This window comes from Leucobacter sp. MMO-125 (genome assembly GCF_037148395.1).
Classification (GTDB): domain Bacteria; phylum Actinomycetota; class Actinomycetes; order Actinomycetales; family Microbacteriaceae; genus Leucobacter.
Window position 1 is genome coordinate 114,208 of the sequence record NZ_JBBCTL010000001.1, and the last position, 230,686, is coordinate 344,893.

Here is a 230,686-nt window from a genome sequence, read left to right on the forward strand (position 1 = left end):
ATCGTGGTCGCGGTCGGCATTGCGTGTTCGCGGCTCGGGCGGATCCGCCTCGGCCGCGATGATGACACCCCCGAGTTCGGGGCGCTCTCCTGGTTCGCGATGCTCTTCGCAGCGGGCATGGGCATCGGTCTCGTGTTCTACGGGGTCGGCGAACCCCTCACCTATGCGACGGTGCAGCCGAAGCCCGGCTGGGAAGGCGACCAGGCCGAACTCGCCGGCCTTGCCATGGCGCAGACCTTCGTGCACTGGGGGCTGCACCCGTGGGCGATCTACGCGATCATCGGCCTCTCGATCGCCTACGCCATTCACCGCCGCGGCCGGCCCGTGTCCATTCGCTGGGCGCTTGAACCCCTCTTCGGTGAGCGCGTCAAAGGTTGGGTGGGCGATCTGATCGATGTGCTCGCGATCTTCGGCACCGTCTTCGGCGTGGCGACCTCACTGGGACTCGGCGTGCAGCAGATCTCCGCGGGCATGGCCGAGATCGGAGTGGTCGACAGGGTGGATAACACCCTGCTCGTGGTGCTGATCCTCGTGATCACGCTCATCGCCATGTTCTCGGTGATCAGCGGTATCGGTGCGGGGATGAAGTGGCTTTCGAACATCAACCTGTCGGTTGCGGGATTGCTGCTCATCAGTGTGCTGCTGCTCGGGCCGACCCTGTTCCTGTTGCAGAACCTCACCGAGTCGATTGGCTTCTACCTCGCGAACGCGCTGCAGATGACCTTCGACATCGGCGCCTATCAGCGCTCTCCCGAAGCCACGAGCTGGTTCTCGGGCTGGACCATCTTCTACTGGGGGTGGTGGATCTCCTGGTCGCCGTTCGTAGGCATCTTCATCGCCCGAATTTCGCGCGGCCGCACCGTGCGCGAGTTCATCGCGGGGGTGCTGCTCGTGCCCACGCTCGTCGGTATCGTGTGGTTCTCGGTGATGGGTGGGGCCGGTCTCTACAGGCAGATCTTCGGTGCGGGCGACCTCGTCGTGAACGACGAGGTGCACGTCGAGAGCGCCCTGTTCAAGGTGCTCGGGGATCTGCCCTTCGGCACGGTGTTCTCGGTGCTCGGAATCCTGCTCGTGGCGATCTTCTTCATCACCTCATCGGATTCGGGATCACTGGTGGTCGACATGCTCGCCTCTGGCGGCCACCCCAACCCTCCCACCTGGTCGCGAGTGCTGTGGGCGGTGCTCGAAGGCCTGGTGGCGATCGCACTGCTGCTCGCGGGTGGATTGCAGTCGTTGCAGGCGGCCGCGCTCGCCACAGCGCTGCCGTTCAGCGTGGTGCTGCTGCTGATGAGCTGGTCGACGCTGCGTGCGCTGCGTATCGACGACCGCGTGCTCGAACGCGCCGAACGCATCGCGCGCCTCGACCGGGTGACCGAGCACATCTCGAACGAGCTGGCCGGCACCATCACGGATATCCCAGAGCTCGAGTCGTGGGTGGACGACCGGATCGACTACCGCATCTCGCGCACCAGGGGAGCCTTCGGGCGCCGCCCCGGCGAGAAACGCTAGACAGGTCGGCGCCGGTGCATAGGTTGCCGGCGCACAAGGCGCTCGGTGCTGAGCCGGAAGCCGAGCGCGACGAGCGCCGAACGCAGGGCCTCGTGCGCCGGGGCGGCCTGGATCTCGACGCGCGCGGTCCAGGCACCGGCGTCGGCGAGTCCGTCGAACAGCGCGCCGATGCGGAGGGGATCCGTGACGGTGCCCGCAGCGGCGGGGACGAGCTCCGCGATGCGGTCGGAGGAGACCCAGGTGTCGTCCGGGCCGGGCGAGAACTCCAGGGCGAAGCCAAGCTCTGCGGCGAGCGCGCGAAGCTCGGCGTCGGCTCCTGCCGACGTGCCGGCGGTGCCGACTGATGCGCTGACGACGGCGCGCGATCCTGCCGCGCCTCCAGCGGTCTCCCCACCGCCGGGGCGTCGCGACCGCAGCCAGCTCTTGGAGTGCGGGCGGTAGCCCTCGGCGAGGTACAGCTTGCGGGGGCGCGGGTTGCCGCCCATCACGTCGACCCCGGCGGTCCCGATCCCGGCCGCATCGGCCTCCGCATCGACCGCGCGCATGAGCCGGGTGCCGACGCCAGCACCGCGCGCCTCGGGCAGCACGCTGAGCGTCTCGAGCACCATCGCCGGCCGGCCGTCGATCTCGTCGGCGTAGCTGAGTGCGTAGCCTACGGGGCACCCCTCCTGCACGCCGAGGTGGATCGAGACCCACGGGTGCTCCGCGCTGAGCCGCCGATAGTGACGCTCGCGCAGCGCCCAGCTCTCCTCGCGGTCGATGACCGCCAGCCCGGCGGCCCCGATCGCGACGTGATGGTCGAAGAGCGCCTCCCAGAGCGGCGCGAGGCGCGGCAGCGCTGCGACGCCGACGCGTTCGATCCTGATCGATCCGGGCATGAGCACCTCCGCGGGATAGGTTCCTGCCCGCAGTCTACGGGGCGCAAACGCGGCAACTGCTCGTTCTCCAGTAGCCCGTCACCGTCGCGCGGCGGACGTGCCGCGGTGCCGGAGGCGATTTCCGTGCAGTCGGCGAGCCCCCTGCCTGGGTAGAGTCATCGTCAGATTTACAACCAGCAAACCGTCTTCCTCCGCCTTGCTTGGCACCCCGCCCTGGCGCTGCTCGCAACGGCAACGATGTACGAGATGCACCCTAGCCCGCGAGCGCCGCCGAAACCGCCAGTTCCACTGTGGGGTGATCGAAAGCGAAGCCCGACCGTTCCAGCACCGCAGGCACCACCCTCGCATCCGCGAGCAGCAGGGAGTCTGCCGCATCGCGCCCGATCCCCAACCGCAACGCCCACGCCGGCGCCGGTACCAGGAATGGGCGGTGCAGCTGCCGGGCCAGCTCCCCCCCGATATCGTTCGCGGTGGCGGGCTGCGGCCCGCACAAATTCACAGGCCCTTCGACGTCTGCGGTGATGAGGTGGCGGATCGCCCGCACCTCGTCGTCGATCGAGATCCACGGCCACAGCTGCGTGCCGGCACCGAGCGGCCCACTCACCCCCAGCTTCGTGAGTGCGAGCAGCGGCTTCAGCACCCCCTCGGTGTGCAGCAGCGGAGCCGTGCGCAGCAGCACCACCCGCGTCTCACGCCCAGCAGCACGGGCCTCCCGCTCCCACGCCCCGCTCAAATCTGCAAGAAAGGTACTGCCCTGCGGGCTCGACTCGTCAAGCGTCTCACCAGGGCGATCACCGTAGTAGCCCACCGCCGACGCGCTCAGGAACGCCGGAGCCCGCCCACCGAGCTCGCGCAGTGCGGTCGCGATCGTGCGAGTGGGGAGCAGCCGTGACTCTCGCAACGTGCGGCGATACCCCGCCGTCCACGGCAGCTTGCCAATACTCGCGCCATTGAGGCACACCACAGCGTCAGCACCGTCGAGCACCGCCGGATCGAGCGGACGCCCATCCCTGAGCCACTCGACCTCATGCGGCCCCCGAGCCTGCCGCCGCACCAGGTGCGTGATCCGCCACCCCTCAGCCTGCAGCAGCCAGCTCAGCGCCCCACCAATCAACCCGGATCCGCCCGAGATCACCACATGTCCACCCATGCTGCGCCCCCTTCGCCTGACCCGATCCTAGCCCCGTGCCCTGCACGCTCGCAGCCCTGCGCAGCCCCTCACTGAGCGCGAGGAGAGGAAGCAGGCGTACCCTCGGGGCATGCGCACGCCACATCAGACCGCGGCGGCCCCCGCCGACCCCCGCACAAGGAACGCGCGCAACACCCCTGCCCTCGGCTCAGCATTCGCCGCGCAGCTCCCCGAACTCGCGCTGCCCTGGCAGGCGATGCGCCCAGAACACCCCGCGATCCGCACCCTCAACGAGCCACTCGCGCGAGAACTCGACCTCGACCCCCAATGGTTGCGCAGCGAACAGGGCACGCGCTGGCTCATCGGCGTCGACCACCCCGAAGGCAGCCGCCACACCGCCCAGGCGTACGCCGGGCACCAGTTCGGCGCCTATACCCCACGTCTCGGTGACGGCCGCGCCCTCCTCCTCGGCGACCTCACCGACACCCACGGCAGGCCACGCGAAGTGCACCTCAAAGGGTCGGGCCGCACCCCCTTCGCCAGAAGCGGCGACGGCCTCGCCGCCCTCGGCCCCATGCTGCGCGAACACCTCATGGGGGAGGCGATGCACGCACTCGGCATCCCCACCACCCGCGCGCTCGCCGTCGTCGCCACCGGCCAGCGCGTCATACGCGACCTCGACGCCCTGCCCGGCGCCGTGCTCACCAGGGTGGCTGCCAGCCACCTGCGCGTCGGCACCTTCCAGTACGCGCGCGCCCTCGGCGACACCGCAGTGCTGCGCCGCCTCGCCGACCTCGCAATCGACCGACACTACCCCGCACTCACGGAAGGCGACAGCCCATACCTGGGGTTGCTCACCGCCGTAATCGAAGCGCAGGCGCGCCTCGTCGCCTCATGGATGCTCGTCGGCTTCGTGCACGGCGTCATGAACACCGACAACACCGCAATCTCGGGAGAGACCATCGACTACGGGCCCTGCGCCTTTCTCGACGCCTACGACCCCGCAGCGGTGTTCAGCTCGATCGACACCCACGGCCGCTACGCCTACGGAGCCCAAGTCGCCATCGCCGGCTGGAACCTCACCCGCTTCGCAGAAACCCTGCTGCCACTCATCGCCGAAGAAACAGATGGAGACCCCGAAACCGCGGAGGGCCTGGCCGTCGCCGCACTCCACAACTTCGGTCCCGCATACGACACAGCCTGGACCGCCGGCATACGAGCCAAGCTCGGCCTCGCCGCACACCCCGTCGAAGACCACACCGTGATCGCACTCGCCGCAGAACTGCTGCGAGAACTCGCAGAGGGGCGGATCGACTACACACGCGCATTCCGTGCGCTTGCCGAGACCGCACGTGCGGTGGCCGGGGGCTCTGGAGATGCCGGTGGTGCTGGCGATCGGGGTGCTGGGGCCGCGATTCGTTACAAAGAACTGCTCGGTGGGGCCGGCGGTGCCGGGGCATGGCTGGAAGCCTGGCTTGCGCTCAGCCCCGATCCCGACGCTATGGACGCCGTGAACCCCCTGTACATTGCCCGCAACCACCTCGTCGATGAGGCGCTCGCTGCCGCATCCGACGGCGACCTCGCCCCCTTCGAAGCCGCGCTCGCCGCCGTGACGCGGCCCTTCGCCCCGCGACCTGGCCTCGAAGCCTACGCGCTCCCCGGCCCGCCCGGCCGCCCCCACATCACCTACTGCGGCACCTAAGGCGGAGCCTGCCCTCCCGGCTGCCCCCGCGTCGCCCGGGGGTGAAAGGAGTAGGGGCTGGTAGGAGCAGTCGGGGCGAGAACGGTGGGGCGACGAGTCGCGGCGGTGCAGCGAGCCGGGTGGAGCACTACGTGGGCGGGCGGCACCATTGGGGCCGGAGGGGTAGCCTGGGCGGGAGGAAACAGGCGCGCAAGGGAGCGGATCATGGACACACCTCGGCCTCGGACGGCGATCGTCACCGGAGCGGCCCGCGGGCTCGGGCGCGCGATCGCCCTCGAACTCGCGCGGCGCGGCGCGCGGCTCGCGCTCTTCGACCTCGATCTCGACGGTGCGACGGAGACCGCGCAGCTCATCCGCGCATCGGGTGGCGAAGCCGCAGCGTTCGCCGTTGATGTGAGCGATGAGCAGAGCGTGCGGGACGGGGTGGCCCAGGTCGCGGAGCGCCTCGGGCCGCCGCTGATCCTCGTCAACAACGCGGGCGTGCTGCGCGACGATCTGCTATTCAAGATGCCCGTCGAGAACTGGGACACGATCATGAGCGTGCACCTGCGCGGCGCGTTCCTGATGAGCCGCGAAGCGCAGCAACACATGGTGGATCACGGTTGGGGGCGGATCGTGAACATCTCCAGCACCTCGGCGCTCGGCAACTCGGGGCAAGCGAACTACTCAGCGGCCAAAGCCGGCATCCAGGGCTTCACGAAGACGCTCGCGCTCGAACTCGGCCGCTTCGGGATCACCGCCAACGCGGTCGCGCCGGGGTTCACGGTCACCGACATGACCCGCTCTGTCGCCGAGCGGCTTGGCATTGGCTTCGACGAGCTCGTCGCGCGCGAGACCGCGGCGGTGCCGGTGCGGCGCGTGGGCACTCCCGAGGACATCGCGCACGCGGTCGCCTTTTTCGCTGACGAGGCGAGCGGCTTCGTGTCGGGTCAGGTGCTCTATGTGGCGGGCGGTCCGCGCGGCTGAAGTGGTGACGGGGACGCAGCAGGGCGTCCGGCCCGCCCCGAGGGGAAGGCTGGACGTCCTGCAGGGCAGGCCCGCTAGGCAGTTTGCCCGCGGTGCTTGCCCTCGGCGATCTCCTCCACGAGTTTCGCGTTGAATGCTGGCAGGTCGTCAGGGGTGCGGCTCGTGACGAGGCCCTGATCGACCACCACCTCTTCATCCACCCAGGTTGCGCCGGCGTTGCGCAGATCGGTTCGCAGGCTCGGGTACGAGGTGACGGTGCGACCATGCAGCACGTCTGCGTCGGCGAGGATCCAGCCGCCGTGGCAGATTGCGGCGACCGGCTTGTGCTGCTCGAAGAAGTCGCGGGTGAAAGCCACGGCGTGCTCGTCGAGCCGGATGCGGTCGCCGTTCACCACTCCGCCCGGCAGCACGAGTGCGTCGTAGTCGGCGGCGCTGGCCTCGGCGGAGGAACGACTCACCGGGGCCTCATGCCCATTCTTGCCGCGGATCGTGCCGGTGTTCGTCGAAACGATGTCAACCTCGGCACCGTGCTCTCGCACAGCGGACAGTGGCTCGGTCAGCTCTGAATCTTCGAAGCCGTTCGTGGCGAGGATCGCTACGCGCTTTCCGGTCAGGTGCGTCATGGAGTTCTCCTAATCTCGTTGCGTGCATCGGATCAGTTCCAGTCAACCGTCTCGGCGCCTGGGCGGACACCCCGTTGCGCTGGCTCGCGCAAATCGCTATCTTGCGCGCGGTGCTCTCGCCGGGGGCGGATCGCCGGGCCGTTGGGGCGCATTTCGCCCGACGCGCCGATCACTCGCTAGTGGTGGTGGCGCGTTCCAAAAGACGGTCGGGGATCACGGAGATGAGGGGCTTGGTGAGTCGGTAGCGCCAGTCCGAGACGACCACGGCACGGCCCCGATACAGCCCGCGAAGTCCCTCGCGGGCGACTCGGCAGGTCTCGGCCCAGGCGATGCGGGGGAGCCGGGGGAGATGATCCGCCCCCATGCGCTCGTGGAACTCTGTGTCGAGCAGGCCGGGGCAGAGGGCCGTGATCCGCACCCCGCTGCGCCGGTACCGGGCGTTCAGCGACCGCGAAAGTGAGACGACCGCGGCCTTCGCCGCGCCGTAGCTGCCGCTCGGGGTGAATGCGGCGACGCTCGCGACGTTCATGATCCAGCCGCGGCGGCGCGCGAGCATGCCCGGGATCGCGGCGTGCGCGAGCCGCAGCGGCACCCACGACAGCAGCTCGTGCAGTTGCCGTTCGTCGGCGATACGGCTCGACTCGAAGCCCTCATATACGCCGAAACCGGCGTTGTTGATGAGAATGTCGACGGGCGAGCTGGGGTCGGCGACGCGCTGCGCCGCGCGTTCGAGGCCGTCAGGCTCGGTGAGGTCGGCAGCGAGCACTTCGACGGTGACGCCGTGCTCGCTGCGCAACTGGCGGGCGAGGGTTTCGAGTCGTGCCTCGTCGCGGGCGACGAGCACCAGGTTCACGTGGCGCTGCGCGAGCTGCCGAGCGAGTTCAGCGCCGAGCCCGGCGGAGGCTCCGGTGACGAGCGCGAGATATGCCATGTCGCCCAGTCTCTCATCCGGCACCTAGGCTGATGATGTGCCAGCGCCTCAGATCATCGCAGTTGTCGGATTCGTGCTGCTCGGCGCGCTGGCGCTCGGATCGCTGCTGCTGGCGCGCAGGCTTGTGTCGCGTCGTGCGAGGATCGCGGCGCTGTCGACTGGGATCGTGCTGCTGCTCGGTGCTGCGGCCGGTGCCATAGGGGCGGTTGCGGTCGGTTCGGCGCAGCGTGTGCCTCCGGCCCCGGCCGAGGAGCGGATCGACGGGCGCGCGGACGCCGCGGAACCGCGCACCATGCCCGACGACTTTGTCGACGCCCGTGAGCTCGAACCCGGCATCGAGGTCGAGCTGCGCTACGCGGGCACCCGCAACTTCACCGGGCATGTAGTCGACGGCTACGAGGCCGACGACCGGGTGATCCTGCAGCGCGATGCGGCGGCCGCGCTTGCCGGAGTGCAGCGGGAGCTCGAGGCGGAGGGCCTCGGCCTCCGCGTCTACGATGCCTACCGGCCCACGCGGGCGGTGCGCTTCTTCATGGACTGGGCCCGCACCGACGATGATTCGACCCGCGCGGAGTACTACCCCGACTTCGAGAAGCCGCAGCTCTTCGAACTCGGCTACATCGCCGAGCGCTCCAAGCACTCGCTCGGAGGCACCGTCGACCTCACACTCGTCGACTTGGCCGGCGGCGAGCCGCTCGACATGGGTGGCCCGTTCGATTTCTTCGGCGAGCGGTCGCACTACGATGCCGAGGGTCTCGCGCCCGAGCATGCCGCCAACCGGGCGCGGCTGCGCGAGGCGATGATCGCCGGCGGTTTCGAGCCCTACGAACTGGAGTGGTGGCACTTCTCATACCCGCTCGGCGACGACGCCCGAGCTGTTGACGCGCCGGTGCGCTAGGAGGCGGTCGGCGTCTCGGCGGGCGGTGCCGCGTCTGCGGCACCGACCGAGGGAGCGGGTGCAAAGCAGACCGCCGCCCAGGTGGTGATGGGTACGGCGAGCACAAGGCCGATGCTGCCGCACAGGGTGCGCACCACCTCGATCGCGATGTCCTCGTGCGTGAGGAGCGAGAGCAGCGGCCGGTCGGTGAGGTGCAGCAGGATCAGCACGCCGAGTGCCGCCCCGACGTACGCGAAAAACACCGTGTACACGGTCGAAGCGATGTGGTCGCGGCCGATCCGCATCGCGCTCGCGTACAGCTCGCGCCGCGGCATCGCGGGGGGCGGCCGCGCGCAGCTCCCACACCGACGAGGCCTGGGTGATGGTGACGTCGTTGAGGATCCCGAGTCCGGCAATGATGACGGAGCAGCTGAGCAGCCCGCGGAAGTCGATGTGCTCGGCCACGCCTGCAAGGGTGCCCGAGGCCTCATCGCCGATGCCACTGAGGCGCGTCGCCTGCGTGGCGATCAGCGAGATGCCGGCCATGATCGCGATGCCGCACAGTGTGCCGACGAGCGCCGAGGTGGTGCGCATGTTGAAGCCGTGCACCAGGTACAGGATCACGAACATGATCGCGCTCGACGCGACGACCCCGACGGGCAGGCCGGGGGAGCCGGCCACGAGCGCGGGCAGCAGGAAGGCGAGGATCACGGAAGCGCTGATCCCGAGTGCGACGATGGCGAGCAGGCCCCTGATCCTGCCCACCGCGATCACAACCGCGATGCAGACGAGCGCGAGGATCGCGAGCGGCAGGCCGCGGAAGACTCCTGAGACGCTGTACTGATTCGCGAGCCGGTAGTGGGTCTCGGCGGCGGGCACGTGCGGGGAGGCCATGAGCTCGATACGGTCGCCGACTTGCAGGCCGGCCCGGGCGACGGCGCCCCGGGCGGTGATGTCGACGAGCTGGCCGGCGTCGTCGCCGCTGCGAATGCCGATGGAGAAGGTCAGGCAATCGTCGGCCGTGCTGCCGGGGGCTTCGGCGCAGCCTTCGGTCACCGCGAGCAGTTCGCCGGTTTCGAACGTGGTGCCTTCCGCCACGAGGGGCGCGCGGTCTGCTGCCCGAGTGACGCGTTCGGCGTCGGGCCAGAGAGCGATGATGCCCCAGACGGTCGCGGCCGCTACGAGGGTGAGCATCACGACAGCAACGAGCTTGAATGGATTAATGATTCTCATTACCAATTATCGTAGTGCCGCGGGCGCTCTCCGGCGTCATGCTTCGACGCCGTGTCAGAGGCTGCGGCTACGCTGGAGCCATGAGCAGCGAGATCACCGACCCCCAGCTCTCCGAGACCGCGCGCGTGGCGCGCGATCTCATCCGCATCGATACCACCAATCGCGGTGGCGGCGACGCCGAACCCGAGCTGCCAGCAGCAGAGTACGTGGCGGCATACCTGCGAGATCTGGGCCTCGAGCCGCAAATCTTCGAGTCGCTGCCGGGCCGCGCCAGCGTGGTGGCGCGCGTGCCTGGAGACGAGCCCGGCCTGCCGGCTCTGGTGCTGCACGGTCATCTCGACGTGGTGCCTGCTGATCCTGCCGGTTGGAGTGTCGACCCCTTCGCCGGGGTGATCGCCGACGGCATGCTGTGGGGGCGGGGCGCTGTCGACATGAAAGACATGGACGCCATGATTCTCACGGCGATCGCCGAGCTGCTGCGGGCGGGGGAGCGGCCCCGCCGCGAGATCATCCTGGCTTTCTTCGCTGACGAGGAGAACGGCGGTGTCTATGGCTCGCACCACCTCGTCGAGCACCACCCCGAGCTCTTCGCCGGCGCTACTGCGGCGATCAGCGAGGTTGGTGGCTACTCCATTGATGTGGCGGGCACGCGCGCCTATCTGGTGCAGACGGGCGAGAAGGCCCTCGACTGGATTCGCCTGCGCGCCCGTGGCACCGCCGCCCACGGTTCCCGGGTGTGGCACGACAACGCCGTGACGCGGCTCGCCGAGGCCATCGCGGCGCTCGGGCGGCACGAGTGGCCAGTCACCCTCTGCGACACCACACGCGAGCTCATCGACGAGCTTGCCGCGATCCTCGGCGAAGACCCCCGCGAGGTGGCGCCCGATGAGCTCGTGCTGCGCCTCGGTAAGAGTGGCGGCTTCATCCAGGCGAGCCTGCGCAACACGAGCAACCCGACGGTGCTCTCCGCGGGCTACAAGCACAATGTCATCCCCGACACCGCCGAAGCGCTCGTCGACGTGCGCTCGCTGCCCTCCGAGCAGGGTGAGGTGCTGGCCCTGGTACAAGAGATTGTCGGCCCCGACATCGAGATCGAGACCGTGCACTCCGATATCGGCCTCGAGGTGCCGTTCGCCGGTGAACTCGTCGACGCGATGACGGCGTGCTTGCGCCGCGCCGATCCCGAAGCGCGCGTGCTGCCCTATCTGCTCTCAGGCGGCACCGACAACAAGGCCCTGTCACGCCTCGGCATCGCGGGCTACGGCTTCGCCCCGCTGCGATTGCCGGCCGACCTCGACTTCCCGGGCATGTTCCACGGCGTCGATGAGCGGGTGCCGCTCGACGCCCTCGATTTCGGGCACCGAGTGCTTGTAGACCTGCTGCGCAGTTACTGAGCAATGCGGCAGATCGGTGCTTGCGCGGTGCCGAGGCGGCGGATCAGGCCGGTGCGACGCCGATCCGCCCCGATCCTCCTGGTCCGCGCCGCACCCGATCCGCCGCTCCGAGAGTTCGCGGCGGCCCTGAGCTATTCTTGACCGCGGCCCGCAACGGCCGCACGCCGCCATCCGCCACCGAAAGGACATGATGGGCTTCTTCGACGCGATTCTGCTGGGTATCCTGCAGGGTCTCACCGAGTTCCTTCCGATCTCCTCCAGTGCGCATCTGCGTATCGCGAGCGAGCTGCTTGGCATCGGCGACGCCGGTGCCGCGTTCACCGCGATCACGCAGATCGGGACCGAGGCGGCGGTCATCGTCTTCTTCTGGCGTGACATCGTGCGCATTCTCGGCCAGTGGTTCCGTTCGCTCGTCGGCAAGGCACCGCGTCGCGATCCCGACGCCCTGATGGGGTGGTGGATCATTCTCGGCTCGATTCCCATCGTGGTGCTGGGTCTGCTCTTCGAGAACGCGATCGACACCACGCTGCGATCGCTGTGGTTCACGGCGACAATGCTGATCGTGTTCGGTGTGCTGCTGGGTGTTGCCGACAGGGTGGGGCGCAAGGAACGCCCTCTGAAGGAGCTCACTTGGAAGCACGGCCTGCTCTACGGCGGTGCGCAGGCGCTTGCGCTGATCCCCGGCGTGTCTCGCTCGGGCGGCACGATCACCGCTGGCCTGTTCATGGGATACACCCGTGAGGCTGCGGCCCGGTACTCGTTCCTGCTCGCGATTCCCGCGGTGCTCGGATCGGGCTTCTACAAGCTGTTCAAGGAGGTGCGCGAGCCGAGCGGCGGCGCCCCCATGTCGCTGACGCTGCTCGCCACCGTTATTGCGTTCGTCGTTGCCATCTTCGTGATCAAGTTCTTCATGGGCTACATTTCGAAGCGCAGCTTCATGCCGTTTGTGATCTACCGTGTGGCGCTCGGCGTGGTGATCTTCGTGCTGCTCGGCACCGGTCTGCTCGATGCCGAGGGCGGCGCGGCGGTTGCGCAGCACGCTGGCGCGGCGACGGCCGGGGTGATCCGATGAGAACCTGGACTCCCCCCGAGCTGCCCGCGCTGCCGGGAACCGGCGTCGCTCCAAAGCTGTTCAACACTGCGACCGGACGCTTCGAACATCCCGCGATCTCCGACGACAAGGCGCTGCTCTACGTGTGCGGCATCACGCCCTACGACGCCACCCATCTCGGGCACGCGTTCACCTACCTCGCCTTCGACATCATGCAGCGGGCTTGGCGCGATGCCGGGCTTGAAACGGTGTATGCGCAGAACATCACCGATGTCGACGATCCGCTGTTGGAGCGTGCCGAAGCGACCGGCGTTGACTGGCGTGCCCTTGCAGATGAGCAGATCGGGCTGTTCCGATCTGACATGCACCGCATGGGCATGATTCCGCCGGAGCACTATGTGGCGGTGACTGAGCAGATCGATGAGATCGCTGCTGGGGTTCGCGAGCTGGTGGAGCGGGGGCTCGCTTACGCCGTGCCCACCGATGATGCCGTCGGCGATGATCTCTACTTCGACACCGATGCCGCCGAGCGCGAATCACAATGGCGGCTTGGTGATGTGGCACCCTACGATCGCGGCACGATGCTGCAGTTGAGTGCCGAGCGCGGCGGCGATCCGCAGCGGCCGGGCAAGCGCAACCCGCTCGATCCGCTGCTGTGGCGCGCGGCGCGCGCGGGAGAGCCGAGCTGGCCGAGCCCGGTGGGTGAGGGGCGGCCGGGCTGGCACATCGAGTGTTCGGTGATCGCGACGCGCGCGCTCGGTGGTGCGTTCACAGTGCAGGGAGGCGGATCCGATCTCGTGTTCCCGCACCACGAGTTCACCGCGGCGCACGCGACCGCCAGCTCGGGAACGCCGCTTGCGCACGCCTACTGCCACGCTGGCCTGGTGGGCTACCAGGGGCACAAGATGTCGAAGTCGCGCGGCAACCTCGTCTTCGTGTCGAAGCTGCTTGATGGCACGCACGGCGCCTGTGCGGGAGTACCGGCTGACCCGTCGGCCATTCGTCTGGGTTTGCTGGTGCATCACTACCGTTCCGAGTGGGAGTGGCACGACGCCGACCTGGAGACAGCGAACCGTCGGCTCGAGGCGTGGCGGGAAGGGCTTGCGCGGCGCGGCGACGATCCGGCCTCTGCGGTCGCGGTGCTGCAGCAGTTGCGGGCTGCGCTCGCGAACGATCTCGACACCCCGGTGATGCTGGCGACGCTCGATGCGGCGCTGGATCGCGGCGTTGACGACCCGGCGCTCATCGCTGACGCGGTTGACGCGCTGCTGGGCGTGAAGCTGTAGCGCAGGCTGCTTCGGCGGGGTCGTCTGCGGCTGCCCGTGTTGACCCGGCCCCTTGGTGTCGAGTCGGCCTACGATTCACGCAAATCGTAGGCCGAGTCGATACGAACAGGCCGACTCAGTCGCAGGTTGCAGGTCGCAGGTCGCAGCTCGCAGATTGCGGGTCGCTGATCGCGGTGCGGGTCAGCGCGGCTCGGGGCCGGGTTCGGCGTCGTCGTCACTCGGGTCGGTCGGGCCGGGTTCTTCGGTCTGCTCGACGCCGCGCGATCCGCCTTCGAGAAATTTCTCGAATTCAAGCGCGAGCGCGTCACCGGTGGCTTCGGCCGCCATCGCTTCGTCACGCGACTCTTCCAGGCCGCGAATGTAGCGCGACATGTCTTCGTCTGCCGCCGCAATCCGGTTGATGTTGGCCTCCCACTCGTTGGCCTGCACCAGGAGTTCGCCGCGCGGAATGACCACGTCGAGCAGCTCTTCGAGCTTGTCGAGCAGAGCGAGCGTGGCCTTCGGCGAGGGTGCGCTGTGCACGTAGTGGGGCACCTGTGCCCAGAGCGAGATCGCCGAAATGCCCGCCTGCGCGAGCGCGAGATCGACCACCGTGGCAATGCCGATGGGGCCTTCGTAGCTGCTGCGCACGGCCCCGGTTTCGGCGCGCAGCTCGGGGCTTTCGGTGGAGACCGAGACCGCGATGGGGCGCGAGTGCGGGGCGTCGGAGAACATCGCACCGAGGATCACGACAGTGTCGACACTCCACACATCGACAAGTTCGACGATCTCGTCGGCGAAGTTCTGCCAGTCGCGGGCTGGCTCCACTCCGGCAAGCAGCAGCAGTTCGGTGACGGGGCTGCCGTCGATACGCCGCAGCGTCTCCTCGTCGGGCCGAGGGGTGGCTACCGCTTCACCGGGCCGCTGCACGGTGCCGTAGAGGCGCGTGTCCGGCCACTCGAGCACCCTGTTGCCGTCGGCGTCGAACACGAGCTTGGGGCGGTGCACCTGGAAATCGACGTAGCCCTCGGAGCCGATGACGTGCAGCACTTCCGCGTCGATCAGCCCGCCCAGGTGCTGCAGCACCTCGGTGGTGGCGTCGCCGGCGTCGCTCCAACCTTGGAAAGCGACGATGAGCACGCGGGGCTGGGAGGAAGCGGTCTCGGACATACCTTCCAGGATATCGATACCGCTCCCTGTCTCAGACGCGGGAGCTGCCGTTGCTATGGGATCTGCCGACGCTATGCCGATTCGGGGCGGATCAGGCATAGCGACGGCAGATCCCATATCTTGGGCGCCGGCTCCAGCCGCGCCGCTACACTGAGGCGGATGAGCGTTCTTTCTCTGCACGAAGCGCCCGCGGCCGTCCTATGGGACATGGACGGCACTGTGATCGACTCTGAACCGCTGTGGCTCAACGCCGAGCTGTCGATGCTCGCCAGGTACGGCATCGAGTTGAGTGACGAGACCCGCGACCGTCTGATTGGGTCGGGTCTGCGCCGCGCGGCGCGTATCTTCCAGGAGTTGGGCGTGCCGCTCGGCATTGACGAGATCATTGCAGAGTGGGAGGCCAGCGTGATCGCGGGCCTGCGTGAGGCAGGCCCGCAGTGGCGGCCTGGTGCCGTGGAACTGCTGGAGTCTTTGGCGGGGGCGGGAATTCCGAGCGCTCTGGTGACGATGGCGGTGCGTTCGATCGCCGATGCGGTGGTGGAGTTGCTGCCCGAGGGGGTGTTTCGGGGGATCGTCGCGGGTGACGAGGTGGCCCATGAGAAGCCGCACCCCGACCCCTATCTGCGCGGCGCGGCGCTCCTCGGGGTGCCGATTGGTCGCTGCCTTGCGATCGAGGATTCGCCCACGGGTCTCGCCTCGGCGCAGGCGTCGGGTGCGATTGCTATCGGCGTGCCGAATCTGCTTGAACTTGATGAGGCCTCGGCGCATGAGCTGTGGCCGACACTTGTCGGCGTCGACGCGGATAGACTTTCGGAGCGTTTCCGCGGTCTGCGGAACGCCGATCAGACGACGGGAGCGCAGCGGTGAGCGAGCAGCAGATCATGGACGACCAGGCCTCGGAGGCGGGTATCGCCGGGCACGAGCCGGCCGGCCAGGCCTCGGAGGAGCATGCGCCCGCCACGCGCGGCCCGCTGGGATACGGCGACAGGGTGCAGCTGACGGGCCCGAAGGGGCGCCTCAATACGATCACGCTGGTGCCCGGCGGTGAGTTCCACAGTCACCGCGGCATGATCCGCCACGAAGAGATCGTGGGCCTGCCCGACGCCTCGGTGTTGACCAACAGCAACGGCGAAGAGTACCTCGCACTGCGCCCGCTGCTGTCGGATTTCGTGATGTCGATGCCGCGTGGCGCGGCGATCGTCTACCCGAAGGATGCCGCGCAGATTTTGTCGCTCGCCGATATCTTCCCCGGCGCTCGGGTGGTTGAGGCCGGTGTCGGATCGGGTGCGCTGTCGTTGCACCTGTTGCGCGGGATCGGCACCGAGGGGCGGTTGTTCTCGTTCGAGCGTCGTGAGGAGTTCGCGGATATCGCCCGCGGCAATGTGGCGGCGTTCGCGGGGCGTGCTCCCGAGAACTGGACGGTGACCGTCGGTGATCTGCAAGAGACGTTGCCCTCGACATGCGAGGCCGGGTCGGTTGACCGCGTGGTGCTCGACATGCTTGCGCCATGGGAGTGCGTGGATGTTGCGGCGCAGGCGCTGGCCCCTGGTGGGGTGCTGATCTGCTATGTCGCGACGGTGACGCAGCTTTCGCGCACGGCTGAGGAGATTCGCCGCAGCGGCTTGTTCACGCACCCGCAGTCGTCGGAGACGATGGTGCGCGGTTGGCATGTTGAGGGTCTCGCGGTGCGCCCGGATCATCGCATGGTGGCGCATACCGGCTTCTTGATCACTGCGCGCAGGCTGGCGCCTGGCACGCAGTTGCCTGAGCTGAAGCGTCGTGCTTCGAAGAGTGAGTTCACCGAGGAAGATCTCGCGAGCTGGCTGCCCGATATGGGGGAGCAGGGCGATGCTGGTGCGTGGACGCCGCAGGCTGTGGGTGAGCGAGGCAAGAGCGACAAGGTGCTGCGCAAGAAGGTGCGGGAGACGCAGCGTTTCGCGCGCGAGCGCGGGGCTGACTCCGGGGCCGTGTCTGGTGCCGAGGCTGACGCGGATGCCAGCGACGCGCATTCCGCCAGCTGAGGTTCGATAGGATAGCCGGGTTCAGTTCGGCCGGCCAGCTTCGGCGGTCGAATCGGCTTCTCCGAGAGGTGCTCATGCTTCGTCGACTCGTTCCCGCTACTGCAGCCGCCGCGCTGCTCCTCGCCGGTGCCACAGGCTGCAGCGCGCAGCAGGCTTCGGCGGCAGATTGCGAGCCGACGCTCCACCCCGGTGCGCTGAGCGACAGCGTCACGGTGACGGGCAGCTTCGGTGAGGCCCCTGAGGTGTCGATTCCTGATGATCTGCGGGTGCTCACCACGCAGCGCACGGTGGTTGAGCAGGCGGCGGATCGCAGCAACCTTGTCGAGGATCAGTCGCTCGTGGGTGTCAACATGGCGTTCTTCGATCAGGCGAGCGGTGAGCGCATGTACGAGAGCCCCGGTTTTGCTGCCGCAGATCAGTCGGCGGAGTTCCTGCTGGTGTCTGATGATGCCTCGAACCCGTTGAGCGAGTCGCTGCGTTGCGCGGCTCCCGGTGACCGTGTGGTGGTTGCGATGGCGCCTGATGAGGGCGGCCAGCTGGCGATGCAGCTCGGGGGCGATCCTGAATCTCCGCTGGTTGCGGTGATCGATGTGGTGTCGGCGGGTCCGCTTGCGGCCGAGGGCCCGGTGCGTGGTCTTCCGAATGGCTTCCCGGCTGTGGTGACCAATGATGAGGGTCGCCCCGGCATCGTGTTGCCTCCGCGGTCGGCCCCTGAGGGCACCACTGCGGCGGTGCGCGTGGAGGGCGATGGTGCTGAGGTCGGTGCCGACGACAATGTCATCGCGCAGGTGCTCAGTGTCGGCTGGGATGGCACGGTGCAGACCAACAGCTGGGAGTCCGGCCTGACGGGCTTGGGCAATGAGCAGCAGGTTTCGCAGTCGGGCAATACCTTCCGCAATCAGCTGACCGGGGCGAAGGTGGGTTCGCAGCTGGTGATCATCGAGAACGAGGCTGACGCCGAGCCGCGCGTGGTGGTCGTCGATATCATCGGGGTCGGCTGAGGTTCGGGTGACCGGTCGCGTTCCTGGCGAGCAGCGCGTCTTCAGCCTGGTTCTCGCACTCGTCGTGAGCCCGCAGGGGCTCACGAAGCAGGAGCTGCTGTCGACGGTGCACGGCTACGCCGAGCGATCGGGGTCGTTGTCGGCGTCTGAGCGTGCGGCTCGTGACAGGCTGTTCGAGCGCGATAAGGAGCAGCTGCGCGAGCTCGGCATTCAGATCGAGACGCTCGATTCGCCGATGCAGCCTGGCAATAATCAGCTCACCAGGTATCGCATTTCGAAGGAGCAGCTCGAGTTTCCGAGCGAGTTGCGTTTCGATGAGCAGGAGTTGATGCTGCTTCGTCTTGCCGCGTTGGCGTGGAGCGAGGGCAGTTTGAGTGCGGCGTCGCGTCGTGCGGCGATGAAGCTTGAGGCTTTGGGTGCTGGACTCGATGTGCAGCATTTGGGGGTTGCTCCAAGTTTGGGCACGGCTGAGCCTGCGGCGGTGCCGTTGCAGCGCGCGATCGATGAGGTTCGTGTGGTGCGTTTCGATTACGCGCTTCCTGGCCGGGATGCTCCGCTTGAGCGTCGGGTGGCTCCGCTGCGGTTGCACCGGGTGGATGGGCGCTGGCATCTGATTTCTTGGGATCTTGATCGCGAGGCGGATCGGGTGTTTTTGCTGTCTCGCATCGTGGGTGGTGTGCGCTTGGGGGCTGAACGTTTCGATGCGGCGCTGCTGGATCGTGGGGAGTTGGCGGTTGCTGATCTGCTGGCGCTGCGTGAGCGGCAGCAGACGGTGGTGTTGGTGCGACGCGGCAGTGTCGCTGAGGCGCGGCTGTCGCCGAGGGCCGTTGGCGCCGAGCGGGATGTGCGCCGCGAGTGGGTGCGGCTGACGGTCGGGGTGCTAGACCTCCACCTGTTCGCCGAGGAGCTGATCGGCTATGGTGCTGATGCTGCGGTGGTGTCGCCGGATTCGGTGCGGGGGCTGGTGCATGATGGTTTGCGGCGGATCGCGGCGGTTCACGGGGCTGGCCTTTCTGGGCCTGTTTCTGCCCAGGGGCCAGAACCGAGTGGGGTGACCGAAGCGGCGGCGCCGGCGGGCTCTGCTGAGCCGAAGGGAGTCGACGATGCGTAAGCGTGTGCTCGCCCCGGATCGTGTGATGCTGCTATTGGCGCTGGTGCCGTATTTGCGCGAGCACGGCCCGACGCCCGTGCCGCAGCTCGCTGCGGCGTTCAATGTCGCCCCTGATCTGCTGCGGGAGCTGGTGCGCTTTTTGGGTACGGCGGGAGTGCCAGGGGAGACGCTGAGCTACCAGGATGAGGATCTTTTCGATATTGATTGGGATGCGCTCGAACGCGACGATGTCGTGAGCGTGACCCGCACGGTCGCCGTCGATGACGCACCGCGCTTCGCGCCTGCCGAGACTGCGGCGCTGATTGCTGGGCTGCAGGCGCTCACACCGATGCTGCCCGATGAGTACGCGCGTGGCGCGCAGCAGGCTGCGGCGAAGCTGGGCACGGCTTTGGGGGCTGCGGCGCCGATGTTATCGGTGACGGCGGATCCGCAGGACCCGCGGATCCCTCTGGTGGTGTCGGCGATCGATGCCGGCCGGGTGCTGGCCTTTGAGTATCGCGATGCCGAGGGGCGTTCGAGCCGACGCACGGCCGACCCGATCGCGCTCACGCAGCATGCCGGATCCTGGTACTTGCGGGCGCACTGCCGCGATCGCGACGCGGAGCGCAGGTTCCGTGTGGAGCAGATGAGCGGGGTGCGGGTGCTTGACCTTGCGGCTGAACCGCATGCGCCGGCGGGTGAGGAGACGCGGCCTGCGTTCGATCTGGTGGTGTCGCTTCCCGCGCACATGGTGCCGAAGATTCGCGGCTTCGATCCGGAGGTGATCGGCGAGGATGCGGCCGGTCGGGTGCGCGTGCGCGTTGAGGCTTGGCATGAGGGGGCTGCGATCAGGCTCGTGCAGGCTGCTCCTTGCGAAATTGTGGTGGAAGCGCCTGAGCGTGCCCGTGAGGCTGTGCGGGCGTGGGCTGTGCGTGCGCTCGACGCCGCTGAGCGGGTGCCCGGTTCTGCAGGGTCGCTGGGATAAACTGAGCGAATGGCAGAACAGGCGCGGAAGAAGCGCAATCCTGAGGCGAGGATGAGCCTCGGGGACCACCTCGTCGAACTGCGCAAGCGTCTCATGATTTCCGCTCTCGCGATCGTCGTGGGCCTTGTGGTCGGCTTCATCCTCTCGCCGTACGTGTGGGATGTGCTGCGCCAGCCCATTTACGACATCGCTCGGGAGCAGGGGCGCACGGCGCAGATCAACTACGACGACATCACCGGCGCCTTCGACACGCGGGTGCAGATCGCACTGTTCATCGCGGTGATTATCTCGTGCCCGGTGTGGCTCTACCAGATCTGGGCGTTCCTCGCCCCCGGTCTCACCAAGCGCGAAAAGCTCTACGGGGTGGGGTTCCTGTGCACGGCCATCCCGCTGTTTTTGCTGGGTGCTTACGCCGGCTGGCTGGTCATCCCCAATATTGTGCGCCTGCTCACGAGCTTCGCCCCGCCCGAAGACGCGGCGTTCATGAGCGCCCGCAAGTACCTCGATTTCTCGACGAAGCTGTTGCTGGCCATCGGTGTCGGTTTTGTGATGCCGGCGCTGCTGGTCATGCTCAACTTCCTCGGTGTGCTCCGCGGCAAGTCGATTCTGAAGAGCTGGCGAGTCGCGATCCTCGTCATCATCTTGTTCGCCGGGATCGCGACGCCGGCTGTCGACCTCATGAGCATGTTCCTGTTGGCGGCACCGCTGATCGTGCTCTACTTCGGCGCTGCGGGGATCGCGATTCTGCACGATCGGCGCGTCGATAAACGCCGTGCTGCCGATCTGGCCGAGTACGGCCTCGACGACTCCGATCCAGACGAGAATGCCGATGGCGGCGGTCGCACGCGGGGGCGCCTGGGGAAGCAGTCGTGACGCAGCCGACCGGGGCAGAGGCCGGGCCGAGCGGGCCCGTGACCGGGCCAGACACGACCGGCCCGCAGACGGCGCTCGATGCGTTCGCGGCACGCGTCGGCTATCCGCTCGACGCCTTCCAGCGCACCGCCTGCGAACGGCTCGAAGAGGGGCGCAGCGTGCTCGTGGCGGCACCTACGGGCTCAGGCAAAACCACCGTCGCGGAGTTCGCGGTCTATCTCGCGCGCCGCGAACGCGATGCCCGCATCTTCTACACCGCACCCATTAAGGCGCTCTCGAATCAGAAGTTCCACGAGCTCTGCGAGGAGTACGGCGAAGATGAGGTGGGCCTGCTCACGGGTGACGTGAACCTGCGCGGGGACGCCCCGATCGTGGTGATGACCACCGAAGTGCTGCGCAACATGATCTACGCCGAGGGCGATGCAGGCCGCGCGGGCAGCCCGCGTGATGCGCTTGACGGTCTCGCTTTCGTGGTGCTCGACGAGGTGCACTATCTGGGCGACCGCTGGCGCGGTGCTGTGTGGGAGGAGATCATCCTGCACCTGCCGCCTGAGGTGCGGCTGGTGTCGCTGTCGGCCACGGTGTCGAACGCCGAGGAATTCGGCGACTGGATGCACGCGGTGCGCGGCGACACCGATGTGATCCTCTCGGAGCACCGTCCCGTGCCGCTCTACCAGCATGTGCTCACCTCGAAGGCGCTGCTGCCGCTCTTCGTGGGCCGCGACGGCGAGACCGCCGCGACGGGCGGAGGCGGTCGCATCAACCCCGAGCTGCGCCAGCTCGACGGTGGGCGACGCGGCGACGATCGTGGCCGCGGGGGTCGCTCCGATCGCGGCGCGAGTGAGCGCGGGCGCGACCGCGGTCACGGCTACGCTGATCGTGGCCGCACCCGGGGCCGTCCGCCGGTGCGGCGCACGCGCCGCGTATCCCGCGCCGATATCGCGCGCGCCCTCGACGAGACGCGGCTGCTGCCCGCGATCGTGTTCGTGTTCAGCCGCAACGGTTGCGACCAGGCGGTGCGACAGTGCCTCTTCGAAGGCATCGCACTGACCACGCGCGAAGAGCGCGAGGAGATCAGGCGTGTGGCGCGATCCGCCACCATCGACATGAGCGATGAGGAGCGCCGCGTGCTCGGCGTGCGCGAGTGGATCGCGGGCCTCGAGCGGGGCATCGCTGCCCACCACGCGGGGCTGTTGCCCACGTTCAAGAGCGTTGTTGAGCAGCTCTTCCAGCGGCGCCTCGTGAAGCTCGTCTTCGCCACCGAGACCCTGGCCCTCGGCATCAACATGCCGGCGCGCGCCGTGGTGATCGAACGGCTCGACAAGTTCAACGGCGAGCAGCGCGTGCCGCTGACCTCGGGGGAGTACACGCAGCTGACGGGCCGTGCTGGGCGACGCGGCATCGACACCGAGGGCCACGCGGTCGTAGTGTGGAGCGACGGGGTCGACCTCGAAGCGCTCGCCCACCTCGCCGGTGCGCGGTCGTTCCCGGTGCGGTCGAGTTTCAGGCCAACGCCCAACATGGCCGTGAACCTGCTGCAGCGCATGGACATGGAGCACGTGCGCGAAACCCTCGAACTCTCCTTCGCGCAGTTCCAGGCCGACCGCGCCGTGGTTGATCAGGCCCGCGAGCTGCGCGCCGAGCAGGAATCCCTCGCCGGCTATGACGCCGCGGCGGCGCGGTCGCAGGGGGCGGATCGCCGGCGCTGGGAAGACCGCGCGCGCAAACTGCGGCGACGCATCGAGCGCGGCCGCCGCCAGATCGCCTCGCGCACAGGCACCATTGCGCGCACCTTCGACCGAGTGGTCGAATTGCTGTTCGTCCTCGACTATCTGCGGGGCCCGTCGTCGGAGCCTGAGGTGGCGCCGTGGGGTGAGTTGCTGCGCCGCATCTACGGCGAACGCGACCTGCTCGTGGCAGAGTGCCTGCGCCATGACGCACTGCGCGGTCTCGATGCCGCCGGTCTCGCCGCGATGTGCTGCGTGCTCAGCTATGAGCCGCGACGCGACGACGAGGGCGAGCCGCGCCTGCCGGGAGGGCGCCTCTTCTCAGCCGCGCTCGACAGGGTGCTCGACCTGTGGGTCGAACTCGACGACCTCGCCGAACGGTATCGGCTGCCGCGCAGCGAGATGCCGCACGCGGGACTTGCCGCTGCGATGCATGCCTGGGCGGCGGGCACCCCGATCGAGCAGGTGCTCGAACGTTCGGGTATTGGCGCGGGCGACTTTGTGCGATGGAGCAAACAGACCATCGATATGCTCGACCAGATCGCGCAGGCGTGCGAAACCGCCGTGCGCGGCGGCCTCGACGAAGACCGCCTGGGGGAGCTCGCGAAACTCGCCCGCGAAGCGAAGCGCGGCGTGCGACGCGGCATCGTCGAGGCGTCGAGTGCTTCGTGAGCGGCGTCGTGTGATGGGTGCTGTGCAGCGTTTGCCGTGGTGGGCGTCGCTGATCGCGGCCGCCGCCGGCGGTGCGCTGCTCGACGTGGCTAGCCCGGGTGTCGCCTGGTGGCCGGCGGCGTTCGCCGGAGTCGCGCTCGTGCTCGCGGCGGTGTGGCAGCAGCGCTGGCCGATCGGGTTGCTTGCCGGTATCGCTGCCGGTGCCGCGTTTTGGATGCCGCACATCTCCTGGCTCACCCTCTATCTGGGGCCGGTGCCGTGGTTAGGGCTCAGTGCGGTGATGATCTTCTGGTTCGCGCTGTTCGGGATCGCGGCTGCTGGTACTACTTCCGCGTTGGGTTCCCGCGCGCTTGGAGAGATCGCTGAATGGGGGCGTTCCATCCGACTCGCTTCGCTCGCTGCCAGACCCAGCCAGTCACGCCCCCATTCGGCGATCTCCCCAAGCACTGACCGGTTCGCCGATGTCTCCGAGACTGCGCGAACTCGCCGGTGGCGAGGGTGGAAGGTTGCGGTGGCGCAGGCGCTTGCGGTGGCGGGGCTGTGGGTGCTCCGCGAGCAGGTGCAGGGATCGTGGCCCTACGGCGGTTTCGCGTGGGGTCGTCTTGCGCACACGCAGGCCGACGGGCCGCTCGCGCAGGCGGTGTCGTGGACCGGCTTTGCCGGCCTCTCTGGGCTGATCGTGTTCGCCTGCGCGCTGCCGGTCGCCGCAGCGTTTGCGGGGCTTTCGGCGCGCGGTGTGCAGGCGGGGGCGGATCCGGCGGCGCGAGGGACGCTGAGTGCTCGCCCCAGGCGCATCATTTTGGCGGGGGGTGCCGCAGGGGTGGTGATCCTGCTGGTGCTCGCGCTGCTTCCTGCTGCATCGCTGCAGCAGACCGGATCGCTGCGGGTTGCCGCCGTGCAGGGCAACTCGAAGTCTGGAATTTTCGATGATCGCGAATCGGGTGATGTGCTGCGCGACCACATCGCGGCAACCGAAGATCTGCTCGATCGTCTCGAAGCCGATGACGAGACCGTCGACGTGATCGTGTGGCCTGAGAACAGTGCGGAGTTCGGTCTGCCGGCCAGCCCGCTGGCGTCGCAGCGGGTTGCGAAGCTTGCGAAGCGGGCCGGGGCACCGATCGTGGTCGGCACGATCCTCGAGAATCCCGACGGCAGCTACACGAACAGCTCGCTCGTGTGGGGCTCGTCGGGCTCCGAGCCCGCACGGTATGACAAGCGCTACCCGGTGCCCTTCGCCGAATACATGCCGAACCGCGAGTTCTTCCACATGCTCGCCCCCGACCTCGTCGACCTCGTGCAGTTGGAGTACACGGCGGGAACGCTTCCGGCTGCGTTCGAGGTGCCGACAGCGGTGGACCCGGTCAAGGCCGGAATTGCGATCTGCTTCGACATCATTTTCGATGCGCAGGCTGTCGCGATGGTCGATGCCGGCGCTGAGGTGATCTTCGCGCAGACCAACAACGCCGACTTCGGCCGCACTGATGAGAGCGCGCAGCAGCTCGCCATCGCCCGGCTGCGTGCGATCGAAACGGGGCGCGCCCTCGTCAACATCTCCACGGTCGGCACGAGCGCCGTGGTCGCGCCTGACGGCCGCGATCTCGCCGCACTCGAACCGTTCACCTCCGGCGCGATGGTGGCCGAGGTGCCGCTCGTCACTGGGCGCACCCCCGCACTTCTTGCCGGATCCGCCATCTCCACAATTTGGATGGTGCTGGGCGGCCTGGGGATCGCCGCGGGCGTCGCCTCAGCGGTGAGGTCGCGGGTTCAGCGCGGGGCTGTTGAGGCCGATGGAGATCACGGCGGCGAGGCTCAGAGGCATGCGTAGCGGATCGACGCGTTGAGTGGCGGGCAGCAGCAACCCGGTGGGGGAGCGATCGAAGCTCCCGCACCGGGTTGCTGCTGCGCCTGCGGTGGGTGAACGGCTCGGCTACTTCGCGCCGCGGCGGGCGCGAAGCAACTGCAGTCGCTCTTCGAGCAGCTCCTCGAGCTCTTCTCGCGTGCGACGTTCGATGAGCATGTCCCAGGGCGTGCGCTGAGAAGATTCCTTCTCCTCGAACTCGGCCCGCGCCGCGCGACCGGCCTCGTCATCGAGGAAGCCGATCTCTCCACTCTTCTGGTCAACCCATTCGGCCGGCGGTTCGGCGTCAGCGTCGAAGAGCACCCTGAATCGCACCCCCCGGTCGGTCAGATACTCGACGGCGCGTCTGGGCGAGAGCTCAACGCCCTCCTCGCCTTGCAGACTCGTCGCGCCGATGCGCGTTCCTCGTAGAGTTCGATCAGCCATGCTGGACCTCCTCGCCGGTGGTGAGCGGGCCGGAACGCTCGCAGACTCTGCGGGTGCCCCTGCCGTTCATTGCAGCGTACTCGCTCGCGTCGGGTTCGCGATACCCCTGTGCATGGGGTGCTCGGGATGCTGGGTCCACTACTCTGGGAAGCACGTAATTCGAAACGACGAGGAGCACTTGTGACTCAGATTCTTGAACCGGGCAGCCTCGCCGGCCGCCTCGCGCTCGTGACGGGCTCGTCGCGGGGCATCGGCGCCGACACCGTCCGGTACTTCGCCGAGGCGGGAGCCGACGTGGTCGTGAACTTCCGCAACAAGGCTCCGCGCGCCGAAAAGCTAGCGGCGCAACTGCGGGAGCTGGGCGTGCGCGCCCTCGTGCAGGGCGCAGACCTCACCGATCCCCAGTCGGTTGCGGCGATGATGGACGCCGTGCGCGAGGAGTTCGGCGGCCTTGACGTGCTCGTGCTCAATGCCTCGGGCGGCATGGAGGGCGGCATGGAGGAAGACTACGCGCTGAAGCTCAACCGTGACGCGCAGCTTGCGGTGCTCGACGCCGCGCTGCCGCTGATGGGTGAGGGATCGCGTGTGGTGTTCGTGACCAGCCACCAGGCGCACTTCATTCGCACCACGCCCACGATGCCGGAGTATGAGGGCGTGGCGCTGTCGAAGCGCGCCGGTGAGGATGCGCTGCGTGAGCGCATTCCCGCTCTCGAAGAGCGCGGCATCGGTTTCACCGTGGTCTCGGGTGACATGATCGAGGGCACCGTTACCGCGACCCTGCTCAACCGTCTCAGCCCCGGTGCCATCGAGGAGCGCCGTGAGCAGGCAGGCAAGCTCTACAACGTCTCTGAGTTCGCGGCAGAGGTGGCGCGTGCAGCGGTCGATCCCGTTCCTGCCGATCACACCCGCCTGGTGGGTGATACCCGGAGCTTCAACGGCGAGGGCTGAGGCTCCGCGACATCGACCAGCCGGTGTCCGATAGTCGAACGCGCTGCGGCGCGTCATGGTGACTATCGGACACCGGTTTTTCTACGCCTGTTTCATCGGGGCGACAGCAGTGTTTCGGTTGTGTTTCGTGAAATGCCCTCGTTCGGAAGTCGCCAAGATCGTCCGAAGATAATTCTGAAAGTGTGGGTCCGTCGGCGAATCATGTGCATAAAGTGCGTTGCTCAATTCGTTTCACCGAAGAAGCTGCTGGTAACCTGAACTCTCCGCAGTCACTGCGGGCCTCCGCGACGGCGCTGTTGCGGGTGCGGCTCGTGAGTGGCTCCGCCCGGGCCGCCGACGTCCCGCTGAGAGAGAGGACGTCGATGAGCCACACCGCCGCGACCCCCACCGCACGCCCAGCAGGCTTCCCGGAGCGCACCGGGCTGTACGATCCCGCTGATGAGCGCGACGCCTGCGGCCTCGCCTCGGTCGTATCGCTCACCGGAGAGCCCAGCCACGAAATCGTGTCGCTCGCACTCGCCGCGCTCGAACACCTCGAACACCGCGGCGCAGTCGGTTCCGACGCCGGCACCGGTGACGGTGCAGGCATCCTCACCGACCTGCCAGACCACCTCATCCGCGAATCGTTGCACGAGAGAGATCCCGCCCTCCGACTGCCGGCTCCAGGCGGTTACGCCGCGGGCCTCGCCTTCCTGCCGCAGGCCTCCACCGAACGGCAAGCCGTGCGCTACCGCATCGGCGCGATCGCCGCAGAAGAAGGTCTCGCCGTGCTCGCCTGGCGCCCCGTCACAGTGCGGCCCGAGGTGCTAGGGGAGAGTGCTCGCGCGGTGAGCCCGGTGATCGAGCAGCTGATCCTCGTGCCGCAACCGCGTGCTGGCGACAGCGGCGGGCGCAGCGGATCACCGGCGCTCGACGGGGCCGCACTCAGCAGCGCCGCACTCGATACCGACGCCCTCGAACGCCGCGCATTCCGCGCCCGCAAGCGCATCCAGCACGAAACCGGCTGCTACTTGCCCTCGCTCAGCGCCCGCACCATCGTCTACAAGGGCATGGTCACCACGCTGCAGCTGCCCGGCTACTACCCGGAGCTCTCCGACGAGCGCTTCGAGAGCCGTTTCGCCATCGTGCACTCGCGCTACTCCACCAATACCTTCCCTTCGTGGCACCTCGCACAGCCGCTCCGGCTCGTTGCACACAACGGCGAGATCAACACCGTGCGCGGCAACCGCAACTGGATGCGCGCCCGCGAAGCCAGGCTCGAAAGCCCGCTGCTCGGCGATCTGCGACAGCTCTCGCCGATCTGCTCCGAAGGTGGCAGCGACTCCGCCAGCTTCGACGAAGTGCTTGAACTGCTGGTGCGCGCCGGCCGCTCGCTGCCGCACGCGCTCGCCATGATGGTGCCCGAGGCCTGGGAATCCGAGACCGGGCTGCACCCAGACCTCGTGAACTTCCTCGAGTATCACTCGCTCGTCATGGAACCGTGGGACGGGCCGGCCGCGATGATCGCTACCGACGGCGTCGAACTCGTCGCCACCCTCGACCGCAACGGCCTCCGGCCCGGCCGGTTCCTCATCACCGACGACGGCATTCTCGTGATCGCCAGCGAAACCGGCGTGCTCGACATCGCGCCCGAACGAGTGATCCGCCGCGGCCGCCTGCAACCCGGCCGCATGCTCGCCGTCAACCTCGCAAGCGGCACCATCCGCGACGACGACGCAGTCAAGCGCGAACTCGCGCAGCTCGCGCCCTGGGGCGAGTGGCTTGAGGAAGGGCGGATCCGCCTCTCCGAGCAACCCGAGCGCGAGCACCTTGTGCACCCGCCTGCCTCGATCAGCCGACGCCAGCGCACCTTCGGATACACCGAGGAAGAGCTGCGGTTGCTGCTCACTCCGATGGCCCGCGACGGCGTCGAACCCATCGCGGCAATGGGCACCGACACTCCCATCGCCGTGCTGTCAGATCGCCCCCGCCACCTCTATGACTACTTCGTGCAGCAGTTCGCGCAGGTCACCAACCCGCCACTCGACGCACTGCGCGAAGAGCTCGTCACGAGCCTCGTCACCAGCATCGGGCCCCAGCAGAACCTGCTCAACCAGTCGGCCGAGCACGCGCGCCAGGTGATCCTCGACTTCCCCGTCATCGACAATGACGCGCTCGCTCGCATCCAGCACTTCGGCGACGACCCCGAACGGGAGCGCGCCGTCACCATCCGCGGCCTGTACCCGGTCGACTTCGCGGCGAGAGGCCTCGCCGACAGGCTCGAAGCGATGTGCTGGGAGGCGAGCGCCGCAATCGACGCCGGTGCCGAGTTCATCATCCTGTCCGATCGCGACTCCAACAAAGACCTGGCGCCAGTGCCGTCGCTGCTCGCGATCTCTGCCGTGCACCACCACCTCATCCGCGAGGGGCAGCGCATGAGCGTCGCGCTCATCGCCGAGGCGGGCGACGTGCGCGAGGTACATCACGTCGCCGCACTCATCGGCTACGGTGCCGCAGCCGTCAACCCCTACCTGGCGATGGAGACGGTCGGCCTGCTCGTGCGCGACGGCTCGATCACGGGCGTCACTGAGCAGGAAGCGATCGCCGGCCTCATCAAGGCACTCGGCAAGGGCTTGCTCAAAGTGATGAGCAAGATGGGCATCTCGACAGTCGCCTCCTACTGCGGCGCGCAAACCTTCGAAGCGATCGGCCTGTCACAGCAGCTCGTCGACCGCTACTTCACCGGCACCGCCTCCCGGCTCGGCGGTGTCGGCCTCGACGTGATCGCCGCAGAGGTTGCCGCCCGCCACCGGGCAGCATACCCAGACGACCCCGCACCGCTCGCGCACAAAAAGCTCGAAACCGGCGGCGAATACCGATGGCGGCGAGGCGAAGAGCCCCACCTCTTCGACCCCGAAACCATCTACAAGCTGCAGCACGCCACCCGCACCGGGCGCCGCGAGATCTTCGCCGAGTACACCCGCCGCGTGAACGAGCAGGAGCAGCGCCTCATGACGCTGCGGGGGCTCTTCGACTTCGCACCGCAGCGGCCGCCCGTGCCGCTCGGAGAGGTAGAGCCGGTGAGTGAGATCGTGAAGCGCTTCGCCACCGGTGCCATGAGCTACGGCTCAATCTCTCCTGAAGCGCACCAGACGCTCGCCATCGCCATGAACCGGCTCGGCGGTAAATCGAACACCGGTGAGGGCGGCGAAGCCGAAGAACGGCTGCTCGACCCAGAACGGCGCAGCGCCATCAAACAGGTTGCATCGGGCCGCTTCGGCGTCACCTCGATGTACCTCTCCCACGCAGACGAAATCCAGATCAAACTCGCCCAGGGTGCGAAGCCGGGCGAGGGAGGCCAGCTGCCACCGCAGAAGATGTACCCGTGGATTGCCCGCACCAGGCATGCCACCCCGGGCGTGGGCCTCATCTCGCCGCCGCCGCACCACGACATCTACTCCATCGAGGATCTCAAACAGCTCATCTTCGACCTCAAACGCGCCAACCCCGCCGCGCGCATCTCGACGAAGCTTGTGGCGCAGAGCGGCATCGGCCCCGTCGCCGCGGGTGTCGCGAAGGCGCTCTCCGACGTGATCCTCGTGTCCGGCCACGATGGCGGCACCGGCGCGAGCCCCATGAATTCACTCAAGCATGCCGGATCGCCGTGGGAACTCGGTCTCGCCGAAGCCCAGCAAACGCTCATGCTTAATGGTCTGCGCGAGCGCGTCGTGCTGCAGGCCGACGGACAGCTGAAGACCGGCCGCGACGTGGTGATCGCCGCGCTGCTGGGCGCCGAAGAGTTCGGTTTCGCGACGGCCCCGCTCGTCGTCTCGGGCTGCGTCATGATGCGCGTCTGCCACCTCGACACCTGCCCCGTGGGCGTCGCGACGCAGAACCCCGAACTGCGCGAGCGCTTCACCGGGCAGGCTGAGCATGTGGTGAACTTCTTTCGATTCATCGCAGAAGAGGTGCGCGAACTGCTCGCGCAGCTCGGCTACCGCACCCTCGCCGAAGCCGTCGGAGACACCGCCGCCCTCGATGTTGACGCTGCGATCCGTCACTGGAAGGCTGAGGGGCTCGACCTCACACCGATCCTGCGCGGGCCTCAGTTTCCCGAGCACGCGCCGCGCCGCAGCGGCCGCCAGCAGGATCACGAGCTCGACGCGCACTTCGACCGCCGCCTCATTGAGATCGCAGCCGACGCCCTCGAGCGCCGCGAGCCCGTGGTCGTCGAACTGCCGATCCGCAACATCGACCGCGCCGTGGGAACCATGCTCGGTCATGAGGTCACGAAACGTCATGGCGCCGCCGGTCTCGCACCCGAAACGATCGACGTCACCCTGACGGGCTCGGCCGGGCAATCGCTCGGCGCATTCCTGCCCGGCGGCATCACGCTGCGGCTCGTGGGCGACGCCAACGACTACGTCGGCAAAGGTCTTTCCGGCGGTGAGATCGTAATCCGCCCCCACCCCGATGCCGGGCATCCCGCCGCGGGCAACGTGATCGCGGGCAACACCATCGGGTACGGTGCCACGAGCGGCAGCCTGTGGATCGCGGGGGCCGTTGGCGAACGCTTCCTCGTGCGCGGATCAGGGGCGACCGCCGTGGTCGAGGGCACAGGCGACCACGCCCTCGAATACTTCACGGGCGGCTTCGCCCTCATTCTCGGCCCCACAGGCCGCAATATCGGCGCCGGCATGTCGGGCGGCGAAGCCGCGATCCTCGACCTCGATCCCGCAAATGTAAATTCTGCAGAACTCGGCTCGGGTGCGCTCGCGCTCACCCCGCTCGATGATGTGTTGCGGGTGCGGATCGCGGCTCTGCTGAAGCGGCACGCCGAGCAGACGGGTTCTGAGCTGGCAGCTGAGCTGCTCGACGAGATCGACCGTGACCCCGAGCAGGTCTTTGCACGCTTCACCAGGCTGATTCCGCGCGGCTACTCGCGCGTACTCGAGATCCGCGAGCGTGCAAACGAGCAGGGCCTGGACCCCGATGGCGAACGGGTCTGGTCTGAGATTCTGGAGGCGACCCATGTCTGATCCCCGAGGCTTTCTGAAGGTGCGCGAGCGCGAGCTCGCCTCGAAGCGTCCTGTCGCGTTGCGGCTGCAGGATTGGCGCGAGGTCGTCGACCCGGCCGACCCCAAGCTCGTCGCCAGGCAGGCCGCACGCTGCATGGATTGCGGTGTGGCGTTCTGCCATCAGGGGTGCCCGCTCGGCAACCTCATCCCCGAGTGGAACGACCTCGTCACCCGCGACCGCTGGCAAGACGCGATCGAGCGGCTGCACGAGACGAACAACTTCCCGGAGTTCACCGGGCGAGCGTGCCCGGCGCCCTGCGAATCAGCGTGCGTGCTCGGTATCAACCAGCCCGCCGTCACCATCAAACAGACCGAGAACGGCATTATCGACCGCGCCTTCGAAAACGGCTGGGTGCAGCCGCAGCCGCCGGCCAGGCTCACCGGCAAGACCGTCGCCGTCGTCGGGTCGGGGCCAGCCGGCCTCGCCGCAGCGCAGCAGCTCACCCGGGCCGGCCACACCGTCGCCGTCTACGAGCGCGACGAGCAGCCCGGTGGCCTGCTGCGCTTCGGCATCCCCGATTTCAAGCTCGAGAAGCATCTTGTGGCGCGTCGCATCGACCAGCTCAAGGCAGAGGGCACGCGCTTCCGCTGCGGCATCGAGATCGGCACGGACATGTCGTGGGGCGAGCTGCGTCGCCGCTTCGATGCCGTGGTGGTGGCGACCGGGGCGACAGTGCCGCGGGAGTTGCCGCTGCCGGGTCGCGATTTCGCGGGCGTGCACTACGCGATGGACTACCTCACCGCCCAGAATCGTGCGCTTGCGAGCGACGGCGCACCCCTTGAGGCGACCGTGCCGGCCGAGTTCGATGCGGCAGGCAAGCACGTTGTGGTGATTGGTGGTGGCGACACCGGGGCCGACTGTGTGGGCACTGCCCACCGCCAGGGCGCAAAGTCGGTGACGAACCTCGCAATCGGGCGCCGTCCATCGCCCACCCGCACCGACACCCAGCCCTGGCCCGTGCACCCGACTCTGTTCGAGGTGACGAGTTCGCACGAGGAGGGAGGCGAGCGCCGCTACCTGGCGTCGACCGTCGAGTTCGTGGGAGACGCCGAAGGGCGGGTGCGAGCGCTGCGGGTCGCCGAGACCGGGTTCACCGAGCGCGGGCGCGAACCGATCGCGGGCACCGAGCATCTCATCGACGCCGACCTTGTGCTGATCGCGATGGGCTTCACCGGCCCTGAAGCGGTCGATGATCCCGGCCTGGTGCTGCCTCGCGGATCGCGCGGTGCCTTCGAACGCGCAGCCGACTACGCGACCGAGGTACCGGGGGTGTTCGTTGCCGGCGACGCCGGCCGCGGGCAGTCGCTCATCGTGTGGGCGATCGCCGAGGGGCGGGCCGTCGCGGCGGCTGTTGATGCCCACCTCACCGGGCAGAGCGTGCTGCCGAGCCCCGTCACCGCTCACGACCGAGCCTTCACCTGACGGCGGGCAGGCGGAATAGCCGCGAGCGGATCGCGGTTGTAGCAGACGGCCCGCCGCAGCGGCGGTCCGCGACTTCGAGGAGGCAGACATGACCCAGGTGACGGTAATCGGCGGCAGCGGCTACGCTGGATCGCACATCGTTGAGGCGGCGGCGGTGCAAGGGCTCGACGTAACGAGCATGAGCCGCGGTGAGAGCGCGCAGCAGGTGCCGGGCGTCAACTACGTGCAGGGCTCCATCACTGAGGCCGCGGATCGTGCCCGGGCCCTTGCCGGCGCAGACGTTGTGGTTATCGCCGTCTCACCCCGCGGCGATATGGTCGGCCGGGTGCGCCCCGCGATCGCCGAGCTGGCCACCGAGGCTGCTGCCGCCGGTGTGCGTCTCGGTGTGGTTGGCGGGGCCGGATCGCTGCTGCAGAGCGAGGGCGGCGACCTCGTGATGAACGGCCCCGACTTCGCAGACGCAGTGAAGCCTGAGGCCTCCGAGATGGGCGGCGTGCTCGACGATCTGCGTGCCACGCCTGAGACGCTCGACTGGTTCCTCATCAGCCCGGCTGCCACCTTCGGGGCCTGGGCTGCGGGGGAGCACCGGGGCGAGTACCGGGTGGGCGGCGACGTGCTGCTCACCAATGCCGAAGGCAAGTCTGAGATTTCGGGCGCCGATTTCGGTGTCGCCGTGGCCGACGAGATCGCGAAGCCGCAGCACCGCCGCGCACGCTTCACCGTCGCGTACTGACCGCGGCTGCCTGAGGCGTATCCGATCCTCATGTGAGAGATGGTGCCCGGTGAGTTCTGGTGCTCGCCGGGCACCGCCGCAACACGGCCCGGGAGCACATACCCTGGTGGGGTGGATCCTGAACTCATCGACAGCCTGCACGCCGACCTCAACGCAGCCGACTACCGTGCCGACTCGATCACGGCTCTGCTCGGTGCCGGAGCAGACGCTGCCCGTCAGCGCGGGGTGTTCGCGCCGGCGCTGCGGGCGCTTGCCGAGCGCGGTGCCAGTCCGTTGGCGACACTGGTGAGACTGTTTCTGCTCGCGGGCCGCGTTGAACGCGCCGAACTCGACGCGGCAGTGCCGGCGCTCGGTACTGTCGGTGCGCTCGCGCTCGGCCTGGTGCGGCCCGATGACGCTGACGGTCTTCGCGCGGCTCTCTCGCTGAATCCGGTGCTCGTCGCCGATGCGTGCCGCGAGCAACCGCTGCACTGGTGGATCATTTCTGACCTCGACGATCAGCTGCGACGCGGTCCTGCCCGCCCCGATCACGTCATGGGTGTCGGAGGTGCCACGCGCTCTCTGATCTCCCAGGCCCCGCCCGCTGAGGCAGCTCGCTGTCTCGACCTGGGCACCGGTTGTGGAATCGTCGCCATGCATCTGGCGCTGCGCGGCGACGTAGTTGCGACAGACATCTCCGAGCGTGCGCTCATGCTGGCCAGGGCGAACGCCAGACTGGCCGGTCTGGAGCAACGGATCGAGTTTCGTCTCGGCGACCTGTTCGAGCCGGTCTCGGGCGAGCAGTTCGATCTCGTGCTTTCAAATCCGCCGTTCGTGATCACGCCCAGGGGTGACAGCGACGCGCCCGTCTACGAGTACCGCGACGGCGGAATGGCCGGTGACGGCCTCGCGGAGCGTGTGGTGAGCGAAGGGCCCGCGTATCTCGCGCCCGGCGGCACGCTGCTCTGTCTCGCCAACTGGGAGTCGCCGTGGGGATCCAACGGTCTTGAGCGCGTGCGCGGCTGGATCGCCGCGGCGGCAGGCGCCGCCGGCCCACTTGATGCCTGGGTGATCGAACGCGACAGAGTCGACCCCGCGCAGTACGCCGAGACCTGGGCGCGGGACGGCGGCGCCCGACCGGGCACCGCCGAGTTCGAGGGGCTCATGGGTGCATGGCTTGACGACTTCACCACCCGTCGCATCACCGCAATCGGCCTCGGTGCGATCCGCGTTCGCATACCGGCTCAGGCTGCGGCCGCGCCGATGTTCGCCGCGGCCGAGGAGAGCCACGGCGCAGCGGGCACCGTTGTTGAGGGCACCGTCGTTGAGATCGATCAGGCCGCCGGCGCCTACGCCGGCGATGGTCTCGGCGCGGGGCTCGCCGCAGCCTTCGACGCCGGCGTGCGCGCCGCCCGCATGAGCGATGCGGAGGTGCTTGACACGCACTGGCTGCGCTCCGAGTCTGTGGTCGAAGAGCGCGAACACACGCCGGGGGAGGAAGCGCCCCGCGCGATCCGCCTCACCACCGATCGACCGATTGCGCGTCGTGTGGCAGCGGATCCGCTCATCGCAGCTGCGGTGGGAGTGTGCGACGGCGAGCTGTCACTCGGCCGCATCGCAGACGCGCTCGCAACCCTGCTCGAAGTCGATGCGGACGCGGCGGCCGAGGTACTGACCGCGGGATTCCGCGAGCTGGCCTGGCTCGGCATGCTCGCGCCGGCCGAGCGACCGCTCTGACCGGGCTGCCGGCTCAGCCGAACAGTTCCCAGAGACCCCGCACCAGCGTTGCAGCAGCCCCCACAAACGCGAGCACGATGACGAAGCGTCGCACTTGACGTGAACTCACCACCGTGAGCAGCCGCTCACCGAGCGCGATCCCGCCGACAAGCACGGCCAGCACAATCACCCAAAACCACCAGGGCGTCGCGGGCAGCGCCGCCGGGTCGAGCACCAGCTTCGCAGCGGTCGCCGTGGCGCTGATAAGTAGAAAATAGGGTTGCAGCGTTGCAGCGAAGGAAGCCTGCGGCCAGCGCGTCAGCACCGCGTACGCACTGACAGCCGGGCCACCCACACCCGCGAGCGCGCTGGTCACCCCGGAAAGCAGCCCCGCGAGCGCGCGCGGCGTGCGCTGCTCAGTCGAGAAACGGCCGCCCCGCACCGCGAGCGAACCGCCGAGCGCAACGATCACGATCCCGCCCACGGCGACCGCCAGCACCGCAGCTGAGAAGAGCTGCGACAGCCACGCGCCAACGAGCGAACCGACAACGGCGAAGCCGCCGAGCCAGCGAAACAGCGACCAGTCGATCGAGCGCCACACCCGCGGCAGAATCAGCGCGCTCGACATGATCGACAGCGCGTTTACGAGCACCACACCAGAGTGCGCACCCAGCACCAGCACCATGAACGGTGAGACGAGCATCGCGAAACCGAGCCCCGCCATCCGCTGCGCCACCGACCCCAGCAGGATGAGCCCGATGATCAGCACCCCCGTCAGAAGCGTCACGAGGCTGCTCCCGTGCGTGGCGCGCCGTGCGGCCCGCGTCGCGTGTCGGCGTGCTGCATGCGTCCCCCGCTTCGTCGCCTCCATCCTGCCAGATGCCGCGCGCCGCCCTCACCGGAACGCGGGTGCCGCGCTGCCGGTAAACTAGGCGGGTGATGCGAACGATTGATCTGCGGGGGCAGCACCTCTCGCGCGCCGACCTGCTGCGGCTCGTACCGCGCGCCGCACTCGATATGGGCACCGCGGTGGACCGCGTGCGCCCCCTCGTGGACGCTGTGCGAGACCGAGGCGAGGAGGCGCTGCGCGAACAGGCGCGCGATTTCGACGGCGTTGAAGGGCATGCCCTGCGCGTGCCAGCAGAACGCATCGCGGCGTCGCTCGAAACCTGCCCGCCCGAGATTCGTGCCGCACTCGAACTGCTCATCGAGAAGCTGCGCCTCGCCTCAGCCGCGCAGGTGCCCGCCGAGCAGCTGACCCGCTTCGGAGACGGCGCCGTCATCAGGCAGCGCTGGCAACCGATGGGCCGAGTGGGGCTTTACGCCCCCGGCGGCAAGGCCGCATACCCGTCATCGGTGATCATGAACGCCGTCGCCGCGCAGGCCGCCGGAGTGCCTGAGCTCGCACTCGCCTCACCAGCGCAGTCCGACAACAATGGCCTGCCGCACGAGGTCGTGCTGTGGGCCGCCGCCCTCGCCGGTGTCGAAGAGGTCTACGCGATCGGAGGCGCGGGCGCCATCGCCGCCTTCGCGCACGGCGTTGAGAGCATCGGCCTCGCGCCCGTCGACAAGATCTCGGGGCCAGGCAACGTGTTCGTCGCCGCTGCGAAGCGCGTGGTCAACGGAATCGTCGGTATCGACTCCGAGGCGGGCACCACCGAGATCCTCGTGATCGCAGATCACACCGCCGACCCCCGGTTCGTTGCCGCTGACCTCATCAGTCAAGCCGAGCACGACGAAGCCGCCGCCTCGGTGCTCGTCACCGACTCATCCGAGTTCGCCGAGCGTGTGATCGCCGAGATCGCGACACGCTCGGCAGGCACGCAGCACGCCGAGCGTGTCGCCACGGCGCTCGGTGGCCCGCAGTCTGCCGTGATCCTCGTCGATGATCTCGCAACGGCCGCCCGAGTCAGCGACGCCTACGGCCCTGAGCACCTCGAAATCCAAACACGCGATGACGACGCCGTGCTCGCCAACATTAGCGACGCCGGCGCGATCTTCGTGGGGGCCTACACGCCTGTGAGCCTCGGAGACTACCTCGCCGGCTCCAACCACGTGCTGCCCACAGGCGGCACCGCCCGCTTCGCCTCCGGCCTCGGTGCCCACACCTTCCTGCGCCCCCAGCAGGTCATCTCCTACGATGGCGCCGCACTGGCCCAGGTCGAACAGCCCCTACTCGCCCTCGCAGCGGCGGAGGGCCTGCCCGCCCACGGCGAAGCAGTCAGCGCCCGCTTCGAATCGACGGGCGAGGGGGATCAGGCCTGATGCACTGCCCCTTCTGCCGCCACCCAGACAGCCGGGTTATCGATTCCCGCACCGCTGACGACGGCCTCTCGATCCGCCGCCGCAGGCAGTGCCCCGAGTGCGGCCGCCGCTTCACCACAACCGAGACCGCAAGCCTCACCGTCATCAAACGATCAGGCGTGGTCGAGCCGTTCAGCCGCGAAAAGGTGATGAGCGGCGTGCGAAAGGCCTGCCAGGGTCGCCCCGTCACCGAGGCAGACCTCGCCGTGCTCGCCCAGCGTGTCGAAGAGTCGGTGCGATCCAGTGGGGTTGCGCAGTTCGACGCCAACGAGATCGGTCTCGCGATCCTGCCGTACCTGCGCGAGCTCGACGAAGTGGCCTACCTGCGTTTCGCCAGCGTCTATCAAGCCTTCGAATCGCTCTCCGACTTTGATGACGCGATTGCCGAGCTTCGCGCCCACCCCGCGGGCGAAGCCCCCGCACCGACCCTCACGGAGGATTGACATGCGTCTCTACCCGCTGCTCTTCAGCACCGTCCTGCGACGTATGAACCCCGAGCCCGCGCACCACCTGGCCTTCAAGGTGATCCAGGCGGCACCCTTCACCGCAGGCATTGTGCGCCGCGCCTGCGCGCCGCACTCCTCGCTGCGCACCCGCGCGCTCGGCATCGACTTCCCGAGTCCCTTCGGCCTCGCCGCCGGCTTCGACAAGAACGCCGAAGGCATCCTCGGCCTCGGTGCCTTCGGCTTCGGTCACGTCGAGGTGGGCACACTCACCAAACATGCGCAGCCGGGCAACCCGAAGCCGCGCATGTTCCGCCTGGTGGGAGATCGCGGGCTCATCAACCGTATGGGATTCAATAACGGCGGATCGGCCGCAGCGGTGCCGCGCATCGAGCGCGCCCGCCTGTCGAGGCGACGCCCGGTGATCGGTGTGAACATCGGCAAGAGCCGCGTCACAGAGGTCGAAGACGCCGTGCAGGACTACGTCTGGAGCGCGCAGCGGCTCGCCCCGATCGCCGACTACCTCGCGGTGAACGTCAGCTCTCCCAACACGCCCGGACTGCGCGGCCTGCAAGAACTCGAGATGCTCGAGCCGCTGCTTGCCGCCGTGCGTGATGCCGCCGGCGGCACCCCGCTGCTCGTCAAGATCGCGCCGGATATGAGCGACGACCAGATCGACGGCATCGTGGCACTTGCCAAGCGTCTCGGCCTGGACGGCATCATCGCCACCAACACCACGATCTCGCGCGAGGGGCTGAGCGTCTCAGAAACAGAAATCGAGCGTATGGGTGCCGGTGGTCTCTCCGGTGAACCGCTACGCGAGCGCTCGTTGCAGGTGTTGCGCCGCATCCGGGCTGCTGAGCCCGACCCAGACTTCTGCGTGATCTCCGTCGGTGGCGTCGCCACGGCGGAGGACGTGCTCGAGAGGCTTCGTGCCGGCGCCACGCTCGTGCAGGGCTACACCGCCTACATCTACGAGGGACCGCTCTGGGCCCGTGCCATCAACCGCGGCCTGCTGCGCGCAGGCTGGCGCCAGCCGGGGGAGTAGACCGCAGCTGCGCACAACGAAGAACCCCCTGTCGATGCTCTCGCAACGACAGGGGGTTCTTATGCACCAGGCCGGTGCCGAATCAGCTCGGGAAGTTGCCGCGCTTGACCTGCGGCTTCGGCACGCGCAGCGGGCGGAACTGGAACGCGCGCATCGCGGCGTACCAGCGGAAGCCGGGCTGCACGCGATCCTCACCAAACTTCTCAGCCAAGCGCTTCTTCAGACGCATGCCGAGGAACACCGCATCGAGGATCGCAAGACCCACGAACGCCCAGATCACCACCAGGCTGATGATCTGCATGATGCCCGGGATGAACGTCATCACCAGCACTACCAGCATCATCGGAATGAGCAGCTCGCCGACACTCCAGCGGGCATCGACGTAGTCGCGCACGTAGCGGCGCTGCGGGCCCTTGTCTCGCGGGGTGAGAAAGCGCTCATCGCCCTGCATCATGCCGAGGCGAGCGCGCTCGCGGGCCTCGGCCTGCTGGCGTCGCTGCTCCTTCATCATGGCCTTGTCGCGGGAGCCCACGATCGGCCGCGCATTCGCGGCCTCCGCCTGCTTGCGCGAGGGAGTGGGGCGACCTTTGCCCGTGCTCGCCCCATTCCGAGCGTCATTCTCGCCCGCGGCGGTCGCGTTGTCAGCGCCCTTCTTTGCCACGCCTGTCCTCTCGATCGATGCGCACTGCGCGCGTATGCATATGAGACGTCCGTCGATACGGTCGACTGCTCCAATAAGACTACCGTGCGCGGCTGACGCGATCCCCTGCGAGCGGCGTAGAATCGATGCGCAAGGGTTCAACACGCGAGCGAGGAGTTACCCGCATGAGCACTGACACGATCGCAGCGGAGACCGCGGCAGAGGAGCGCGCGCACGGTGTCGCGCTGAGCGAGACCGCGCAGGAGAAAGTGCGTAGCCTGCTGGCGCAGGAGGGGCGCGACGATCTGCGCCTGCGTATCGCCGTGCAGCCCGGCGGATGCTCCGGCCTGATTTACCAGCTGTTCTTCGACGAACGCCAGCTTGAAAACGACGCCGTCGTTGACTTCGACGGGGTCGAGGTCGTGGTCGATGCGATGAGCATCCCGTACCTGAGCGGTGCCACGATCGACTTCGAAGACACCATCCAAAAGCAGGGTTTCACCATTGACAATCCCAATGCTCAGGGCAGTTGCGCCTGCGGCGACAGCTTCAGCTGAGCAGAGTCGAGCATTCGGAGTTCGCGACACCCGGTGTCGGTTCGGGGAATGCTCAGCTTCGCGCTAAGCTGTCAGGGAGTCATCAGCTTCGCCTGCCATCCGAGCCGGCGAGAAAACAGTTCGAAAGGTATGCGGTGCGTTCCAATCGTCGAATGAAGTGGGTCGCGGCCCCGGTGGTGCTCTCGGCAGCACTGCTGCTTGCCGGCTGCACCCCCGAGCAGCAGCGGGGCTTCTTGCCCGAGGGTTCCGAGGGAGCCACCAACCACACGGACGGTGTCACCGGCTTGTGGGTCACCTCCTGGATCGTGCTGCTCGCCGTCGGCGTCATCACGTGGGGCCTCATCATCTGGGCCACCATTGCGTACCGCCGTCGCAAGGGGCAGACGGGCCTGCCTGTGCAGCTCCGATACAACATGCCGATCGAGACCTTCTTCACCGTCGTGCCGGTGATCTTGGTGCTCGGCTTCTTCGCGTTCACCGCGCAGGAGCAGAATAAGATCGAAGCCCGCATCGACAACCCTGACAACACCGTCGAGGTCATCGGCAAGCGCTGGGCCTGGGACTTCAACTACGTTGATGACGACGTCTACTTCCAGGGCGTCCAGGTGCAGACCGACGCAGAAGGCAACGCCAAGGAAGACACCATGCCGGTGCTCTACCTTCCGGTTGACAAGACCACCGAGATCCGTCTCGAGACCCGCGATGTCATCCACTCTTTCTGGGTGGTCGAGTTCCTCTACAAGAAGGACATGATCCCGGGTCAGACCAACTACATGAGCTTCACGCCGACTAAGACCGGCACCTTCATGGGCAAGTGCGCCGAGCTTTGCGGCGAATACCACTCCATGATGCTCTTCGAAGTGCGCGTCGTCGAGCAAGACGAGTACGACGCGTACATCGAGTCGCTGCGCGATGCGGGCAACACCGGCCAGGTGACCGCCGAGTTCAACCCGAACCAGGAGCGCCTCGCGATCGACAACGACAACGCGAAGTCGCAGAACGACTAACGAGGGAAACAGAAACATGAAGAAGGGCAACGTCATTGTCTCGTGGCTGACGTCCACGGACCACAAGGTGATCGGGTACATGTACCTGATCAGCTCCTTCGTGTGGTTCCTGATCGGCGGCCTCATGGCTCTCCTGATCCGTGCGCAGCTGTTCGCGCCGGGTCTTGAGATCATCGCTACCAAGGAGCAGTACAACCAGCTGTTCACCATGCACGGCACGATCATGCTGCTGATGTTCGCCACCCCGCTCTTCGCGGGCTTCGCGAACGTCATGATGCCGCTGCAGATCGGTGCTCCCGATGTCGCGTTCCCGCGACTCAACGCCTTCGCGTTCTGGCTCTACACCTTCGGCTCCCTGATCGCCGTCGGCGGCTTCCTCACCCCGCAGGGTGCAGCCTCCTTCGGCTGGTTCGCCTACGCACCACTTTCGGATATGACCTACTCCCCGGGAGTTGGTGGCAACCTCTGGGTGCTCGGTCTCGGTGTCAGCGGCTTCGGCACGATCATGGGCGGTGTGAACTTCATCACCACCATCATCACGATGCGCGCCCCCGGTATGACCATGTGGCGTATGTCCGTGTTCACCTGGAACACGCTCATCACCTCGATCCTCGTGCTGCTCGTCTTCCCCGTGCTCGCCGCGGCGATGTTCGGCCTGGCAGCAGACCGCATCTTCGGTGCCCACATCTACACGGGTGAGGGAGGGGCAATCCTCTGGCAGCACCTCTTCTGGTTCTTCGGCCACCCCGAGGTGTACGTCATCGCACTGCCGTTCTTCGGTATCGTCTCCGAGATCTTCCCCGTGTTCAGCCGTAAGCCGCTCTTCGGCTACAAGACGCTGATCTACGCAACCATCGCGATTGCCGCGCTGTCGATGACTGTGTGGGCGCACCACATGTACGTCACCGGTTCGGTGCTGCTGCCTTTCTTCGCGCTCATGACCATGATGATCGCTGTGCCCACGGGTGTGAAGATCTTCAACTGGCTTGGCACTCTGTGGCGTGGATCGATCACCTTCGAGACGCCCATGCTGTGGTCGCTCGGCTTCCTGGTGACCTTCGTCTTCGGTGGCCTGACCGGCGTCATCCTCGCCTCGCCTGCACTCGACTTCCACCTCTCGGACACCTACTTCGTGGTTGCTCACTTCCACTACGTGGTCTTCGGCACCGTGGTGTTCGCGATGTTCGCCGGATTCTACTTCTGGTGGCCCAAGTGGACCGGTCGCATGCTCGACGAGCGTCTTGGCAAGATTCACTTCTGGGTGCTGTTCATCGGCTTCCACATGACCTTCCTCGTGCAGCACTGGCTGGGTGTCATGGCCATGCCCCGCCGCTACGCGACCTACCTCCCCTCCGACGGCGTCACCTGGGGCAACCAGCTGTCGACCGTGGGTGCGATGATCCTCGGCGCTTCGATGATCCCCTTCCTGCTCAACGTGTACATCACCGCACGTCGTGCTCCGAAGGTCACCGTCAATGATCCGTGGGGATACGGCCGCTCGCTCGAGTGGGCCACCTCCTGCCCGCCGCCCCGTCACAACTTCACCTCGATCCCGCGCATCCGCACGGAGTCGCCGGCGTTCGATCTCAACCACCCCGAGATCAGCGGCGTCGAGCAGCCGGTTCGCGAGCCCGCGCTCGCCGAGAAGAAGTGATCTCGAGGAGAGACTGACTCATGAAATCCAATATCGTCATCTTCTGGATCCTCACCGCGTACTTCGTGCTTCTCGCTGCGATCTACACGGTCTGGAATCTGCTCGAGCACGGCTACCCCGAGTGGGCAGGCTCCGTTGCGATCCTCCTCTCGGGCGGTCTGACAGGCTTCATCGCCTCCTATCTCGGCCTCGTCAAGAAGAAGCAGGGCGGGGTGCTTCAGGAGGACCGTCCCGATGCTGACATCGATGACGGCGATCCTGAGCTCGGTGAGTTCAGCCCGTGGAGCTGGTGGCCGATCTTCCTCGCATTCGGTGCTTCGATGGTGGTCCTCGGCCTCTGCGTCGGTTTCCATTTCTGGCTCTCCTTCCTCACCCTGCCGCTCGTAGTCGTCGGCATCGTGGGTTGGGTGTACGAGTACTACCGCGGCCACTTCGCTCGATAGAGGCAAACGCGTGAGCATTATCATCCGTCGCGGCCAGAGCGAAGACGTCAACGCCGTCTTCGCTCTGGCCCGCCAGTTCACTACCGGTCGCGAGCCGATCGGGCGTGACGAGTTTCTGATCGCCTTCGATAACGTGCTGCGGCACCGTGACCAAGAGACGAACGTGCTCTTCGTTGCCGAGCTTGAGCATCGCGTGGTCGGCTACTCGCTGATGACTGTCTCGCGCCTGCTGCATGCTCCCGGTCTCACGGCACACCTGCAGGAGATCGTGGTCGACGAGGGTTCACGTCGCCATGGAGTCGGCGATCGTCTCATGCAGGCTTGTGAGAAGTACTGCATGGGACGCGGGGTGCGCCAGCTCTCCGCATCGACGGCGCGCATCGGCTCGTTCTACAATCACCGCGGCTTCGAACCCGTGGGTGAGCATTACCGCAAGGTTCTCGACCTGGGGTGAGCGACTCACAGCGTCGCGCTCGACGACGGCCCGGCGAGAACCGGGAACGCCTGATAGAGGCCGGACTCACGGAGTTCGGCCTCTTCGGCTACCACGGCGCCTCCACAAGCTCGATAGCCGCCAGAGCCCAGGTGCCGCAGCCGCACGTTTACGCCAACTTTGAGACGAAGCAGCAGCTCTTTCTGGCCTGCTTCGACAGGGTCTGCGATGCTCTGCTCGCCGAACACCGAGAACCGGATTCTGAGGGCATCCAGCGCTTCCTCTTCCAAGCGGTGAGCGCAGCGGCAGACCCGGTGCTGCGGTTTGCGTTGTTGGGCAGCCTCCTCGAGCTGCGCGACGCACTTGGAGACTCCGAATTTGATGCGCTGCTCGCTGCCGGCGCGCACTCGATGCTGCGCACCGATGCGGATGCTGGTGCTGACGCCAAGGTGGGAGCCGATCCGCGCAGCTAGGTTCCTCGCATGGAGGCCGTAGCGCAGTATCGTAGACTTTGCGGCGCCCAAGCCTGCGGCGATGCCGCTGACGGCTGTTCTTCGACGCCCACGGCGCACACGCGCGCCTATCGCCGGGGGAGAGACCGCACTCAGCGGTCCGGACGTGAATAGTGACCGCTCACGCGATGCCGCCAACATACCACGGCGGATGGGCGCCCGGGGCGCTCGTGTTGGCCGCAGAGAGCTGCAGAGAGCCACAGAAGCCGCAGAACGTCGCAGAGCGCCGCGGAGCGCCGCGGAGCGCCGCAGAGCGTCGACGCGCCGGCGGCATGTCGTAGCGGCTCGGCTGCCGAAGCCGGAGTGCCCCCAGGCACGGATGCTGATCACCGCGATACATGCGCGAATGGGCGAGCTGACCGTGTTCGACAAGCTGAGCGGCGTAGCGCTCGTGGACGCGGTGGCGGCAAGTTGCTTGAGCTGTGACGCGTGCCACATCGGAGCGAAGACCGACATCGATAGTGGGTACCGCTCCAACGCCGACAACGCCGGCCCGCAGCCGGGAGTGCGCGGGTGCTCCTGACCTCGCCCTTCGGCGGAAGATCGCGCACGCCACAGGGGTGGGGCTGCACCTCGCCGAGCAGATCGACGAGCTGCGGCGCGGTGGAAGTCGCATCGAGACGGTGCTTCCGCTGCCGGATGCCGAGCAGATGGTCGAGGAAACGCTATGAATCTCGCCCTGCGGCCCGCCGAGGTGAGATCCGGGTATGCACAGTGGAGAGCGTTCGCAGCCACTTGGGCAGGCTTCTGGAACTGAACCTCCGGTGGAGTAGCGAAAACGCGTGAGGCCCCGCAGGAATGAACCTGCGGGGCCTCACGCGTTCGCGGTGGATCAGTGGCCGTCGTGGTGGCCCTGTTCCAGCTCGCCCTGGGTGGGCGGCACGATGCGATCTTCGAAGAACCAGCGGCTGAAGCCTGCGCGCAGGCGCTTCGAGAACGGAATGCGGCCGTCGTCGTTGGGACGGAGCATGAGCGGTGCGTAGTCGTGGTAGCTGACCAGCTCCCAGCGCTCGTAATCCGTGACGGGCTTGTGCACCTCGATGTACTCGCCACCGGGCAGGCGCACGATGCGTCCCGACTCGTAGCCGTGCAGAGCGATCGCACGATCCTTCTTCTGCAGGCCGAGGCAGATGCGCTTCGTGACCACGTAGGCGAAGATCGGGCCAAGGATCAGCAGTGCCTGGAGTGCATGGATCACGCCTTCCATCGACAGCTGGAAGTGGGTTGCCATGAGGTCCGAGCTCGCGCCGGCCCACATCACCGCGTAGAAGACCACACCGGCTGCACCGATGGCGGTGCGGGTGGGGGCATTACGCGGACGATCGAGGATGTGGTGCTCGCGCTTGTCACCGGTCACCCAGGCTTCGATGAAGGGGTAGGCGGCAACGATGACCAGGAAGATCGCGATGACGATCAGCGGAATCAGCATGTTCCACGACCAGGTGTAGCCGAACCACTCGGTTTCCAGCCCCGGCGGCACGAGACGGAGCATACCGTCGGCGAAGCCGATGTACCAGTCAGGCTGGGTACCAGCCGAAACGGGGGAGGGATCGTAGGGGCCGTAGTTCCAGATCGGGTTGATGCTCACGAAGGAGGCAATCAGGGCGATGACGCCGAACACGATGAAGAAGAAGCCGCCAGCCTTCGCCGCGTACACGGGGAGGACCGGGAAGCCGACCACGTTCTGCTGAGTCTTGCCCGGGCCGGGGTACTGCGTGTGCTTGTGGATGACCACGAAGGCCAGGTGCAGTGCCACGAAGAGGATGACCATCGCCGGCAGCACCATGATGTGCAGCATGTAAAGACGGCCGACAATATCGGTGCCGGGGAACTCTCCGCCGAAGAAGAAGTACGACAGGTAGGTGCCGATCACCGGAATGGCCTTGATGATGCCGTCGATGATGCGGAGACCGTTGCCCGAAAGCACGTCATCCGGGAGGGAGTAGCCGGTGAAGCCCTCGGCCATTGCGAGCACGAAGAGCACGAAGCCGATCACCCAGTTGAGCTCACGCGGCTTGCGGAACGCACCCGTGAAGAAGATGCGGAGCATGTGCAGGCCGATGGACGCAACGAACAGCAGTGCGGCCCAGTGGTGCACGTGGCGCATGAGCAGGCCGCCGCGCACTGAGAAGGAGATATCGAGGGTCGACGCCATTGCTGCCGACATCTCGACGCCCTTCATCGGCACGTAGGGGCCGGTGTAGTGCGTCTCGACCATTGAGGCCTGGAAGAACAACGTGAGGAAGGTGCCCGACAGCAGGATGACGACGAAGCTGTACAGGGCGACTTCGCCGAGCAGGAACGACCAGTGATCGGGGAAGACCTTGCGGCCGAACTCCTTGACGGCGACGCCGATCTTGGTGCGCTCGTCGATGTAGTTCGCTGCGGCGGCGGTGAAGCGGCTCGAACCGCTCTGCGCGGGGGATTCAGTTACGGTGCTGCTCACTTGAGGCGCTCCCAGAAGCTCGGGCCGACAGGTTCATGGAAATCGCTCTGCGCGACAAGGTAGCCCTCGTCGTCGACGGTGATCGGAAGCTGGGGCAGCGGGCGCTTCGCGGGGCCGAAGACGACCTTCGCGTGCTCCGAGACGTCGAACTGCGACTGGTGGCACGGGCAGAGCAGGTGGTGGGTGTGCTGCTCGTAAAGTGCCACAGGGCAACCAACGTGCGTGCAGACCTTGGAGTACGCGATGATGCCGTCGTACGACCAGTTCTTACGCTCAGGGAGCTCCTTGAGCTCGGACTGATCAAGACGCATCAGCAGCACGATGGCCTTGGCCTTCGCGTCGAGCAGCGTTTCGCTGCCGCCGCGCTCGTCGAGGCTGAGGTTATGGAAGTCTTCGTGGTTGAGCGTCTCGGGGATGACGTGGAACGCGGAGCCGATGGTGACCTCGCTGGCCTTGATCGGCACACCGGAGGGGTCGCGAGCGAGACGGACGCCCTTGTCCCACATGGTGTGCTTCAGCAGCTGCACCGGATCGCGATCCTGCGGTGCGAGACCGCGGAGGAGAGTGATGCCGGGAAGCGGGAAGGCGATGAGCGCACCGATCAGGCTGTTGCGCACGAGCGAGCGGCGGGAGAAGCCCGACTCTTCATCAGCGAGTCGGAAGACCTCGGCCGCAGCCTCGCGGGTGGGCTCGTCGCTCGGAACCGGGTGACGTACGTCGATCGACTCGTGATCGGCCATGATGGCCTTGCCCCAGTGAACCGCGCCAACACCGACGGCGAGCAGTGCGAGGGCCATGCCGAGGCCGACGAACATGGTGTGCAGTCGGATCGCCAGCATCTCGCCCGTTTCAATCGGGAAGAACATGTAGGCGAGGACGGCGCCGAGGCTGCCTGCGATCGAGATGTAGAAGAGCGTGTAGACGGTGCGCTCGGCGCGCTTCTCTTTCTTGGGATCGAGATCCGTGACGCGCTTCCGGTGCGGGGGAAGGCCCGGATTCTGCACAGCATCGGACGCGATGACTGCAGTTCCTGCCGCAGCTTCGACCGAGCTGTGGCCCTGGGCGGCGACAACGGCGTCAGTGCCGCCGTTGTTCTTCGCTTCCTCTGCCATGTTGCTCCTTGACTCCTGACTCATGAACTCTATGTGCGCCGTCGAACTAGTTCGACTTCGCGGTGACCCAGACGGTGAGGCCGACGATTGCGCCCAGACCGATCACCCAGATGAAGAGGCCCTCGGCCACGGGGCCGATCGACCCGAGGGTCAGGCCGCCGACGGCGGGCTGGTTCTCGATGTACTTCAGGTACGAGATGATGTCGGCCTTCTCCTGCGGCGAGATGTTCGCATCGCTGAAGACGGGCATGTTCTGCGGGCCGGTGACCATGGCCTCGTAGATGTGCGTCGCGGGCACGCCGGTGAGCTTGGGGGCGAACTTGCCCTGCGTGAGCGCACCGCCGGCCGCTGCAACGTTGTGGCACATTGCGCAGTTGATGCGGAAGAGCTGACCGCCGCGGGCGATGCCCTCGTCGTCGCTATCTGCCTGGATGTACCGGCTGTCCGGGAGTGCCGGGCCGGGAGCGAGGGAGGCCACGTAGGCCGCCATCTGAAGGGTCTGCTCCTCGGTGAACTGCTGCGGCTTAACCATGCCCTGGGGGCCCTGGAAGGCGAGCGGCATACGGCCGGTGCCGACCTGGAAGTTGACCGAAGCGGCACCTGCGCCGATGAGTGAGGGTCCGTCCTCAGTGCCCTGGGCATTGGCCCCGTGACAGGTGGCGCAGTTAGCACCGAACAGCTTCTCGCCCGCCTCGATGGTGGCGGGGGACTCAAGGTCGATCTCGGCGGTCGCAGAGGTCTGGCTGAAGCCGGTGTAAGCGGCGCCGGTCACGAGCAGGCCGACCGCAACGAGAGCAGCGGTGGCAAGCGGATGCCGACGGCCGGACTTGCGAACGTTTTTCTTGGCGCGAGCCATGATCTCGATTACTCCTGACCCCTACTTGAGGACGTAGATGACGATGAAGAGGATGATCCACACGATGTCGACGAAGTGCCAGTAGTAGGACACGACGACCGCGGTGGTCTCCTCCTTGTGCGTGAAGTTCTTGACGGCGTAGATACGGCCGATAACCAGCAGGAAGGCGACGAGGCCGAGCGCGACGTGGATGCCGTGGAAGCCCGTGGTCATGTAGAAGGCTGCGCCGTAGGGATCCGAGCTCAGCGTGATGCCTTCGGAGACGAAGGTGGCGTACTCCCACACCTGGCCCGACACGAAGATCGCGCCCATGAAGAAGGTGAGGAAGAACCACTCGACGGTGCCCCACTTCTTGGGGCTCGCGCCCGTTGCGCGGGGCTGCATGCGCTCCGCCGCGAACACGCCTGCCTGTGCGGTGAAGGATGAGGCCACCAGGATCAGGGTGTTGACCAGCGCGAAGGGGAAGTTGTGCAGCTCGGTCTTCTCGGCCCACAGCTCAGGATTCATCGCGCGGAGCGTGAAGTAGATGGCGAAGAGGCCCGCGAAGAACATGACCTCGCTGCCGAGCCACACGATCGTGCCCACGGCGACGATATTCGGTCGCTTCACCGAGGGCACGGCTGACTTGGTATTCATAGTGGTCGTTGTCACCCCTCCATTATGGCTGAAAGTTTGGTGTGCGTTTTCACTCGGTCCCGGCGCGCCGAACTTTCTGCGAGTTTCCTGATCAGCCTACCGTGCCGGAGGGGCTGCGGCGTCCACTCTGGCACGGTTCTTCATCTGATGATTGTGGCCTCTCGGTCGCGATTCTGGCGCGGCCTGGGGGAAGGGTTCCTGCGAACTCTTCTGGCAGCACTTTCAGTGCTGAAGAATCGACACCCGCACCGCCGATAAGATGTCTGCATGATCGACGAACGCACCTGGCCGACCGTGCTCACAATGCTCCTCGAGGGCGACGATCTCAGTGTCTCTCAGGCCGAGTGGGCTATGTCCGGTTTCATGACAGGCGAGGCCTCCGGTGCTCAGATGGGTGCGTTTCTCGTGGGTCTACGCGCGAAGGGCGTCACCGTCGACGAGATTGTCGGGTTCCGTGACGCGATTCTCGCCGAAGCCGCTCCGATCTCGTTGCCGACCATGTCGCTCGACATTGTCGGTACCGGCGGTGATCGCTTCGGCACGGTCAACGTGTCGACGATGGCGTCCATCACGGCCGCCGCAGCCGGTGCGCCCGTGGTCAAGCACGGGAACAAGGCAGCCAGCAGCAAATCGGGCTCTTCTGATGTGCTCACCGCGCTCGGAATCGGTCTTTCCCTCGACGCTGCGCAGCTCGCAGAGGTGTTCGAGCAAGCGGGGATCGCATTCGTGCACGCCGCACGATTCCTGCCAGGGTTTAGGCACGTCGCGCCGGTGCGCTCCCAGCTCGGCATCCCCACCGTTTTCAACTTCCTCGGGCCGCTCTGCAACCCGGTACGCCCCGAAGCTTCCGCAGTCGGTGTCGCAGATCCTGCGGCCGCGCCGCTCATCGCGGGAGTCTTCCGCATTCGCGGAGCCTCCGCCCTCGTCTTCCGAGGTGACGATGGCCTCGACGAATTGACCACCACCGGTCACTCCCGTCTTTGGGAAGTCACCCGCGGCGGGCTCACCGAGCATGACATCGACCCACGTGACCTCGGGATCGCGCGCGCTTCTATCGAAGATCTGCTCGGCGGCACCCCCGACGAGAACGCGAAGATCGTGCACCGCGTGCTTGCGGGGGAGCAGGGCCCCGTGCGCGACATCGTGCTCCTCAACGCCGCAGCCGGTCTCGTGGCCTACGAGCTGGCGAAGGTGCCTGAGTCTGCCGAGCGTCCCCTGCTCGAACGGCTCGACGAGAAGCTGCGCGTAGCGGCGGAGACGATCGATTCCGGCAAGGCTGCGGAGAAGCTCGCCGCCTGGGTGCGCGCAACCGGAGAAGCCGGCGCAGCGGCCTGAATCGGCATGCCCTGCAGGGTTGAATGCTGCCGGCCCGTTACACCGGGTCGGCAGCCGGGCCAGACGAGATCAAGACCCGGCGGCCGCGTCCTGCTGGCGGTCCATGCGCGTGTACTTCGCAAAGAACGGCATCGGGTCGGCGGGCTGATCGTCGACCCTGATAGCGAGGTGCAGGTGCGGGCCGAACGACATGCCCGTGTTGCCCACTGATCCTGCGCGGTCGCCCATCGAGACGGTGTCGCCGACACGGTATGAGTGCGAAGCCATTTCCATGTGGCAGTAGCGACTCGTGGCTTTCGTGCCGGCGAGATCATGTTCGACCTTCAGGCCGAAACCGCAACCGTCACTCGCGAAGCCCGCTTCGACAACCTTACCGTCGGCGATCACCTGAATAGGGGTGCCAGCGGGGGCTGCGAAATCCTGCGCGTCGTGGAACTGTTCGACGGGGGCGGTGCGGTAACCGAAACCGTCGGTGAGGGTCACCGTCGACGCGAAGGGGTAGTTGACGAGAGCCTGCGGCCGGAACGTGAAGTTGGTGGGTGAGCCGTCGTCTGAGACGGCGGCGCTGATTTCGCTGAACGAGGTTGGCAGCTCTTCGAGTGACACCTCGGAGAACAGCTCCTGGCCGGGCACGATCCCGCCGGCTGGCGACGCCGCATCAGTGGGGGAGACCATGGGGAGTGAGATGGTCAGCACCAAGCCGCAGACGCTCGCCGCGGCAGCGGCCGCTGCAATGCGGCGGCGCAACGGCATGCGGGCCGGGGGAGCTGCGACAATCGGAGCCTGGGCGGCAGGCACATGCTCGACCAGGGGAACGCGAATCGACCCGGTTGCGGTCACCACGGGGACTTGAGGCGGGTCCGTCCGCTGAGCTCTCAACGATCTGCGTGACGGGTAGCTGGAACCGACGGAGCTGCGGGGCTCGTTGCGGTCGGAGGCGTCTGTCATTCGGGCTTTCAGGAGTGTCGTGCAGGGCGGCGTCGGCCGCGGTAAAAGATAACGCTTAGGTTACAAGGTCTGCGTGGGAAACACCAGATCGCTCGGATTCGAGGGGCGCAAGGGGGTGCCCCCGGCACCGATCCAGTCAAGCACAAGCTGCGCTACAGGCTGCCCAGAACTGATCAGCGCCTCGTGGCCGCGATCCGCAATCTGCCGCATCTCACCGCGGGGGAGCAGGCCTGTGATCCGCACCGCCCAGCCACGAGGGCAGACGCGATCCAGCGTGCCGCGCAGCACCAGCGTCGGCTGCGAGATGTGAGGCAGACACCGTTCAAGACGGTGCGCAAGCATCTGACGGAGCTTCCGCATAAACCAGACGGGGCCCGCCTGGAAATAGGTCTTCGTCGCGCGGGTGACGACCGAGAACGGTTCGCCCTCCGCGAGATCCTGCACCATGCGAAACGCCTGTTGCGGTAGCGATCGCTCATCCGGGTTCACCGAGGCCGCGATGAGCACGAGGCGCTGCACCAGCCCAGGATGCCTGGCCGCGAGCTCAGCCACCACCTGCGCACCCATTGAGTGTCCTACGGCGACAAGCGGCGCAGCATCCTGGTCGCGCAAGGCGTCTGCGACAAGATCGGCGGTCGCCGGTATTGAGAGCGGATCGGCGGGCTCGGGGCAATCGGCAAACCCGGGAAGGTCAACCGCGATCGCCTCGCAGGAGGAGCGGATCTCGGCGAGAAAACGGTCGTACACGCTGTGCCCCATGCCGATGCCGTGCACCAGCAGCACGCGCGGCGCACCTGGCCGAGGCCAGCGAAAGACATGGAGTTCGTGCGAGCCTGCGCGAAAGCGAGTGCGCTCAGGCCGGGGGAGCGGAGGGGCCTCGTCGTCAGTGCCTCGCGCGCGAAACGCGCTCATGCGCGCGCAGCCCTGATGAAGCGCGTGATCAGCTCTGGATCCTTCTCGCCAGGCGCTCGCTCGACGCCGCTCGAAACATCGACCCCGCCCGGATGTACCGAGGCGATGGCCTGGGCGACATTGGCGGGGTGCAGCCCGCCCGCCAGCAGCCACTGATCGCCCAACTGGGCGCCGGCGATGAGCGACAGATCCCAGGCCTCGCCAGAACCGGGGGAGGCGCCATCGACGAGGAGACGTTCTTCGCCGAAGTCGCCGGCCCGCAACGCTGGAGACTGTGCCAGCGAAGTTGCACGCCACACTCGGGGCAGGATCTCGCGGGCGGCGGCGAAATCGTCGGCACCATAGGCACCGTGCAGCTGCAGCACATCGAAGCCGAGCTCTTTCGCAGTCTCAGCGGCGGCAACAGCATCCATGCGGTTCACCACGAGCGCCACATCGACCCCGCGATCCGCTGCCCGCGCCGCCGCAACCACCTCGGCCGCCTGAGCCGGCGTCGCATGCCGTGGGCTGCGCGGGCTCATCACGACACCCAAGGCATCGGCCCCGGCCACGATCGCATACTCGGCCATTCGGGCATCGCGGAGGCCGCAAATCTTCACGTACATCGCTGCATCCTTTTCGAGAGGTCTTACCGCCGTCAGCGTAGCGGCTTCACGAGGGAAGGCGCAGTTTCTGCGTCGCAGCCGGAGCGCCCGGAACGGCCGGGGGAGCCGCGGGAGTGGGCGCGGTGTCGAGCCGCGCATAGGTGAGCCGTCGCAGCAGCACCTCAGCGGGCCCGCGAGCATCCCGGCGCTCCAACAGCACGGCCAGCAGCAGCGAGATCAGCCATGCCGCCAAGGCGATACCGAACGCCGCAGCCGTGCCGATCTGCGCACCCAGACCGAAACCCCACGCCGCGAGCAGGGGAGCGAACACCACCGACTGCAGCAGATAGCTGCTCAAGGAGCGCTTGCCCACCGCCGCCACCGACCGCGACACCGGCCCAGCCCGGCCCTGCAGTCGCATGCCGAGCATCCCGAACAGCGCCGCATACGCGACACCGCCCGCAGCGCCCGCGATCTGACCGAGCAGTGCCACCGCCCACGCGATCGACTCCAGCCCGGGCAGGAGGTCGAGATACACCAGTGCGATCGGAGCCGCACCGAGCAGGCTCACCACGATGCCCCAGAACGCCACCGTGCCCAGGCCGATGCGCGATCCCGAAACCTCGAGCCAGCGGTGCCGGCCAGCCAGCCAGCCGAGCAGCACGCACAACGGCACCACGAGCGACAGCACCGTCGCCGGCGTCGACACCAGCCACATGCCGACCCGCGCGAGCATCGCCCAGCCGTAGTTCTCAACACCGTTCAGCAGATCAGCGGTGCTGCCGAAGCCCGTGCCCAGCATCAGCGCCTGCGACTCCGGCGGCAGCAGCGCGCTTATGAGTAGGGCCAGCCCGAGCATCGAAAGCGCCCCGAATACGATCAGCCCAAACATCGACCACACCGTGAACTTCAGCACGCGATCGGAGCGCCAGAACAACGCGGCCGTGAGCGCGAGACCTGTCAACCCGTACGCGCCGAGAATGTCGCCCGCGAACAGCAGCGCCGCGTGCACGAACCCGAACGCCAGCAGCCACCAGTGCCGACGCCAAAACATGCGGCGCACCGCAAGCGGCGGCACACCCCGAGCCTCACGGGCCCGAGCGAACTGCACCATGCCGTATCCGAAGAGGAACGCGAACATCGGGTACACGCGCGCATCGACGAACAGAATCGTCAGCGCACCCAAGGCCCGATCCAGCACAGAACCATCAACTGGGTGCACCGTGTACGACGGCACTTCGTGGCCCCACAGAAACGCCGACACATTCGCCACAGCGATGAGCAACAGCATCCAGCCGCGCGCCAGATCAGGCGCCAGTGCGCGCGAGCTTGGCGCCGCAGCGGGTGATGAAACGGAAACGGCCTGCGGCACGCGAAACCTCCAGAGTGAGAATGGTGCCGAGTCGTCGGCTGTTCCGATACCCATGGTATGGGTGAGAGCGTTCGGCCGGGGCGGCGCCCGCTTCTTCAAGCTGACATAATATTGATTATCATGCACTGGGCGCGGGCGCCCTCGTGCATGATAATCAAGCTGGAAATTTGGGGGTTGAGGGTGGGGCTTGGGGTGCGGGGTTTTGGGGTGCGCGGTTGGGGATGCTCGGGTGATTTGTACTTCGGGATTTGGGGTGTGGATCGCGGAGTGTTGTGCACCTGGCATTTGGGGGCCGCTTCGGGTGAGCACACCATGGCGGATTGTGGTGTGTGGACTCGCTCGAGCTTGGTGCGCGGTGGCTCGGTGAACGGCGGCTCGGTGAACGGCGGCTCGGTGAACGGTGGGCGGTCAACGCCTGGCGATCCGCATGAAGCGCGGCGGAACACCATAGCCGTGGGTGTTATGTCAGCTGCGTGGGGTGCTGAGCAGCAGCAGAGCGCGCGACGCGAGCGTTGCGGCGCCGATGCAACCGAACTGACCGGCGCTCAACAGCGTTGCGGCATTGCCGTTCCAGGCGGCGATAGCCCCGAGCACGAGTGCCGCGGCGACGACAATCCACCCCACCAGCACCAGACCGACAGCGAAGGTGCGGCCCAGAACAACGCTCCCCCGTGATGTCACCGGGCGAATCAGGCACGCCAGTGCGAACGCCGCGGTGCCCAGCGCGATGCCGCCCAGCACATCGCTCGGACGATGCCAACCGTACGCCAACAGTTGCCAGCCGACCGCTGAGAGCAGCACCGCTCCCGCGACGGTCACGAAACCGCGAATCGCAGACGGCACCGCCCAAATCAGCGCAGCGGTCACCACGGTGAACACTGTCATATGCCCGCTCGGAAACGTGTTCGGCACATCGAGCTCGAACAACTGCGGCCGCGTCAACCACACCTGCTTCAACAACTGCGATGCAATAATCGCAAGCACCGGCACCACGGTGACCACAAGCGCCCGTCTGATCCCGTGCGCGACCAGCGCAATCAGCGCCACCACGCCAAGTGCGATCGCCACCGACGGGATCGAGACCAGATTCAGCGGAGGTGGCGGGCTCGTAGTGAACTCTGCAGCATCAAGCACCGTGTCTTCAGCGCGCTGCCCCATCTCCAGCTGTACGCCGAGCACATACGAGCCGACGCCCACCGCGATCCAAAAGCATGCAAACCACAGCGCCCGCCTACGATCCGCAATCACGCGCGACTCCCCCGGCCGGCCCCATGGAAAACGAGATCGCCCGGCACCGGGCGCGACACTTCGGCCACGGTGAAACATGGTGCATGAAAGCTCCGGAGCAACACGACCTCCAGATCAGGGAATGCTGTACAGATTCGATTCAAAGCGGCTGTTCGATTCAACGCCTATGCGATGACCAACCCCAGCCTATCCGCGCTCCCAGTGGCGCACCTGGGAGCGCGGAGCTCGGCGCGTCAAGACTGGGCCGGCGCAGCTTCTGTGACCTCGGCGAGCAGCTGCAGATCGGCGCGGCGCTCGCGCAGCGCAAACGACAAACCGAAACCGACGACGAGCAGCGCCGCCATGATCACGAAGACGATCCGCACATCCGAGGCGTCGGCGACCTTGCCGAGCAGTGGGCTGACCACGCCCCCGAACGACAGTGTGAGGCCGAGCGTCACCCCGCTCGCAATGCCGATGCGGTTCGGTAAATAGGAGTGCGAGAGCGTGATCTGCGCCGCGAACGGCAAGAACAGGGCCACCCCTAGCGCGCCGGTGGCGACGATCACCACCGCCGGGTTCGGGGCGAGCACGATCGCCCCGACCGAGAGCGCAGCGAGTAGATAGCCTGCCCGCACTACGCGCAGGCGGCCGAAGCGGTCAGCCAGCCAGCCGCCGATGAGCGTGCCTGCGGCACCAGCCGCGGGAAACACCGAGAGCGCGATCGAGGCGAAGGCAGTGCTGACCGCGAAGTGTTCGATGGAATACAGGGAGACGAAGGTGGAGGTGCCCACATACGCGACCGACCACATGGCGAGCACCACCGTCAAACGGCCGAAGGCGCGCCAATCGTCGGGCTGTCGCGGCGTCGCCTGAGCTGTGCGAGAGGCCGCGAGCGTCACCGCGGGGCGGCCGAACAGGCGACGCCACGAGACTGCGGCGTAGACGAGGCCCAGCACGAGAGCCGGCACGATGAGCAATGCGGTGCCCGGCAGGCCGAACCACCCCACCACCAGAATCACCCCGGCAGGCGCCAGCGCTACGCCCACATTGCCGCCGACCGAGAACAGGCTCATCGCGCGGCTCGTGCCGCGCCCGGCCTCCCGGGCTTCGACCGTGGCAGCGGGGTGATAGGCGGCGACGCCGATGCCCGAGATCGCCACGACGATCCAGACCAGCGGGTAGGAGTCTGCGACGAGGCCGCTGGCTGCGATGCCGGCGCCCGCGGCGAGCAGGCCCGCGAGGGTCATCCAGCGCAGTTGGAAGCGGTCGCTCAGGTAGCCGAAGACAGGCTGCGCAACGCTCGACAGCGCGGTCGCCGCGAGGGTGATCCCCGCGACGGCGGCGTAGCTGTACTGGGCGTGCAGCACGAAGAACGGCAGCAGGGCGGCGACGGCCCCGGTGTAGAAGTCATTCGCGACGTGGGTGGCGGTGAGTGTCCAGAGCTGCAGGCGATGCTGGGTGGGCGGGGTTGTTGCGACGTCCATAGGGGTCCCTTCGGATTCGCGGCACGGCGGATTGGCGCCCGCTCCTCCCCCAGAGGAGCCAGGCGCGGCCGGGAGTGCGGCGGCGTGGTGACCGCAGGCGGTGGTGCGCCGCAGCAGGGGTGCCGGTCGGGCTAGATCCTGCTGCGGCGGCGAAGGAGGAGCCGTGCGGTCATGGGATAGACTGTACACGACTTCTCAGACAAGTAGACAGGTGGGGATTCATGGCCCAGATCACGCGCACCTCCCTGGCCGAGCAAGCCGCGGACATGATCCTGGAGCGCGTGCGCGCCGGCGAGTGGCCACTCGGTTCGAAACTGCCTGGCGAGAACACCCTCGGCCCACAGCTGGGTGTGGGGCGATCCACGGTGCGAGAAGCGATCCGCCGCCTCGCAGGTCAGGGCGTGCTCACTACCCGCCAAGGGGCCGGTGTGTTCGTCGCCGCGCTCGATGTCGTCGAAGACTGGGAGGGGCTGCTGCGTCGCGCCGACATCGTGGAGGTGATCGAGGCCCGCACCGCTATTGAGGCGGAGGCTGCGTTTCTCGCGGCGGAACGTCGCACCGCCGCGGATCTGCGTGCGATGCGACGCACCCTGTCCGAGCGCGATATCGCTGTGGGCATCGAGGCCCACGTCGATGCCGACGCCGGGTTCCACCGCGCGGTCATCGTGGCCGCCCACAACGCGGTGCTGCTCGAGATGTTTGACCGTTTCGTGCCCAGGATCCGCGAGGCCATGATCGCGATGCTGCGCATCCGCGGCGACTACGGCGACCCGCACGACCAGAACGCGCACGCCGTGATCGTCACCGCCATCGAAGCGCAGGACGCGTCCGCAGCAGCATCCCTCGCGCGCGACCACCTGCGCTCACTCCGCGCAGCGGTCAGCTGAGCGGTTGCGTGGCGCGCCTCTCCCCTGCCCCGCTCAGTTCGCGGTGCCCGCTCACCGCGTGGCGTAAAAGGTGACGGCGGAAGCGGCGGCTACGTTCAGCGAGTCGACGCCGCCCATCATCGGAATCGTGACGCGCCGATCGAGGCGGCGGTCGACTCGGGGCGTGATGCCGTGCCCTTCGGTGCCGAACACGAGGCCGAGCTTCGGGTGATCTTCGGCGACGAGCTCGTCGAGGGTGATCGCGCCCTCCCCGAGCGTCATCCCCGCGACGATGTAGCCCGCGTCGGTGAGGGCGTCGAGGCCTGCGGGCCAGCGCTCGAAGCGCGTCCACGGCACTTGGAATACCGTTCCCATTGACACCCGCACGGAACGCCGGTAGAGCGGGTCGGCGCAGTCGGGTGAGGCGAGCACCGCGTCGACGCCCAGCGCGGCGGCCGAACGGAACACGGCCCCCACGTTCGTGTGGTCGGTGAGGCCCTCCAGCACCGCGACACGGGACCGCGGCTGCGCCGACGTTGCGGGTGCGCGCAGCAGCTCGGCTGGGTCGAGCAGCGTCGGCCGGTGCATCGAGGCGAGCGCGCCGCGGTGCATGTGGAAGCCGGTGAGCGCTTCGAGCTGATGCGACTCCCCCACGAAAACGGGCACCTCGGGGTGCTCGGTGAGCAGTGGTTCCACCCGCGGCAGCCACTCTTCGAGCAGCAACACCGAACGAGGGCGGTGCCCGGCGCGCAGCGCCCGCTCGATCACCTTTGGGGATTCGGCGAGGTACAGGCCCTCCTCAGGCTCGAGCACCCGTCTCAGCGCGACATCGGTGAGCTTGGTGTAGTCGGCGAGCTCGGGTGCGCCGAGGTCGTCGATGCGGATGATCCTCATGCCGCAGCCTCCTGGGCCTAGGCTTGGGCCTCGGTGAGGAATCCCGCGATGAACGCGACAGCGTCTTCGACGGCCTCGTAATGCACGAGATGGCCGATGCCGGGAATGATCCGCAGGCGCGAGCCGGGAATGCGGTGGCGAAGCTCAAGCTGCTTTACGAGCGGCGTGATGTCGTCGCGCTCCCCCGCGATGAGCAGGGTCGGCATGGTGAAGGCGCGCGCGAATTCGGGCACCGTGTGGGAAACGGATGCGCGGAACGCTTGCAGCAGAGTTGTCGGATCCGAGAAGGTGCTGAAGTAGGCGCCGTGTTGGCCGTGGATCCAGCTTCGCAGCTCGGGGTCGCCCGTCTTTGCCATCACCTCGCTCATCACGCGCACGATCACCGGGTTGCCGAGCAGGCGGCGTGCGGCTCGCGGTGGCAGCAGATCGGCGGCACGGTAGTAGCCAATGGCGAGTTGTGTGAGCGCTGCCTGCGGCCCTTCCAGCGCGGGGGCCGAGATCGGGTTGATGAGGATCAGCCGGCTCGGCTGCAGCCCACCAGCGATCGCTGCTGACACCACGAGCGATCCGAAGGAGTGGCCAAGTACGGCGAAGCCGTCGGGGGCAACTGCAGCGGCGAAAGCTCGTAACCACTCGCCGTACAGTTCGATGGTGTGTTCACGCCCCGGAACAGCGGGAGTCTGACCGAAGCCGGGCAGGTCTGGCACGATGGCCCGCACCCCTGGCAGCGTTTCTGCGAGCCCCTGAGCGATGCCCTGGAGGCCGTGGTGGTCGCCTCGGAAACCGTGCACGAGCAGCAGCGGGGCTCCGTCGGGGTCGCCGTACTGCCAAGCGCGGGTGTCCATACCGAGCGTGGGCACACGCAGAAGAGTGGGAGAAGCGGTCACGCTTCGATGCTACCGGCGTGCTGCTGGCAGCGCGCTGCGGGCGTGGTCGATGCGGGTCGGCGGTGCTCGATAGCATCGTGGAGAACGAAAGGATCCCCTGTGACCCAAGAACTCCCCCTCTGGGCGGCGAATCTCGCGGTGTTCGACACCGAGACCACAGGCATCGATACTGCCCACGCCCGCATCGTGAGTGCCACGATCGCGCTGCTCGGCCCGTCGGGTGAGGTGCAAGAGCGCTATGACTGGCTGCTCGACCCCGGTGTCGAGATTCCTGAGCCCGCGGTTCGTGTGCACGGGATCACCACCGAAATCGCCCGCGCAAGCGGCATTGCCGCGGCCGTCGGCGTGCAGCAGATCGTGACGCGGCTGCTCGAAATGTTCGAGCGCGGTTTCCCTGTCGTCGCCTACAACGCACCCTTCGATCTCAGCCTGCTCGCCTCCGAGGCCGTACGTCACGGGGTGGCGTGGCCGAATGACCTCTCCCCCGTCATCGATCCACTGATCCTTGACAAGCAATTCGATCGTTACCGCAAGGGCAAGCGCACGCTGGAAGCTGTCGCCGCGCACCACGGCGTCGAGATCGGCAACGCGCACGATGCCGGTGACGATGCGATCGCCGCGGGGCGGGTGCTGCAGCGCATCGCCCGCAAGTACGCCGATGTTATCCCCGGAGAGCTCGATGAGTTGCATCGAGCTCAGATCGGGTGGGCTGCGGCGCAGGCCGAAAGCTTCCAGGAGTACATGCGTCGCGTGCGCGACCCCTCGTTCGTCGCCGATGGGCGTTGGCCGGTGCGGTAACCCGCGGGCACAAAAAATGGCGGAGGCAATGCCTCCGCCATTTTTGTGGGATCGTGCCTTAGGCGCCGAAGCCCTTGAAGCGCTGGTTGAACTTCTCGACGCGACCGGCCGAGTCCATGATGCGCTGCTTGCCCGTGTAGAAGGGGTGCGAGGCGCTGGAGATTTCGACGTCGATGACGGGGTAGGTGGCGCCGTCAAGCTCGATGGTCTTTTCGCTGGTGAGCGTCGAGCGCGTGAGGAACGTCTCTCCCGAGGCGAGGTCGCGGAAGACGATTGCGTTGTACTCGGGGTGGATTTCGGTCTTCATGAGTGTTCCTTATATTGCCTTGGAGTGGGCGTGTAACAGCACGCCCTGAGGTCTTGGGATTGGCGGATCGATCCGCACCAAAGAACCACTTTACCAGAACACCCCAAATTCGGGTGTGACGGGCTTCGGGCGTGGCGCTTACGGCTTGGCGGTGGCGGCGTAGCGGCCGTTCGAGACGCTGAGGTCAAAGGGCATGCCGAAGGTGGCTTCGAGGTTTGCCGCGGTGAGGGTTTCGGCGATGGGGCCGGCGGCCTGCACGTGACCGTCGCGCAGCAGCAGAGCGTGGGTGAACCCCGGGGGCACTTCTTCGACGTGGTGAGTGACCATGATCATGGCAGGCGAGTGGGGTGACTGGGCGAAGCCGGAGAGCATCTGCAGCAGCCGCTCGCGCGCGCCGAGGTCGAGGCTCGCGCTCGGCTCGTCGAGCAGCAGCATCTCAGGGTCGGTCATCACAGCGCGGGCGATCAGTGCGCGCTTACGCTCCCCGTCGCTCAGCGTGCCGAAGGCCCGGTCGACGTAGTCGGCAAGATCCCACTCGCTCAGAATGCGTTCGGCTTGGCGCACGTCGACGTCGTCGTACTGCTCGTTCCAGCGCCCCTCGACGCCGTAGGCGGCGGTGAGTACGATATCACGCACGGTCTCAGAGGCGGGCAGGCGGTTTCCGGTCGCCGAGGAGACGAAGCCGATGCGGTTGCGCAGCTCGAAGATGTCGACGCGCCCGAGGCGCTGATCGAGCACCTCGACCGAGCCCGTGGTGGGATAGTCGTTCGCAGTGGCGAGCTTCATGAGCGTGGTCTTGCCGGCGCCGTTCGGGCCGAGGATGACCCATCGTTCCGAGTCCTCGACTGCCCAGTCGATCCCGGAGAGGATCGGGCGGCGGTCGCGCACGTAGGTGACATCGCTGAATCGGAGCACGTTGACCATAGGCACAAGCCTAGACTGGATCGCATGACCCTTTCACCGCTTGTTGTGCTCGATTGCGACTCCACCACCATTCAGGATGAGGTGATCGAGTTGCTCGCCGAGGCTGCGGGCAGCCGAGATCAGGTGGCAGAGGTGACGGAGCGCGCGATGCGCGGCGAGCTTGACTTCGCCGAAAGTCTCGCCGAGCGGGTTTCGACCCTGCAGGGCACCGCTGAGACGGTGTTCGCACAGGCCTACGGTCGGGTGCGCCTCTCCCCCGGTATTCGTGAGCTTATTGCGGCGGTGCACGAGCGCGGCGGCAAAGTGGGTGTGGTCTCCGGCGGCTTCCACGAGGTGCTTGATCCGCTCGCCGAAGATCTGGGGCTCGACTTCTGGCGCGCGAACAGGCTTGAGGTGATTGATGGTCACCTGACCGGGCGCACGGTGGGGCCGGTGATCGATGCGGCTGCGAAGGCGGCGGCGCTGCGCGAGTGGGCTGAGGCAAGCGGGATCCCGCTCACGGCGACCGTCGCGATCGGCGATGGTGCGAACGACCTCGAGATGATGGGCGTTGCGGCGATCGGCGTCGGTTACAACGCCAAGCCGGTGGTGCAGGATCGCGCCGATGTTTCCATCACCGATGATCTGGCGCTCGCGATCCCGCTGCTCGACCGCCTGGCCTGATCCGCCATCTCATACATATGTGAGGGCCTGCCGATTCAGCATGAATCAGCAGGCCCTCACATATGCGGTGAGCTGCGAGCTCAGTGCCCCATGCCGAGGCCGCCGTCGACGGGAATGACGGCGCCCGAGATGTAGGCTGCGTCGTCGCCCGCGAGGAATGAGGCGGCGCCTGCGATCTCGGCGACCTGGCCGAAACGGTTCGCGGGGATGTTCGCGAGGTACTGCTGCTGCTGCTCTTCGGGCAGCGAAGCCGTCATGTCGGTTTCGATGAAGCCCGGGGCGATGACGTTGGCGGTGATGTTGCGGGCGCCGAGCTCGCGAGTGAGCGAGCGGGCGAAGCCGACGAGGGCCGCCTTCGACGAGGAGTAGTTGATCTGCCCAGGCGATCCGTACAGTCCAACGACGGAGGAGATGAGGATCACGCGGCCGAAGCGGCCCTTGAGCAGGCCCTTCGCAGCGCGCTTCACGACGCGGAAGGTGCCGGTGAGGTTCGTGTCGATGACGGAGGTGAAGTCTTCCTCTGACATGCGCAGCAGCAGGGTGTCGCGCGTGATGCCCGCGTTCGCGACGACCACCTCGACGGGGCCGAGCTGCGCTTCGATCTCGGTGAAGGCGGCGTCGATCGATGCTGCGTCGGTCATTTCGGCGCGCACCGTGAGGGAGCCTTCGGGCCCCTCGCCCGAGCGGGCGGTGACGGCGACGCGGTGGCCATCGGCGATCATGCGTTCGGCGATTGCGTAGCCGATGCCGCGGTTGCCGCCCGTGACGAGTACGGTGCGCGAGGTGCTCATAGGGGTCCTTCCGTCAAAACTGGACCCCAGCCTATTGCATGTGAGCGCGGTCACAGCGGGACGGCGTAGGCTGGTGCGGTACTGAGGAAAGGGCGCATGGCGAAGAGCTACAGTGTGACATCGGCTGGGGTGAATCCGGCTGAGGATCGCGCGCACCGCATGCGCATGTATTTCATTGCGATGAGTTTGCGCGTGGCGTGCGTGACCTCGTTGATCTGGGTGCGCGGCTGGTGGGTGCTGCTCGCGGCAGCTGGGGCCGTGTTCTTGCCGTGGTTCGCGGTGATGGTGGGTAACGCTGTCGCGCACGATGGCGGGCAGGCTCCCGACGCTCCCGAGCCGTTGATGCTTGAGGGTGCAAGCGCTGACACGCCGGCAGAGGCACCGTCTGAGACGCTGCTCGTCATCGATGTAGAACCTGAGCGCCGCGCCTCGACTCCTGCTGATGGGAATGCGGATCCCGTCCGTCGAGACGCAGACGACTCCTCCGGCGGCATCGCGTGACCGCCGCGACGCCGTCGGGCCTGACGCTGGGCGGTGCCCCGCAGCACCGCTTCGAGTGCTCCCGGGCTGCGTGTCGAGACGAGGCGGTGTGGGCGATTCTGTGGCGCAATCCGAAGATCCATACCGCTGACCGTCGAAAGACGTGGCTCGCCTGCGAGGCGCACCTTGATACTCTGCGCGACTTCCTTGCGGCGCGCGATTTTCCTCTTGAGACTCGGGCGATTGGTGAGCTTGATGAGTGACAGCACTCCTGTGGGGTGGAGCTTTTTGCGGTCGAGCCGGTGGATCGGCTATTTCGCGATGCTCGTGATTTTTTCGATTGCGTGCGTGTTCCTGGGTAATTGGCAGTTCGAGCGCCGGGCCGAGGCTCGCGCCGAGATCGACCGAATCGACGCGAACTACGATGCCCCTGCGGTGCCGCTCTCCGATGAGCTGCCCGACCCGGCAGCGTTCGATGAGAACGCGCAGAAGTGGCGCACTGTCGAGGCCGTGGGTGAGTATGTGGGCGACCCCTATCTTGCGCGCAACCGGCCGGGGCGCGAGGGTGTTGGGTCGAATGTGATCCAGGCGCTGCGCACTGACGATGGTCGGGTGTTCTTCGTGGATCGCGGCTGGGTGCCGATCGACGGCCACGAAGCCGAGACCGGAGGCATTGCGCCGGAGGAGCTGCCTGAGCCGCCGAGCGGCGAGGTGCGGGTGGAGGCCCGCCTGCGTGCCTCAGAGCCGGCCATTCCTGGCCGCACCTCGGCGGGTCGCACCGTCGCGAGTATCGAGCTGCCCGAGCTGGCGCGCTTGACGGGCACCGAGGGCGAGGCCTACACGGGCGCGTACGGGATGCTCGTCACGGAGACGCCTGCGGGTGAACACGGCGTGCTGCCGGCGAAGCCGGAACGCGATGAGGGGCCGCACCTCTCCTACGCTCTGCAGTGGTATGTCTTCATTGTGATTGCTTGCATCGGCGTCGCTTACGCCGCGCGCCGCGAGTACCGCGGGCTCAACCCCGACAGCAGCGCGGTGCGGGAGCAGGATCGCCGCAGTGCCGAGCGCCGCCGCCGCCGCGGGCCGAGCGACGCCGAGGAGGAAGACGCCCTGATCGGCGGCTGACGCTCCGCAAGTCGGGCTATTCTGGAGTGTGGTTTCAGTGAGTTCTTCCCAACGCTTTGCGGCCCTCGGCGCGATGGGCGCCATCGCCCTGGGCGCGGTTGCGCTGCTGGCGGGCTGCGCCGCCCCCATCGATCCGAGTGCGGCACGCGAATCCCTCACCGAGGTGACCGAGAATCCGACGCCTCCGGTGGCGGCCGAACTGTACGATGCCGCACTGCACCCCGACCCGATCGTCGATCCGCGCGACTGCACCGCAGTGCTCGTGGTCACCGTGCGCGGCACCGGGGAGCCTTCCAAAGGGCAGTTGCTTTCACCAGTGGCTCGGGCGATTGCGAAGGCGAAGCCCAAAGATGTTGATGTGCTCGACCTCGACTACCCCGCCGACGGCGACGTGAACGAGGGCGGCACGCTGGGAGCGCGAACGCTCATCGACACCCTCAATGTGCAGGCCGAGGCCTGCCCCGAGCAGCGTTTTGTGCTGCTCGGCTACTCGCAGGGCGCTTTCGTGATCGGTGATGCGCTGTCGGTGCCGGAGGCGCGGCTCGTCGGCGGCACCGTCGGTTCTGTGTCGGAGGCGGCGGCGGAGCGGGTGCTCGCAATCGTCTTCTACGGGGATCCGAGATTCGTCGGCAGCGAGCCCTTCAACGTCGGCAGCTTCGATCCGACAACGAACGGGCTGCTCCCCCGAGCCCCCGGCAGCCTTGACGCCTTCGCCGATCGTCTGCGCGACTACTGCGTTGCCCGAGACTTCATCTGCCAGAGCGGCAGCCTCGACCTCGACGAGTCGGGCCACGTCGAGTATTTCAGCAACGGGATGCAGCAGGATGGCGCTGCCTTCGTGCTTGCACAGCTCGATACGCTCGCCGAGCGCGATCGTTCAGCCGGTGTGGGTGGCGACGTTGTGGAGCCCCCGCAGGCGAATCCCACGCCGTGATGCGCGGATCCGGTTGCCAGCGGGCGCAGAGGCGTTGACCTCGGGCGCTCCGTTGCGCGCCGGGCATTTCGGCCGCAGAGGCGGTAGCCCTACTCTCGAAGCGTGCGCCCGCACCGTGGCGGGTGCCGTGAGGAGGCGACCGTGTCGAGCACCGGCAATCAGTACGACCACCTGTTCGTGAAGCACATGCCCGTCTGCGGGCCCGACGACTTCAACAATGAGGGCGAGGCCGCCGAACTCGAGCCGCCGAAGAACCTCGGCGAGCCGAACTGGCTCGTGCACGCGGGCCTCGTGCCGGATGCCAAGATCAACATGACCCACATCTGGATCCACGAGACCGAGGTGCCAGAACTGTGGGTGGTGCCGCATGTGCACGACTACGACGAGATCCTCATCTGGACGGGCGGCGATCCCGACAACCCGCACGACCTCGGGGCCGAGATCTACATGGATATCGCTGGCGAGCGCCACACGATCACCACCTCGGGCTGCGTGTACATCCCCGCGGGCGTCGAGCACTGCCCGCTCGGTTTCACCCGGGTGGATCGCCCCTTCCGCTTCAGCGCGCTCTCGCTGGCCCCGCACTACGTGTCAGACCGCGAGGAGCGGGCGGCGGAGCGGGCCGGCGAAGCCGGCTGATCCGCCACCCGAGCTGAGAACCGCGAGACCCGAAGCTCAAGCGAGCTCGATGAGCTCCAGGTACTCCTTCGACCAGTGATCCTCGGTGGCCTCAGGCATGATGAGCACCCGCTCAGGGTTGAGCGCCTCGACGGCCCCAGGATCGTGTGAAACCAGAATCACCGCACCCGTGAAGTGCGCGAGCGCATCAAGGATCTCAGCACGGCTAGCGGGATCGAGGTTGTTCGTGGGCTCATCGAGCAGCAGCACATTGGCGCTCGACACCACCAGCATGGCGAGCGCCAGTCGCGTCTTCTCGCCGCCTGACAGCACCCCGGCGGGCTTGAGCACATCATCACCGGTGAAGAGGAACGAACCCAGCACCCGTCGCGCCTCAGTCTCGGTGAGATGCTGCGACACCGAAACCATGTTCTGCAGCACGCTCGCGCGCACATCGAGCGTTTCGTGCTCCTGCGCGTAATAGCCCACCTTGAGGCCGTGGCCGGCGATGATCTCACCGGTGTCGGGCTCATCGACCTGCGCGAGCAGGCGCAGCAACGTGGTCTTGCCGGCGCCGTTGAGGCCCAGCACCACCACCTTCGAACCGCGGTCGACCGCGAGATCGACACCCGCGAAAATCTCGAGCGAGCCGAAGGACTTCGAGAGCCCCTGCGCCATAATCGGAGTCTTGCCACACGGCGCCGGATCGGGGAAGCGCAGCTTGGCCACGCGATCCACCTGACGCTCATCTTCAAGACTCGAGAGCATTTTCTCGGCGCGCGCCACCATCTGGTGCGCGGCAGCCGCCTTCGACGCCTTCGCACCGAACTTCGCTGCCTGCTCCTTCAGCGCCGACGCCTTCTTCTCGACGTTCGTGCGCTCCTTGCGGCGACGCTCCTCATCGGCGGCGCGCTGCCGCAGGTACAGCTTCCAGTTCATGTTGTAGACATCGATGACCTGGCGGTTCGCATCGAGGTAGAACACCCTGTTGACGGTCTCCCCCACGAGGTCGATGTCGTGGGAGATGATGATGCAGCCGCCCTTGTAGTTCTTGAGGAACTCGCGCAGCCACACGATCGAATCGGCGTCGAGGTGGTTGGTCGGCTCATCGAGGATCATCGTGTCGGCATCGCTGAACAGGATGCGGGCGAGCTCGATACGGCGGCGCTGGCCACCGGAGAGCGTCTTCAATGGCTGGTCGAGCACCCGATCGGGTAGGCCGAGGTTGTTGGAGATCGAGGCAGCCTCCGACTCGGCCGCGTAGCCTCCGAGCGCGTGAAAACGGTCGGTGAGGTTACCGAAGCGCTTCATGGCTTTCTCCGCCACCGCTGGGTCTTCGGAGGCCATGTCTTCGGTGGCCTGTGCGATGTTCTTCGTGAGCGTGCCGAGACCGCGGGCGTCGAGGATGCGGTGCCTGGCGATCTGCTCAGGATCACCGGTGCGGGGATCCTGCGGCAAGAAGCCCAACTCGCCTGACACGGTGACCTTGCCTTCCGCGGCCTGCAGCTCACCCGAGAGGGTGCGGGTAAGTGTGGTCTTACCAGCACCGTTACGGCCCACGAGCCCGATCTTGTCGCCCGGATTCACGCGGAACGTGACGCCCTCCATGAGGCGTCGCGCGCCGACGTCGATCGCGAGGTCTTCGACGGTGATCATGCTGGGCGGCTCCTAGGACTGGCCGGCGGGGCCGGCTGGCTGGTGGACAACCTCACTAGTCTACTCGGCAGCAGCCGCAGAAGGCTCAGCGTGTGTCGAGTGGGGCGTTGGCATAGGTGTTGCGCAGCGGCGCGCTCAGTGAGATCCGTCTGATCCGGTCGTGAGGCCCAGTGCTGCGGTGTCGGCCCAGAGCACGGTCTCGCTCCGGCCAGTGAGACGCGCGGCGGGCGGCAGCGGCTCTGATCCGCCAAGCACAGCCAGCACCGCCTCGGCCTTGCCCTCCCCCGCTGCGAGCAACCACGAGCGTTCGGCCCGGTTCAACGCCGACAGCGAAAGGGTGACCCGCTCAGGCGGAGCTTTCGGCGAATCGCGTACCGGCAGCGCCTCCGCCTCTTCGTCGCCGAGCAGCAGCTCAGAACTGCCCGGAAACAGCGAGGCGACGTGGCCGTCCTCTCCCACGCCGCTGAGCAGCACATCGATGCGCGGCACCCGCGCCACCGTTTCGGCGTAGGCCGCGGCCGCCGCATCGAGACTCATCCCCGAATCGGATGCGGCGACACGGTGCACGAGCGTCGGGTCAGTCTCGACAGTAGCGAACAATGACTCATCGGCAAGCCGATCGTTGCGGTCGGCGTGCCCGGCCGGCACCCAGCGCTCATCGCCCCAGAGAAAGCGCACCCGACTCCAGTCGACGGTATCGCGGTCGCGATGGTCACGCACGGCGAGCAACACCTGCGCGCCTGCGCGTCCTCCGGTGAGCACGATGCAGGGCACCGCACCAGCGCGCTGCCGCTCGCGGCACACCGCGATGAGCCCGCTCGCGACAACCTCGCCGAGCGCGGGCAGGTCAGTGACCCGCTCGACGCGCACTACCGCTGCACCTCGATGCGATCCCCCGACCACAGCGTGTGAAAGCTACCCGGCCTGTCGACGCGGCGATACGTGTGGGCGCCGAAGAAGTCGCGCTGCCCCTGAATGAGAGCGGCGGGCAGCCGTTCGGCGCGCAGCCCGTCGTAGTATGCCAGCGACGATGAGAACGCGGGTGCCGGAATACCGGCCGCGGTCGCAGCGATCACCACCCGCCGCCAGGCCGCCTGGCCCCGGCTCAACGCCTCGGCGAAGTAGGGCGCCGACATCAGCAGCGGCAGCTCAGGCTGCTCGCCGTAGGCCTCGGCGATGCGACCGAGAAACTGCGCGCGGATGATGCAGCCCGCCCGCCAGATGCGCGACACCGCGCCGAGGTCGATGCTCCAACCGTACTCAGCGGCGCCGGCACGGATCTCGTCAAACCCCTGCGAGTAGGCCACGATCTTCGAAGCGTAGAGCGCTTGGCGCACGTCTTCGATGAAGGCCGCTTCGTCGTCTGGTGCAACAGCCTCGTCTGGGCCAGGAAGCTGCGCCGCCGCGGCACGCTGCTCGGGGTGCGAAGAGAGTGAGCGCGCGAACGTAGCCTCAGCGATCCCGGAGACAGGCACGCCGAGCGACAGGGCCGTCTGCACGGTCCAGGCGCCGGTGCCTTTCGCCCCGGCCTGGTCGAGGATCACGTCGACGAGCGGCCGGCCAGTGTCAGCATCGATCTGCCGCAGCACCTCGGCGGTGATCTCGATGAGGTACGACTCGAGCTCGCCGCGGTTCCACTCGGCGAAGACGTCTGCAATGTCGGCCGGGCTCTTCCCGGTGCCGCGGCGGATCAGATCGTAGGCCTCGGCGATCAGCTGCATATCGGCGTACTCGATGCCGTTGTGCACCATCTTCACAAAGTGGCCGGCGCCGTCGTGGCCGATGTGGGTGACGCAGGGCTCGCCATCGGCGACGGCGGCGATGGAGGTGAGGATCGGGCCGAGCGTCGTCCAGGCCTCATCGGATCCGCCCGGCATGATGCTGGGACCCAGCAGGGCACCCTCCTCGCCGCCCGAGATGCCGGCACCCACGAAGTTGATGCCGGTGTCGCGCACGGCGCGCTCGCGGCGGATCGTATCGGGGAAAAACGCGTTGCCTCCGTCGACGATGATGTCGCCTGGCTCGAACACCTCGACCAGCGCGTCGATCACGGCATCGGTTGCCGCCCCCGCCTGCACCATGATGATGGCAGTGCGCGGCCTCGTGAGGCTCGCTGCGAACTGCTCGTAGCTGTGCGCAGGCACGAAGCCCGCCTCGGGGTGCTCCGAAACGAGGGCGTCGGTGCGCTCGCGGCTGCGGTTGAGCACCGCCACAGTGTTGCCCTCTCGGCTCGCCAAGTTGCGGGCGAGGTTCGCCCCCATCACGGCGAGGCCGACGACCCCGATGTTCGCCGTGGCTTCGGTCGCTGCTGCTGTGGTCACCGCTGGGGCTCCGTTCGATCGTTGGCGTCAAGCTGTCGCATCACGCGGCCGTATATCTCGTCTTCATCGAGGATTCTGAGTTCTTCGGCCAGGCACTCACGCAGGGTGCGGCGCGGCAGCGAGATCTCATGTTGGGGCTGGCCCGGCTGTCGCAGCACTGCCTGTGCTGGAGCGACACGCTCCAGCACGGCGTCGCCCGAGGCGCGGCGCAGCGTGACCGAGCGCACGCCCTCGATCGAGGGGCCTTCGTGGTGCAGGCGGCACTCCGTGGGCACCTGCAACATGAGTCCGAGCCACGTGGCGAGCAGACGAGTTGAAGGAGAGTCGGCGCCGCCGACCACTTCCACCGAGGTGACCGGGTCGAACGGCGGCTGGTCGAGGATCGCGGCCAGGTACTCGCGCCACCGGGTGAGACGGGTCCAGGCGAGGTCGGTGTCGCCAGCCGCGTACCCGGAGGTGCGGGCGGAGAAGATGTCGGCGGAGGAAGCGGCGCTGTCGGTGATGCGGCGCTGCGCGATGCGGCCGAGCGGATGTGCGCCGGGTTCGTGCGGAGCCTCACGCGGCCACCAGACGACCACGGGCGCGTCGGGCAGCAGCAGCCCGGTGACGAGGCTTTCGATACCGCTGCACACCTCGCCGTAGGCGCGCAGCACCACGACATCGCTGGCGCCGGCATCTGCCCCCACACGAATCTCGGCGTCGAGACGGGGCGCGGCTGCGTCGGGGTTCGCGACGAGCACGATGACACGCATTGGGTGCTCGCTCGACGCATGATTCGCGGCCTCGACCACAGTTTCGTCGATGGGGTCTGAGGTGGCGATGATGAGGGTCAGCACCCGACCGAGCGCAGACACGCCGCCCTCGAGACGCATCGCGACCAGACGCCTAGCAACGGCGCTCACCGTGGTGTTGGGGAGCTGTTCGATCACGGACGCCTCCAGCTTCGGCCGTCGCGGGCCAGCAGCTCGTTCGCGGAATCGGGGCCCCACGAACCGGGGGTGTACTGCTCGGGGGCGCGGCTCTCCCCTGACCAGAAGTCCTCAATGGGATCGAGGATCCGCCACGACAGCTCCACCTCGGCCTGGCGCGGAAAGAGCGGAGCATCACCGAGCAGCACGTCGAGAATGAGCCGCTCGTAGGCTTCCGGGCTTGCCTCGGTGAAGGCGTGGCCGTAGCCGAAGTCCATAGTCACGTCGCGCACGCGCGTGCCTGTGCCCGGAACCTTCGCGTCGAAGCGCATCGTGATGCCCTCGTCTGGCTGCACCCTGATCACGAGCGCGTTCGATCCCTGGTCGCTGCCGTGCGCCTTTGCGAACAGCTCCCCCGCTTCACGGCGGAACACCACGGCGATCTCGGTGACGCGGCGGCCGAGTCGCTTGCCGGTGCGCAGGTAGAACGGCACATCAGACCAGCGGCGGGTGTTGACGAACAGTTTCATCGCGGCGTACGTCTCGGTGCGGGAAGCGGGATCCATGCCTTCCTCTTCGAGGAAGCCGCGCACTAGTTCGCCGCCCTGCCAGCCGCCGGCGTACTGGCCGCGCGCGGTCGCCGTGGCGAGATCGTCGGGCAGTCGCACCGCTTCAAGCACCTTCTCCTTCTCAGCGCGCAGGTGGTCGGCGCTGAGCGAGATCGGCTCCTCCATCGCGGTGAGCGCAAGCAACTGCAAGAGGTGGTTCTGGATCACGTCGCGGGCGGCACCCACGCCGTCGTAGTAGCCGGCGCGGCCGCCCACGCCGATGTCTTCGGCCATGGTGATCTGCACGTGGTCGACGTAATTACGGTTCCAGATCGGCTCGTACATCGAGTTCGCGAACCGCAGCGAGAGAATGTTCTGCACCGTCTCTTTGCCGAGGTAGTGGTCGATGCGGAAGATCGAGTCGGCGGGAAAGGCTGACTCCAAGGTCTCGTTGAGTTTGCGCGCCGACTGCAGGTCTTGCCCGAAGGGCTTCTCGATAATGACGCGGCGCCAGCGCTGGTCGTCGACGGTGCGGTCGACGAGGCCGGAGCTGCTGAGGTGGTGAGCCACCTCGGGGAAGGACTTCGGCGGGATCGACAGGTAGAAAGCGTGGTTGCCCATCGTGCCGCGTTCGCTGTCGAGCGCGTCGACGGTCTCGCGTAGGCGAACGTAGGCATCAGGGTCATCGAAGCGCCCTTGCACGAAGCGGATCCCCTCGGCAAGCTGCCGCCAGGTGGCCTCGCGGAAGGGGGTGCGCGCGTACTTGCGCACGGCGTCGTGCACGATCTCCGCGAAGTCGCGGTCGGCCCAGTCACGTCGGCTGAAGCCCACGAGCGCGAAGCCCGGCGGCAGAAGGCCGCGGTTGGCAAGGTCGTACACCGCGGGCATGAGCTTCTTGCGCGATAGGTCACCGGTGACCCCGAAAATGACGAGCGCGCTCGGCCCGGCGATCCGACTGAGGCGGGGATCGCCGGGCGAGCGCAGCGGGTTGTGGGGCACGATGGTGGGGCCTCAGATAGCGAACCCCAGAGCTCTCATCATGTCGCGGCCGTCATCGGTGATGCGCTCGGGAGTCCACGGCGGCATCCACACCCAGTTGATGCGGAAGGCGGCCACGAGCCCGTCAAGCGCCTCGGCAATGTCGTTCTCGATCACGTCGGTGAGCGGGCAGCCGGCGCTCGTGAGCGTCATGCTGATGACGAGCGCGTCGTGCTCCTCGTCGTAGGCGAGATCGTAGATCAGGCCGAGATCGACGATGTTGACGCCGAGCTCGGGATCTGACACGTTCTTGAGCGCCTCGGTGGCCTGCTCGCGGAACTCCGGGTCGATCGACTTCGGGGCCGTCGTGGTGTCCGTGGTTTCGTCGCTCATACGACCAGCCTACGCGCCTAGGCCGACGCGAGGAAGCGGTCGTAGCCCTCTTCCTCGAGACGCTCAGCAAGCTCCGGGCCGCCCTCTTCAGCGACGCGACCGTTCACGAAGACGTGCACGAAGTCGGGCTTGATGTAGCGCAGGATGCGGGTGTAGTGGGTGATGAGCAGCACGCCGAGGCCGGTGTTCTCCTTGGCGCGGTTGACGCCCTCGGAGACGATCTTCAGGGCGTCGACGTCGAGGCCGGAGTCGGTCTCGTCGAGCACCGCGAACTTCGGCTTCAGCAGTTCGAGCTGCAGAATCTCGTTGCGCTTCTTCTCGCCGCCCGAGAAGCCCTCGTTGACATTGCGCGCTGCGAAGGACTCGTCCATGCGGAGGTTGCCCATCGCCTCCTTGACGTCCTTCATCCAGGTGCGGATCGCGGGTGCTTCGCCGTCGATCGCGGTCTTGGCGGTGCGCAGGAAGTTCGCGTTGGTCACGCCGGGGATCTCGACGGGGTACTGCATGGCGAGGAAGAGGCCTGCCTGTGCACGCTCGTCGGGCTCGAACTCGGTGATGTCTTCGCCGTCGAGCAGCAGCTGGCCGCTGGTGATCTCGTAGCGCGGGTGACCGGCCACAGCGTAGGCGAGGGTCGACTTGCCGGAGCCGTTGGGGCCCATGATGGCGTGGGTCTCACCCTGCTTGATGGTGAGGTTGACGCCCTTCAGGATCTCCTTGGGGCCCTGCTCGGTTTCGACGCTGACGTGCAGGTCCTTGATTTCAAGAACTGAGCTCATTGTTCAATCTCTTTCGTAACGTTGGTGTCGATGTACACGTCGCCGTCTTCGATCTCGACAACGTAGACGGGGACCGGCTCGTAGGCCGGAAGGTTCTGCGGGTAGCCGGTGCGCAGCGAGAACGCTGAACCGTGCGCCCAGCACTCGAGGGTGTCGTCTTCGACGAAACCCTCGGCGAGGCTGATCTGGCCGTGCGTGCAGGTGTCGCCGATGGCGTGCACCTCACCCTGGCCGTCGAGCACGAGCGCGATCGGCACGTCGTCGACGACGACGCGGATCGCCTGATCCTGTACCAGCTCGCCCAGCGCGGCTACTTTCTGGCGCGCCATTATGCGAGCACGCTCTGCTGCAGCTCGGCCTCGATCGCCTCCTGTAGCCGAGACTCGACCTGCTCGTTGCCGATGCGCTGGATGACCTCGAAGAGGAAGCCGCGCACCACGAGCTTGCGGGCATCGTCCTCGGAGATGCCGCGGCTCTGCAGGTAGAAAATGTGCTCCTCGTCGAAGCGGCCGGTGGTGGAGGCGTGACCCGCACCCTCGATGTCGCCGGTTTCGATCTCGAGGTTCGGGATCGAGTCGGCGCGGGTGCCCTCGGTGAGGGTGAGGTTGCGGTTCTCCTCGTAGCTGTCCGTGCCTTCGGCGACGCGGCGGATCAGGACATCGCCGATCCACACCGCGTGCGCGCCCTCGCCCTGCAGTGCGCCCTTGTAGGCGACGCGGCTGCGGGTGCGGGGAGCATTGTGGTCGATGTAGACCTGGTGCTCGAGGTGCTGGCCGGCATCGGCGAAGTAGGCGCCGTAGCTTTCGCCATTGGCTCCCTGCCCGTCGAGGTGGATCGAGGGGTTGACGCGCACCACGCCGCCGCCGAGCGAGACGACGATGTGCTGCAGGTTGCCGTCGCGGCCCACGGTCGCGTTGTGGCTGGCGAGGTGGATCGCGTCGTCGGCCCACTCCTGGATGGAGACGACGGTGAGGTTCGCCCCGTCACCGACAACGATCTCGACGTTCTCGGTGAGGTTCGCATCACCCGAGTTCTCGAGGATCACGAGCGCGTTCGCGTTCGGGGCCGCCTCGATAATGGTGTGCGCCGCTGTGGGGTTCTGGCTGAGCCCGGTGCGGTCCACGATGACGGTCTGGCGCTCCTCGCTGGTGAGCAGGATGCGCATAGCGGTGCCGGCCTGGCCCCAAGCGTTTGCAGCGGCCTGATCTTCGGGGATGCCTGCGCGCCCCACGAGTTCGGAGTCCATGGGAACGCTCGTGACCTCGACGCCGGGGGCGTCGGAGACGACCGGCGCGTGAGAGCCTGCCTCGAGCGGGCCGCCGATGAGCGCCTTGATCGAGGCGATCGGGGTGAACTTCCAGTTCACCTCACGCCCGGTGACCTCGGGAAAATCTGCGAGATTCGTCGACTTGAAGCGTTCGGAGCGGGTCTGCACCGGCGCGCGGTTCTCCCAGTCGCCGTCGCTGTGAGCCTTGAATCCGTGCTGTTCTGTCTGCAGGGTTGACATCTTTAACCGACGGATCCTTCCATGCTCATCTCGATGAGCTTATTCAGTTCGAGCGCGTACTCCATGGGCAGCTCACGTGCGATGGGCTCGATGAAGCCGCGCACGATCATGGCCATCGCCTCCTCCTCGGAGAGCCCGCGGCTCATGAGGTAGAAGAGCTGGTCTTCGCTGACGCGGGTGACCGTCGCCTCGTGCGCGAGCGTGGCATCGTCGGTGCGGATGTCGATCGCGGGGTAGGTGTCGCTGCGCGAGATCGTGTCGACGAGCAGGGCGTCGCAGACCACCGAGTTGGCGGCGTGGTGGGCGTTCGCCTCCACGCGCACTTCACCGCGGTAGCCGGTGCGGCCGCCGCCGCGCGCGATCGACTTCGAGAGGATCGACGACTTGGTGTGCGGGGCGAGGTGGATCATCTTCGCGCCGGCGTCCTGGTGCTGGCCGGGGCCCGCGAACGCGACCGAGAGGGTTTCGCCCTTGGCGTGCTCGCCGGTCAGGTAAATCGACGGGTACTTCATGGTCACCTTGGAACCGATGTTGCCATCGACCCACTCCATGGTGGCACCCTCTTCTGCGATGGCGCGCTTGGTCACGAGGTTGTAGACGTTCGTGGACCAATTCTGGATCGTGGTGTAGCGCACGCGGGCGTTCTTCTTCACGATGATCTCGACGACCGCGGAGTGCAGCGAGTCGCTCTGATAGATCGGGGCGGTGCAGCCCTCGATGTAGTGGACGTAGCTGTCCTCGTCGGCGATGATGAGCGTGCGCTCGAACTGGCCCATGTTCTCCGTGTTGATGCGGAAGTAGGCCTGCAGCGGGATCTCGACGTGCACGCCCTTCGGTACGTACACGAAGGAACCGCCCGACCACACGGCAGTATTGAGCGCGGCGAACTTGTTGTCGCCCGAAGGGATGACGGTGCCGAAGTACTGCTCGAAGATCTCCGGGTGCTCGCGCAGCGCGGTGTCGGTGTCGAGGAAGAGCACACCCTGAGCCTCGAGATCTTCGCGGATCTGGTGGTAGACGACCTCGGATTCGTACTGCGCAGCAACACCGGCGACGAGACGCTGACGCTCAGCCTCGGGGATGCCGAGCTTCTCGTAGGTCTCCTTGATCTCCTCCGGCAGCTCCTCCCAGGTGGTGGCCTGCTTCTCGGTGGAGCGCACGAAGTACTTGATGTTGTCGAAGTCGATCTCAGAGAGGTCGGCACCCCAAGCGGGCATCGGCTTCCTGTCGAAGATCTGCAGCGCCTTGAGGCGGCGCTGCAGCATCCACTCAGGCTCGTTCTTCAGCGCCGAGATCTCGCGCACGACCTGCTCGCTGAGGCCGCGCTTTGCTGCCGCGCCCGCCTCATCGCTGTCGTGCCAGCCAAACTCGTACTGGCCCAAGCCTTCGAGCTCGGGTCGGTCGATCAATACCTCTGGCATGATCACTCCCTCAATTCTTCGTCTCGCCGAGCGCAGACCGCGTGAGCGTGCGAAACGAATCGAGCGCACAGGTCTGGCTCTGCAGCGGTGCAGTAGTCTGGGCTTCGGACGGAGCCGATCCGGTGCAGAGCACCTGACCACGGCTCGCCGTACGCAACCACAGCTTCCCATTCTACAGGTTTCGGCCTGAAATGGGCGGGGACTCGCCCACGGCGAACCCGCGCGCGGGAAGCACCCGAGAGGAGCTTCGTTGTCCACCCCGAGCAGTTCGATCGCCAATTCCGCATCCGGGTCACGCGGGAAGGAGTTCGGCGTTGTCGGAGGCACCGCCCGACCGTCGTTGCTGCTGCGCTTTTCAGCCTGGGCCTCGTTCGTGCTCAACGTGTTGATCATCGGCACAGGAGGCGCGGTGCGCCTGACGGGATCGGGCCTCGGCTGTAGCGAGTGGCCGCTCTGCACTCCGGAGTCGCTCACCCCTACCCCTGAAATGGGCATCCACGGCCTGATCGAGTTCGGCAACCGCACGATCAGCGGCCCGATCCTCCTCTTCTCCGTGCTCGTGGTGGTGCTGAGCTGGCGGATGTACCGCAAGTTGCGTTTGCGCCGCGATCTTGCCGTGCTGTCGACGCTGGTGCTCGGCCTCGTGCTGCTGCAGGCTGTGGTGGGCGGCGTTATCGTGTGGCTGCACTTGAACGCCAACCTCGTAGGCTTCCACTACGTTGTGTCGCTGTTGCTCGTGTGCCTTACCGCGGCCTACCTCGTGCGCATGTACGAGTCGCCGCTGCCCCGCGAGCTGGCAGTGCCAAGGCCGTTCGCGATCCTCACCCACATCACCACCTTCGTCATGGCGATCAGCATCTTTGTGGGCGTGCTCACCACGGGAGCAGGCCCGCACTCGGGCGATGAACGGGTCGTGCGCGACGGCTTCGACGCCTCGGTGCTTGCGCATGTGCATGCCTGGCCGGGCTATGCGGCTCTGGCTCTCACCGTGGCGCTGGTGATCTGGTCAACGGTGCAGCGGTTGCGGCCCCGGGCGTGGACCCTTGCGCTGCTGGGGGTGCTGCTGGTGCAGATCCTGGTGGGTGTGTATCAGGCGCGCAACGGTTTGCCGCCTCTCGCGGTGGGTGTGCACATGGTGCTCGCCTCGCTCACGGCCGCCTCGATGACCGTTGTGGTGCTGCGGCTCAAGCGGCCCGTGTCGGCGTAGCGCTCCCCGCGGGGTGCTCAGAGCTCGAGCGACGATTCAAGGTCGATGCGCTCGGTGAAGAGGGTCTTCCACAGCTCGGCGAGCCGGTCCACCTGCTCGTCCGACTCGATCCGCTTCATGCAGAAGTCGTTGACGCCGTTGGCGTCGCGCACCTCCTCCGTCAGCCACTCCATCCAGGGGCGCGGACCGAAGTAGACGTGGAAGAACTTCTGGTGCACGTGCATGACGCCCACCCGCTTGCCGGAGCACTCGATCGTCCAGTTGCGGGTGTTGCCGACCTGCATGCCGACGCGCAGCGAGACCTCCGAGGGAAGCGGCACCTCCGACAGTGCGCTGACGAAGCGCTCCGCGAGCCGGTAGGTGTCGGCCAGTTTCGGCTCCTGGCCGAAGCGGTCGCGCCACTCGGTCCGTCGCTCCTCGGCACGGTAGAACTTGTGCCCCCAGACATAGTCGTCTGTCCCGGCCTCGGAGGCCTGCTTGCCGACGCCGGTGATCGCCGAGAGGCTGACGGTGCGGTCGAAAGCGGTACGGTCGAAGCGGCCGTCCTGGTTCAGGAAGACCGTGCGGAAGCAGGTCGCGAAGTGCTGCATCGCGCGGCGTTCGGCGATCGACCAGAGGCCCCAGAGCCGCAGGGTGGCCTCCACCGATCCGGCGTCCATCTCGAGCTCGTCTTCGAGAGCGCCGGTGAGAGCTGTGGTGCCCTTCTCCTGCTCGAAGACGCGTGAGAGGGCGTCCGAGAAGGCGTCGGAGTGCAGGTCGTTGTAGAGGTTGGGGTAGGCGATCTGCAGGCAGAGCACCGCGAAGAGTCGCTCGTGGTTCTCATCGGTGCCGAGGATGCCGCGCAGCAGCATGAAGGTGTTCATGAGGCGCTTGATGGAACGCGGGTTGTTGCTCACCGACGACTGCACGAGGGCTTTGAAGTGACGCTTCTGCTCGGGGCTGAGCTCGATGCCGGCGCTGGCGTAGGTGTCGTCGAGGAGTTCGTCGGTGCGGTAGTTCTCGATCGGCATGTGGAAGGGCACCTGGATGATCTTGTCGAAGAACGATCGCGCTTTCTTCGCCCCGAGCTTGTCCGCCCCGTACTTGTCGCTCACGCCCTGGGCTACCACGTCGAAGTCGATCGCCAGCACGAAGACGCAGTGCTCCAGGTCGAGGAAGAGCTTCAGGGTCTCCATGAGTTCGACGGCCCGCAGCGGGTTGAGTCTGTCGAGATCGTCGATGAAGATCACCACGCGGCCGGGCCCGTCGCGGTGCGCGACGGCGCTGCGCACGAGCTCTGCGAGGTTCTCGCGCAGCTCGCCGAGCATTTCGAGTGCGAGCAGCGGGTCGCCCGCGTGCTGGGGGTCTTGCCTGGTCGGCAGGATCTCGCCGACGCCGCTGCCGAAGGTCAGGTTGGAGACGACGTTCGCCGCGGTGTTGACGCTGAACCGAGCGAGCTGCACGAGCTTCGCCTTGGTCTTCGTCATCGCGTCGCTCGGAGGTGAGGTCTTCTCGAGTTCGGTCACGAGTGCCCGCGGCATGGCGACGGCGAGCATGCTGTCGAGGTTGAATTGCGCGTACTGCCAGGTGTTGAAGCTGACGGTGTAGAGCGGAGGTCGGTCGATCTCAGGCGGCTTCTGCAGAGCCTCGCGGGCTTCATTGCTGCGCACCTCGGAGAGGCGGGCGGTCGGTTCGAGGGCCTGCTCGATGAGCAGCATCGTGTTGGTCTTGCCGGATCCCCAGTCGCCTTGGATCGCGAGGGTCAGCGGTGTACTGCAGCCGCGGATGAAGTCGGCGATGCCATCGATGTAGGGGGTGAGTCCGAGCTGGTCGCGTGCTCGCGGCTGGTCGGACAGTCCTCGACTCGGGTTACGGGTGTTGCTCACATTGGGTAAGCATAGCGCTTTGTATGTCCCGGCAATCAGAAGGGCAGCAGCGGATCGAGTGCAATCGCGAGTGAGAGCACCGAGAGGTAGGTGATCGAGCCGTGGAAGACCTGCATCGGCTTGCCCTCCTGGCCTCGGATCGCGCTGCCGTAGAGTCTGTGCGCCTGCAAGATGAAGTAGCCGCCTGAGACCAGCGCCACAATCGTGTACAGCCAGCCGATGCCAGGTGCCGGGATGAGCAGCAGGCTCGAAGCGACCGTGGCCCAGGTGTAGAGAATCACCTGCAAGCCGACGGTGACGCGGCCGCGCACCACGCCGAGCATGGGAACGCCGGCCGCAGCATAGTCGTCGCGGTAGCGCATCGACAGCGGCCAGTAGTGCGCCGGGGTCCAGAGGAAGATGATGGCAAAGAACACCCAGGCCGGCCAGTCGAGCGACCCTGTCACCGCAGCCCAGCCGATCAGCACCGGGAAGCAGCCGGCGATGCCGCCCCAGATGATGTTCTGCTCGCTGCGACCCTTGAGCCACATCGTGTAGACGACCACATAGGTGAAGATCGCGGCAGCACCCAGCACGGCAGCCAGCCAGTTGGTGGTCGCCCACAGCCAAGCGATCGACACCACGCCGAGCACCCAGGCAAACACGAGCGCGTTGCGGTCGGAGATCTCGCCGGTGACGAGCGGGCGGTTCTTGGTGCGCTGCATGAGGCGGTCGGCCTCACGGTCGATGTAGCAGTTGAAGGCACCAGCCGATCCGGCGCTCATCGCGCCGCCGATCAGGGTCGCGAGTACCAGCCAGAGATTGGGCAGCCCCTGCTCGGCCAGAATCATGGCGGGCACCGTCACCACCAGCAGCAGTTCCATGACGCGCGGCTTCGTGAGTGCGACGTAGTTCTTGACGACGCGACCGAAGGAGCGGCGGGGCTGCTCGGTTCGCGCGGCGGTCTGCGACTGGGCTGAGATCTCGGTGGACATCACCCCCTATGGTACCCCGCCTGCCGTAGGATTGCTGAGGTATGCGCGAACGCGCTCGGATTCTTCCCGTCGAAAGGTGACTCTTGGGAAACGAACTGCAGTGGGACGAGCTCGACGATCTCGCGGTGAACACCGCGCGAGTGCTGGCGGCTGACGCTGTCGAGAAGGTGGGCAACGGCCACCCCGGCACCGCTATCAGCCTGGCGCCTCTCGCCTATCTGCTGCACCAGCGGGTGATGCGCCACGATCCGAGCGACGCCGACTGGCTCGGTCGCGACCGCTTCATCCTCTCGGTGGGGCACTCCTCGCTCACCCAGTACGTGCAGCTCTACATGGGCGGCTACGGGCTTGAACTCGAAGATCTCGAGGCACTGCGCACCTGGGGTTCGAAGACCCCCGGCCATCCTGAGTACGGCCACACGGCTGGTGTCGAGATCACCACGGGCCCGCTCGGCCAGGGCCTTGCCTCGGCCGTGGGCTTCGCCTATGCGGCCCGCTACGAGCGCGGTCTCTTCGACCCTGAGGCTGCTCCCGGCACGAGCCCCTTCGACCACTTCGTCTACGTCGTCGCCGGTGACGGCGATCTGCAGGAGGGCGTGACCGCCGAGGCTTCGAGCCTCGCCGGCCACCAGGAGCTCGGCAACCTGATTGCCATCTACGACTCCAACCAGATCTCGATCGAAGACGACACCGACATTTCGTTCTCGGAAGACGTAGCCCAGCGCTACGAGTCCTACGGTTGGCAGGTCATCGAGGTCGACTGGAAGAAGACGGGCGAATACGTCGAAGATCTCGCCGAACTGCACGCCGCAATCGACGCCGCGAAGGCCGAGACTGGCAAGCCGAGCCTCATTATCCTGAAGACCATCATCGGCTGGCCCTCCCCCGGCAAGCAGAACACGGGCGGCATCCACGGTTCGAAGCTCGGGGGTGAAGAGCTTGCGGGCCTGAAGCGGGCGCTCGGCTTCGATCCCGAGCAGCACTTCGCGGTCGCCCCCGAGGTGATTGCGCACACGCGCAAGGCAGTGGATCGCGGTGCCGAGAAGCGCGCCGAGTGGCAGCGCTCCTTCGACGCGTGGGCGGCGGCCAACCCCGAGCGCAAGGCACTGCTGGACAGGCTCGAAGCCGCTGAACTGCCCGAGGGTGCCCTCGAAGCGCTGCCGGTCTTCGAGCCCGGTGAGAGCATCGCAACGCGTTCCGCGAGCGGCAAGGTGCTCGCCGCGCTCGGACCGATCATGCCCGAGCTGTGGGGCGGATCCGCCGATCTTGCCGGTTCCAACAACACCACGATCCCCGGTGCGCCCTCATTCGTGCCGAGCCGCCGTTCCACCTCGTCATGGCAGGGCAACCCCTACGGCCGCGTGCTGCACTTCGGCATCCGCGAGCACGCGATGGCGGCGATCCTCAACGGCATCCAACTGCACGGCAAGACCCGCAGCTACGGCGGCACCTTCCTGCAGTTCGCCGACTACATGCGCCCCGCAGTGCGGCTCGCGGCGCTCATGAACGTGCCGAGCATCTTCGTGTGGACCCACGACTCCATCGCTCTCGGCGAGGATGGCCCCACCCACCAGCCCATCGAGCACCTCGCATCGCTGCGTGCGATCCCGAACCTTGCGATGGTGCGCCCGGCCGACGCGAACGAGACCGCGATCGCCTGGCACGAGGTGCTGAGCCGCCACGCCGGCCCGACCGGCCTCGCACTCACCCGCCAGAACGTGCCCGTGCTGCCCCGTGGCGGCGAGTTCGCAACGCCCGAGGCAGCCGCCGAGGGTGTGCGTCGCGGTGCCTACGTGCTTGCCGACTCCCCTACTGGGTCGGTGGACGTGCTGCTCATCGCTACGGGCTCCGAGGTGCAGCTGGCCGTTGAGGCCCGGCAGCGGCTTGCCGCCGAGGGCATCGGCGCGCGAGTGGTCAGCGCACCTTGCCTGGAGTGGTTCGCCGAGCAGAGCGCCGAGTACCGCGAGAGCGTGCTGCCGGCGTCGGTGCCCGCGCGCGTCAGTGTCGAAGCAGGCCTCGCGCTCGGCTGGGAGCGCTACGTGGGCGATCGCGGCCGTTCGGTGTCGATCGAGCAGTTCGGCGCATCCGCCGATTACGAGACCCTGTTCCGCGAGTTCGGCATCACCACCGAGGCCGTCGTTGAAGCGGCGAAGGAGAGCCTCGCCGAGGTGGCGCGATGAGCGAGTCGACCCGCGCCCTCAGCCGAGCCGGTGTTAGCATCTGGCTCGACGATCTCTCGCGTTCGCGTCTTGAGAGCGGTGAGCTGCGGGCGTTGATCGCGAGCCACGACGTCGTCGGGGTGACCACCAACCCTACGATCTTCGCGGGCGCGATCGGTGGCGGCATCGGCTACCGTGAGCGGATCGCGGCGTGCGCCGCACGCGGCCTCGACGTCGCGGCCACCATTGTCGAACTCACCACAGCCGATGTGGCCGACGCCTGCGACGTGTTCGCCGAGGTATACGCCGAGTCGAATGGTCGCGACGGCAGGGTGTCGATCGAGGTCGAGCCTGGCCTCGCTTGCGATACCGCGGGCACCGTAGCGCAGGCGCGCGAGCTGTGGGCGAAGGTTGACCGCCCCAACGCGATGATCAAGATTCCGGCGACTGTCGAGGGCCTCGAAGCCATCACCGAGACCGTCGCCGCCGGGATCAGCGTGAACGTGACCCTCATTTTCAGTCTGCAGCGTTACCGTCAGGTCATCAACGCCTACCTCACCGGGCTTGAGCAGGCGCGTGCTGCGGGCCATGATCTGTCAGCCATCCACTCGGTGGCGTCGTTCTTCGTGTCGCGGGTCGACACCGAGATCGATGCCCGGCTGCACGCTGTGGGCACGGCAGAGGCACGGGCCCTCACCGGCCAGGCGGGTGTCGCGAACGCGCGCCTCGCCTACGAGGTGTTCGAGCAGACCTTCACCACGGAGCGGGCGCGTCTGCTGCTCGATCTCGGGGCGAATGTGCAGCGGCCGTTGTGGGCGTCGACCGGGGTGAAGGATCCGTCGCTGCGCGACACCCTCTACGTCGAAGAACTCACTGCCCCGCAGACTGTCAACACAATGCCGGAGGCGACGCTGCGGGCGTTCGCCGACCACGGTGAGGTGCGCGGCGAGACCATCACCTCTGAATACCTGGAATCGAATCAGCTGCTCAACGCGATCGACGCGCTGGGCATCGACTACGCCGAAGTGACCGAGAAGCTCGAACTGGAGGGGCTGCAGAAGTTCGAAGCCTCCTGGGATGACCTCTGCGGCACTGTGGCGCAGGCGTTGCAGGCGTAGGAATCGCGCGGCTTTGAAAGAGGTGCACAGCATGGGTGAGATCGAGATTGCGTTCGGAGCCGACGTCGCACACGCGAATGGTAGCCGAGCAGGCGAGCTCGTCGATGCGCTGGTGCGGGATCGCGCGGCGAGCCGGCTGTTTGCGCATGATGCTGGCCTGTGGGGCGGCGAGGCCGAGGCTGAGGCTGCGATTAGGTTGGGGTGGACGGATTTCGCGCCGGATGCGGAGCTGTTGATCCCTCGGATCGAGGCGTTGCGCGATGAGTTCGCGGGTGACGGCGTTGACCGCTTTGTGCTGTGCGGTATGGGCGGATCCAGCCTCGCACCTGCCGTGCTTGCCCGTTGGGCTGGTGTCGAGCTCACCATGATTGACTCCACCCACCCGGCGGTGGTTTCGCGTGCGCTCGGCGGTGACCTTGTCCGCACGGCTGTCATCGTGAGTTCCAAGTCGGGCAGCACGATTGAAACCCGCAGTCATCTTGCGACGTTCGAGCAGGCCTTCCGTGAGGCGGGAATCGACCCGGCTTCGCGGGTGGTGATCGTCACCGACCCCGGTTCACCTCTTGATGAGGAGTCCCGCGCTGCTGGGCGCCGGGTCTTTACCGCCGACCCTGAGGTCGGTGGACGCTTTTCGGCGCTAACGGCTTTCGGCCTGGTGCCCTCTGGGCTCGCCGGTGTCGACGTGCGGCGTCTCGTTGATGAGGCGCAGGCGGTGCGCTCCACGCTGGCTCGCGACGACGTTTCGAATCCTGCGCTGCAGCTTGCCTCGGCGATCGCGGCGGGTTTGCCCCAGCGTTTTGTATTGCTGGTGGGCGAGGCCGCGAACGCGCGGTGGGGGCTCGGCAGCTGGATCGAGCAGCTCGTCGCCGAGTCGACGGGCAAGGAGGGGCACGGGGTGCTGCCGATTGCGCTGCGCCTCGACGCACCCGAGTTCAGTGAGGTGCCTCAGCAAGCCGTGGTTGTGCAGGTGTCTGACGGCGCAGAGCACCCCGGCTCCCCCGATGCCGCCCCCGCCGTCGACAGGGGGGTCGTGGTTTCCGCGCCGCTCGGTGCTCAGCTGCTCTTGTGGGAGACGGCCACCGCGCTGCTTGGCAGGCTGATGGGCATCGACCCCTTCGACCAGCCCGACGTCGAGGCTGCGAAGGTGGCGGCTCGGGCAGCGCTCGCTGAGGCTGGCAGCTCGACGTCGCCGGCACCGGCTGCGCCGCCGACCGCGGAGATCCTGAACCGACTGCGTGAGTCGGTGCCGCCCGGTGGCTACCTTGCGATCCAAGCCTACGTTGACCCGCAAGGCGTGATCGCGGCGGCGCTCGCCGAGCTGCGAGACCGCCTCGCCTCGCATCTCCGTGTGCCTGTCGCTCTGGGCTTCGGCCCGAGCTACCTGCACTCCGTGGGCCAGCTCCACAAGGGCGGGCCTGCGCTCGGTGCATTTCTGCAGATCGGCGACACTGGGACCCCCGAGGTGCCGATCCCCGGTTCTAAAGGCTTTGGGGTGCTCATCGCGGCTCAGGCGCGCGGCGACAGAGAGGTGCTTGCAGAGCGGGGGCGGCCGGTCATCGCGATGACGCTCGCCGCGGGCGATCGATCAGTGATCGACGCGCTGCTCGCCGCGCTCTGAGTGTGCAGCTCACGGCTCCTTACAGCTACGAGAAAAGCCCCGATCCGTGTGGATCGGGGCTTTTTCGGTGAACAGGGTTTGAACCGCTACACCTACTTGGCGGTGCCGCGACGCGCGCGCAGCTTCTGCAGCGCAGCCTCGAGCAGTTCGTCGGCCTCCTCGGGGGTGCGACGCTCCTTCACATATGCGAGGTGCGTCTTGTACGGCTCGTTCTTGAGGAGCTGCGGCGGGTTCTCGCGGTCACGGCCGGCCGGAAGGCCTGTCGTGGGCGAATCGATCTGCTCGGGGATTTCGTCGAGGGAGACGTCGGCCGCGAAATAGCGGATCGTCTCGTTTCCGAGCGCATCCCAGTAGGAGATCTGAACACGTTCGGCGCGTGCTCCGTGGTCCTTCTCCCCCATGGGGCCGGATCCGACACGGGCGCCGCGAATGGCGTTACTGCCTGGCAATGGATACCTTTCTGCTACTGAACTGCGAAGATCGTGGCGCGACGGTCTCGCAGTGAGACGCCGGCACTGGCTGGAATCGGAGGATCAGACCACCGAGAAACGGGCAAGCAGCCCAAGACCAACGATCGACGCGACCCACACCAGCGATACGACGATGGTGATGCGGTTGAGGTTGCGCTCAGCGACGCCCGAGGAGCCGAGGCTCGAGGTGACGCCGCCGCCGAACATGTCGGAAAGACCTCCGCCGCGGCCCTTGTGCAGCAGGATGAACAGGGTGAGCAGCAGGCTCGTGATCACCAGGATGACGATCAGAGCGATCTTGAGGATGAGCACGCAGGTCACCTTTCAATGGTTGAGGGCGCGGGAGGCCAACGTCTAGTATACCGATCGTGAGCTGGGGCCGGGCGCGTCGCACCCGGCCCCAGGCTCAGGAACCGGTGACGTGCTTCTTGAACTGGATGATGCGGGTGAACTCGTCTGACTTCAGGCTGGCCCCGCCGACGAGCGCGCCGTCGACGTCGGGCTGGCGCAGGAAGCTTGCAACGTTCTGGCTCGACACCGAGCCGCCGTAGAGCACGCGAGTGGTGTCGGCGATCTCCTCGCCCCGCAGTTCGCGAAGTGAATCGCGAATGGCCTTCGCCACCTCCTGAGCCTGCTCCGGCGTGGCGGCCTGACCGCTGCCGATCGCCCACACAGGCTCATAGGCGATCACGAACTCGGCGTCACGAGGAAGCGGAGCGAGTGCTGCTGCAAGCTGCGCCAGCGGGATCGCCGCCGCGCCGTGCTGGTCGAGATCTTCGGCGGTTTCGCCGACGCAGATCATCGGCACCATGCCGGCGCGGTGGGCGGCAAGAGCCTTCTGCCCGACGAGCTGGTCACCTTCGCCGTGGCCGTGGCGGCGCTCCGAATGGCCCACGAGCACGTACTGCACCTCAAGCTTGCGGAGCATCTGGGCCGAGACGTCGCCGGTGTAGGCGCCGGCCTCGTGAGGTGACACATCCTGAGCCCCGAGCACGAGCGATAGCTTATCGGCCGCGACAAGGGTCTGCACCGAACGAAGATCGGTGAAGGGCGGGAAGACAGCCACTTCGGTGCTGGCGTAGTCGTGCTTGACGTCTTTGAGCGCCCACGACACCTTCTGCACGAGAGCGATGGCCTGGAGATGATCGAGGTTCATCTTCCAGTTCCCTGCAATGAGCGGGGTGCGCTGAGCGTTCGCGGTCACGCGAGCACCTCCAATCCGGGAAGGGGCTTGCCCTCGAGGAACTCGAGGCTTGCGCCGCCGCCCGTCGAGATGTGGCCGAACTGATCGTCGGAGAATCCGAGAGCACGCACCGCGGCCGCCGAGTCGCCGCCTCCAACAACGGTGAAGCCGTCGGTTTCGGTGAGCGCCTTCGCCACGGCACGGGTGCCCGCAGCGAATGCCTCCATCTCGAACACGCCCATCGGACCGTTCCAGAAGACCGTCGCGGATTCTGCAATGACCTTCGCGAATGCCGCGGCAGAATCGGGACCGATGTCGAGGCCGATTCCGGCCTCGCCGAAGCTCGACGACTCGATGGCGTCGGCGGGCACAACCTCGTGAGCGGCGTCGGCCGCGAAGGCCTCGGCCACGACGACGTCGCTCGGCAGCACGATGCGCACACCGCGCTTCTCAGCCTCGGCAAGATAGCCGCGCACGGTGTCGAGCTGATCCTGCTCGAGCAGGCTCGCCGCGACGGCGTGGCCCTGGGCTGCGAGGAAGGTGAACAGCATGCCGCCGCCGATGAGCAGGGTGTCGACGCGCTCGAGGAGGTGTGCGATGACGCCGAGCTTGTCGGAGACCTTCGATCCGCCGAGTACCACCGTGTAGGGGCGCGCAGGGTCGACGGTGAGGCGCTGCAGCACCTCAAGCTCGGCCGCGACGAGGCGGCCGGCCGCGCTGGGCAGCAGTTCGGCGAGGTCGGTCACGCTCGCCTGGCGGCGGTGCACAACGCCGAAGCCGTCGGAGATGAAGGCGTCGCCGAACTCGGCGATCTGCTCGGCAAAGGCGCGCCGTTCGGCATCGTCCTTGCTGGTCTCCCCCGCGTTGAAGCGCAGGTTTTCGAGCAGTACGACGTCACCGTCGGTGAGCGCTGCAACCGCCGCCGATGCCTCGGCACCGACGGTCTCGTTGACGAACTCGACGGGGGCGCCGAGCAGCTCCGACATGCGCACCGCCACGGGCTTCAGCGAGTAGCGGGCTTCTGGTTCGCCCTTCGGTCGGCCCAGGTGGCTGATGAGGACGACCTTCGCGCCCGCATCGCGGAGTTCGCGGATCGTGGTGAGCGAGGCGCGAATCCGGCCGTCATCGGTGATGACGCCGTCGGACAGCGGAACGTTCAGATCGCAGCGGACAATGACGGTGCGGGAACGCAGGTCTCCCAGTGATTCAATGGTGCGCATGTCGGGCGGAGCTCAGATCAGGCCGGGGGTCTGCGAGCGGGCGGTTTCGAAGCGGCGAGCCACATCCTGCCAGTTGGCGATGTTCCAGAACGCCTTCACGTAGTCAGCGCGCACGTTGAGGTAGTCGAGGTAGTAGGCGTGCTCCCAAACATCGAGCATCAGCAGCGGCACGGTGCCTGCGGGCAGGTTGCCCTGCTGGTCGAAGAGTTGCACGATGTTGGGGCGCTGACCCAGCGCATCCCACGCGAGCACTGCCCAACCGGAGCCCTGCACGCCGAGCGCGGTTGCCGTGAAGTGGGCCTGGAACTTCTCGAAGGAGCCGAAGTACTCGTCGATTGCTGCGGCGAGCTCGCCCTCGGGGCGCTCCCCGCCTTCGGGCGAGAGGTTGTTCCAGAAGATGGTGTGGTTGACGTGGCCACCCAGGTTGAAGGCGAGATCTTTCTCGAGCTTGTTGACCGCGGCGAGGTTCTCGGCGTCGCGGGCTTCGGCAAGCTGCTCGAGCGCGGTGTTGGCACCGGTCACGTAAGCCTGGTGGTGCTTGTCATGGTGCAACTGCATGATCTTGCCGCTGATGTGCGGCTCGAGCGCGGCGTAATCGTAGGGAAGCTCGGGGAGTGAATAGGCGGCCATGAGGCGCTCCAATCTCTGCGTTCGACAGTTGACAGTTCAAGTCTAGGGCTCCGGCGTTGGGAAAGGCGGAGAATCGTTTCCAGCCCGAGGGGGGTTGACGCGCCGAGGCGCGGCGGTCACATCGAGTCGAGCTCTTCCGGCAGGCTTGCCTCGGTGCCGGGGATGCCTCGGGCTTCGGCCTCTTTGTCGGCCATTGCGAGGAGGCGTCGGATGCGGCCGGCGACGGCATCTTTGGTGAGCGGTGGATCGGCGCGGGTGCCGAGGTCGTCGAGGCTGGCTTCGCGGTGCGCGAGGCGCAGCTGACCTGCGTAGAGCAGGTGCTCGGGAACGCCGTCGCCGAGAATTTCGAGCGCCCGCTCGACGCGCGCGCACGCCGCGACGGAGGCCTGTGCCGAGCGTCGCAGGTTGGCGTCGTCGAAGTTGACGAGACGGTTCGCGGTTGCGCGGGTTTCGCGGGCACGGCGCAGTTCGTCCCATGCGGTGCGAGCCTGCTGGGCGCCCATTGCGCCGAGCATCTCGCCGATCGCCTCGCTGTCGCGGATCATAACCTTGTTCTGACCGCGGATCTCGCGGCTCTTTGCGTCGATGCCGATGCGGCTGGCAGCGCCCACGAGAGCCATGGTGACCTCGCTGGTGGGGCACACGATTTCGAGAGCGGCGGATCGGCCCGGTGCGGTGATGCCTCCGCGTGCGAGGAAGGCGCCGCGCCAGAGTGCTGCGAGTTCGGCCTGCGCTCCCGTCGTGAGGCGGTTCGGCAGGCCGCGGATCTGGCGGCGTCGCTGATCGAGCAGGCCGAGCTGGCGTGCAAGCGTTTCGCCGTCGAGCACGCGAACGAGGAACTGCGGAGCGCCGGGCCTGGTGCTCGAGGGGGGTAGCTGCTTGGCCTCCGAACGCACGCCGTAGAGTTCGGCGAGATCTTTGCGTACCCGCTGCACGATCTGCGGGGTGTGGAGTTCTGCCTCAAGCGCGATACGACCCGAGATCGTGTGGAGGCCGCCCGCGAGACGCAGAATCGTGGCGACTTCGGCGACGCGTTCGCCGGTGCGCTGCACCGGGAACCGTACGAGTTCGCTCTTCACCTCGGGAGTAGACAGCACGAATCGGATCCTTTCGGAGAATGAGGGTTGAAGAGGGGGCGCTGCGGCGCGCGGGCTACTCGCGGCCGAGGTCGCGGTGGCGCAGGCTGACGCTTACGCCCGGCAGGCCGGCGAGGCGGTCGGCGAGCTCGCGGGCCGTCGCGACCGAGCGGTGCTTGCCGCCGGTACACCCTACCGCGAGTGAGGCGTGTCGCTTGTTCTCCCGCTGGAAACCAGCGAGAACCGGGGTGAGTGCTGCGACGTAGTTGTCGAGGAATTCGTCGGCTCCGTCGCGGCTCAGCACGTAGTCCTTCACCTCAGGATCGACGCCGGTGAGTGGGCGCAGCTCAGGGATCCAGAAGGGGTTGGGCAGGAAGCGCATGTCGACCATGAGGTCGACGTCGGTAGGGGCACCGTACTTGAAGCCGAAGCTCAGCACGGAGAGTTGCAGGCCGGGCGTGTTGTCGTCGGAGAAGAGATCGCGGGTGGCTGTTGAGAGATCGTGCACGTTGTAACGGGAGGTGTCGATCACCACGTCGCTTGAGGCGCGCAGTTCCTGCAGGCGCTCACGTTCGAGGCGGATCCCTTCGAGCAGGCTGCCGGCCTCCCCCTGCAGCGGGTGCGGGCGGCGCACCGACTCGTAACGCCGCACGAGGATTTCATCGGTGGCGTCGAGGAACACGACGCGCACGGTCGCCGAGGAGCGCAGTTCGTCGATGACATCTTGGATTTCGGCGAAGAGGTCGCGACCGCGCACATCGACCACGGCGACGATGCGCGGCAGCGCCCCGCCTGAGCGGTCGGCCATGTCGGCGAGGGTTTTCAGCATCGAGAGGGGCAAGTTGTCGACGACGTACCAGCCCAGGTCTTCGAGCGTGTTCGCGACCGTGCTGCGCCCGGCCCCGGACATGCCCGTGACGATGAGGATTTCCTGCCCGGATACCTGCTCGTTCACGCCGTGTTCCCCTCGTCTGGCGCCCCCTGGGGGTCGCCTGCTGATGCCTCGATGTTCGGTGCCTCAAGTTTAGCCGTAGCGGCTGTGCCCGGTTCTGCGCCTCCGGGGTCGGGGGCCGGCTCGGGGGTTGAGCTGTCTGAAGCGGCGAGGTGGGTGAGGATCTGCTCGGCGAGCTTCGGCCCCAGACCGGGGGCCGAAGCGAGTTCGTCGTGGGAGGCGGCGCGCAGCCTGGCAACGGAACCGAAGTGTTTGAGCAGGCCCTGCACGCGTTTGGGGCCGAGCCCTGGAATCTCGGAGAGACGGCTCGCGATGGAGGAACTGCGGCGTTGGCGCTGGAAGGTGATGGCGAAGCGGTGGGCTTCGTCGCGGATGCGCTGCACGAGAAACAGTGCCTCGCTCGTGCGGGGAAGGATCACGGGGAAAGGATCGTTCGGCAGCCAGATTTCTTCGAGACGCTTCGCGATGCCGCACAGTGCTACGTCGGTGATTCCTGCGGCGTCGAGCGCGCGGGCCGCAGCCCGCACCTGGGGTTCGCCCCCGTCGACGATGAGCAGCTGGGGGCGGTCGCGGTAGACGCCGCTGGGCTGCTCCCCGGCTTCGCGTGCGGCGTTGAGCTGCGCGGCGCGGCGCGAGACGACCTGGTGGATCGAGTCGGTGTCGTCGCGAGTCTGCTCGATGCGGTACTTGCGGTAGGCACCCTTCGCGGGCAACCCATCTTCGAAGACCACCAGCGATGCGACAACACCTGTGCCCTGCAGGTGCGACACGTCGATGCACTCGATGCGCAGGGGGGCCTCCTCCATGCCGAGGGCCTGCTGCAGTTCGGCGAGGGCGTCGGTGCGCGCCGTGAGATCCGCCGCCCGCTTGAGCTTGTGCCTGATGAGGTTCTCCCCAGCGTTCAGCACGGCGCGATCCATGAGCTGCGCCTTGTCACCCCGCTCGGGCACCCGCAAGTGCACGCGCCCGCGGCGCGGCCGCTGAGCGCTCAGAGCCTCTTCGAGCGCGGGAGTGTTCTCGGGCAGCAGCGGCACGAGAATCTCGGGCGGTGGCTCTCGCTCGCCGTCGTAGGCGGACTGGATCACCTGTTCCAGCAGCGTTGCCGGCGAATCGTCGAGTTCGACGTCCACAATCCAGCTGCGTTCGCCACGAATCCGTCCCTCACGAATGATGAACTGGTGCGCGGCAGCGGCGAGTTCGTCGCTGCGCAATCCGAACACGTCGAGATTCACATCGAACTTCGACCCGGTGCCGAGCACGACGGCGTTCTTCTCCATGACGTGCTCGACGGCCTGCGCCTGATCCCGCATTCGGGCTGCGTCTTCGTAGCGCTGCTCGGCCGCCGCCTCGCGCATGGCGCGCTGCAGTGCCCGCAGATGCCGGGTGTCGCCGCCGGCGAGGAAGGCTACGAGCTCGTTCACGCGTTCGCGGTGCGCTTCGATGGTGATGAGGTGGGAGCAGGGGCCGTGGCAGCGGCCGATCTGGCCGGCGAGGCAGGGCCGGCCGCTCTGCATGGCGCGTTTGTAGTCGGCGTCGTTGCAGGTGCGGATCGGGAAGGCTCGCTGCAGCAGCTGCGTGGTTTCGCGCAGCGCCCACACTTTCGGGTAGGGGCCGAAGTAACGGGCGCCCCGGATCCGCTCATTGCGGGTGATGATGAGCCGTGGTGCCTCTTCGCGCAGTGTGACCGCGAGATAGGGGTAGGTCTTGTCGTCTTTGAACTGTACGTTGAACGGCGGCTTGAACTCGGTGATCCAGGTGTGCTCGAGCACGAGCGACTCGGTATCGGTGGCGACAACGGTCCAGTCAACCTTCGCCGCAAGTGACAGCATGGTGCGGGTGCGCGGCATCAGCGAGTGCAGCGGCTGGAAATAGTTGGAGAGCCGCGCGCGCAGGTTCTTCGCCTTGCCGATATAGAGCACGCGTCCGTGCTTATCGCTGAAGCGGTAGACGCCAGGGCTCGTGGGAATTTCGCCCTGGGCTGGCCGAAACGCGGCGCGGTTGTCGAGGGGCTCGATCAAGCGGAGGCCTTCGCCGCGGCTGTCGCTTCGAGCGCGCGTGCAGACTTCGCCGCCCAACCGTCGAGCACCTCGGCGAGGAAGCGGCCGGTGTGGCTTTCGGGATGCTTGGCAAGTTGCTCGGGGGTGCCTGTGGCCAGGATCGTGCCGCCACCCGATCCGCCCTCGGGGCCGAGATCGATCACCCAGTCGGCGCTGCGGATCACATCGAGGTTGTGCTCGATCGTGATGACGGTGTTGCCCTTATCGACGAGACCGTTCAGCACGAGCAACAGCTTGCGCACGTCTTCGAAGTGGAGACCCGTGGTGGGCTCATCGAGCACGTAGATGCTGCGACCGTTGGAGCGCTTCTGCAGCTCGGTGGCGAGCTTGACGCGCTGCGCTTCGCCGCCGCTGAGGGTGGTGGCGCTTTGGCCGAGGCGCACGTAGCCGAGGCCCACATCGACAAGCGTCTTCATGTAGCGGTGGATCGACGAGATGGGGCGGAAGAACTCTTCAGCCTCGGCGATCGGCATCTCGAGCACCTCGGAGATGTTCTTGCCCTTGTAGCGCACCTGCAGCGTCTCGCGGTTGTAGCGCTTGCCGCCGCAGGCCTCACAGGCCACGTAGACATCGGGCAGGAAGTTCATCTCGATCTTCAGGGTGCCGTCGCCCGAGCAGGCTTCGCAGCGGCCGCCCTTGACGTTGAAGCTGAACCGGCCGGGCAGATAGCCGCGGGTCTTGGCCTCGGGGGTGTCTGCGAAGAGGTTGCGGATCTTGTCGAACACGCCCGTGTAGGTGGCCGGGTTGGAGCGTGGGGTGCGACCGATGGGTGCCTGGTCGACGTGCACCACCTTGTCGAGGTGTTCGAGGCCGGTGACGCGGGTGTGCTTGCCGGGCACGAGACGGGCGCCGTTGAGTTGATTCGCGAGCACTCGGTAGAGGATGTCGTTGACGAGGGTGGACTTGCCTGAACCCGAGACACCGGTGACCGCGGTCATGACACCGAGCGGGAAGACGGCGTCGACGTTCTGCAGGTTGTTTGAGCGTGCGCCGACGACTTTGAGCTCGCGGTTGCGGTCGCGCTTGCGACGCTTCTTGGGGGTGGCGATGCTGCGGCGGCCGGCGAGGTAGTCGCCGGTGATGGAGTCGCGATTCTCGAGCAGCTCGCGGTACTCCCCCGAGTGCACGACGGTGCCGCCCTCGACGCCGGCGCCGGGGCCGATATCGACGATCCAGTCGGCGGCTTCGATGGTTTCTTCGTCGTGCTCCACAACGATGAGGGTGTTGCCCAGGTTGCGCAGTTTGATGAGGGTCTCGATGAGGCGGCGGTTGTCGCGCTGGTGCAGGCCGATGCTGGGTTCGTCGAGCACGTAGAGCACGCCGGTGAGGCCGGAACCGATCTGAGTCGCGAGGCGGATCCGCTGCGCTTCACCACCTGACAGTGTGCCCGCGGCGCGCGCCAGGGTGAGGTAGCCGAGGCCGACCTCGATGAGGAAGTCGAAGCGCACCCTGATTTCGCGCAGCACCTGAGCGGCGATGCGGGCCTCGCGCTCGGTGAGGATCACTTCGTCGAAGAAGCGCTTTGCGTCGGTGAGGCTGAACTCGGTGACCCCCGAGATCGACTCTCCGTTGACGGTGACCGCGAGCACCTCGGGCTTGAGGCGCTGGCCGTGGCAGGCGTGGCAGGGCACCTCGCGCAGGAACTCCTGCCAGCGGTCGCGTTTCGTGTCGCTCTCTGCTTCGGCGTATTGGCGCTCGATGAAGGGGATGACGCCTTCGAATCCGCTGGAGTATTTCACCTCACGGCCGAAGCGGTTCTTCCAGCGCACATTGACCTTGAAGTTGTTGCCGTAGAGCACGGCGGCGCGCACGTCTTCGTCGAGCTCGGACCAGGGGGTGTCGAGTGAGAAGCCAAGGTCTTGGGAGAGGCCGGTGAGCAGCTTTTCGTAATACTGGTAGAGGCTTTTGCCCTGGCTTGTCCACGGCACGATGACGCCGTCGGTGATAGAGAGTTCTGGGTCGCCGAGCACGAGATCTTCGTCAACCGACATGCTCGTGCCCAGCCCGGAGCAGGCGGAGCAGGCACCGAAGGGGGCGTTGAAGGAGAAGGTGCGGGGTTCGATCTCGGTGAGCTGGACCGGGTGCTGGTTGGGGCAGCTCAGGTGCTCGGAGAACAGGCGGGTGCGCTCTGAGTCTGTGGCTTCGAGGTCGACGAAGTCGATTGCCACGATGCCGCCTGCGAGCCGCAGTGCGGTTTCGAGGGAGTCGGTGAGCCTGCCCAGCATTTCGGGGCCGGCTACGAGGCGGTCGACAACCACTGAGATGTCGTGCTTGATCTGCTTCTTGAGCTTGGGCGGATCGCTGAGCTGCACCATCTCGCCGTCGACGAGAGCGCGCGAGTAGCCGGCTCCGGCGAGCTCTTGGAAGAGGTCGACGAACTCGCCCTTCTTCTTATTGACCACGGGTGCGAGCACCTGGTAGCGGGTACGTTCGGGCAGCTCCATGAGCCTGTCGGCGATCTGCTGCACGGTCTGCGATTCGATGCGCTCACCGCAGATGGCGCAGTGGGGCACGCCGACGCGCGCCCACAGCAGGCGCATGTAATCGTAGATCTCGGTGATGGTGCCCACGGTGCTTCGCGGGTTGCGGTTGGTGGATTTCTGGTCGATTGAGACGGCGGGGCTCAGGCCCTCGATGAAGTCGACGTCGGGGCGATCTACCTGGCCGAGGAACTGCCTGGCGTAGGCGCTGAGTGATTCGACGTAGCGGCGCTGGCCCTCGGCGAAGATCGTGTCGAAAGCGAGGCTCGACTTGCCGCTGCCTGACAGCCCGGTGAAGACGACCATGGAGTCGCGTGGGATTGCGAGATCGACATTCTGCAGATTGTGCACTCGGGCGCCCTGCACGCTGATCTGAGCATGCGCGGCCGATGACCGGATCTGGCTGGTGTGTGCGGGTGCGGTGCTGTTCGAGGTCACTGATCCATCCTATGTCGACCGGCCTGAAAATTCGAACGTGTGTACGAGTGAAATTGTCGATCTCGCCGCTGGCGCACTTCCCTGCCGTGGGGCTTTCGCGTATTATTGACGCAAGTAGATGCAATGTGCAGAAGGAGACGCCATGTCGATCGCTCAGCTGCCCGCCCGGAGCCCGCGCGAGGGCCGCGGCGCAGGCACTGCGCGGCCTGGCCGCGACCGTCTCACCGCGCTCATCACCCAGCTCGAAGATGATCACATCGACATCGCGGCAGAGCTTCTCACCGACATCCTGGCCCATCAGCGTGCCGATGTGCGTACACTGACCGAGGCTGAAACCGCGGTGCTCGCACGGCTCGATGTCACTGAAGCCGAGATGCAGCAGCCCAGTTCGCTGCCCGCCAGCCGGCGCAGTCGGCTCTGGGAGCGACAGCACGCTGAGCGCAGTCTCACCGTTGGCGAGGCCGCCGAGATGATCGGGGTGACCCCCGCGCGGGTGCGGCAGCGCTGCGCGGCGCGCACCCTGCTCGCCCAGCGCCGCAGCGACGGCTGGCGCCTTCCCTCGTTCCAGTTTCTCGACGGGCGCGAACTGCCGGGCTGGTCCGAGGTTGCTGCCGCGATTCCGGCTGGCACCCCGCTGTCCCTTGTCGAGCGGGTGCTCACCTCCCCCGCGATGCGTCTGCGGGTTGACGGCGAAGAGCTTGCGCCCTTCGAGTGGCTGGCGCAGGGAGGCGATCCGGCCCTTGCAGCTGCCGCCGTTGATGACGCGCTGAACCGACTGCCGTGAGCGAGCAGCTGCCGGCACCGGATCCGGCCCGCTTCCCCGCGCTCGACGCCGACCCGAGCTGGGTGCTGAGCGTGCCGGAAGGAACCCTCATCGCACGCATTTTCCGCGCCGGCGGCACTCACCCCGTGGCGTGGCATGAGTTTCGCACCTTCGGGCCGCTCGATGGGCGCTTCGACCCCCACCCGCTGCCTGTCGGCGAGCACGAGGGCGCGGGGGTGTTGTACGGGGTGCTCGAACGGGGGCGCGGTGGTCGCGTTGCTGATGGTGGTGCGCTTGGTGGGGCTTTTGCCGCAGCTCTGCTGGAAGTGTTCCAGGCGCAGCGCATGATCCGCCTGCGCGATGGTTCACCCACGCTCGCCGCGTTCGAGGTGACGCGGCCGCTGCGTCTCCTCGATCTTTCCGACAGCGATTGGATCGCTGTCGCCGGCGGCAATGCCGCGATCTCTTCCGGCGATCGCGAGCGGTCACGTGTGTGGGTCCGCGCGATTGCGCAACGATACCCCGAGCTCGATGGCGTGGTGTCTGCGTCGTCGCTCGTGCCAGATGCGCGGGTGGTGGCGCTCTGGGCCGGTGCTGCCGATGCGCTCCCCCGGCATCCTGCGGCGCTGCTCCCCCTCGGCCGGGATGAACTCATCGGTGTGATCGACAGGATCGCGGATCGCTACGGGTATCTCGTGTTGTGAGGCCCGCCCGAGTCATGAATGTCAGTGGTCTCGTGAAGACTGCGGTGCTGGCAGGGCATGGCCCATTGGATAGTGCGACGGTGCGGTGCGTGGTCGCGGTCGCTGCAGCTGGGGAATCAGCCTTTATCGATCGTGAGTTCGATGAGATGACGCGGGTGGACCGCTATCGCGCCTCATCGGTGTCGGAGTGTGGGCCTTTGGGTGCTTCGGTTCCTGTTAATGTGCCCGTGTGGGGGTTGATTCGTGAAACAGTTCACTGCGCTTGATGGCGTCGCTGAGCACCTGATGTGCGCCACGCAAGCGGCAGCGTCCGTTTTGTTCTATCGGCCCGGGCGGTGTGGCGCGTACGCTTTCCCCCATGACCCTGAGATTCGACTTCATCGCCATCGTCACCGCTGATTTGCCGGCCTCGCTCGCGTTCTACCGCGCTCTCGGGGTGGACATTCCCGCGGGCCAGGATGAGGCACCCCACGTTGAGGCCACGTTGCCGGGAGGGATGACGCTCGCCTGGGATCCGGTCTCGACGATCCAGAGCTTCATGCCCGATTTCGAGCTTCCCGCTCCCGGTGGCGGTCGGATCGGCTTCGCCTGTCGGGCGGAGAGCCCCGAAGAGGTCGACCGCGCCTACGCCGAACTCGTGGGGCAGTATCCCGCGGCTGCGCACACCGCGCCCTGGGTTACGCCGTGGGGCCAGCGCTACGCGACCGTGCTCGACCCTGACGGCAACTCGATCGACCTCTACGCGCCGCTCCTCTCAGACCCCGCCTGAGGTCGGGTCACCCGGCCGCCCTGGCGGCTCGGGTGCCGTGAGCCTTCCGGGAGTGCTGCCGATGATGCGTGTGAAGTCTCGAGTCATGTGCGACTGGTCGGCGTAGCCCGCGCGCTGAGCGACCTCCGCGGGAAGCGCGCCGCTCACGAGCATGCCGCGGGCGCGCTCTGCACGCAGCACGCCGCGCAGAGCGGCGTAGCCGTAGCCGAACGACTGCTGCATACGTCGCCGCAGTTGACGTTCCGAGTAGCCGAGTCGCGCGGCGAGTTGAGGAAACGGATCACCGCGCACTGCGGCTGAGCTGACGATCGCGGTCCACCGTAGATCAGCGATATCCGGGTCGAGGTCGAGGCTGCCCGCCACCGCGCCGGCTGCTTCGTGCAAGCTGCGGGAGCTGAGCGGTGCGCGCAGTGCTCGCTCCCCGCGATCAGAGTGCGAGGCCGAGAGCAGATCCCGTGCGGGAAGGACGCGATCCCGCACCTCGGCGACATCGGCGCCGAACAACGCGCCTGCGAAGCCGGGCGTGAACCGCAGCCCCACTGTTGCGCCCTGCCTGCTCCCCTGCGCGACGAGCCACCGCGTCGAGGGCCCGGCCACGATCAGTTCGTCATCGCGCAGGATGAGGTCAGCGCAGCCGTCTGCCGGAATGGTGGTCGCGTGCTCGCTCGGGCTGGCCATCCACAGGACGCCGAGGCTCGGGATGGCGACTTCGCGGTACACGGCGGCTCCGATCCGGGGCTGGGCTCGATGGGCGGGTGAGACGAGCTATGGGAGTTTGCTGCTCCTACAGGTGCCCCGCCGCGTCCATGCTACGCAGTTCGCGCTTGAGCTCGGCGACCTCGTCTCGGAGACGCGCGGCGAGCTCGAACTTGAGCTCTTCGGCGGCAACAAGCATCTGATCCGTGAGATCGGAGATGAGCTCTTCGAGCTTCGCCGCGCCCTCGGCGCCGATTGCACCGGCCCGAGATGCGGCCTTTCCCTTCGCCCGCTGCGCGGAGCCGCCCTTGCGCTGAGCGTGGGCGCCCGTGCGCGAGAGCACATCCTCGGTGTCGGCGGCCTCGCGAGCGAGCATCTCGGTGATGTCGCCGATCTTCTTGCGCAGCGGCTGTGGGTCGATGCCGTGTTCGGCGTTGTAGGCCTGCTGGATCTCACGCCGGCGGTTGGTTTCGTCGATTGCCTCGCGCATGGAGCGGGTGACGGTGTCGGCGTACATGTGCACCTGGCCCGACACGTTTCGGGCGGCACGACCGATGGTCTGGATGAGTGAGGTGGAGGAGCGCAGGAAGCCCTCTTTGTCGGCGTCGAGGATCGACACGAGCGAGACCTCGGGCAGGTCGAGACCCTCTCGCAGCAGGTTGATGCCGACGAGCACGTCGTAGACGCCTGCACGCAGCTCGGTGAGCAGTTCGACGCGGCGCAGCGTGTCGACATCGGAGTGCAAGTAGCGCACCCGGATGCCGGCCTCCTCCATGAAGGTGGTGAGCTGCTCGGCCATCTTCTTGGTGAGCGTGGTGACGAGCACGCGCTCGTCGCGCTCGGCGCGCACGCGCACCTCTTCGAGGAGGTCGTCGATCTGGCCCTCGGAAGGCTTGACCACGATCTCGGGGTCGATGAGGCCGGTGGGGCGGATGATCTGTTCGACGACGCCGTCTGCGCGATCCATCTCGTAGCGGCCGGGGGTGGCCGAAAGGTACACGGTCTGGCCTACGCGCTCTTTGAACTCGTCGAACTTCAGTGGCCGGTTGTCGAGCGCACTCGGCAGACGGAAGCCGTGGTCGACGAGCGTGCGCTTGCGGGATGCGTCGCCCTCGAACATGGCACCGATTTGCGGCACGGTGACGTGGGATTCGTCGATGACCACGAGGAAGTCGTCGGGGAAGTAATCGAGTAGGCAGTGCGGTGCCTCCCCCGGCTGGCGCCCGTCGATGTGCCGCGAGTAGTTCTCGATGCCTGAGCAGAAGCCGATCTGCTCCATCATCTCGAGGTCGAAGGTGGTGCGCATGCGCAGCCGCTGCTCTTCGACCAGTTTGTTCTGCTGCTTGAGCTCGCGGGTGCGCACGTCGAGTTCTTCTGCGATCGTGCCCATGGCGCGGTTCATCACATTGCGGCTCGCGACGTAGTGCGAGCCGGGGAAGACGGATACCGTCTCGACCTGCTTGATCACGTCGCCGGTGACCGGGTGCAGGTAGTAGAGCGCCTCGATCTCGTCGCCGAAGAACTCGATGCGGATCGCAAGTTCCTCGTACATGGGGATGATTTCGACGGTGTCGCCGCGCACCCGGAAGTTGCCGCGCACGAACTCGATGTCGTTGCGCTGATACTGCATGTCGACGAAGCGCCGCAGCAGCACATCGCGGTCGAGGGTATCTCCCACCACGAGCGGCACCATTGCCTCGTAGTACTCTTCTGGTTTGCCGAGGCCGTAGATGCACGAGACGGTGGAGACGACCACGACGTCGCGGCGGGAGAGCAGCGCGTTGGTGGTGGAGTGGCGCAGTCGCTCGACCTCGGAGTTGATCGAGGAGTCTTTCTCGATGAAGGTGTCGGTCTGCGGCACGTAGGCCTCGGGCTGGTAGTAGTCGTAATAGCTGACGAAGTATTCGACAGCGTTGTGGGGCATGAGCTCTTTGAACTCGTTCGCCAGCTGCGCCGCCAGGGTCTTGTTGTGGGCCAGGATAAGCGTGGGCCGCTGCACCTGCTCGATCAGCCAAGCGGTCGTGGCCGACTTGCCCGTGCCGGTGGCACCGAGCAGCACGATGTCGGTCTCGCCCGCGTTGATGCGCCCGGCCAGCTCTTCGATGGCCGCCGGCTGATCGCCGCTGGGCTCGTATTCGCTGACCACTTCGAAGGGGCGAACGCTGCGCGTGGGTTCCATGGTTTCGAGGGTACTCGGGACCACTGACATTCTCGCGTCGGTTCGCGAGAGGCGATCTTCGTTACCGCTGCTCTAGGCAGCATCGAAGCCCGCGGGCAGTTGCAGACTGCCCACGCCGCTCACCCGCACCTCATCGAGTCCCTGCCAGCGTGCCGCGCGTGCCAACAACGACACTGCTGCCTCGGCAGTGCGCGCAGGCGCCCTATCCTCCATCCACGCAGCCTGCACCAGCAGCGCACCGCGCTCACCTAGCTTCCGGGGGCGCTCCGCCTTGAGATCGATGCGGCCCGCGAGGCGCCCGCCGACCATCAGCGGCAGGCAGTAGTAGCCGTAGCGTCGCTTCTCTTTCGGCGTGTAGATCTCGATGCGGTAGTGAAAATCGAACATGCGCTCCGCCCGAGGCCTGAACCACACCACCGGATCGAACGGAGTGAGCAGCGCGTCAGGGGCGAGCCGCGCCGGCACCCGCGCATCCCGGTGCAGCCACGCAGCCTCCGGTGCGCCATCGCTGCGCTGCCAGCCGGCGACGGTCACCGGAATCAGGATCCCCTGCTCCTCCAACGCCCCCACCGCCGCACGAGCATCAGCCGTCTTCAAGCGGTGATAGTCGGCGAGGTCGGCGAGCGTCGCGACCCCGAGAGAGCGGGCCGCCTGCTCGACGAGCGCACGCTGCGCCTCCTCCCGCTCCACTGTTCGGAGCGCATCGGCGGGGAGCACCTGCTCGGCGAGGGCGTAACGCCGCTGAAACCCCTCGCGGCCTGCAGACACCACCTCGCCCCAGGCGAACAGCATCTCAACGGCCTGCTTCGTCTCGCTCCAGTCCCACCACGGGCCCCGCCCGTTTCGCGGGCCATCATCAAGCTCGCGCACGAACTGAGGCCCGCCAGCCGCGAGCGCCGAACGCACTCGCTCGATCGTTGGCGCCAGCGCCTCGGCGCGGCCGTTGCTGGTGAAACGATCACGGAACTCCCCCATGCGCCACCCGAACAGGGCCCGATCATGCACTGGAATGAATGCCGCCTCGTGCGCCCAATACTCCGTGAATTCGCCGCCGCGCCACAGATGCCTGTCGAGTGCCGCCGCATCATAGTCGCCGCGACGGGAGAATACCGGCAGATAGTGGCTGCGAGCGAACACGTTGACCGAGTCGATCTGCAGCACATGCAGCGCCTCAAGCACCGCATCGAACGGGCGTCTGCGCCGCAGCCGCGGCGCGTTCGAGAACCCCTGAGCGGCGAGCCCGACGCGCCGGGCCTCTGCAGCGCTCAGGGATTCCACGAGCGTGCGACTACGCGAACCAGAGGCCGAGCTCGCGCTGGGCCGAGAGCGTCGAATCGCTGCCGTGCACCAGGTTCTGCTGCACCTTCAGGCCCCAGTCACGGCCGAGGTCGCCGCGGATCGTACCCGGAGCGGCGGTGGTCGGATCGGTGGCGCCGGCCAGTGCACGGAAGCCCTCGATCACGCGCTCGCCCCTGGCACGCACCGCAACCACGGGGCCCGAACTCATGAAATCGATCAGCGGCTCGTAAAAGGGCTTGCCCTCGTGCTCGGCGTAGTGCGCGGCGAGCAGCTCGCGATCCGCGTGCACCATGCGCAGATCGGCGATGGTGTAGCCCTTCGCCTCGATGCGGCGCAGGATCTCCCCGGTGAGGCCACGGGCCACGCCGTCGGGCTTCACCAGGATGAGGGTCTCTTCAGCGGACATGCACGCTCCTTCAGTACAGGGTCGGCGGGGTGCGTGTCACCCCGCCACAGATTCTATCGAGACTGCAGGCCCCGAAACTTGCGGTCAGGCGCCCTGCGCGTCAATCCAGGCAGCACGATCGCGATCGATCTGCGCGCCCTTCACCATGCAGTACACCCAGAGCGCGGTGAAGACGAGCCCTACCAGCAGGGCCATCGGCAACAGGATCGCCGTTGCGAGCATGAGGGCGTGCACCACCCAGCCGATGATGATCCCCACTCGGCCTACGCGCATCACACCCAGGGCCACGATGATGAGCAGGCCCAGGCCACCGCCGATCACGAGGCCCAGCTCGCGCGGCTCCAGCGTGCCGAGACCGAACAGCGAAAGACCGATCAGCACCACCACGATGAGTTCGAAGCCGAGCACGATCGACGCGAGCGCCTTTTGCGTGGACTGTGTGCCGCGGCGCGCACCCGCCACCCGCATTGCCGAATTGTGGGCCATGGTCTCTGAAGGAGACAGCTGCAGCTCCTCAGCAGCATCTGGGGTGGAGGGGCTGGTGGGGTTCGCAGAGTTGGCCAGGTTCGCTTGCCGCTTCGGATCGCCGTTAAGGCCGTCGGCGGCGCCGGTCTGCTTGCCTGTCATGCGATCCCCCAGCCCTCGGCGCGGGCGTGAGCGATTGCCTCGCCCGCAAGCAGCACCGAACCGACGACGAGCACTCCGCGGCCCTCAGCCCGGCCAGCCCAGGCGCGTGCCTCATCGAGTGCTTCGGGCAAGCTGTCAGCAACCTCGATAGGCGTATCAGGGATCGCCTCTTCGGCGATCTCGCGCAGAGCCGACGCATCGAGCGAGCGGGGGGACTCGACGGGGGTGACGGTGACGCGGTGCGCGATCGGCGCGAGAGCGCGCAGCAACCCGAAGGCGTCCTTCTCTTCGAGCACGCCAGCCACGAGGGCCAGCTCCTCGAAGTTGAACGACTCGGTGACGGCCCGCGCGAGCGCTTCGGCACCGTGCGGGTTGTGCGCGGCATCCACGTAGACCACGGGATCGGTGCCGATGAGCTGCAGGCGACCCGGTGAGGTGAGCTGGCTGAGACCCTCGTCGAGCACCTCTTCAGGAACGGGTCGTTCCGCACCGAAGAACACCTCGACGGCTGTGACGGCGAGCGTGACGTTCTCGGCCTGGTGCCGGCCGAAGAGCGGCACGAAGGCCGGATCGTAGGGGCGGCCGGTGATGCCGACGAACTCGATCTGGCGGCCGCCTACGGCGACGCGATCTTCGATGAGGCGGAAGTCGCGCCCCTGCACGATGAGGGGCGCGCCCGCTCGTTCGGCAGCGTCTTCGAGCTCGGACAGCGCCTCGGGCGCCTGCTCAGCCGAGACGACCGCGCTGCCGGGCTTCACAATGCCTGCCTTGGTGCGCGCGATAGTTTCGATGTCTGGCCCGAGAATTGCCGTGTGGTCGAGGTCTATGGGCGTGAAGACGGCGACGCGGGCGTCTGCGATGTTCGTCGCGTCCCACTCGCCACCCATGCCTACCTCGATCACCGCCACCTCGACGGGGGCATCGGCGAATGCCGCGTAGGCCAGCACAGCGAGCGCCTCGAAGAAAGTGATCGGCCCCTGGCCGGCAGCGGCGAGTTCGGCGTCGACCACTTCGAGGGGCAGTCGCAGCTCATCCCAGGCCGAGGCGAGCACAGCACCGTCGATGGGGGTGCCGTCGATCTGGAATCGCTCCGTGAAATCAACGAGGTGCGGGCTTGTGAACAGACCGGTGCGCAGACCGTGCGCGCGCAGCAACGACTCGATGGCGCGGCTCGTTGAAGTCTTGCCGTTGGTGCCGGCGACCTGGATAACCGGGTAGGACAGCTGTGGGCTGCCGGCGAGCTCGGCGAGCCGACGCACCGGCTCGATGCGCGGGCGAGGATTCGCCTCACCTACGCGGGTGAGCAGCTCTTCGTAGACCCGCGCGGCGGCGTCGGTGTTCATGGCGTTCACGCTGCGTCCTGCTTTCCGTGCTCGGTGGCATCGATCGTGATGACGAGCGGATCCTTAGCGGTGCCGAGCGCATCTGCACGGGAGACGAACACTCCGGCACCCGGCTCGGGAAGCGCGCCCAGCAGCTCGGCGAAGTCGTCGTCGGCGACGGCCCTGACGGCGAAGCCGATGGCCAGAGTGTCGGCAGCGATGAGTTCGGCGTGCGCTTCGAGGGCGCTCGCGTGCTCGGGCGTGGTGTTCAGGGCGAGCACAATGCGGTCGCTGACGTCGAGGCCTGCGTTCTTGCGAGCTTCTTGCACGGCGCGGATGGCATCGCGGGCGACACCCTCGGCCTCCAGCTCGGCTGTTGTTTCGGTGGAGAGCAGAATGAAACCGCCGCCGGGAATGAGCGAGAGCGCCGGGCCGCCGTCAGCGTCTGCCGCAGTGCCGGTGCTCAGCGTCAGCTCGTACTCGTGCGGCTCCAGGGCGATGCCGCCAGCCACTACAACGCCGGCCTCTTCTGACCAGTCACCCGATTTGGCGGCCTTGATGGCCTGCTGCACCTGCTTGCCGAGGCGCGGGCCTGCGGCGCGGGCGTTGACAGCGAGCGTCTGCACGATGCCGTGCTCTTCGGCGCTGGTTTCGGTCTGCTGCACGAGACGCACGGCCTTGACGTTGAGCTCGTCGCGCAGGATGTCCGCGAAGGGTTCAAGGGCCTGCGGGCGTGCCGTCACCACCGTGAGTTCTGCAAGCGGCAGGCGCACCCGCAGACGGCGGGCCTTGCGCAGTGCGAGCGCCTGCGAGGTGATGAGGCGCACCTCATCCATGGCCGCGACGAGATCTTCATCGGCCGGGAAGGCGTCTGCCGAGGGCCAGTCTTCGAGGTGCACCGAGCGACCCTTGCTTGCGCCTTCGGTGTAGCCGAGGCCCCGCCACAGCTCTTCGGTGACCAGAGGTGCCAGGGGTGCGGCGACGCGGGCGACGGTCTCGAGCACGGTGTACAGGGTGTCGAAGGCCTGCTTGTTGCCGGGCTTGCCGTTCTCTCCGTGCACGCCTTCCCAGAAGCGGTCGCGTGAGCGACGCACGTACCAGTTGGTGAGCACCTCGGCGTAGGCGCGCAGTGCCTCGGCCGCCGAGGTGGTGTCGAGCCCTTCAAGGTGAGCCTCGACATCGCGCACGAGCCTGCCGGTCTTCGCGAGGATATAGCGGTCGAGCGGGTCGTTGGAGTCGGTGCGCCACTCCCCTGTCGCGCCATCGGCGTTGGCGTAAAGGCTGAAGAAGTACCAGGTGCTCCAAAGTGGCAGGATGAACTGGCGCACGCCCTCGCGGATGCCCTCTTCGGTGACGATGAGGTTGCCGCCGCGCACCACCGGTGATGCCATGAGGAACCAGCGCATCGCGTCAGAGCCGTCGCGGTCGAACACTTCGTTCACGTCGGGGTAGTTGCGCAGGCTCTTCGACATCTTGTTGCCGTCGCTGCCGAGCACGATGCCGTGGCTGATGACGTTCTTGAACGCGGGGCGGTCGAAGAGTGCTGTGGCGAGCACGTGCTGCACATAGAACCAGCCGCGGGTCTGCCCGATGTACTCGACGATGAAGTCTGCGGGCTGGTGGGTGTCGAACCACTCCTGGTTCTCGAAGGGATAGTGCACCTGCGCGAACGGCATGGACGCGGAATCGAACCAGACATCGAGCACATCCTCGATGCGGCGCATCGTCGACTTGCCCGTGGGGTCGTCGGGATTCGGCCGCGTCAGCGAGTCGATGTAGGGGCGATGCAGGTCGACCTCGCCCGAGGCACCGCGCGGCAGCTCGCCGAAATCGCGCTCGAGTTCGGCGATCGAGCCGTACACGTCGATGCGAGGGTACTCGGGGTCGTCGCTCTTCCAGACCGGGATCGGGCTGCCCCAGAAGCGGTTGCGACTGATCGACCAGTCGCGCGCCCCCTCGAGCCACTTGCCGAACTGGCCGTGCTTCACGTTCTCGGGAACCCAGGTGATCTGCTCGTTCGTTTCGAGCATGCGCTGTTTGAGCTCGGTGACGCGCACGAACCAGCTCGACACTGCCTTGTAGATCAGCGGGTTGCGGCAGCGCCAGCAGTGCGGGTAGGAGTGCTCGTAGCTCGCCTCGCGCAGCAGCCGACCGCGCTCGCGCATGAGGCGGATCAGCGGGCGGTTGGCATCCATCCACAGCTTGCCTGCGACATCGGTGACTGCCTTCAGGAAACGGCCTCCGTCGTCGACGCTCACGATCACGGGGATGCCAGCGGCGGCGGTGATACGCATATCGTCTTCGCCGTAGGCGGAGGCCTGGTGCACGATGCCGGTGCCGTCGCCCGTCGAGACGTAGTCGTCGACGAGGATCTGCCAGGCGTTCTCGGTGCCCCACTCCTCGGCGTCGGCGTAGTAGTCGAAGACCCGCTCGTAGCGCACACCGGCGAGCTCGCTGCCGGGCAGCGTGCGTGCGATGGCTTCGCGTGCGGCGTCTGCGGATGCGTAGCCGAGATCTTTCGCGTAGTTGCCGAGCAGTTCGACGGCGATCAGGTAGTGGGCGTCACCGGCGGCGCCCCCGTCGGCGGCGCCTGCGGGGCCTGCGGGCACGACGGCGTAGGCAATCTCGGGGCCGACCGCAAGAGCCAGGTTGGTGGGGAGGGTCCAGGGGGTGGTGGTCCAGGCCAGGGCTCGCACGCCCTCCAAGCCCAGTTCGACCGCGTGCTCACCGGCGAGTGGGAAGGTGACGGTGACCGAGGGATCCTGTCGCATCTGGTAGACGTCGTCATCCATGCGCAGCTCGTGATTCGACAGCGGGGTCTCATCGCGCCAGCAGTAGGGCAGAATGCGCGAACCCTCGTAGGCGAGACCACGATCATAGAGCTGCTTGAATGCCCAGATCACGCTCTCCATGTAGCCGAGGTTGAGCGTCTTGTAGTCGTTCTCGAAATCGACCCAACGGGCCTGTCGGGTGACGTACTCCTGCCACTCGCGCGTGTACTGCAGCACCGACTCGCGAGCCTTCTCGTTGAAGGCGGCGACGCCCATCTGCTCGATCTCGGCCTTTTCGGTGATGCCCAGCTGCTTCATTGCCTCGAGCTCGGCGGGGAGACCATGAGTGTCCCAGCCGAAGCGGCGCTCGACCTTCTTCCCGCGCATGGTTTGGAAGCGAGGGAACACGTCCTTGGCGTAGCCGGTGAGGAGGTGTCCGTAGTGAGGCAGACCGTTCGCGAAGGGAGGGCCGTCGTTAAACACCCACTCTTCGTGGCCGTCACGGCGACGGATCGACTCACGGAAGGTGTCGTCTCGCTTCCAGAATTCGAGCACCTGCTGCTCGATCTCGGGGAGCCGCGGGGACGGGCTCACGCCGGCGGGGATCGCCTGCGCGTCAGCGGGTGAGGACCCTTCGGAAGGGCTGGCTCCGGTCGACTGCTGGGGGTACGGCATTGCTCGCTCCTGGCTTCTCGGTCTGTCTGCCGCCAGTCTGACGAAGACCACTGACATTCATGGGTCTCGGTGTCGGATCGGCGGTGTGTCAGTGCCGGGACGAGCTCAGAGATGCTGGATCCCTCACCCGCGGTACCACCCCGCTTGCCCGGCGCGCTGGTCGCACGGGCCTCTTCATTCGGCTGTAACGGGCCGTACCCGTTCGGGTCTAGTGAGTGCGCGATCCGAAGATCACGCGCCGTTCTTCCGAAGACTCACCGGTGATAGCCGGATCGCAGTCGATGGGCTCTACTCTAGCGCACTGCGGCCGCGCACCCACTGAGTGCGCGGCCGCAAGGTCGGTGCTCAGGCGTGGTGACGCAGCTGCTCTTCGAGCTCGGCGATCACCGCGTCGGTGGTGCGTGCGGCCTTGCGGCGGTTGACGAATTCCTGCACGTAGTCCATCTCGCCGCGCATCTGCTCCAGGCGGGTGAGTGCGCGCCCGAAGAGACGCTCAGAAAACTCCTCGGATTCGCGGGTGACAGCCTCGGCCTGCAGCCTCGCGGCCTCGACGAGATTGTGGGCCTTCTCGAGCGCTTCGCGGCGCTGCTGCTCCACGAACTGCTGCACGCGGGTGTGCAGCGACTCGCTCTCCTGCGAGACCTCGTAGGCGCGGCGGTTGATCTCAGCTGCCTTCGCGTTAGACTCGTCGAGCACGGCCTGCGCTTCGCTCAGCGCAGCCTCGTGGCGCTGCGCGTACTCGGCCTCGGCCTCTTCCTGGCGATGGGCGATCGCGCGCTCGGCGGCGAGCACGGCGTGCTCCGTTTCGAGTCGCATGCGGTTGATCTCGGTGCGCTGCTCGTCGATCTGCTGCTGCGCGGCGGTGCGCATCTGCACGATCTCGCTCTCGGCCTCGGCCTGCAGGCGCGACACCTCGCGCTTGGCCGATGCGAGTGTTTCGCTGGCCTCGGTCAGGCGCTTGTTGGCGAGGCTCGACATTTCTGCGGCGTGTGTTTCGCTGGAGAGGCGGATCTCCTCGGCGCGGGCGGTGGCATCGCCGATCAGCTGGTTCGCGCGTGCCTCGCTCTCACGGGTGCGCCGCTGCGCCTCTGCAGCGGCCTCCGAAGCGATCTGCTCGGCCTCCGCGTGCGCGTCGGTGATCATCTTCTCGGCCTGCGCTTCCGCGATGCGCAGCACCTCTTCGAACTTCGAACCGAGACCCGAGAAGTTCGGCTTGCTCTGCTGCGCCTTCGAAAGCTGCTTCTTCGCAATGTCGAGTTGCGCCTCGAGATCGAGCACGCGATCGGCGATGCCGTCGCGATCGCTCTGCATCTGCTGCACCTTCGCCTCGAAGTTGCGGAGGAGTCGATCGACAGCGTGGCGAGAGTAGCCGCGCACTTCGCGGGGGATCTCATATTCGTGTAGCGACATGCTGTGCTCTTTCAGTCTGCGGGATTAGTGCTGTCGATGCGTAGCGCTCAGGCAAGCTATTCTGCCGGTGTTTCTTCGCCGGTAGGAGGATCGGCCACTTCTTCAGAGGGAGCTTGCTGAGAAACAGTCGGATCCACCCCAACACTCAGTGTACCGGCGTTGATGATGATGTGCTGCGATTCCCGGTAAAGAACCGCGAGGCGGCTCTCCGGGAAGATGAGAACGCGGTCGCCGGTCTCAGCTCGGGCGAAGAATGGTTCGGCGCTGAGCGTCGCCGGGTCTTCGACGGTGGCGATGGTCGGAGTCTCCTCGGGGAGCACCATCAGGGTGCCCACTTCGGCGAGGAGATCCTCGCCCGACAACCCTTCCGCGGTGCTTGACTCCCCCGCGCCCGCGGCGCCGGAGCGCGCGGTGAGTTGCGTCACCACCGGCACGGCGACGGCTCCGAGCAGCAGCGCACCGCCCACAGCGATCGCCGTGAGGCGCACTCGGCGGAGCTGCCACAGATCGCGCAGCACGCCGAGTCGTTCAGTGAGGCGGATCCGCGTGCGCTTATCTGCTGCGGGCTTGCGCCGCGGCTTCTTGTCGGTGGTGCCGCTGCGTGGTGCGGAGCGCCGCTGCTGGTCGAGCTGCCGTGGTGCCGACTCGGTGATGGTGCTCGACGCGATGGTGTGCTCGGGAGCCGTGTGCGCTGTGGGAGTGCGCGCCTCAGGCTCATCGATGCTGACGCTGTCGGAGAGCGCTGCTTCGGCGGTGACTCGCGGCATCGGTGTGTCGTAGGCGCTCGGCAGCTCGTTGAATGCGTGCGTAGCAGGCTGTTCCCCCGCAAGCAGCTGGTCGAAGCTGCGGGGCTCCGATGCTGCTCCGGCGGTGCGCGGGTCGTTGGGTTCGCGGCGCACCGGCGCAGTATCTACCGCGGTTGTCGGGGCGGGAAGCAGATCGGCCTCGAAGTTCGGTCGCGTATCTGAGGCGACGGGTCGCGCGGAGTGGCCGGCGCTGGGGCGTCGGGGTGATGCGGTCCTCGGCTGCCGAGGCGCCGGTTCGATGCGGGCGTGGCTACCCGTGTGCGGTTCCGGCGAGGCTGCTGCGCTGGTCGCAGGGACGGTGCGCGGCTGCGAGGCGACGCTCGGACCCGCTGGTGCGGGAGCGATGCGGGCCGTGGCAGGCTCTTCAAATGTCACCTCGGGGGGCGGATCGGCCGCCTCTGCGAGCGCGGTTTTGCTCTCCGCGAGCACGCTGCGCAGACGCGCCATGGCCTCGTCGAGCGCAGTTGACGCGTCCCACGGAACGCGCTCGGTTGACGGGTTTTCGCCTCCGGGGGCTTTGGATTGCGGAGGGGCGGCGTTTCCCTGCGGCTGGCGGGGGTGGTGTGCGGGCGTGCTGGTCATTGGGGGGTCTCCGTTCCGCGGTGCGCTGCGCCGTTCGGAGCGACGGGAGTGGGGTCATGTGCGACGCTCTCGCTCAGCTTGGCGAGACCGGCTTCGAAGGCCGCGAGCTTGTCGCGCTTCACCTCGCGGCGCGCGTGCACGATCACGGTGATGAGGCACAGCGTCCCAGCGCCCGCAGCCACTGCCCACCAGGGGAACCTGGGGAGCGCCGACGGCAGGCCGGCGCTCTGGTTGACGGGCGGGGGCATGAGGCGGTCGGCGGTCACTACGAAGCGGTGCGAGTTCACGCCGAGGGGCGTGCAGGTGATGAGGGAGATGATGTCGCGGTCGGGGTAGACCGGGTGCATGGCGGCCTGCTGCGGCTCGAGCACCTCAGTGGAGGTCACGCGGTAGGTCAGCACCTCGTCCATTACCTCGATGTACACCAGGTCGCCCACCTTCACCTCGGGAAGATGCGTGAAGCCGACCGATTCTGCAACGCCACGGTGTGCGCCGAGCACGGCATGGGTGCCGTCGCCGCCGACGGGCAGGGAGGAGTTCTCCGAGTGCCCGACACCGCGAATCAGGGCGCTCTCCGCGAGGGTGTGGCGGATCGGCTGGTCAAGATCAATGGAGGGCACGCGCAGGCGCGCGATGACGTCGCTGCCCGGCAACAGCAGCGTTTCGGCGTAGTCTTCACCCGGAAGACCGGTGCCCACAGCGAAACGCTGATTGTAGGCACGCGCTTCCTCCAGTACCTGATGCCGCTGCGTTGGGCCCACCTTCTCAAGGGTGCTGGAAAGCTCTCGGGTGGCGTTGGCCTGATCCCGCTGTTCGAACCACTGTGCCGCGGCTGGGTAGAGCAGCACCAGCACGCCCAGCCAGACCATTGCCGCCACAACGACGCGGCGCCCCGGAGGAAGCGACCACCGCCCGCGGGGTCGCTTCTTCGCCGCCCCGGAGTGCGGGGCGGCGACCGCGGAGCCCTTCGGCTCCGCTGCGGTGGTTACGGTCATGGTCTCCTGCGTGGATTCCGGCTGGAACGGGGTGCGATTTCGGTTGTGCTCATCTTATACGGATGCTGATAATTCGTTGAGTATCATCGCTGTGCCAAGCCTGCTATACGTGTGTCTAATTTAGGCATGGGGCACCCGATGCCCTCCCGCTCCCCCATGCGCTGCGGGAACGGGAGGTTCGCACTACTGCGCCGCGGTGTCGCGCTTGCGGCGGCCGAAGATGGCGAAGAGCACTCCGCCTACGATGAGGATCGCTCCCCCGATTCCGATTGCGGTCATGCCGGCCCCGCCGAGCACGGGCAAGGCGCCGGCCTGGCGCATCTGGTTCGGCACGTGCACCGCGGCGGTGCCCGTCGGGGTTGCGCCAGGGGTGACGGTGAACTCGATCGGCGTCGTCGACGCGACGTAGCCCGCGGGTGCCTTCGTCTCTACAGCCCAGTACTTGATGCCGGCCTGCGAGGCATTGAGGCCGGGAACGGTGACAATGCCGTTCGCGTCGGAGGTGAGGCCTGTGGTGACCGGCTGGTCCGCGGCAACCCTCGCAGCGTCGGCTGCGGCCCTGTCGGCGAAGACCTGGAACTCGGCACCGGCGAGCACCTTCGACTGGTCACCCGCCGCGTGCTTCGTGAACTGCGCCTTGCCACACAGCGTCTGCGACTCAGACATCGAGGCCGCGCCGTTGACACCCACCTCTGCTTGGTTGCGCACGACTCCGTTCGCAGGAAGCTGGTTCATCTTTATCTCATAGACGATCTCCACCAGCGAACCGGGCTTCAGCGCGTCAAGATAATCTTGCCCGCAATAGTGGTCCGCGCAACCCTGGGTAAAGCACCCATCGGTTCTGACACGAGCCCCGCCAGGCTCAGTGACATAGATCGCATCGGGGTTGCTCTGGGTGCCGCTCGTCCAGTCTTTTCCGGGATCCGCGCGCAGCAGATTCGGAAGCTTGAAGGTATCCCACGTCCACCCCTCAGGGATGTTCTTAAAGCTCAAGTCGGTGACCACATAGCGGGGGCTGTCAGGGATGAGCACAGGGACCGTCCAGGCGATCCTTTCCCCCAACGCGTGCGCGGAGCGGTCATCAACGGTCTTCACCGCGTATGGCTCATCACCGAGCGTCGCGCTACCCGGCACGAAGGGGGTGGTGCCGTTGAGGTAGGGCTGGATCGTTGCCCACCCGGCATCGGTGGCGAGGTCGACAGACTTGCCTCCGATAGCGGTGACCTGCTGCACCGTGAACTCAACCCCGTTCAGAGGAAGCGCATCAGCCGGCAGGCTCCCCGGGGCCAGCTCCGAACCGTCACCAGCAACACCGGCCTTGGTGGGCTGCGACAGCTTATGAATCGTGAGACTGCGCGGCCTATTCGGGTCAATATTCGACGGCGCCGCCGAAGCAGCGCTGACGGCCGCCCCCATCAGCGCGGTCGCACCGAGCGCGACAACAGCCGCCTCGTGGTTCTCGACATACTGCGATTCCTTCTGTTCCCCAGGGAAAGCTCATTGCTCCGCGGCATCCGCGTGGCCGCATTGCTCCCCACGCAACGCACAGTCCTGCCCGTAATTTCAGAGTCCAAGATTAGCTACGCGAAACTCGGTGTCACGCTCATCGGCGGCAAATATCACCCTTGAAGCGCCATTTTTCACCCTCGGCGGTGGGAAAATTCACCCGCAGATTCGGCAAGCAGCGGATCTCGTGTCGCTCAGTCGCGCAGCTGAGACAGGGGCACCCACCTGATCTTGCCGTCAATCACGGTGAGCACTTCACCTTCATCGCCGATGCTGCCCTCTGAATCGCGCAGGGTCTCCACCTGCAGGGCCTTTGCGAACAGGCCCGTGGCCTGGTCGAAGCGCAGCACCGAGGGATCGGCCCACGCCGTCGCGGTGCCATCCCAGGGAAGGATCTGACCGCGGTTGTCGGAGCGTGTGGTCGCCTGCTCGCCCGTGGAGCATGCCGCTTCGCTGCGGGTATAGGGCTGCAGGCCGTCAACGGCGGGCATCGCCACGAGATTGCGGTGATGATCGCTTGCGTGCAGCAGACGCAGTTCGAGCACTGCTGCAGCCGAGTCGCTTGCCGCGGCCCGGCTCATCACGAGTCGGTACTGGCCGAATTGCTGGGGCGAGATGACCTCGAAGGTCTTCTCCTCGAACGGCGCCCAGGCCAAACCAGAACGCGTATCAAGCGCGGTCCAGGCGCTGCCGTCATTCGAACCTTCGAGCCTGAACTCCGCCGGGGCGGAGGTCGCCTCTCCCGACGCTCGAAGCACATAGTGCGTCACGGTGCGCTGTTCCGGCAGCGAGACGGCAAGCCACTCACCGAGCGGCGGGGTGCCTGTCTGCCAGGCGGGAACGGAGGCTGGGTCGATGCCGAGTTCGCCGATCCGCCCGAATGCCGAGAACGCGGCCGGAGCGTTCCCCCCGTCGCCTGCGGCGCGTGAGGACGTCACCTTGAACCCACCAACCACTTCGGCGTCCATGGCGGGCGTCACCACCGGAGTCACCTCGGTGAAGAGCGCATCGGGAACCTCGGCGAAGTCGCCGCGCACCAGCTCCTGGCCGTTGAGTCGCAGCCAGCCACGTCCCTGCGCGTCAGTGAAGCGCAGGGCTCGCTCGTCGAAGTAGCTGACGTCACCGGGCGCAGGGCACGCATCGGCGGGGATCTCGGGAGATATGCCGCAGGCGTAGGCCGAGCCGGTCCACCGGATGCGCTCCCCCGACTCGCAGCTCGGCACCGGGATGCCGAGTGCGCCGCCGATTTCCGGGCCCAACGACAGCTGCGCGAGTGGCGACCGGGGGTGTTGAGCCGCGACCGCGCCCTGCTCGGCGGGAGCTTCCGTTGCCGGGGGCTGCTCGACGGGCTGCTCGGCCGGCTCCGCATGCTCATCGGGGGCGGGATCTGGGGTCGTGGAGGAGTCAGCCGGGGGCGCGGTGCACGAGAGTGCGCCATCGATAAGGTTCAGGCTCTGCGCCATGTTGGTGCCGCAGTTTTCGATGGTGAGGGGCGGATCCGCCGCAGTATTGGCCGCACCATCCGAGCACGCCCAGCCACCCTCGGCAGTGGCGACGAGCGTGTGTCCGGCGGGGCAGCTCATCAGGCCGAGACCGCCGGCATCGATCCGCAGGCCGGACCCCTCTCCGAGCAGCGCCGGGGAGCCTGCAGCACCGGTCGCACCCGTCGCACCCTGCGCGCCAGCGATGCCCTGTCCCCCGGTTGCCCCGGTCGCGCCAGCCGCGCCGCGCGCTCCAGTAGCGCCAGTAGCGCCCGTGGCTCCCGCGGCTCCTGTAGCGCCCGCTGCTCCCGTAGCGCCAGGCTCACCGGCCTCGCCGTGCTCGCCCGCAGGCCCAGGTGGGCCCGTCACCGGCAGAGCACTGAAGCTGCTGATCGCGTGCGGCAGCACCACCACAACGACCCCGCCCAGCACGAGTGCGATCGCTGCTGCACCGCCAATGAGCAGGGCACGTCGGCGCCGCTGCAGACGCTCCAGCTCGGCAAGATCGTCGTTGCTGAAGCCGACGGTGAACGCGTCACCCATCGAGTCGCGTTCTGCGACCCCGCGACCGTCTCGGGGCATTCGTTGATAACTCATGCCGGTGTGCACCTCGAAATCATCGCAGCTGATGCGTGCGATATCGAGAGAACTGACACGGAAACCTCATCGAGTGAAGATAGATGGATACAGTGTCAACTGTAGCGGCACTGCCCGTCGTGTGGCGAGCCCCTGCGCTGCGAGCGCCCCGAAGGGCACCTTTCAGGGCGCGAGTGTAACGTCCGCGTAACGATGGTGAATGCGCAAAATACCTGATCGGGGCCATGTATTCCGTCGGTTCTGGGGTTCTGAGCGCCCCCTTCGCCTTGCATGTCGCCTCTCGACGTTGTTAGCGTCGAAGCAGCGTCGAGTGCACATCTGATGCCGCTCGTCGCGCCCCTCGGAACGAAATCGCTGAGCTACAGCGAGCCGAAGGCGGGCGCGACGGCAGGTGGCCGGTGAACACTCCGCAATACGATATCCGGCCTGTTGGGAGGCCGCGGATCTGGGCTGCCGTTTTTCGGCGCACGGCACGTGCCGCCCTTCGACGCGCCCGCGATCCGCGCCCTCCTTCGCCAGAGGAGTTGAAAAGTGAACAAGACAACTGAACAGTCCAACCGGGCGCGCGCCGACGCGCCCGCCATCGAAGTCAACCACGCCACCAAGGTGTTCGGGCGGCGCCCGAAAGAAGCAGTCAAACACCTCAAACGAGGTGCGTCTCGCGACGATGTGCGCCCGTACGGCACCGCGGCGGTGATCGACGCGAGTTTCACCGTGAGCCGGGGCGAGATCTTCGTGGTGATGGGCCTCTCGGGCTCCGGCAAGTCCACGCTGATCCGCATGCTCAACGGCCTCAACCCCACCACTGACGGCTCCATCACCGTCAACGGGCGAGAGGTCGTTGGCCGCACCGCAGCCGAGCTGCGCGAACTGCGTCGAGACCACATGTCGATGGTGTTCCAGCACTTCGCGCTGCTCCCCCACCGCACCGTGCTCGATAACGTCGCCTACGGCCTCGAACTGCAGGGTGTACCCGTGGCCGAACGTCACGAGAAGGCCCGTGGCTGGCTCGAACGGGTTGGGCTCGCAGGCTGGGAGCGCAGCCTCCCAGGCGAACTCTCCGGCGGCATGCAGCAGCGCGTCGGCATCGCCAGAGCCCTCACCGCCGACACCGACATCCTGCTCATGGACGAGGCATTCTCAGCGCTCGACCCCCTGATCCGCCGCGAGATGCAGGAGCAGCTCATCGAGCTGCAGCAGGAACTGGGGAAGGCGATCGTGTTCATCACCCACGACCTCAATGAGGCGATGTTCCTGGGCGACCGCATCGCAGTGATGCGCGACGGCCGCATCGTGCAGGTTGGCACCCCCAACGACATCCTCACCGACCCCGCGAACGACTACGTCGCCCAGTTCGTACAAGACGTGGATCGCGCCCGCGTGCTCACCGCCGGCGACGTCATGGAGCCGCCGCACGCCGTCGTCTTCGCCTCGGCCGGCCCCCGCACCGCACTGAAGACCATGCGCGATCTGCAGACCTCAGCCTGCTTCGTGACCGACTCCGCACGCCGCCTGCTCGGCGTGGTGCGGGACAAGGACGTGCTGCGCCAGGTGCGCGAGGGCAGCACCGACCTGACCGAGCGGCTGCGCCCCACGCCGTCGATCGTGCAGCGCGACCAGCTCATCGCCGACCTCTTCGAGCTCGCGGTCGAGAGCCCGCTGCCCGTTGCCGTCACCGATGCGCAAGGTCGGCTCATCGGCGTCGTGCCCCGCGTCACGCTGCTCGCAGCGCTCGCAGATCTACCCGCCACCACCACCGAGATCCCCGTCATCGAACCCACCCCGGAGGTGTCCGCCGCCATGATCACGCAAACACTCGAGGAGAGCGCGATCGCCGGCGCCGCGGCGACGAGCGGGGAGGTGCGCTGATGGAGGGCTTCCGCATTCCCCTGGGCGACTGGGTCGCCGATGCGCTCGACTGGTTCAAGAGCACCTTCACCTGGCTGCTCGACTTCATCACGCTCGTGGTCGGCTGGCTCGTCGAAGGGCTCGCCGACACGCTCGTCGCGATCCCGTTCGCCGCGCTGATCATCATATTCGCATTGATCGGATGGCTCGTGCGCTCCTGGCAGCTGGCGGTGGGCACGGCCCTGACGATGCTGCTGATCGTTGCCATGGATCAGTGGGAGAACGCCATGCTCACGCTCGCGCTAGTGCTGGTTGCCGCCGTGATCGCCGTGCTCATCGCGGTGCCACTCGGCATTCTTGCAGCGCGGAACGACCGCTTCAGCGCGGTGATCCGCCCCGTGCTCGACTTCATGCAGACCATGCCGTCGCTGGTGTACCTGATCCCCGCCGTGGTGTTCTTCAGCGTCGGCTTCGTGCCAGGCGTCTTTGCCACGCTGCTGTTCTCGCTGCCCCCGGGCGTGCGTTTCACCGAACTCGGCATCCGCGGGGTCGACTCCGAGACCGTCGAGGCCGGTCAGGCCTTCGGCGCGACCCCCGGCAAGATCCTGCGTGGCATCCAGCTGCCGCTCGCCACGCCCACCATCATGGCCGGCATCAACCAGGTCATCATGCTCGCGCTGTCGATGGCCGTGGTCGCGGGCATGGCCGGTGCCAACGGACTGGGGAAGGAGGTCGTGGCCGCGCTGTCCACTCTCAATATCGCGAAGGGCGTCGAGGCCGGCCTGAGCGTGGTGATCCTCGCAGTCTTCCTCGACCGCGTGACCGCCGCGCTCGGCAACCCTGCCGAATACAAGTCGTCGCTGCTCGGCGTGCTGCGCAAGCAGCGCAACGAGCGCACGCCCTCCCCCGCGCCCGTGCCGGCCGCGGCCCAGTGACCCGCAAGACCACGAATGAACAGTCGGGGCGGCAAGCCCCGTTCCGCGCCACCGGGCGCGGAAAGAAAGGAAACACGATGATCAAGCGCAAGCTCACCGGAATCCTCGCCCTCGGCGCGGCTGCCAGCCTCGCTCTCGTCGGCTGCTCCAGCGACAGCGGATCCGCCAACGGCGGCGGCGACAAAGGCACCATCACCCTCGGGTACCTGCCCAGCTGGACCGACGGCCTCAGCACCGCATACCTGCTCGAGAACCAGCTCGAAAAGCTCGGCTACGACGTCGAGATGGAAGAGCTCACCGAAGCCGCCGTGCTCTACACCGGGCTCGCGGGCGGCGACATCGACGTGTACCCCTCTGCCTGGTCTGAAAAGACGCACGCCACCTATATGGAACAGTACGGCGACCGCCTCGAAGACCTCGGTGCCTACTACGACAACGCGGTGCTCACCATTGCGGTCCCCGAGTATATGGACGATGTGAACTCGATCGACGATCTCGTCGGCCAGGCCGACCGCTTCGATGGCGAGATCATCGGCATCGAGCCGAGCGCCGGCCTCACTGAGCAGACCGAGACCGTCATGATGCCCGAATACGGCCTTGAGGGAGACTACTCGCTCGTGACTTCGTCGACCGCGACCATGCTCGCGACACTGCAGGAGAAGATTGATAAGAAGGAGGATGTCGTCGTCACTCTGTGGCGTCCCTTCTGGGCGAATGACGCTTTCCCGGTGAAGGATCTCAAGGATCCGAAGGGTGCGATGGGCGAGCCCGAAGCGCTGCACTTCCTCGCCACCGACGGATTCTCCGCACAGTACCCCGAGGCCGCGGAGCTCATCAAGGGCATTCAGCTCGACGATGCCAGCTACGGCGCACTCGAAGCGCTCGTGACCGGCGACGACTACAAGGGCGACCCGGAGGGCGCCGTCGAAGCTTGGCTCACCGAACACCCCGACGCCTTCCCCGGCCTCATCGCCTGAGCGATCTCCTGAGAGGGGCGGCCACAACGCCCCACTGATCGACGGGGAGTCCGTGCTGCTGTTGCCGCTTCGGCGGCATCGCGGCGCGGGCTCCCCGTCGTTGCGTTGAAGGGCGACTGCGGGCTACGCTTCGGCCCTGGCGCGCTGCCGCGTGGCCAGCTGATGCGGCCGGTGATTCGAGGATCAACATCATCCCTCGCACGGCGGCCGATGTGTGCGTAGGATCGGGCGTGACGCAGCAGCGCACGTCGAGAAACCACCGATCCTCGCCGAGCACCTTGAGCAGAGGAGCCCACCGTGACCGAGCAGTTCTCCGTTCCCGAGGTCGTCGAACGCCCAGCACAGCACCTCGCCGTCGTAAGACAGACCGTGAGCTTCGACGCGATCCCGGGGCTCTACGACAAGGCCTACCCCGCGATCTTCGGCGCCCTCGCACGAGCCGGCATCACCCCAGCCGCGGCCCCCATGGGTGTGATGCACGGGCAGCCCGGCCCCGATCTCGACCTTTCCGTCGCCGTGCCCGTCGCGGAGCCCTTCGGGGGCGATGGCGAGGTCTCTTCCGAGACACTTCCCGCGGGACGCGCAGCCACCCTGCTCGTGCGCGGTGACTACAGCCTCCTCGCAGCGGCCTACGAACACCTCTTCGGATGGATCGCCGAGCAAGGGCTCACCCCGACCGGGCTCTCCTGGGAGCAGTACCTCACCGAACCCGCACCCGGCGGTGACCCCGCAGCGAACGAGACACTGATCGCAGCAGGTCTGCGCGACTAACCCCTCACACACCCACACGGCGCCGGGCTTGAGCGCGGCCCTGCGCCACGCGATCCGCGTCCAACACGCTCCGAAACGCTCCGATAGACTGGCCCGGTTGACCATTCAGGCACCAGAGTCGCCCCCTCGGGCGGCGCACTGACGCGGTGCCGCCCATAGCGAAGACGGAGCCCCTGCATGAGTGCGATCCCCGACAAGCCGAAACTCGAAGGCCTCGAAGCCAAGTGGGGCCCGGTATGGGAGGAGACCGGCACCTACCGCTTCGACCGCGACGGCGCCGAACGGGCCGAGGTCTATAGCATCGACACGCCCCCGCCCACCGCTTCGGGCTCGCTGCACGTCGGCCACGTGTTCTCGTACACCCACACCGACACCGTCGCCCGCTACCAGCGCATGCAAGGCAAGCGCGTGTTCTATCCCATGGGCTGGGATGACAACGGCCTGCCCACCGAGCGCCGCGTGCAGAACTACTACGGTGTGCGCTGCGATCCGTCACTCCCCTACGTCGAGGGCTTCGTTCCCCCGCACGAGGGCGGTGACGGGAAGAGCATTAAGGCAGCGGATCAGCAGCCCATCTCCCGCCGCAACTTCATCGAACTGTGCGAGAAGCTGACCGTCGAAGACGAAAAGCAGTTCGAAGATCTCTGGCGCACGCTCGGTCTCTCGGTCGACTGGACCCAGACCTACCGCACCATCGGGGCTGAATCGCTGCGGGCCTCGCAGCTCGCATTCATCCGCAACGTCGAGCGCGGCGAGGCCTACCAGGCCCAGGCCCCCACGCTGTGGGATGTCACCTTCCGCACCGCGGTGGCTCAGGCCGAGCTGGAGGATCGGGATCAGCCCAGCGCCTACCACACGCTTGCCTTCCACCGCACCGACGGTGGCGGTGACATCCTCATCGACACCACGCGCCCCGAGCTGCTCGCCGCGTGCGTGGCGCTGGTCGCGCACCCCGACGATGAGCGCTACAAGCCGCTCTTCGGCTCCACCGTGCGCACCCCGCTCTTCGAGGTCGAGGTGCCGATCGTCGCACACCACCTCGCTCAGCAGGACAAGGGCACCGGCATCGCGATGATCTGCACCTTCGGCGATGTCACCGACGTGGTGTGGTGGCGAGAGCTCGACCTGCCCAACCGCGCCATCCTCGGCTTCGACGGCCGCGTCATCTCGGAGGCCCCCGAGGCGATCACGAGCGAGCGGGGCCGCGAAGCCTACGCGCAGATCGCGGGCAAGACCGTGTTCAGCGCGAAGGCCACCATCGTCGAGGCGCTGCAGGCCTCAGGCGAGCTCGTCGGCGAGATTCGCAAGATCACCCACCCCGTCAAGTTCTTCGAGAAGGGCGACAAGCCGCTCGAAATCGTCTCCACCCGCCAGTGGTACATCAAGAACGGTGCCCGCGACGAGCAGCTGCGTGAGCGCCTGCTCGCGCACGGCCGCGAACTCGCCTGGCACCCCGACTTCATGCGCGTGCGCTACGAGAACTGGGTCGAAGGCCTCTCGGGCGACTGGCTCATCTCCCGCCAGCGCTTCTTCGGCGTCCCGATCCCCGTGTGGTACCCGCTCGATGCCGAAGGCAACCCCGTCTTCGACCAGCCGATTCTCCCCGACGCCTCGCAGCTCCCCGTCGACCCGTCGAGCGACCTGCCCGCCGGCTACACCGAAGATCAGCGCGGCGTTCCCGGCGGCTTCGTGGGTGAGGTCGATGTGATGGATACCTGGGCGACCTCATCGCTCACCCCGCAGCTCGCCGGCGGCTGGGAGCGAGATCCCGAGCTCTTCGGCCTCGTGTTCCCCTTCAGCCTGCGCCCCCAGGGTCAGGACATCATCCGCACCTGGCTCTTCTCGACACTGCTGCGCTCCGAGCTCGAAGCCGGTCAGCTGCCCTGGCAGAACGCCGGCATCTCGGGCTGGATCCTCGATCCCGACCGCAAGAAGATGTCGAAGTCGAAGGGTAATGTGGTCACCCCCGCGGGCATGCTCGAACAGCACGGCTCTGACGCGGTGCGCTACTGGGCGGCCTCAGCGAAGCTCGGCACCGACGCTGCGTTCGACCCGCAGAACCCGACGCAGATCAAGATCGGTCGCCGCCTCGCCATCAAGCTCCTGAACGCGGCGAAGTTCACCCTCTCCTTCGACGCCTCAGGCGCCGGCACGGTCAGCGAAGCGCTCGACCGTTCCATGCTCGCAGGCCTCGCCGGCGTTATCGAGGGAGCCACGCGCGCCTTCGAATCGTATGATCACGCCCGCGCGCTCGAACTCACGGAGTCGTTCTTCTGGACCTTCTGCGACGACTACCTCGAGCTCGTCAAGGAGCGCGCACACAACGGTGAGGGGCAGTCTCAAGCATCGGCAGTGACCGCGCTGCGCACAGCACTCTCCGTGTTCGTGCGTCTGCTCGCACCGTTCCTGCCCTACGCGACCGAAGAGGTGTGGTCATGGTTCGGTGAGGGTTCCGTTCACCGTGCGGCCTGGCCCATCACCTCAGAGGTGCTCGACCACGCCGGCTGCAACGCCGACGCCGATCTGCTGGGCCTGGTGGGAGGTGCCCTCGTGGGTGTGCGCGGCGCGAAAACCGCCGCAAAGGCGTCACAGCGCACACCCGTCACGCTCGCCGTGGTGCACGCCCCGGTTGACGTGCGCGACAGGCTGGCTCTCGCAGCCGACGACCTCGCTGCGGTGGGGCGCATCGCCGAGCTGCGCATCGAGGTCGCCGAGGTCGACGCCGTAACCGTCGCTCAGATCGAACTCGAAGAGACCGAGGCCTGATCATGCAGCTGGGGGTGCGCTGGCGTGCGGGCGATCCGCCCCACCGCAGCGTGCCCCCGCAGTTGCATCCCGCCATCGCAGCGCAGGAGGCCGAGCACCCCGACGCCGCCTCCTGGACGCTCACCTGGCTTGAAGGGCGCCCGCGCTGCGCGCTCGAAGACGTCGTCATCGTGACCCTTGATGCCGGTGGAGTCGTCGCGGTGCTCGATGCTTCCACGGAGTCGCTCACGGGGCTCCCCACCGAAGGGTCTTCCGACGCTGAAGACGACGATTGGCTGCTGTGAAAGGCAACGACATGACCTCTCCCCTTCGCCCTCGCGCACTGCTGGCTGCGGCACTCGCCGGTCTCCTCGCAGTTTCGCTGTCCTCCTGCGCGCCAGAACCCGATGAGATCGCCGGCGCGACGACGAAAGAGCAGATCGCGAAGGGCAAGACGCCTGATGATGCCGGTCAGCGCGCAGAGGTTCCCGCTGAGGCACTGCAGAAGCAGGCGACACTGCCGGCGGGCTTCCCGTCGAACAGTTTTCCGCTGCCGAATGGTGCCGTCATCGACGACGCCGGTGAGCGCGGGGCCGGTGTCTGGTTCGTGGTGCTGCGCGCGAAGGATGCCGTGCAGGCCTCCACGCAGTGGTCGGCGATCATCTCGGACGGTGGATTCGAGCTCACCGATGCGCAGGGCGACCCCGCCTCGGCGAATGCCTCAGCCACGCTCCGAAACGACAAGCTCGACGTCTTCGCACTGATGCTGCCGCAGGATGACGGCTCGGTGCTGCTCAGCTACGACCTCACCGCGCTGTAGCGCTCAGGGCGCCGCTGCCGCTGGTGGCCATGGTGAGGCTGCGGTCAAGCGCTTTCGCGGCCGCGATGCGATTGCAGCACGCGCGGCGGTGCCTCGCCCAGCACCGACTCGCGGGTGACGATCACCTTGGTGACATCGCCGTCTGAGGGCACTTCGAACATCACGGGCCCCAGCAGCGTCTCGAGGATGGCTCGCAGCCCTCGCGCACCGGTCTTACGGGCGACGGCCTGCTCGGCGATTGCTTCAAGAGCGGCGTCTTCGAATTCGAGGTCGACGCCGTCGATCTCGAACATGCGCTGATACTGCTTGACGAGGGCGTTGCGAGGCTCGGTGAGGATGCGGGTGAGCGCCGGCACATCGAGCGGATCGACGGTTGCGACAACCGGCAGACGGCCGATGAACTCCGGGATCAGGCCAAACTTGTGCAGATCCTCTGGCTGCACCTCAGCGAAGAGCTTGTCGTCGTCGCGTTTGCTCGACACTGGCGAGCCGAAGCCGATGCCGCCCTTGCCGAGGCGTGAACCGATGATCTCTTCGAGACCGGCGAAGGCACCGGCGACGATGAAGAGCACGTTCGTGGTGTCGAGCTGCAGAAACTCCTGATTGGGGTGTTTGCGGCCGCCCTGCGGCGGGATCGAGGCGACGGTGCCCTCGAGGATTTTGAGCAACGCCTGCTGCACACCCTCGCCCGACACATCGCGGGTGATGGAGGGGTTCTCGGCCTTGCGCGAGATCTTGTCGATCTCATCGATATAGATGATGCCGGTTTCGGCGCGCTGCACATCGAAGTCTGCGGCCTGCAGCAGCTTCAGCAGGATGTTTTCGACGTCTTCGCCGACGTAGCCCGCTTCGGTGAGGGCCGTCGCGTCTGCGACGGCGAAGGGAACACCCAGTTGCCGTGCGAGCGACTGGGCGAGGTAGGTCTTGCCGCAGCCTGTGGGGCCGATCAGCAGAATGTTGGACTTCGCGATCTCGACCTGCTCAGCGGCAGCATCGGCGCTTGTCAGGGTGGAGGCGGCACGCACGCGCTTGTAGTGGTTGTAGACCGCAACCGCGAGCGACTGCTTCGCCCGATCTTGGCCGATGACGTATTCGTCGAGGAAGTCTGCGATCTCGCGGGGCTTGTGCAGCGTGAAGTCTGAGGGCTCGGCGCTCTGATGCTCGGCCATGCGCTCTTCGATGATCTCGTTGCAGAGCGCGACGCACTCGTCGCAGATGTAGATCTGCGGGCCGGCGATGAGCTGCTGTACCTGCTTCTGCGACTTGCCGCAGAAGGAGCACTTGAGCAGCTCGCTGCTTTCGCCGATTCTCGCCATGCGGGGCTCCTTCACACTCGAACGGAAACGAGACACTCAGAGACTATCCGGCGCCACTGACATTCACCGGCGGGGCGCGCCGTGAGCAGGCCTTCAGACGGGACCGGCGGGTCTGGGCTGGAGTGCCCGGACCCGCCGCGATCCGTGTCGACTACTGCGAAATGACAGGCTGCGGGTTCTTGCGGCTTGTCAGCACCTGATCAACGAGGCCGTACTCGAGAGCCTCCTGTGCGCTGAGGATCTTGTCGCGATCGATGTCGCGGTTCACCTCTGCAACACCGCGCTTCGAGTGCTTTGACAGCGTCTCCTCAAGCCACTCGCGCATGCGCATGATCTCGCGAGCCTGGATCTCGATGTCCGAGGCCTGGCCGTGCCCGGCCTGCCCCGTCGAGGGCTGGTGGATCAGCACACGCGCATTCGGCAGCGCCAGGCGCTTTCCCGGGGTGCCGCCGGCGAGCAGCACCGCAGCTGCCGAAGCAGCCTGGCCCAGGCACACCGTCTGCACATGCGGACGAATGTACTGCATGGTGTCGTAGATCGCCGTCATCGCGGTGAACGATCCACCGGGCGAGTTGATGTACATGGTGATGTCGCGCTCGGGGTCCTGGCTTTCGAGCACGAGCAGCTGCGCCATCACATCGTCGGCCGAGGCGTCGTCAACCTGCACGCCGAGGAAGATGATGCGATCCTCGAACAGCTTCGCGTAGGGATCCTGCCGCTTGTAGCCGTAGGCCGTGCGCTCCTCGAAGGAGGGCAGCACGTAGCGGGCGCTGGGCATCTCGATCTTCATATGACCTTCGTTCACTTTCTGTTGGGCCTACCGCTGGGTTCCGCCGCCGCCGACCACGTCGGCAGCAGAGTCACGGATGAAGTCGACGAAGCCGTACGCGAGCGCCTCATCGGCCGTGAACCAACGGTCGCGGTCGCCGTCCTCGTTGATCTGCTCGACGGTCTTGCCCGTCTGGGCTGCGGTGATCTCAGCGAGGCGGTTCTTCATCGAGGTGATGAGCTGCGCCTGCGTCTGGATATCGCTTGCCGTGCCGCCGAAGCCGCCGTGCGGCTGGTGCAGCAGCACGCGCGCGTTCGGGGTGATGTAGCGCTTGCCCTTGGTGCCTGCGGTAAGCAGGAACTGCCCCATCGAGGCCGCCATGCCGATGCCCACGGTGACGATGTCGTTCGGCACGAAGGACATCGTGTCGTAGATCGCCATACCCGCGGTGATCGAACCACCGGGCGAATTGATGTACAGGTAGATGTCAGACTCGGGGTCTTCGGCGGCGAGCAGCAGGATCTTGGCGCAGATCTCGTTTGCGTTATCGTCGCGCACCTCGGATCCGAGCCAGATGATGCGATCCTTCAGCAGGCGTTCGAACACGCTGTTCGGTGGCGTCTGTTCTGCCATTCGGTGCTCCTTCGTAGTTGCTTGATTCGAGCGTATCGATTCGATGCGGATCGGGCGCGCGTGTTCGCCCTAGGCGTGTTTCAGCCCCACAAACTGAGAATCCCCCGGAGCGCTGACAGGTCAGCGCTCCGGGGGATCCGCAATGCTCGAAAGCGAGATGCGTGAGTTACTTCTTGTCGGCGGCCTCGGCCTCTTCGACGATCTCCTCGGCCTCTTCGACGACCTCGGCCTCAGCCTCGTCCTCGGAGTCGACAGCGGTGAACTCGCTCAGATCGACGGTGTTGCCCGCCTGATCAACGACCTTCGCCTTGGCGAGAGCGATCGCGAGCGCCTTGTTGCGGGTGACCTCACCGAGGATGACGCCCATCTGGTTGCCCTGGCTGATCGCCTGCAGGAACTGGGTGGGCTCCATGCCGTACTGCTGAGCCGACTGGAAGATGTACTGCGACAGCTCGTTCTGGGTGGGGGTGACGCCCTCAGCCTCGACGATCGCGTCGAGCAGCAGCTGCAGCTGAATCTGCTGCTCAGCCGACTTGCGCACCTCGGCGCGGTGCTCGTCGTCCTCGAGACGACCCTCGCCCTCGAGGTGACGGTGCACTTCCTCCTCGACGAGCTCCTCGGAAACCGGGATGCCGGCCTTCTCGATGAGGGTCTCGGTGAAGAGGTCGCGAGCCTGCTGGCCCTGGGCAAAGACCGAGGCCCGTGCGACCTGATCCTTCAGGCTCTCGCGCAGCTCAGCGATGGTGTCGAACTCGCTCGCAAGCTGAGCGAACTCATCGTCGGCCTCGGGAAGCTCGCGCTCCTTGACAGCGGTGAGGGTGACCTCGACCTCGGCATCACGGCCCTCGTGCTCGCCGCCGAGCAGCTGCGAAGTGAAGGTGGTCGACTCGCCTGCGGTGAGGGTCTCGATGGCCTCATCGGTGCCCGCGAGGAGGTTGCCCGCGCCGATCTCGTAGGAGACGCCGCTGGCCTGGTCGACCTCGTTGCCGTCGATCTTGGCGGTGAGATCGAGCTCGACGAAGTCGCCGGTCTTGGCGGGGCGATCGACGGTCACGAGGGTACCGAAGCGCTCGCGCAGCTTGGTCAGCTCAGCCTCGACGGCTTCATCGTCAACCTCTGCGTTGTCGACGGTGAGCTCGATGCCGTCGTAGTCGGGAAGCGTGAACTCGGGGCGCACCTCGACCTCGAACGCGAGCACGAGGGTGCTCTTGTCGTCCTGCGCATCGGGCCACTGCTCGACGTCGGCGGTCGGGCGACCCATGGGGCGCTCGTCAGCCTCGGCGAGTGCGGCCTGGTAGAAGTCGTCGAGCGAGGCGTTCACGGCCTCCTGCACCACGGCCTCACGGCCGACGCGCTGGTCGATGATCGGTGCCGGAACCTTGCCCTTGCGGAAACCGGGAATCGAAACCTGCTCGGCGATGGTCTTGTACGCCTGCTTGAGGTAGGGCTCCAGTTCGTCGAGCGTGACCTCGACGCTCAGCTTGGCGCGGGTCGGAGTGAGCTTCTCAGCGGTCGTCTTCGGCAATTTGGCCTCTCATCATCGGTGTGTGGTGCTGCTTATCGGGCCGGATGGCCCTGGTCGGGGCGACAGGATTCGAACCTGCGACCTCCCGCTCCCAAAGCGGGCGCTCTAGCCAAGCTGAGCTACGCCCCGAAACCCACAGGTTTCCGGTCGAGACGCGCAAAAGCGCGCAACCTGAGCAAGTCTAGCCGAAACTGCCATGAAAACGCATACCGGGTGCCGTCGTTGCCGAGGTGGCTGGCGACCCAGCCTGCCCCCCGAGGCGGTAAGCTCCCATGCTCGGCAGTCGCTCACTGCACCGATCGACGTTTATGCACCTCGAAGCCGAAGCACTCGGGTGCATGGGCGTCGATCAGTGCGGGAGGATCGGAGCGGGAGGATCGGTGCGGGAAGATCGGAGCGGGAAGGTCGGTGCCGAAATAAACAGATCGGCGCCAGTACCGGGTACTGAAAGATCCCCGGCAGCCTCGAAATACGAAACCCTCCTTCTCGCGAAGGAGGGTTTCTGTAGAGGGGCTGACGGGAATCGAACCCGCGTAGCCAGTTTGGAAGACTGGGGCTCTACCATTGAGCTACAGCCCCGAGCTGCGAGCAGCAAGGGTGTGCAGAAGCACGTCACCGATCATAGTGCATCGTGGGCGCCGCCGAGCACATCGGCCTTACGGCTCGCGCGTGGCGTCTCGGTGATGTTCGGTGTATGCGGCGTAGATCTCGGCGTTCTGCTGCACGCTTTCGCGATCCGCCTCCCTGAGTTCTCGCACCACGCGACCGGGAATGCCGGCGACGAGGGAGTGCGGCGGAATCACGGCTCCCTGGGGCACGAGCGCACCCGCTGCGATGAGCGACCCCTCCCCCACGGTCGCCCCGCTCAGCACCGTCGAGTTCATGCCGATGAGGCACCCGTTCTCGATCACCGCACCGTGCACGACGGCGTTGTGGCCGATCGAGACATCGTCGCCGATAACGGCGGCACCGCCTGCACCGCGCTGAGTGTGGATCACTACGCCGTCTTGCACGTTGCTGCGTGCACCGATGCGCACGGAGTTGGAGTCGCCGCGCACGACGGCGTTGTACCAGACACTTGAGTCGGCATCGATCTCGACGTTGCCGACGATGACGGCGCCCGGCGCGATCCAGCTCGACTCGTGCACGCGCGGGGCGCCGTAGGGTGCGACTGTGATGATCTGGCCGTGGTGGTCGGGGTGCTGCTCACGCATCGATCCTCCTGTGGATAGCAGAAAACCCTCACCGTTACGGTGAGGGTTTCGATTGCTCCCCCGGCTGGGCTCGAACCAGCGACATCCTGATTAACAGTCAAGCGCTCTGCCAACTGAGCTACAGGGGATCATTGCCGCAGCAACCCTTCTATGTTAGCAAGCGCGATCGAGGCGGTGCAAATCGGTGCGGGTCGCCCGGGCGAGGCGCGGCCGGAGGTGTCTAGTCGTCTGCGATCTCGTCGTATGCGGTGGCCCGCAGCGCCTGCGCGAGCCGCTGCACGTAGCCGTGATCCGCGTGGCGGAAGATCTCGTTGATGTCGCCCTGCCCCACCATGTGGCCGTGCTGCATGACGATCACCTCCTGCACGAGCGCTTCGAGCATGCCGATGTCGTGGCTGATGAGCAGCATCGTGGCGCCGGTGCGCTCGCGGTACCAGCGCAACAGTTCGACGATCTTGGGCCTGTTATTGGCGTCGACGCCGAGCGTGGGCTCGTCGGCGATGAGCAGGGCCGGGTCGAGCATCAGCGAACGCATCACGGCGACACGCTGGCGCTGACCTTTCGAGAGTTCGTAGGGGTATTCCTGCAGCTTCGCGAGGGGCAGCGCGACGATATCCATCATCTCGGCGATGCGCTCGCCCAGGGCTTCGCGGTCGAAGTGCTTGCTGCGCTCAGCGATCGGCTCGAAGAGGATGTCGCCGACGTTCAGCTCGGGGGTGAGCGTTGCGCCGGCATCCTGTGCAAGGTGGCCGACGTAGGCGGTGAGGCGGGAGCGGGTGCTTCGGCTCAAACGTCGCATGGGCACGTCGAAGACGGTGGCGGCACCGCCGGTGAGCTTGATGCGGGCGGCTTTCTCACCGGCGTCGGCGGCGCGGCCGGCGAGAAACTTGGTGAGCGTCGACTTGCCGGATCCGCTCTCGCCGAGCAGCCCGACGACCTCGCCGCGGGCCACCTCGAAGCTGACCCCCTCGACCGCTTGGAATGCGCGCCCGCCGGCGTGCGCCGGATATGCGAGCGAAAGGTCGGAGACCTGTACCGTCGGATGAGCGTCGAGTACGGGGTGTGCCATGGTTGACGATCTTACTCTTCGCGGAGCCCGCGCCGCGCAGCCTCAAGGGCAACGAGTTGCTGCTGGATGCGGCGCGCGCCGGGGTCTGCCGCGTCGCCGATGCGCTGGTGGCGTGCCAGCAGTTCTTGCTTGAGGGCGAGCAGGTCGCGGTCGAGCAGCGAAATCACCACGTCGCGGGCGTAGGCGGCAATCAGCTCGGGTTTGCGCTGCGGCACGGGAGCGATTGCGAGCTCGCGCACGAGGCCACGGTGGCTTTCTGGGGCGGATCCGATGACGGTGTCGAGCCAGGCCTGCGTGCCGAATGCCGGCAGTGCCTCCGCGATGGCATCGCGCACCACGCGCAGATTCGGCTCGCTCACCTGTGCAGTGACGGCCTGCTGCAGCAGGTCTGCGCCGACGGCCTCGCTCTGCTGCAGCATCGCCATGAGGGCGTCGCGTTCGAGCCAGGTCGTCGGGGCATTGCGCAGTGAAGATAGCCCGATGCGCGGGCGTGCGGGTTCGGGCTGCGAGCCGGTGCCCGGCTGCGCCTGTTCGGTTGTGGGGGCGGATCCGCCGCGCCCTCGCGGGTTCCGCTCGGCCGCGCGCACCGCCTGCTGCACCTCTGCAAGTTCACTGCCGAGCATTCGTGCGAGTTCTCGCGTGTACCCGGGGCGCAGCGAGGGATCTTTGATCTCGGCGATGATGGGCGCGGCGGCGCGCAGCCCGTTTACGCGCCCTTCGACGCTGTTGAGGTCGAAGCGGGACACCGCCTGCTTCAGCGCGAACTCGAACAGCGGCGTCTTGCGCGTGAAGAGTTCGCGCACGGCGTCGTCACCGCGGTGCAGCCGCAGATCGCAGGGGTCGAGGCCGCCGGGAGCGACGGCCACATAGGTTTGCGCGGTGAAGCGCTTCTCCTCGCTGAACGCTCGCAGCGCGGCCTTCTGGCCGGCCTCATCGGGGTCGAAGGTGAACACGACCTCGCCCGCGGCGTCATCGCCCATGATGCGGCGCAGCACCGCGATGTGATCTTTGCCGAAGGCGGTGCCACAGGTGGCGACCGCTGCTTCCTCGCCTGCGAGGTGGCAGGCCATCACATCGGTGTAGCCCTCGACCACGATGGCGCGCTTGCCGCGCGAGATCGCCTTCTTCGCGAGATCGAGCCCGTAGAGCACCTGTGACTTGTGGTACACCGGCGACTCGGGCGTGTTGAGGTACTTAGGGCCGTTGTCGTCGTCGTAGAGTTTGCGGGCACCGAAACCGAGCGTTTGTCCGCTGGTGTCGCGAATGGGCCACACCACGCGCCCGCGGAAGCGGTCGTAGATGCCGCGTTGCCCTTCGGAGACGAGCCCGGCCTGGGTGAGCTCTTGCGGGGTGAAGCCCTGCTGGCGCAGATGATCGGTGAGGTGGTTCCAGCCGCGCGGTGCGTAGCCGACGCCGAAGCGTTCGCAGGCTGCTGGATCGAAGCCGCGCTGCGATAGGAACTCACGGCCCGCCGCGCCCTCCTCGCTCGCCAGCTGGGCGACGTAGTAGGCGCCGGCAGCCTGGTTCGCAGCGAGCAGCCTCGCGCGGTTCGGCCCGTCCTGCCGGCGTTCGCCGCCCTCTTCATAGGTGAGAACGTAGTGGATGCGGGCCGCAAGGCGCTCCACCGACTCAGAGAAGGAGAGGTGATCCATCCGCTGCAGGAAGGTGAAGGCGTCGCCGGATTCGCCGCAGCCGAAGCAGTGGTAGTAGCCGAGCGCCGGGCGCACGTGGAAACTCGGGCTGCGCTCGTCGTGAAAGGGGCACAGGCCCTTCATCGAGTCGATCCCGGCGTTCTTCAGCGTGACGTAGTCACCCACCAGATCGGCGAGATTGGTGCGGCGCTTCACTTCCTCGATGTCGCTCGCCCTGATCCGCCCTGCCATAGCTGCAGTCTAGCCAGTTCCCCGCCGCGACCCCGCCCGGTTATGCCAGCGGTGCGTCGCAGAGGCGCTTGTACCAAGCAATCGCCGACTGATCGGTAAGCGAGGCCACCTGATCCACCACGGCTCGTCGAGCGGTCGCCTCATCGGAGGCCGCGCGCAAATCGGCCGCGTAGGCCGGTTCGAGTTCGTGCGCCCCGGTCTCCCACAGCGTGTGCAGCAGCTCGATGAGCAGCCCGCGCTGCCGACGGTAGGTGGGTTGACGTCTGCCGCTCTGCATCACGAACGCGGCGACCACGCCCTTGAGCACTGCGATCTCAGCGCGGATCTCCCGCGGCACCACGATTTCGGCACCGTAGCGTGCGAGCGGGCGGCCGTCTGCAGCTTCGAGCGTTGCGGCGATCGCGAAACGAGCGAAACGACCGATCATGTCGCTGGTGAAGTTCTTGAGCTGCGCCTGGTGCCGGCGCGAGCCGTCCCAGCTGGTGAGCCAGTTGCTGCTCTCCGACATGCGATCGAATGCGGCACCCAGTTCGTCGACGGTGTAGCTGCCGCCCGCCCATTCGGCGACGGCGCGGATCAGCGCGCCGTGACCGGAGCGGGCCGTGAGAAACTGCGGATCGATGTGCTCGGCGACGATGGCGTCTTCGAAGTCGTGCACCGAGTAGGCGATGTCGTCAGAGAGATCCATCACCTGCGCTTCGACGCATTTGCGGCGCTCGGGCGCGCCGCGCCGCAGCCAGTCGAACACGGGTGCGTCGTCGGTGAAGTAGCCGAACTTTGCGCTGCCAGGTGCAGCCTCGGACAATGCCCACGGATACTTGCAGCTCGCGTCGAGCGTGGCTCGCGTCAGATTGAGTCCGACGCTTTCACCGTCGTCGGTGAAGTGCTTCGGCTCGAGTCGGGTGAGAATACGCAGCGTCTGCGCATTGCCCTCGAAGCCGCCGAAGTCTGCCATCCACTCGTTTAACGCCCGCTCACCGTTGTGCCCGAAGGGCGGATGCCCCAGGTCGTGCGCGAGGCATGCTGTGTCGACAACGTCTTGTGAGATGCCGAGTGCTACCGCGAGTTCTCGGCCGATCTGCGCGACCTCGAGCGAGTGGGTGAGGCGGTTCCGGGCGAAGTCGACGCCGGCGGTGGGGCTGAGCACCTGTGTTTTGGCGGCGAGTCGGCGCCACCCGCTCGAGTGCAGGACGCGGGCGCGATCTCGTGCGAAGTCGCTGCGGTGGCCGCTGTGCTGCTCGGGCACGAAGCGTTCGGCATCGGGTGGCGAATACCCCGCCGGCAGTGTGGGCTCAGCCACCGTCGGATCCTCCGTCGACGCGTTCTGCTTCGGCGACGATTGCACGGGCCGCAAGGTCGGTGGTGCGGCTGTTGAGCCAGCCGTCGGGCAAATGTACTCGCTTCGGGCTGCCGGCGCGGCCGCGCTGACCTTCGGCGCCCTCGCCCGGGTAAGGCATGGCGGCATCCATCGTCGCGAAGATCTCATCCATCTGTTCCAGCGACTCGACCGCCGCGAGCGCGCGCCTGGTGTCGCCCCCCACACCGTAACCCTTGAAGTACCAGGCGACGTGCTTGCGGATGTCGCGGCAGGCGCGATCCTCCTCGCCGTCAAAGAACTCGACGAGCAGTTCGGTGTGGCGACGCATCGCGTCCATCACGAAGCCCAGCGGGGGTCGCGCCATTGAAGCCTCAGCCTCTGCACGGCTGATCTCCCCCGCCTCTGCGCGGAACGCAGCGGAGAGATCACCGAACAGCCACGGCCGTCCCAGGCAGCCGCGGCCCACCACAACACCGTCGCAGCCGGTCTCGCGCACCATGCGGATCGCGTCGTCGGCCGACCAGATGTCTCCGTTGCCGAGAATCGGCACGCTGGTGATCGTCTGCTTGAGCGTTGCGATCGCGCTCCAGTCGGCGTGCCCCGAGTAGAACTCGTTCGCCGTGCGACCGTGCAGCGCGATTGCTGCTACCCCCGCCTGCTCTGCGGCCTTCGCCGCGTCGAGATAGGTGAGGTGATCGGGATCGATGCCCTTGCGCATCTTGACGGTGAGCGGGATGTCGCCGGCCGCTTGCACGGCACCGGTCACGATCGCTTCGAACAGGTCGCGCTTCCAGGGCAGCGCGGATCCGCCGCCCTTCCGCGTCACCTTCGGCACCGGGCATCCGAAGTTCAGGTCGATGTGGTCTGCGAGATCTTGATCGACGAGGAATCGAACCGCCTCCGATACCGTCTTCGGATCGACCCCGTAGAGCTGAATCGAACGCGGAGTTTCGCTCTCGTGATGCTTGATCAGTCGCAGCGAGGCCGGAGTGCGCTCGACGAGGGCACGGCTGGTGATCATCTCGCTCACGTAGAGGCCGGCACCGTATTCGCGGCAGAGCCTGCGGAAGGCAGTGTTGGTGATACCTGCCATGGGTGCCAGCACCACGGGCACATCGAGCTGGAGCGGTCCGATGCATAGCGGCGAACCAGTCAGAGTCTGAGGAGTCATAACCACCCCATTCTCTCACTATTCATCGCTTCGCCCCGTCAGTGCTGCCCCGTGTAGGCCGCCCTGCTGTGAGGTTGCTCAGGAGGGTTGGTCGACGGCGCCGCCGAAGCGGCGATCGCGCGCGTGATAGATCTGGATCGCACGCCACAGCTCCTGCCTGCCGAAATCAGGCCACAGCGTGTCGAGAAACACCATCTCGGCGTAGGCCGACTGCCACAGCATGAAATTGCTGATGCGCTGCTCCCCCGAGCTGCGCAGAAACAGATCGACGTCAGGTAGCTCAGGCACATACAGGTGGCGCTCGATCGTGCGCTCGGTGATGCCGCGCGAGGTGAGGCGGCCGGCCTCGACCTCCGCCGCAACCGCCCGCACCGCATCGGTGAGCTCGTTGCGACCGCCGTAGTTGACGCACATGGTAAGCGTCAGTCCCGTGTTGTCGGCGGTTGCGCGCTCCGAGGCCTTCAACTCGCTGATGACCGAGCCCCACAGTCGCGGCCGCCGGCCCGCCCAGCGCATCCGCACGTTCCACGCGTCGAGCTGCGCGCGGCGGCGACGCAGCACATCGCGGTTGAAGCCCATCAAGAAGCGCACCTCGTCGGGCGAACGGCGCCAGTTCTCGGTCGAGAACGCGTAGACGCTGAGGTGCTTCACTCCGGCCTGCACGGCACCGGCGACCACGTCGAGCAGCGCCTGCTCCCCCATGCGGTGACCCTCGACGCGCGGCAACCCGCGGCGGTTCGCCCAGCGGCCGTTGCCATCCATCACGATCGCCACATGCTGCGGAGGTGGGCCGGTGAAGGCGGGCGGCTGCTCGCCTGTCCAATCGACGGGGACCAGGCTGTCCGGGGCGTGATGCATGGGTGAAAGTCTATTAGCGGCGGGCGTTGAAGGAGCGCAGCCCGCGTTCGAGATGGAACTGGGTGTAGGCCGCCGCGATCTCGGCAGCCTGGCCGCGCTCCCGCTCGCCGCTCGCGAGCGAGGCATCCCAGTCGCCTGCGAGCAGCGCTTCGAGCAGCGAGATCGACCCAGGGTCGAGCCGGGGTGTGCCCTGCAGTCGGCAGGCCTCACAGGTCACCCCGCCCAGCTGCACCGCGACCGCGGTGTGCGGGCCGGAGGTGCCGCAGTTAACGCAGCTGTCGAAGCCGGGGGTCCACCCCGCGAGACTCATCGCGCGCAGCAGATAGCCGTCGCGCACGAGTTCCGGGGGAATCTTCGCTGCCGCGAGCGTGCGCAGCGCCCCCACAAGCAGCGCGTACTGCTCACGCGACGGTGCGCCCTCGGCGAGACGCTCAGCAGTTTCAACGATCACACAGCCGGCACGGTAGCGGTCGTAGTCGGCGCTGATCGCGGGACCGTAGGCGCCCAGCGTGTCAGCCTGCGTGATGGTGTCGAGGCTGCGCCCCTCAAAGCACTGGATATCGGCAACCATGAACGGCTCAAGCCGGGCACCGAACTTCGAAGAGGTACGGCGCACCCCTTTCGCCACAGCGCGCAACAGCCCGCGCCCGCGCGTCAACATCGTGACGATGCGGTCGGCCTCGCCCAGCTTGTGGGTGCGCAGCACGACGCCTGCTTCACGGTAGAGGGGCACCCCACTATTCTCGCATCAGAAGGGGCAGAGGCCGAGAGCGGCGGCACGGGATCGTGCACCGGGGGCACGAGCGAGCGTGTGCGCGCCGACCCGCGATCCGCCATCTGCCCAAGACCGCGCCGCCCCAGCCGTGAGCTCCCACGGTGCGCGAGAATAGAGGAGTGCTCGACCAGACCTTCCAGACGCCGCTCGCCGCAGACCTCGTCGCGGTGGCCGCGGGCAGCCTGCAGGGTGCCCTCTTCGCAGCCGGCTTCAAACGGATCGACATGCTCGGCGTCGCGTTCATCGGTGTCGCAACGGGCATCGGCGGCGGCCTGCTGCGCGACATGCTGCTCGGCGTCACCCCGGCAGCGTTCTCGAACAACCTCTACCTGATCGTCGCAGTGGGCGCGGCGCTGCTCGGCATGCTGCTGCCGCGGCTGTTCCGCCGCCTCGACCCCCTCATCTCCCTGCTCGACGCGCTCGGCATCGGCATGTTCGGCGCGATCGGCGCCACCAAAGCCCTCGCCATGGATCTGCCGCTCGTGCCAGCGCTGTTCATCGGCGTGGTCTCTGCCGTCGGCGGTGGCGCTCTGCGCGATGTGATGCTCAATCTTCCGATCGCCGTGATGCACGTCGGTTCGCTCTACGCGGTCGCGAGTCTCGTGGGTGTCTCGGTGCTCGCCGTGCTGCTCGCCTTCGAGGTGCCCGTGGTGATCAGCGGCATCGTCTGCGTGGCGGTCACCACGGCGGTGCGTTTGCTCGCCGTGCGCTTCGGATGGAGCCTGCCAGAGCAGCGCGCCCTGAGCAGGGTGCGGCTGCGCCGCCAACGCCAGGTGGAGCAGGCAATCGATGAAGCCCTGCAGACCGGCACCATCACGCTGCCGATCGTGCTCCCCGACACGGCCTCTGATGCAGACACGCCAGGGGGTCGCCGCGATGAACCCGAGGAAGGTCGCCACGCGTGCTGAGACGAGCAGGACGCATCAGGATCGCGCGCCGCGCCGCCGGCCGAGCTTCGACTCGGCCTCTCGCCATGCCCGCTGTGCCGGGGTCTCACCGCTGGGGCCCGCAACCGGCGCATCGAAACGCTCCATGCGCTGAGCCGCCCCGCCGCGGCCCAAATGCCAGGCGTGCGTGATCGCGAGGGCGAGTGCGTCGGCGGCGTCCGCCGGCTTCGGCGGGGCCGCGAGCCCCAGCAGCCGCGTCACCATCGTGGTCACCTGCGCCTTGTCGGCGCTTCCATAGCCGGTCACCTGCGCCTTCACCTCGTTCGGGGTGTAGAGGGCCACCGGGATCCCCCGCTCCTGCGCAAGAAACATGACCACGCCGCTGATCTGCGCAACCCCCATCACGCTCGCGACGTTATCCTGCGCGAACACGCGCTCCAGCGCGATACCGGCGGGCTGCTCCCCGTCAAGGAGGCGGGCGATACTCGAGCCGATGCGATGCAGCCGCTCTGGCAGCGGCATATCAGCCGAGCTGCGCAGCACCTCGACATGCTCGAACGTCACCTTGCGGGAAGGGCCTGCGGTGACGATGCCAACACCGCAGCGCGTCAGACCAGGGTCGATACCGATGATGCGCATAACGGTGGCCCTTCGATCGATCGGTGGAGTGAAGACGGCGACGGCCGGGCATCGGAAGTGCCGAGTGCCCGGCCGTCGCCGCAGAGCATTGCGAGCTACTCGTCGTTCGCGAGCTCGGCCTGCACCTCGGCAGACAGGTCGAAATTCGAGAAGACGTTCTGCACATCGTCACTGTCTTCAAGGGCGTCGATCAGGCGGAACACCTTGCGCGCAGTGTCGGCGTCGATCTCGACCTTGAGGTTCGGCACGAACTCGGCCTCGGCCGATTCGTAGTCGATGCCTGCCTCGACGAGCGCCGTGCGCGCGGCGACGAGATCGGAGGCTTCGGTGAACACCTCGAAGGCTTCGCCGTTCGGGGTGGGCACGACCTCTTCGGCACCGGCGTCGAGCACGGCCATGAGCACGTCGTCTTCGGTGGTGTTCGCCGCAGGAACGGTGAGCACGCCCTTGCGCGCGAAGTTGTACGCGACGCTTCCGGGATCGGCGAGGGTACCGCCATTGCGGCTGAGCGCCGTGCGCACCTCGGCCGCAGCGCGGTTCTTGTTGTCGGTGAGGCACTCGATCATGAGGGCGACACCGTTCGGGCCGTAGCCTTCGTACATGATCGTCATGTACTCGACGGCGTCACCGTCAAGGCCGGCACCGCGCTTGATAGCGCGCTCGATGTTGTCACCGGGCACCGAGTTCTTCTTGGCCTTGTGCACGGCGTCGGCGAGGGCGGGATTGCCCGAGAGATCGGCGCCGCCGATCCGCGCGGCAACCTCGATCACCTTGATGTACTTGGCGAAAGCCTTTGCTCGACGCGAGTCGATGATCGCCTTCTTATGCTTCGTGGTCGCCCACTTGGAGTGTCCGGACACGGGAGCTCCTGTTCCTGTCGGTTGAAGTTCAGTAGATCATTCTAGGTTCGGCCTAGATCGCCGGCCCAGGGTCCACGGGCCAGGCGGCGGCGATCGACGCGCGCACATCGCCGAGCAACTGCGGCAGCGCCTTCGTCTTCGCAATGATCGGGAAGAAGTTCGCATCGGAAGCCCAGCGCGGCACGATGTGCTGGTGCAGGTGCGCCGCGATCCCCGCCCCCGCAATCTCGCCCTGATTCATGCCGATATTGAAGCCGTCGCAGCCCAACACCTCTCGAGCCACCCGCATCGCGGTTTGGGTGAGAGCACCGATCTCGGCGACCTCCTCAGCGGTCGCCTCGTCGTACTGCGAGATGTGGCGATACGGGCACACCAGCATGTGCCCGGTGTTATACGGAAACAGATTGAGCAGCACATAGGCCGTTTTTCCCCGCGCCACGATCAGGGCGTCCTCGTCGCTGCGCGCCGGAGCCGCGCAGAACGGGCAGTCGCTGCGATCTGGCTGATGGTGATCCTGCACATAGACCATGCGATGCGGCACCCACAGCCGCTGCATCCCGTCGGGGGTGCCGACGGCTGCGGTCTCGCCCAGGGTCTCTACTCGGTCCACGCCGTCGACACCTGCTCGTGGGTCTCGATCGCGCGCACGATCCGCTCAACGGCCTCAGCAACAGGCACACCGTTCAGCTGCGAGCCGTCGCGGAAGCGGAAGCTCACCGCACCCGCGGCTCGGTCGTCCTCGCCCGCGATGAGCTGGAACGGCACCTTCGCCTTGGTGTGCGTGCGAATCTTCTTCGGCATGCGGTCGTCGCCGTGATCCACCTCAGCGCGCACGCCGCGCTCGCGCAGCTGCGCAATCACACCGTCGAGATACTCGCCGTACTGCTCGGCAACAGGAATGCCGACCACCTGCACGGGCGACAGCCACACCGGGAACGCCCCGGCATAGTGCTCCAGCAGGATCGCGAAGAAGCGTTCCACCGAGCCGAGCAGAGCGCGGTGAATCATCACCGGCTGCTTGCGCGTGCCATCAGCTGCAGCATATTCAAGCTCGAACAGTTCGGGCTGGTTGAAGTCGAGCTGCACCGTTGAGAGCTGCCATGTGCGGCCGATCGCGTCACGCGCCTGCACCGAGATCTTCGGCCCGTAGAACGCAGCCCCGCCGGGATCGGCGACCAGCTCAAGACCCGACTCCTCACCCACCTCGCGAAGCGTCTGCTCGGCGACAGCCCACTGCTCCTCGGTGCCCACCGACTTCTCGGGATCCCGGGTCGAAAGCTCGAGGTAGAAATCATCAAGGCCATAGGCGCGCAGCGTCGCGAAGACGAACTCCAGCTGGCGCTTGATCTCGTCTTTCACCTGCTCATCGGTGACGTAGATGTGCGCGTCGTCCTGGGTCAAACCGCGCACACGGGTGAGCCCCGAAAGCGTGCCGCTCTTCTCGTAGCGATACACCGTGCCGAACTCGGCCAGACGCAACGGCAACTCGCGGTAGCTGCGGGCGCGAGCCCGGAAGATGAGGTTGTGGAACGGGCAATTCATGGGCTTCAGGTAGTAGTCCTGGCCCTGCTTGACCACGTGGCCCTCGCCGTCGGTCACCTCGTCGAGGTGCATCGCCGGGAACATGCCGTCCTTGTACCAGTTGAGGTGCTGGCTCGTCTCAAACAGCGTGCCCTTGGTGATGTGCGGGCTGTTGACCACCTCGTAGCCGTTCTTGAGCAGCTCGCTGCGCATGAACGTCTCGATCTCGTGGCGGATGATGCCGCCCTTCGGGTGGAACACCGGAAGCCCCGAGCCGATCTCATCGGGGAAGCTGAACAGGTCGAGCTCAACACCCAGCTTACGGTGGTCGCGCTTCGCCGCCTCCTCCAGCCGGGTCTGATACTCGCGCAGCTCGTCCTTCGTGGGCCATGCAGTGCCATAGATGCGTTGCAGCATCGGGTTCTTCTCGCTGCCGCGCCAGTAGGCACCCGCCGAACGCATCAGCGCCCAGCCATTGCCGATGACGCGAGTGCTCGGCACATGCGGGCCGCGGCACAGATCCTTCCAGCACAGTTCGCCGGTCTTCGGATCGACATTGTCGTAGATGGTGAGCTCGGCGCCGCCAACCTCAACGCTCTCGTTGTCGGAGCCCTGGTCCGCCCCGCCTTTCAGCCCGATCAGCTCAAGCTTGTATGGCTCGTTCGCAAGCTCCTCGCGAGCCTCAGCCTCTGTCACCACGCGACGCACAAAACGCTGACCCTGCTTCACGATCTTCTGCATCTCCGCAGAGATCGCCTTCAGATCTTCAGGGGTGAACGGCTCGGCCGGGTCGAAGTCGTAGTAGAAACCGTCGGTGATGGGCGGACCGATGCCGAGCTTCGTCTCCGGGTTGATGCGCTGCACCGCCTGCGCAAGCACGTGCGCCGTGGAGTGACGCAGAATATTGAGCCCGTCCCCCGAATCGATCGCGACAGGCTCGACAGTGTCCGTCTCTGAGACCGTCGTCGCGAGATCCTTGAGCTCGCCGTTGACGCGCATAGCGACGATCGAGCGATCGGTGAACAGGGAGAAGCCATCGGCCACAGGGGCACACTCCTTCGAGACGGAAGCACTAACCCCACGATTCTACCGGGTGAGGCGAGGCCACCTGAGAAACAACGAAGGCCCCCGCATGGCGTACGCGGTGGTTTCTCTCACCAGAACCCGTGGGACTGCGCATCAGTCGGCGAGGAAACCCCGGTCTGCGTGCTCACGGTGCTCACCGCGCGCCAGTTTGTTAGGCGCCCGTCAGGGCCAGTCCGATCCCCGTATGGGTTCTGTAGGGACGCATGTTTCCGGGGTGGGAGCGGGTGTTTGATCGGGAATCGCGCCCGCTGTTCCGGGCTGCGAGGCCAGCGGATCTGCTGTCGCCTGTTATCTGAATGGAGCTTGCTGTGCTTGACATCGTCTTCGTGCTCGGCGTGATCGCCTTGTTCCTCTTCTTGGGGCTGCTGGGGAAGGCGGTGGAGAAACTGTGATCGTCAGTGAACTTCTCGCTGCCTGTCTCGGGGTTGCGGCGATTGCGTATCTTGTTGTCGCACTCGTGAAACCGGAGCGCTTCTGATGGCGTGGCTCTCACCGCTTCTCGTTCTCGCCACCGTCGCCATCATCCTTGGCGTGCTGTATCGCCCCTTCGGTGACTACATGGCCTGGGTGTACACCTCCCGCAAAGATTGGAAAGTCGAACGCGGGGTCTACAAGATCATCGGTGTCGACTCCGCTGCCGAGCAGACCTGGCAGGCCTACCTGCGCAGCGTGCTCGCCTTCTCCGCAGTCGGCCTCCTCATCGTCTACGGGCTGCAGCGCCTCCAGCAGTGGCTCCCATACTCGCTGGGTCTTCCGGCCCCGTCTGAGCATCTGTCGTTCAACACAGCGGCATCATTCGTGGGCAACACGAACTGGCAGTCGTACTCCCCGGAACTCACCGTCGGATACACCGTCCAGTTCGCAGGCCTCGCGGTGCAGAACTTCGTCTCGGCCGCGGTGGGTATCGCGGTCGCGATCGCACTGGTGCGCGGATTCGCGTACCGCCGCTCGGGCACGATCGGGAACTTCTGGGTCGATTTGATCCGCGGCACGCTCCGCATCCTGCTCCCGATCGCGGTGATCGGCGCGATCGTGCTGATGATTGGCGGAGTGATCCAGAACTTCAACGGCTTCACCACCGTCACGACACTCACCGGCGCTCACCAGACGATCCCCGGTGGTCCGACGGCATCGCAGGAAGTCATCAAGCTCCTGGGCACCAACGGCGGCGGGTTCTTCAACGCGAACTCCTCCCATCCCTTCGAGAACCCCAGCCCCTGGACAAACGTGTTCCAAGTGCTGCTGATGCTCGTGATCCCGTTCTCACTCCCCCGCACCTTCGGCCGGATCGTGGGCGACAACCGTCAGGGCTACGCGATCCTCTCGGTCATGGCGATGCTCTACGTTGCATCGTTCGGCATCCTCACCGCACTGGAATCTGCGGCTATGGGCACCGCCCCGGAACTCGCCGGAGGTGCCATGGAAGGAAAGGAACAGCGATTCGGGATCGTCGGGTCGACACTGTTCGCCACCACCAGCACCGGAACCTCTACCGGGGCGGTGAACTCCATGCACGACTCGTTCACCGCGTTGGGCGGGATGATGCCGATGCTGAACATGATGCTCGGCGAGGTTACCCCAGGAGGTGTGGGCTCCGGTCTGTACGCGATACTCATTCTCGCGGTTATCGCCGTGTTCATCTCGGGCCTGCTGATTGGACGCAGCCCGGAATACCTCGGCAAGAAGATCGGCCCGCGGGAGATTAAGCTCGCCGCCCTCTCCATCCTGGTGATGCCCACCCTGGTCCTCACCGGCACGGCGCTGAGCTTCGCGATCCCCGGTATCCGGGAGGAGGTGGAGAGCACGTCGATCTGGAACCCGGGAATCCACGGCATGTCAGAGCTGCTGTACGCCTTCACATCCGCGGCGAACAACAACGGTTCCGCGTTCGCCGGTCTCACCGCGAACACACCGTGGCTCAACATCACCTTGGGGCTCGCGATTCTGCTGGGTCGCTTCGTGCCGATCGTGTTCGTTCTTGCCCTTGCGGGCTCGCTTGCTGCCCAGAACAAGGTCCCCACGACCTCCGGGACCCTCCCCACGCACCGTCCGATGTTCATCGGGCTGCTGTCTGCGGTCACGATCCTCGTGTCCGCACTGACCTTCTTCCCCGTTCTCGCGCTAGGTCCGCTAGCGGAAGGGCTGATGTAAACCATGTCCATCATGACTGAAACACCTCCGACCACCACGGTTGCCCCCACCTCACAGGGCGGGTTCACCTGGGAACACGTTCGGGCAGCCCTGCCCGGCGCGTTCCGCAAGCTCAACCCCGCAGAACAATGGCGCAACCCCGTCATGTTCCTCGTTTGGGTGGGTGCCGCACTCACCACCATCCTCGCAATTGCCGAGCCATTCACCGGTGGCCCGGCGCAATCCGGCGGCACCGTCGTGCCGTGGTCGTTCACGGGCGCGATCGCAGGGTGGCTGTGGCTCACCGTCTTGTTCGCGAACCTCGCCGAATCGGTCGCAGAGGGCCGTGGCAAAGCGCAGGCGGAAACCCTGCGGAAGACCCGCGCCAGCACGATCGCCAACCGCGTCGCGAGCTACGATCCGAAGGCGGATGCTGCCGCGGAGCGGGCCGCGACGACGCAGATATCATCTGCAGATCTCACCCTCGGTGATGTCGTTGTCGTCACGGCCGGAGAGCTGATTCCTGGCGACGGAGACATCGTGTGGGGTATCGCCTCGGTGGATGAGTCAGCGATCACGGGCGAGTCCGCCCCGGTGGTGCGTGAATCTGGTGGTGATCGCTCCGCCGTCACCGCCGGCACCCGAGTGCTGTCGGATCGGATCGTCGTGCGCATCACCTCAAGGCCGGGTGAGACATTCGTGGATCGGATGATCTCCCTCGTCGAAGGCGCGTCACGTCAGAAGACTCCGAATGAGATCGCGCTGAACATTCTGCTCGCGTCCCTGTCGATCATCTTCGTCATTGTCGCACTGACCCTGAACCCGATTGCCTCCTACGCGGCCGCTCCAGTGAGCGTCACCGTCCTGGTCGCGCTCGTGGTGTGCTTGATCCCGACGACGATCGGAGCGCTCCTCAGCGCGATCGGAATCGCTGGGATGGATCGGCTCGTGCAGCGTAATGTGCTGGCGATGTCCGGGCGTGCAGTTGAAGCCGCAGGCGATGTCACCACGCTGCTGCTGGACAAGACCGGCACCATCACCCACGGGAATCGGCGCGCCAGTGAGTTTGTGCGACTCGGCGGCGTGCAGGAGCAGGAACTGATCCTGGCTGCCGCACTGTCGTCGTTGGCGGACCCGACTCCAGAAGGTGTTTCGATTGTCGAACTCGCCGAGCAGCAGCAGGGAGCCTTCGACCGGAACACGGCCGGTGAGATCATCCCGTTTACGGCGCAGACCCGCATGTCGGGCCTCGACCTGCCAGACGGCACTCAGATCCGGAAGGGCGCTGGCTCCGCTGTGCTGGCTTGGGTCGCAGCCGATGGAAACTCGCCGGCGTCGTCTCTGGTTGCTGAGCTTGATGCGTATATCGAGCGCATTTCCCAGTCCGGTGGCACCCCGCTCGTAGTTGCCACCAAAGATGCGACCGGTGCCGGGCGCATCCTCGGTGTCGTGCATTTGAAGGATGTCGTCAAGGAGGGGTTGCCGGCGAAGTTTGCCGAGATGCGGGCAATGGGGATCCGCACAGTAATGATCACTGGGGACAACCCGCTCACTGCCGCTGCGATCGCTGCAGAGGCAGGCGTGGACGACTTCCTCGCCGAGGCCACCCCGGAAGACAAGCTCGCCTACATCCGTCAGGAGCAGGAGGGCGGCAACCTCGTTGCGATGACCGGCGACGGCACCAACGATGCGCCTGCGCTCGCGCAGGCGGATGTCGGAGTGGCTATGAACTCCGGCACTTCGGCTGCGAAAGAGGCCGGGAACATGGTCGACCTCGATAGCGACCCGTCAAAGCTCATCGACGTTGTGCGGATCGGCAAGCAGCTGCTGATCACCCGCGGAGCGCTCACGACGTTCTCGATTGCGAACGACCTCGCGAAGTACTTCGCGATCATCCCGGCCATGTTCATGGGTGTGTTCCCGCAACTCGCGGCGCTGAACATTATGGGACTGCATTCGCCGGCCTCGGCGGTGCTGTCGGCGATCATCTTCAACGCCATCGTGATCGTCTTCCTGATCCCGCTTGCGCTGCGCGGCGTGAAGTACCGGGCGGGAAATGCGTCGAGCATTCTCGGACGCAACCTCGCCATCTATGGACTCGGAGGTGTGATTGCACCCTTCGTAGGAATCTGGATGATCGACCTGCTCGTTCGTCTTATCCCCGGCTTTTGACACGCCCTCAGAAAGACAGAGAACCACATGAACACGCAACGTCGCGCAGTCGCGCGCACAGTCGGGGTTGCAACCCGCGCCATGATGCTCCTCACCCTCACTCTCGGGGTCGGATACACCCTGGTGATCACCGGTGTCGGTCAGCTCGCCCTGCCCGCGCAGGCCCAGGGCTCGATCGTCACGGACCAAGCCGGCGATCCCGTCGGTTCGTCCCTGATCGGCCAGTCCTTCACTGACGCGCTCGGCAACCCGCTGCCCGAGTACTTTCAGTCCCGACCCTCCGCTGCTGGTGACGGCTATGACGGTGGAGCATCCTCAGGCTCGAACTACGGGCCGGAGAACGAGGATCTGATCGCCGCCATCACGGAACGCAAGGCCCAGGTCGCGGAGTTCAATGGCGTCACCGAGGCAGAAGTGCCTGCCGATGCGGTTACGGCCTCTTCGTCAGGGCTGGATCCGCACATCAGCACCGCATATGCGGATATCCAGATCACGCGGGTCGCTGAAGCACGCGGAATGCCGGTGGAGCAGGTGCGGGAGATCGTCACAGCGCACACTGCTGGCGCCGACGCTGGGTATTTGGGAGAAACGAGGGTGAACGTCTTGGAACTCAACCTCGCGCTCGACGAATGGGAGGGCTGATCATGCCGAAACGGGGGCAGCTTCGGGTGTTGCTCGGCGCTGCCCCTGGCGTCGGCAAGACCTTCTCAATGCTCGAAGAAGGGCGGCGCCTGATCGGAGCAGGCGTCGACGTCGTCATCGGGATCGTGGAGACGCACGGCCGCGCCGCCACGGCCGCAATGGCCGAGGGAATCCCCAGTGTGCCTCGCATCGTGACCGAGCACCGGGGGGTGGCACTCGAAGAAATGGACCTCGGAGCGGTGCTGGAGCGAATGCCCGCCGTTGCGCTGGTCGACGAGCTCGCCCACACCAATGTGCCCGGTTCAAAACACGACAAACGGTGGCAGGACGTCGAAGAACTTCTCGCCGCGGGGATTGACGTGATCTCCACCCTGAACATTCAGCATATTGAGTCTCTCAACGATGTCGTCGAGCAGATCACCGGAGTCCCCCAGAGGGAGACCGTCCCGGACAGCTTCCTGCGCGGTGCCGAGCAGATCGAAGTGATCGACCTCGCGCCCCAAGCTCTCCGCGACCGACTCGGTGGCGGGTTCGTGTATCCGGCCGAACGCATTGACGCAGCCCTGTCCAACTACTTCAGGCTCGGAAACCTCACCGCATTGCGTGAGCTCGCGCTCATCTGGCTGGCCGACGAAGTCGACCAGGCCTTACAGGGCTACCGAGAGGATCACGGCATCGACAGCACCTGGGAGGCCCGCGAACGAGTGGTCGTTGCCCTCACCGGTGGCCCTGAAGGTGAGACGTTGCTGCGCCGAGGCGCCCGCATCGCCGCCCGCTCAGCAGGCGGCGAACTCATCGCGGTTCACGTCACCAGCCAGGATGGGCTGCGTACAGGCAACCCCGCAGCCCTCGCAGAACAGCGGGCGCTCTCGGAGAAACTCAACGGCACCTACCACCAAGTCATCGGCGAGGATATCCCCACCGCGCTGGTGGAATTTGCACGCTCGGTCAACGCCACCCAACTCGTCCTCGGCGCGAGCCGCCGAGGACGCATTGCTTCCGCGATAACCGGGCCAGGCATCGGAGCGACCGTGGTTCGTGAGTCCGGCGACATCGACGTCCACATGGTCAACCACGCCGCCGCCAGAAAACGGCGCGCGCTGCCGCCGCTCACGGGGGCACTCACTCGAAAACGCCGCATCCTTGGCAGCATCGTCGCTCTCCTGGGAGGGCCCGCACTCACGGCACTGCTGGCTCTGTTTCGCAGCGAAGACTCCATCTCCACGAACGTTCTTTCATATCAGCTGCTCGTGGTTGTCGTCGCCCTGATTGGCGGAATCTGGCCGGCGCTGCTCGCCGCGGTGCTGTCGGGGATCACCCTGGACTTCCTCTTCATAGAACCGCTTCACACGATCCATATCCACCAGCCCCACCACCTCATCTCCCTGATCCTGTATGTAGTGATCGCAAGCCTGGTGAGTTTTATCGTCGACCGTGCCGCTCGCTACACTCGGGCTGCCCGCAGATCCGCCTCAGAATCCGAGCTGCTCCAAACGATTGCGGGCGGTGTGCTGCGAGGTGGGAACGCGATTCAAGCGATCATCGACCGCACCCGCGAAGCGTTTCAACTTCAGGGGGCACGTCTCATGCGCGGAGAAGAGGTGCTTGCCTGCTCGGGCGAAGCCCTGTCCGACGGCCTTCCCACCATCATCCGCGTCACAGACGACACCCACCTGGAACTGTACGGTCCCGACCTCGCCGCGGCTGAACAACGCATCCTTGCGGTGGTCACCGCGCAGCTCACTGCCGCCCTCGAACACCAGCACCTCACCCAGACGGCGCAGCAGATCGAACCGATCGCAGCGTCGGACCGGGTGCGGGGTGCCCTCCTCTCAGCTCTCAGCCACGACCTGCGCCGCCCCTTGGCCGCAGCGTCCGCCGCCGTCGGAGGCCTCAAGACCGCAGGCCCCAGCCTGGGGCCGGGCGACCAACAGGAGCTGCTGGACACCGCGGATGAGAGTCTCGCCGCCCTTGCTACCCTCGTGACCGACCTGCTCGACGTGAGCCGTCTCCAAACCGGAGTGCTCACCGTCACCGGCATACCCACCGATCCGGCAGAAATCGTCGCGCCGGCCCTAGATGAGCTCGGCTTGGAACCGAGCGATGTCACCCTCAACATCGCCCACGGCGACGCGCTCGCACACGCAGACCCCGTGCTCCTGCAACGAGTGCTGGTCAACCTGCTCGCCAATGCCCATCGCTATGCCCCGGACGACACCCCGGTCCATGTCAGTACCAGCACCTTCAAAAACCGGCTCGAGATCCGCATCGTTGACCATGGCCCCGGTATTCCTCCCGAGAAGATCAATGACATTTTTCTCCCCTTCCAACGCCTCGGCGACACCGACAACACCACCGGTCTCGGCCTCGGCCTTGCGCTCTCGCGCGGATTCATCGAAGCGATGAACGGCACGCTCACACCCGAGGACACCCCCGGCGGTGGCCTCACCATGGTCATTTCTCTCACCACCACGAACAACGCCAGCCAGGAGCATGCATGAGAATCCTGATTGCCGATGATGACCCGCAGATGCTTCGCGCTCTGCGTCTCACGCTCAGCGCCAAAGGGTACAAGATCTATACCGCGGCAGACGGCGCGCAGGCGATCACCGCTGCCATCGACCACCATCCCGACACCTTCCTCATCGACCTCGACATGCCCAAGCTCGACGGTATCGACGTCATCCACGGCATCCGCAGCTGGTCGCAAGCCCCGATCCTCGTGGTCTCCGGTCGCGCCAGCGCCGCCGACAAAGTCGAAGCCCTCGACGCTGGCGCAGACGACTACATCACAAAACCCTTCGCCATTGACGAACTTCTCGCGCGCATCCGCGCCCGCACACGCCGCGCATCCGCAGAAGAAGCCACCCCCGTGGTGCATCTCGGTTCGATCACCATCGACCTGGTCGCGCAGCGCGTCACCCGCCACACTCCTGATGGGCATCAGCAGATCCGACTGACCCCCACGGAGTGGCAGTTCATCGACATTCTCATTCGTAACGCCGGAAAGCTCGTCACCCGTCACACCATTCTCACCACCATCTGGGGTGCCGGGCACGCCGAAGACACCGGCTATCTCCGTCTCTACGTCTCCCAACTACGTCGAAAGCTCGAAGAAGACCCCGCGAGGCCCGTGCATCTGCTGACGGAGCCCGGCATGGGCTACCGTCTTGAAGGCATGACCACCTGACGGCCACGACGTGACCGCGATGCTGAGCAGGGTTGGCGCATCGGATGCACTGCTGTCATGCATTGATGCGCGAATCGACCTGGTGAATGCAGAGACGGTGAGCGATCCCATCGCCATGCTCGACCTGGCAGTTTGGATGCCAGACCCGGCATTGCTCAGCAGCACACGATCCAGTAAGAGACGTCGAATCCGCGCCTATCGCATGCAAGAACGTCAAGAATTTGGTGGGCGATACCAGACTCGAACTGATGACCTCTTCCGTGTGAAGGAAGCGCGCTACCAACTGCGCCAATCGCCCGTGTGACCCGGATCATCGATCCGCACCAACCCGACCAATCTTACACAGATCTGCAGGCCACTGCGCCACTCGTACCGCGACCGGCGGAATCATGCCGGTCGCGGGCGATTCGAGCCTCACTCGCTCGGGCGTGTCGTGACCGGAGCGAGGTCGCTGTTCAGCTGCTGGTCGAGCTCCGAACTCAGCTCCCCCAGCTGCTTCAGCTGCGCGCCCAAGCCGTTGTAGTAATCAATGTCAGCCTGTAGTTGAGTGAGTGTCTGTTCGAGTGCATCTCGGCGATCCGCGAGCTCACCACGAATGCGATCGAACTCGCCAGGGTTGCTCGAGAACTCGTAACGCTCGTTCCGTGCACTGAACTCCGCGGCGTCCTCGTTGAAGCGGCGCACATCCTCGTCATAGGCGGTCTTGCGGGCCTCAATATCTGTCCTCAGCGTCGACATCTCAGCCTGAAGTGTGTCGGCCTGCTGCTGCAGATCGACAAACACGGCGTGATACCTCTCGAAGATGTCGACGAGCGATCCGCGATCCGCAAACCACTGCGCATAATGCTCTTCCAGCCACTCGGGGAGCCCGCGCACCTCCGTGCCAAGCACCGAATGTAACTCATTCGCAAAAGCCGCATCCGACAGGTGCTCGTAGACCTGCATGCGCTCCCGAAGGGCGGGATCCTGCGCCGACAACTCCTCGTAGACGGCCCGCAGACGCGGCGCGAGCGCGGCACGATCACCCTCCCCCAAACGGGCGTAGGTGGCGTGCAACAGCTCGTGGGCCGCAGTGACCTCAACAACGCCCTGCACGCGATCGTCGGTGACATCGAACAGGTGGATGCGCTCCCCCGTGAAACACCCCAGCACATGGCCTTGCTCGGAATGAACCACCTCGGCGCACTGCTCATTGAAATGCTGGCTGCCATCGATCGTCGGCTTCGTGGCAAGAAAGACCCGCTCCCCCGACGCGGTGAGATCGAGCTCGCCCATCACCTCAACCACCCGCGGATGCGGCTCGAAGCCCATTGCAGCGAAGTGATCGCGGATCTCCTGTCGGTGCGAGAACGCGAACACCGCAATCGCCGCCACCAGGAGCACGCACAGCAGTGCGACTCCCCGCTTCAGAGCCGACCGCCCGCGCTTGCCCATGGACACCACGCTAGTCGGGATCGGGGCCGCAGGGGTGCACATTCGACCTCAGATGACGAGGAATGTTGCACCAGGGTGCACAAACTGCGTGAACACGAGGTGAAAATGAGGCGGAGACAGGCGGCGCGCCCGGGCGTTCCAGGCTGATTTGCGTCGCGCCAGGGACGCGCATATAGTTATTCAGGTCGCCACGGCAGCGGAAACGCAGCAGGGCGGCGATGCGGATGTAGCGCAGTTGGTAGCGCATCACCTTGCCAAGGTGAGGGTCGCGAGTTCGAGTCTCGTCATCCGCTCGAGTGGCCGAGTTTTCTCGGCCGCTTGTGGTGTCAACCACCACTGCGGTGGCGTGGCCGAGAGGCGAGGCAGCGGCCTGCAAAGCCGTATACACGGGTTCGAATCCCGTCGCCACCTCGCTTACAATTTCATAAGCCTGAATAGGCGCGATTGGCGCAGCGGTAGCGCGCTTCCCTGACACGGAAGAGGTCACTGGTTCGATCCCAGTATCGCGCACAGCAAGACCCCCTCCACGAGGGGGTCTTTTTTGTTGGGCGCAGTACCGGGCTCTCCCCCAGTGACCTCGCGAGAATTGCGAACGCTTTGCGTCCGCCCTGAAATTCTCGCGCTGGTTCGATCCCAGTATCGCGCACGGCAAGACCCCCTCGATGAGGGGGTCTTTTGTGTCCGCGATATGTGTCTCTTCCTACTCCGCGGTGTTCATGCGCTGGCGTTCTCGCTGCCCGTGAGTCAGCATCCTGATGTCTGCATCGGAGTCAAAGCTCGACCCGAGCGCACCGGCCACGGTGCCGAGCGAAGCGCTCAGCACCGCGATATCTAAGTAGTTCGAGAAGCGCGCCTCCGATCCGAGCACGCTGCTCATGAAGTCGGGATCGATCACGATGAGCGCGCTCAGCAAAATGATGACGACGAGCGAACCGTAGAGAGCAAGCACGCACAGCAGCAGCGTCAATACTGTCGACAGGTTGTAGAGCAGGATCACCTCGGTCAGGCTCGCATACCGGGGCCGATCCCACAGGCGGTTGCCAATCAACAGCCAAACTATGATCACGAAGATCGCGAGTCCGCTGATGAGCGCGAGACGAGGCGGACTGAGCGCCGCCGACATCTGCCAGATCGAGTTGTAGAACACTCCGAAGGCGCCTGCAGCGGCCGCAGCCGCGAGCGCACTAGATAGCTTGGGCACGATCCGCCAGGGATCGTTCGCGAGCACCATGCCACACACGGTGCGCGCGCCCCCTGACAGGCGGCGTGCTTGCAGCAGCCTGTTGGCGTTCTCGGCAGTCCCCCGCCACCTTGCCCAAGATATGCGGTGCTGAGCGTCTTCCTCGGCCGGTGCAGCGCGCATCTGCATGATGCACGAGACCATCACGCGCAGCAGGCGACTGTTCACGGCTCCCACCCCTAGGGTAGGCAGTGACACGACCGCCACATCGTCCGCGACGAGCACCTCGGAGACCAGAGGCCGACCGAATCTGTGGCGTGGGATCTCGGTGACCATCATGACGATCTCGAGGCCCTCGTGCCCGTTTGAGCGCCGTTTCACATCCGAAACGTCGAGTGTATCGTCTGGATCGATGCGGATCAGCTCAGTGCGCATCTGCACTGCTACCCGGGTCGTCAGCGCTCGCTCGAGCTCGGCCTCCAACCGCTCGCGAATGCGTAAAACGCGGCGTGATGGCTGACCGGGATCAGCAACGACAAGCACCCTCAGCATTCCTCCTCCTTGACGGCGCAGGCGATTGGGTCACGCAGCCCACACCGTGCATTACCTCGGCCGGGCCCAGAAATGCAGAAGTCCCCGCGAACCCCTTCCGGGGTTCGCGGGGACCGTCTGTGTGGGAGGTCAGTGACCGAAGACATCCTTGGCGGCGTCCTTAGCGTTCGCGGCAGCGTTCTTGAGGTCGCCCTTCGCCTGGTCGGCTTTGCCTTCAGCGACCTTCTCGTCGTCACCGGTGACGTGGCCCAGGGCCTCTTTCGCCTTGCCCTTCGCCTTGTCCATACCGGCCGACAGCTTGTCTGATGCACTCATGTGGCTCCTCCTTCGTGTTGACGCACCCCACTCTTCCAGGCACCGCAGAGCATCTCTAGGGGGTTGCCCGGCGGCCTGATTTGTGCCATCCTTCGCGCCCGCGTCTGTCACCACCTCGGTGCCTCGCATGCGCGGAGCACCGGATACGCTCGAAGCGTGAAACCCGAGGTGAAATCTGCGGCACGCTCTGCAGAACGCAAGACGCCGCTTCGCGTGCTGGCCCGCAGCGGCTATGTAGCGAGCGGTCTCATCCACCTCATCATCGGCGGTATCGCCCTCGCCCTGGCATGGGGCGGGCGGGGGGAGGCGGATCAGGCCGGCGCACTCACGGCGCTTGCTTCGGCGCCGCTTGGCTTCGCGGCGCTCTGGGTGGTGGCTGGGCTGCTGTGGGCCTTGGCGGCGTATCACGGCGTACACGGTGTCGCGCTGCGCATTGAACAACGACCGAAGCGCTGGGCCCGCCGGTCCGCCGAGTGGGGGCAAGCGGCCCTGTTTCTCGTAATGGGGGTGCTCGCTGCGGCTGTTGCGGTCGGGGCGCGCCCGGATCCTGATTCGAGTGCCCGTGAGGCCAGTCGTGGGCTGCTCACCGTTCCGGGCGGGCCGGTGCTGCTGGGGCTCATCGGGGCGGGCGTGGCGATCGGCGGCGTCTCGTGGATCGTGATGGGCGTGCGGCGCAGCTTTCGCAAGCGGGTGGCGTTGCCGCCCGGACTGTTCGGCAGGGTGGTCGCCGGAATCGGCGTGCTCGGTTTCGTCATGAAGGGGGTCGCGCTCACGGCGGTGGGTGTGCTGCTGGTCGAGGCTGCGGTACAGCGAGATCCTCAGGCGGCGGGAGGCTTCGACGCTGCCATTGAATCGCTGCGGGGTTTGCCCTTCGGCGGTGCGCTCGTTGCGGTGATGGGAACGGGCTTTATCGCGTACGGGGTGTTCTGCGTGTTCCGCGCCCGCTACGCCACGCTCTAGCGCGCTACAGCGTAGAGGGTGCCCGGTGGTCGTCCGGGAGACCGCCGGGCACCCTCAGCTGCGGTCGCTACTCGTTGCCGATTTTGCCGTCGAGGTTGTCGCGCAGTTCAGTGACCTTGTCGCTGTGCTTGCCCCCGGTGACCTTGTTCGCGAGGTTCGCCGCACCGTCGAGAATCTTGTCGCTGATGCCTTCGGCCTGCTCGCTCTGCAGCGCCTCCTCGATCTTGCCGGCATTCTGCTTCGCGAACTCGCCGGCCTTGCCTGCCAGCTGGGACGCCTGCTTGCCCAGATCCTCAATGCCCATATGCAGCTCCTCTCGTCGCGCGCCGACCGATTCGTCGCGTTGTCGACATTATGGCCCGGGACGGAGCCGCCCAACAGGGGCGGGGCCGAGAATCACCCGCGAATGCCGTGCAGCCGCGCGACAGTCTGCACTGCCGTCACGAAGTGTTCGCGGTCCAGCACGTGCCCTTCGCGGCGCATACCGCTGTCGGTGATCCGCAGCACCCGATCGGGAGCGAGGAAGCTCTCGCGCCCCTGACTGTCCCAACCGCCGCTGCCGACCGAAACGAAGCCGCGATGCGGTTTCGTGCTCAGATAGCAGCCAGCCGTCGTGCCACCGTCGATCCGTGCAATGATCAGCACCGGCCGGTCCTTGCCGCGGCCGTCGTGTTCGGCGTAGGGCACCCAGGTCCACACGATCTCACCGGGGTCGGGGTCGCCGTCCGGGTGAGGCTCGTAGCTGGGTCGCAGGCTGCGAATCTCAGCTGCAGTGAGGTCGCGGGTGGCGCCCGCACCGTTGCGGCCCGGACTGTCGCTCTGGTCGTGCGGCACTGATTGCGCGCGGCTTGCGGAGCGCAGGGTGGCGGATCCGCCCCGCGAACTACGGCCAGAAGCACCGCGCCGCTGCGAGCCGACGAGCACGTCGGTCACGGCGCGCGCGAGCAAGCGCAGCAGCCCGCCCTCCGATCCCCCGCCGGCCACGCGCTCCTACGCTTCGATCTCGCTCGAAGTGAGCGCGTTCAGGCGCGACATGCAGCGCAGATACTTCTTGCGGTAGCCGCCGTCGAGCATGCCGCCGCCGAAGATCGAAGTGAGCGGTGTGCCTGTGGCGCGGATCGGGATCTGCGCGTCATAGACGCGGTCGATGAACGCTACGAAGCGCAGCGCTGCCGATTGGTCGGTGAGCTGGTGCACGTCGCGCAGGCCGATGCACTGCACGCCGTCGAGCATGCCGACGTAGCTTGAGGGATGCACGGTCGCCAGGTGGGCGATGACCTGGGAGAAGTCGTCGTCGGTCATGCGCTCCCCCGAGGCCGCCACATCGGCGAGCGCGAAACGGTAGGCGTCGGTGTCGAGCGCGACGGCGTCGCCCTCGATGTCGCGCTGGCGGTAGTCGACGCCGTCGATCCGCACCGTGACGAAGCGATCAGACATCGCCTGAATTTCGCGCATGAAGTCGGCTGCGGCGAAGCGGCCCTCGCCCAGCGCGTTCGGCGGGGTGTTCGAAGTCGCGATGAAGCGGGATCCTGTCGCAGTGAGGTCCTTGATGAGCCGCGTCATCAGCATGGTGTCGCCCGGATCATCGAGTTCGAACTCGTCGATGCAGATGAGACGCGCACCCTGCAGCACGCCCACGGCTCCGTCGTAGCCGAGTGCGCCCACAAGCGCCGTGTACTGGATGAAGGTGCCGAAGTACTTTCGCCCGGCGGTGGCGTGCCACGCCGCGGCAAGCAGGTGGGTCTTGCCCACGCCGAAGCCGCCGTCGAGGTAGACACCCGGCCTGCTCGGTGCGCTGGGACGCGGATCTGCGGGCTTCTTCCGACCGAAGCCGAAGAAACCGCCGCGAGCGGCGGGCGGCTCAGGTTCGGTAAATGAGCGCAGCAGGCTTCGCGCCTCGTCCTGCGACGGGTACGCGGGATCGGGCCGATACGAGTCGAACGAGGCGTGATCGAACTGGGGAGGCGGAACGAGCGTCGCGACGAGGTCGGCACCGGAGATGCTCGGGTGACGGTCGACGAGACGTGCGGAGCTGTGCTGGGGGTCTGAAGACATCGCCCACCAGTCTACTGCCGCCGAGGCGCCATCTCAGCCGCGCCAGGCCGGGCGGGGCAGCGCTCGCGCGAACTGCTCCGTGACCCGCTCCCACGGTTCGGGATCCACGTTCCACAGTTTCACATGCTCGCCGTGCTGCTGCAGGCGCAGCTGCACCAGATCTGGTCGTTCCTCAGCGAGGCGCTGCGACCCGCTGCACGGCACGAAGGTATCCTGCTCGCTCGCGTGAATGAGCACGGGAACCTGCAGCTCGCGCCCAAATGCCGCCGCGTTCAAACTGTCGAAGGCGATGCCGCCGTGCTCACCGCCGCGCACCCGCCCCTGCCAGAGCAGGCGGATCCCGAGCTCAGCGACCAGCCGCGGGGCCCGCCTGCCGGCCGCGTGATACCGCAGCAGCTCGCTCCAATCCACCGCGGGAGAATCGAGGATCAGACCGTCGATCACGTCGCGATTGGCACCCCGAGTCGCCGTGACCAGCGCCGCCGTGCCGCCCATCGACCAGCCGAACAGCGTGACGCGCTGCGCCCCACGGCGGCGCGCCTCAGCGATCGCCGCGTCGACATCGCGGGCCTCCGACACTCCCACGCCGTAACGGCCGTTGACCCCGCTCGGAGCCCCCGGATCATTGCGGTAGCTGATCACCAGGCTCGTCACACCCGCACGTGCGAGCGGGGCGATCCCGCGCAGCGCTTCCTCGGGTGGGGCGCCGCGACCGTGCACATGCACCGCCCAGCGCTTCTTGCGAGCGCGGGCGGGGTGCACGATCCACGCCTCGGCATCTCCGAGTTCGGTCGGGTAGGTGATCCGCTCGGTCGCATAGCCGAGTTCCTCTGGTGAGGTGTACCACCAGCCCGTCAAGCGGCCCGTCATACCTGCGCGAGGCTCACCACGATCCACCCGCAGCAGCTCGCGAATCGTGCCTTCCCGCCCCGAGGCGAGCACCGGCCCCAGACGGGCATGGCCGGCACCGTGATCAAACACCAGGGAGTAGCGCCCCTGAAGATCGCAATCGACGCCTCGCAAGCGCACCAGGGTGGCTGCCCCTTCGCGATGCACACCGAGCACCGTGACCGGAGACTCAGCCTCCTGCTCAGGGGTGACCGCGATCCGCGCCAGGGCCACACCGCCGGCAATGATGCCCACCGTTCCAACCGCCGCCGCACCCGCTGCGAAGCCAAGTGCGCGAGCGGTGTTCCGCTGCCAGTCCTCCATGAGCCGGTCTCCTCTCCTGCGATCCACCCCTGCCCGGCGTGGCATCGCAAAAACCCTCACAGCAAACTCTAGTGTTCCCTCTGTGATGGCAAGGATTGGTCTGCAGTCGATCGACTTCGATGTCGCCGCCGCTCAGATCCGGGGCGCGCAGCTGCGCAGCGAACTCGTGACGCAGGAGATCCCCGCCCCCGAACGCATCGCGCCGCGATCGATTGCACTCGCAGCAGGGGTCGCGCGAGGGCCCCGACGCGGCCTCTCCCCCGATGGCTCGATCGATTCGCATTACGGGGCCGGCCGTCTCGTGCTGATGCACGACCCGGACTCCGCCGAGGAGTGGGGCGCGCCCTTCCGCATCGTCTGCTTCGCGCAAGCCCCGCTCGAAGTCGAGATCGGTGTCGATCCCTTCATTTCGGACGTCGCCTGGTCATGGCTCGTTGACGCGCTCGATTCTCGCGACGCCCAGTACACCTACCTCTCGGGCACCGCGACGAAGACGTTGTCGAGCGGCTTCGGCACGCTTGAGGCCCAGGGAGACGCTGCCCAGATCGAACTGCGTGCTTCCTGGACACCACTCGGCACCGATTTCGCAGCTCACGCCGAGGCCTGGTCTGAACTGCTCTGCCTGCTTGCGGGCCTGCCGCACCGAGAGAGCGAGTGACCATGGTCGAACAGTCCGAACTCGACACCGACTGGTTGCTCGTCACCGACGATGCCGGCCTGGAGCGTGCCGCCGAAGCGCTCGCCGCAGCCGATGGGCCGGTGGGTGTCGATGCAGAGCGAGCCTCCGGGTTCCGCTACGGTTCAGACGCCTATCTCGTGCAGATGTTTCGACGGGGCACCAGGCCGTTCCTCTTCGATCCGACCGAGATCGAGAGTTTCGCTCCCCTGGCCGAGGCCATTACCGACGAAGAATGGATTCTGCACGCCGCGAGCCAGGATATTCCCTGCCTCAGCGCGCTGGGCCTCTCCCCCACACGCCTGTTCGACACCGAGCTTGCAGCGCGTTTGCTCGGCTACGAGCGGGTCGGGCTCGGTGCGATCGTCGAATCTTTGCTCGGCATCAGTCTTGAGAAGGCTCACTCCGCAGCCGACTGGTCGCAGCGGCCTCTGCCTGAACCGTGGCTCGAGTACGCGGCTCTTGATGTCGCGTTGCTGCCGGACTTGCGCGATGCGGTGGCGGCGGATCTCGAAGCACAGGGCAAGTCCGAGTTCGCGCGGCAGGAGTTCGAGGCCGTGCGCACTCGACCCGATAAGCCTCGCAGCCCTGAACCGTGGCGCAAGATCTCGGGTGGGCATTCCTTGCGCTCGCCGCGCTCCCTCGCGATTGCGCGGGAGCTGTGGCTCGCGCGCGACGAGCTTGCCCGTGAACGGGACGTCGCTCCGGGTCGCCTGATCCCTGATGCTTCGCTGGTGGCAGCTGCGTCTGCCAATCCCCGTTCGAAGGGTGATCTCGCCCGCCTGCAGACGTTCCGGGGTCGCGCCAGCCGCACCGAGATCGATCGCTGGTGGCGGGCGATCCTGCGCGGCAAAACGACCGAGGACCTGCCCGGCCCGAAGCCTCGCGATCCTGACTCGGTGCCGCATCATCGCGGCTGGTCGCAACGGCACCCCGAGGCTGCCGCGCGGCTCACAGCGGCTCGAACCGCGCTTGAGGCCGAGGCGGAGCGGCAGCGGATCCCGATCGAGAATCTTCTCACCCCGGATACGCTCCGCAGGGTCGTGTGGAGCCCGCCGGGTGACCGTTCAGCCGATGCCGTGGCACTGCGTCTCAAGGAACTGGGTGCCCGCGATTGGCAGATTGGCATCACTGCACCAATCATTGCTGCCGCTTTTGTGGATCTCGCATAATTACTGCGGCGATACCGCTCGGAATTGCGGCGAACCCGCACGCCCCCTTCCATCTGTGAGACTCCGTCTCTAGGATGGTGAGCACGCAGATCACACACCTGATGGAGGCACAGTGGCCGCAATGAGAGAAGTCGTGTTCGTCGACGGGGTGCGTACCCCGTTCGGGCGTGCCGGCGAAAAAGGTATGTACGCGGGAACGCGCGCCGACGACCTCGCAGTGAAGGCGCTGCAGGGGCTGATCGAGCGCAACGAGGCGCTGCCGCTCGAACGCATCGACGACGTGGGCATTGCCGCGACCACGCAGCAGGGCGATCAGGGGCTCACCCTCGGCCGCACAGTTGCGATGCTTGCCGGGCTGCCCGTCACCGTGCCGGGCTTTGCGCTCGACCGCATGTGCGCAGGTGCCCTCACCGTCGCCTCCTTCATGGGAGCCGCAATCGGATCCGGGCAGTACGACCTCGCTATCGCAGGCGGCGTGGAACACATGGGGCGCCACCCCATCGGCCTCGATGCCGACCCGAACCCGCGCTTCGTCGCCGAGAAGCTCGTCAGCCCGGACGCCCTCAACATGGGCATCACCGCCGAGCGACTGCACGACCGCTTCCCCGAACTCACGAAAGAGCGCGCAGACCGCTTCGGCATGCTCAGCCAGCACAAGGTGCAGGCGGCATATGACCGCGGTGACATCCAGGCCGACCTCGTTCCGGTCGCGACGCGCTCCGCAAACGGCTGGGGTCTGGCCACCGAAGACGAGGGCCGCCGCCCGCAGACCACGATGGAAGCGCTCGCCGAGCTCAAGACCCCCTTCCGCCCCCACGGCAGGGTGACCGCCGGTAACGCCTCGCCGCTGACCGATGGCGCAACGGTCTCGCTCCTCGCCGGTGCCGACACCGCCAAGGAGCTGGGACTCGGTGCCAAGATGCGACTGGTCGGTTTCGCCTTCGCGGGCGTACAGCCGGAGGTGATGGGACTCGGCCCGGTGCCCTCCACCGAGAAGGCGCTCCGTCGTGCGGGGCTCACCATTGACGACATCGGCCTCTTCGAACTCAACGAGGCCTTCGCGGTGCAGGTGCTCTCCTTCACCGATCACTTCGGCATCGCCGACGACGATCCCCGCGTCAACCCGTGGGGCGGAGCGATCGCCTTCGGCCACCCCCTCGCAGCCTCGGGCGTGCGCCTCATGATCCAGCTCGCGCGCCAGTTCGAGCAGCGACCCGATGTGCGCTTCGGCGTCACCGCCATGTGCGTCGGGCTCGGCCAGGGCGGCACCGCCATCTGGGAGAACCCCCACTTCGACGGCAAGAAGGGCAAGAAGTAAGCGCCATGACCGACTACAGCAAGATCGATTTTTCGCCGATCATCGAAGCCTCAGCCGATGAGGTCGTCACCGAGTCGTACGTGCGCGATGTGGCGCTGCCATCAGGCGGCACACTCGCACTCATCACCCTCGACAATGGTCGCGACCACACTCGCCCCAACACCCTGGGCCCGCGCACCCTGCAGGCACTCGAGCGCGTGCTCGACGAGCAGCGCAGCCGCGCCGCAGCAGGAGAAATCCGCGCCGTCGCCATCACCGGCAAGCCGTTCATCTTCGCCGCTGGCGCCGACCTCTCGAAGGTCTCCACCCTCGCCACCGAGCAGAACGCCCGTCTCATGGCGCAGTACGGCCACCGTGTGCTCGGAAAGCTGGGCACCCTCGGTGTGCCCTCTTTCGCCTTCGTGAACGGACTCGCATTGGGCGGTGCGATGGAGATCGCCCTGAACTCCGACTACCGCACGCTCGATGCCTCCGCGGCCGCCCTCGCCTTCCCCGAGGTCTTCCTGGGCATCATCCCCGGCTGGGGAGGCGCGACGCTCGTGCCCAACCTCATCGGCATCGAGAAGGCGCTCGAGATCATCGTCTCGAACCCGCTCAAGAACAACAGAATGCTCAAGCCTCAGCAGGCCTTCGAACTGGGCCTGTTCGACGCGATGTTCGGCGCCGCGAGCTTCCTGGAACAGTCCATCGCCTGGGCCGACGGCGTCATCGCCGGCACCGTCAAGGTGGAGCGCCCCCATGTGCCCGGCAAGCTTGAACGCCTCACCAAGTGGCCGGCGGCGATCAAGATCGCCCGCGACACCCTCAAAGCACGTATCGGCACCGCGGCGAAGGCGCCTTATGTCGCGCTCGATCTGCTCAGCGCCGCGAAAGACAACGACATCGAGCGCGGCTTCGAACGCGAAGACGAGGCGCTCGCGCAGCTCATCTCGAGCGACCAGTTCGCTGCCTCCATCTACGCCTTCGATCTCGTGCAGAAGCGTGCGAAGCGCCCGGCTGGTGCCCCCGACCGTGAGCTCGCCCGCCCGGTGAAGAAGGTCGGTGTGATCGGTGCCGGCCTCATGGCTGGCCAGTTCGCGCTGCTCTTCGCCCGCAAGCTGCGCGTGCCGGTGCTCATCACGGACCTCGACCAGTCGCGCGTCGACAAGGGCCTCGCCTACATTCGCGGCGAGATCGACAAGATGCAGGAGAAGGGCCGCCTCTCCCCTGATGACGCCAACCAGGTGAAGGCGCTCGTGAGCGGCACCACCGACAAGTCGCTCTACGCCGACTGCGACTGGGTCATCGAGGCGGTCTTCGAAGAACTCGGGGTGAAGCAGCAGGTGTTCGCCGAAATCGAGCCGATCATCTCGCCCGAGGCGATTCTCGCGACGAACACCTCGTCACTTTCGGTCGAAGAGATCGGCGCGAATCTCGCGCACCCCGAGCGACTCGTGGGCTTCCACTTCTTCAACCCTGTCGCGGTGATGCCGTTGATCGAGGTCGTGCGGGTGCCCGCCACCGATGACCCCACACTCGCCACCGCGATGGCTGTTGCGAAGAAGCTCGGCAAGAGCGCCGTGATCACCGCAGACCGCCCCGGCTTCGTGGTGAACCGCCTGCTGGCAAAGGTCATGGGCGAGGCTGCCCGGGCACTCGATGACGGCACCCCTCTGCCCGTTGTCGAACGCGCGCTCGGGCCGATTGGTCTGCCGATGGGCCCCTTCGAACTCATCGACCTTGTGGGATGGAAGGTCGCGGCGCATGTGCAGGACACGATGGTGCACGCCTTCCCGGATCGTTTCTACGCTTCCGAGAACCTGCACCGGCTGGCCGAGGTCGACGGGCCGCTCCTCAAGACCAAGCTTGGCAAAGTGGAGGATCTCTCGAAGGCGGGTCGCAAGGCCGTCGTGCTGGGCAAGACCGCTGTGAGCGAAGAAGAGATTCTGCGCCGCGTGGAGGACCAGCTCGCTGAGGAAATCCGCATCATGCTCGACGAGGGCGTAGTGGCAGCCGCAGAGGACATCGATCTCTGCCTCATTCTCGGTGCCGGGTGGCCCTTCCAGGCAGGCGGGGCGACCCCCTACCTCGACCGCGTCGGAGCAAGCGAACGTGCTGCCGGCGGCGCCTTCCACAACCCGCGCATCCAGGGCGCCCACTAACAGCGCACTGCAGCACAGAGCCCCTGCTCGGATCATGTCCGAGCAGGGGCTCTTGCCTATATAAAGATGTGGCCGCGAGTGGCGGCTACTCCGGGCGGGCGATCGGGATCCGCTTTCCGCGCACCTGATCCGCCACCGCCGTAGCGATCTGTTCAGCGGTCAGGCCCGCGTCCTGCAGCAGCTCCTCACGGGAGGCGTGCTCCGGGAACGCATCAGGCGTGCCGAGCTCGCTCACCGCCGTGTCTACGCCGGCATCGCGCAACGCCTGCCGAATACGTGTGCCGACGCCGCCCACACGAATGCCATCTTCGATGCTGATGAGCAAACGGTGGCTGCGTGCGAGCTCGGTGACCGAGGGTGCAACAGGCACCACCCAGCGAGGATCCACAACCGTGGCCGTGATGCCCTGCTCGGCGAGGATTGCGGCGGCAGCAAGGGCCACCCGAGCCATCGGGCCCACAGTGACGAACAGCACGTCAGTCGATGACGTGTCGGTCTGCTCAGCGCTGTCAGCATCGCTGCCCGACGCACCTTCGTGTGCTTCGAGCAGCACGTCGACACCATCGTGGAGGCGCCGCACGGCCGGCACCGGCGCGCCCACCGAGCCCTTTGGATACCTGATCACCGTGGGGCCGTCATCCACCAGCACGGCCTCCCCCAGCAGCTCCCGCAGCGTCGCCTCGTCTCGGGGTGCGGCGATCCTGATGCCCGGCACGATCTGCAGCGTCGCGAGATCCCAGACACCGTTGTGGCTCGCACCGTCAGGGCCGGTGATGCCCGCCCGATCCAGCACGAAGGTGACGCCCGCGCGGTGCAGAGCGACGTCCATGAGCAGCTGGTCAAAGGCGCGGTTCATGAAGGTCGCGTAGATCGCGACCACAGGGTGCAGCCCACCGTAGGCGAGCCCTGCCGCGCTCGTGACCGCGTGCTGCTCGGCGATCCCCACGTCGTATACGCGCTCAGGGTGTCGTTCGGCGAGCAGGTCGAGGCCGGTGGGTGCGAGCATGGCAGCAGTGATCGCGACGATGCGTTCGTCGCCCGCAGCAAGCTCCAAGATCCGTTCACGGAACACCGACGTCCAGCTTGCACCGGATGCCGCCTGCACGGGCACACCGCTATCGGGGTTGATCTTGCCCACCGAGTGGAACTGGTCGGCCTCGTCGTTTTCTGCGGGAGCGTAGCCGCGCCCCTTCTCAGTGATGACGTGCACCAGAGTGGGGCGGCCGTAGTCTTTCGCCTGCCGCAGCCCTCGCTCAACAGCCTCGAGATCGTGGCCGTCAATGGGGCCCACGTACTTGATGTCGAGATTCGAGTAGAGATCCTGGTTACCCGATGCCCGGCTCGCGATGCCGCGCATCGCCCCGCGCGTGGCACGGTATACGGTACGGCCGGGAGCGCCGAACGCAGAGAAGAAGCGCTCACTGCCCTCTTGCAGCTCGCGGTAGCTCGTCGAGGTGCGCACACCGTTGAGGAAGCGCGCCATGCCACCGATGGTGGGGGCATAAGACCGACCGTTATCGTTGACGACGATCACCAGGTTGCGGTCGTTGTCATCGGTGATGTTGTTGAGCGCCTCCCACGTCATCCCGCCGGTGAGGGCACCGTCACCCACGACGGCAACCACGTGCCGGTCGTGCTGGGCGCGCCGAGCGAATGCTCGCGAGATACCATCGGCCCAGCTCAACGAGCTGGAGGCGTGTGAGCTCTCGACAATATCGTGCTCGCTCTCGGAGCGCTGCGGGTAGCCGGCGAGCCCGCCGCGCTGACGTAGCCGCGAGAAGTCTCTACGGCCCGTGAGTAGCTTGTGCACGTAACTCTGATGGCCGGTATCGAAGACGATCGGATCCCTCGGTGAGTCGAACACCCTGTGAATCGCGATCGTGAGCTCTACGACACCCAGGTTCGGGCCGAGGTGACCCCCGGTCTTCGCAACCTCGGCGATGAGAAACTCCCGGATCTCGGCCGCGAGCTTCCGGCACTCCTCGGGAGTGAGTGCGTCGAGGTCTCGGGGTGTTTCGATTCGATCCAGGATCGCCACTCGCCACCTCCGCTGTCGGTTCCGGCGGAATGCGCCGGGCATCCCCCGAGTCTACCGCGCCCGGCCAAGACGAAAGCCCGCCCCGCCCCAGCGAGTCGAGGACTCAGGGCGGTGCGGGCTTTCGTGCGATGCTGGCTCAGACAGTGTTCATAAGGCCGGCCAAGCGCAGCTCAGGCGGTGTTGGTTCAGACGGTGTTGGCTCAGACCAGCGAGCGCAGCACGTACTGCAGAATGCCACCGTTGCGGTAGTAGTCGGCCTCACCGGGGGTGTCGATGCGCACGATCGCGTCGAAGGCGACCTGCGAGCCGTCTTCCTTGGTGGCGGTGACCGCGACAGTCTTGGGGGTGACGCCCTCGTTCAGCTGCTCAACACCGGTGATGTCGAAGGTCTCAGTGCCGTCGAGGCCGAGGCTGTCGGCGCTCTGACCCTGGGGGAACTGCAGCGGCAGCACGCCCATACCGATGAGGTTAGAGCGGTGGATGCGCTCGAAGCTTTCGGTGATGACGGCCTTCACGCCGAGCAGGCTGGTGCCCTTCGCCGCCCAGTCGCGCGACGAGCCCGAGCCGTACTCCTTACCGCCGAGCACGACGAGCGGAATGCCGGCGGCCTGGTAGTTCTGGCAGGCGTCGTAGACGTAGGCCTGGGGTGCGCCCTCCTGGGTGAAGTCGCGCGTGAAGCCGCCCTCGACCCCGGCGCCGTTGTTCTCGGCGGCGAGCAGTTGGTTGCGGATGCGGATGTTCGCGAAGGTGCCGCGGATCATGACCTCGTGGTTGCCTCGACGCGAGCCGTAGGTGTTGAAGTCCTTCGGGGCGATGCCGTTGGCGACGAGGTACTGGCCCGCGGGGGTCTCTGCCTTGAAGCTGCCGGCGGGGCTGATGTGGTCGGTGGTGACGGAGTCGCCGAGCTTCAGCAGCACGCGCGCGCCCGAGATGTCGCTGACGGGCTCCGGATCGCGCTGCATGCCATCGAAGTAGGGCGCCTTGCGCACGTAGGTCGACTTGTCATCCCAGGCAAAGGTGTTTCCGTCGGGGGTGGGGAGCGAGGTCCAGTGCTCGTCGCCGTCGAAGACCGTCGCGTACTTCTCGACGAACATCTCGGAACCGATCGAGGCGTCGGCGATCTGCTGCACCTCGACGGGATCGGGCCAGATGTCGCGCAGGTAGACGTCGTTGCCCTCTGAGTCTTCGCCCAGGGGCTGGTTCTCGAAGTCGAAGTCCATAGTGCCGGCGAGCGAGTACGCGATCACGAGCGGCGGGCTCGCGAGGTAGTTCATCTTGATGTCGGGGTTGATGCGACCCTCGAAGTTGCGGTTGCCCGAGAGAACTGCCGTCACGGCGAGGTCGTTGTCGTTGACCGCCTGCGAGATCTCCTCGTTCAGCGGACCCGAGTTGCCGATGCAGGTGACGCAGCCGTAGCCGACGGTGTAGAAGCCGAGCGCTTCGAGGTCGTGCTTGAGGCCAGACTTCTCGTAGTAGTCGGTGACAACCTTTGAGCCGGGAGCGAGGGTGGTCTTCACCCACGGCTTGGCCTTGAGGCCCTTGGCGACGGCGTTGCGGGCGAGCACGCCGGCCGCGAGCATCACGGAGGGGTTCGAGGTGTTGGTGCAGGAGGTGATCGACGCGAGGGTGACCGCGCCGTGGTCGAGCTCGAACTCGTTGCCGGCCTGATCCTTCACCTTGGCGGGGTTCGCGGCCTGGGCGTAGTTCTTGAGGTCGGTTTCGAACTGGCTCTTCGCGTTGCTGAGCTCGATGCGATCCTGCGGGCGCTTCGGACCTGCGATCGACGACACCACGGTGCTGAGGTCGAGCTCGAGGTACTCGCTGAACTGCGGCTCGCGGGCAGGATCGTGCCACATGCCCTGCGCCTGCGTGTACGCACGCACCAGCTCGATCTGCTCCTCGCTACGACCGGTGAGGCGCATGTAGTCGAGGGTGACATCGTCGACCGGGAACATGGCCGCGGTCGAGCCGAACTCGGGGCTCATGTTGCCGATGGTGGCGCGGTTGGCGAGCGGCACCGAGCCGACGCCCTCGCCGTAGAACTCGACGAACTTGCCCACGACGCCGTGCTTGCGCAGCATCTGGGTGATGGTGAGCACCACGTCGGTAGCGGTCACACCAGCGGGGATCTGACCCGACAGCTTGAACCCGACGACACGCGGGATGAGCATCGAGATGGGCTGGCCGAGCATCGCGGCCTCGGCCTCGATGCCGCCAACGCCCCAGCCGAGAATGCCGAGGCCGTTCTGCATGGTGGTGTGCGAATCGGTGCCCACGCAGGTGTCGGGGTAAGCGCGCAGCACGCCGTCAACAGTGCGGGTGAAGGTGACCCGTGCCAGGTATTCGATGTTGACCTGGTGCACGATGCCGGTCCCCGGGGGAACCACCTTGAACTCGTCGAAGGCGCCCTGGCCCCAGCGGAGGAACTGGTACCGCTCACCGTTGCGCTGGTACTCGATCTCGACGTTGCGCGCCGCAGCGCCGGGCGTGCCGTAGACATCGGAGATCACCGAGTGGTCGATCACCATCTCAGCCGGCGCGAGCGGGTTGATCTTGTCGGGGCTGCCGCCGAGATCGACGACCGCTTCACGCATAGTAGCGAGGTCGACGACGCAGGGAACGCCGGTGAAGTCCTGCATGATCACGCGCGCGGGAGTGAACTGGATCTCGGTGTTGGGCTCTGCGGAGGGATCCCAGCCGCCGAGCGCCTCGATGTGCGCGCGGGTGACATTGGCGCCGTCTTCGGTGCGCAGGAGGTTCTCGAGCAGCACCTTCAGGCTGTAGGGCAGGCGCTCGTGTCCCGGCACCTGATCGATACGGAAAATCTCGTACTCCTGCTCGCCTACGGCGAGAGTGCCCTTCGCTCCGAAGCTGTTGACCGCTGCCATTGCAGTTCCTCCACTCATGTCACGACACGCCGTATTCGGCGCCCTGCCCGCAGGCAAGATATCTCGATGTCGAGATAATTCTACACCCACTGCGGGCGCTCTTCGATCACTCTACCGGAGGCGGAACCCCTGCTTTTGCAACGGTTTCGGGCGCTTAATCATCAGATGATGGGGTCGTGTTCGACTGCTCTGCGAGCGACGCAGACACCCGACTCAGCACAAGCCAGGTCAAGATCGCGGCCAGCGCGAACAGCGGAACACCCATCAGCAGCCGGGCGAGTCCCAGCGCATCCACCGCAGCGTCTCCTCCGCCGCGCTCCGCAGCGAAATAGAGTGGCAGCTGCACGGCGAGACGCGCGCCGAAGGCGGCAATCCAGAACACCGTGCAGAGCTTCGCAGCGCGCCGCAGCACCGGGATCCGCCGCCACTCCGTGAGTGATCCGCGCAGGAAGCCGAGCAGCAGACCGATCAGCGGCCAGCCCACAAGCAGCGACACCGTGTGCGCCACGATCCACGCCGCGTTGATCCAGAATCCGGGCAGGTAGTAATCCTCGCCGCGGCCGGTGAACATCGTCACTGCCACACAGATCAGCACACCCACCAAACCCGACAGTGCCGCAGAAACCGGCTCCCGACGGATCAGCCGCCAGCCGAAAGCGAGCAGCGCAATCACGAGAGGCGCGATCGCCGCCACCCGGGCGTCGCGGGTGACGATGTACACGCCCAAATAGAGCGTTGCCGGCACCAGTGCCTCCGCGATCCCGCGCCAACCGCCGATCGCATCGAGCACGCCCCGTGCCGAGACGCCCTCGCCGTGCATCCCAGCCTCGACAACACTGCCCAAGCCGCCCCGAGACCCCAGAGCACGCGCATCGGGGCCGGTCGTTGCCTCAAGCCCCTCGGATGCGTCGTCGGGTCTGGCGCTCACGCCTGCTGAACCCCACCTGCGGCAGGCTCCTGGCGCTGCGCCTGCACACCTGCCGGCACGCGCAGCGGCAACAGTTCGCTCGGAGGCATCGGCTGCTCGCCACGCACCACAACGAGCTCACGGAACAGATCCATCACCCGCTCGCGAGTCGCCACATCAATGGCAGCCTTGCCCATGATCACGCCGCGCAGCATCCAGCGGGGGCCGTCCACTGCGATGAAGCGCGCAACACGGGTGCCGCCGCCCTGCTCCGCCGGAACTGCCGTCTGCGCCACAAGCTCTGGACCGAGCGGGCCATCTTCCTCAACAAGCGCCGCTCCCTGGCCAGCCATCTGCTGCGCAAGCTCAGCGCGCACGCCATGCCATAGTCCAGTGGATTTCGGCGCAGCGAAAGCCTGCACCTGCAGCAGCGACTCCGCATAGTCGAGCGACACTGCAACTACGCGATTCGCGCGCTCATCGACCTCAAGACGCAACTGCAGCCCCTCGCGCGGCGCCACCTTGATGCCGCCCAGATCCACGTAGGGGCGCATCGCAGGAACTTCGCTCGCGTCGAAGGGGCCCGCTTCGGCCCGATCCGCGGGCGCCGACTTCGCATCGTCGATCTGCGGCGCCTGAGGCTCCCTCAGCTCGACCTCGTCGGCCTGTCGTTCTTCGCTCATCCTCGGAACACTCCTTATTCGTGCCCGGGCTTCCGGGCTCTCCGTCAATTGTGGGAGCGCGGTCTCAGCCGCGCACTCCTGTCGATCCGAACCCTGACTCGCCACGCACGCTTTCAGGCAGCTGGGACACCGGCACGAATACCGCGCGAGACACCGGGGTGACGATCAGCTGCGCGATCCGGTCGCCGGCCTCCACTTGGAACGGTTCGGAGCGATCCGTGTTGAGCAGCGTCACCTTGATTTCACCGCGGTATCCGGCGTCCACCGTGCCGGGCGAGTTCACCACGGTGATGCCGTGCTTTGCGGCAAGACCACTGCGAGGCACCACGAAAGCCGCGTAGCCCTCGGGCAGTGCAATGGCCACTCCCGTCCCGATCAGCGCACGCTCCCCAGGCTCCAGCAGCACCGATTCGGAGGCGAACAGGTCGGCCCCGGCATCATCGGCGTGCGCATAGCGCGGGGGGATCTCGGCTCGAATGGGAATCTCTACGACATCGGTCACCCGGACAGGCTACCGGATCCGACCGAGAACCCCTGTGCGCCTCAGCAGCCGAGCCTCGGCGCTCGGCATCCTCCCCGCGCGACGCTGGGATAATGGAGGCATGACGAGTCGATCAGACGCAGCGCCCACCGCCCGTGCCTACCGGGAGCGACTGCTCCCCGGGGTCGGCCTCTACATCGCCCTGCTGCTGCTCGTGCCCGCGGTCGCGCTGGTACTCACCCCGATCGATTCGACACTCGCCTTGCCGGTAGGCATCGCGGCGTACCTCATCGTCGCCGTCGCGGTGACGCTCATGTGCCCGCTGATCACCGTGCAGGGGCAACGCCTGACGGCCGGGCGGGCCGAGATCCCGGTGCAGCAGCTCGGCAGCATCGAGTTGCTCGGCTCAGAGGGCATTCGCGCAGCAATCGGGCCGGGCGTCGACGCGCGCAGCTACCTCGTGGTGCGCGGGTGGATTCACCGAGGTGTGCGGATCGAGAACATCGACCCCGCTGATCCGGCACCGTTCTGGATCATCACCACGCGGCACCCGCAAAAGCTCGCCGAAGCGATCGAGGCCGCGAAGGGCTGACTCGTGTTCTGCCCGAGGCGAGTGCCTCGGGCAGAACACGACTCTCCGCTGGCTGAATTCAGGCAGCGCATTCCCGGAGCTAAGGCCCCGGCGTGGCATCCGCTGAATCGCCTGCTGGATTCAGGCTGCGCACTCCGCGCAGACCGGTCCGAGATCAGTCTCCTCGGCCATCTGCGAGCGGTGGCGCACCAGGAAGCAGCTCACACAGGTGAACTCGTCGTCTTGCTGCGGCAGCACTACCACGTCGAGCTCGACGTCGGACAGGTCCGATCCGCCGATGTTGAAGCTCGGGTTGTCGGCATCCTCCGAGTCGATACCGGAGGCTCCCTTGGCGGGTCCGCGTTCCTTCAGAGCCTCGATCGACTCGGCTTCTTCCTCGGACTTGCGCGGGGCGTCGTAATCGGTGGCCATTCTCTCCTGCATTCCCGTGCCGCGGGAGCGGCACCTCATCGTTCGAGCGGCCATAGTCTGCCCTACGATCACGGTTCGGCGCAAACTCTTCGCCTCGGATTTCTCTGTACGCGAAGTCTCGCAGGCATGTTCTCCGCGGCATTCTGGGGCACGCGCCGCGTCAATACCCAGAGGAACGGCGGATCTGTGGCAGCCTGGGTCGCGACTCACGAAGGGAAGCGCCGATGGACGAATTGCGCCTTGTGCGACGCGAAGAGCGTTCGCTGATCGTTGCCAACGACGCCGGCGAGGAGTTCCGTCTCGTCGTCGACGATGCCGTGCTCAGCGAAATGCGCCATCTGGGCCGGCGGGAGCGCGACACTTCCCGCGTGCGCCCACGCGAAATCCAATCCCTCATCAGAGCTGGAAAGACACGCTCGCAGGTCGCGCAGTTGACCGGCCTCGACGAGGCCGACATCGAGCGCTATGAGGAGCCCGTGATCGCCGAGCGCAACTATGTGCTCGAACGCGCCCACGCCGTACCCGTGCGCACCGTATCGGACGATGACGGCGATCAGCGCTTCGGCGCCGTGATCGCTGAGCGTCTCATCGGCCTCGGATGTGACACTAGTGAGTGGTCGTCATGGCGTGATCCCGAGACTGGTTGGATGATCGCCCTCGAGTTCATCTCCCACGATGTTGCGCATCGCGCGGTCTGGGCGTTTGAGCACCGCAAGGGCCTGCTTTCCCCGGTCAACCCCGACGCCGTCAACTTGTCGAAGCAGGGCGATGTCGGAGACAGGCTCATCCCGAAGCTGCGTGCCGTCGATGCAGCCGATGCCTCACCGCGTTTCGACTCCGGGGCTTTCCGCGAATCGTCCGAGGCTGAATCAGTTGCTTCCGAAGACGCCGCAGAAGCGCACGGTGACCCCGTCGAACCAGAGACCACTGCAGACCTCCCCGCCCCACTCTCCGACGCGAACGCCGAGTACCAGCGTCGTCGCGAGATCGATCAGCGCGCGATTAAGTCGGAGGCTGCGGACTCCGATCTGAGCCAAACCGCGGATCTGCTCGACGCTCTGCGCAAACGACGTGGCGAGCGCGATCGCAGCCGGAACACCGCGGAGGAGCCGCTCGAACGGCCGACGCCAGTGCACCCCAGTGTGCAGCCCGTGCCTCCGGCTCCTCCCGCTCCTGCGGCCGATCCTGAACCAATCCCGACTCCCCCGCGCAGCATCTGGGGTGCCGTGAGCGGCGCCCCAGAGGCAACTGAGCATACGACGGAGCAAACCGAGCTGACCCGCCAGAACGAGGCAAACCGCAAGCCAGACTCCGGCCGCAAGGGCGAATCGTCGGAGGGCGAACGAGGCGGGCGAAAGGGCCGCGCTTCGATTCCCAGTTGGGATGACATCCTCTTCGGCACCCGCAGCGACGAGGACCCGGCGTAGGGGGTCTCGGCAACGCCCGCGAGGCGCTGTCTAAAACGCCGGCGTCGCTGCTGCGACGGCTGAAGCGAAGCCGCTGCCCGCGAGCGCACCCGCCAGCACAAGCGGCACGCCTCGCTCGTCCTCGCTGAACGACCCGTGCTGCCCCACCATGTCGAGCGAGCGCGGATCGTCGGCTGAGCTGTAGTAGGCCACCTGCTTGCGCGCCGCGATCACCACGTCGCCGATCCGCTGCGCAACCTCCGGCGCGACAGCACCGAAGCACCCGGAAGCGACGGCTTCCTCTCGCGTCGCGACCCACGCGCGGGCACCCTCGGCCTCGGCCCAGAGGCGCGCGACTGCCTGCGCGTCGGCACCGTCGAGCAGGAACAGTGAGCGGAAGCGGGGCTCTCCCCCAACCTCGTCGACATCCGCGAACAGCTCGGTATCAGCGTCGAGCATCACTTGCTGGTGCGCGCCAACGTCGACAATGCCGTGATCGGCTGTCACAACGACCCCAACGTCTCCAGGCAGCGTACGCAAGAACGCATCGAGTTCGGCGTCGAAACGTTCGAGCCACCGCGCCCAGGCGTCGCTCTGCCAGCCGTGCTCATGCGCCGCCTTGTCGAGCTCGTCGATGTAGAGATACGCCACGATAGGCTCGCCGCGCCGCAGCAGCTGCGACGCGGCCGCGAAGCGATCCTCGATCCGCTGCCCTGGTACGTACTCGGCACCGCTGAGAATTGCCTCAGTGAGGCCGCCTGTAGCGTGCGCCGGTCGCCCGATCGCGACGGGCCGAGCGCCGATAGCGCTGGCGACCGTGAACAGCGGCGTCGCTCGCTGCCAGGCCGAGCGATCCTCGATGCCCTGCCAATCTTTCAACGTTGTTACGAGGCCGAGCTTTGGGTGGCGGATCCGGTAGCCGATCAATCCGTGCGCACCGGGCAGGCGCCCGGTGGTGAGCGTGGTGAGCGCCGCACCCGTGGTCGATGGGGCAACGGTTTCGATGCGCCGTTTGGGCAGCTTGGCGAGCGCCGGGGCGTGCCCCTTGCGGGCCTGCAGATTCGCGTGGCCGAGGCCGTCGACCACGATCATCACGAAGGAGCGGATCGCGGGGAGCTTGGCGGTGTCGGGCACTGGCACGCCCGGGGTGATCTCGAGCGCTGCTCGCGGATCGACGCCGAGCCCCCTGGCGACCGCGGAGATCCCGCTTGGCAGAATCGCGGCCAGCCTCGCACCGTTGTCGGCGGTCGTCGGTAGCATGATCTCCATTATGACCGAATCCCGAAGTGACGCCCCGCACGAGACCGCGGGGGAACGCATCGAAGACATCGACATCTCGCAGGAGATGGAGGGATCATTTCTCGAGTACGCCTACTCGGTGATCTACTCGCGCGCTCTTCCCGACGCCCGCGACGGGCTCAAGCCCGTGCAGCGGCGCATCCTCTTCATGATGCAGGACATGGGCCTGCGCCCCGAGAAGGGCCACGTGAAGTCGGCGCGCGTCGTGGGCGAGGTGATGGGCAAGTTGCACCCGCACGGTGACGCGTCCATCTACGATGCGCTTGTGCGCCTCGCCCAGGGCTTCGCGATGCGTTTGCCACTCGTCGACGGCCACGGCAACTTCGGCTCGCTTGATGACGGCCCAGCCGCGTCGCGTTACACGGAGGCGCGCCTCGCAGGCGCCGCGCTCGCGATGACCGAAGCGCTCGACGAAGACGTCGTTGACTTCGTGCCCAACTACGACAACCAGATCATGCAGCCGGAGGTGCTGCCCTCAGCGGTGCCCAATCTGCTGGTGAACGGTGCCAGTGGCATCGCTGTCGGCATGGCCACGAACCTCGCCCCGCACAACCTCATCGAGGTCGTCGACGGCGCGAAGCATCTGCTGCATCACCCGGAGGCCACCATTGACGAACTCATGGAGTTCATCCCGGGCCCAGATTTGCCGGGCGGCGGCATCATCGTCGGTCTCGACGGTGTGAAAGACGCCTACCGCACCGGGCGCGGCGCGTTCCGCACCCGCGCAAAGGTGTCGGTCGAGCCGCTCGGGCCGCGACGCACCGGCTTGATCGTCACCGAACTGCCCTACCTCGTCGGCCCCGAGCGCGTCATCGAGAAGATCAAGCAGGGCGTCGAAGCGAAAAAGCTCTCGGGCATTTCCGATGTGGCCGACCTCACCGACCGCAAGAACGGGTTGCGCCTCGTCATTACCCTCAAGACCGGGTTCTCGCCGGAGGCCGTGCTCGAGCAGCTGTACCGCTACACCCCGCTTGAAGACTCGTTCAGCATCAACTCGGTGGCTCTCGTGAAGGGGCAGCCGCAGACGCTCGGCCTGCGTGAGATGCTGCGGGTCTTTCTCGACCACCGGGTCTCGGTGATTACGCGCCGCAGCGAGTACCGCCTGAAGAAGCGCCGCGAACGGCTGCACCTCGTCGAAGGCCTGCTCATCGCGATCCTCGACATCGACGAGGTCATCCAGCTCATCCGCACGAGCGACGACGCCGAGACGGCCCGCACGCGGCTCATGCAGGTGTTCGACCTCTCCGAGCCGCAGGCCGAGTACATCCTCGAGCTGCGCCTGCGCCGCCTCACCAAGTTCTCCAGGGTCGAGCTCGAATCCGAGCGAGACCAGCTGCGTGCCGAGATCGAGGCCCTCCTCGAAATTCTGAGCAGCGACGAGAAGCTCCGCGGCGTCGTCGCCGCCGAACTCGACCAGGCGGCCGAAGCGTTCGGCACCCCACGACGCACCGTGCTCACCGGAGCGGTGGCGCGACCAGCGCGCGCCTCAGCATCCGCAGCCTCGCTCGAAGTGGCCGACACCCCTTGCACGGTGCTGCTCTCGGCGACGGGCCGCGCGCTACGCATCGACCGCGACCCCGAGGCCGCCGAGTCGCCCCGCGCCGCAGCCCGGGCGACCAAGCACGGTGCCGTGGTGTCGCGCGCCGACGGCACTGTGCGGGGCGAGCTGGGCGCGATCCTCTCCGACGGCACCCTGCACCGCTTCACCCCCGTCGACCTGCCGCTCGTGCCGGCCGCATCCATCGCGTTCTCGGCCGGCGTGAAGATCGCCGATTACCTGGGCCTCACCGACAAAAAGCTCCGCGTCGTGGGTCTCGTGCCGCTCGACGTCGAAACGCCAGTAGGCCTCTTTACCGAGCAGGGCACGGTGAAGCGTGTGGTGCTCACCGATCTCCCTGCGAAGCCCTCGTTCGAGTTGATCGGGCTGAAAGCGGGCGACCGCCTCGTCGGCGCCTTCGCCGCGTCAGATGACAGCGAGTTCGCAGTGGTAACGAGCGATGCGCAGCTGCTGCGCTTCGCGGCATCCTCGGTGCGACCGCAGGGTCGCCCCGCCGCCGGAATGGCGGGGATCCGCCTCGGCAGCGAAGCACGGGTCGTGTTCGCGGGAGCCGTGCCCAACGGCGCAGAGGCTCGCGTGGTCACCGTCGCCGACAGCTCGATCACTCTGCCGGGCACCGACGTCGCCACTGCGAAGGTGACCGAGTGGTCGGAGTTCCCAGCGAAGGGGCGCGCCACCGGCGGTGTGCGAGCTCAACGCTTCCTCAAGTGGGAAGACCAGATCGCCTGCGCGTGGATCGGCACCGGTGAACCTCGCGCTCTCGCCGCCGACGGCACAGCTCGCAAGCTGCCGAGCGAACTCGGCAAGCGCGACGGCTCCGGGCAGCCCATCGACGGTGCCGCAGCCTACGTCGGCGAAGCCCCGTAGCATTCATGTGGCAAGGCCTTAGCGGGCCGTGCCACATCAGCGGCCGGCGATCCGCCCCCGCATGCCTGCGTCACAGCGCCACCATCAGCACCCCTACCACCACGATCCCCGCGGCCAGCAGCCGCAGCAACGGTCGGTCTTCTTTGTAGCGGATCGCACCGTAGAGCCCCACCAGCACCACGCTCACCTCACGCACAGGCGCCACCAACGACACCGGCGCAAGTGTCACAGCCGTCAACACGAGCACGTAGGAAAGCGGCGACAGCACACCAAAGGCGAGCAAACGCAACCTGTTGCGGCGCAGCTCCTCACGCAGCCGCGCGATCGCTCCTCCGCGCTGCTCAAGCAGCAGCATCACGGAGAAAAGCGGAATCTCGGCGAGGGTGCACCCCACCATGAACGCCACAGGCGCGATTCCCGTGCCCGCCACTGCGTGAGCGTCCCACACCGTGTAGGCGGCAATCGCCACCCCTGTCAGGAGCCCATAGACGAGCCCGGGATCGAAGCGACGCCGCCGCACTCCTCGGCCGGGTCGGCCGACAACACCAAACGCCGCAACACCTCCGATCACCAGTAGCACACCGATGAGCGCGCCAGGGCCGGGGCGCTCGCAGAGCAGCGCGACGGCCACCACCACAGTGAGGATGGGAGCGGTGCCCCGCGCCGTTGCGTACACCGTGGAAAGATCACCGCGCGCATAGCCGCGTTGCAGCACGAGCATATAGAGCACATGCAGTGCACCGGAAACACCGACACCCAGCAGGAACGCGCCGGCCGAGGCAGTGCCGAGCCCGCCGGTAACGGGCACCACAGCGGCCCAGAGGAGGGTGCTCGCCACCGAGCCCCACCAGAGGAACGGCACACCGGAACGGCTCGAACCGTGCGCGATGATGTTCCACGCCGCGTGAGTGATCGCCGCAGCGAGCACGAGAAACAGGGCTGAAATGGGCACGGCAGAACCTTCTGCCCGATCGCGAACGGCGCGACGGGCGAGGTTCCTCCGGGCTTTTGTCCTGTCAGATGACGCCGGATCATGGAACCCGACGTGGCGCCGCTCGGACCAGACGGATCAGGTGCGAACACCGCGACCCCGGAACCCTAGGCGCTATCGCTTTCAAGCCTAGCAGCGGGCCGACCGCCCGTGAGCTCGGCGGGGCCGCTGTACGCTACGCGTCGATGCGCTCCCTGTCGAGATCGTCGGCGTTCTCCACGATGAACTCCTTGCGTGGAGCAACCTCGTTGCCCATCAGCAGCTCGAATACCCGAGAGGCGGCCTGCGCATCCTCCACACGCACGCGACGCAGCGTGCGCTGCGAACGATCCATTGTCGTCTCCGCGAGCTGATCCGCATCCATCTCACCGAGGCCCTTGTACCGCTGAATGGGCTCCTGATACTTCTTACCGCGCTTGCGCAGATCGGCGAGCAACGCCGTCAGTTCGCGCTCGCTGTAGGTGTAGATGACGTCGTTCGGTTTGCGCCCGGCGTTCTGCACGATCACCCGGTGCAGCGGCGGCACTGCGGCGTAGACGCGCCCCGCCTCGAGCATCGGCCGCATGTAGCGGAAGAACAGCGTGAGCAGCAGCGTGCGAATGTGCGCGCCATCAACATCGGCGTCGCTCATGAGGATCACCTTGCCGTAGCGTGCCGAATCGATCTCGAAATCACGGCCAGACCCCGCACCGATGACCTTGATGATGGCACCGCACTCGGCATTCGACAGCATCTCGGCGACAGAGGCTTTCTGCACATTGAGGATCTTGCCGCGAATCGGCAGCAGCGCCTGAAACTCGCTGTCGCGCGCAGGGCGGGCCGTGCCGAGTGCGCTATCGCCCTCGACGATGAACAGCTCGGTTTCGGCCACGTTCTTCGAGCGGCAGTCGATGAGCTTCGCCGGCAGCGATGAGCTTTCGAGTGAGCTCTTCCGACGCGCGGTATCCCGCTGAGCTCGCAGCGCGATGCGGGCCTTCATCTCGGAGACCATCTTCTCGAGCAGGGCGCTCGTCTGGGCTTTGTCGTCGCGCTTGGTCGAGGCGTAACGCGCGTCGAGACCCTTCACGATGGCGCGGGAGACGATGGAGCGCACAGCAGCGGTGCCGAGCACCTCCTTGGTCTGGCCCTCGAACTGAGGTTCTGGCACACGCACGGTCACCACTGCGGTGAGACCTGTGAGAATGTCGTCCTTGTCGGGCCGGTCGCTGCCGGCCTTCAGCTTGCGAGCGTTCTGCTCGATTTGCTTGCGGAAGAAACGAGTGAGCCCCTGTTCGAAGCCGCTGAGATGCGTGCCGCCCTTCGGCGTCGAGATGATGTTGACGAAGGTTTGCACCTCGGTGTCGTAGCCGGTGCCCCAGCGCAATGCGATATCGACCTCGCAGCTGCGCTCCACCTCGCGCGACACCAGGTGCCCGGTTTGTTCGTCCATCACGGGCACCGTCTCAGTGAAGGTGCCGGAGTCGATGATCCGCCAAGTTTCAGTGAGGGGCGCATCGACCGCGAGGAAGTCGACGAACTCAGAAATGCCACCCTCGTACTCGAAGCGGTGCACCGGCGGGTCACCCGCCTCGGTGAGCGACTCAGGCCGACGATCAGTGATTTCGATGGCGAGGCCGGGCACGAGGAACGCGGTCTGACGGGCCCGGGCCACGAGAGCATCGGGTTCGAAGCGGGCGGTGGCGAGGAAGATTTGCGGATCGGCCCAGTAGCGCACGCGGGTGCCGGTGACGCCCTTCTTCACCTTGCCAACGACGCGCAACTCCGAGGAATCCTCGAACGCGGTGAACGGGGCATCGGGACCATCGCCGTCGAAGATGCCAGGCTCGCCGTGACGGAACGACATCGCCCAGGTCTTGCCGTCGCGATCGACCTCGACGTCGAGCCGGGAAGAGAGTGCGTTCACCACCGATGCGCCGACGCCGTGCAGACCACCGGAAGAGGCGTAGCCGCCGCCGCCGAACTTGCCGCCAGCGTGCAGCTTCGTGAAGACGAGTTCGACGCCGGACAGGCCGCTCTTCGGCTCGACATCGACGGGCACGCCGCGCCCCTGATCGGAGACCGTCACACTGCCGTCTTCGTGGAGGGTGATGCCGATCTCACGGCCGTGTCCTGCCAGGGCCTCGTCGACGGAGTTGTCGATGATCTCCCAGAGGCAGTGCATGAGGCCGCGCGAATCGGTCGTACCGATGTACATGCCGGGCCGCTTGCGCACCGCTTCGAGACCTTCGAGCACGGTGAGGTGCCTGGCGGAGTAGCTCGACTCCGCTGAGGTGGACGTTGCCGCCCCGGTCGCTGAACGCTCCGATGCCACTGTGGGGATCTCCTCTGCTCGACGGACGCATCTACCCTAGGGCAGACCACCGACGTGGACTGTCGTATCGCTCGGCGAGTGCGGATCCCGCGCGATGCCGGGCTACGCGCACAGCGAACCCGGGCTTGCTGAGGCACGAAAATCACCTCGGCGTGCTTGGATAGAGGTGGAACGATTGATCGGACGAACGGGAGGATGCCATGACGACACTCGAGCAAGATCGTGCGACCGAAGTCGAGGCGGCGGATCGCCCGCTCAGCGCCTTGGACCGCTGCGACAGCTGCGGCGCCCAGGCATATGTGCGAGTGATGCTCAGCGGCAGTGAGCTGCTATTCTGCGCCCACCACGCCCACAAGCATGAAGAGAAGCTGCGCCCGATGGCAGATGTATGGCACGACGAGAGCCACCGCCTCGGGGCCTAGAACTTTCCCGCAGCATACACGAAGCGCCGCCCCTCGAATCACTTCGAGGGGCGGCGCTTCGGCTATGCGCCTGCTGGCGACTTACTCCAGGTAGTCGCGCAGCTGCTGCGAGCGTGAGGGGTGACGCAGCTTCGCCATCGTCTTCGACTCGATCTGGCGAATACGCTCGCGCGTCACACCGAAGGTGTCACCGATCTGATCGAGCGTCTTCGGCATCCCGTCACCGAGGCCGAAGCGCATGCGGATCACTCCGGCTTCGCGCTCGGAGAGCGAATCGAGCAGCTGCTCGAGCTGCTGCTGCAGCATCGTAAAGCCCACCGCGTCGGCCGGCACGACCGCTTCGGTGTCCTCAATGAGATCACCGAACTCGCTGTCGCCGTCTTCACCGAGCGGGGTGTGCAGCGAGATGGGCTCGCGCCCGTACTTCTGCACCTCGACGACCTTCTCAGGGGTCATGTCGAGCTCGCGGCTCAGTTCTTCAGGGGTGGGCTCGCGGCCGAGATCCTGCAGCATCTGACGCTGCACGCGCGCGAGCTTATTGATGACCTCCACCATGTGCACCGGGATGCGGATGGTGCGAGCCTGATCGGCCATGGCGCGCGTGATGGCCTGGCGGATCCACCAGGTCGCGTAGGTCGAGAACTTGAAGCCCTTGGTGTAGTCGAACTTCTCAACCGCGCGGATCAGGCCGAGGTTGCCCTCCTGAATGAGGTCGAGAAACTGCATCCCGCGTCCCGTGTAGCGCTTCGCGAGCGACACCACGAGGCGCAGGTTCGCGCCGAGCAGATGGCTCTTCGCGCGCTGGCCGTCACGAGCCACCCACTTGAGTTCACGGGTGAGCTTCTTCGAGAGGCCCTTCTCAGTCGCGAGCTTCTCCTCCGCGAACAGGCCTGCTTCGATTCGCATCGCAAGCTCGACCTCTTCAGCCGCATTCAGCAGCGCGACCTTGCCGATCTGCTTGAGGTAGTCCTTCACCGGATCCGCGGTTGCGCCGGGGATTGCGGTAGTGACAGTGGGCACGTCCTCCTCATCGGAGGCTTTGAGCACGATCGCACCGGTGGGAAGAGGCTCGGCCACCACGGGGCTGGGCTTCTCCTCCTCGGCTTCTGCGTTCTCTTCGTCGACCTCGGCGTCGACTTCGTCGAGCAGATCATCTTTCTTGCTCGCGCGACGCCCGGCAGGCTTCTGAGCTGCCGACGCGGCCTTCTTGGGCGCAGCCTTCTTGGCCGCGGGGGCTTTCTTCGCCGCCGGCGCCTTCTTCGGTGCCGCGGCCTCGACGACCTCCTCCGTTGCGACCTGATCGGCCGTCTCGGAATCCTTCTTCGCCGCCTTCGCGGACGTTGCACGAGTCCTGGTCGTGGATGCAGTTGCCACGCAGCCGCCTCTCTGTCTGGTGTCTCCGCCTGAGCCGTCGATGGCATCGACGAGTGCTCACAGCATGAAAACCCATGTCAAGCCCGTCGTATTCCCGAGCACGGGATAACGCCGGATTGAATGGGCTACAACCTCTATTATTGCATGCCGAGCGCGCCCCATCTGACAGCCGCTGCAGTGCCCTCAGCGACCGCCGCCGACTCCGCTATCGCCGTCCGATCCGGCGCCTGAATCATCGTCGGAATCGGATCCGGTTTGACGCTCCGCGAGGAAGCGCTCAAGCTCGCTCGCCAGCTGCTCCGCGGTCGGAATCATGCCGTCTTCGCCGATCAAAGGCGAACGGATGGTCTGATCCTCCATATATGCGTCGTAACGCCCCTCAAGCGTGCGCACCATATCGAGCGACTCCTGATTTCCGGCGATCTGCTCGTCAACCTGCGTCATGAAACGACGCGAGGCCTCGCGTACCGAGTCGGTCGACAGGATCAGCCCTGTTGCCGCCATGATGCCGTCGAGAGCCGCGTAGAGGGCCTCCGGGTACTCGGTATTCGCGAGATAGTGCGGGATCAGCAGCGCGAATCCCACCACCTCCTCACCGAGGCTGTGCAGCCGATACTCGAGCACATGCGCCGCAGAGGCCGACAGCCGAGTGGTCGGACGCCACACCGAGCGCTCCTCGATGAGATCATCACGCGATCCGCTGACCGTCATCGATATCGGCCGAGTGTGAGGCACCGGCATGGGAAGCGCGTGCGACCACACCGTGATCGAGACCTCGAACTCGTGCACCAGCAGCAGCACCGTGTCGATGAACTGCTCCCAGCGGAAGTCGGGTTCGTACCCACTCAACAGCAGGAACGGCTTGCCGAGCTCGTCGTGCACGAGGCTGAGCATGAGCTCCTCGGGAGAGTAATCGACGAGGTGATCCTCATCGAAAGTGATGACCGGCCGACGCGCGCGGTAGTCGAGCAGCAGGTCTGCGTTGAAACGCACCAGCTCTTCAGGCTCGTAGCGATCCCAGAGATACTCCTCGAGCTGCGAGACCGCGCCGCCGGCATCGGTCAGCCCCTGCATGGCAACAACGAGCGGCAGGCCGCGCGGCACCCGCGCCCGTCGCTCGGCGTAGTCTGCGGAGAAGATCGAATCGGTCACGCCTCCATCCTACGAAGCCACGAGCACGGCGCGCCCGTGCGCCGTCACGCCGACAGCGAACCGGCCCGCCGCATGCCGAGCACCCGAGCCACCACACAGTGCCGGGTGTAGGCTGGACGCAGTGCGCCCGACACCACCCCGGGCCGCCGAGACACATTGCGAACACCCCGAGGGAGATCCCACTTGGCCGATCAGCAGTTTGACATCGTCGTTCTGGGCGGCGGAAGCGCCGGCTATGCAGCCGCCATCCGTGCGACGCAGCTCGGCTTCAGCGCCGCCGTCATCGAAAAGGACAAGCTCGGCGGCACCTGCCTGCACCGCGGTTGCGTGCCCACCAAGGCCCTGCTCCACTCTGCCGAGATCGCCGATGTGGCGCGCGACGGTGAAGCATACGGCGTGCTCACGAGCGTTTCCGGCGTCGATATCGCAGGCGTCACCCGATTCCGCGAGAACCTCGTGGCGGGTAAGTTCAAGGGCCTGCAGGGTCTCCTCAAGGCCAACGGCATCACTGTCATCGCCGGAGAGGGCCGCCTCGTCTCCCCCACCACGGTGCAGGTGGGCGAGGATCGCATCAGTGGCAAGCACGTCGTGCTCGCCACTGGTTCGTTCTCACGCTCGCTTCCCGGGCTTGAGATCGGTGGCCGCGTCATCACCAGCGAGCACGCACTCGAACTGCATGAGATCCCGAAGCGAGTAGTCATCCTTGGCGGCGGCGTGATCGGTGTGGAGTTCGCCAGCGTGTGGCGTTCCTTCGGCTCTGAGGTCACCATCGTGGAGGGTCTCCCCCACCTGGTTCCCAATGAAGAGGAGTCTGTCTCTAAGCAGCTCGAGCGCGCCTTCCGCAAGCGTGGTATCGACTTCAAGATTGGCGTGCGCTTCAAGTCGGTCACTCAGGATGCAAACGGCGTCTCGGTGTCGCTCGAAGACGGCACCGAGCTGGCAGCCGACTACCTGCTCGTCGCCGTCGGTCGAGGCCCCGCGACGCAGGGCCTCGGTTTCGAGGAGATCGGGATCGCAATGGATCGCGGCTTCGTGCTTACCGATGAGCGGCTCGCCACCAACGTGCCCGGCGTCTACGCCGTCGGCGACATCGTTCCCGGCCTGCAGCTCGCGCACAGGGGCTACCAGCAGGGCATCTTCGTTGCCGAAGAGATCGCCGGTCTCGCACCTGTCGTGGTGCAGGACGTCAACATCCCGAAGATCACCTACTGCGACCCTGAGATCGCGTCCGTCGGGCTCACCGAGGCCAAGGCTAAAGAGCAGTTCGGCGCCGAGAACGTGAGCAGCTACGAGTACAACCTCGCGGGCAACGCGAAGAGCTCGATTCTGAGCACCGCCGGCACGGTGAAGGCCGTGCGCGTGAACAACGGCCCCGTGGTGGGTGTGCACATGATCGGTGCCCGCGTTGGCGAGCTCGTGGGCGAAGCACAGCTCATCGTCAACTGGGAAGCGTACCCAGAAGACGTCGCCCCCTTCATCCACGGCCACCCGACCCAGAACGAGACCATCGGCGAGGCCATGCTGAAGCTCGCCGGCAAGCCGCTGCACGCCATCTGAGCGCGGCGACAGACTTTTACGAACGAAACAGGAGATAAGCACGATGAGTGAATCGGTGGTCCTCCCCGCACTGGGCGAGAGTGTGACCGAGGGCACGGTGACCCGCTGGCTGAAGAACGTGGGCGATACCGTCGAGGTCGACGAGCCCCTGCTCGAAGTCTCGACAGACAAGGTCGACACCGAGATCCCCTCCCCCGTCTCTGGCGTGGTGGAAGAGATCCTCGTGCAAGAGGACGAGACCGCTGAGGTCGGTGCCGTGCTCGCACGCGTGGGTGACGGCAGCGGTGCATCCGCTCAGAACGCGGCGCCTGCTGCTGCGGCTCCCGAGGCGCCCGCTGCACCTGCCGCTGAAGCCCCCGCGGCCCCGCAGCCCGCAGCTGCTCCCGCGCAGCCCGCAGCGGCGCAGGAAGCACCGGCTGCCGCCACCTCCGCTGACGCGCAGGACATCGTGCTGCCCTCCCTCGGCGAGAGCATCACCGAGGGAACGGTGACCCGCTGGTTGAAGAGTGTCGGTGAGACCGTCGAGGTCGATGAGCCTCTCCTTGAAGTGTCGACAGACAAGGTTGACACCGAGGTGCCCTCGCCGATTGCGGGCGTGCTGCAGGAGATCGTGGTGCAGGAGGACGACACCGTCGAGGTCGGCGGCGTGCTCGCGCGCGTCGGCAGCGGTGCCGTTGCCCAGGCCGCCCCCGCCCAGCCGGCGGCCGAGGCCACCCCCGCGCCAGCGGCCCCCGCCGTTGAACAGCCCGCGGCAGCCGAGGCTCCCGCACCTGCTGCCGAGACGGTACAGCCGACCGCGGCACCCGCTGCGGCACCCGCGCAGCCCGCAGCTGCTGCTCAGCCCGCTGCGGCACAGCAGCCCGCTGCCCAGGCGCAGTCGACTGCCTCCGCAGGCTACGTGACCCCGATCGTGCGCAAGCTCGCTCACGAAATCGGCGTCGACCTGTCGGCGGTCGCCGGCACCGGTGTTGGTGGCCGCATCCGCAAGGAAGACGTGCTGGCCGCCGCCGAGACGACGAAGAGCTCGGCACCGGCAGCAGCAGCTGCCCCCGCGGTGCAGGTATCGGAGCTGCGTGGCACCACGCAGAAGATGAGCCGCCTGCGCAAGGTGATCTCTGAGCGGGCCGTGGCATCGCTGCAGAGCACCGCACAGCTCACCACCGTCGTCGAGGTCGACGTGACGCGCGTCGCGCGTCTGCGTCAGGCGAAGAAAGACGAGTTCCTGCAGAAGACCGGCTCGAAGCTCTCTTTCCTGCCGTTCTTCGCTTTGGCCGCTGCTGAGGCGCTGCGCACCTACCCGATCATCAACGCGACCGTTGACGGCGACTCGATCGTCTACCCCGATACCGAGAACATCAGCATCGCGGTCGACACGGAGCGCGGTCTGCTCACCCCGGTGCTGCGCGCCGCTGGTGAGAAGAACCTCGCGCAGATCTCGGGCGAGATCGCGGATCTTGCCGAGCGCACTCGCGACAACAAGCTCACCCCCGATGAGCTGAGCGGTGGCACCTTCACCCTCACCAACACCGGTTCGCGTGGGGCGCTCTTCGACACACCGCTCGTGTTCCTGCCGCAGTCCGCGATTCTCGGCACCGGCGCTGTGGTGAAGAAGCCTGTTGTGATCTCGGGCCCCGAAGGGGATTCGATTGCGGTGCGCTCGACGGTCTACCTGGCACTCTCTTACGATCACCGCATCGTCGACGGTGCAGACGCCGCCCGATTCCTCACCCAGGTGAAGCAGCGTCTTGAGGCCGGCGATTTCGAGGGCAACCTCGGCATCTGATCCGCATCAGAACCCGCGTGGGCCGCGGTCGCCTTATCGGCGGCCGCGGCCCATTTCATTGCATGGGTCTTGCCACGGCGCGGGCGTGATCCTCTGGCGCAACGCATAGGAAATCGCATCGCACGCGAATTGTAGGTCCCACTGGCCTCCGAACGCCTCAATATCGCCCACGGCCTCTTCGAGAGCCTCACAGACGAGCCCGGCAGCTCCGGTGGTGTCCCAGGCGCGCACGGCGCTCGTGAGGCGACGCATCGGCAACCCAATTGCCGTGCATCCTCGATCGTGGGTGTGGGCGTCTGGCGAACGGCCTGATCCACCGCGGGGGTCTGCGCAGCCGCCCAGTGACCTGAGTTCGATTCCTGCGAGGCAGATCCGCTCCACCCTGGCCGCGAGCCGCGAGGCACTTCCGGCCCGCGTGACCGTGCGTGCGCTTCGTCTCATGCCGCCCCCTCTGCGACTCCCGGAGATGAGCCCGGGCGCGACACCAGTCTCGCCGGTGCGCGACTGTGAACGACTCTTACAAAAGGCATCTGTGGAGAACTCGCCCGAAGTTCGCCGAATCCTGCTGCTGTGAGCGAACATCCGACTCCCTACGGGTGTCGAGAGGCGCCGCGCGGTCGGCAGGCACGGCAAGAGCCGATATCCTAGATGGCATGGCAGCAGAGAAGGCGAAGCGCAACGGTCGCATCAGGCAGATGGTGGAGATCTACAAGACCACCAAGGTTCACGATCGCAACCTCCCCTGGGTGCTACTGCTGTGCTTCATCGCCCCCGTGGCAGTCTCCGTGCTGCTCGCGTGGCTGCTGCCCGGCGGCTGGTTCGGGTGGATCATCTGGCCGGTCACGGGTGTGCTCGTCGGTATCCTGCTGGTCATGATCATGCTCGGCCGACGCGCCGAACGCATGGCGTACCAGCAGATCGAAGGGCGACCGGGTGCCGTGGGCGCGGTTGTGCAGAGCGCTCTGCGCCGCTCCTGGCGCGGATCCGAGGTTCCCGTCGCGATGAACCGCAACCAGGATGCGGTCTACCGTGTGGTGGGCCGCGGAGGCGTCGTGCTGATCTCGGAGGGCTCCCGCCAGCGCACCGAGCGCATGGCTGCCGACGAGGAACGCAAGATCAAGCGCGCGCTTCGCAACGTCGAGGTCGTGCACCTGTATGTCGGGCCCGACGGCGACGGCGTTCCGCTGCCGAAGCTCTCAAAGACACTGGTTCGCCTGAAGCCCAAGCTCAACCGCAATGAGGTTGCTGCGGTCTACAACCGGCTCTCCTCGCTACAGGCCACACCTGTGGGCATCCCCAAAGGCATGGACCCCAATCGGGTTCGCCCGCAGCGCCCGCGTTGAGCCCCATGCCAGCGCCCTCCGCTCCGCAACGATTCGGCGATCTCGAGCCCAGCAAGTGGCCGGGTGAGCGCCTCGGTCTCCCCGATGCGGGCCCGCGGTCCGTTGCCCGGCTCGGCCGCCGAACGCTCGCGATCCTCCTCGACTGGGGGCTCGCCGCACTGCCGGCGTACCTGCTCATCGGGGGCGCTCATCCCGAGTGGTGGAACTACCTGATCTTCGCAGTGATGCAGATCGTGTTCATCCCCACCATCGGCGGTTCCATCGGTCACCGCCTGCTCGGTATGCGCGTCGTGCCGATCGCCGGTGGTTGGGTGGGCCTGTGGCGGCCAGTGGTGCGCACGCTGCTGCTGTGCCTCGTGATCCCGGTGCTCGTGTGGGACTCCGATCAGCGCGGCTTCCACGACAAGATCGCAGGGACGGTGCTGATCCGTGCCTGATCCTGTTCAGGGCTATCCGCACCCCCGTGTAACACCCGCGAAACACACGAATCACGGATTTGAAATCAGGCTCGCATAGGCTGGTACCAAGCAATCGGCCTGCGACGTCGTGAACGCACGGCCGATCTGACATCGAGGAGCAGTATGTTCACCACCCCCAAAGAAGTGATCGACTTCATCAAGGAGACCGACGTCAAGTTCGTCGACATCCGCTTTGTCGACCTCCCCGGCGTGCAGCAGCACTTCAACATCCCGGCATCCACCGTCGACCTCGAGTTCTTCGAGATCGGGCAGATGTTCGACGGCTCTTCGATCCGCGGCTTTGCAGGCATCGCTGAGTCCGACATGCAGTTGATCCCCGATGTCAGCACCGCCTACATCGATCAATTCCGCGCCGAGCGCACCCTTATCCTGGTCTGCGACATTTTCAACCCGCGCACCGGTGAGATCTACTCGAAGGATCCCCGTCAGATCGCGAAGAAGGCAGAGCAGTACCTCGCCTCCACGGGCATCGCCGACACCGCGTTCTTCGCACCCGAAGCCGAGTTCTACATTCTCGACTCGGTGCGTCATGAGACCACCCCCCGCCGCACCTTCTTCGAGATCGATTCCGAGGAAGCCGGCTGGAACTCCGCCCGCGCCGACGAGGGCGGCAACCTGGGCCACCACACCCCAGCCAAGGGCGGCTACTTCCCTGTCTCCCCCGTTGATAAGCAGGCGGATCTGCGTGACGATATTTCGCTGCGACTGATCGAGGCTGGTCTCCAGCTTGAGCGCTCACATCACGAGGTTGGCGCTCCCGGCCAGGCGGAGATCAACTACCGCTTCGACACGCTGGTAAAGGCTGCCGATGATGTGCTGAAGTTCAAGTACATCGTCAAGAACACTTCCGAGCTGTGGGGCAAGACCGCAACCTTCATGCCGAAGCCTGTCTTCGGAGACAACGGTTCGGGCATGCACACCCACATGTCGCTCTGGAAGGGCGGCGAGCCGCTGTTCTACGACGAGAACGGCTACGCTCAGCTCTCGGATGTGGCCCGCTGGTACATCGGCGGCATTCTGCACCACGCGCCGGCGCTTCTCGCGTTCACGAACCCTACGATCAACAGCTACCGCCGCCTGGTCAAGGGCTACGAGGCGCCCGTCAACCTCGCCTACTCGGCGGGCAACCGTTCGGCTGCGGTGCGCATCCCGCTCACCGGCTCCAATCCGAAAGCGAAGCGCATTGAGTTCCGCGCACCCGATGCCTCGGGTAACCCCTACCTCGCGTTCGCCGCGCAGCTGATGGCCGGCCTCGACGGCATCCGCAACCGTATCGAGCCGATGGAGCCGATCGACAAGGATCTCTACGAGCTTCCCCCGGAGGAGGCGAAGAACATCCCGCAGGTACCCGGCTCGCTCGACGAGGCCCTTGATGCACTCGAGGCGAACCACCAGTTCCTCCTTGAGGGCGGTGTCTTCAGCGAAGAAGTGATCCAGACCTGGATCGACTACAAGCGCGAGTACGAGATCCTGCCAATGGCAGTGCGCGTGCACCCCTTCGAGTACGAGCTGTACTACGGGGTGTAACGACCCGTATTTCCGATGCGAAGCGCCCCTCACCACTCTCCGTGGCGAGGGGCGCTTCTCTGCGCCATCAGACCTCTGCAGCGCCCGTTTTCAGTGGTCGTTGACCCCGGATGAGGGTGCATGGAGACCGCACTGAGGTCGCGACGGCATACGGTTGGAGGTGCTGCGGCATTATCTCGAGGCTTTTCGTGCGGTGTCTGAACAGCCGCGGTACTACGCTGACCTCAAGGCATTGAGACTCGAAGGGGAGCCGCTCATGGAAACCGTTCTGTTCATCACCCAACTTTTGGTCGTACTCGGTTGCATCGTAATGGGCACACGCTCCAGCGGTGTTGGGCTTGGGCTTTGGGGCGGCACAGGTGTAGCGATCCTCGTATTCGTCTTCAGGCTCACACCCGGAAACCCGCCGGTAGACGCATTGCTCATCGTGCTTTCAGTCGTCCTCGCCTCTTCGATGATGCAGGCCGCCGGTGGCATCGATTGGCTCGTTTCCGTGGCTGCAAAACTCATCGCGAAGAACCCCAAGCAGATCACGCTCGTCGCCCCGCTCGTCTCATTCGTATTCTCAGTCGGAGCCGGCACTTCGAACATTCTCTACCCGTTGCTGCCTGTCATCCAAGATCTGTCGTATCGCAATGGCATTCGCCCCTCGCGGCCGCTGTCGCTCTCAGTAGTCGCGACTGGTGTAGCCCTCGCCTGCAGCCCGGTGTCAGCTGCAATGGCAGCAATGGTCACGCTCACCGATGTCGCGCCCTGGAATTTCGAGCTCATCGATATCCTAAAGGTGACCATTCCAGCTGCCATCGTGGGCATCGTGTTGTCAAGCTTCATCGTCAATCGAATCGGCGCGGAGATCTCCGCGGACCCTGAGATCCAGGCGAAGATCACGTCAGGAGAGATTCCACCGCCTGGGGACTCTGGGGCCACTGTCCAGGCAAATGTTACTGTCACCAAGTCGGGGCGCAATGCAGCGCTGGTCTTTCTCCTTGGCGTTGTTGCCATCGTCATATTCGGGCTCTGGAAAGGTCTGCGCCCACTCGACGGAGCCGGTGACCCAGTTTCTATGACGCCGATTATTGAAATCGTGATGTTTGCGGTCGGCACGATCATCTTGCTCGTATCTCGCCCAAAAGTCGCGGAGATACCGACCACAACAGTGTTCAAAGCAGGCATGGTGTCGGCAATTGCGCTCTTCGGTCTCGCCTGGCTCACCGACACCTTCCTTTCGGCGCACACCGATCTCATCGCTGGTGGTGTTGGCGCGCTCGTAGAGGTCGCCCCGTGGATCTTCGCGCTCGGCATCTTCCTCGTCTGCGTTCTCACAACGAGCCAGTCAACCGCCACCCGCACCATCGTGCCCATCGGCTTGGCTGCAGGCGTACCGCTCGGACTGCTGTCGGGCATGTGGGCCGGAGCATTTGCAGGTATCTATCTTCTGCCCACGAATGGTTCGCAGATTGCCGCCGCGAACTTCGACACCTCTGGCTCGACGAAACTCGGCACCAAGCTCTACGACCACTCGTTCTTCGTACCGACGTTGGTTCTGGCTGCGATTACCATCGTGTTCGGCGCATTGTTCGGTGCGCTCTGGGGCGGGTAGCGCTACGCTCCCCAGATCATGCACTTTCGCGGAACAGATTCCACGATCGCATACAGCTGCGGGCGATCATATCAATGTGCGCCTGATCCTCGTCGACCCAGTCAATTCCGGGCCGGTGGAGCTCTTCCGTCGCAGCTTCACCGAGCAGAAACTCACGAAGAAACTCTGCCTGTACCGCTCCGAGCACAAGTCCAGCTGCTCTGGCTTCCTCCGCGAGGTCTCGAAACTTCTGGCCGTCGACAAGAATTTCTTGGCTTCCGAGGTATGGCTGGTTGAGCGCGACATCTTCAGGCTCGCGTACTTGGAAGCCCTCCCGGTGTGACTCGGCCAGCCGTCTGAGACCTGCAGGGAGCATGGTCGGAGGATCGTCGGGGCCTCGCGACTCGCCGCGAGCATCACCTCGGTTCGACAGAGCCACCACTCTTGGCAGCCGATCTTGGAGCAGGCGCTCGACGTTCACCGCTCCCTCTCGTGTGGTGGTGGTGTTCATCGTGTCGTGAAACGAGAGTCGGGTGAAGCTGCCTCCATGTTCGAGCCCGCGAGCTACGAATCTGTCTACGAGATCTTCACAGGTGCGCTGGTAGACGTCGACACCTTGCTGAGCGGTGGTAGCGAACGCGTCAACCAGCCGATCGAGGTCTGCGGAGTTCTCGGGAATCTCAATTATTGGAAAGAAGGAGAAGGTCACCGGCCGGATCGCATCAACACCGGTGAGGTCAACTCTCTGCCAGGGACCCGCCGCCCTCACGCGCGCAATCGCCTCGGCTAGCTTCGCGCGCACGTCATCTGGCTTCGCGCGATTCGGGTCGCGCACGAGACGCGGATGCGGGTTGATCACAGCAACAATTCGAGGATCGATCTCGGCCCAGCGCTTCACAACGCCTGCCGTGGCAACGTCCGAGAAGTCATTCTGCAAGCGTCGAGTGAGAGCGGGTGAGATGAACTCCGCGATCTCTTCAGGAATTGCGGAACCTGAATGCGGGGTGGTCACGAGAACATCAGCTTGCGAAATAGCCTGCTCGAGCGTGCGGCCACCGTTAGTCTTCCCCTGCCAATGCGTGATTTCGTCGGCAGAAAACGTTGTACCTGCGGAAATGAGATCGAGACCGCTCATGGCCTCAGCGTAGCCGCCCGGACAGGGTTTCCCAAGGAATGCTCTACAACGGAGCTTCGGAAGCCCGCCAGCACCCCGCGAGATGGTCGTCGACCATGCCGGCCGACTGCATCAGCGCGTACATGGTGGTCGGCCCCACAAACCGGAAACCCCGCCGGCGCAGCTCCTTGCTCAGTGCCGTCGACTCGGGCGTGGTGGCAGGCACCTCCGCCATCGAAGCGGGGCGCAGGCGGGCAGCGTCACCCGAAGGCGCGAACGACCACATCAGCAAGTCAAGTTCGCCTCCCCGCATGTCACGCACCAGAGCAGCATTGCCGATCACGGCGGTGATCTTCGCGCGATTGCGCACGATGCCGGCATCGGCCATCAAACGAGCAACGTCATCGGCATCGAACTCTGCGACCCTGGCTGGTTCGAAACCTGCGAATGCCTCACGAAAATTGGGCCGCTTGCGCAGGATCGTGATCCACGAGAGCCCCGCCTGAAAACCTTCCAGCGACATCTTCTCGAACAGCGCACGGTCTCCCCGCAGCGGAATACCCCACTCTTCGTCGTGGTAGCGGCGGTACTCCGGGTCGTCTCCGACCCAGCCGCAGCGAGCGATTCCATCAGACCCCGTCACGATCGTGTTCACCAAGACAGGCTATCAAGCCGAGCCATCCGGCACAGCAGAAGCCCCCGGCCGCAGGGCCGGGGGCTTCGCTCTTTCGTGTCAGGCGACGTCGCTGTCGCGTGGCTCACCGATCAGGATTCGAGTTCGTCTTCGAACTCAGCACCGTCTTCAGCGAGGAGGGCCTCGAGAAATGACTGTAGGTACTGCATAACGATCAGATTACGCTTCGGTAACGCTGTAGGGAAGACCTGAGCGTGAACTTCGTGATGATATTGCGTATCGTGACGGTGAACGAGGTCACGGCAGTGGGAAGCGCACGTCCTGATCCGTGTAACCGAAGAACTCGCGCTCGAAGACGGTGCGGGCACGACGGGACACCGCGAACCAACGCTCCTCAAGCTCGAATGTGCGGCCCCGAGGCAGGTCGAGCACCCCGGCAATGCCATCAAGATCGCTCCGATCGACAGGCAAAGAATCAGAAGAACGGCCCGTCCACAGCTTCAAGGCACTGCGCACCCGGCTCGCGAACCGCCACGAGTCGGCAAGGTGCTCGGCATCGATCGGATCGAGCAATTCGAGCTCGCTCGCCGCCGCCAAAGCGCGCAACGTCGAAACCGTGCGCAATGCTTCGAAGCGAGCTCCCTCGCGCAACTGCAGCAACTGCACCAACCACTCAACGTCGCTGATGCCGCCAGGGCCAAGCTTTAAATGCCGGCGCGGATCCGCCCCCTGCGGCAGCCGCTCCGCCTCGACGCGGGCCTTGATCCGCCGCACCTCCCGCACCTCAGCGTCACCGAACTCCGTGGGATAGCGGATCTCATCGGCCAAGGCAATGAAATCGGCGCCCAGCGCGGCATCACCCGCCACCACCCTGGCGCGCAGCAGCGCCTGGGCCTCCCACGTCACCGACCAACGCCGATAGTAGGAGCGGTACGCCTCAAGGCTGCGAGCGAGCGGGCCGTTCTTCCCCTCGGGCCGCAGATCGAAATCGAGGTCGACAGGGAAACGCGGATCCGAAACCAGCCGGCGCAGCTCCGAGATCAGCCGCACCCCCTCACGAGAAGCGAGATCCGGAGCCACCCCCTCAGGCGCGCGGAACACCGCGACCACATCGATATCGGAGGCGAAGCCGAGCTCTCCCCCGCCGTAACGGCCCATTCCCACAAGCGCGACCTCAAGCGGTTCGCCTTCCCACTTCGCGGCAGCATCGAGCCTGATCGCGGTGAGCAACGCGTCGAGCAGCGCAGTGTGCGCCGCATCAAGCCCCGCAGCAACCTCGGCCTCGCCGATGACCCCCGTCACCCTGCCCATCGCCAGCCGCAGCACCTCGCGCCGGTGCACCGTGCGCAGCGCAGCAGCAGCTGCCTCTGCGCCGTCACGGCGTGATGAGAGCGAACGCATCTCAGCAAACAGTTGATCACGGCCCACGGGGCGCAATTGCTCATCGCGCTCCAGCCACGCCACCGACTCTGGCAGGGACTCGAGCAGCTCGGCGGCGAAACGCGAGCACGACAGCACCCGGGTCAGCCGTTCGGCGGCCTCCGTGCCGTCGCGCAACAGACGCAAATACCAGGGCGTTTCACTGTTCGCCTCGCTCACGCGGCGAAACGCGAGCAGACCGAAATCGGGGTCGGTGCCCTCGGCGAGCCACTGCAGCAGCACCGGCATGAGATTGCGTTGGATGCGCGCCCGCCGGGAGGTGCCGCGGGTGAGCGCGGCGAGGTGCCGCATCGCCCCGTCAGGATCGCGGAAGCCGATGCTCACGAGACGTGCGCGCGCCTCGTCGCTGCCGAGCACGAGTTCTTCTTCGGGCAGGGCTGCGACCGCGCTCAGCAGCGGCGCGTAGAAGATTTTCAGGTGCAGCTCGCGCACTTCACGCTTGGTGCGCTCCCAGCGCTGCAGCATGTCGGTGCCGGTGGACGCGAGGCCGGAAGCGCGGGCGAGCACCCGCAGCGCCTCATCGTCGGTGGGCATGATCGCGGTACGACGCAGCTCGCGCAGTTGCAAACGGTGTTCGAGCACCCGCAGAAAACGGTAGTCGGCGGCGAGCCTGTCGCCGTCACTGCGAGCCACGTAGCCGCCCTCGACAAGCGCGCGCAACGCCGGCAGCGTTCCGCGCAGATGCAGACGGTCATCGTATTGGCCGTGCACAAGCTGCAGCAGCTGCACGCTGAACTCGATGTCGCGCAAGCCGCCGGGGCCCAGCTTGAGCTGCACTTCGAGCTCGTCGTCTGCGATGTGTTCGGTGACGCGCTGCCGCATACGCTGCACCGAGCCCACGAAATCTTCGCGCGACGCCGACGCCCACACCAACTGCCGGGTGCGCTCCACGAACTCGCCGCCGAGTGCGAGATCGCCGGCGAGGGGCCGCGCCTTTAGCAGGGCCTGGAACTCCCACGCCTTCGCCCAGCGCTCGTAGTAGCTGAGCATCGAGCCGAGCGTGCGCACGAGGGCACCGTGGCGCCCCTCCGGGCGCAGATTGGCGTCGAGTTGCCACAGCGGCGGCTCAAGCAACGGATCGTGGATCCCTCGCATGGTTTCGCTCGCGAGGCGGGTGCCAACGCGGATCAGCGCATCACCGTCGAGTACGTCTTCATCTGCGCTTGCGGCGATGAAGACCACGTCGACGTCGGAGACCACGTTGAGTTCTTCTGCCCCGCATTTGCCCATCGCGACGACCGCGAGCTGCGCGGCGGCAATACGCTCGGGTGCGATCTGTGGGCCGGCTCCGCCAGCTGCGAGGGTGGCCCGTGCCACCGCGAGTGAGGCCTCGATCGCAGCACCGGCGAGCGCTGACAGCGACAGCGCGACCTCTTCGAAGACGGCGGGCGCATCGCCTTTGGCGCCGCGCCTCAGATCGAAAAGCATCAGTTCGGCGAGCAGTTCGCGGTAGCGTACCCGCAGCGCGTTCCAGCCGGCCTCAGCTGCGCGCACCTGGCCGGCGCCATCCCCGCCATCGGCATTGGTGTCGACAACCGCGTCAAGCAGCGCGGTGCGCGCTTCTTCGGCGCTGATCACCCGGCCACCGCGCTCGAGAATCTCGCCGAGCCGCTCGGGGCGCCTGGCGAAGAAGTCGCCCATCGCCGGTGAGGCACCGATGAGCAGGCAGAGCCGCCGCAGCTGCGAGCTGCTGAGCGCCCGCAGCTGCTCGGGGTGGGCATCGGCGAGATGTCTGATGCGGATCAGCGCGGCGTCGGGATCGGCCGCACGTGCATACGCCTCGAGCAGTGCACCGACGGGCGCCTGGAGCGCTTCGGCGAGAGCGTGCAGCTCGCCTCGCGCGGAGGAGAGCTCCCTGAAGCCAGCACGCGCCACTTCGGCGAGGCGCAGGACTGTCGGCTCGACCACGCTGGGATGCCCCTTAGATGGTGTCGAGCATCGAGCCGAGCTCGTAGGGTGTGACCTGCGAGCGGTACTCGCTCACTTCGCGCCGCTTGTCTCGAATGAGGTAGGCGAACACCTGCTCGCCCAGCGTCTCGGCAACCAGTTCGGAACGCTCCATCACCGCGAGGGCGTGGTCGAGGCTCGTGGGCAGCGGATCGAAGCCCATCGCACGGCGTTCGCCGTCGCTGAGCGCCCACACGTTGTTCTCGGCCTCGGGCGGCAGCTCGTACTCATCACGGATGCCTTTGAGACCAGCGGCGAGCAGCACCGAGAAGCCCAGGTAGGGGTTCACTGCACTGTCCATGCCGCGGTATTCGACGCGTGCGGCACCGCCCTTGCCGGGCTTGTACATGGGCACCCGCACGAGCGCCGAGCGGTTGTTGTGCCCCCAGCTGACAAAGGAGGGCGCTTCGTCGCCGCCCCAGAGACGCTTGTAGGAGTTGATGAACTGGTTGGTGACGGCAGTGATCTCTGGTGCGTGTCGCAGCAGACCCGCCACGAAGCGGCGGCCCGTCTGCGAGAGCTGGTAGAGGGCGCCCGGATCATAGAAGGCGTTCGTGTCGCCCTCGAAGAGCGAGAGATGGGTGTGCATACCAGAACCGGGGTGCCCGACGAGCGGCTTCGGCATGAAGGTGGCGTGCACGCCCTGCGAAATGGCGACCTCTTTCACCACGGTGCGGAAGGTCATGATGTTGTCGGCCATGGTGAGGGCGTCGGCGTAGCGCAGATCGATCTCGTTCTGGCCGGGGCCGGCCTCGTGATGGCTGAACTCGACTGAAATGCCGAGTTCTTCGAGCATCGCAACGCTCTCACGGCGGAAGTCGTGGGCGGTGCCACCGGGCACATTGTCGAAGTAGCCCGCGCGGTCGACCGGGATCGGGCCCTCCGGGCCGTACTCTGCCGACTTCAGCAGGTAGAACTCGATCTCGGGGTGAGTGTAGAAGGTGAACCCCTGCTCGGCAGCCTGCGCGAGGGTGCGCTTGAGCACGTTGCGGGGGTCGGCGACGGCGGGTTCGCCGTTGGGGGTGCGAATGTCGCAGAACATGCGTGCGGTTGGCGCCGACATGCTGCGCCAGGGCAGCAGCTGGAAAGTCGACGGATCGGGCACCGCGAGCAGATCGGACTCGTAGGCGCGGGTGAGCCCCTCGATGGCAGAGCCGTCGAAGCCGATGCCCTCGCTGAACGCACCCTCGACCTCGGCAGGCGCGAGCGCCACTGACTTCAAGGTGCCAGAGACATCGCTGAACCAGAGCCTGACGAACTTGACGCCCCGCTCCTCGATGGTGCGAAGAACAAAATCGCGCTGTTTGCTCACGCCGGCTCCGTTCGCTCAGTTGACGGTCATGGACAGACTAGCGCGCCCCTGTGACATCAGTGTTTCGGGGAGCGGTGCACTGTCGCCTACGAATCTTCTCTGGCGTCTTCTTCGGCCCACTCCCGGGCGCGCTCCTGCAGCTTGGCGGGGCCGTTCTCCGCCTCTTCGCGCGTTGCGAACGGGCCGATCCGATCGATTCCGAGCGACTGCGGCCCTTCCTCGACCTGCCCGGTGCGCGTGTTGTACCAGTACGTGGTCTCGGAGTCGTCGACTCCCCAGTCCTGCTTGCTCATCGTGGCCTCCTCGCTCAGCGCGGATCGCGCGTTCTTCGACACCCGTCGGCACCCGGAGGATCCGGGCCCGAAGCATCGGGCTCACTTCATAGACTAGAGGTATGCCCTTCGACGCACACGGTCATTTGATTCCGGGATCCACTCCGCAGCCGCGCACGGTGCCGCAGCACATCGCTCGCCCACCATACGTCGGCCTCGCCGTGCCGCCCGCGTACACCGGTGACGACACCTACACCGAAGACGAGATCGCGCGTATCCGCGCCGCCGGCCGCATCGCATCCGGCGCGCTCGATGCCGTCGGAGCTGCGGTGCGCCCAGGAATCACCACCGCGGAGCTCGACAGGATTGCGCACGAGTACGTCGTGTCCCACGGCGCCTACCCGTCGACGCTCGGCTACCGCGGCTACTCCGCCTCTTCGTGCACTTCCGTCAATGAGGTCATCTGTCACGGCATCCCCGATGACACCGTGCTGCGTGAGGGCGACGTCGTGAACGTCGACGTCACCGCCTACCTCGACGGCTTCCACGGCGACACCAACCGCACCTTCCGCGTTGGCGAGGTTGCCGCAGATGTCGATCTCCTCATCGAGCGCACCCACGAAGCGATGATGCGCGGCATCAAGGCGGCGAAGCCCGGCCGTCAGGTGAATGTGATCGGACGGGTCATCGAGACCTACGCGAAGCGCTTCGGCTACGGGGTGGTGCGCGACTTCACCGGGCACGGCGTCGGCTCGTCATTCCATTCCGGGCTCATCATCCCCCACTACGATTCGGCTCCCGCCTACGGCGACGTGATCAAGCCGAACATGGTCTTCACCGTCGAACCCATGCTCACGCTCGGTTCTCATGAGTGGGATCAGTGGGACGACGGCTGGACCGTCACCACGCGGGATAAGAGCATCACCGCCCAGTTCGAGCACACGATCGTGGTGCGCGAGAACGGTTTCGAGCTGCTCACCGTCTCGGAGTGAGCAGAGGGGGAACGGGCCGGCTGTACGCCGGGTTCTGTCCCGGCCGCCGAAGCGGCCGGTGACGGTCATCTCTCTCGGGGCACTGTTGCCAGTACCCTCTAGCGGCCTACCCGCAGGCTCGGCGAGGAGCGTCAACGCCTGCTGTCTGGCCTTGCTGCGAACGAGGTTTGCCTGGCCGCCCGTGTCACCACAGACGCCGGTGGTCTCTTACACCACCCTTTCACCCGTGCCTCCCGGCTTGCACCGGGAGGTCGGTCTGCTCTCTGTTGCACTTTCTCGCGGGTTGCCCCGGGTGGGTGTTACCCACCGTTCTCCTCTGTGCAGCCCGGACGTTCCTCGGCGCATGCGCCGAAGCGCTGCGACGCGACCGTCCGCCGGCCCGTTCCGGCGACCAGTCTACTCCCCCTCGACCCGCACGAGAATCGCGCCCGTTCCCGGGCAGAAGACCAGCTCGTCAGGCGCGGCGGCCCGGATATCGCTGAGCTCGGCGGGCGTCAGCGCCATGTGGCTCGCCTCGGAAACCCCACCGCGCAACCGTGCCGCCCCGACCCCGAGGCGACCGCGCAGCTCTTCGTAGAGATCGAGCAGATCGCGCTGCAGCTCGGCTGCGAGCCCTGCCCGCTCCGCCGTGTATGTCGCGAGATCCTGATCGATGCGCTGCTCGGCTTCGGAGATTTTGGCGCGGATCGCGGCGCGTCGCTCGTCCACTCCTGCGAGCACCTGTTGCGCGGCTGAGAACTCGGCCTGCGCCCGCTCCTGCACCTCCATGATTTCAAGCTCGCGATCTTCGAGCTCGCTCTGCCGCCGTGCGAGGGTGTCGAGTTCGTGCTGCAGCGCCTGAGCCTCTTTCGAGGAGGTACTGACGGCGATCAGCTCCTCGTCGCGCTCCCGACGTTGGCGCACGAGCTGCACATCGGTCTCGAGGCGTGCGATCTCTGCGTTCTGCGCGTCGAGGTCGCGCTGCGCCGCCATGAAACGATTTCTGGCCTCACCAGCCTCACCGCTCTGCCCTTCGAGCTCCGCCCGCTCGGGCAGCGTGCTGCGCTTGCGGCGCAACCTGGCGATCGTGTTGTCGAGGTCTTGCAGGTCGAGCAGCAGCTGCTGCTGGCGAGGGCTGGCTTTCATGGCTCCAGCCTACCGGGGCGGCACTGGCCGAGGTTCCCGCAGACGGTGCCGAATTCTCAGAGCGTTCGCCGCGCACCGGTCCGGTGCACGGTGTTGTCCGAGGCAGCGGAGTGCGGCGCTCCGCCCGACGCAGCGCCGTTCAGTTCGCGGGCCCGCCCACGGCGAAGCTCCACGGATCGGTGCGTCGACGACTCACCATGAACTCAACACCGGGCAGCCTGGCCGACAGCCGCTCGGCAGCGCCGTCAAGCCACAGCGACTCGCTGGCCCAGTGAGCGACGTCGACGAGAGCCGGGCCGCCCACCGTCAGTGACTGCTCCAGCGACTCCTGCGCGGGGTGGTGGCGCAGATCCGAGGTGAGGTAGACGTCGGCGCCTCGCACCGACGGGTGATCGAGCAGACTGTCGCCCGCGCCGCCGAGCAACGCGATGCGCCGCACCGGCCGCTCCGGGTCACCGGCAACGCGCACACCACCAACAGTAGCGGGCAGGATCGCAGCGACCCGCTCGGCGAACGCACGCAGCGAGATCGCCTCCGAGAGTTCACCGACGCGCCCCACACCGAACACCTCGCCGGGCCGTGGGCCGACCGCGGGCACAATCGCCTCAGCGTGAGCGAGCCCCAGGCGTTCGGCAAGCACCGCTGAGACACCCCCCTCCGGCTGATCCGCGTTCGTGTGCGCTGAGAGCAGCGCACAGCCCCCGCGAATGAGCTTCGCGAGTAACGCGCCCTTCGCCGTGTCCTCGGCGATCGTGTGCACGCCGCGCAGCAGCAGCGGATGGTGGGTGAGCAGTGCGTCGGCTCCCAGCTCGATCGCCTCATCCACGGTCGCCGCGACAGCATCGACGGCGAGCAGCACCCGCCGTAGCGGTGCGTTGCCGGCCCCTGAGATGAGGCCGACACGATCCCAGCCCTCTGCAGTCGCAGCCGGCCAGAACTCCTCCGCGATCCGCTGCAGATCACTGAGAGTGCTGATCCTAAATGACACCGGTTACCTCCTGAGCAGCTTGCGCGCGATCACGTTGCCGAGCAGCTGCACGAGCTGCACGATCGCGATGATGATGAGCACCGCAGCCCACGTCACCCACGGGTTGAACTGCCGGTACCCGTACTGCAGCGCGAGATTACCCAGACCGCCGCCGCCGATCACACCGGCCATCGCGGTCATATCGACCACGGCGATGAACGCGAAGGTGTAGCCGAGCACCACCGGGCCAAGACCCTCGGGAATGAGCACCGTGAGGATCGTGCGCAGCGGCCCGGCGCCCATCGCGCGAGACGCCTCGATCACTCCCGGCGGCACGGTGAGCAGGTTCTGCTCGACGAGGCGGGCGATGCCGAAGGTCGCGGCGAAGACAAGTACGAAGATCAGGGCGCGGTCGCCGATGCCGGTCCCCACAGCGATGCGCGCGAGGGGCTGGATCGCCGCGATGAGGATGACAAACGGGATCGGCCGGAAAAAGTTCACGAGGAAGTTCAAGATCCAGTACAGCGCTCGGTTCTGCAGGATGCCGCCCTGCCGGGAGACCGTCAACAGCACACCGATCACGAGGCCCAGCACACCCCCGATACCCATCGCGAAGACGACATAGACGAGGGTCTGGATCGTCGCCTCGAGGAACTTGCCGTTTGCGAGCAGCTCGATGAGCTTGTCCATCAGGCCAGCACCTCCAGGTCGGTTTCCTGCGCGAGCGCCGCGATCGCGTGCTCGACGCGCAGCTCCTCGCCAATGAGTTCGAGGGTGAGTTTGCCAAAGCTGCGTCCGCCCACGTCCGTGATGCCGCCGTGCACGATGCTAACGCCGACGCCGCGCTCGGCGAGCGTGCGAAACACGACAGGCTGATCCACATTGCCATCACGGAAGGTCAGGGTGACGAGCCGGCCGCGATGACGCTCACGCAGCTGTTCGAGATGTTCAGCCTCGGGCTCCGTGGGCAGCGCACTCGACACGAAGCGCCTCGTCGTGGCGCTCTGCGGGCTCGAGAAGACATCAAAGACGCCGCCCTGCTCCACCGCGCGGCCCCCGTCCATCACGGTGACGCGGTCGGCGACCTCGCGCACCACCTCCATCTCGTGCGTGATGAGAATGATCGTGATCCCGAACTCCTGATTGACGCGCTTCAGCAGCGCGAGCACCTCCTGCGAAGTCTGCGGGTCAAGCGCGCTCGTGGCCTCGTCGGCAAGCAGCACGCCCGGGTTCGTGGCGAGGGCGCGGGCGATGCCCACGCGCTGCTTCTGGCCGCCGGAGAGCTGATCGGTGTAGGCCTCGGCCTTGTCGGCGAGGCCGACGAAGTCGAGCAGCTCGGCCACGCGCCGCTTGCGCTCGGCCGCCGCGACGCCCGCCACCACGAGTGGATACTCGATGTTTCTCGAGACTCGCTTCGAGTGGAACAGATTGAACTGCTGGAAGATCATGCCGATGCGGCCGCGCACCGCACGCAGCTTCGCCTCGGGCAGGCTGGTGATCTCGTCGTCGCCCACGAGGATGCGCCCCGAACTCGCCTGCTCGAGCCCGTTGACGAGCCGTAGCAGCGTGCTCTTGCCGGCGCCGGAGTAGCCGATGATGGCGTGGATCTCGCCGGAGGCGACATCGATAGAGACGTCGTCGACGGCGACCACAGGCTCCGCACCCTTCCCTCGGCCCGGGTAGCGTTTCGAGACGCCGATCAACTGGACTCGCGTCATGCGCGGTCTCCCTCCTGCTTGCTGCGGATGCGGATCGGGGCGCCCGGTATCACCGAACGCCCCGATCCTAATCGCTGCTCGCGCTGCGCGCAGCGCGGCTACTTGTTGTCGCGAACCTGAGCCTCGGAGTCGGCGAGGATCTGCTGCAGCTCCGAGACCGGGGTCTGCACGAGGATCGCGCTGTCGCCCGAGTTCTTGAAGACGCCGTCCTGCACATCCTGGTTGGTCTGGTAGATCTCGACGAGCTTCTTGTAGGTCTCGTTGTCCTTGTCCTCGGCACGCGCCGCGAAGATGTTGATGAAGTACTTCGCGCCGTCATCCTCGGGGTCGTCCTGGTAGAGCGCCTCGTCGAACTTCAGGCCCGCGTCGGTAACGAAGTCGTTGTTCACGACCGCGGCATCGACGTCGGCGAGCGAGGTCGCGGTGAACGAGGCGTCCATCTCAGTGACCTTCACCTTCGACGCCGAGGCGTCGATGTCGTCGGGGGTCGAGAAGAGGCTGCCGCCGTCGCTGAGCTTGATGAGCTCTGCCGCCTGCAGCACGTTCAGCGCGCGGGCGCGGTTCGTCGGATCGGAGGGGATCGCGACGGTGCCGCCCTCGGGGATGTCGGCGAGCTTGTCGTGCTTGGTCGAGAACACGCCGAGCGGGTAGATCGCGGTCGAGCCGATCGCCACGAGGTCGTCGTCGTTCGCCACGTTGTAGTCGGCGAGGTACACGATGTGCTGGAACTGGTTGAGGTCGAGCTCGCCCTCGCTCAGAGCCGGGTTCGGCTGGTTGTAGTCGGTGAAGTCGACGAGCTCGACCTCGATGCCCTCCTCGGCGGCAGCCGCGGTGAAGGTCTCCCAGTAAGGATCGCTCGCGCCGACAACACCGATGCGCACGGTCTCGGATGCACTGTCGCCGCCCTCCGTTGCTGCGGGGGCCGAGCAGCCTGCGAGCGCCGTCGTGGCTGCCAGCGCGAGCGCGGTGAACGAGGCGGCGAGAAGGCCGCGCTTCTTGAAGGTCATGATGCTCCTCATGATCGATGTGCGGGTGGAACGCAGCGCAGCGGGCGCGGCGGGTACGGGATCAAGCGTGCAGGATCCCGCTCCGACCCGAGAAATCAGGGTGTCACACGACGTCATCGAAGGTGGTTCGTGGGATACTGGCAGAGACGAACAAGCGTCTTCGGCGGGCAGGCCGATTCTCTTCATGACAGTGTTGGAAGGAACCCTCCGTTCACATGATTCAGCGTGCTGATGCTCACCTCGAAGCTTGGAAGGCGAAGCAGGAACTCGCAGAGCGGATGATTCCGCTGATCGGCCAGCTCTACCGCGACCACGACGTCGTCATGTCGGTGCACGGTCGCAGCCTGGTGGGCCGCTCCCCCATCGACATCATCCGCGCGCATTACTACGCGCACAAGATCGATGACGTCGAGCTGCCCCTGGCCGAGACCTCTGCGATCGTCGAGGCGCTCGCCCGCATCCAGCCGGGCCCGGTCTCGCTCGACCTCGCCCTGCTCGCAAACGACTTCCGCGCCTCGGGTGGCGACGACGTCGAGGCCTACCTGCGCGAGCAGCTCGCGCCGGTGCTCGACGCGAGTTCCGGTGAGGGCACTGATGTGGTGCTCTACGGCTTCGGGCGCATCGGCCGCCTGCTCGCCCGCATCATCATCGACCACTCGGGCAGCGGCAACGGCCTCAACCTGCGTGCGATTGTGGTGCGCCGCGGTTCGGAGAACGACCTCGTGAAGCGCGCCAACCTGCTGCGCCGCGACTCGGTGCACGGCCCCTTCAACGGCACCATCAAGGTGCTCGAAGACGAGAACGCGATCCTTGCGAACGGTGTGCGCATCCAGGTCATCTACTCGAACGACCCGGCCAGCGTCGACTACACCGAGTACGGCATCGAGAACGCGATCCTCGTCGACAACACCGGCCGCTGGCGCGACGCCGACGGCCTCGGCCAGCACCTGCAGAACAAGGGCATCTCCCGCGTGCTGCTCACCGCACCCGGCAAGGGCGACATGCTCAATGTGGTGTACGGCGTCAACAACGACAAGATCACCGACGAGCACACCATCCTCAGCGCAGCATCGTGCACCACCAACGCGATCACCCCGGTGCTCAAGGTGCTGAACGACCGCTTCGGTGTGAAGCGAGGCCACGTCGAGACCGTGCACTCGTACACCAATGATCAGAACCTCATCGATAACTTCCACAAGGGTGACCGTCGTGGCCGCTCCGCCGCGCTGAACATGGTGCTCACCGAGACCGGCGCCGCGAAGGCCGTCGCGAAGGCGCTGCCCGAGTTCGAGGGCAAGCTCACCGGCAACGCGATCCGCGTTCCCACCCCCGACGTGTCGATGGCCGTGCTCAACCTGCAGCTCGAGCAGGAGACCACGAGCGATGAGATCAACGCCTTCCTCGAGGAGGTGTCGCTCACCGGCGCACTGCGCACCCAGATCGACTACGTCGCTTCCCCCGAGATCGTGTCGAACGACTTCGTCGGTTCGAACCGCGCGGGCATCGTCGATGGCCTCGCGACGATCGTCACTGGCGACAGCGCTGTGGTCTACGTCTGGTACGACAACGAGTACGGCTACAGCTGCCAGGTGGTACGTATCATCGAGCAGCTTGCGGGGAGCCACCCTGCGCATCTGCCGGCGCTGAAGGCCTGAGCCCAGCGCCGCGCAACCGAGAGAAAGGAAACGAAGATGTCACTGAAGTACCTCATCGGTGTTGACGGATCCGAGCAGAGCCGGGTCGCACTCGCCTGGGGTCTCGCCCGCGCTTCCGAGCGCGGCGCCGAGGTCGAACTACTGCACGTCGCAGACGATTCCTTCCTCTCGGAGAGCGTCGCGTTCCTCTCGGAAGCGCAGCAGGCGTCCGAGCAGATGCTGCAGGCCGAGACCGAGTACGCTCGCAACCTCGGCTTCACCGGCAAGATCTCGGGCACCGCGGTGGTCGGTCACCCGATCGCAGAGGTCGAGGAGGCCTCGAAGCGAGCTGACCTGCTCATTCTCGGCGCTCACAACGGCAGCCGCTTCGCCGGCTCGTTCTTCGGCACGCGCGCGGTGAAGGTCGCGGCGACCGCGCACTGCCCGGTCGCCGTGATCCCCGCGGTCGCGGCGGCCGAGCCGAAGCCCGGTGTGGTTGTCGGCGTCGACGGCTCGGAAGCCTCGAAGAAGGCGATCGCCGTCGCCGCCGAGGCTGCCTCGTTCCGCGGCTCGCCTCTGATCGCGGTCTATGCGTGGATGCCTCCCCTCACACCCGGTCTCGAGTATCTGTGGAGCGAGGAGCTTGTCGAGTCGCAGCGCTCCGCGGCTGAGGAGGCCATCGCCATCGGTGTGGCCGGCCTCGCCGAACGCTACCCCGATCTCGAGATTCGTCGTGAGATCGTGCAGTCGCCCCCGGTGGCCGCGCTGGTACAGGCGGCTGAGGGTGCGGAGCTGCTCGTCGTGGGTAGCCGCGGCCGCGGCGGCATCTCGCGTCTGCTGCTCGGCTCGGTGAGTCACGGTGTGCTGCAGGCATTGCCGTGCCCCGTCGTAGTGACCCGTAGCTGAACCGTCTGAGCCTCATGTCTGCTGCACGGATCGACAAGGTGGTGACCCGCGGCCTCGTCGGCGCGGGTCGCCCCGGCTACCCGGTCGATGGGGTTGAACTCGAGAACAACACGTGGATCATCGGCGACGACGAGCAGGCGCTCATCATCGACGCCTCGCACGACGCCGAAGCGATCGTGGCTGCGGTGGGTGAGCGGGACGCCCTCGGGATCCTCCTCACTCACGGCCACGAAGACCATGTGAACGCTGCGCTGGCTGCTGCAGCGCAGCTCGACACGCACGTGTACCTGCACCCTGCGGATCTGTTCCTTTGGCAGCAGACGCACGGCGACGCGCTGCCCGACTTCGAGCTCGCCGACGGTGCAACGTTCTTGGTTGCCGGTGTCGAACTCGCGGTCGCGCACACGCCCGGCCACACCCCCGGTTCGGTGTGCTTCATCGCGCCGGCGCTCGGAACGGTGTTCTCCGGCGATACCCTCTTCCGGGGTGGTCCGGGTGCGACCCGCTGGGAGTATTCGAGCTTCGATCAGATCGTGGAGTCGATCCGCACTCGTCTCTTCACACTGCCTGGCGCGACCGTCGCCAGGCCGGGCCACGGCGATGTCACCGCGGTGGCCGATGAGATGCCAGATCTTGAGGCGTGGCTCGCACGAGGCTGGTAGTCGGCTCTCAGCACCGTTGCGTGCCGTGGTGTCGCATTGCGGCAAGGGCCTAGACTTGACCGGTCGCAGTGCCGCGCAGTTCTCAGTGCGCGGGTGGATCCGGGCGCTTCCCCGCCACCTGAAAGGTCGACCGTGACCGTTGCCCCGCATTCTCCGCTGCGCCGCGGAGTCGCACTGTTCGCGCTCGCCTTCGGCGGCTTCGGAATCGGCGTGACCGAGTTCGCCACAATGGGGTTGTTGCCCGATATCGCCGGCGAACTGCTGCCCGACTTCGACCAGGCCCCCGACCAGGTGATCGCGCAGGCCGGTGTGCTCGTCACCGCATACGCGCTCGGCGTGGTGGTGGGTGCACCCACGTTTGCGGTGCTCGCCGCGCGCATGTCTCAGACGAAGCTCGCGTTCTGGCTGCTCGGCCTGCTCGTCGCCGGCACTGTGGCGTCGGCGTGCATGCCGACGTTCGGCTCGCTCGCGATCTTCCGCTTCGTTGCCGGGCTGCCGCACGGTGCCTATTTCGGTGTCGCGTCGCTGCTCGCGGCGCGCATCATGGGTCCGGGGCGCCAGGGCCGCGGGATCGCACTCGCCCTCTCAGGACTCACGATCGCGAACGTCATCGGCGTGCCGCTCGCCACCGGCATGGGGCAGGCGCTGGGCTGGCGTTCGGCCTACGTGCTCGTCGCCGTGATCTTCGCAACGACGCTGCTGCTCGCCGTGCTCGCGCTCCCCCGCTACCCCGGGAATCCGTCGCGCAGTCCGTTGCGAGAGCTGTCGGCGCTGAGCAACCCCCGGATCTGGGTGATGATCGCCGTCGGCTCGGTGGGGTTCGGCGGGTTCTTCGCCGTCTACTCGTACATCGCCGAGGTGACCACCCGTGAGACGGGCCTTCCCCCGACGACGGTGCCGTGGGTGCTGGGGTGCCTGGGTGTCGGTATGACGATCGGCAACCTCATCGGCGGTTGGGCCACTGATCGCAACCCTCGCCGCACCGTCAACTGGGGGTTTCTCGCCTTCATTGCCGCGCTGGTGCTGTACACACAGCTCGCGTGGCATCCGGTGGGGTTGTTCGCCTGCGTGTTCCTCCTGGGCAGCACCGCGTCACTGCTGATCCCGTCGATTCAGGCTAGGCTGATCCGCATCTCTGATGAAGCGGCGCTGCTCGGTGCCGCAGTGAATCATGCCGCCTTCAACATCGGCAACAGTCTGGGAGCGTGGCTCGGTGGTCTGGTGATCGCGGGCGGCCTGGGGTATCTCGCGCCGGGCTGGGTTGGGGCCGTGCTCGCGGTCGCCGGGCTCGCACTCATGCTGTTCAGCAATGCGCTCGAGGCGCGCGACAAGGCGCGCGGCCTCAACACCGTCGGCGTCAGGATCCGCTAGACGCGAGCACTACTCCACCGGCGCAAGAGTGCGGAACGCGCGGTCGAGGTAGACCATGGGGTCGGCCGGTTCGCCGAAAACGGCGTCAAGCACTTCTGCGACGACGATCACCGAGGCGCCCACTCCAAGCGAGTGCAGGGTGCGGCAGCGTAGCGCGACACGGGTGCTCGGCAGGTACGGTTCTCCTGTAGGCAGGGTTTCCCACCCCTGCTCTGCGGTGAAGCGCTCGGTGCCCGAGACCGCGAATGTGGCCCCGATTGATGCGTGGCGGGCATCGAGCAGGTGCACGAGGTAGGTGTCGGCTGCGAGGATGCCTCCTGCGCTGCCCGTAGCGCGGGTCACCGAGAACGAGAGCGTCGCAGGATCGAGTCCCACCGAGGCGACGCTTGACGCGGTGAGCCCCACCGGGCCCTCAGGGGTTTGAGCCGTGATGAGCGACACCCCCGCCGGGTGCTCCCTGAAAGCGCGCTTCAGCGCTTCGGCTCCGGTGTGCTCGGACTGCGGATCTGCGGCCATCCGGTGGCTCTCCCTCATCTCGTGGGCCGCATCGGGGCGGCCGCGTTCATCGACGCGATTCTCAACGCGGCGCGATCCGCAATCATTCCTCGCGGTGTCTGGCAGCGTGTCTGCGCGAGGCGTAGGCTGGCCATATGAACGAGCTGCGCGAGGTTCCCCTGACCACCATCGATGGCGAACAGACTTCGCTCGCCGAGTATGCGGATCGTGCGGTGCTCATCGTCAACGTGGCCTCGAAATGCGGCCTCACACCGCAGTATGCAAAGCTCGAAGAGCTGCAGCGGCGGTATGCGGATCGTGGCCTGACGGTACTCGGTTTTCCCTGCAATCAGTTTCTTGGTCAGGAACCGGGCAGCGCTGAAGATATCAAGACGTTCTGCTCGATGAGCTACGGCGTGACCTTCCCGCTCATGGAGAAGGTGCGCGTGAACGGGCGCCGCAAGCACCCGCTGTACGCGCTGCTGCGGGAAACACCGGACGCAGATGGAAAGCGGGGGCGGATCAGCTGGAACTTCGAGAAGTTCCTCGTCGCCCCCGACGATTCGGTGACCCGCTTCCGCCCCACAGTGGAGCCCGACGATCCTGCGGTGATCGCCGCCATTGAAGCCGCGCTTCCTGCGTAGGTAGATCACGATCCTGCTTCGCAGGACGGCGATGAAGTGAATGGTGGGCCCTGAGGGACTCGAACCCCCGACCCTCTCGGTGTAAACGAGATGCTCTAACCAACTGAGCTAAAGGCCCCGACCGCGAAGCGGACTTCACCAGCATAGGGGAAGCCGCCTCGCAGTTGCGAATCAGTCGCGGTGTCGCGCGAGCTGCGCTCAGGCGAGCTGAGCAAGCGCCTCACGATAGGCACCAAAGTCGCGGGCCTCACCGGGCGCGGTCTCGAACGAGGCCAGCACGCGGCGGTCCTCACCGATGATGAGGGTTGCTCGGGTCGCGATCCCCGCTTCCTCGACGAATGCGCCGTACTGACGCGCCACCTCACCATGCGGCCAGAAATCGGAAAGGATCGAGAACTCGTAGCCCTCCTGCTGCGCCCACGCCTGCAGCGCGTACACGGAATCGATCGAGATGCCGAGCAGACGCACCTTGCTGTCGGCGAAGATCGACAGGTTGTCGCGCAGCTCACACAGTTCACCGGTGCAGATGCCGGAGAACGCGAAGGGGAAGAAGACGAGCGCAACGGGCCCCTCCGCCACCATCTCCGACAGCGTCAGCTCCTCGCCGTGCTGATCCGAGAGCGTGAAATCTGGCGCCTGCGCGCCGACCTCGAGCACCATGGGTGCCTCCTTACCGGCGCCGGGAGCGCCATCGATGTACAAGCGCCTCCACACTACCGATCCCCGCTCGTCGCAGACGAGATCCGCCGCCTCCGAATCGCCACCGAATATTGTGCGTCTGTGACACCCTCGACAAGAGATGTGCGAGTTTCTTCGTTGAACTTCGATAGTCTGGACCCGACCCGCGGACCAGCGGGGCTGACCGAGCATGCCGTGAACGACTGCACCAACCCGCTTCGCAGCGCGGCGCTCCCAGTGGTGATTGGAGCACAACCTTGGCTGTGAACACGCAGGATCCCTACGCGCCCGATCGTGATGATATGGACCCGCAGGAAACCGCCGAGTGGCGCGAGTCGCTTGATGCCGTAGTCGAGGAGCGTGGCGCAGGCCGCGGCCGCGACATCATGACCAGCCTGCTCGATCGTTCGCGACAGCTGCACTTGAACGTTCCCCAGGTGCCCACCACTGACTACGTCAACACCATCGCCTCGGCCGACGAGCCCGACTTCCCCGGCGATCACGACGTCGAGCGCCAGTACCGCTCATGGATCCGCTGGAATGCAGCGATGACCGTGCACCGCGCGCAGCGCCCCGGCATCGGCGTCGGCGGCCACATCTCCACCTACGGCTCCGCTGCCTCCCTCTACGAGGTCGGCTTCAACCACTTCTTCCGCGGCCAGGATCACCCCGGTGGCGGCGACCAGATCTTCATTCAGGGTCACGCCTCCCCCGGCATGTACGCCCGTGCCTTCCTCGAGGGTCGCCTCAGCGAGGATCAGCTCGACGGCTTCCGCCAGGAGAAGTCGCACGCCCCCCACGGCCTGCCCAGCTACCCGCACCCGCGCCTGCTGCCCGATTTCTGGCAGTTCCCCACGGTGTCGATGGGCCTCGGCCCGATCAACGCCATCTACCAGGCGCAGCTCAACAAATACCTCACGAACCGCGGCATCAAGGACTGCTCGGATCAGCAGGTGTGGGCCTTCCTCGGCGACGGCGAGATGGACGAGGTTGAGAGCCGCGGCCAGTTGCAGGTCGCAGCGAACGAGGGCCTCGACAACCTCAACTTCGTGATCAACTGCAACCTGCAGCGGCTCGACGGGCCGGTGCGCGGCAACGGCAAGATCATTCAGGAGCTCGAAAGCTTCTTCCGCGGTGCCGGCTGGAACGTCATCAAGGTCATCTGGGGCCGTGAATGGGACGACCTGCTCAACCGCGACACCGATGGTGCGCTGCTCAACGTGATGAACACCACCCCCGACGGTGACTACCAGACCTACAAGGCCGAAAACGGTGCGTTCATCCGCAATCACTTCTTCGGTAAAGACGAGCGGGCCCTGCGCCTCGTGGAGAACTACACCGACGACCAGATCTGGCAGCTGCGCCGCGGCGGCCACGACTACCGCAAGGTGTACGCCGCCTACGCAGCCGCGGTCGCCCACAAGGGCCGCCCCACGGTGATCCTCGCAAAGACCGTCAAGGGCTACGGCCTCGGCCCCCACTTCGAGGGCCGCAACGCGACCCACCAGATGAAGAAGATGACGCTCGAAGACCTCAAGCTCTTCCGCGACACCATGCACATCCCCATCTCGGACGCGCAGCTCGAGGCCGACCCCTACCGCCCGCCCTATTACCACCCGGGCGAGAACGACTCCACGATCCAGTACATGCACGATCGCCGTCGCGCGCTCGGCGGGTACCTGCCGGCGCGTCGCAGCACACACACCGAGGTCGTCCTGCCCGAACCGAAGAGCTACGCCATCGCGGCGAAGGGCTCCGGCACGCAGGAAGCAGCGACCACTATGGTGTTCGTGCGCATGCTGAAGGATCTCATGCGCGACAAGGGCTTCGGATCACGCCTCGTGCCGATCATTCCCGACGAAGCGCGCACCTTCGGCATGGATTCCTACTTCCCCACCTCGAAGATCTACAACCCGCACGGCCAAAACTACGTGTCGGTCGACCGCGAACTGCTGCTCGCCTACAAGGAGAGCCCTGAGGGCGTACTGCTGCACGTCGGCATCAACGAGGCCGGAGCCACCGCAGCATTCACAGCGGTCGGCACTTCGTACTCGACGCAGGGCGAGCCGATGATCCCGATCTACATCTTCTACTCGATGTTCGGGTTCCAGCGCACGGGTGACGCCTTCTGGGCTGCTGGCGATCAGATGGCGCGCGGCTTTGTCATCGGCGCGACCGCCGGCCGCACCACGCTTACGGGCGAGGGGCTGCAGCACGCCGACGGACACTCCCTGCTGCTCGCAGCCACGAACCCCGCAGTCGTCTCCTACGACCCGGCATACGGCTACGAGATCGGCCACATCGTGCGCTCCGGCATCGAGCGTATGTACGGCGGCCAGCACCCCGACCCCAACGTCATGTACTACCTCACCGTGTACAACGAGCCGATCGTGCACCCCGCCGAGCCGGAGAACGTCGACGCCGAGGGCATCGTGCGCGGTATTCACCGTGTCAGTGAGGCCGCAGCAGGCGGCCACCGTGCGCAGATCCTCGCGTCCGGCGTTGCTGTGCCGTGGGCGATCGAGGCGCAGGAGCTGCTCGCACGCGACTGGGGTGTTGCCGCTGACGTGTGGAGCGTTACCAGCTGGAACGAGCTGCAGCGCGACGGTGCCGCCGCTGAGGAGCACAACTTCCGCTCGCTCGACGGCGAGACCCGCGTGCCCTACCTGCAGCAGAAGCTCGCCGACGCTGAGGGCCCCTTCGTGGCCGTCAGCGACTGGTCGCGCCAGGTGCCCGAGCAGATCCGCCCCTACGTGCCGGGCGACTACTCCGTGCTCGGTGCAGACGGTTTCGGGTTCTCGGACACCCGTGCTGCTGCGCGCCGCTACTTCGGAATCGACCGCGAATCGATCGTGGTGAAGGTGTTGCAGCGTCTTGCCGCGCAGGGCCGCATCGACGCAGAGGTGCCCCGCCGCGCCGCCGAGCAGTACCGTCTGAACGACGTGAACGCCGGCACTACGGGCGGCGCTGGCGGCGACGCCTGATCGAGCGATCGCACATGGATCGGACGAAGGAGCAGGAACTCGCCTGGCTGCGCACCATCACAGGCGAACTCTCTACGCGCACCATCACCCGGCTCGACGAGACGCTGCCCTGGTACGGCAAGATGCCGCCCAGTCGGCGCTCGTCGGTCGGGCTGGTGGCGCAGACCGGCATCACCTCGTTCATTCAGTGGTACGAGGATCCGAGTTCGACACCGTGGATCGCTTCTGATGTGTTCGGTTCAGCTCCGCGCGAGCTGCTGCGCTCGATCAGCCTGCAGGAGACTCTGCAGCTGATCCGCGTGGTGGTTTCGGTCGTCGAGGAGCGTGTGGCTCCTCGGAGTGAGTCGCTGCGCGAGGCCGTGCTGCACTATTCACGCGATGTCGCGTTCGCTGCGGCCGATGTGTACGCACGCGCTGCTGAGGCTCGCGGGCTGTGGGATGCCAGGCTGGAGGCGCTCGTCGTCGACTCGATCCTGACGGGTGAGAGCGACGACGAGCTGCCGAGCCGGATCGCAGCTCTCGGCTGGCACGGCGACGGCGAGGCCGCGGTGCTGGTGGGCACGGCTGAGCGTGTCGTCGATGTGGACCAGCTGCGCCGCCTCGCGCGACACGCCGGTGCTGATGCGCTGATCGGTTTGCAGGGCACACGTCTAGTGCTGGTGCTCGGCCGTTTGGATGCGCCGCAGCCGGGTGCGCCTGCTGCTGAGAGCCGCCTGAGCTTTCTGGAGATCGCAGCCCGACTGGCTGATGGTTTCTCGGATGGGCCACTGGTGCTTGGCCCCACCGTCGACAACCTGGTGGATGCGTCGCGCAGCGCTCGGGCCGCGCTTGCTGGGGTTGCTGTGGCGAGGTCGTGGCGCAACGCTCCCCGCCCTGTTGCTGCCGACGATCTGCTGCCTGAGCGTGCGCTCGCAGGCGATGGTCTTGCGCGCCGCACCCTCATCGAGCAGATCTATGAACCGCTCGCTGCGCACTCGGGCGAACTGCTGGAGACGCTGTGGTGCTATCTCGACAACGGGCGCTCGCTTGAGGCGACCGCTCGCGAGCTGTTCGTGCACCCCAATACGGTGCGCTACCGGCTCAAGAAGGTCTCGGAGGTGATCGGCTGGAATGCGACGGGTGCGCGGGAAGCACTGATCCTGCAGTCCGCCCTCATCACCGGCTCCATCGCCCACAATGGACGGCGCGCAGCGCCGTCTGCAAAGTAGCCGCGACGGCCCACAGGCCGGAGCGGAACCTCCGCTGTTGCGCGCAGCGCCGTCTGCAAAGTAGCCGCGACGGCCCACAGGCCGGAGCGGAACCTCCGCTGTTGCGCGCAGCGCCGTCTGCAAAGTAGCTGCGACGGCCCACAGGCCGGAGCGGAACCTCCGCTGTTGCGCGCAGCGCCGTGTGACGACCCTTCGAGCACCGAAACTGCTGTTTCCCACAATCATTTTCAAGATTTATCGTTCGCAATATGCAGGATCTGGGCCGTTGATCTGAGAAACTGGACGACGTGATTGTTATCGCCTGCCCTGGACAGGGCTCCCAAACCCCCGGATTCCTGAACGAGTGGCTTGAGCTGCCCGGCAGCCGCGAGTTCCTCGGCACCGCATCCGAGCGTGCGGGCGTCGATCTCATCGAGCACGGCACCGTGAGTGACGCCGACACGATCCGCGATACCGCGATCGCGCAGCCGTTGATCGTTGCGGCGAGCTTGCTCGCGTGGCGGGAGCTGTCGGCGCGTGTGGCTGTGGCTGAGGCCGGTATTGCCGGTCACTCGGTGGGCGAGTTCGCTGCGGCTGCTGCCGCGGGTGTGCTCTCCGAAGACGACGCCCTGCGCCTTGTCGGGGTGCGTGGTCGTGCGATGGCCGAGGCGGCCACGCAGGCGAGCACCGGTATGGCTGCGGTTGTGGGTGGCGTGGAGGCAGATGTGCTCGCAAAGATCGCGGAGCACGGGCTGACCGCCGCGAATCGCAATGGCGGCGGCCAGATCGTCGCCGCCGGTTCGCTTGAGGGCCTGGCGGCGCTTGCGGAGGACGCGCCCCGCGGCGCGCGCGTGATCACGCTGCAGGTGGCCGGCGCGTTCCACACCGATTACATGTCGAGTGCCATTCCTGCGCTGCGGGAGGCCGCTGAGAGCGTGACCGCCGCAGCGCCCACGCACCCGCTGTGGACGAACGCTGACGGTTCGCTTGTCGACAGCGGATCGCGCTTCGTCGAGCTGCTGGTCTCGCAGATTGCGAGCCCGGTGCGCTGGGATGCGTGCATGGAGGGCTTCCAGCAGGCCGGCATCTCGGGGCTTGTTGAGCTCGCCCCGGCCGGCGCGCTCACGGGCATCGCCAAGCGCGCCCTGAAGGGTGTGCCCGCCGTTGCGGTGAAGACCCCCGCAGATCTCGACGCCGCTGTGGCGCTCATCACCGAGACTGCGTCAGCAACCTGACCGTCAGACCGAAAGGACCCATGCACATGGCATCACTGGTGCAGCCCACTGGCCCCGCGCACACGCGGATCCTCTCCGTCGGCGCGGCCCGCGGCAACCTCGACGTACCGAACGACGACCTCGTCGGCCCGATCGATTCCTCGGATGAGTGGATTCGCCAGCGCACCGGCATCGTGCAGCGTCGCCGTGCCAGCGCTGACGTGGCCGCGGTCGACCTTGCGGTGGCCGCCGGCGAGGAAGCCATCGCGAAGTCGGGGCTTGACCGCTCCGAGATCGACGGCGTCATCATTTCGACGATTTCGAATGTGGCGATCACCCCCTCGATGGCGGCGCTTGCGGCGCATCGCCTCGGGCTCACGCCCGCCGCGGCATTCGACATCTCGGCTGCCTGCGCCGGGTACGTTTACGGCGTGGGCCAGGCCGACGCCCTCGTGCGCTCCGGGCTGTGCAAGAACGTGCTCGTGATCGGCGCCGAGAAGCTCTCCGAGATCGTCGATCCGGCTGATCGCAGTATCTCCTTCCTGCTCGGTGACGGCGCCGGCGCCGTCATCGTCGGCGCAAGCGACCACACCGGCATCGGCCCCACCGTGTGGGGCTCTGACGGCGAGAAGTGGGACACGATCCGCATGACCTCGACCTTCGAGGAGTACCGCAGCAACCCGACCGAGGTGCCGTGGCCCACGCTGCGTCAGGACGGTCAGACCGTGTTCCGCTGGGCTGTCTGGGAGATGAAGAAGGTCGCGCAGCAGACCCTCGAAGCATCGGGCATCGAACCCAGCGACCTTGCCGCGTTCATCCCGCACCAGGCGAACATGCGCATCATCGACGAGTTCGCGAAGCAGCTCAAGCTTCCCGAGTCCGTCGTCGTGGCCCGTGACATCGAGATGCAGGGCAACACTTCGGCGGCGTCGATTCCCCTGGCCATGCACGCGCTGCTCGAGCAGCACCCCGAACTCTCGGGCGGCCTCGCCCTGACGATCGGCTTCGGGGCCGGTCTCGTCTACGGCGCGCAGGTCATCGAACTCCCGTAGCCGGATCGCGCGCGTCTCCACGGCGCCGCGCCTGACGGCACGTACACTTCTACAACCCCCACCCATATCAAGGAGAAACACACAATGGCATTCAGCAACGAAGAGGTCCTCGCGGGTCTTGCCGAGATCATCAACGACGAGACCGGAATCGCGGCCGACGTCGTCGCCCTCGACAAGTCGTTCACCGACGACCTCGACATCGACTCGATCTCGATGATGACCATCGTGGTCAACGCCGAGGAGAAGTTCGACGTGAAGATCCCCGACGAGGAAGTCAAGAACCTCAAGACCGTCGGCGACGCTGTCGACTTCATCGCCAAGGCTCAGGCCTAAGGTTTGCGGAACGGGGTCGGGCTCAGCCCGACCCCGACTCCTCACCACTCACCCCAGTTCGTTCCCCACCAGATCGCGGAGCACGCAAGCATGAGCAAGAAGATCGTCGTCACAGGTATCGGCGCCTCCTCCCCCATCGGCGGCACGGCCCCTGAGAGCTGGGAGTCGCTCCTCGCCGGCGAGTCGGGCGTACGCACCCTCGACTACGACTGGGTGACCGAATACCAGCTTCCCGTCACCTTCGCCGGTCAGGCCCGGGTGAAGCCCAGCGAGGTGCTCGACCGTCCGGTCGCGAAGCGCCTCGACCCATCGAGCCAGTTCGCGCTCGTCGCCGCGAAGGAAGCTTTCGCCGATGCCGGCAGCCCCGAGCTCGCCCCCGAACGTCTTGGCGTCGACTGGGCGACAGGGATCGGTGGCGTATGGTCCCTGCTCGACGCCTGGGACACCCTGCGCGAGAAGGGACCGCGCCGCGTGATGCCCTTGACCGTGCCCATGCTCATGCCGAATGCTCCTTCGGCAGCGGTCTCTATGCACTTCGAAGCGCGCGGCTACGCACGCACCGTGGCGTCAGCCTGCGCCTCCAGCACCGAGTCGATCGTCAACGCTTACGAGCACCTGCAGGCGGGGCTTGTCGACGTGGTGATCGCCGGCGGCTCCGAAGCTGCAATCCACCCCATCACCGTGGCATCGTTCGCGTCGATGCAGGCCCTCTCGCGTCGCAACGACGATCCGGCCACGGCTTCCCGACCTTACAACATCGACCGTGACGGCTTCGTCATGGGCGAGGGCGCTGCTGCGCTCGTACTCGAGACCGAAGAGCACGCGCTCGCGCGCGGCGCGAAGATCTACGCCGAGATCGCCGGCGGCGGCGTCACCGCAGACTCCTACCACATCACCGCGAACGACCCCGAGGGTCGCGGTGCGATCCGCGCCATGCAGATGGCGCTGGAGCAGGCCGGGGCAACCCCCGACGATGTGACGCACATCAACGCGCACGCCACCTCGACGCCGGTGGGCGACATCAATGAGTTCACCGCGCTGAAGGCGATCTTCGGTGACCGCGCCGAGCAGATCCCGATCTCGGCGACGAAGGCCGCCACCGGCCACTTGCTCGGCGGCACCGGCGCGCTTGAGGCACTGTTCAGCGTGCTCGCCGTGCAGCACCGCATCGCGCCCCCCACGATCAACCTCATCGACCAGGATCCCGAGATCCCCGTCAACGTCTCCTCGGAGCCGCAGCCCTTGGGTGACGGCCCGCAGCTCGCGATCTCGAACTCTTTCGGTTTCGGGGGCCACAACGCCGTCGTCGCGATTCGCTCCGTCGACTGAGCGCAACTCCACTGAGCTACGGGGCGTCTGCCCGGCCTGATGGGCCTACGCGGGCGCCCCGTAACAGTTCGAGATGCGTTCTGCGACGATCCGCACACGCGCTACGGTAGTACCCATGAAACCGTTCCTGCTCATCACGACTCGGGGCGAAGACGACGTCGCTGCCGATGAGCATGCGGCCTACTGTCGCCTGACCGGGCTGCTGCCCGAGGAACTCGCGTGGCGGCGCATCGATAGAGCCCCGCTCGGTTCCGTAGATTTCGGTTCCTATTCGGGCATCATCCTCGCCGGCAGCCCGTTCACGGTGAGCGAGCCTGTTGAACGCAAATCAGAGACCGAACTGCGTGTCGAACGCGAGCTCGCGCAACTGCTCGACGATGTGGTGCGGGCCGATTTTCCCTTCCTCGGCGTCTGCTACGGGATCGGCACGATCGGCGCCCATCAGGGCGCTCGGGTAGACCGCACCTACGGAGAATCTTCGCAGGCGGTGCGGATCAGCCTCACCCCTGCCGGCATCAGCGATCCGCTGCTGCACCAACTGCCCGCCGACTTCGAAGCCTTCGTGGGCCACAAAGAAGCGATTGCCGAGGTGCCTGAGAGCATCACCGTGCTGGCGAGCTCACCCACTTGCCCAGTGCAGGCGTTTCGTGTGGGTCGCAATGTGTATGCGACGCAGTTTCACCCCGAGCTCGACACGGCCTCGTTCACGTCGCGGGTGCGTGCCTACGCCGACCACGGCTACTTCCACCCGGCCGAGGTCGAGGCGATCATCGAGCGGGTCGAGCGCGCCGATGTGCGCGCCTCGCACATGGTGCTCGGACGTTTCGTGGAGGAGTATCTCGATTCGCGGCCCGCGCAGACAGGGCCGTTAATAGCGCTGCCTGCTGCGAGCATCGGCATCGAGTCTGAGCGCGCGAGCACGGTGGCGCCGTCGGGCGTCTGAGCGCTGCGCTACTCGAACAGCGCCTGGGCGAGAAAATCACCCGACTGCACGCCCGATGGAATAGCCCACAGCCCTGAGCCGATGTGACGGATGTACTCGTTCAGGAGATCCGCCCGCAATGACTGCTGCACGCGCACGAATGTCTGCGGATCGCGCTGGAACGAGATGAAGAACAGGCCGGCACCCAGCTGTCCGAGCCCGTTTGAGCCGTCGACGTAGTTGTAGCCGCGCCGCAGCATACGGGCACCACCGTTCTGACTGGGGTGCGCGAGGCGCATGTGTGCGGCGATGTCGATCGCTGGGTGCGCCGCATTCTCCGCACTCGGAGCAGCGAAGTCGGGCGCTGCGAACTCGTGCCCGCCGCTCAGCGGGCCGCCTTCGCGTTTCGTGCGGCCGATGATCCGCTCCTGCTCACCGAGAGATGCGCGATCCCAGCTTTCGATGGTCATCTGAATCTTTCGAGCCACGAGGTAGCTGCCGCCGCGCATCCAGTCCGGTGCTTCGGTGCCAACCCAGATGTGCTCGGCGAGAGAGGCCTCGTCCTCGGCCATGATATTCGCGGTACCGTCTTTGAAGCCGAAGAGGTTACGCGGGGTGTCCTGGCGGCGTGAGGTCGATGCGGTGCGTCCGAAGCCGAGCTGGCTCCATGAGAGATGCGCGCGTCCGGCTGCGATGCGGGCAAGATTGCGGATCGCGTGCACTGCGATCTGCGGATCATCGGCGCAGGCCTGCACGCAGAGATCTCCCCCGCTCTGGGTGGCATCGAGCAGATCGAACGCGAAGGATGGAAGCGGCTCGAAGGCGCGTGGCAGGCGAGAGCGGATCCCGAATGGATCTTCGGGGTCGGCCGCCCCGGTGCGTGCGGTGAAGAGCTGCCTGCCGAGCCCGAAGGTGAGGGTGAGGTTTCCCGCGCCGAGGCTGGCAGCCTCGCCTGAATCGTCTGGCGGCAGCAGCGGGTTTTCGGGTTCGAGGCCGGTGCCAACTTCCTGTCCACGGACGAGCCGCTCGGCCGCCTCGGTCCAGTCCCGCAGCAGCGCGATGAGATCGTCTCTGGCTGTGCCCGACACCATGTTGAATGCGGCGAAGTGAAGGCGGTCTTGCGCAGGGGTGGTGATGCCCGCCTGGTGAGCCCCGTGGAAGGGTACGGTGCCGGCTTCCGAGGTTGCGTCACCGGAGGCCTGCGATACGAGCACGGTTGCGGCTCCGCCTCCGAGGGCCAGGCCTGCCGCACCGGCGCCGAGGATTCCGAGGAGGCCGCGTCGCGATGGCCGGAGGGTTCCAGGGGAGTTTTCCCCCGTGGTCACTCCGCTTTCTTCGGGCTGCTCGTGCGCGACCATCAGCGCTGCACGACGCCTGCGGTGAGCTTCGCCATCGATTCGCTGAGCGCGGTCAGCTTCGCAGCGAGTTCGTTGCGCTGCGGCTGCTCGACCGTGTCGTAGGGCACGAACCCCGCCTCATAGGAGCCGTAGCTCGCAAGCAGTGCGAGCATGTCCGCGAAACGCGTATCGAGTTGCTTCGCGAGGTCTTCACCGCCGTTCGCCTCAAGCAGGCCGCGCACGGTGTCGAAGGCCACCTGGGCGCCCTCGACGTTCGCGGTGAAGTCGTAGAGGTCGGTGTGCGCGAACTCGTTCTCCTCGCCGGGCAGCTTGCCGTCCGGCGCGGCGACCTCGTCGAGGAGGCCCTTCGCGCCCTCGGTGATGTCGGCGAGGGTGAGCGTGAAATCGGGGCTCGCGACCTCGTCCTTCAGCTCGTTCACATCGGCGAGCAGCTGCTCGCCGAGCTCCGTGCGCTCCTCGGGGGTGAGCGGCTTGAGGTCGTCCTTCGGGTAGTGGTCTTTCTCGGGAGTCGAGTAGTTGGCGATCGCCTCGTCGAGCCACAGGTCCTGCTCGATGCGGTGGAAGCCGGTGAAGGGCAATCCCTCTTCGATGGCACCGGGCTTGCGGTAGTCGATCTTTGGGTCGAGGTCACCGAACTGCTCGGCGGTCGGCTCGATGCGCTCGTAGTTGATGCGCGCGATCGGGAAGAGTGTACGAGCGGTTGCGTCGTTACCGGCCTGGTATGCCGCGACGAAGGCCTCCACTTGCGGCACGAGCTCCTCGGTCTGAGCTTTGACGTAGCTGATGTACTGCGCGACGACCGCGTCCTCCTCGGGTGTTGTCGCCACGGCGTCGCCGGTGACCGTGAATGCGGCCTGGCCGACGCCGGCACCGACCATACCGGGCTTGCAGCTCGTGAAATAGTCGCCGGGGCCGAGCTGAACGGTGAGGTTGCGGCTGGTGCCGGGTGCGATGTTCTCGACCTCGCCGAGGATCGTCAGCTCGTTGCTGCCGAGCAGATAGAACTCGGTGACTTTGCTGCCGTTGTTCTGCACGGCGAACGTGAGGGTGCCGCTCTGCGTCTGCGCGGTCTCAACCTCGCAGGCCGTGTCACTCGCGGTGACCGTGATCGGCTGGGCATCCCCGCCGGTGCCGGCGTTGGGAACGCAACCGGTGAACGCGAGGCTTGCGGCGCCGAACGCGACTACTGCGGTGATACCTCGGCGGGTGCTGGAGATGGGCAAGGGGCTTCCTTTCTCGGGGCGCGCGCTCCTCGGTACGAGGCAATGAGGAACAGCGAAAGGGTGATGGAGAGGTAGAGCGCCCAGGCGATCACCTCGAGTTTGGTCATTTCCGGTGAAAAGCCGAGGGTGCCCTTGAGCAGCACGCCAAGCACTCCGTCGGGAGCGATGATGTGCGGAACGCGGAAGGCCCAGGCAGCGTCGCCGTACCATGCGGCGAGCACTCCTGCGCTGGCCGGCGGGGCCGTAAAGGGCCCGGCGAGGAACCCGGCCTCCTGGAGGTCGTGGATGGCATACGCCAGCACACCGGCGGCGAAGACGATGAGGAGCGCGCCGGACCAGCGGAAGAACACGGTGAGGTTGATCCGGAGCATGCCGCGATAGAGCAGCCAGCCGAGCACCGATGCCAGGAGAATGCCCGACAACGCCGAGAGGAAGCCGACGAGGGGTGCTGTGTCGCTCGCCCGCGTGGTGGCCCAGATGAAGAGGGCGGTCTCGATGCCCTCCCGCGCCACCGAGACGAAGCCGACCGCGGCCACGCCCCAACCGTTGCCGAGCAGGGCCCTGTCGAGCTGCGATCGCAGCTCGCTGCCGATGCCGCGGGACATGCGCAGCATCCAGAAGACCATCCAGGTAACCATGCCGACGGCCAGGAGCGACAGCACACCTCCGATGGCTTCCTGCGCGGTGAAGGTGAGCCCGTACGTGCCGTAGCTCAGCACGGCGCCGGTGATGAGGGAGAGCAGGATCGCGGCGGCGACGCCCAACCAGATTTTCAGGGCTGCGTCGCGGCGTCCGAGCCGCTTCACGTAGGCGAGCAGGATGCTGACGACGAGCGCCGCTTCGAGCCCTTCGCGCAGGCCGATGAGCAGTGTAGCGATCATGCGGGTGCACCCTCCGAGGCCCATTCGACAACATGTGATGTTAGTAAGGCGCGCCTTACTGGAACAACATAGCACAATTCATCTGATGTGAAACCCGCAGAGGAGACGCAACAGGGCCGCGCCCCCCACTAAGAGAGACGCGGCCCTGTACACCCACCGCGCACAGCGCGCGGCTGAAACCGTCAGTCGGCGTAGTGCGAGAAGAGGAACCAACGATCCTTGTCGAACTGCTGCGCGAATGCGATTGCAAGATCCTGGCTCACGGGGTCGATATCTTCGAGCCCCTTCACCGCGGCGTAAATGGTCTCGAGCGTAGCGTCGAGCTGCGCAACAACCTCACGCACCGTCACCTCGGACTGCTGAAAACCGACAGTCATCTCCGGCGTTGAGGTCTGCGCTGCGACGGTGCCAATACGACCATCGACAGGCAAGCCCAGGGCCACCATGCGCTCCGCAGCCGTGTCGGCAGCATCCTGCGCGTGCGCTACGACCTGGTCGAGAAACTCATGCACGCCCATAAAGTTACTGCCGCGCACATGCCAGTGCGCCTGCTTGCCATTCACCGCGAGAGCGATCAAATCGTGCAGAACCGGCGTCAGGTGCTGCGCAACCCCTGAGAGTCGCCCAAACTCGCCCTGCGCTGCGATCGGCTGCTGCTCGAGAGTGGTCATAGTGAACCTCCGTCTGATCTGCCGGGGAGCTTCTCTCTGCCCGGTACACCCTCCACGATACGCCGATCCGAGCGATCCGCAAGCAAGTGAAGGCTTGCCTAAACTGCGTTCTACCAGGGGTTTTTACGCCGACACCGCGAACTTCAGCAGCATCTCAGGGTCGCGGCGCGGACCCGTGAAGAAGGGCGTCTCCTCGATCACGTGCCGCCGCGCACCCGTCGCCCGCAGCTCGCGCATCAGATCCACGATCCGCGTCAGATCGTCGGCCTCAAAGGCGAGCAGCCACTCGTAGTCGCCGAGCGCGAACGAGGCCACGGTGTTCGCGAGCACATCACCGTAGTCTCTGGCCGCAGCACCGTGCTCGCGTAGCAATTCCCTGCGCTCTTCATCAGGTAGCAGGTACCACTCCCGGCCACGCACGAACGGGTACACGCAGACGTAGCCGCGTGGCGCATCACCCGCGAGAAACGCTGGCACGTGCCCACGGTTGAACTCAGCTGCGCGATGCACCCCGATCGACGACCACACGGGCAGCAGACGACCGCCGGCCCAGTCAAGCACTGTTCGGTAGGCATCTTGCAGCGCCTCGGGGCTCGGAGCGTGCCACCACACGAGCACATCGGCGTCCGCGCGGTACCCGGCAACGTCATACCACCCGCGGGTGGTCAGGCCGTCGATGCTGTCAAGCTCGGCGAGCAGTCCTCGCACAATCGCGCTCCAGGCCGGGGTGAGCCCGAGGGTAGGGCCTGACCGTGACGCGCTGAAGACCGCATACATCGTGTAATTGACGTCGGCATTGATGGCGTCTGCGACGGCGGAGTGGTCAACGGCTTGGCTGCGTGCAGTCATAGGTGCTCCCATGTTTCTCAGCATCCTGCTGGTCGGTTCTCAGTTCTCAGTTCCGGTGAGGCGGGCACTCAGTCATCCACGCCCGCGAGCACCGGGATACCGGTGGATTCGCCGTGACGCATACGACAACTCCCGGCGGGAGCATCGTCTGGGAAGGCAGCCAGTGCGCCGACGGTGCGGGCCGGGGCGGTCTCGCCACGCTCGCGCGCAGCCCGCTCGAACACCATGTCGATGAGCCCGGCCACGAACTCCCTTCGCACCCCCGCGGTGCCGGCACGAACCGCAGCGATGCCCTGTTCTCGTGCCGTTTCGAGCGCTTCGACGTCGAGGTCGAAAGCGACTTCCATATGGTCGGAAATGAAGCCGATGGGCGCGATCACGATCTTGCGCACGCCCTGTGCAGCCAGCGCCTCGATGTGGTCGTTGACGTCGGGTTCGAGCCACGGCACTCGCGGATCACCCGAACGGGAGCAGTAGGCGAGCGAAGAGGCAACTTCGGTGCCGGTGCGCGCAGCCAGTGCAGCGTCAAGGGTAGCGCGCACGTCTTCATGCTGCTCGCGGTAGCCGGGACCGGTAACCGCTGAGGCATCCTGCATAGTGTCGGGGATCGAGTGGGTCACATACACGATATGCGCGCCCGCAAGGCCGCCGTCGAGTGCTCTGGCCGCCTCTTCGATGGCGCGACGGTTGGCCTCAACGAAGCCAGGGTCATTGAAGAATGGGCGGAGCACGTCGAGGCGCGGAGCCGCATCGCCGAGTTCGGTCACGGCGGCCGCAAGGTGCTCACGGTACTGCCGACTGCCCGAATAGGAGGCGTAGGCGCTGGTGACGAGCACGAGGATACGCTGCGCGCCGAAGGCTGAGGCGTCTCGCAGCGTATCGACAGTGTAGGGGTGCCAGTTGCGGTTGCCCCAGATCACCGGGAGGTCGGCACCGCGCTGCCGCAGTTCGTCTCGCAGTGCTTCGGCGAGGGCGAGGTTCTGGGCATTGATCGGGCTGCGCCCGCCGAAGTGGTGGTAGTGCTCCCCCACCTCGGCGAGCCGATCTTCGGGGATGTTCTTGCCCCGTGTCACGTTGCGCAGGAAGGGGATGATGTCATCACTGTGGTTGGGGCCACCGAATGAGCACAGCAGCAGGGCATCGTAGGGCAGCGGATCGACGGAAGGACTGGCGGGGTGATCGTTCTCGGTCATGTGCTGCACCGTATCACCAGCTTGCCTGTAGATCTGATGTATAACATCAGATCTACACGGGGAGGTGGGTATGGTCAGGATCACGCACTGCAGAACCGATGCACCCCGAAGCGCGGCGCACCGGCGTAGCATGATCGCATGTCCGAGACGGTGTCGCTGTGGTTCACGCTCCCGCCTCTGCCCCGTCGACTCAGGGGCGGCCAGGCTGAGAGACGGCACTATGGGCAGGAGCCGCCCACGATGCCGGATCCGCACCTCTCAGGCCGAGCCCATCGCAGCACCGCGGTAAGGAGCAGATCGTGAACACACCCACAGATCACACCACGCAGGAAGCACGCAGCACCCCAACGGGCCGCGAAGACACCCTTCGCGCGGTGCCTGACGACCAGGGCACCACGCCGCGTGTGCTCGTGCTCGGCGCGACGGGTTACATCGGCGGCCGCCTCGTGCCCCGACTGGTCGCCGCCGGTTACCGGGTGCGCGTGCTTTCACGATCCCGTGAACGAGTCGCCGCCCTCCCCTGGGCCGATGAGGTCGAGATCGTCACCGGCGATGCCTCAGACACAGAAGCTGTCGGCCAGGCAATGCGCGAGGTAGACGTGGTCTGCTACTTGCTGCACTCCATGTCGAGCGGCGCCGACTTCGAGCGCCTCGACCGGGAGATCGCCCGCACCGTCGCGAGCGCGGCTGAGCGTGCCGGTGTGAGCCGCATCGTCTACCTTGGAGGCCTGCACCCCGAAGGAGCCTCACTCTCACGGCACCTGCGGTCACGAAAAGAGGTGGGCGACATTCTGCTCGCTTCGGAGGTGCCCACGATCGTGCTCCAAGCAGGGGTAGTGATCGGGTCAGGCTCAGCATCGTTCGAAATGGTGCGGCACCTCACCGACGTGCTGCCCTACATGCCAGCCCCCAAATGGGTGCGCAACTTCATTCAGCCAATCGCGGTGCGCGACGTGCTCTACTACCTGCTCGCTGCGGTGCGACTCGAATCCGAAGTCAATCGCGCACTCGACATCGGCGGGCCGGACGTGCTGCGCTACGGCCAAATGATGAACGGCTACGCCCTCGAAGCCGGCCTCAGGCAGCGTCGGATCGCCTCACTGCCCGTGCTCACCCCGCGGCTCGCCTCCCACTGGGTGGGGCTCGTCACCCCCGTGCCGCGCCGCATCGCACGCCCGCTCGTTGAATCACTGCAGCACCCCTGCGTGATGCGGGATCACGCCATCGACGCACTCATTCCGCCACCACCGGGCGGGCTCACCCCGTACCGCGACGCCGTGAAGCTTGCTCTCGGCCGCATTGAAATCGACGCCGTCGAAACCAGCTGGGTCGACGCGCGGTTGGACGGCGCCCCCAGCGATCCGCTGCCCAGCGACCCGGACTGGGCTGGCCGCACCGTCTTCACCGACGTGCGGCGTCGCCGCACCTCAGCCGATGCGGCAGCCGTATGGTCGGTGATCTCCCGCATCGGCGGTGCGAACGGCTGGTATTCGGCGTCGGTGCTGTGGGCGGTGCGCGGTTGGCTGGACCGGCTCACCGGAGGCGTCGGCCTGCAGCGCGGCCGGCGCAGCCGATCGCGAATCACCGAGGGCGACGCGATCGACGTGTGGCGCGTGGAGCGCGTCGAACCCGAGCGGCTGCTGCGGCTGCGCGCCGAGATGTGGACACCGGGAAGCGCGTGGCTCGAACTCGGAATCGACGACTCCCCCGGCGGTGTCGAATACTGGCAGCGGGCGGTCTTCTTCCCTCGGGGCTTGCTCGGGAGACTGTACTGGCTCGCAATGCTGCCCTTTCATGGCCTCATTTTCAGTGGCATGGTGAGCAGGATCGTGGCGCTCGCCGAAGCCGACGATGCTCGCAGTAGTCCCGCGAATCGCGCCCGGCACCGCTCCGAGTGATGGAGCGGTGCCGGGCGTGGAAGGTGGCGTGAGCGGCCAGATCTCACCAGAATACGGCTAGCGCAATGTTGACGAGGGTCAATCCGCCAACCGCGTGCGCAACACCGACCGGAACCGCCTCGCTCTTCTTGACCTTTCGGCGCCCGATCCATGCTGCAACCAGGATGACGACGAGAATAGTGAGCTTTGCCGCGACTTTTACGTGATTCACTCCCCCGTCGCTCATCTCGTTGACTCCGACCAGCAGAATACCGGTCACCAGTTGCACCCAGGCACCGACGAACTGAAAGAGGCCGACGGTCGGAGTCTTGAATGTGGCGAGCCATCCGCCGAGGAGTGCGGCTGCTCCGAGAATGTGCAGGAAGACGAGCGAGGCATGAAGTAGGTCCATGCTTTCAACGTATCCGGCATACTCCTCCCTCGACCCCCCATTGGCAACCGGTCACGGATACTCACAGTCCCCTTTCAGATTTATCGACATACCGTTGACATGTTTGTTGACATGTGGTCGACAAAATGCTGGCGGGAGAGGGAGATATGTTTCTAGCGATCCGCGAACTGAGGTTTGCGCGCGGGCGATTCGGCCTCATGGGTGCAGTCGTCTCGCTCGTCGCGCTGCTGATAGTTCTACTCTCAGGCCTCTCCTCGGGATTGGTCAACGACGGCGTATCTGGGCTCAAATCGATGCCGGTCACCGCGTTTGCGTTTGACGCCGGCACGAAGACGGACAACGCATTCTCGCGCTCAGTCGTCGAGGAGTCGCAGCTCGAGATCTGGCAGGCTTTTCCCGGAGTGGAGGCAGCGAGTCCGGTCGGGGCGGGAATGACGAATGCCACGACCGAAGATGGGGTTCAGATCGACCTCTCGCTGTTTGGCATTGTCCCTGATTCCTTCATGAGCCCGAACGTCTCTGAGGGATCGACCATCTCGGGACTTGGGGGCATCGTGGTGTCCGAAACAGCGAAAAGCGACGGTCTCGAACTGGGCAGCATCATCACCCTTGATCGGCTCGATACCGAACTTGAGGTGGTCGGTTTTACCGAAGGACAGGCCACGTTCGGTCACGTCGACATGGCCTATCTCAACATTGATACCTGGCGGCTCATCGCCTCCGGAGCAGCACAACCCGGCGTTCCGACACAGGATCAAGTAGACGCGCTCGATTTCGATGTCGCGAGCGTCATCGCAATCCAAGCGAGCGATGCAGAAGGGCTCGATCTCGCCGCAGGCGACCTTCAGGCGGCGACCACAGCCGTGCCCCTGAAGGAATCTTTCAACTCATCTCCGGGCTACGAGGCAGAGACACTGACGCTCAGCATGATTCAGACGTTCCTCTACGCAATTAGCGCCCTCGTGGTCGGAGCCTTCTTCACCGTCTGGACGATTCAACGGCAGCATGAGCTCGCGGTGCTCCGAGCTATCGGTGCCTCGGCTCGCTATTTGCTTCGGGACTCGCTGACCCAAGCGGCGATCCTGCTCGTCTCTTTCACAGCAATCGGTGTAGGTGCTGGTGTCGGGCTGGGCTCCATCATGCCGGACGGCATGCCTTTCGCTCTTGAACCCACGCCCGTCCTCACCGCCTCCTTGATCACAATCGCTCTGGGCCTCATCGGGGCTGCGATTGCGGTCCTCCGCATCTCGCGAATCGAACCCATCTCCGCCCTGGGAGGGCAGCGCTAATGTCATCTGCACACAACCTGGAAACAGTACTGCGCTTTGAGAATGTCACGCTCGAACTCGGTGACGGCGACAGTAGGGTGCGACCCCTGGACTCCGTGAGTCTTGAGATCGCGCGGAGCGAATTCGTGGGCGTGGTAGGCCCATCTGGAGCCGGAAAGTCGACCCTTCTTGCCGTGGCAGGAGCACTACAGTCACCCGACAGCGGTTCAGTTCGTGTGCTCGACCAAGAACTCACAGAGATCGCCGGTTCTCAGGGAAAAATGGCCAAGTTTCGTCTCAGAAACATCGGCTTCGTCTTCCAATCGGGCAATTTGATCCCCGCACTCAACGCTGCAGACCAGCTCCGTCTCGTGAACCGGCTCGCAGGCGGATCATCGGCGTTCGATCCAATGCCGTTCCTGGAGGCCGTTGGCATGGCGCACAAGGCGAAGAATCTTCCCCGGCAGCTCTCCGGGGGCGAGCGACAGCGCGTAGGCATCGCCAGAGCGCTCGTCACCAGTCCGGGTCTCCTACTCGTCGATGAACCAACCGCAGCACTCGACCGTGCCCGAAGCCAGCAGGTTGTCGCTCTCCTCGCGGAACAGAGTAGGACCCAAGGAGTTGCCATCATGATGGTCACCCATGACCACGAAGTGCTCGGGCACTGCGACCGCGTGCTCGAGATGGTCGACGGCCGACTCGGAGCATTCCAACCGGCGACAACGTAGCCTCCACGAGTCTTCCACCTCGCCCGAACGGTCAGCTTCACGGTAAGTTCAGTAGCAGGCGACGGAATAAGACCGGTGGAGGATGAACTGTGCCACGAATCACTGCGAATACCGTAGCTGAGCACCGCGCAAATCAAGAGCGCCTGCTCCTCGACGTCGCACACGCGATCCTTAAGGAAACGGGCGAAATCGGAAGCATGCGAAATGTCGCTGAGCGCGCAGGGTTGGCGAGATCGAGTGTCTACCATTACTTTGAATCCACGGAAGCGTTGCTTCAGGCACTAGTGGAGGACATTTTCCCCAGATGGACCATACGCATCACTGATGCCATGGATGCTGAGGCCGAGCCAAGCGGCCGACTCGTTGCCTACGCAGTTGAGAATCTTCGCCTCGTGCATGAAGGAGCACACGCCGTCGGTTCTGCACTTGCGGCCCTCTCTCCCGGAGAAGCCCTGAACGAACAAGCAGCGAGCATGCATCGGGCCATTCAGGAGCCACTGATTCGCACACTTGACGACCTGGGAGTCGAAGATTCCGAGGCTCTGGGTGAGATGATCAATGCGGTCGTTCACTCGGCCACTCGTCTCCTGGAAGCGGGGAAACCGTTCGATCAGGTGTCATCAACACTCATCGCCATGATTGAGCCGATGGCAGTCGAACTGCAAACACGGGCCGCAGCGAAAGAATCGTAGGATCTCAGAGATCCCACTTGCTCAACCCCGGACCTCGGAGGCATCGGGCTCCCGGGCTGAATTCAACGCCTGAGCAGGGTTTTGGATGGGTACCCACAAATCGCCGATCAACGAAGACCGCGCAGTGCTTTCCAAGCACTCGTAGGGCGTGCGGGGCTTGAACCCGCGACCGACGGATTATGAGTCCGCTGCTCTGACCGACTGAGCTAACGCCCCTTGCAACCGTTCCATCATAGTGGAGCAGACGATGCGTCTCGCGCGGCCGCAGCCACCTCAGGACCGGATGCGGTTCGGGTCGTAGCCGGCATCGATGAGCGACGTGGCGCGCTCGGTCTGCCCGGTGAAGTCGAGCATGTCGGTGCGCAGGCCGAGGTCGCGATCGACATGCAACGCCATCGAGTGCGCCGCGTTGCGCACATCGCGTGCGGCGATGGCGTCGAGCACGGCACCGTGGTCGCGGTGCATCGTTTCAAGTGTGGTGCCGAGGATCACACGGCCCTCGGTGCTCGCCCCTTCAAGCACCGACATGACCCCGAGGTAGAGGTCGAGCAACAATTTGCTGCCGCTCGCCTCGACCACGAGCCTGTGGAAGGCGTCGGGGGCGGTGCTGCGGTTACAGGTATCAAGGGCTTCGGGCGAGGCCGCGCCGGCAATCCCCTCGTGCACTCGGCGATACGCCTCCCGGAGCCCCTCGAGCTGTTCCTCTGTGCGGTGCACGGCGGCGTGTTGGGCGGCTTCGATCTCGAGAGATCGCCGGTAGACGAGCACTTCTTCGAGATCGTGATCTGCGAGAAATTCCGACAAGATCGAGCTCACCGGGGTGCGGGATCGCACGAAGGTACCCACGCCGGGAACGGTTTCAAGCATGCCGAAGGCTGCGAGCGATCGCACCGCTTCGCGCACAGTGGAGCGGCCCACGCCGATCAGTTCGACAAGCTCGGGTTCTTTCGGAATCAGATCGCCGACCGACCATTCGCCGCTCGAGATCCGGCCGCGCAGGAAGTCGAGCGTGTCGCGCGCCTTCTGGGAGCCGCGGGTGGTGCTTGCCATGTCAGACCTCGTGGGGGGTGTGGGGAACTGCGTCAACTCTATCGGGTACACACAGGCTGCTCACACCGATTGCGTGGCGTTGTTCACATCACGATGGTGGTGGTC

General features: G+C 66.3%; 203 protein-coding genes, 9 tRNA genes, 1 other RNA gene and 1 pseudogene (2 of these 214 running past the window's edge). 95 read left to right on the top strand and 119 right to left on the bottom strand.

Features of this window, described 5'->3' with window-relative positions:
- Positions 1-1,509: the 3' portion of a BCCT family transporter gene (locus WFI54_RS00550; RefSeq protein ID WP_336650864.1), read on the top strand. 453 nt of this gene lie to the left of the window's left edge; 1,509 of the gene's 1,962 nt are visible here — the last part of the coding sequence; the start codon falls outside the window, past its left edge; it ends in the stop codon at positions 1,507-1,509.
- Here the strand turns inward: WFI54_RS00550 and WFI54_RS00555 are convergent.
- Positions 1,506-2,387, bottom strand: a complete 882-nt coding sequence (locus tag WFI54_RS00555) for a GNAT family N-acetyltransferase (RefSeq protein WP_336650865.1) — start codon at positions 2,385-2,387, stop codon at positions 1,506-1,508. The genes WFI54_RS00550 and WFI54_RS00555 overlap by 4 nt on opposite strands.
- 253 nt (positions 2,388-2,640) lie before the next feature.
- Positions 2,641-3,537: a TIGR01777 family oxidoreductase gene (locus WFI54_RS00560; RefSeq protein ID WP_336650866.1), complete on the bottom strand. Its 897-nt coding sequence runs from the start codon at positions 3,535-3,537 to the stop codon at positions 2,641-2,643.
- A gap of 109 nt (positions 3,538-3,646) precedes the next feature.
- On the opposite strand from WFI54_RS00560, the gene WFI54_RS00565 reads away from it, so the two are divergent.
- Positions 3,647-5,218: a protein adenylyltransferase SelO gene (locus tag WFI54_RS00565; protein ID WP_336650867.1), complete on the top strand. Its 1,572-nt coding sequence runs from the start codon at positions 3,647-3,649 to the stop codon at positions 5,216-5,218.
- Positions 5,219-5,422: 204 nt separating this feature from the next.
- Positions 5,423-6,184 (top strand): SDR family oxidoreductase, encoded by a 762-nt coding sequence (locus tag WFI54_RS00570; protein WP_336650868.1) that lies wholly within the window; start codon positions 5,423-5,425, stop codon positions 6,182-6,184.
- Between the two features lie 74 nt (positions 6,185-6,258).
- Here WFI54_RS00570 and WFI54_RS00575 read toward each other — a convergent pair whose 3' ends face one another.
- Both WFI54_RS00575 and WFI54_RS00580 read right to left on the bottom strand, forming a co-directional pair.
- Positions 6,259-6,807, bottom strand: coding sequence for a type 1 glutamine amidotransferase domain-containing protein (locus WFI54_RS00575; protein WP_336650869.1), 549 nt, complete (start codon positions 6,805-6,807; stop codon positions 6,259-6,261).
- 169 nt (positions 6,808-6,976) lie between these two features.
- A complete protein-coding gene (locus WFI54_RS00580; RefSeq protein WP_336650870.1) occupies positions 6,977-7,738 on the bottom strand; it encodes an SDR family NAD(P)-dependent oxidoreductase in 762 nt (253 codons plus the stop codon).
- A 37-nt stretch (positions 7,739-7,775) separates the two neighbouring features.
- Here WFI54_RS00580 and WFI54_RS00585 point away from each other — a divergent pair, with 37 nt between their 5' ends.
- Positions 7,776-8,636 (top strand): M15 family metallopeptidase, encoded by an 861-nt coding sequence (locus WFI54_RS00585; protein WP_336650871.1) that lies wholly within the window; start codon positions 7,776-7,778, stop codon positions 8,634-8,636.
- Here WFI54_RS00585 and WFI54_RS12730 read toward each other — a convergent pair.
- Both WFI54_RS12730 and WFI54_RS00590 read right to left on the bottom strand, forming a co-directional pair.
- Positions 8,633-8,950: a YibE/F family protein gene (locus tag WFI54_RS12730; protein ID WP_442918871.1), complete on the bottom strand. Its 318-nt coding sequence runs from the start codon at positions 8,948-8,950 to the stop codon at positions 8,633-8,635. The genes WFI54_RS00585 and WFI54_RS12730 overlap by 4 nt on opposite strands.
- A 10-nt stretch (positions 8,951-8,960) precedes the next feature.
- Positions 8,961-9,848: pseudogene (locus tag WFI54_RS00590) on the bottom strand (YibE/F family protein); the annotation flags it as partial.
- Positions 9,849-9,928: 80 nt separating this feature from the next.
- On the opposite strand from WFI54_RS00590, the gene WFI54_RS00595 reads away from it, so the two are divergent.
- From WFI54_RS00595 to mshC, 3 genes are all read left to right on the top strand, one after another.
- Entirely contained in the window at positions 9,929-11,242 is a 1,314-nt protein-coding gene (locus tag WFI54_RS00595) for a M20/M25/M40 family metallo-hydrolase (RefSeq protein ID WP_336650873.1), read from the top strand.
- Positions 11,243-11,432: 190 nt separating this feature from the next.
- Positions 11,433-12,314, top strand: a complete 882-nt coding sequence (locus WFI54_RS00600; protein WP_336651625.1) for an undecaprenyl-diphosphate phosphatase — start codon at positions 11,433-11,435, stop codon at positions 12,312-12,314.
- Positions 12,311-13,579 carry a cysteine--1-D-myo-inosityl 2-amino-2-deoxy-alpha-D-glucopyranoside ligase gene (gene mshC / locus WFI54_RS00605; RefSeq protein WP_336650874.1) on the top strand — a complete coding sequence of 423 codons (1,269 nt, stop codon included), beginning with the start codon at positions 12,311-12,313 and terminating at the stop codon, positions 13,577-13,579. The genes WFI54_RS00600 and mshC overlap by 4 nt, the downstream gene beginning before the upstream one ends.
- 180 nt (positions 13,580-13,759) lie before the next feature.
- Here mshC and WFI54_RS00610 read toward each other — a convergent pair whose 3' ends face one another.
- Positions 13,760-14,728 carry a PAC2 family protein gene (locus WFI54_RS00610; RefSeq protein ID WP_336650875.1) on the bottom strand — a complete coding sequence of 323 codons (969 nt, stop codon included), beginning with the start codon at positions 14,726-14,728 and terminating at the stop codon, positions 13,760-13,762.
- Positions 14,729-14,887: 159 nt separating this feature from the next.
- Between WFI54_RS00610 and WFI54_RS00615 the strand changes: the two genes are divergently transcribed.
- The 8 genes from WFI54_RS00615 to lnt all read left to right on the top strand — a co-directional run bounded on the left by WFI54_RS00615 (position 14,888) and on the right by lnt (position 24,922).
- Positions 14,888-15,595 (top strand): HAD family hydrolase, encoded by a 708-nt coding sequence (locus WFI54_RS00615; protein WP_336650876.1) that lies wholly within the window; start codon positions 14,888-14,890, stop codon positions 15,593-15,595.
- The gene (locus tag WFI54_RS00620) at positions 15,592-16,749 is read left to right on the top strand and encodes a tRNA (adenine-N1)-methyltransferase (RefSeq protein WP_442918434.1); all 1,158 of its coding nucleotides are present in this window, start codon (positions 15,592-15,594) and stop codon (positions 16,747-16,749) included. The genes WFI54_RS00615 and WFI54_RS00620 overlap by 4 nt, the downstream gene beginning before the upstream one ends.
- A gap of 74 nt (positions 16,750-16,823) precedes the next feature.
- The gene (locus tag WFI54_RS00625) at positions 16,824-17,750 is read left to right on the top strand and encodes a peptidylprolyl isomerase (RefSeq protein WP_336650877.1); all 927 of its coding nucleotides are present in this window, start codon (positions 16,824-16,826) and stop codon (positions 17,748-17,750) included.
- Between the two features lie 7 nt (positions 17,751-17,757).
- Complete coding sequence (locus WFI54_RS00630) at positions 17,758-18,861, top strand: helix-turn-helix transcriptional regulator (protein ID WP_336650878.1); 1,104 nt, start codon at positions 17,758-17,760, stop codon at positions 18,859-18,861.
- Positions 18,854-19,825 carry a helix-turn-helix transcriptional regulator gene (locus WFI54_RS00635; RefSeq protein ID WP_336650879.1) on the top strand — a complete coding sequence of 324 codons (972 nt, stop codon included), beginning with the start codon at positions 18,854-18,856 and terminating at the stop codon, positions 19,823-19,825. The genes WFI54_RS00630 and WFI54_RS00635 overlap by 8 nt, the downstream gene beginning before the upstream one ends.
- A gap of 9 nt (positions 19,826-19,834) precedes the next feature.
- Positions 19,835-20,698 (top strand): twin-arginine translocase subunit TatC, encoded by an 864-nt coding sequence (gene tatC / locus WFI54_RS00640; protein WP_336650880.1) that lies wholly within the window; start codon positions 19,835-19,837, stop codon positions 20,696-20,698.
- A gap of 38 nt (positions 20,699-20,736) precedes the next feature.
- On the top strand, positions 20,737-23,097 hold the full coding sequence (locus WFI54_RS00645) for a DEAD/DEAH box helicase (RefSeq protein WP_442918460.1): 2,361 nt from the start codon (positions 20,737-20,739) through the stop codon (positions 23,095-23,097).
- Between the two features lie 13 nt (positions 23,098-23,110).
- Entirely contained in the window at positions 23,111-24,922 is a 1,812-nt protein-coding gene (lnt, locus tag WFI54_RS00650) for an apolipoprotein N-acyltransferase (protein WP_336650882.1), read from the top strand.
- 102 nt (positions 24,923-25,024) lie between these two features.
- Here the strand turns inward: lnt and WFI54_RS00655 are convergent, their stop codons facing one another.
- Positions 25,025-25,381 carry an RNA polymerase-binding protein RbpA gene (locus WFI54_RS00655; RefSeq protein WP_336650883.1) on the bottom strand — a complete coding sequence of 119 codons (357 nt, stop codon included), beginning with the start codon at positions 25,379-25,381 and terminating at the stop codon, positions 25,025-25,027.
- 180 nt (positions 25,382-25,561) lie between these two features.
- Between WFI54_RS00655 and WFI54_RS00660 the strand changes: the two genes are divergently transcribed.
- The 5 genes from WFI54_RS00660 (at position 25,562) to WFI54_RS00680 (ending at position 35,258) form a co-directional block, all read left to right on the top strand.
- Positions 25,562-26,329 (top strand): SDR family oxidoreductase, encoded by a 768-nt coding sequence (locus tag WFI54_RS00660; protein WP_336650884.1) that lies wholly within the window; start codon positions 25,562-25,564, stop codon positions 26,327-26,329.
- 362 nt (positions 26,330-26,691) lie between these two features.
- A complete protein-coding gene (gltB, locus tag WFI54_RS00665; RefSeq protein ID WP_336650885.1) occupies positions 26,692-31,347 on the top strand; it encodes a glutamate synthase large subunit in 4,656 nt (1,551 codons plus the stop codon).
- A complete protein-coding gene (locus WFI54_RS00670; RefSeq protein ID WP_336650886.1) occupies positions 31,340-32,809 on the top strand; it encodes a glutamate synthase subunit beta in 1,470 nt (489 codons plus the stop codon). Before gltB ends, WFI54_RS00670 begins: the two co-directional genes overlap by 8 nt.
- 88 nt (positions 32,810-32,897) lie before the next feature.
- Positions 32,898-33,542 carry an NAD(P)-dependent oxidoreductase gene (locus WFI54_RS00675; RefSeq protein WP_336650887.1) on the top strand — a complete coding sequence of 215 codons (645 nt, stop codon included), beginning with the start codon at positions 32,898-32,900 and terminating at the stop codon, positions 33,540-33,542.
- Positions 33,543-33,653: 111 nt separating this feature from the next.
- On the top strand, positions 33,654-35,258 hold the full coding sequence (locus tag WFI54_RS00680) for a class I SAM-dependent methyltransferase (protein WP_336650888.1): 1,605 nt from the start codon (positions 33,654-33,656) through the stop codon (positions 35,256-35,258).
- A gap of 13 nt (positions 35,259-35,271) precedes the next feature.
- Here WFI54_RS00680 and WFI54_RS00685 read toward each other — a convergent pair whose 3' ends face one another.
- The gene (locus WFI54_RS00685; protein ID WP_336650889.1) at positions 35,272-36,024 is read right to left on the bottom strand and encodes a sulfite exporter TauE/SafE family protein; all 753 of its coding nucleotides are present in this window, start codon (positions 36,022-36,024) and stop codon (positions 35,272-35,274) included.
- A 152-nt stretch (positions 36,025-36,176) separates the two neighbouring features.
- Here WFI54_RS00685 and hisD point away from each other — a divergent pair, with 152 nt between their 5' ends.
- The 3 genes from hisD to WFI54_RS00700 are packed head-to-tail and all read left to right on the top strand — an operon-like array spanning position 36,177 to position 39,032.
- Positions 36,177-37,502 carry a histidinol dehydrogenase gene (gene hisD, locus WFI54_RS00690; protein WP_336651627.1) on the top strand — a complete coding sequence of 442 codons (1,326 nt, stop codon included), beginning with the start codon at positions 36,177-36,179 and terminating at the stop codon, positions 37,500-37,502.
- Positions 37,502-37,984: a transcriptional regulator NrdR gene (gene nrdR, locus WFI54_RS00695; protein WP_336650890.1), complete on the top strand. Its 483-nt coding sequence runs from the start codon at positions 37,502-37,504 to the stop codon at positions 37,982-37,984. Before hisD ends, nrdR begins: the two co-directional genes overlap by 1 nt.
- Position 37,985: 1 nt before the next feature.
- Positions 37,986-39,032, top strand: coding sequence for a quinone-dependent dihydroorotate dehydrogenase (locus tag WFI54_RS00700; RefSeq protein ID WP_336650891.1), 1,047 nt, complete (start codon positions 37,986-37,988; stop codon positions 39,030-39,032).
- 82 nt (positions 39,033-39,114) lie between these two features.
- On the opposite strand, the gene WFI54_RS00705 is transcribed toward WFI54_RS00700, so the two are convergent.
- Positions 39,115-39,693 carry a DUF3043 domain-containing protein gene (locus WFI54_RS00705; protein WP_336650892.1) on the bottom strand — a complete coding sequence of 193 codons (579 nt, stop codon included), beginning with the start codon at positions 39,691-39,693 and terminating at the stop codon, positions 39,115-39,117.
- A 164-nt stretch (positions 39,694-39,857) separates the two neighbouring features.
- On the opposite strand from WFI54_RS00705, the gene erpA reads away from it, so the two are divergent.
- The 7 genes from erpA (at position 39,858) to WFI54_RS00740 (ending at position 44,801) form a co-directional block, all read left to right on the top strand.
- The gene (gene erpA, locus WFI54_RS00710; RefSeq protein WP_024355819.1) at positions 39,858-40,229 is read left to right on the top strand and encodes an iron-sulfur cluster insertion protein ErpA; all 372 of its coding nucleotides are present in this window, start codon (positions 39,858-39,860) and stop codon (positions 40,227-40,229) included.
- A 152-nt stretch (positions 40,230-40,381) separates the two neighbouring features.
- Positions 40,382-41,236 (top strand): aa3-type cytochrome oxidase subunit II, encoded by an 855-nt coding sequence (ctaC, locus tag WFI54_RS00715; protein WP_336650893.1) that lies wholly within the window; start codon positions 40,382-40,384, stop codon positions 41,234-41,236.
- Positions 41,237-41,252: 16 nt separating this feature from the next.
- On the top strand, positions 41,253-42,890 hold the full coding sequence (gene ctaD / locus WFI54_RS00720; protein WP_336650894.1) for an aa3-type cytochrome oxidase subunit I: 1,638 nt from the start codon (positions 41,253-41,255) through the stop codon (positions 42,888-42,890).
- A 20-nt stretch (positions 42,891-42,910) separates the two neighbouring features.
- Positions 42,911-43,333 carry a cytochrome c oxidase subunit 4 gene (locus tag WFI54_RS00725; protein WP_336650895.1) on the top strand — a complete coding sequence of 141 codons (423 nt, stop codon included), beginning with the start codon at positions 42,911-42,913 and terminating at the stop codon, positions 43,331-43,333.
- A gap of 10 nt (positions 43,334-43,343) precedes the next feature.
- Entirely contained in the window at positions 43,344-43,787 is a 444-nt protein-coding gene (locus tag WFI54_RS00730) for a GNAT family N-acetyltransferase (protein WP_336650896.1), read from the top strand.
- The gene (locus WFI54_RS00735) at positions 43,784-44,239 is read left to right on the top strand and encodes a TetR/AcrR family transcriptional regulator (RefSeq protein WP_336650897.1); all 456 of its coding nucleotides are present in this window, start codon (positions 43,784-43,786) and stop codon (positions 44,237-44,239) included. The genes WFI54_RS00730 and WFI54_RS00735 overlap by 4 nt, the downstream gene beginning before the upstream one ends.
- Positions 44,240-44,624: 385 nt before the next feature.
- Complete coding sequence (locus WFI54_RS00740) at positions 44,625-44,801, top strand: hypothetical protein (protein WP_336650898.1); 177 nt, start codon at positions 44,625-44,627, stop codon at positions 44,799-44,801.
- A 309-nt stretch (positions 44,802-45,110) separates the two neighbouring features.
- On the opposite strand, the gene qcrB is transcribed toward WFI54_RS00740, so the two are convergent.
- The 4 genes from qcrB to ctaE are packed head-to-tail and all read right to left on the bottom strand — an operon-like array spanning position 45,111 to position 49,328.
- On the bottom strand, positions 45,111-46,724 hold the full coding sequence (gene qcrB / locus WFI54_RS00745; protein WP_336650899.1) for a cytochrome bc1 complex cytochrome b subunit: 1,614 nt from the start codon (positions 46,722-46,724) through the stop codon (positions 45,111-45,113).
- Positions 46,721-47,836, bottom strand: a complete 1,116-nt coding sequence (gene qcrA, locus WFI54_RS00750) for a cytochrome bc1 complex Rieske iron-sulfur subunit (RefSeq protein ID WP_336650900.1) — start codon at positions 47,834-47,836, stop codon at positions 46,721-46,723. Before qcrA ends, qcrB begins: the two co-directional genes overlap by 4 nt.
- A gap of 46 nt (positions 47,837-47,882) precedes the next feature.
- Complete coding sequence (gene qcrC, locus WFI54_RS00755) at positions 47,883-48,692, bottom strand: cytochrome bc1 complex diheme cytochrome c subunit (protein ID WP_336650901.1); 810 nt, start codon at positions 48,690-48,692, stop codon at positions 47,883-47,885.
- A gap of 21 nt (positions 48,693-48,713) precedes the next feature.
- Positions 48,714-49,328 carry an aa3-type cytochrome oxidase subunit III gene (gene ctaE / locus WFI54_RS00760; RefSeq protein WP_336651628.1) on the bottom strand — a complete coding sequence of 205 codons (615 nt, stop codon included), beginning with the start codon at positions 49,326-49,328 and terminating at the stop codon, positions 48,714-48,716.
- A 267-nt stretch (positions 49,329-49,595) separates the two neighbouring features.
- On the opposite strand from ctaE, the gene trpD reads away from it, so the two are divergent.
- The gene (gene trpD / locus WFI54_RS00765; RefSeq protein ID WP_336650902.1) at positions 49,596-50,663 is read left to right on the top strand and encodes an anthranilate phosphoribosyltransferase; all 1,068 of its coding nucleotides are present in this window, start codon (positions 49,596-49,598) and stop codon (positions 50,661-50,663) included.
- Between the two features lie 69 nt (positions 50,664-50,732).
- Here the strand turns inward: trpD and WFI54_RS00770 are convergent, their stop codons facing one another.
- From WFI54_RS00770 to WFI54_RS00795, 6 genes are all read right to left on the bottom strand, one after another.
- Positions 50,733-51,503 (bottom strand): M23 family metallopeptidase, encoded by a 771-nt coding sequence (locus WFI54_RS00770; protein ID WP_336650903.1) that lies wholly within the window; start codon positions 51,501-51,503, stop codon positions 50,733-50,735.
- 168 nt (positions 51,504-51,671) lie between these two features.
- Positions 51,672-52,394, bottom strand: a complete 723-nt coding sequence (locus WFI54_RS00775) for an alpha/beta fold hydrolase (RefSeq protein ID WP_336650904.1) — start codon at positions 52,392-52,394, stop codon at positions 51,672-51,674.
- A gap of 125 nt (positions 52,395-52,519) precedes the next feature.
- A complete protein-coding gene (locus tag WFI54_RS00780; protein ID WP_336650905.1) occupies positions 52,520-53,128 on the bottom strand; it encodes a phosphoribosylanthranilate isomerase in 609 nt (202 codons plus the stop codon).
- A gap of 46 nt (positions 53,129-53,174) precedes the next feature.
- Entirely contained in the window at positions 53,175-54,533 is a 1,359-nt protein-coding gene (locus tag WFI54_RS00785; protein WP_336650906.1) for a DUF418 domain-containing protein, read from the bottom strand.
- 411 nt (positions 54,534-54,944) lie between these two features.
- Entirely contained in the window at positions 54,945-55,727 is a 783-nt protein-coding gene (locus WFI54_RS00790) for a phosphatase PAP2 family protein (RefSeq protein WP_336650907.1), read from the bottom strand.
- A gap of 233 nt (positions 55,728-55,960) precedes the next feature.
- Complete coding sequence (locus WFI54_RS00795) at positions 55,961-57,193, bottom strand: MFS transporter (protein WP_336650908.1); 1,233 nt, start codon at positions 57,191-57,193, stop codon at positions 55,961-55,963.
- Between the two features lie 221 nt (positions 57,194-57,414).
- Between WFI54_RS00795 and WFI54_RS00800 the strand changes: the two genes are divergently transcribed.
- Entirely contained in the window at positions 57,415-58,080 is a 666-nt protein-coding gene (locus WFI54_RS00800; RefSeq protein ID WP_336650909.1) for a FadR/GntR family transcriptional regulator, read from the top strand.
- A 51-nt stretch (positions 58,081-58,131) separates the two neighbouring features.
- Here WFI54_RS00800 and WFI54_RS00805 read toward each other — a convergent pair whose 3' ends face one another.
- Together WFI54_RS00805 and WFI54_RS00810 are read right to left on the bottom strand one after the other, a co-directional pair.
- Positions 58,132-58,953 carry a TrmH family RNA methyltransferase gene (locus WFI54_RS00805; RefSeq protein WP_336650910.1) on the bottom strand — a complete coding sequence of 274 codons (822 nt, stop codon included), beginning with the start codon at positions 58,951-58,953 and terminating at the stop codon, positions 58,132-58,134.
- 17 nt (positions 58,954-58,970) lie between these two features.
- The gene (locus WFI54_RS00810; RefSeq protein WP_442918459.1) at positions 58,971-59,798 is read right to left on the bottom strand and encodes an alpha/beta fold hydrolase; all 828 of its coding nucleotides are present in this window, start codon (positions 59,796-59,798) and stop codon (positions 58,971-58,973) included.
- 141 nt (positions 59,799-59,939) lie between these two features.
- On the opposite strand from WFI54_RS00810, the gene WFI54_RS00815 reads away from it, so the two are divergent.
- A complete protein-coding gene (locus tag WFI54_RS00815) occupies positions 59,940-60,638 on the top strand; it encodes an exonuclease domain-containing protein (RefSeq protein ID WP_336650912.1) in 699 nt (232 codons plus the stop codon).
- 58 nt (positions 60,639-60,696) lie between these two features.
- Here the strand turns inward: WFI54_RS00815 and WFI54_RS00820 are convergent, their stop codons facing one another.
- Together WFI54_RS00820 and WFI54_RS00825 are read right to left on the bottom strand one after the other, a co-directional pair.
- Positions 60,697-60,945, bottom strand: a complete 249-nt coding sequence (locus WFI54_RS00820; protein WP_024355846.1) for a type B 50S ribosomal protein L31 — start codon at positions 60,943-60,945, stop codon at positions 60,697-60,699.
- A gap of 138 nt (positions 60,946-61,083) precedes the next feature.
- Positions 61,084-61,869 (bottom strand): ABC transporter ATP-binding protein, encoded by a 786-nt coding sequence (locus WFI54_RS00825; RefSeq protein WP_336650913.1) that lies wholly within the window; start codon positions 61,867-61,869, stop codon positions 61,084-61,086.
- Positions 61,870-61,893: 24 nt separating this feature from the next.
- On the opposite strand from WFI54_RS00825, the gene serB reads away from it, so the two are divergent.
- The gene (gene serB, locus WFI54_RS00830; protein WP_336650914.1) at positions 61,894-62,532 is read left to right on the top strand and encodes a phosphoserine phosphatase SerB; all 639 of its coding nucleotides are present in this window, start codon (positions 61,894-61,896) and stop codon (positions 62,530-62,532) included.
- 80 nt (positions 62,533-62,612) lie between these two features.
- On the opposite strand, the gene fabG is transcribed toward serB, so the two are convergent.
- Positions 62,613-63,323, bottom strand: a complete 711-nt coding sequence (gene fabG, locus WFI54_RS00835) for a 3-oxoacyl-ACP reductase FabG (protein WP_336650915.1) — start codon at positions 63,321-63,323, stop codon at positions 62,613-62,615.
- Between the two features lie 96 nt (positions 63,324-63,419).
- Here fabG and WFI54_RS00840 point away from each other — a divergent pair, with 96 nt between their 5' ends.
- From WFI54_RS00840 to WFI54_RS00860, 5 genes are all read left to right on the top strand, one after another.
- On the top strand, positions 63,420-63,824 hold the full coding sequence (locus tag WFI54_RS00840) for a DUF3099 domain-containing protein (RefSeq protein ID WP_336650916.1): 405 nt from the start codon (positions 63,420-63,422) through the stop codon (positions 63,822-63,824).
- Positions 63,821-64,066 (top strand): hypothetical protein, encoded by a 246-nt coding sequence (locus WFI54_RS00845; RefSeq protein ID WP_336650917.1) that lies wholly within the window; start codon positions 63,821-63,823, stop codon positions 64,064-64,066. The genes WFI54_RS00840 and WFI54_RS00845 overlap by 4 nt, the downstream gene beginning before the upstream one ends.
- Positions 64,059-64,928, top strand: coding sequence for an SURF1 family cytochrome oxidase biogenesis protein (locus tag WFI54_RS00850; RefSeq protein WP_336650918.1), 870 nt, complete (start codon positions 64,059-64,061; stop codon positions 64,926-64,928). The genes WFI54_RS00845 and WFI54_RS00850 overlap by 8 nt, the downstream gene beginning before the upstream one ends.
- A 37-nt stretch (positions 64,929-64,965) precedes the next feature.
- Complete coding sequence (locus WFI54_RS00855; protein WP_336650919.1) at positions 64,966-65,862, top strand: cutinase family protein; 897 nt, start codon at positions 64,966-64,968, stop codon at positions 65,860-65,862.
- Positions 65,863-66,003: 141 nt separating this feature from the next.
- Entirely contained in the window at positions 66,004-66,501 is a 498-nt protein-coding gene (locus tag WFI54_RS00860) for a hypothetical protein (protein WP_336650920.1), read from the top strand.
- Between the two features lie 36 nt (positions 66,502-66,537).
- On the opposite strand, the gene WFI54_RS00865 is transcribed toward WFI54_RS00860, so the two are convergent.
- The 10 genes from WFI54_RS00865 to sufB form a co-directional block, all read right to left on the bottom strand.
- Positions 66,538-68,136: an ABC-F family ATP-binding cassette domain-containing protein gene (locus WFI54_RS00865; RefSeq protein WP_336650921.1), complete on the bottom strand. Its 1,599-nt coding sequence runs from the start codon at positions 68,134-68,136 to the stop codon at positions 66,538-66,540.
- Between the two features lie 135 nt (positions 68,137-68,271).
- Complete coding sequence (gene pgl / locus WFI54_RS00870) at positions 68,272-69,006, bottom strand: 6-phosphogluconolactonase (RefSeq protein ID WP_336650922.1); 735 nt, start codon at positions 69,004-69,006, stop codon at positions 68,272-68,274.
- Positions 69,006-70,457: an NADP-dependent phosphogluconate dehydrogenase gene (gene gndA, locus WFI54_RS00875; RefSeq protein WP_336650923.1), complete on the bottom strand. Its 1,452-nt coding sequence runs from the start codon at positions 70,455-70,457 to the stop codon at positions 69,006-69,008. The genes pgl and gndA overlap by 1 nt, the downstream gene beginning before the upstream one ends.
- Positions 70,454-71,386, bottom strand: coding sequence for a glucose-6-phosphate dehydrogenase assembly protein OpcA (locus tag WFI54_RS00880; RefSeq protein WP_336650924.1), 933 nt, complete (start codon positions 71,384-71,386; stop codon positions 70,454-70,456). Before WFI54_RS00880 ends, gndA begins: the two co-directional genes overlap by 4 nt.
- On the bottom strand, positions 71,383-72,912 hold the full coding sequence (gene zwf / locus WFI54_RS00885) for a glucose-6-phosphate dehydrogenase (RefSeq protein WP_336650925.1): 1,530 nt from the start codon (positions 72,910-72,912) through the stop codon (positions 71,383-71,385). Before zwf ends, WFI54_RS00880 begins: the two co-directional genes overlap by 4 nt.
- 12 nt (positions 72,913-72,924) lie before the next feature.
- Complete coding sequence (locus WFI54_RS00890) at positions 72,925-73,284, bottom strand: metal-sulfur cluster assembly factor (RefSeq protein WP_024355859.1); 360 nt, start codon at positions 73,282-73,284, stop codon at positions 72,925-72,927.
- Positions 73,285-73,301: 17 nt separating this feature from the next.
- Positions 73,302-74,060: a Fe-S cluster assembly ATPase SufC gene (gene sufC / locus WFI54_RS00895; RefSeq protein WP_336650926.1), complete on the bottom strand. Its 759-nt coding sequence runs from the start codon at positions 74,058-74,060 to the stop codon at positions 73,302-73,304.
- Complete coding sequence (locus WFI54_RS00900) at positions 74,057-74,389, bottom strand: non-heme iron oxygenase ferredoxin subunit (RefSeq protein ID WP_336650927.1); 333 nt, start codon at positions 74,387-74,389, stop codon at positions 74,057-74,059. Before WFI54_RS00900 ends, sufC begins: the two co-directional genes overlap by 4 nt.
- Positions 74,389-75,567 (bottom strand): Fe-S cluster assembly protein SufD, encoded by a 1,179-nt coding sequence (sufD, locus tag WFI54_RS00905; RefSeq protein WP_336650928.1) that lies wholly within the window; start codon positions 75,565-75,567, stop codon positions 74,389-74,391. The genes WFI54_RS00900 and sufD overlap by 1 nt, the downstream gene beginning before the upstream one ends.
- Positions 75,568-75,569: 2 nt before the next feature.
- Complete coding sequence (sufB, locus tag WFI54_RS00910) at positions 75,570-76,988, bottom strand: Fe-S cluster assembly protein SufB (RefSeq protein WP_336650929.1); 1,419 nt, start codon at positions 76,986-76,988, stop codon at positions 75,570-75,572.
- Positions 76,989-77,328: 340 nt separating this feature from the next.
- On the opposite strand from sufB, the gene WFI54_RS00915 reads away from it, so the two are divergent.
- The gene (locus WFI54_RS00915) at positions 77,329-78,195 is read left to right on the top strand and encodes a COX15/CtaA family protein (RefSeq protein ID WP_442918458.1); all 867 of its coding nucleotides are present in this window, start codon (positions 77,329-77,331) and stop codon (positions 78,193-78,195) included.
- Between the two features lie 17 nt (positions 78,196-78,212).
- On the opposite strand, the gene WFI54_RS00920 is transcribed toward WFI54_RS00915, so the two are convergent.
- Both WFI54_RS00920 and WFI54_RS00925 read right to left on the bottom strand, forming a co-directional pair.
- Positions 78,213-80,060: a KAP family P-loop NTPase fold protein gene (locus WFI54_RS00920; RefSeq protein ID WP_336650931.1), complete on the bottom strand. Its 1,848-nt coding sequence runs from the start codon at positions 80,058-80,060 to the stop codon at positions 78,213-78,215.
- A gap of 35 nt (positions 80,061-80,095) precedes the next feature.
- Positions 80,096-81,034 carry a heme o synthase gene (locus tag WFI54_RS00925; protein WP_336650932.1) on the bottom strand — a complete coding sequence of 313 codons (939 nt, stop codon included), beginning with the start codon at positions 81,032-81,034 and terminating at the stop codon, positions 80,096-80,098.
- A gap of 83 nt (positions 81,035-81,117) precedes the next feature.
- Here WFI54_RS00925 and tkt point away from each other — a divergent pair, with 83 nt between their 5' ends.
- The 3 genes from tkt to WFI54_RS00940 are packed head-to-tail and all read left to right on the top strand — an operon-like array spanning position 81,118 to position 85,929.
- Complete coding sequence (gene tkt / locus WFI54_RS00930; protein WP_336650933.1) at positions 81,118-83,214, top strand: transketolase; 2,097 nt, start codon at positions 81,118-81,120, stop codon at positions 83,212-83,214.
- Positions 83,211-84,311: a transaldolase gene (gene tal, locus WFI54_RS00935; protein WP_336650934.1), complete on the top strand. Its 1,101-nt coding sequence runs from the start codon at positions 83,211-83,213 to the stop codon at positions 84,309-84,311. The genes tkt and tal overlap by 4 nt, the downstream gene beginning before the upstream one ends.
- 31 nt (positions 84,312-84,342) lie before the next feature.
- The gene (locus tag WFI54_RS00940; RefSeq protein WP_336650935.1) at positions 84,343-85,929 is read left to right on the top strand and encodes a glucose-6-phosphate isomerase; all 1,587 of its coding nucleotides are present in this window, start codon (positions 84,343-84,345) and stop codon (positions 85,927-85,929) included.
- Between the two features lie 92 nt (positions 85,930-86,021).
- On the opposite strand, the gene WFI54_RS00945 is transcribed toward WFI54_RS00940, so the two are convergent.
- The 9 genes from WFI54_RS00945 to uvrA form a co-directional block, all read right to left on the bottom strand.
- Entirely contained in the window at positions 86,022-86,378 is a 357-nt protein-coding gene (locus tag WFI54_RS00945) for an RNA polymerase-binding protein RbpA (RefSeq protein ID WP_336650936.1), read from the bottom strand.
- 84 nt (positions 86,379-86,462) lie between these two features.
- Positions 86,463-86,711: a preprotein translocase subunit SecG gene (secG, locus tag WFI54_RS00950; RefSeq protein ID WP_336650937.1), complete on the bottom strand. Its 249-nt coding sequence runs from the start codon at positions 86,709-86,711 to the stop codon at positions 86,463-86,465.
- Positions 86,712-86,805: 94 nt separating this feature from the next.
- Positions 86,806-87,603: a triose-phosphate isomerase gene (gene tpiA / locus WFI54_RS00955; RefSeq protein ID WP_336650938.1), complete on the bottom strand. Its 798-nt coding sequence runs from the start codon at positions 87,601-87,603 to the stop codon at positions 86,806-86,808.
- Positions 87,600-88,802, bottom strand: a complete 1,203-nt coding sequence (locus WFI54_RS00960) for a phosphoglycerate kinase (RefSeq protein WP_336650939.1) — start codon at positions 88,800-88,802, stop codon at positions 87,600-87,602. Before WFI54_RS00960 ends, tpiA begins: the two co-directional genes overlap by 4 nt.
- A 12-nt stretch (positions 88,803-88,814) precedes the next feature.
- A complete protein-coding gene (locus WFI54_RS00965) occupies positions 88,815-89,432 on the bottom strand; it encodes a superoxide dismutase (protein ID WP_336650940.1) in 618 nt (205 codons plus the stop codon).
- Positions 89,433-89,548: 116 nt separating this feature from the next.
- Positions 89,549-90,529 carry a DNA-binding protein WhiA gene (gene whiA / locus WFI54_RS00970; protein WP_336650941.1) on the bottom strand — a complete coding sequence of 327 codons (981 nt, stop codon included), beginning with the start codon at positions 90,527-90,529 and terminating at the stop codon, positions 89,549-89,551.
- A 55-nt stretch (positions 90,530-90,584) separates the two neighbouring features.
- A complete protein-coding gene (gene rapZ, locus WFI54_RS00975) occupies positions 90,585-91,463 on the bottom strand; it encodes an RNase adapter RapZ (RefSeq protein ID WP_336650942.1) in 879 nt (292 codons plus the stop codon).
- Positions 91,460-93,478: an excinuclease ABC subunit UvrC gene (uvrC, locus tag WFI54_RS00980; protein ID WP_336650943.1), complete on the bottom strand. Its 2,019-nt coding sequence runs from the start codon at positions 93,476-93,478 to the stop codon at positions 91,460-91,462. The genes rapZ and uvrC overlap by 4 nt, the downstream gene beginning before the upstream one ends.
- Positions 93,475-96,396, bottom strand: a complete 2,922-nt coding sequence (gene uvrA, locus WFI54_RS00985; RefSeq protein WP_336651629.1) for an excinuclease ABC subunit UvrA — start codon at positions 96,394-96,396, stop codon at positions 93,475-93,477. Before uvrA ends, uvrC begins: the two co-directional genes overlap by 4 nt.
- Before the next feature lie 181 nt (positions 96,397-96,577).
- Between uvrA and WFI54_RS00990 the strand changes: the two genes are divergently transcribed.
- The 3 genes from WFI54_RS00990 to WFI54_RS01000 all read left to right on the top strand — a co-directional run bounded on the left by WFI54_RS00990 (position 96,578) and on the right by WFI54_RS01000 (position 98,671).
- Positions 96,578-97,219 carry a hypothetical protein gene (locus tag WFI54_RS00990; protein ID WP_336650944.1) on the top strand — a complete coding sequence of 214 codons (642 nt, stop codon included), beginning with the start codon at positions 96,578-96,580 and terminating at the stop codon, positions 97,217-97,219.
- A complete protein-coding gene (locus WFI54_RS00995) occupies positions 97,216-97,902 on the top strand; it encodes a hypothetical protein (RefSeq protein WP_336650945.1) in 687 nt (228 codons plus the stop codon). The genes WFI54_RS00990 and WFI54_RS00995 overlap by 4 nt, the downstream gene beginning before the upstream one ends.
- Positions 97,903-98,260: 358 nt before the next feature.
- Positions 98,261-98,671, top strand: coding sequence for a VOC family protein (locus WFI54_RS01000; protein ID WP_336650946.1), 411 nt, complete (start codon positions 98,261-98,263; stop codon positions 98,669-98,671).
- Here WFI54_RS01000 and WFI54_RS01005 read toward each other — a convergent pair.
- The 12 genes from WFI54_RS01005 to WFI54_RS01060 all read right to left on the bottom strand — a co-directional run bounded on the left by WFI54_RS01005 (position 98,657) and on the right by WFI54_RS01060 (position 116,023).
- Positions 98,657-99,391, bottom strand: a complete 735-nt coding sequence (locus WFI54_RS01005; protein ID WP_336650947.1) for a helix-turn-helix transcriptional regulator — start codon at positions 99,389-99,391, stop codon at positions 98,657-98,659. The two genes, WFI54_RS01000 and WFI54_RS01005, sit on opposite strands and share 15 nt — an antisense overlap.
- A gap of 64 nt (positions 99,392-99,455) precedes the next feature.
- Positions 99,456-101,546, bottom strand: a complete 2,091-nt coding sequence (uvrB, locus tag WFI54_RS01010) for an excinuclease ABC subunit UvrB (protein ID WP_336650948.1) — start codon at positions 101,544-101,546, stop codon at positions 99,456-99,458.
- 72 nt (positions 101,547-101,618) lie between these two features.
- Positions 101,619-102,824, bottom strand: a complete 1,206-nt coding sequence (locus WFI54_RS01015) for a winged helix-turn-helix domain-containing protein (protein ID WP_336650949.1) — start codon at positions 102,822-102,824, stop codon at positions 101,619-101,621.
- Between the two features lie 10 nt (positions 102,825-102,834).
- Positions 102,835-103,251, bottom strand: coding sequence for a nucleoside-diphosphate kinase (gene ndk, locus WFI54_RS01020; RefSeq protein ID WP_336650950.1), 417 nt, complete (start codon positions 103,249-103,251; stop codon positions 102,835-102,837).
- 84 nt (positions 103,252-103,335) lie between these two features.
- Positions 103,336-103,878: a DUF4233 domain-containing protein gene (locus tag WFI54_RS01025; RefSeq protein WP_336650951.1), complete on the bottom strand. Its 543-nt coding sequence runs from the start codon at positions 103,876-103,878 to the stop codon at positions 103,336-103,338.
- On the bottom strand, positions 103,875-105,221 hold the full coding sequence (locus WFI54_RS01030) for a bifunctional folylpolyglutamate synthase/dihydrofolate synthase (protein WP_336651630.1): 1,347 nt from the start codon (positions 105,219-105,221) through the stop codon (positions 103,875-103,877). The genes WFI54_RS01025 and WFI54_RS01030 overlap by 4 nt, the downstream gene beginning before the upstream one ends.
- Before the next feature lie 5 nt (positions 105,222-105,226).
- Complete coding sequence (gene ileS / locus WFI54_RS01035) at positions 105,227-108,646, bottom strand: isoleucine--tRNA ligase (protein WP_336650952.1); 3,420 nt, start codon at positions 108,644-108,646, stop codon at positions 105,227-105,229.
- A 345-nt stretch (positions 108,647-108,991) separates the two neighbouring features.
- Complete coding sequence (locus tag WFI54_RS01040) at positions 108,992-110,056, bottom strand: hypothetical protein (RefSeq protein ID WP_336650953.1); 1,065 nt, start codon at positions 110,054-110,056, stop codon at positions 108,992-108,994.
- 56 nt (positions 110,057-110,112) lie between these two features.
- Positions 110,113-111,444, bottom strand: coding sequence for a hypothetical protein (locus WFI54_RS01045; protein WP_336650954.1), 1,332 nt, complete (start codon positions 111,442-111,444; stop codon positions 110,113-110,115).
- A complete protein-coding gene (locus WFI54_RS01050; protein WP_336650955.1) occupies positions 111,441-112,439 on the bottom strand; it encodes a class C sortase in 999 nt (332 codons plus the stop codon). Before WFI54_RS01050 ends, WFI54_RS01045 begins: the two co-directional genes overlap by 4 nt.
- A 183-nt stretch (positions 112,440-112,622) precedes the next feature.
- Positions 112,623-113,855 (bottom strand): SpaH/EbpB family LPXTG-anchored major pilin, encoded by a 1,233-nt coding sequence (locus WFI54_RS01055; protein WP_336650956.1) that lies wholly within the window; start codon positions 113,853-113,855, stop codon positions 112,623-112,625.
- Between the two features lie 284 nt (positions 113,856-114,139).
- Positions 114,140-116,023: a hypothetical protein gene (locus WFI54_RS01060; RefSeq protein ID WP_336650957.1), complete on the bottom strand. Its 1,884-nt coding sequence runs from the start codon at positions 116,021-116,023 to the stop codon at positions 114,140-114,142.
- A gap of 531 nt (positions 116,024-116,554) precedes the next feature.
- Between WFI54_RS01060 and WFI54_RS01065 the strand changes: the two genes are divergently transcribed.
- The 7 genes from WFI54_RS01065 to WFI54_RS01095 all read left to right on the top strand — a co-directional run bounded on the left by WFI54_RS01065 (position 116,555) and on the right by WFI54_RS01095 (position 124,119).
- Positions 116,555-117,892 carry a quaternary amine ABC transporter ATP-binding protein gene (locus WFI54_RS01065; RefSeq protein ID WP_336650958.1) on the top strand — a complete coding sequence of 446 codons (1,338 nt, stop codon included), beginning with the start codon at positions 116,555-116,557 and terminating at the stop codon, positions 117,890-117,892.
- Positions 117,892-118,806 (top strand): ABC transporter permease, encoded by a 915-nt coding sequence (locus WFI54_RS01070; RefSeq protein ID WP_336650959.1) that lies wholly within the window; start codon positions 117,892-117,894, stop codon positions 118,804-118,806. The genes WFI54_RS01065 and WFI54_RS01070 overlap by 1 nt, the downstream gene beginning before the upstream one ends.
- 77 nt (positions 118,807-118,883) lie before the next feature.
- A complete protein-coding gene (locus WFI54_RS01075) occupies positions 118,884-119,783 on the top strand; it encodes a glycine betaine ABC transporter substrate-binding protein (RefSeq protein ID WP_336650960.1) in 900 nt (299 codons plus the stop codon).
- Between the two features lie 297 nt (positions 119,784-120,080).
- Positions 120,081-120,554, top strand: coding sequence for a GyrI-like domain-containing protein (locus tag WFI54_RS01080; protein WP_336650961.1), 474 nt, complete (start codon positions 120,081-120,083; stop codon positions 120,552-120,554).
- Positions 120,555-120,731: 177 nt separating this feature from the next.
- Positions 120,732-123,320, top strand: coding sequence for a valine--tRNA ligase (gene valS / locus WFI54_RS01085; protein WP_336650962.1), 2,589 nt, complete (start codon positions 120,732-120,734; stop codon positions 123,318-123,320).
- A gap of 2 nt (positions 123,321-123,322) precedes the next feature.
- On the top strand, positions 123,323-123,604 hold the full coding sequence (locus tag WFI54_RS01090; RefSeq protein WP_336650963.1) for a Fe-S oxidoreductase: 282 nt from the start codon (positions 123,323-123,325) through the stop codon (positions 123,602-123,604).
- Positions 123,605-123,615: 11 nt separating this feature from the next.
- Positions 123,616-124,119: a hypothetical protein gene (locus WFI54_RS01095; protein WP_336650964.1), complete on the top strand. Its 504-nt coding sequence runs from the start codon at positions 123,616-123,618 to the stop codon at positions 124,117-124,119.
- 44 nt (positions 124,120-124,163) lie between these two features.
- On the opposite strand, the gene clpX is transcribed toward WFI54_RS01095, so the two are convergent.
- The 14 genes from clpX to recO all read right to left on the bottom strand — a co-directional run bounded on the left by clpX (position 124,164) and on the right by recO (position 136,608).
- On the bottom strand, positions 124,164-125,435 hold the full coding sequence (gene clpX, locus WFI54_RS01100; protein WP_336650965.1) for an ATP-dependent Clp protease ATP-binding subunit ClpX: 1,272 nt from the start codon (positions 125,433-125,435) through the stop codon (positions 124,164-124,166).
- A 151-nt stretch (positions 125,436-125,586) separates the two neighbouring features.
- Positions 125,587-126,225: an ATP-dependent Clp protease proteolytic subunit gene (locus tag WFI54_RS01105; RefSeq protein ID WP_336650966.1), complete on the bottom strand. Its 639-nt coding sequence runs from the start codon at positions 126,223-126,225 to the stop codon at positions 125,587-125,589.
- 27 nt (positions 126,226-126,252) lie between these two features.
- Positions 126,253-126,873 (bottom strand): ATP-dependent Clp protease proteolytic subunit, encoded by a 621-nt coding sequence (locus WFI54_RS01110; RefSeq protein WP_336651631.1) that lies wholly within the window; start codon positions 126,871-126,873, stop codon positions 126,253-126,255.
- 130 nt (positions 126,874-127,003) lie between these two features.
- A complete protein-coding gene (gene tig, locus WFI54_RS01115; protein WP_336650967.1) occupies positions 127,004-128,362 on the bottom strand; it encodes a trigger factor in 1,359 nt (452 codons plus the stop codon).
- 51 nt (positions 128,363-128,413) lie between these two features.
- Positions 128,414-128,491, bottom strand: a tRNA-Pro gene (locus tag WFI54_RS01120).
- Positions 128,492-128,870: 379 nt separating this feature from the next.
- Positions 128,871-128,941 (bottom strand) — tRNA-Gly (locus tag WFI54_RS01125).
- A 77-nt stretch (positions 128,942-129,018) separates the two neighbouring features.
- The gene (locus tag WFI54_RS01130) at positions 129,019-129,576 is read right to left on the bottom strand and encodes a gamma carbonic anhydrase family protein (protein WP_336650968.1); all 558 of its coding nucleotides are present in this window, start codon (positions 129,574-129,576) and stop codon (positions 129,019-129,021) included.
- 55 nt (positions 129,577-129,631) lie between these two features.
- A tRNA-Asn gene (locus WFI54_RS01135) sits at positions 129,632-129,704 on the bottom strand.
- A gap of 92 nt (positions 129,705-129,796) precedes the next feature.
- Positions 129,797-130,645, bottom strand: coding sequence for an ABC transporter ATP-binding protein (locus WFI54_RS01140; protein ID WP_336650969.1), 849 nt, complete (start codon positions 130,643-130,645; stop codon positions 129,797-129,799).
- Positions 130,646-130,656: 11 nt separating this feature from the next.
- On the bottom strand, positions 130,657-132,528 hold the full coding sequence (dnaG, locus tag WFI54_RS01145; RefSeq protein ID WP_336650970.1) for a DNA primase: 1,872 nt from the start codon (positions 132,526-132,528) through the stop codon (positions 130,657-130,659).
- A 40-nt stretch (positions 132,529-132,568) separates the two neighbouring features.
- Entirely contained in the window at positions 132,569-133,828 is a 1,260-nt protein-coding gene (locus WFI54_RS01150) for a deoxyguanosinetriphosphate triphosphohydrolase (protein ID WP_336650971.1), read from the bottom strand.
- Positions 133,821-135,017 carry a tRNA dihydrouridine synthase DusB gene (gene dusB, locus WFI54_RS01155; RefSeq protein ID WP_336650972.1) on the bottom strand — a complete coding sequence of 399 codons (1,197 nt, stop codon included), beginning with the start codon at positions 135,015-135,017 and terminating at the stop codon, positions 133,821-133,823. The genes WFI54_RS01150 and dusB overlap by 8 nt, the downstream gene beginning before the upstream one ends.
- 78 nt (positions 135,018-135,095) lie before the next feature.
- A complete protein-coding gene (locus WFI54_RS01160) occupies positions 135,096-135,875 on the bottom strand; it encodes an isoprenyl transferase (RefSeq protein WP_336650973.1) in 780 nt (259 codons plus the stop codon).
- 13 nt (positions 135,876-135,888) lie between these two features.
- Entirely contained in the window at positions 135,889-136,608 is a 720-nt protein-coding gene (gene recO, locus WFI54_RS01165; protein ID WP_336650974.1) for a DNA repair protein RecO, read from the bottom strand.
- A 161-nt stretch (positions 136,609-136,769) separates the two neighbouring features.
- Here recO and WFI54_RS01170 point away from each other — a divergent pair, with 161 nt between their 5' ends.
- The gene (locus tag WFI54_RS01170; RefSeq protein ID WP_336650975.1) at positions 136,770-137,558 is read left to right on the top strand and encodes a trimeric intracellular cation channel family protein; all 789 of its coding nucleotides are present in this window, start codon (positions 136,770-136,772) and stop codon (positions 137,556-137,558) included.
- Positions 137,559-137,573: 15 nt separating this feature from the next.
- On the opposite strand, the gene ruvC is transcribed toward WFI54_RS01170, so the two are convergent.
- The 4 genes from ruvC to thrS all read right to left on the bottom strand — a co-directional run bounded on the left by ruvC (position 137,574) and on the right by thrS (position 141,556).
- Positions 137,574-138,176, bottom strand: a complete 603-nt coding sequence (gene ruvC, locus WFI54_RS01175) for a crossover junction endodeoxyribonuclease RuvC (protein ID WP_336650976.1) — start codon at positions 138,174-138,176, stop codon at positions 137,574-137,576.
- Between the two features lie 95 nt (positions 138,177-138,271).
- Positions 138,272-139,036: a YebC/PmpR family DNA-binding transcriptional regulator gene (locus WFI54_RS01180; RefSeq protein ID WP_336650977.1), complete on the bottom strand. Its 765-nt coding sequence runs from the start codon at positions 139,034-139,036 to the stop codon at positions 138,272-138,274.
- 52 nt (positions 139,037-139,088) lie between these two features.
- Positions 139,089-139,592 (bottom strand): HIT family protein, encoded by a 504-nt coding sequence (locus tag WFI54_RS01185; RefSeq protein ID WP_336651632.1) that lies wholly within the window; start codon positions 139,590-139,592, stop codon positions 139,089-139,091.
- A gap of 41 nt (positions 139,593-139,633) precedes the next feature.
- The gene (gene thrS, locus WFI54_RS01190) at positions 139,634-141,556 is read right to left on the bottom strand and encodes a threonine--tRNA ligase (protein ID WP_336651633.1); all 1,923 of its coding nucleotides are present in this window, start codon (positions 141,554-141,556) and stop codon (positions 139,634-139,636) included.
- Between the two features lie 475 nt (positions 141,557-142,031).
- Here thrS and WFI54_RS01195 point away from each other — a divergent pair, with 475 nt between their 5' ends.
- Genes WFI54_RS01195 through WFI54_RS01220 form a run of 6 tightly spaced genes read left to right on the top strand, consistent with a single transcriptional unit; the run spans position 142,032 to position 149,777 of the window.
- Positions 142,032-142,121 (top strand): potassium-transporting ATPase subunit F, encoded by a 90-nt coding sequence (locus tag WFI54_RS01195; protein ID WP_336650978.1) that lies wholly within the window; start codon positions 142,032-142,034, stop codon positions 142,119-142,121.
- Positions 142,121-143,794 (top strand): potassium-transporting ATPase subunit KdpA, encoded by a 1,674-nt coding sequence (kdpA, locus tag WFI54_RS01200; protein WP_336650979.1) that lies wholly within the window; start codon positions 142,121-142,123, stop codon positions 143,792-143,794. Before WFI54_RS01195 ends, kdpA begins: the two co-directional genes overlap by 1 nt.
- A gap of 3 nt (positions 143,795-143,797) precedes the next feature.
- A complete protein-coding gene (gene kdpB / locus WFI54_RS01205) occupies positions 143,798-145,945 on the top strand; it encodes a potassium-transporting ATPase subunit KdpB (RefSeq protein WP_442918410.1) in 2,148 nt (715 codons plus the stop codon).
- 27 nt (positions 145,946-145,972) lie between these two features.
- A complete protein-coding gene (kdpC, locus tag WFI54_RS01210; protein ID WP_336650981.1) occupies positions 145,973-146,587 on the top strand; it encodes a potassium-transporting ATPase subunit KdpC in 615 nt (204 codons plus the stop codon).
- A 2-nt stretch (positions 146,588-146,589) separates the two neighbouring features.
- On the top strand, positions 146,590-149,088 hold the full coding sequence (locus tag WFI54_RS01215; protein ID WP_336650982.1) for an ATP-binding protein: 2,499 nt from the start codon (positions 146,590-146,592) through the stop codon (positions 149,086-149,088).
- The gene (locus tag WFI54_RS01220) at positions 149,085-149,777 is read left to right on the top strand and encodes a response regulator (protein WP_336650983.1); all 693 of its coding nucleotides are present in this window, start codon (positions 149,085-149,087) and stop codon (positions 149,775-149,777) included. The genes WFI54_RS01215 and WFI54_RS01220 overlap by 4 nt, the downstream gene beginning before the upstream one ends.
- A gap of 222 nt (positions 149,778-149,999) precedes the next feature.
- On the opposite strand, the gene WFI54_RS01225 is transcribed toward WFI54_RS01220, so the two are convergent.
- Both WFI54_RS01225 and WFI54_RS01230 read right to left on the bottom strand, forming a co-directional pair.
- Positions 150,000-150,075 (bottom strand) — tRNA-Val (locus WFI54_RS01225).
- Positions 150,076-150,191: 116 nt separating this feature from the next.
- Positions 150,192-151,211, bottom strand: a complete 1,020-nt coding sequence (locus WFI54_RS01230) for a hypothetical protein (protein WP_336650984.1) — start codon at positions 151,209-151,211, stop codon at positions 150,192-150,194.
- Positions 151,212-151,431: 220 nt separating this feature from the next.
- Here WFI54_RS01230 and WFI54_RS01235 point away from each other — a divergent pair.
- The 3 genes from WFI54_RS01235 (at position 151,432) to WFI54_RS01245 (ending at position 151,721) form a co-directional block, all read left to right on the top strand.
- Positions 151,432-151,504, top strand: a tRNA-Gly gene (locus WFI54_RS01235).
- 47 nt (positions 151,505-151,551) lie between these two features.
- Positions 151,552-151,622: transfer RNA gene (locus WFI54_RS01240), tRNA-Cys, on the top strand.
- A gap of 27 nt (positions 151,623-151,649) precedes the next feature.
- Positions 151,650-151,721: transfer RNA gene (locus tag WFI54_RS01245), tRNA-Val, on the top strand.
- Positions 151,722-151,911: 190 nt separating this feature from the next.
- Here WFI54_RS01245 and WFI54_RS01250 read toward each other — a convergent pair.
- Complete coding sequence (locus tag WFI54_RS01250) at positions 151,912-152,943, bottom strand: hypothetical protein (RefSeq protein ID WP_336650985.1); 1,032 nt, start codon at positions 152,941-152,943, stop codon at positions 151,912-151,914.
- A gap of 129 nt (positions 152,944-153,072) precedes the next feature.
- The gene (locus WFI54_RS01255; protein ID WP_336650986.1) at positions 153,073-153,258 is read right to left on the bottom strand and encodes a CsbD family protein; all 186 of its coding nucleotides are present in this window, start codon (positions 153,256-153,258) and stop codon (positions 153,073-153,075) included.
- A gap of 156 nt (positions 153,259-153,414) precedes the next feature.
- On the opposite strand from WFI54_RS01255, the gene WFI54_RS01260 reads away from it, so the two are divergent.
- Positions 153,415-154,218: a DUF1206 domain-containing protein gene (locus WFI54_RS01260; protein WP_336650987.1), complete on the top strand. Its 804-nt coding sequence runs from the start codon at positions 153,415-153,417 to the stop codon at positions 154,216-154,218.
- Positions 154,219-154,285: 67 nt separating this feature from the next.
- On the opposite strand, the gene WFI54_RS01265 is transcribed toward WFI54_RS01260, so the two are convergent.
- The 4 genes from WFI54_RS01265 to WFI54_RS01280 all read right to left on the bottom strand — a co-directional run bounded on the left by WFI54_RS01265 (position 154,286) and on the right by WFI54_RS01280 (position 157,485).
- Complete coding sequence (locus WFI54_RS01265; protein ID WP_336650988.1) at positions 154,286-154,522, bottom strand: Rv0909 family putative TA system antitoxin; 237 nt, start codon at positions 154,520-154,522, stop codon at positions 154,286-154,288.
- Positions 154,523-154,614: 92 nt separating this feature from the next.
- Complete coding sequence (locus tag WFI54_RS01270; protein ID WP_336650989.1) at positions 154,615-155,202, bottom strand: hypothetical protein; 588 nt, start codon at positions 155,200-155,202, stop codon at positions 154,615-154,617.
- A gap of 6 nt (positions 155,203-155,208) precedes the next feature.
- On the bottom strand, positions 155,209-156,273 hold the full coding sequence (gene zapE / locus WFI54_RS01275) for a cell division protein ZapE (protein WP_336650990.1): 1,065 nt from the start codon (positions 156,271-156,273) through the stop codon (positions 155,209-155,211).
- A 33-nt stretch (positions 156,274-156,306) separates the two neighbouring features.
- A complete protein-coding gene (locus WFI54_RS01280; RefSeq protein WP_336650991.1) occupies positions 156,307-157,485 on the bottom strand; it encodes an alpha/beta hydrolase family protein in 1,179 nt (392 codons plus the stop codon).
- An 85-nt stretch (positions 157,486-157,570) separates the two neighbouring features.
- On the opposite strand from WFI54_RS01280, the gene WFI54_RS01285 reads away from it, so the two are divergent.
- From WFI54_RS01285 to WFI54_RS01300, 4 genes are all read left to right on the top strand, one after another.
- Positions 157,571-158,143, top strand: a complete 573-nt coding sequence (locus tag WFI54_RS01285) for a DUF3000 domain-containing protein (protein WP_336650992.1) — start codon at positions 157,571-157,573, stop codon at positions 158,141-158,143.
- A gap of 2 nt (positions 158,144-158,145) precedes the next feature.
- Positions 158,146-159,333 (top strand): HRDC domain-containing protein, encoded by a 1,188-nt coding sequence (locus WFI54_RS01290; RefSeq protein ID WP_336650993.1) that lies wholly within the window; start codon positions 158,146-158,148, stop codon positions 159,331-159,333.
- Between the two features lie 121 nt (positions 159,334-159,454).
- Positions 159,455-160,651 carry a thiolase family protein gene (locus WFI54_RS01295; RefSeq protein ID WP_442918407.1) on the top strand — a complete coding sequence of 399 codons (1,197 nt, stop codon included), beginning with the start codon at positions 159,455-159,457 and terminating at the stop codon, positions 160,649-160,651.
- 5 nt (positions 160,652-160,656) lie between these two features.
- The gene (locus WFI54_RS01300) at positions 160,657-162,792 is read left to right on the top strand and encodes a 3-hydroxyacyl-CoA dehydrogenase NAD-binding domain-containing protein (RefSeq protein ID WP_336650995.1); all 2,136 of its coding nucleotides are present in this window, start codon (positions 160,657-160,659) and stop codon (positions 162,790-162,792) included.
- Between the two features lie 85 nt (positions 162,793-162,877).
- On the opposite strand, the gene dxs is transcribed toward WFI54_RS01300, so the two are convergent.
- The 5 genes from dxs to dut all read right to left on the bottom strand — a co-directional run bounded on the left by dxs (position 162,878) and on the right by dut (position 169,810).
- Entirely contained in the window at positions 162,878-164,830 is a 1,953-nt protein-coding gene (dxs, locus tag WFI54_RS01305) for a 1-deoxy-D-xylulose-5-phosphate synthase (RefSeq protein WP_336651634.1), read from the bottom strand.
- 200 nt (positions 164,831-165,030) lie between these two features.
- Positions 165,031-167,718 (bottom strand): aconitate hydratase AcnA, encoded by a 2,688-nt coding sequence (gene acnA, locus WFI54_RS01310; protein WP_336650996.1) that lies wholly within the window; start codon positions 167,716-167,718, stop codon positions 165,031-165,033.
- A gap of 154 nt (positions 167,719-167,872) precedes the next feature.
- The gene (locus WFI54_RS01315) at positions 167,873-168,646 is read right to left on the bottom strand and encodes a DUF3159 domain-containing protein (RefSeq protein ID WP_336650997.1); all 774 of its coding nucleotides are present in this window, start codon (positions 168,644-168,646) and stop codon (positions 167,873-167,875) included.
- Positions 168,643-169,308, bottom strand: a complete 666-nt coding sequence (locus WFI54_RS01320; RefSeq protein ID WP_336650998.1) for a DUF3710 domain-containing protein — start codon at positions 169,306-169,308, stop codon at positions 168,643-168,645. The genes WFI54_RS01315 and WFI54_RS01320 overlap by 4 nt, the downstream gene beginning before the upstream one ends.
- Before the next feature lie 64 nt (positions 169,309-169,372).
- Positions 169,373-169,810 (bottom strand): dUTP diphosphatase, encoded by a 438-nt coding sequence (dut, locus tag WFI54_RS01325; protein ID WP_336650999.1) that lies wholly within the window; start codon positions 169,808-169,810, stop codon positions 169,373-169,375.
- 100 nt (positions 169,811-169,910) lie between these two features.
- Between dut and WFI54_RS01330 the strand changes: the two genes are divergently transcribed.
- Positions 169,911-170,381, top strand: a complete 471-nt coding sequence (locus tag WFI54_RS01330) for a DUF3093 domain-containing protein (RefSeq protein ID WP_336651000.1) — start codon at positions 169,911-169,913, stop codon at positions 170,379-170,381.
- Between the two features lie 120 nt (positions 170,382-170,501).
- Here WFI54_RS01330 and WFI54_RS01335 read toward each other — a convergent pair whose 3' ends face one another.
- Entirely contained in the window at positions 170,502-170,792 is a 291-nt protein-coding gene (locus WFI54_RS01335) for a DUF4193 family protein (protein ID WP_336651001.1), read from the bottom strand.
- Positions 170,793-171,016: 224 nt separating this feature from the next.
- On the opposite strand from WFI54_RS01335, the gene sepH reads away from it, so the two are divergent.
- The gene (gene sepH / locus WFI54_RS01340; RefSeq protein WP_336651002.1) at positions 171,017-172,219 is read left to right on the top strand and encodes a septation protein SepH; all 1,203 of its coding nucleotides are present in this window, start codon (positions 171,017-171,019) and stop codon (positions 172,217-172,219) included.
- 30 nt (positions 172,220-172,249) lie between these two features.
- Here sepH and WFI54_RS01345 read toward each other — a convergent pair whose 3' ends face one another.
- Positions 172,250-173,458, bottom strand: coding sequence for an alkaline phosphatase family protein (locus tag WFI54_RS01345; protein ID WP_336651003.1), 1,209 nt, complete (start codon positions 173,456-173,458; stop codon positions 172,250-172,252).
- Positions 173,459-173,468: 10 nt separating this feature from the next.
- Between WFI54_RS01345 and WFI54_RS01350 the strand changes: the two genes are divergently transcribed.
- Entirely contained in the window at positions 173,469-175,922 is a 2,454-nt protein-coding gene (locus WFI54_RS01350; protein ID WP_336651004.1) for a DNA gyrase/topoisomerase IV subunit A, read from the top strand.
- 70 nt (positions 175,923-175,992) lie between these two features.
- On the opposite strand, the gene WFI54_RS01355 is transcribed toward WFI54_RS01350, so the two are convergent.
- Positions 175,993-176,874: an EamA family transporter gene (locus WFI54_RS01355; RefSeq protein WP_336651005.1), complete on the bottom strand. Its 882-nt coding sequence runs from the start codon at positions 176,872-176,874 to the stop codon at positions 175,993-175,995.
- A gap of 214 nt (positions 176,875-177,088) precedes the next feature.
- Positions 177,089-179,224 carry a DNA gyrase/topoisomerase IV subunit B gene (locus WFI54_RS01360; RefSeq protein ID WP_336651006.1) on the bottom strand — a complete coding sequence of 712 codons (2,136 nt, stop codon included), beginning with the start codon at positions 179,222-179,224 and terminating at the stop codon, positions 177,089-177,091.
- 200 nt (positions 179,225-179,424) lie between these two features.
- Between WFI54_RS01360 and WFI54_RS01365 the strand changes: the two genes are divergently transcribed.
- Entirely contained in the window at positions 179,425-179,646 is a 222-nt protein-coding gene (locus tag WFI54_RS01365; protein WP_336651007.1) for a DUF7455 domain-containing protein, read from the top strand.
- A gap of 81 nt (positions 179,647-179,727) precedes the next feature.
- Here the strand turns inward: WFI54_RS01365 and WFI54_RS01370 are convergent, their stop codons facing one another.
- Together WFI54_RS01370 and WFI54_RS01375 are read right to left on the bottom strand one after the other, a co-directional pair.
- Complete coding sequence (locus WFI54_RS01370) at positions 179,728-181,020, bottom strand: RNA polymerase sigma factor (protein WP_336651008.1); 1,293 nt, start codon at positions 181,018-181,020, stop codon at positions 179,728-179,730.
- 183 nt (positions 181,021-181,203) lie between these two features.
- Positions 181,204-182,172 (bottom strand): proteasome assembly chaperone family protein, encoded by a 969-nt coding sequence (locus WFI54_RS01375; RefSeq protein ID WP_336651009.1) that lies wholly within the window; start codon positions 182,170-182,172, stop codon positions 181,204-181,206.
- A 183-nt stretch (positions 182,173-182,355) separates the two neighbouring features.
- On the opposite strand from WFI54_RS01375, the gene lpdA reads away from it, so the two are divergent.
- From lpdA to WFI54_RS01405, 6 genes are all read left to right on the top strand, one after another.
- Entirely contained in the window at positions 182,356-183,729 is a 1,374-nt protein-coding gene (gene lpdA, locus WFI54_RS01380) for a dihydrolipoyl dehydrogenase (protein ID WP_336651010.1), read from the top strand.
- 43 nt (positions 183,730-183,772) lie between these two features.
- Entirely contained in the window at positions 183,773-185,512 is a 1,740-nt protein-coding gene (gene sucB, locus WFI54_RS01385) for a 2-oxoglutarate dehydrogenase, E2 component, dihydrolipoamide succinyltransferase (RefSeq protein WP_336651011.1), read from the top strand.
- 653 nt (positions 185,513-186,165) lie between these two features.
- Entirely contained in the window at positions 186,166-186,855 is a 690-nt protein-coding gene (locus tag WFI54_RS01390; RefSeq protein ID WP_336651012.1) for a DUF4191 domain-containing protein, read from the top strand.
- A 5-nt stretch (positions 186,856-186,860) separates the two neighbouring features.
- Positions 186,861-187,292 carry an RDD family protein gene (locus WFI54_RS01395; RefSeq protein WP_336651013.1) on the top strand — a complete coding sequence of 144 codons (432 nt, stop codon included), beginning with the start codon at positions 186,861-186,863 and terminating at the stop codon, positions 187,290-187,292.
- Positions 187,293-187,436: 144 nt separating this feature from the next.
- A complete protein-coding gene (gene glnA / locus WFI54_RS01400; protein WP_336651014.1) occupies positions 187,437-188,861 on the top strand; it encodes a type I glutamate--ammonia ligase in 1,425 nt (474 codons plus the stop codon).
- Positions 188,862-189,054: 193 nt separating this feature from the next.
- Positions 189,055-190,461 carry an anaerobic C4-dicarboxylate transporter family protein gene (locus tag WFI54_RS01405; RefSeq protein WP_336651015.1) on the top strand — a complete coding sequence of 469 codons (1,407 nt, stop codon included), beginning with the start codon at positions 189,055-189,057 and terminating at the stop codon, positions 190,459-190,461.
- A gap of 16 nt (positions 190,462-190,477) precedes the next feature.
- Here the strand turns inward: WFI54_RS01405 and WFI54_RS01410 are convergent, their stop codons facing one another.
- The 5 genes from WFI54_RS01410 to WFI54_RS01430 all read right to left on the bottom strand — a co-directional run bounded on the left by WFI54_RS01410 (position 190,478) and on the right by WFI54_RS01430 (position 197,180).
- Positions 190,478-191,575: an N-formylglutamate amidohydrolase gene (locus WFI54_RS01410; protein WP_336651016.1), complete on the bottom strand. Its 1,098-nt coding sequence runs from the start codon at positions 191,573-191,575 to the stop codon at positions 190,478-190,480.
- Positions 191,576-191,618: 43 nt separating this feature from the next.
- Positions 191,619-192,209 carry a DNA-3-methyladenine glycosylase I gene (locus WFI54_RS01415; RefSeq protein WP_336651017.1) on the bottom strand — a complete coding sequence of 197 codons (591 nt, stop codon included), beginning with the start codon at positions 192,207-192,209 and terminating at the stop codon, positions 191,619-191,621.
- A 276-nt stretch (positions 192,210-192,485) separates the two neighbouring features.
- Positions 192,486-195,536 carry a bifunctional [glutamine synthetase] adenylyltransferase/[glutamine synthetase]-adenylyl-L-tyrosine phosphorylase gene (locus tag WFI54_RS01420; RefSeq protein ID WP_336651018.1) on the bottom strand — a complete coding sequence of 1,017 codons (3,051 nt, stop codon included), beginning with the start codon at positions 195,534-195,536 and terminating at the stop codon, positions 192,486-192,488.
- A 13-nt stretch (positions 195,537-195,549) separates the two neighbouring features.
- On the bottom strand, positions 195,550-196,887 hold the full coding sequence (locus WFI54_RS01425; RefSeq protein ID WP_336651019.1) for a glutamine synthetase family protein: 1,338 nt from the start codon (positions 196,885-196,887) through the stop codon (positions 195,550-195,552).
- Positions 196,888-196,973: 86 nt separating this feature from the next.
- Positions 196,974-197,180: a methionine aminopeptidase gene (locus tag WFI54_RS01430; protein ID WP_336651020.1), complete on the bottom strand. Its 207-nt coding sequence runs from the start codon at positions 197,178-197,180 to the stop codon at positions 196,974-196,976.
- Between the two features lie 101 nt (positions 197,181-197,281).
- Between WFI54_RS01430 and map the strand changes: the two genes are divergently transcribed.
- Positions 197,282-198,151, top strand: a complete 870-nt coding sequence (map, locus tag WFI54_RS01435; RefSeq protein WP_336651021.1) for a type I methionyl aminopeptidase — start codon at positions 197,282-197,284, stop codon at positions 198,149-198,151.
- Between the two features lie 7 nt (positions 198,152-198,158).
- Here map and rnpB read toward each other — a convergent pair.
- The 6 genes from rnpB to WFI54_RS01465 form a co-directional block, all read right to left on the bottom strand.
- An RNA gene (rnpB, locus tag WFI54_RS01440) (RNase P RNA component class A) lies at positions 198,159-198,534 on the bottom strand.
- Positions 198,535-198,547: 13 nt separating this feature from the next.
- Positions 198,548-199,276: a zinc ribbon domain-containing protein gene (locus WFI54_RS01445; RefSeq protein ID WP_336651022.1), complete on the bottom strand. Its 729-nt coding sequence runs from the start codon at positions 199,274-199,276 to the stop codon at positions 198,548-198,550.
- Positions 199,277-199,415: 139 nt separating this feature from the next.
- Positions 199,416-200,264 (bottom strand): Nif3-like dinuclear metal center hexameric protein, encoded by an 849-nt coding sequence (locus tag WFI54_RS01450; RefSeq protein WP_336651023.1) that lies wholly within the window; start codon positions 200,262-200,264, stop codon positions 199,416-199,418.
- Positions 200,265-200,267: 3 nt separating this feature from the next.
- On the bottom strand, positions 200,268-200,933 hold the full coding sequence (locus WFI54_RS01455; RefSeq protein WP_336651024.1) for a methionine ABC transporter permease: 666 nt from the start codon (positions 200,931-200,933) through the stop codon (positions 200,268-200,270).
- On the bottom strand, positions 200,933-201,961 hold the full coding sequence (locus WFI54_RS01460) for a methionine ABC transporter ATP-binding protein (protein ID WP_336651025.1): 1,029 nt from the start codon (positions 201,959-201,961) through the stop codon (positions 200,933-200,935). The genes WFI54_RS01455 and WFI54_RS01460 overlap by 1 nt, the downstream gene beginning before the upstream one ends.
- A gap of 98 nt (positions 201,962-202,059) precedes the next feature.
- Positions 202,060-202,968 carry a MetQ/NlpA family ABC transporter substrate-binding protein gene (locus tag WFI54_RS01465; protein WP_336651026.1) on the bottom strand — a complete coding sequence of 303 codons (909 nt, stop codon included), beginning with the start codon at positions 202,966-202,968 and terminating at the stop codon, positions 202,060-202,062.
- A gap of 215 nt (positions 202,969-203,183) precedes the next feature.
- Between WFI54_RS01465 and WFI54_RS01470 the strand changes: the two genes are divergently transcribed.
- The 4 genes from WFI54_RS01470 to WFI54_RS01485 all read left to right on the top strand — a co-directional run bounded on the left by WFI54_RS01470 (position 203,184) and on the right by WFI54_RS01485 (position 207,541).
- Positions 203,184-204,623: a glyceraldehyde-3-phosphate dehydrogenase gene (locus tag WFI54_RS01470; protein ID WP_336651027.1), complete on the top strand. Its 1,440-nt coding sequence runs from the start codon at positions 203,184-203,186 to the stop codon at positions 204,621-204,623.
- 36 nt (positions 204,624-204,659) lie between these two features.
- Positions 204,660-205,508 (top strand): universal stress protein, encoded by an 849-nt coding sequence (locus tag WFI54_RS01475; protein ID WP_336651028.1) that lies wholly within the window; start codon positions 204,660-204,662, stop codon positions 205,506-205,508.
- A 14-nt stretch (positions 205,509-205,522) separates the two neighbouring features.
- The gene (locus WFI54_RS01480; RefSeq protein WP_336651029.1) at positions 205,523-206,170 is read left to right on the top strand and encodes an MBL fold metallo-hydrolase; all 648 of its coding nucleotides are present in this window, start codon (positions 205,523-205,525) and stop codon (positions 206,168-206,170) included.
- A 132-nt stretch (positions 206,171-206,302) separates the two neighbouring features.
- Positions 206,303-207,541 (top strand): MFS transporter, encoded by a 1,239-nt coding sequence (locus WFI54_RS01485; RefSeq protein WP_336651030.1) that lies wholly within the window; start codon positions 206,303-206,305, stop codon positions 207,539-207,541.
- Between the two features lie 9 nt (positions 207,542-207,550).
- On the opposite strand, the gene WFI54_RS01490 is transcribed toward WFI54_RS01485, so the two are convergent.
- Positions 207,551-208,057 (bottom strand): flavin reductase family protein, encoded by a 507-nt coding sequence (locus WFI54_RS01490; RefSeq protein ID WP_336651031.1) that lies wholly within the window; start codon positions 208,055-208,057, stop codon positions 207,551-207,553.
- Between the two features lie 134 nt (positions 208,058-208,191).
- Between WFI54_RS01490 and WFI54_RS01495 the strand changes: the two genes are divergently transcribed.
- Complete coding sequence (locus WFI54_RS01495) at positions 208,192-208,680, top strand: glutathione peroxidase (protein ID WP_336651032.1); 489 nt, start codon at positions 208,192-208,194, stop codon at positions 208,678-208,680.
- 41 nt (positions 208,681-208,721) lie between these two features.
- Here the strand turns inward: WFI54_RS01495 and WFI54_RS01500 are convergent.
- A tRNA-Val gene (locus tag WFI54_RS01500) sits at positions 208,722-208,798 on the bottom strand.
- 80 nt (positions 208,799-208,878) lie between these two features.
- On the bottom strand, positions 208,879-209,340 hold the full coding sequence (locus WFI54_RS01505) for a peroxiredoxin (RefSeq protein WP_336651033.1): 462 nt from the start codon (positions 209,338-209,340) through the stop codon (positions 208,879-208,881).
- Between the two features lie 275 nt (positions 209,341-209,615).
- Between WFI54_RS01505 and aceE the strand changes: the two genes are divergently transcribed.
- The 7 genes from aceE to WFI54_RS01540 all read left to right on the top strand — a co-directional run bounded on the left by aceE (position 209,616) and on the right by WFI54_RS01540 (position 218,400).
- The gene (gene aceE, locus WFI54_RS01510; RefSeq protein WP_336651034.1) at positions 209,616-212,342 is read left to right on the top strand and encodes a pyruvate dehydrogenase (acetyl-transferring), homodimeric type; all 2,727 of its coding nucleotides are present in this window, start codon (positions 209,616-209,618) and stop codon (positions 212,340-212,342) included.
- Positions 212,343-212,356: 14 nt separating this feature from the next.
- The gene (locus WFI54_RS01515; protein ID WP_336651035.1) at positions 212,357-213,550 is read left to right on the top strand and encodes a PucR family transcriptional regulator; all 1,194 of its coding nucleotides are present in this window, start codon (positions 212,357-212,359) and stop codon (positions 213,548-213,550) included.
- 287 nt (positions 213,551-213,837) lie between these two features.
- Positions 213,838-214,764 (top strand): ACP S-malonyltransferase, encoded by a 927-nt coding sequence (locus WFI54_RS01520; protein ID WP_336651036.1) that lies wholly within the window; start codon positions 213,838-213,840, stop codon positions 214,762-214,764.
- Between the two features lie 26 nt (positions 214,765-214,790).
- On the top strand, positions 214,791-215,795 hold the full coding sequence (locus WFI54_RS01525) for a beta-ketoacyl-ACP synthase III (protein ID WP_336651037.1): 1,005 nt from the start codon (positions 214,791-214,793) through the stop codon (positions 215,793-215,795).
- An 84-nt stretch (positions 215,796-215,879) separates the two neighbouring features.
- Positions 215,880-216,128: an acyl carrier protein gene (locus tag WFI54_RS01530; protein ID WP_024356007.1), complete on the top strand. Its 249-nt coding sequence runs from the start codon at positions 215,880-215,882 to the stop codon at positions 216,126-216,128.
- A 90-nt stretch (positions 216,129-216,218) separates the two neighbouring features.
- Complete coding sequence (locus tag WFI54_RS01535; protein ID WP_336651038.1) at positions 216,219-217,457, top strand: beta-ketoacyl-[acyl-carrier-protein] synthase family protein; 1,239 nt, start codon at positions 216,219-216,221, stop codon at positions 217,455-217,457.
- Between the two features lie 115 nt (positions 217,458-217,572).
- On the top strand, positions 217,573-218,400 hold the full coding sequence (locus tag WFI54_RS01540; RefSeq protein ID WP_336651039.1) for a glutamine amidotransferase: 828 nt from the start codon (positions 217,573-217,575) through the stop codon (positions 218,398-218,400).
- An 8-nt stretch (positions 218,401-218,408) separates the two neighbouring features.
- On the opposite strand, the gene efeB is transcribed toward WFI54_RS01540, so the two are convergent.
- From efeB to WFI54_RS01570, 6 genes are all read right to left on the bottom strand, one after another.
- Positions 218,409-219,737 carry an iron uptake transporter deferrochelatase/peroxidase subunit gene (efeB, locus tag WFI54_RS01545; protein WP_336651040.1) on the bottom strand — a complete coding sequence of 443 codons (1,329 nt, stop codon included), beginning with the start codon at positions 219,735-219,737 and terminating at the stop codon, positions 218,409-218,411.
- A complete protein-coding gene (efeO, locus tag WFI54_RS01550) occupies positions 219,737-220,960 on the bottom strand; it encodes an iron uptake system protein EfeO (RefSeq protein WP_336651041.1) in 1,224 nt (407 codons plus the stop codon). Before efeO ends, efeB begins: the two co-directional genes overlap by 1 nt.
- Positions 220,921-221,841 carry an iron uptake transporter permease EfeU gene (efeU, locus tag WFI54_RS01555; RefSeq protein ID WP_336651042.1) on the bottom strand — a complete coding sequence of 307 codons (921 nt, stop codon included), beginning with the start codon at positions 221,839-221,841 and terminating at the stop codon, positions 220,921-220,923. The genes efeO and efeU overlap by 40 nt, the downstream gene beginning before the upstream one ends.
- A 182-nt stretch (positions 221,842-222,023) precedes the next feature.
- A complete protein-coding gene (locus WFI54_RS01560) occupies positions 222,024-222,512 on the bottom strand; it encodes a Dps family protein (RefSeq protein ID WP_336651043.1) in 489 nt (162 codons plus the stop codon).
- A 123-nt stretch (positions 222,513-222,635) separates the two neighbouring features.
- Positions 222,636-223,361: a hydrogen peroxide-dependent heme synthase gene (hemQ, locus tag WFI54_RS01565; RefSeq protein WP_336651044.1), complete on the bottom strand. Its 726-nt coding sequence runs from the start codon at positions 223,359-223,361 to the stop codon at positions 222,636-222,638.
- Between the two features lie 68 nt (positions 223,362-223,429).
- Positions 223,430-224,554 (bottom strand): ferrochelatase, encoded by a 1,125-nt coding sequence (locus WFI54_RS01570; protein ID WP_336651045.1) that lies wholly within the window; start codon positions 224,552-224,554, stop codon positions 223,430-223,432.
- 299 nt (positions 224,555-224,853) lie between these two features.
- On the opposite strand from WFI54_RS01570, the gene WFI54_RS01575 reads away from it, so the two are divergent.
- Positions 224,854-226,452, top strand: a complete 1,599-nt coding sequence (locus tag WFI54_RS01575; protein WP_336651046.1) for an SDR family oxidoreductase — start codon at positions 224,854-224,856, stop codon at positions 226,450-226,452.
- Between the two features lie 43 nt (positions 226,453-226,495).
- Here the strand turns inward: WFI54_RS01575 and WFI54_RS01580 are convergent, their stop codons facing one another.
- Positions 226,496-226,843, bottom strand: coding sequence for a hypothetical protein (locus WFI54_RS01580; protein WP_336651047.1), 348 nt, complete (start codon positions 226,841-226,843; stop codon positions 226,496-226,498).
- A gap of 113 nt (positions 226,844-226,956) precedes the next feature.
- Here WFI54_RS01580 and WFI54_RS01585 point away from each other — a divergent pair, with 113 nt between their 5' ends.
- The 3 genes from WFI54_RS01585 to WFI54_RS01595 all read left to right on the top strand — a co-directional run bounded on the left by WFI54_RS01585 (position 226,957) and on the right by WFI54_RS01595 (position 229,531).
- Positions 226,957-228,132 (top strand): ABC transporter permease, encoded by a 1,176-nt coding sequence (locus tag WFI54_RS01585; protein ID WP_336651048.1) that lies wholly within the window; start codon positions 226,957-226,959, stop codon positions 228,130-228,132.
- Entirely contained in the window at positions 228,132-228,839 is a 708-nt protein-coding gene (locus WFI54_RS01590; protein WP_336651049.1) for an ABC transporter ATP-binding protein, read from the top strand. Before WFI54_RS01585 ends, WFI54_RS01590 begins: the two co-directional genes overlap by 1 nt.
- 89 nt (positions 228,840-228,928) lie before the next feature.
- Positions 228,929-229,531 (top strand): TetR/AcrR family transcriptional regulator, encoded by a 603-nt coding sequence (locus tag WFI54_RS01595; protein WP_336651050.1) that lies wholly within the window; start codon positions 228,929-228,931, stop codon positions 229,529-229,531.
- A gap of 142 nt (positions 229,532-229,673) precedes the next feature.
- Here the strand turns inward: WFI54_RS01595 and WFI54_RS01600 are convergent.
- From WFI54_RS01600 to WFI54_RS01610, 3 genes are all read right to left on the bottom strand, one after another.
- Positions 229,674-229,747 (bottom strand) — tRNA-Ile (locus WFI54_RS01600).
- Between the two features lie 57 nt (positions 229,748-229,804).
- Positions 229,805-230,581 carry a FadR/GntR family transcriptional regulator gene (locus WFI54_RS01605; protein WP_336651051.1) on the bottom strand — a complete coding sequence of 259 codons (777 nt, stop codon included), beginning with the start codon at positions 230,579-230,581 and terminating at the stop codon, positions 229,805-229,807.
- 83 nt (positions 230,582-230,664) lie between these two features.
- Positions 230,665-230,686, bottom strand: the 3' end of a protein-coding gene (locus WFI54_RS01610; RefSeq protein ID WP_336651052.1) for an HdeD family acid-resistance protein. Its footprint extends 533 nt past the window's final position; only the last 22 of its 555 coding nucleotides appear in the window; the start codon falls outside the window, past its right edge; it ends in the stop codon at positions 230,665-230,667.

What these genes read in the sequence shown, in the direction of transcription:
- WFI54_RS00555 (WP_336650865.1), bottom strand. Translation starts at nt 2,387, where the DNA reads ATGCCCGGATCGATCAGGATCGAACGCGTCGGCGTCGCAGCGCTGCCG.
- WFI54_RS00560 (WP_336650866.1), bottom strand. Translation starts at nt 3,537, where the DNA reads ATGGGTGGACATGTGGTGATCTCGGGCGGATCCGGGTTGATTGGTGGG.
- WFI54_RS00565 (WP_336650867.1), top strand. Translation starts at nt 3,647, where the DNA reads ATGCGCACGCCACATCAGACCGCGGCGGCCCCCGCCGACCCCCGCACA.
- WFI54_RS00570 (WP_336650868.1), top strand. Translation starts at nt 5,423, where the DNA reads ATGGACACACCTCGGCCTCGGACGGCGATCGTCACCGGAGCGGCCCGC.
- WFI54_RS00575 (WP_336650869.1), bottom strand. Translation starts at nt 6,807, where the DNA reads ATGACGCACCTGACCGGAAAGCGCGTAGCGATCCTCGCCACGAACGGC.
- WFI54_RS00580 (WP_336650870.1), bottom strand. Translation starts at nt 7,738, where the DNA reads ATGGCATATCTCGCGCTCGTCACCGGAGCCTCCGCCGGGCTCGGCGCT.
- WFI54_RS12730 (WP_442918871.1), bottom strand. Translation starts at nt 8,950, where the DNA reads ATGCCGCGGCGCGAGCTGTACGCGAGCGCGATGCGGATCGGCCGCGAC.
- WFI54_RS00595 (WP_336650873.1), top strand. Translation starts at nt 9,929, where the DNA reads ATGAGCAGCGAGATCACCGACCCCCAGCTCTCCGAGACCGCGCGCGTG.
- WFI54_RS00600 (WP_336651625.1), top strand. Translation starts at nt 11,433, where the DNA reads ATGGGCTTCTTCGACGCGATTCTGCTGGGTATCCTGCAGGGTCTCACC.
- mshC (WP_336650874.1), top strand. Translation starts at nt 12,311, where the DNA reads ATGAGAACCTGGACTCCCCCCGAGCTGCCCGCGCTGCCGGGAACCGGC.
- WFI54_RS00610 (WP_336650875.1), bottom strand. Translation starts at nt 14,728, where the DNA reads ATGTCCGAGACCGCTTCCTCCCAGCCCCGCGTGCTCATCGTCGCTTTC.
- WFI54_RS00615 (WP_336650876.1), top strand. Translation starts at nt 14,888, where the DNA reads ATGAGCGTTCTTTCTCTGCACGAAGCGCCCGCGGCCGTCCTATGGGAC.
- WFI54_RS00625 (WP_336650877.1), top strand. Translation starts at nt 16,824, where the DNA reads ATGCTTCGTCGACTCGTTCCCGCTACTGCAGCCGCCGCGCTGCTCCTC.
- WFI54_RS00635 (WP_336650879.1), top strand. Translation starts at nt 18,854, where the DNA reads ATGCGTAAGCGTGTGCTCGCCCCGGATCGTGTGATGCTGCTATTGGCG.
- tatC (WP_336650880.1), top strand. Translation starts at nt 19,835, where the DNA reads ATGGCAGAACAGGCGCGGAAGAAGCGCAATCCTGAGGCGAGGATGAGC.
- lnt (WP_336650882.1), top strand. Translation starts at nt 23,111, where the DNA reads ATGGGTGCTGTGCAGCGTTTGCCGTGGTGGGCGTCGCTGATCGCGGCC.
- WFI54_RS00655 (WP_336650883.1), bottom strand. Translation starts at nt 25,381, where the DNA reads ATGGCTGATCGAACTCTACGAGGAACGCGCATCGGCGCGACGAGTCTG.
- gltB (WP_336650885.1), top strand. Translation starts at nt 26,692, where the DNA reads ATGAGCCACACCGCCGCGACCCCCACCGCACGCCCAGCAGGCTTCCCG.
- WFI54_RS00670 (WP_336650886.1), top strand. Translation starts at nt 31,340, where the DNA reads ATGTCTGATCCCCGAGGCTTTCTGAAGGTGCGCGAGCGCGAGCTCGCC.
- WFI54_RS00675 (WP_336650887.1), top strand. Translation starts at nt 32,898, where the DNA reads ATGACCCAGGTGACGGTAATCGGCGGCAGCGGCTACGCTGGATCGCAC.
- hisD (WP_336651627.1), top strand. Translation starts at nt 36,177, where the DNA reads ATGCGAACGATTGATCTGCGGGGGCAGCACCTCTCGCGCGCCGACCTG.
- nrdR (WP_336650890.1), top strand. Translation starts at nt 37,502, where the DNA reads ATGCACTGCCCCTTCTGCCGCCACCCAGACAGCCGGGTTATCGATTCC.
- WFI54_RS00700 (WP_336650891.1), top strand. Translation starts at nt 37,986, where the DNA reads ATGCGTCTCTACCCGCTGCTCTTCAGCACCGTCCTGCGACGTATGAAC.
- erpA (WP_024355819.1), top strand. Translation starts at nt 39,858, where the DNA reads ATGAGCACTGACACGATCGCAGCGGAGACCGCGGCAGAGGAGCGCGCG.
- ctaC (WP_336650893.1), top strand. Translation starts at nt 40,382, where the DNA reads ATGAAGTGGGTCGCGGCCCCGGTGGTGCTCTCGGCAGCACTGCTGCTT.
- ctaD (WP_336650894.1), top strand. Translation starts at nt 41,253, where the DNA reads ATGAAGAAGGGCAACGTCATTGTCTCGTGGCTGACGTCCACGGACCAC.
- WFI54_RS00725 (WP_336650895.1), top strand. Translation starts at nt 42,911, where the DNA reads ATGAAATCCAATATCGTCATCTTCTGGATCCTCACCGCGTACTTCGTG.
- WFI54_RS00740 (WP_336650898.1), top strand. Translation starts at nt 44,625, where the DNA reads ATGGGCGAGCTGACCGTGTTCGACAAGCTGAGCGGCGTAGCGCTCGTG.
- qcrA (WP_336650900.1), bottom strand. Translation starts at nt 47,836, where the DNA reads ATGGCAGAGGAAGCGAAGAACAACGGCGGCACTGACGCCGTTGTCGCC.
- qcrC (WP_336650901.1), bottom strand. Translation starts at nt 48,692, where the DNA reads ATGGCTCGCGCCAAGAAAAACGTTCGCAAGTCCGGCCGTCGGCATCCG.
- ctaE (WP_336651628.1), bottom strand. Translation starts at nt 49,328, where the DNA reads ATGAATACCAAGTCAGCCGTGCCCTCGGTGAAGCGACCGAATATCGTC.
- trpD (WP_336650902.1), top strand. Translation starts at nt 49,596, where the DNA reads ATGATCGACGAACGCACCTGGCCGACCGTGCTCACAATGCTCCTCGAG.
- WFI54_RS00780 (WP_336650905.1), bottom strand. Translation starts at nt 53,128, where the DNA reads ATGTACGTGAAGATTTGCGGCCTCCGCGATGCCCGAATGGCCGAGTAT.
- WFI54_RS00785 (WP_336650906.1), bottom strand. Translation starts at nt 54,533, where the DNA reads ATGGGTATCGGAACAGCCGACGACTCGGCACCATTCTCACTCTGGAGG.
- WFI54_RS00795 (WP_336650908.1), bottom strand. Translation starts at nt 57,193, where the DNA reads ATGGACGTCGCAACAACCCCGCCCACCCAGCATCGCCTGCAGCTCTGG.
- WFI54_RS00800 (WP_336650909.1), top strand. Translation starts at nt 57,415, where the DNA reads ATGGCCCAGATCACGCGCACCTCCCTGGCCGAGCAAGCCGCGGACATG.
- WFI54_RS00805 (WP_336650910.1), bottom strand. Translation starts at nt 58,953, where the DNA reads ATGAGGATCATCCGCATCGACGACCTCGGCGCACCCGAGCTCGCCGAC.
- WFI54_RS00810 (WP_442918459.1), bottom strand. Translation starts at nt 59,798, where the DNA reads ATGGACACCCGCGCTTGGCAGTACGGCGACCCCGACGGAGCCCCGCTG.
- WFI54_RS00820 (WP_024355846.1), bottom strand. Translation starts at nt 60,945, where the DNA reads ATGAAGACCGAAATCCACCCCGAGTACAACGCAATCGTCTTCCGCGAC.
- WFI54_RS00825 (WP_336650913.1), bottom strand. Translation starts at nt 61,869, where the DNA reads ATGGTCAACGTGCTCCGATTCAGCGATGTCACCTACGTGCGCGACCGC.
- serB (WP_336650914.1), top strand. Translation starts at nt 61,894, where the DNA reads ATGACCCTTTCACCGCTTGTTGTGCTCGATTGCGACTCCACCACCATT.
- fabG (WP_336650915.1), bottom strand. Translation starts at nt 63,323, where the DNA reads ATGAGCACCTCGCGCACCGTACTCGTCACGGGCGGCAACCGCGGCATC.
- WFI54_RS00840 (WP_336650916.1), top strand. Translation starts at nt 63,420, where the DNA reads ATGGCGAAGAGCTACAGTGTGACATCGGCTGGGGTGAATCCGGCTGAG.
- WFI54_RS00850 (WP_336650918.1), top strand. Translation starts at nt 64,059, where the DNA reads ATGAGTGACAGCACTCCTGTGGGGTGGAGCTTTTTGCGGTCGAGCCGG.
- WFI54_RS00865 (WP_336650921.1), bottom strand. Translation starts at nt 68,136, where the DNA reads ATGATCACCGTCGAAGACCTCGCGATCGACGTCGGCGCGCGACGCCTC.
- WFI54_RS00890 (WP_024355859.1), bottom strand. Translation starts at nt 73,284, where the DNA reads ATGAGCGACGAAACCACGGACACCACGACGGCCCCGAAGTCGATCGAC.
- sufC (WP_336650926.1), bottom strand. Translation starts at nt 74,060, where the DNA reads ATGAGCTCAGTTCTTGAAATCAAGGACCTGCACGTCAGCGTCGAAACC.
- WFI54_RS00900 (WP_336650927.1), bottom strand. Translation starts at nt 74,389, where the DNA reads ATGGCGCGCCAGAAAGTAGCCGCGCTGGGCGAGCTGGTACAGGATCAG.
- sufD (WP_336650928.1), bottom strand. Translation starts at nt 75,567, where the DNA reads ATGTCAACCCTGCAGACAGAACAGCACGGATTCAAGGCTCACAGCGAC.
- sufB (WP_336650929.1), bottom strand. Translation starts at nt 76,988, where the DNA reads ATGCCAGAGGTATTGATCGACCGACCCGAGCTCGAAGGCTTGGGCCAG.
- WFI54_RS00925 (WP_336650932.1), bottom strand. Translation starts at nt 81,034, where the DNA reads ATGTCCACCGAGATCTCAGCCCAGTCGCAGACCGCCGCGCGAACCGAG.
- tal (WP_336650934.1), top strand. Translation starts at nt 83,211, where the DNA reads ATGAGCGAGTCGACCCGCGCCCTCAGCCGAGCCGGTGTTAGCATCTGG.
- WFI54_RS00940 (WP_336650935.1), top strand. Translation starts at nt 84,343, where the DNA reads ATGGGTGAGATCGAGATTGCGTTCGGAGCCGACGTCGCACACGCGAAT.
- WFI54_RS00960 (WP_336650939.1), bottom strand. Translation starts at nt 88,802, where the DNA reads ATGCGCACCATTGAATCACTGGGAGACCTGCGTTCCCGCACCGTCATT.
- WFI54_RS00965 (WP_336650940.1), bottom strand. Translation starts at nt 89,432, where the DNA reads ATGGCCGCCTATTCACTCCCCGAGCTTCCCTACGATTACGCCGCGCTC.
- WFI54_RS00990 (WP_336650944.1), top strand. Translation starts at nt 96,578, where the DNA reads ATGTCGATCGCTCAGCTGCCCGCCCGGAGCCCGCGCGAGGGCCGCGGC.
- WFI54_RS01000 (WP_336650946.1), top strand. Translation starts at nt 98,261, where the DNA reads ATGACCCTGAGATTCGACTTCATCGCCATCGTCACCGCTGATTTGCCG.
- uvrB (WP_336650948.1), bottom strand. Translation starts at nt 101,546, where the DNA reads ATGGAACCCACGCGCAGCGTTCGCCCCTTCGAAGTGGTCAGCGAATAC.
- ndk (WP_336650950.1), bottom strand. Translation starts at nt 103,251, where the DNA reads ATGTCCGCTGAAGAGACCCTCATCCTGGTGAAGCCCGACGGCGTGGCC.
- WFI54_RS01025 (WP_336650951.1), bottom strand. Translation starts at nt 103,878, where the DNA reads ATGACAGGCAAGCAGACCGGCGCCGCCGACGGCCTTAACGGCGATCCG.
- WFI54_RS01030 (WP_336651630.1), bottom strand. Translation starts at nt 105,221, where the DNA reads ATGAACACCGACGCCGCCGCGCGGGTCTACGAAGAGCTGCTCACCCGC.
- ileS (WP_336650952.1), bottom strand. Translation starts at nt 108,646, where the DNA reads ATGCCGTACCCCCAGCAGTCGACCGGAGCCAGCCCTTCCGAAGGGTCC.
- WFI54_RS01040 (WP_336650953.1), bottom strand. Translation starts at nt 110,056, where the DNA reads ATGTCGCTACACGAATATGAGATCCCCCGCGAAGTGCGCGGCTACTCT.
- WFI54_RS01045 (WP_336650954.1), bottom strand. Translation starts at nt 111,444, where the DNA reads ATGACCAGCACGCCCGCACACCACCCCCGCCAGCCGCAGGGAAACGCC.
- WFI54_RS01050 (WP_336650955.1), bottom strand. Translation starts at nt 112,439, where the DNA reads ATGACCGTAACCACCGCAGCGGAGCCGAAGGGCTCCGCGGTCGCCGCC.
- WFI54_RS01055 (WP_336650956.1), bottom strand. Translation starts at nt 113,855, where the DNA reads ATGGGGGCGGCCGTCAGCGCTGCTTCGGCGGCGCCGTCGAATATTGAC.
- WFI54_RS01060 (WP_336650957.1), bottom strand. Translation starts at nt 116,023, where the DNA reads ATGAGTTATCAACGAATGCCCCGAGACGGTCGCGGGGTCGCAGAACGC.
- WFI54_RS01070 (WP_336650959.1), top strand. Translation starts at nt 117,892, where the DNA reads ATGGAGGGCTTCCGCATTCCCCTGGGCGACTGGGTCGCCGATGCGCTC.
- WFI54_RS01075 (WP_336650960.1), top strand. Translation starts at nt 118,884, where the DNA reads ATGATCAAGCGCAAGCTCACCGGAATCCTCGCCCTCGGCGCGGCTGCC.
- valS (WP_336650962.1), top strand. Translation starts at nt 120,732, where the DNA reads ATGAGTGCGATCCCCGACAAGCCGAAACTCGAAGGCCTCGAAGCCAAG.
- WFI54_RS01090 (WP_336650963.1), top strand. Translation starts at nt 123,323, where the DNA reads ATGCAGCTGGGGGTGCGCTGGCGTGCGGGCGATCCGCCCCACCGCAGC.
- WFI54_RS01095 (WP_336650964.1), top strand. Translation starts at nt 123,616, where the DNA reads ATGACCTCTCCCCTTCGCCCTCGCGCACTGCTGGCTGCGGCACTCGCC.
- clpX (WP_336650965.1), bottom strand. Translation starts at nt 125,435, where the DNA reads ATGGCGAGAATCGGCGAAAGCAGCGAGCTGCTCAAGTGCTCCTTCTGC.
- WFI54_RS01105 (WP_336650966.1), bottom strand. Translation starts at nt 126,225, where the DNA reads ATGAAGATCGAGATGCCCAGCGCCCGCTACGTGCTGCCCTCCTTCGAG.
- WFI54_RS01130 (WP_336650968.1), bottom strand. Translation starts at nt 129,576, where the DNA reads ATGCGTGAGCAGCACCCCGACCACCACGGCCAGATCATCACAGTCGCA.
- WFI54_RS01140 (WP_336650969.1), bottom strand. Translation starts at nt 130,645, where the DNA reads ATGGCACACCCCGTACTCGACGCTCATCCGACGGTACAGGTCTCCGAC.
- dnaG (WP_336650970.1), bottom strand. Translation starts at nt 132,528, where the DNA reads ATGGCAGGGCGGATCAGGGCGAGCGACATCGAGGAAGTGAAGCGCCGC.
- dusB (WP_336650972.1), bottom strand. Translation starts at nt 135,017, where the DNA reads ATGACTCCTCAGACTCTGACTGGTTCGCCGCTATGCATCGGACCGCTC.
- WFI54_RS01160 (WP_336650973.1), bottom strand. Translation starts at nt 135,875, where the DNA reads ATGCATCACGCCCCGGACAGCCTGGTCCCCGTCGATTGGACAGGCGAG.
- ruvC (WP_336650976.1), bottom strand. Translation starts at nt 138,176, where the DNA reads ATGCGCATCATCGGTATCGACCCTGGTCTGACGCGCTGCGGTGTTGGC.
- WFI54_RS01185 (WP_336651632.1), bottom strand. Translation starts at nt 139,592, where the DNA reads ATGCAGCGGCTGTGGGTGCCGCATCGCATGGTCTATGTGCAGGATCAC.
- thrS (WP_336651633.1), bottom strand. Translation starts at nt 141,556, where the DNA reads ATGCGCGTCAACGGCGAGCTCAAGGATCTCGCGACGACGGTCTCAGAG.
- kdpA (WP_336650979.1), top strand. Translation starts at nt 142,121, where the DNA reads ATGGCGTGGCTCTCACCGCTTCTCGTTCTCGCCACCGTCGCCATCATC.
- kdpB (WP_442918410.1), top strand. Translation starts at nt 143,798, where the DNA reads ATGTCCATCATGACTGAAACACCTCCGACCACCACGGTTGCCCCCACC.
- kdpC (WP_336650981.1), top strand. Translation starts at nt 145,973, where the DNA reads ATGAACACGCAACGTCGCGCAGTCGCGCGCACAGTCGGGGTTGCAACC.
- WFI54_RS01215 (WP_336650982.1), top strand. Translation starts at nt 146,590, where the DNA reads ATGCCGAAACGGGGGCAGCTTCGGGTGTTGCTCGGCGCTGCCCCTGGC.
- WFI54_RS01220 (WP_336650983.1), top strand. Translation starts at nt 149,085, where the DNA reads ATGAGAATCCTGATTGCCGATGATGACCCGCAGATGCTTCGCGCTCTG.
- WFI54_RS01230 (WP_336650984.1), bottom strand. Translation starts at nt 151,211, where the DNA reads ATGGGCAAGCGCGGGCGGTCGGCTCTGAAGCGGGGAGTCGCACTGCTG.
- WFI54_RS01250 (WP_336650985.1), bottom strand. Translation starts at nt 152,943, where the DNA reads ATGCTGAGGGTGCTTGTCGTTGCTGATCCCGGTCAGCCATCACGCCGC.
- WFI54_RS01255 (WP_336650986.1), bottom strand. Translation starts at nt 153,258, where the DNA reads ATGAGTGCATCAGACAAGCTGTCGGCCGGTATGGACAAGGCGAAGGGC.
- WFI54_RS01265 (WP_336650988.1), bottom strand. Translation starts at nt 154,522, where the DNA reads ATGGGCATTGAGGATCTGGGCAAGCAGGCGTCCCAGCTGGCAGGCAAG.
- zapE (WP_336650990.1), bottom strand. Translation starts at nt 156,273, where the DNA reads ATGTCTTCAGACCCCCAGCACAGCTCCGCACGTCTCGTCGACCGTCAC.
- WFI54_RS01280 (WP_336650991.1), bottom strand. Translation starts at nt 157,485, where the DNA reads ATGGAGGACTGGCAGCGGAACACCGCTCGCGCACTTGGCTTCGCAGCG.
- WFI54_RS01285 (WP_336650992.1), top strand. Translation starts at nt 157,571, where the DNA reads ATGGCAAGGATTGGTCTGCAGTCGATCGACTTCGATGTCGCCGCCGCT.
- WFI54_RS01290 (WP_336650993.1), top strand. Translation starts at nt 158,146, where the DNA reads ATGGTCGAACAGTCCGAACTCGACACCGACTGGTTGCTCGTCACCGAC.
- WFI54_RS01295 (WP_442918407.1), top strand. Translation starts at nt 159,455, where the DNA reads ATGAGAGAAGTCGTGTTCGTCGACGGGGTGCGTACCCCGTTCGGGCGT.
- WFI54_RS01300 (WP_336650995.1), top strand. Translation starts at nt 160,657, where the DNA reads ATGACCGACTACAGCAAGATCGATTTTTCGCCGATCATCGAAGCCTCA.
- acnA (WP_336650996.1), bottom strand. Translation starts at nt 167,718, where the DNA reads ATGGCAGCGGTCAACAGCTTCGGAGCGAAGGGCACTCTCGCCGTAGGC.
- WFI54_RS01320 (WP_336650998.1), bottom strand. Translation starts at nt 169,308, where the DNA reads ATGAGCGAAGAACGACAGGCCGACGAGGTCGAGCTGAGGGAGCCTCAG.
- WFI54_RS01330 (WP_336651000.1), top strand. Translation starts at nt 169,911, where the DNA reads ATGACGAGTCGATCAGACGCAGCGCCCACCGCCCGTGCCTACCGGGAG.
- WFI54_RS01335 (WP_336651001.1), bottom strand. Translation starts at nt 170,792, where the DNA reads ATGGCCACCGATTACGACGCCCCGCGCAAGTCCGAGGAAGAAGCCGAG.
- sepH (WP_336651002.1), top strand. Translation starts at nt 171,017, where the DNA reads ATGGACGAATTGCGCCTTGTGCGACGCGAAGAGCGTTCGCTGATCGTT.
- WFI54_RS01345 (WP_336651003.1), bottom strand. Translation starts at nt 173,458, where the DNA reads ATGCTACCGACGACCGCCGACAACGGTGCGAGGCTGGCCGCGATTCTG.
- WFI54_RS01350 (WP_336651004.1), top strand. Translation starts at nt 173,469, where the DNA reads ATGACCGAATCCCGAAGTGACGCCCCGCACGAGACCGCGGGGGAACGC.
- WFI54_RS01365 (WP_336651007.1), top strand. Translation starts at nt 179,425, where the DNA reads ATGACGACACTCGAGCAAGATCGTGCGACCGAAGTCGAGGCGGCGGAT.
- sucB (WP_336651011.1), top strand. Translation starts at nt 183,773, where the DNA reads ATGAGTGAATCGGTGGTCCTCCCCGCACTGGGCGAGAGTGTGACCGAG.
- WFI54_RS01390 (WP_336651012.1), top strand. Translation starts at nt 186,166, where the DNA reads ATGGCAGCAGAGAAGGCGAAGCGCAACGGTCGCATCAGGCAGATGGTG.
- WFI54_RS01395 (WP_336651013.1), top strand. Translation starts at nt 186,861, where the DNA reads ATGCCAGCGCCCTCCGCTCCGCAACGATTCGGCGATCTCGAGCCCAGC.
- glnA (WP_336651014.1), top strand. Translation starts at nt 187,437, where the DNA reads ATGTTCACCACCCCCAAAGAAGTGATCGACTTCATCAAGGAGACCGAC.
- WFI54_RS01410 (WP_336651016.1), bottom strand. Translation starts at nt 191,575, where the DNA reads ATGAGCGGTCTCGATCTCATTTCCGCAGGTACAACGTTTTCTGCCGAC.
- WFI54_RS01430 (WP_336651020.1), bottom strand. Translation starts at nt 197,180, where the DNA reads ATGAGCAAGCAGGACTGGGGAGTCGACGACTCCGAGACCACGTACTGG.
- map (WP_336651021.1), top strand. Translation starts at nt 197,282, where the DNA reads ATGCCCTTCGACGCACACGGTCATTTGATTCCGGGATCCACTCCGCAG.
- WFI54_RS01445 (WP_336651022.1), bottom strand. Translation starts at nt 199,276, where the DNA reads ATGAAAGCCAGCCCTCGCCAGCAGCAGCTGCTGCTCGACCTGCAAGAC.
- WFI54_RS01455 (WP_336651024.1), bottom strand. Translation starts at nt 200,933, where the DNA reads ATGGACAAGCTCATCGAGCTGCTCGCAAACGGCAAGTTCCTCGAGGCG.
- WFI54_RS01460 (WP_336651025.1), bottom strand. Translation starts at nt 201,961, where the DNA reads ATGACGCGAGTCCAGTTGATCGGCGTCTCGAAACGCTACCCGGGCCGA.
- WFI54_RS01465 (WP_336651026.1), bottom strand. Translation starts at nt 202,968, where the DNA reads ATGACCTTCAAGAAGCGCGGCCTTCTCGCCGCCTCGTTCACCGCGCTC.
- WFI54_RS01470 (WP_336651027.1), top strand. Translation starts at nt 203,184, where the DNA reads ATGATTCAGCGTGCTGATGCTCACCTCGAAGCTTGGAAGGCGAAGCAG.
- WFI54_RS01475 (WP_336651028.1), top strand. Translation starts at nt 204,660, where the DNA reads ATGTCACTGAAGTACCTCATCGGTGTTGACGGATCCGAGCAGAGCCGG.
- WFI54_RS01480 (WP_336651029.1), top strand. Translation starts at nt 205,523, where the DNA reads ATGTCTGCTGCACGGATCGACAAGGTGGTGACCCGCGGCCTCGTCGGC.
- WFI54_RS01490 (WP_336651031.1), bottom strand. Translation starts at nt 208,057, where the DNA reads ATGGCCGCAGATCCGCAGTCCGAGCACACCGGAGCCGAAGCGCTGAAG.
- WFI54_RS01495 (WP_336651032.1), top strand. Translation starts at nt 208,192, where the DNA reads ATGAACGAGCTGCGCGAGGTTCCCCTGACCACCATCGATGGCGAACAG.
- WFI54_RS01505 (WP_336651033.1), bottom strand. Translation starts at nt 209,340, where the DNA reads ATGGTGCTCGAGGTCGGCGCGCAGGCGCCAGATTTCACGCTCTCGGAT.
- WFI54_RS01515 (WP_336651035.1), top strand. Translation starts at nt 212,357, where the DNA reads ATGGATCGGACGAAGGAGCAGGAACTCGCCTGGCTGCGCACCATCACA.
- WFI54_RS01525 (WP_336651037.1), top strand. Translation starts at nt 214,791, where the DNA reads ATGGCATCACTGGTGCAGCCCACTGGCCCCGCGCACACGCGGATCCTC.
- WFI54_RS01530 (WP_024356007.1), top strand. Translation starts at nt 215,880, where the DNA reads ATGGCATTCAGCAACGAAGAGGTCCTCGCGGGTCTTGCCGAGATCATC.
- WFI54_RS01535 (WP_336651038.1), top strand. Translation starts at nt 216,219, where the DNA reads ATGAGCAAGAAGATCGTCGTCACAGGTATCGGCGCCTCCTCCCCCATC.
- WFI54_RS01540 (WP_336651039.1), top strand. Translation starts at nt 217,573, where the DNA reads ATGAAACCGTTCCTGCTCATCACGACTCGGGGCGAAGACGACGTCGCT.
- efeB (WP_336651040.1), bottom strand. Translation starts at nt 219,737, where the DNA reads ATGGTCGCGCACGAGCAGCCCGAAGAAAGCGGAGTGACCACGGGGGAA.
- efeU (WP_336651042.1), bottom strand. Translation starts at nt 221,841, where the DNA reads ATGATCGCTACACTGCTCATCGGCCTGCGCGAAGGGCTCGAAGCGGCG.
- WFI54_RS01560 (WP_336651043.1), bottom strand. Translation starts at nt 222,512, where the DNA reads ATGACCACTCTCGAGCAGCAGCCGATCGCAGCGCAGGGCGAGTTTGGG.
- hemQ (WP_336651044.1), bottom strand. Translation starts at nt 223,361, where the DNA reads ATGACTGCACGCAGCCAAGCCGTTGACCACTCCGCCGTCGCAGACGCC.
- WFI54_RS01570 (WP_336651045.1), bottom strand. Translation starts at nt 224,554, where the DNA reads ATGACCGAGAACGATCACCCCGCCAGTCCTTCCGTCGATCCGCTGCCC.
- WFI54_RS01580 (WP_336651047.1), bottom strand. Translation starts at nt 226,843, where the DNA reads ATGGACCTACTTCATGCCTCGCTCGTCTTCCTGCACATTCTCGGAGCA.
- WFI54_RS01590 (WP_336651049.1), top strand. Translation starts at nt 228,132, where the DNA reads ATGTCATCTGCACACAACCTGGAAACAGTACTGCGCTTTGAGAATGTC.
- WFI54_RS01605 (WP_336651051.1), bottom strand. Translation starts at nt 230,581, where the DNA reads ATGGCAAGCACCACCCGCGGCTCCCAGAAGGCGCGCGACACGCTCGAC.